This window comes from Janthinobacterium sp. GMG1 (assembly GCF_034427795.1).
Lineage (GTDB): Bacteria > Pseudomonadota > Gammaproteobacteria > Burkholderiales > Burkholderiaceae_D > Janthinobacterium.
The window spans coordinates 113688-285339 of the sequence record NZ_JAXQNT010000008.1; the positions used below are offsets into that span (position 1 = coordinate 113688).

At 63.0% G+C, this 171652-nt stretch carries 147 protein-coding genes and 1 tRNA gene (1 of these 148 running past the window's edge); 108 read left to right on the top strand and 40 right to left on the bottom strand.

Features of this window, described 5'->3' with window-relative positions; translation table 11 throughout:
- The 3 genes from SJI03_RS20765 to cphA (SJI03_RS20775) form a co-directional block, all read right to left on the bottom strand.
- Positions 1-1218 carry the beginning of an EAL domain-containing protein gene (locus SJI03_RS20765; RefSeq protein ID WP_322428410.1) on the bottom strand. The gene continues 1947 nt to the left of window position 1, outside the view, so only the first 1218 of its 3165 coding nucleotides appear in the window; its start codon is at positions 1216-1218; the stop codon falls past the left edge of the window.
- A gap of 172 nt (positions 1219-1390) precedes the next feature.
- Entirely contained in the window at positions 1391-3961 is a 2571-nt protein-coding gene (gene cphA / locus SJI03_RS20770; RefSeq protein WP_322428411.1) for a cyanophycin synthetase, read from the bottom strand.
- Positions 3962-4031: 70 nt separating this feature from the next.
- Positions 4032-6209 (bottom strand): cyanophycin synthetase, encoded by a 2178-nt coding sequence (gene cphA, locus SJI03_RS20775; protein ID WP_322428412.1) that lies wholly within the window; start codon positions 6207-6209, stop codon positions 4032-4034.
- A gap of 467 nt (positions 6210-6676) precedes the next feature.
- Between cphA (SJI03_RS20775) and SJI03_RS20780 the strand changes: the two genes are divergently transcribed.
- The 7 genes from SJI03_RS20780 to SJI03_RS20810 all read left to right on the top strand — a co-directional run bounded on the left by SJI03_RS20780 (position 6677) and on the right by SJI03_RS20810 (position 14980).
- Complete coding sequence (locus SJI03_RS20780; RefSeq protein ID WP_322428413.1) at positions 6677-8947, top strand: ABC transporter ATP-binding protein; 2271 nt, start codon at positions 6677-6679, stop codon at positions 8945-8947.
- 2 nt (positions 8948-8949) lie between these two features.
- Entirely contained in the window at positions 8950-9420 is a 471-nt protein-coding gene (locus SJI03_RS20785) for a DUF1854 domain-containing protein (RefSeq protein WP_322428414.1), read from the top strand.
- Positions 9421-9780: 360 nt separating this feature from the next.
- A complete protein-coding gene (locus tag SJI03_RS20790) occupies positions 9781-10593 on the top strand; it encodes a GTPase (protein WP_322428415.1) in 813 nt (270 codons plus the stop codon).
- A 16-nt stretch (positions 10594-10609) separates the two neighbouring features.
- Positions 10610-11209 (top strand): hypothetical protein, encoded by a 600-nt coding sequence (locus SJI03_RS20795; RefSeq protein WP_035821118.1) that lies wholly within the window; start codon positions 10610-10612, stop codon positions 11207-11209.
- Between the two features lie 9 nt (positions 11210-11218).
- On the top strand, positions 11219-13060 hold the full coding sequence (locus tag SJI03_RS20800) for a dynamin family protein (RefSeq protein ID WP_322428416.1): 1842 nt from the start codon (positions 11219-11221) through the stop codon (positions 13058-13060).
- 10 nt (positions 13061-13070) lie between these two features.
- Positions 13071-14717 carry a GTPase gene (locus SJI03_RS20805; protein ID WP_322428417.1) on the top strand — a complete coding sequence of 549 codons (1647 nt, stop codon included), beginning with the start codon at positions 13071-13073 and terminating at the stop codon, positions 14715-14717.
- Entirely contained in the window at positions 14717-14980 is a 264-nt protein-coding gene (locus tag SJI03_RS20810; protein ID WP_278316704.1) for a YkgJ family cysteine cluster protein, read from the top strand. The genes SJI03_RS20805 and SJI03_RS20810 overlap by 1 nt, the downstream gene beginning before the upstream one ends.
- 180 nt (positions 14981-15160) lie before the next feature.
- On the opposite strand, the gene SJI03_RS20815 is transcribed toward SJI03_RS20810, so the two are convergent.
- Positions 15161-16675 carry an AMP nucleosidase gene (locus SJI03_RS20815; protein ID WP_070221052.1) on the bottom strand — a complete coding sequence of 505 codons (1515 nt, stop codon included), beginning with the start codon at positions 16673-16675 and terminating at the stop codon, positions 15161-15163.
- 111 nt (positions 16676-16786) lie between these two features.
- Here SJI03_RS20815 and SJI03_RS20820 point away from each other — a divergent pair, with 111 nt between their 5' ends.
- From SJI03_RS20820 to SJI03_RS20835, 4 genes are all read left to right on the top strand, one after another.
- Positions 16787-17383, top strand: coding sequence for a TetR/AcrR family transcriptional regulator (locus SJI03_RS20820; protein WP_322428418.1), 597 nt, complete (start codon positions 16787-16789; stop codon positions 17381-17383).
- Between the two features lie 14 nt (positions 17384-17397).
- Positions 17398-18201 (top strand): type I methionyl aminopeptidase, encoded by an 804-nt coding sequence (map, locus tag SJI03_RS20825; RefSeq protein ID WP_100874007.1) that lies wholly within the window; start codon positions 17398-17400, stop codon positions 18199-18201.
- Between the two features lie 2 nt (positions 18202-18203).
- Positions 18204-18728, top strand: a complete 525-nt coding sequence (locus SJI03_RS20830; protein WP_322428419.1) for a hypothetical protein — start codon at positions 18204-18206, stop codon at positions 18726-18728.
- A gap of 78 nt (positions 18729-18806) precedes the next feature.
- On the top strand, positions 18807-19454 hold the full coding sequence (locus SJI03_RS20835) for an FABP family protein (RefSeq protein ID WP_099379116.1): 648 nt from the start codon (positions 18807-18809) through the stop codon (positions 19452-19454).
- On the opposite strand, the gene SJI03_RS20840 is transcribed toward SJI03_RS20835, so the two are convergent.
- On the bottom strand, positions 19451-21913 hold the full coding sequence (locus SJI03_RS20840) for a tetratricopeptide repeat protein (protein ID WP_099379117.1): 2463 nt from the start codon (positions 21911-21913) through the stop codon (positions 19451-19453). The genes SJI03_RS20835 and SJI03_RS20840 overlap by 4 nt on opposite strands.
- An 80-nt stretch (positions 21914-21993) precedes the next feature.
- The gene (locus SJI03_RS20845; RefSeq protein ID WP_322428420.1) at positions 21994-22773 is read right to left on the bottom strand and encodes a helix-turn-helix transcriptional regulator; all 780 of its coding nucleotides are present in this window, start codon (positions 22771-22773) and stop codon (positions 21994-21996) included.
- A 101-nt stretch (positions 22774-22874) separates the two neighbouring features.
- Between SJI03_RS20845 and SJI03_RS20850 the strand changes: the two genes are divergently transcribed.
- Positions 22875-23765, top strand: a complete 891-nt coding sequence (locus tag SJI03_RS20850) for a DMT family transporter (RefSeq protein WP_322428421.1) — start codon at positions 22875-22877, stop codon at positions 23763-23765.
- 32 nt (positions 23766-23797) lie between these two features.
- The gene (locus SJI03_RS20855) at positions 23798-24385 is read left to right on the top strand and encodes an O-methyltransferase (RefSeq protein WP_099379119.1); all 588 of its coding nucleotides are present in this window, start codon (positions 23798-23800) and stop codon (positions 24383-24385) included.
- Here the strand turns inward: SJI03_RS20855 and SJI03_RS20860 are convergent, their stop codons facing one another.
- Both SJI03_RS20860 and SJI03_RS20865 read right to left on the bottom strand, forming a co-directional pair.
- Positions 24386-24895 (bottom strand): GAF domain-containing protein, encoded by a 510-nt coding sequence (locus tag SJI03_RS20860; protein ID WP_322428422.1) that lies wholly within the window; start codon positions 24893-24895, stop codon positions 24386-24388.
- 67 nt (positions 24896-24962) lie between these two features.
- Positions 24963-25853: a LysR family transcriptional regulator gene (locus tag SJI03_RS20865; RefSeq protein ID WP_322428423.1), complete on the bottom strand. Its 891-nt coding sequence runs from the start codon at positions 25851-25853 to the stop codon at positions 24963-24965.
- A gap of 91 nt (positions 25854-25944) precedes the next feature.
- Here SJI03_RS20865 and SJI03_RS20870 point away from each other — a divergent pair, with 91 nt between their 5' ends.
- From SJI03_RS20870 to SJI03_RS20935, 14 genes are all read left to right on the top strand, one after another.
- A complete protein-coding gene (locus tag SJI03_RS20870) occupies positions 25945-26931 on the top strand; it encodes an aldo/keto reductase (protein WP_322428424.1) in 987 nt (328 codons plus the stop codon).
- Between the two features lie 131 nt (positions 26932-27062).
- Entirely contained in the window at positions 27063-27896 is an 834-nt protein-coding gene (locus SJI03_RS20875; RefSeq protein WP_322428425.1) for a CheR family methyltransferase, read from the top strand.
- A 1-nt stretch (position 27897) separates the two neighbouring features.
- Positions 27898-28506 (top strand): chemotaxis protein CheB, encoded by a 609-nt coding sequence (locus tag SJI03_RS20880; RefSeq protein ID WP_322428426.1) that lies wholly within the window; start codon positions 27898-27900, stop codon positions 28504-28506.
- Between the two features lie 106 nt (positions 28507-28612).
- Positions 28613-29737 (top strand): hybrid sensor histidine kinase/response regulator, encoded by a 1125-nt coding sequence (locus tag SJI03_RS20885; RefSeq protein ID WP_099379122.1) that lies wholly within the window; start codon positions 28613-28615, stop codon positions 29735-29737.
- Complete coding sequence (locus tag SJI03_RS20890; RefSeq protein WP_322428427.1) at positions 29734-33132, top strand: PAS domain S-box protein; 3399 nt, start codon at positions 29734-29736, stop codon at positions 33130-33132. The genes SJI03_RS20885 and SJI03_RS20890 overlap by 4 nt, the downstream gene beginning before the upstream one ends.
- A gap of 48 nt (positions 33133-33180) precedes the next feature.
- Entirely contained in the window at positions 33181-33579 is a 399-nt protein-coding gene (locus tag SJI03_RS20895) for an MAPEG family protein (protein ID WP_322428428.1), read from the top strand.
- Positions 33580-33690: 111 nt separating this feature from the next.
- Positions 33691-34806: an ATP-dependent DNA helicase RecQ gene (locus SJI03_RS20900; protein WP_322428429.1), complete on the top strand. Its 1116-nt coding sequence runs from the start codon at positions 33691-33693 to the stop codon at positions 34804-34806.
- A complete protein-coding gene (locus SJI03_RS20905) occupies positions 34803-35360 on the top strand; it encodes a RecQ family zinc-binding domain-containing protein (RefSeq protein WP_322428430.1) in 558 nt (185 codons plus the stop codon). Before SJI03_RS20900 ends, SJI03_RS20905 begins: the two co-directional genes overlap by 4 nt.
- Before the next feature lie 89 nt (positions 35361-35449).
- A complete protein-coding gene (locus tag SJI03_RS20910; RefSeq protein WP_322428431.1) occupies positions 35450-36481 on the top strand; it encodes a ligase-associated DNA damage response exonuclease in 1032 nt (343 codons plus the stop codon).
- Complete coding sequence (locus SJI03_RS20915; RefSeq protein ID WP_322428432.1) at positions 36474-38114, top strand: ATP-dependent DNA ligase; 1641 nt, start codon at positions 36474-36476, stop codon at positions 38112-38114. Before SJI03_RS20910 ends, SJI03_RS20915 begins: the two co-directional genes overlap by 8 nt.
- A complete protein-coding gene (locus tag SJI03_RS20920; RefSeq protein ID WP_322428433.1) occupies positions 38111-40576 on the top strand; it encodes a ligase-associated DNA damage response DEXH box helicase in 2466 nt (821 codons plus the stop codon). Before SJI03_RS20915 ends, SJI03_RS20920 begins: the two co-directional genes overlap by 4 nt.
- Complete coding sequence (gene pdeM, locus SJI03_RS20925; RefSeq protein WP_322428434.1) at positions 40573-41262, top strand: ligase-associated DNA damage response endonuclease PdeM; 690 nt, start codon at positions 40573-40575, stop codon at positions 41260-41262. Before SJI03_RS20920 ends, pdeM begins: the two co-directional genes overlap by 4 nt.
- A gap of 205 nt (positions 41263-41467) precedes the next feature.
- Positions 41468-41845, top strand: a complete 378-nt coding sequence (locus SJI03_RS20930; RefSeq protein WP_322428435.1) for a KGG domain-containing protein — start codon at positions 41468-41470, stop codon at positions 41843-41845.
- A 197-nt stretch (positions 41846-42042) separates the two neighbouring features.
- The gene (locus SJI03_RS20935) at positions 42043-42306 is read left to right on the top strand and encodes a hypothetical protein (RefSeq protein WP_099379130.1); all 264 of its coding nucleotides are present in this window, start codon (positions 42043-42045) and stop codon (positions 42304-42306) included.
- 104 nt (positions 42307-42410) lie between these two features.
- Here SJI03_RS20935 and SJI03_RS20940 read toward each other — a convergent pair whose 3' ends face one another.
- Positions 42411-42908 carry a pyridoxamine 5'-phosphate oxidase family protein gene (locus SJI03_RS20940; protein ID WP_322428436.1) on the bottom strand — a complete coding sequence of 166 codons (498 nt, stop codon included), beginning with the start codon at positions 42906-42908 and terminating at the stop codon, positions 42411-42413.
- 278 nt (positions 42909-43186) lie between these two features.
- On the opposite strand from SJI03_RS20940, the gene SJI03_RS20945 reads away from it, so the two are divergent.
- From SJI03_RS20945 to SJI03_RS20970, 6 genes are all read left to right on the top strand, one after another.
- Positions 43187-43840 (top strand): PepSY-associated TM helix domain-containing protein, encoded by a 654-nt coding sequence (locus SJI03_RS20945; protein ID WP_099379132.1) that lies wholly within the window; start codon positions 43187-43189, stop codon positions 43838-43840.
- Positions 43841-43872: 32 nt separating this feature from the next.
- A complete protein-coding gene (locus SJI03_RS20950; protein WP_034783417.1) occupies positions 43873-44388 on the top strand; it encodes a DUF2271 domain-containing protein in 516 nt (171 codons plus the stop codon).
- A gap of 10 nt (positions 44389-44398) precedes the next feature.
- Positions 44399-45223: a DUF4198 domain-containing protein gene (locus tag SJI03_RS20955; protein WP_322428437.1), complete on the top strand. Its 825-nt coding sequence runs from the start codon at positions 44399-44401 to the stop codon at positions 45221-45223.
- 26 nt (positions 45224-45249) lie between these two features.
- Entirely contained in the window at positions 45250-46290 is a 1041-nt protein-coding gene (locus tag SJI03_RS20960; RefSeq protein ID WP_322428438.1) for an FAD:protein FMN transferase, read from the top strand.
- A 12-nt stretch (positions 46291-46302) separates the two neighbouring features.
- Positions 46303-47667, top strand: coding sequence for a sulfite reductase subunit alpha (locus SJI03_RS20965; RefSeq protein ID WP_322428439.1), 1365 nt, complete (start codon positions 46303-46305; stop codon positions 47665-47667).
- A gap of 69 nt (positions 47668-47736) precedes the next feature.
- Positions 47737-48288 carry a glutathione peroxidase gene (locus tag SJI03_RS20970; protein WP_099379137.1) on the top strand — a complete coding sequence of 184 codons (552 nt, stop codon included), beginning with the start codon at positions 47737-47739 and terminating at the stop codon, positions 48286-48288.
- Positions 48289-48301: 13 nt separating this feature from the next.
- Here SJI03_RS20970 and SJI03_RS20975 read toward each other — a convergent pair whose 3' ends face one another.
- From SJI03_RS20975 to SJI03_RS21000, 6 genes are all read right to left on the bottom strand, one after another.
- Positions 48302-49528: a DUF2325 domain-containing protein gene (locus SJI03_RS20975; RefSeq protein WP_322428440.1), complete on the bottom strand. Its 1227-nt coding sequence runs from the start codon at positions 49526-49528 to the stop codon at positions 48302-48304.
- A 37-nt stretch (positions 49529-49565) separates the two neighbouring features.
- Complete coding sequence (locus tag SJI03_RS20980; protein WP_099379139.1) at positions 49566-49892, bottom strand: hypothetical protein; 327 nt, start codon at positions 49890-49892, stop codon at positions 49566-49568.
- 85 nt (positions 49893-49977) lie between these two features.
- Entirely contained in the window at positions 49978-50175 is a 198-nt protein-coding gene (hemP, locus tag SJI03_RS20985; RefSeq protein ID WP_322428441.1) for a hemin uptake protein HemP, read from the bottom strand.
- 250 nt (positions 50176-50425) lie between these two features.
- On the bottom strand, positions 50426-51232 hold the full coding sequence (locus tag SJI03_RS20990; RefSeq protein WP_035821063.1) for a Crp/Fnr family transcriptional regulator: 807 nt from the start codon (positions 51230-51232) through the stop codon (positions 50426-50428).
- A 340-nt stretch (positions 51233-51572) separates the two neighbouring features.
- Complete coding sequence (locus SJI03_RS20995) at positions 51573-52217, bottom strand: response regulator transcription factor (protein ID WP_034783426.1); 645 nt, start codon at positions 52215-52217, stop codon at positions 51573-51575.
- A gap of 155 nt (positions 52218-52372) precedes the next feature.
- Positions 52373-52840, bottom strand: a complete 468-nt coding sequence (locus SJI03_RS21000) for a universal stress protein (protein WP_070260284.1) — start codon at positions 52838-52840, stop codon at positions 52373-52375.
- Between the two features lie 466 nt (positions 52841-53306).
- On the opposite strand from SJI03_RS21000, the gene SJI03_RS21005 reads away from it, so the two are divergent.
- Positions 53307-54176 (top strand): protein phosphatase CheZ, encoded by an 870-nt coding sequence (locus SJI03_RS21005; protein ID WP_099379140.1) that lies wholly within the window; start codon positions 53307-53309, stop codon positions 54174-54176.
- A complete protein-coding gene (locus tag SJI03_RS21010) occupies positions 54176-56065 on the top strand; it encodes a chemotaxis protein CheA (RefSeq protein WP_322428442.1) in 1890 nt (629 codons plus the stop codon). Before SJI03_RS21005 ends, SJI03_RS21010 begins: the two co-directional genes overlap by 1 nt.
- A 69-nt stretch (positions 56066-56134) precedes the next feature.
- On the opposite strand, the gene SJI03_RS21015 is transcribed toward SJI03_RS21010, so the two are convergent.
- Entirely contained in the window at positions 56135-57265 is a 1131-nt protein-coding gene (locus SJI03_RS21015; RefSeq protein ID WP_322428443.1) for a S41 family peptidase, read from the bottom strand.
- Between the two features lie 339 nt (positions 57266-57604).
- On the opposite strand from SJI03_RS21015, the gene leuC reads away from it, so the two are divergent.
- The 17 genes from leuC to SJI03_RS21100 all read left to right on the top strand — a co-directional run bounded on the left by leuC (position 57605) and on the right by SJI03_RS21100 (position 76305).
- Positions 57605-59008: a 3-isopropylmalate dehydratase large subunit gene (gene leuC / locus SJI03_RS21020; protein WP_099379143.1), complete on the top strand. Its 1404-nt coding sequence runs from the start codon at positions 57605-57607 to the stop codon at positions 59006-59008.
- A 68-nt stretch (positions 59009-59076) separates the two neighbouring features.
- Entirely contained in the window at positions 59077-59199 is a 123-nt protein-coding gene (locus SJI03_RS21025) for a lipoprotein (RefSeq protein WP_010400408.1), read from the top strand.
- Positions 59200-59250: 51 nt separating this feature from the next.
- Positions 59251-59898 carry a 3-isopropylmalate dehydratase small subunit gene (gene leuD / locus SJI03_RS21030; protein ID WP_035821053.1) on the top strand — a complete coding sequence of 216 codons (648 nt, stop codon included), beginning with the start codon at positions 59251-59253 and terminating at the stop codon, positions 59896-59898.
- 10 nt (positions 59899-59908) lie between these two features.
- On the top strand, positions 59909-60979 hold the full coding sequence (leuB, locus tag SJI03_RS21035; protein WP_322428444.1) for a 3-isopropylmalate dehydrogenase: 1071 nt from the start codon (positions 59909-59911) through the stop codon (positions 60977-60979).
- A gap of 45 nt (positions 60980-61024) precedes the next feature.
- Positions 61025-62152: an aspartate-semialdehyde dehydrogenase gene (gene asd / locus SJI03_RS21040; protein ID WP_071653756.1), complete on the top strand. Its 1128-nt coding sequence runs from the start codon at positions 61025-61027 to the stop codon at positions 62150-62152.
- A 250-nt stretch (positions 62153-62402) separates the two neighbouring features.
- Positions 62403-64892 (top strand): FimV/HubP family polar landmark protein, encoded by a 2490-nt coding sequence (locus SJI03_RS21045; protein ID WP_416208776.1) that lies wholly within the window; start codon positions 62403-62405, stop codon positions 64890-64892.
- A 46-nt stretch (positions 64893-64938) separates the two neighbouring features.
- Positions 64939-65769, top strand: coding sequence for a tRNA pseudouridine(38-40) synthase TruA (truA, locus tag SJI03_RS21050; protein WP_099379146.1), 831 nt, complete (start codon positions 64939-64941; stop codon positions 65767-65769).
- Positions 65770-65797: 28 nt separating this feature from the next.
- Positions 65798-66481: a phosphoribosylanthranilate isomerase gene (locus tag SJI03_RS21055; RefSeq protein WP_322428446.1), complete on the top strand. Its 684-nt coding sequence runs from the start codon at positions 65798-65800 to the stop codon at positions 66479-66481.
- Positions 66474-67724, top strand: a complete 1251-nt coding sequence (trpB, locus tag SJI03_RS21060; RefSeq protein ID WP_099379148.1) for a tryptophan synthase subunit beta — start codon at positions 66474-66476, stop codon at positions 67722-67724. The genes SJI03_RS21055 and trpB overlap by 8 nt, the downstream gene beginning before the upstream one ends.
- A gap of 91 nt (positions 67725-67815) precedes the next feature.
- Positions 67816-68613 (top strand): tryptophan synthase subunit alpha, encoded by a 798-nt coding sequence (gene trpA, locus SJI03_RS21065; RefSeq protein WP_322428447.1) that lies wholly within the window; start codon positions 67816-67818, stop codon positions 68611-68613.
- 197 nt (positions 68614-68810) lie between these two features.
- Entirely contained in the window at positions 68811-69683 is an 873-nt protein-coding gene (gene accD, locus SJI03_RS21070) for an acetyl-CoA carboxylase, carboxyltransferase subunit beta (protein WP_010400390.1), read from the top strand.
- Between the two features lie 103 nt (positions 69684-69786).
- Positions 69787-71085, top strand: coding sequence for a bifunctional tetrahydrofolate synthase/dihydrofolate synthase (gene folC / locus SJI03_RS21075; protein WP_099379150.1), 1299 nt, complete (start codon positions 69787-69789; stop codon positions 71083-71085).
- 24 nt (positions 71086-71109) lie between these two features.
- On the top strand, positions 71110-72069 hold the full coding sequence (locus SJI03_RS21080; RefSeq protein ID WP_322428448.1) for an SPOR domain-containing protein: 960 nt from the start codon (positions 71110-71112) through the stop codon (positions 72067-72069).
- 20 nt (positions 72070-72089) lie between these two features.
- Complete coding sequence (locus tag SJI03_RS21085; protein ID WP_077407525.1) at positions 72090-72578, top strand: CvpA family protein; 489 nt, start codon at positions 72090-72092, stop codon at positions 72576-72578.
- A gap of 45 nt (positions 72579-72623) precedes the next feature.
- Complete coding sequence (gene purF / locus SJI03_RS21090; RefSeq protein ID WP_034750508.1) at positions 72624-74147, top strand: amidophosphoribosyltransferase; 1524 nt, start codon at positions 72624-72626, stop codon at positions 74145-74147.
- A gap of 42 nt (positions 74148-74189) precedes the next feature.
- The gene (locus SJI03_RS21095) at positions 74190-75431 is read left to right on the top strand and encodes a cystathionine gamma-synthase family protein (protein ID WP_322428449.1); all 1242 of its coding nucleotides are present in this window, start codon (positions 74190-74192) and stop codon (positions 75429-75431) included.
- 79 nt (positions 75432-75510) lie between these two features.
- Positions 75511-76305 carry a sel1 repeat family protein gene (locus SJI03_RS21100; protein ID WP_322428450.1) on the top strand — a complete coding sequence of 265 codons (795 nt, stop codon included), beginning with the start codon at positions 75511-75513 and terminating at the stop codon, positions 76303-76305.
- A gap of 77 nt (positions 76306-76382) precedes the next feature.
- Here the strand turns inward: SJI03_RS21100 and lexA are convergent, their stop codons facing one another.
- A complete protein-coding gene (gene lexA / locus SJI03_RS21105) occupies positions 76383-77018 on the bottom strand; it encodes a transcriptional repressor LexA (RefSeq protein ID WP_035821024.1) in 636 nt (211 codons plus the stop codon).
- 275 nt (positions 77019-77293) lie between these two features.
- Between lexA and rpsF the strand changes: the two genes are divergently transcribed.
- The 7 genes from rpsF (at position 77294) to SJI03_RS21140 (ending at position 82103) form a co-directional block, all read left to right on the top strand.
- A complete protein-coding gene (gene rpsF, locus SJI03_RS21110; protein WP_322428451.1) occupies positions 77294-77689 on the top strand; it encodes a 30S ribosomal protein S6 in 396 nt (131 codons plus the stop codon).
- Positions 77690-77709: 20 nt separating this feature from the next.
- The gene (gene priB / locus SJI03_RS21115; protein WP_099379153.1) at positions 77710-78009 is read left to right on the top strand and encodes a primosomal replication protein N; all 300 of its coding nucleotides are present in this window, start codon (positions 77710-77712) and stop codon (positions 78007-78009) included.
- Positions 78010-78034: 25 nt separating this feature from the next.
- Positions 78035-78325, top strand: coding sequence for a 30S ribosomal protein S18 (gene rpsR, locus SJI03_RS21120; protein ID WP_010400024.1), 291 nt, complete (start codon positions 78035-78037; stop codon positions 78323-78325).
- A gap of 27 nt (positions 78326-78352) precedes the next feature.
- Positions 78353-78808 carry a 50S ribosomal protein L9 gene (gene rplI, locus SJI03_RS21125; protein ID WP_034783456.1) on the top strand — a complete coding sequence of 152 codons (456 nt, stop codon included), beginning with the start codon at positions 78353-78355 and terminating at the stop codon, positions 78806-78808.
- Positions 78809-78943: 135 nt separating this feature from the next.
- Positions 78944-80329: a replicative DNA helicase gene (locus SJI03_RS21130; RefSeq protein ID WP_034750488.1), complete on the top strand. Its 1386-nt coding sequence runs from the start codon at positions 78944-78946 to the stop codon at positions 80327-80329.
- A gap of 94 nt (positions 80330-80423) precedes the next feature.
- Positions 80424-81050, top strand: a complete 627-nt coding sequence (locus tag SJI03_RS21135) for a DUF47 domain-containing protein (protein ID WP_010400015.1) — start codon at positions 80424-80426, stop codon at positions 81048-81050.
- Positions 81051-81092: 42 nt separating this feature from the next.
- Positions 81093-82103 carry an inorganic phosphate transporter gene (locus tag SJI03_RS21140; protein WP_034783457.1) on the top strand — a complete coding sequence of 337 codons (1011 nt, stop codon included), beginning with the start codon at positions 81093-81095 and terminating at the stop codon, positions 82101-82103.
- 46 nt (positions 82104-82149) lie between these two features.
- On the opposite strand, the gene SJI03_RS21145 is transcribed toward SJI03_RS21140, so the two are convergent.
- Entirely contained in the window at positions 82150-83046 is an 897-nt protein-coding gene (locus SJI03_RS21145) for an MBL fold metallo-hydrolase (RefSeq protein WP_099379154.1), read from the bottom strand.
- A 199-nt stretch (positions 83047-83245) separates the two neighbouring features.
- On the opposite strand from SJI03_RS21145, the gene SJI03_RS21150 reads away from it, so the two are divergent.
- The 9 genes from SJI03_RS21150 (at position 83246) to SJI03_RS21190 (ending at position 100333) form a co-directional block, all read left to right on the top strand.
- Positions 83246-84868 carry a GAF and HD-GYP domain-containing protein gene (locus tag SJI03_RS21150; protein WP_322428452.1) on the top strand — a complete coding sequence of 541 codons (1623 nt, stop codon included), beginning with the start codon at positions 83246-83248 and terminating at the stop codon, positions 84866-84868.
- On the top strand, positions 84865-87120 hold the full coding sequence (locus SJI03_RS21155) for an adenylate/guanylate cyclase domain-containing protein (protein ID WP_322428453.1): 2256 nt from the start codon (positions 84865-84867) through the stop codon (positions 87118-87120). The genes SJI03_RS21150 and SJI03_RS21155 overlap by 4 nt, the downstream gene beginning before the upstream one ends.
- Before the next feature lie 210 nt (positions 87121-87330).
- Positions 87331-88941, top strand: a complete 1611-nt coding sequence (locus SJI03_RS21160; protein ID WP_322428454.1) for a ShlB/FhaC/HecB family hemolysin secretion/activation protein — start codon at positions 87331-87333, stop codon at positions 88939-88941.
- 16 nt (positions 88942-88957) lie between these two features.
- Positions 88958-94831: a YDG domain-containing protein gene (locus SJI03_RS21165; protein ID WP_322428455.1), complete on the top strand. Its 5874-nt coding sequence runs from the start codon at positions 88958-88960 to the stop codon at positions 94829-94831.
- Positions 94800-95555, top strand: coding sequence for a FecR family protein (locus SJI03_RS21170; RefSeq protein WP_322428456.1), 756 nt, complete (start codon positions 94800-94802; stop codon positions 95553-95555). Before SJI03_RS21165 ends, SJI03_RS21170 begins: the two co-directional genes overlap by 32 nt.
- 103 nt (positions 95556-95658) lie before the next feature.
- Positions 95659-98103: a heavy metal translocating P-type ATPase gene (locus SJI03_RS21175; RefSeq protein WP_322428457.1), complete on the top strand. Its 2445-nt coding sequence runs from the start codon at positions 95659-95661 to the stop codon at positions 98101-98103.
- A 1-nt stretch (position 98104) separates the two neighbouring features.
- On the top strand, positions 98105-98524 hold the full coding sequence (cueR, locus tag SJI03_RS21180; protein ID WP_099379159.1) for a Cu(I)-responsive transcriptional regulator: 420 nt from the start codon (positions 98105-98107) through the stop codon (positions 98522-98524).
- A 22-nt stretch (positions 98525-98546) separates the two neighbouring features.
- The gene (locus SJI03_RS21185) at positions 98547-99269 is read left to right on the top strand and encodes a glutathione S-transferase (protein WP_322428458.1); all 723 of its coding nucleotides are present in this window, start codon (positions 98547-98549) and stop codon (positions 99267-99269) included.
- Positions 99270-99364: 95 nt separating this feature from the next.
- Positions 99365-100333, top strand: a complete 969-nt coding sequence (locus tag SJI03_RS21190; RefSeq protein ID WP_322428459.1) for an IS1595 family transposase — start codon at positions 99365-99367, stop codon at positions 100331-100333.
- Between the two features lie 61 nt (positions 100334-100394).
- Here SJI03_RS21190 and SJI03_RS21195 read toward each other — a convergent pair whose 3' ends face one another.
- On the bottom strand, positions 100395-100595 hold the full coding sequence (locus SJI03_RS21195) for a heavy-metal-associated domain-containing protein (protein WP_077407505.1): 201 nt from the start codon (positions 100593-100595) through the stop codon (positions 100395-100397).
- A 65-nt stretch (positions 100596-100660) separates the two neighbouring features.
- Complete coding sequence (locus SJI03_RS21200) at positions 100661-101602, bottom strand: bestrophin family protein (RefSeq protein WP_176389569.1); 942 nt, start codon at positions 101600-101602, stop codon at positions 100661-100663.
- A gap of 421 nt (positions 101603-102023) precedes the next feature.
- On the opposite strand from SJI03_RS21200, the gene SJI03_RS21205 reads away from it, so the two are divergent.
- Positions 102024-104441, top strand: coding sequence for a TonB-dependent siderophore receptor (locus SJI03_RS21205; protein ID WP_322428460.1), 2418 nt, complete (start codon positions 102024-102026; stop codon positions 104439-104441).
- Here SJI03_RS21205 and SJI03_RS21210 read toward each other — a convergent pair.
- The 10 genes from SJI03_RS21210 to SJI03_RS21255 all read right to left on the bottom strand — a co-directional run bounded on the left by SJI03_RS21210 (position 104340) and on the right by SJI03_RS21255 (position 115317).
- Positions 104340-105161 carry a site-2 protease family protein gene (locus tag SJI03_RS21210; RefSeq protein WP_322428461.1) on the bottom strand — a complete coding sequence of 274 codons (822 nt, stop codon included), beginning with the start codon at positions 105159-105161 and terminating at the stop codon, positions 104340-104342. The genes SJI03_RS21205 and SJI03_RS21210 overlap by 102 nt on opposite strands.
- Before the next feature lie 147 nt (positions 105162-105308).
- Positions 105309-107120 carry a PhoH family protein gene (locus SJI03_RS21215; RefSeq protein WP_322428462.1) on the bottom strand — a complete coding sequence of 604 codons (1812 nt, stop codon included), beginning with the start codon at positions 107118-107120 and terminating at the stop codon, positions 105309-105311.
- A 289-nt stretch (positions 107121-107409) separates the two neighbouring features.
- A complete protein-coding gene (locus SJI03_RS21220; RefSeq protein ID WP_092606418.1) occupies positions 107410-107880 on the bottom strand; it encodes a peroxiredoxin in 471 nt (156 codons plus the stop codon).
- A gap of 74 nt (positions 107881-107954) precedes the next feature.
- Complete coding sequence (locus SJI03_RS21225; protein ID WP_322428463.1) at positions 107955-108914, bottom strand: polysaccharide deacetylase family protein; 960 nt, start codon at positions 108912-108914, stop codon at positions 107955-107957.
- The gene (locus SJI03_RS21230; protein ID WP_230517331.1) at positions 108914-109966 is read right to left on the bottom strand and encodes a bifunctional UDP-4-keto-pentose/UDP-xylose synthase; all 1053 of its coding nucleotides are present in this window, start codon (positions 109964-109966) and stop codon (positions 108914-108916) included. Before SJI03_RS21230 ends, SJI03_RS21225 begins: the two co-directional genes overlap by 1 nt.
- A gap of 21 nt (positions 109967-109987) precedes the next feature.
- A complete protein-coding gene (locus SJI03_RS21235; protein ID WP_322428464.1) occupies positions 109988-110905 on the bottom strand; it encodes a formyltransferase in 918 nt (305 codons plus the stop codon).
- Positions 110905-111900 carry a glycosyltransferase gene (locus SJI03_RS21240; protein WP_322428465.1) on the bottom strand — a complete coding sequence of 332 codons (996 nt, stop codon included), beginning with the start codon at positions 111898-111900 and terminating at the stop codon, positions 110905-110907. Before SJI03_RS21240 ends, SJI03_RS21235 begins: the two co-directional genes overlap by 1 nt.
- A gap of 11 nt (positions 111901-111911) precedes the next feature.
- Positions 111912-113048, bottom strand: coding sequence for a DegT/DnrJ/EryC1/StrS aminotransferase family protein (locus tag SJI03_RS21245; RefSeq protein ID WP_322428466.1), 1137 nt, complete (start codon positions 113046-113048; stop codon positions 111912-111914).
- Positions 113049-113254: 206 nt separating this feature from the next.
- Complete coding sequence (locus SJI03_RS21250; protein WP_322428467.1) at positions 113255-114928, bottom strand: glycosyltransferase family 39 protein; 1674 nt, start codon at positions 114926-114928, stop codon at positions 113255-113257.
- Positions 114925-115317 (bottom strand): Mth938-like domain-containing protein, encoded by a 393-nt coding sequence (locus SJI03_RS21255; protein WP_322428468.1) that lies wholly within the window; start codon positions 115315-115317, stop codon positions 114925-114927. The genes SJI03_RS21250 and SJI03_RS21255 overlap by 4 nt, the downstream gene beginning before the upstream one ends.
- Before the next feature lie 423 nt (positions 115318-115740).
- Between SJI03_RS21255 and SJI03_RS21260 the strand changes: the two genes are divergently transcribed.
- Positions 115741-116970, top strand: coding sequence for a pyridoxal phosphate-dependent aminotransferase (locus SJI03_RS21260; RefSeq protein ID WP_099380387.1), 1230 nt, complete (start codon positions 115741-115743; stop codon positions 116968-116970).
- Between the two features lie 89 nt (positions 116971-117059).
- On the top strand, positions 117060-118382 hold the full coding sequence (locus SJI03_RS21265) for a homoserine dehydrogenase (protein WP_034785478.1): 1323 nt from the start codon (positions 117060-117062) through the stop codon (positions 118380-118382).
- A 62-nt stretch (positions 118383-118444) separates the two neighbouring features.
- Here the strand turns inward: SJI03_RS21265 and SJI03_RS21270 are convergent, their stop codons facing one another.
- From SJI03_RS21270 to SJI03_RS21280, 3 genes are read right to left on the bottom strand one after another with little or no spacing between them, the layout of a single operon-like run.
- Positions 118445-118810, bottom strand: coding sequence for a ribonuclease E inhibitor RraB (locus tag SJI03_RS21270; RefSeq protein WP_322428469.1), 366 nt, complete (start codon positions 118808-118810; stop codon positions 118445-118447).
- A gap of 21 nt (positions 118811-118831) precedes the next feature.
- On the bottom strand, positions 118832-120352 hold the full coding sequence (locus SJI03_RS21275) for a sensor histidine kinase (RefSeq protein ID WP_322428470.1): 1521 nt from the start codon (positions 120350-120352) through the stop codon (positions 118832-118834).
- Positions 120349-121059 (bottom strand): response regulator, encoded by a 711-nt coding sequence (locus SJI03_RS21280; RefSeq protein ID WP_322428471.1) that lies wholly within the window; start codon positions 121057-121059, stop codon positions 120349-120351. Before SJI03_RS21280 ends, SJI03_RS21275 begins: the two co-directional genes overlap by 4 nt.
- 214 nt (positions 121060-121273) lie before the next feature.
- On the opposite strand from SJI03_RS21280, the gene SJI03_RS21285 reads away from it, so the two are divergent.
- From SJI03_RS21285 to SJI03_RS21415, 27 genes are all read left to right on the top strand, one after another.
- Positions 121274-122335 carry a porin gene (locus tag SJI03_RS21285; RefSeq protein ID WP_099380385.1) on the top strand — a complete coding sequence of 354 codons (1062 nt, stop codon included), beginning with the start codon at positions 121274-121276 and terminating at the stop codon, positions 122333-122335.
- A 9-nt stretch (positions 122336-122344) separates the two neighbouring features.
- Positions 122345-123325, top strand: coding sequence for a Bug family tripartite tricarboxylate transporter substrate binding protein (locus SJI03_RS21290; RefSeq protein WP_322428472.1), 981 nt, complete (start codon positions 122345-122347; stop codon positions 123323-123325).
- Between the two features lie 45 nt (positions 123326-123370).
- Positions 123371-124468, top strand: a complete 1098-nt coding sequence (locus SJI03_RS21295; protein ID WP_322428473.1) for an ABC transporter substrate-binding protein — start codon at positions 123371-123373, stop codon at positions 124466-124468.
- Between the two features lie 69 nt (positions 124469-124537).
- A complete protein-coding gene (locus SJI03_RS21300; RefSeq protein ID WP_099380400.1) occupies positions 124538-126328 on the top strand; it encodes an ABC transporter permease in 1791 nt (596 codons plus the stop codon).
- Positions 126329-126350: 22 nt separating this feature from the next.
- On the top strand, positions 126351-127424 hold the full coding sequence (locus SJI03_RS21305) for an ABC transporter ATP-binding protein (RefSeq protein WP_322428474.1): 1074 nt from the start codon (positions 126351-126353) through the stop codon (positions 127422-127424).
- Positions 127425-127426: 2 nt separating this feature from the next.
- Positions 127427-127810 carry an AbrB family transcriptional regulator gene (locus tag SJI03_RS21310; protein ID WP_322428475.1) on the top strand — a complete coding sequence of 128 codons (384 nt, stop codon included), beginning with the start codon at positions 127427-127429 and terminating at the stop codon, positions 127808-127810.
- 529 nt (positions 127811-128339) lie between these two features.
- The gene (locus SJI03_RS21315) at positions 128340-129098 is read left to right on the top strand and encodes a beta-ketoacyl synthase chain length factor (RefSeq protein ID WP_322428476.1); all 759 of its coding nucleotides are present in this window, start codon (positions 128340-128342) and stop codon (positions 129096-129098) included.
- Complete coding sequence (locus SJI03_RS21320) at positions 129091-129882, top strand: lysophospholipid acyltransferase family protein (RefSeq protein ID WP_322428477.1); 792 nt, start codon at positions 129091-129093, stop codon at positions 129880-129882. The genes SJI03_RS21315 and SJI03_RS21320 overlap by 8 nt, the downstream gene beginning before the upstream one ends.
- Positions 129875-130129: a phosphopantetheine-binding protein gene (locus tag SJI03_RS21325; protein ID WP_034750401.1), complete on the top strand. Its 255-nt coding sequence runs from the start codon at positions 129875-129877 to the stop codon at positions 130127-130129. Before SJI03_RS21320 ends, SJI03_RS21325 begins: the two co-directional genes overlap by 8 nt.
- 20 nt (positions 130130-130149) lie before the next feature.
- Positions 130150-130416, top strand: a complete 267-nt coding sequence (locus SJI03_RS21330; protein WP_416208777.1) for an acyl carrier protein — start codon at positions 130150-130152, stop codon at positions 130414-130416.
- Positions 130417-130419: 3 nt separating this feature from the next.
- Positions 130420-130965 carry a hypothetical protein gene (locus tag SJI03_RS21335; RefSeq protein WP_322428479.1) on the top strand — a complete coding sequence of 182 codons (546 nt, stop codon included), beginning with the start codon at positions 130420-130422 and terminating at the stop codon, positions 130963-130965.
- Positions 130958-132790 carry an AMP-binding protein gene (locus tag SJI03_RS21340; protein WP_322428480.1) on the top strand — a complete coding sequence of 611 codons (1833 nt, stop codon included), beginning with the start codon at positions 130958-130960 and terminating at the stop codon, positions 132788-132790. Before SJI03_RS21335 ends, SJI03_RS21340 begins: the two co-directional genes overlap by 8 nt.
- Complete coding sequence (locus SJI03_RS21345; protein ID WP_322428481.1) at positions 132784-133872, top strand: class I SAM-dependent methyltransferase; 1089 nt, start codon at positions 132784-132786, stop codon at positions 133870-133872. Before SJI03_RS21340 ends, SJI03_RS21345 begins: the two co-directional genes overlap by 7 nt.
- Complete coding sequence (locus SJI03_RS21350) at positions 133865-134620, top strand: glycosyltransferase family 2 protein (RefSeq protein WP_322428482.1); 756 nt, start codon at positions 133865-133867, stop codon at positions 134618-134620. The genes SJI03_RS21345 and SJI03_RS21350 overlap by 8 nt, the downstream gene beginning before the upstream one ends.
- Positions 134617-135588, top strand: a complete 972-nt coding sequence (locus SJI03_RS21355) for an acyltransferase (protein WP_322428483.1) — start codon at positions 134617-134619, stop codon at positions 135586-135588. The genes SJI03_RS21350 and SJI03_RS21355 overlap by 4 nt, the downstream gene beginning before the upstream one ends.
- Positions 135575-137143, top strand: coding sequence for an aromatic amino acid ammonia-lyase (locus SJI03_RS21360; RefSeq protein WP_322428484.1), 1569 nt, complete (start codon positions 135575-135577; stop codon positions 137141-137143). The genes SJI03_RS21355 and SJI03_RS21360 overlap by 14 nt, the downstream gene beginning before the upstream one ends.
- Positions 137136-137591 (top strand): acyl-CoA thioesterase, encoded by a 456-nt coding sequence (locus SJI03_RS21365; RefSeq protein WP_322428485.1) that lies wholly within the window; start codon positions 137136-137138, stop codon positions 137589-137591. The genes SJI03_RS21360 and SJI03_RS21365 overlap by 8 nt, the downstream gene beginning before the upstream one ends.
- Positions 137588-138199: an outer membrane lipoprotein carrier protein LolA gene (locus SJI03_RS21370; protein ID WP_322428486.1), complete on the top strand. Its 612-nt coding sequence runs from the start codon at positions 137588-137590 to the stop codon at positions 138197-138199. Before SJI03_RS21365 ends, SJI03_RS21370 begins: the two co-directional genes overlap by 4 nt.
- A gap of 5 nt (positions 138200-138204) precedes the next feature.
- Positions 138205-140589: an MMPL family transporter gene (locus tag SJI03_RS21375; protein ID WP_322428511.1), complete on the top strand. Its 2385-nt coding sequence runs from the start codon at positions 138205-138207 to the stop codon at positions 140587-140589.
- The gene (locus SJI03_RS21380; protein ID WP_322428487.1) at positions 140589-141143 is read left to right on the top strand and encodes a DUF3261 domain-containing protein; all 555 of its coding nucleotides are present in this window, start codon (positions 140589-140591) and stop codon (positions 141141-141143) included. Before SJI03_RS21375 ends, SJI03_RS21380 begins: the two co-directional genes overlap by 1 nt.
- Positions 141144-142334: a beta-ketoacyl-ACP synthase gene (locus tag SJI03_RS21385; RefSeq protein WP_322428488.1), complete on the top strand. Its 1191-nt coding sequence runs from the start codon at positions 141144-141146 to the stop codon at positions 142332-142334.
- On the top strand, positions 142331-142804 hold the full coding sequence (locus SJI03_RS21390) for a hotdog family protein (RefSeq protein ID WP_322428490.1): 474 nt from the start codon (positions 142331-142333) through the stop codon (positions 142802-142804). The genes SJI03_RS21385 and SJI03_RS21390 overlap by 4 nt, the downstream gene beginning before the upstream one ends.
- Positions 142797-143522 (top strand): 3-oxoacyl-ACP reductase FabG, encoded by a 726-nt coding sequence (fabG, locus tag SJI03_RS21395; RefSeq protein ID WP_322428491.1) that lies wholly within the window; start codon positions 142797-142799, stop codon positions 143520-143522. The genes SJI03_RS21390 and fabG overlap by 8 nt, the downstream gene beginning before the upstream one ends.
- Positions 143519-144751, top strand: coding sequence for a beta-ketoacyl-ACP synthase (locus SJI03_RS21400; protein WP_322428492.1), 1233 nt, complete (start codon positions 143519-143521; stop codon positions 144749-144751). Before fabG ends, SJI03_RS21400 begins: the two co-directional genes overlap by 4 nt.
- Positions 144752-144824: 73 nt before the next feature.
- Positions 144825-145274: an excinuclease ATPase subunit gene (locus tag SJI03_RS21405; RefSeq protein WP_322428493.1), complete on the top strand. Its 450-nt coding sequence runs from the start codon at positions 144825-144827 to the stop codon at positions 145272-145274.
- A gap of 104 nt (positions 145275-145378) precedes the next feature.
- The gene (locus tag SJI03_RS21410) at positions 145379-145975 is read left to right on the top strand and encodes a hypothetical protein (RefSeq protein ID WP_322428494.1); all 597 of its coding nucleotides are present in this window, start codon (positions 145379-145381) and stop codon (positions 145973-145975) included.
- Between the two features lie 131 nt (positions 145976-146106).
- Positions 146107-146730: a 4-phosphopantetheinyl transferase gene (locus SJI03_RS21415; RefSeq protein ID WP_322428495.1), complete on the top strand. Its 624-nt coding sequence runs from the start codon at positions 146107-146109 to the stop codon at positions 146728-146730.
- Here the strand turns inward: SJI03_RS21415 and SJI03_RS21420 are convergent.
- The 3 genes from SJI03_RS21420 to SJI03_RS21430 are packed head-to-tail and all read right to left on the bottom strand — an operon-like array spanning position 146727 to position 148380.
- Entirely contained in the window at positions 146727-147512 is a 786-nt protein-coding gene (locus SJI03_RS21420; protein ID WP_322428496.1) for a DUF2145 domain-containing protein, read from the bottom strand. The genes SJI03_RS21415 and SJI03_RS21420 overlap by 4 nt on opposite strands.
- 4 nt (positions 147513-147516) lie before the next feature.
- The gene (locus tag SJI03_RS21425) at positions 147517-147933 is read right to left on the bottom strand and encodes a hypothetical protein (RefSeq protein WP_322428497.1); all 417 of its coding nucleotides are present in this window, start codon (positions 147931-147933) and stop codon (positions 147517-147519) included.
- Positions 147934-147957: 24 nt separating this feature from the next.
- On the bottom strand, positions 147958-148380 hold the full coding sequence (locus tag SJI03_RS21430; RefSeq protein ID WP_077407467.1) for a hypothetical protein: 423 nt from the start codon (positions 148378-148380) through the stop codon (positions 147958-147960).
- 160 nt (positions 148381-148540) lie between these two features.
- Here SJI03_RS21430 and SJI03_RS21435 point away from each other — a divergent pair, with 160 nt between their 5' ends.
- The gene (locus SJI03_RS21435; RefSeq protein ID WP_322428498.1) at positions 148541-149284 is read left to right on the top strand and encodes a helix-turn-helix transcriptional regulator; all 744 of its coding nucleotides are present in this window, start codon (positions 148541-148543) and stop codon (positions 149282-149284) included.
- Between the two features lie 24 nt (positions 149285-149308).
- On the opposite strand, the gene SJI03_RS21440 is transcribed toward SJI03_RS21435, so the two are convergent.
- Together SJI03_RS21440 and SJI03_RS21445 are read right to left on the bottom strand one after the other, a co-directional pair.
- Positions 149309-150763, bottom strand: a complete 1455-nt coding sequence (locus tag SJI03_RS21440; protein WP_322428499.1) for a DUF3999 family protein — start codon at positions 150761-150763, stop codon at positions 149309-149311.
- On the bottom strand, positions 150760-153948 hold the full coding sequence (locus SJI03_RS21445; protein WP_322428500.1) for a DUF2339 domain-containing protein: 3189 nt from the start codon (positions 153946-153948) through the stop codon (positions 150760-150762). Before SJI03_RS21445 ends, SJI03_RS21440 begins: the two co-directional genes overlap by 4 nt.
- Positions 153949-154200: 252 nt before the next feature.
- On the opposite strand from SJI03_RS21445, the gene SJI03_RS21450 reads away from it, so the two are divergent.
- Positions 154201-156087 carry an MFS transporter gene (locus SJI03_RS21450; protein ID WP_099380377.1) on the top strand — a complete coding sequence of 629 codons (1887 nt, stop codon included), beginning with the start codon at positions 154201-154203 and terminating at the stop codon, positions 156085-156087.
- A gap of 3 nt (positions 156088-156090) precedes the next feature.
- Here the strand turns inward: SJI03_RS21450 and SJI03_RS21455 are convergent, their stop codons facing one another.
- Positions 156091-157626 (bottom strand): ATP-binding protein, encoded by a 1536-nt coding sequence (locus SJI03_RS21455; RefSeq protein WP_322428501.1) that lies wholly within the window; start codon positions 157624-157626, stop codon positions 156091-156093.
- 8 nt (positions 157627-157634) lie between these two features.
- The gene (locus SJI03_RS21460; RefSeq protein ID WP_322428502.1) at positions 157635-159146 is read right to left on the bottom strand and encodes an ATPase domain-containing protein; all 1512 of its coding nucleotides are present in this window, start codon (positions 159144-159146) and stop codon (positions 157635-157637) included.
- A gap of 423 nt (positions 159147-159569) precedes the next feature.
- Between SJI03_RS21460 and SJI03_RS21465 the strand changes: the two genes are divergently transcribed.
- From SJI03_RS21465 to SJI03_RS21500, 8 genes are all read left to right on the top strand, one after another.
- Positions 159570-160778, top strand: coding sequence for an efflux RND transporter periplasmic adaptor subunit (locus tag SJI03_RS21465; protein WP_322428503.1), 1209 nt, complete (start codon positions 159570-159572; stop codon positions 160776-160778).
- Positions 160779-160793: 15 nt separating this feature from the next.
- Positions 160794-163958, top strand: a complete 3165-nt coding sequence (locus tag SJI03_RS21470; protein ID WP_322428504.1) for an efflux RND transporter permease subunit — start codon at positions 160794-160796, stop codon at positions 163956-163958.
- A 1-nt stretch (position 163959) separates the two neighbouring features.
- Positions 163960-165408: an AdeC/AdeK/OprM family multidrug efflux complex outer membrane factor gene (gene adeC, locus SJI03_RS21475; RefSeq protein ID WP_322428505.1), complete on the top strand. Its 1449-nt coding sequence runs from the start codon at positions 163960-163962 to the stop codon at positions 165406-165408.
- A 62-nt stretch (positions 165409-165470) separates the two neighbouring features.
- Positions 165471-166085 (top strand): TetR/AcrR family transcriptional regulator, encoded by a 615-nt coding sequence (locus SJI03_RS21480; RefSeq protein WP_322428506.1) that lies wholly within the window; start codon positions 165471-165473, stop codon positions 166083-166085.
- Positions 166086-166187: 102 nt separating this feature from the next.
- A tRNA-Pro gene (locus SJI03_RS21485) sits at positions 166188-166264 on the top strand.
- Positions 166265-166459: 195 nt separating this feature from the next.
- The gene (locus SJI03_RS21490; protein ID WP_322428507.1) at positions 166460-167014 is read left to right on the top strand and encodes a hypothetical protein; all 555 of its coding nucleotides are present in this window, start codon (positions 166460-166462) and stop codon (positions 167012-167014) included.
- 253 nt (positions 167015-167267) lie between these two features.
- Positions 167268-169280, top strand: a complete 2013-nt coding sequence (locus SJI03_RS21495) for a S9 family peptidase (RefSeq protein ID WP_322428508.1) — start codon at positions 167268-167270, stop codon at positions 169278-169280.
- Positions 169281-169974: 694 nt separating this feature from the next.
- Positions 169975-171652, top strand: a 1678-nt coding sequence (locus SJI03_RS21500) for a putative Ig domain-containing protein (RefSeq protein WP_322428509.1), incomplete at its 3' end; no start/stop codon positions are given.

Below are 171652 nucleotides of genomic sequence, written 5' to 3' on the forward strand. Positions count from 1 at the left end.
GTGGTGCGGGATCGAGGTGACCATCAGCGGGATGGGAATGGCGTCGACCAGCTGGCGCTGCGCATCGGCCGCGCTGGCGCGCGCCACCAGTTCCTGTTGCGCCATGCGCTGGAAGTCGAGCTGCTGCAGCATGGTATTGAAGGCGCGCACCAGGCGTCCCGTTTCATCTTCGCTGTCCCAGACGGCGCGCAGGCTATGGTCGCCCGTTTCGCGCACTTCCTGCGCCACGCGCGCGAGGCGGCGGATGGGCAGGGCGATCTGACGTGCGACGAAAAACACCAGGCCCAGTATCATCACCAGCAGCAGCACGGCCGTACCCAGGTGCAGCCACATACGCGTAAAAAAGCCGTCCACGCGCAGCTGGATCAGCCGGTGCAATTCATTCGCCGTGTCGCGCCATGCCAGGCGTAGGGCGGCGAGCGCCACGTCGTCGTGCCGCCGCAGTGCCTGCGTGCCGGCGGGGGTGACTTGCGCGCCGGCCAGCGCCTGGGTACTGGCGCGTAAGCGCGCCACGGCCTGCTGCAGGACCGCGCGCGAACCATCCAGGTGCTGGCGCAGCAGCGGCGTGCTGGCCGCGAACGCCTCCGTGTAGTCGCTGCCGATGCCGCCCATGGTGGCGTCCATGCGGCCCTCCAGGATCAGGAACTGGGTCTGCAGGCGCTGGCGCTGCGCGCCTTCGGCCGTGGCCAGTTGCAGGGCCAGGGCGCGCGTGCTGTTGATCACTTCCAGCAGCTCGGGAAAGCGCAGGATCACCAGCGACATCGTGTAGTAGCTGTCGAGGTCCGGGTCGAGGATCAGGTTCGACTGGTTGCCCACGCGGGTGAGCAGTGCGCGTCCTGCAACAAAGGCGGGCGAGGGCGCGATGCCGTCGTCGGCTGGGGCGGGAGTACTGCCGGCCTGGCGCAGCAGGGCGGCAAATTGCGCATTCAGTTCGGCGCTGCGCATGCCGCTGCCGAAGCGGCTTTCAGCCTGCTCCACGGCCGCGGCCTGCGCGCCCGCTTGCGCCGTGCTGCGCGCCAGGGGCAGAAGGGCATCGCGGATCGCGGCGATGTAGTCATTGCCCGCCATCTCCTTGCGCGAGAAATCGATGGCCAGGTATTTTTCGTTGATGAGGATGCCGGAAATGAAGATGACGGCGGACAGGTCGAGCAAATAGATCAGCGCCAGTTTGCGTCCCACCGTCAATTTTCCGATCATGCGCGAGATTCTGCCCAGCATGCGTGCCCCACCTTCTCGTCAGCCCATTTATGTTTTCTTATGAGCAATTTTCATGCCTGAATTTACAAGCTTGCAAGGGGGCTTTTGCACCATGCGGGTGCGCGCAGGGAGGTGGCGGGCGCCAATAAAAAGGGCGGCCCGCAGGCCGCCCTTGTGCGCAGTGATGCAGCGCTTAGGCTTCGGCGACGCGCTTGGCGATGTGCGCCAGCGCTTCTTCCACCTGGTCGATCAGGATCAGGCACAGGTCGCCTTCACCGAGGCGCGCCAGGGCCTTGTCGATGGCGACGAATTCGCCGTTGATTTCATCGATATGCGTGGTGCGCTTGGCGCCGTTCAAGCCCTGGCGCAGCAAGGCCACCACTTCGCCGTCGGCGCGGCCGCGCTGGCATTGATCCTGGTACAGCAGCACGTCGTCGAAGGCGGCACCGAGGATTTCCGTCTGCTGGCGGATGTCTTCGTCGCGGCGGTCGCCGGCGCCGCTGATGACCACCGAGCGGCGCTTGGCCGGCATGCTTTCGACGGCCTGCACCAGCGCCAGGATGGCGTCCGGATTGTGGCCGTAGTCGGCGATCAGGGTGGCGCCCTTGTAATCGAACACGTTGAAGCGGCCCGGCGCATTGTCGGCTTCATTGGCAAAGGTTTTCAGGCCCAGCGCGATGGTTTTCCAGTCCAGGCCCACGGCCCAGGCGGCGGCCAGCGACGCCATGACGTTGTCGACCTGGAAGCCGATGGCGCCGTTGCGCGTGATCGGCACCTGCGACAGGGCGATTTCGTGGCGCTCCTTGCCCTGTGCCGCGACCAGCTTGCCGTCTTCCACGTACACGACGCGGTTGCCCTGCGCGCGGTGCGTGGCCATCACGGGATGCGTCTTGTCGGCGGCGAAGAAGGTCACCGTGCCGCTGCAATTCTTGGCCATGCGCGCCACGGCGGGGTCGGTGGCGTTCAAGACTGCCACGCCGCTGTCGGCCACGTTCTGCACGATCACGCGCTTCAGGACCGCCAGGTCTTCCACGGTGGTGATGTAGTTCAGGCCCAGGTGGTCGCCGGCGCCGATGTTGGTCACCACGGCGACCTGGCAGCGGTCGAAGGCCAGGCCTTCGCGCAGCATGCCGCCGCGCGCCGTTTCGAACACGGCCGCGTCCACGTCCGGGTGCAGCAGCACGTTGCGCGCGCTGCGCGGGCCGCTGCAGTCGCCGCTGTCGATCTGGCGCCCTTCGATGTACACGCCATCCGTGTTGGTCATGCCCGTGCGCAGGCCGGAGGTGGTGAGCAGGTGGGCGATCAGACGCACGGTGGTGGTCTTGCCGTTGGTGCCGGTGACGGCGACGACGGGAATGCGGCCATCGTCGCCTTCGGCGAACATGGCGGCGATGATGGCTTCACCCACGGGGCGCGGCTTGCCGAACGACGGCGCCAAATGCATGCGCAAGCCCGGCGCGGCGTTCACTTCGACGATGCCGGCGTTCTGTTCTTCCAGCGGTTTCAAAATGCTTTCGGAGACGACGTCCACGCCGCAGATGTCCAGGCCCACCATGTGCGCGGCGGCGACGGCGCGCGCCGCCACTTCCGGGTGCACGTCGACGGTGACGTCGGTGGCCGAGCCGCCCGTCGACAGGTTGGCGTTATTGCGCAAGATCACGCGCTGGCCCACGGGAGGCACGGATTCGGCCACATAGCCCTGCTTGGCCAGGCTGGCCAGGGCGATGTCGTCGAAGCGGATTTTCGTCAGCGAGGTGGCGTGGCCGCTGCCGCGGCGCGGGTCCAGGTTGACCTGGTCGACCAGTTCGCGCACCGTGTGCTGGCCGTCGCCCACCACTTGCGGCGGGTCGCGGCGGGCCGCTGCCACCATCTTGTTGCCGATGACGAGCAAGCGGAAATCGTGGCCAGGCAGGTAGCGTTCGACGAGAATGTCGTCGCGGAATTCCTGCGCCGCGAGGAAGCCTGCCGTCAGCTGTTCGCGCGTGGTGACATTGACGGTGACGCCCTTGCCCTGGTTGCCATCTTTTGGTTTCACGACGACGGGCAGGCCGATTTCGCAGGCGGCGGCCCAGGCGTCGTCCGCATCGACGGCGACACGGCCGTGCGGCACCGGCACGCCGGCCGAATCGAGCAGCTTCTTGGTCAGTTCCTTGTCTTGCGCGATGGCTTCGGCAATCGCGCTGGTGCCGTCCATTTCGGCGGCCTGGATCTTGCGCTGCTTGCTGCCCCAACCGAATGTCACCAGGCTGCCCTCGGTCAGGCGGCGGAACGGAATGTTGCGCGCCACGGCGGCGTTGACGATGGCGCCCGTCGATGGGCCCAGACGGACGTCTTCATCGAGTTCCTGCAACTGGTGCAGGGCGCCGGCCAGGTCGAACGGCGCATCGTCGAGTGCCGCGCGGCACAGCTGCTGCGCCAGTTCCAGGGCCAGGCGGCCGACGGCTTCTTCCGAGTATTCGACGACGACCTGGAAGATACCCGTTTCCAGGGTCGGCGTGGTGCGGCTGAAGGTGACGGGGCAGCCGGCTTGCGCCTGCAGGCCCAGCGCCGCCAGTTCCAGCACCTGCGCCATCGGCGCGGCGTTGTAGTTGCCCAGTGGTTGCAGCGGGCTCAGTTGCGGAAAGCGCGCGCGCAGGCGGGCTTCGAAGCCGGGCAGCTGGGCGATGTCGAGTTCCTGCGTGGTGCAGGAAACAATGGCTTCCACGGCGGTGTCGTGGCTCCAGAGGTTAGGGCCCCGCAAGGCCCGTACGCGAGATACTTCCATAATTAAACCGTAATCCTGTTGTGTTCTTGTGGGCCCGGCCGTCCTGGCCGGGCTTGAGTGCTGCTTTGCCTTAGTTGCCGATGCAGCCGGGTGCGGCGTCGAACGTGCGCAAGCCAGCGCAAATCAGGTCGACGGGCAGGTTCAGGGCCCAGGCGGCGGCCGCGACGGCCAGCACGCTGTCGACATTGCCGGCCGTGGCCGGTTTCAGCAGGTCCAGGCACAGCAAGACCGTTTCGATGCCGCCTTCGGCCAGCACGATGTGGTTGCCGCGCACGAATACGGCGCGCTGGCCGGCGGCCAGTTGCGCCGCGATGGCTGGCAAGCCGCCGTCCTGCGCATACAGGGTCACCGTGCCGTCGCACAGTTCGGCCAGTTCCAGCACGTGCGCGTTGGCCGCGTTGAGCACGGCCACACCCGTTGGCACCACCACGTCAACCTGGCTGCGCACGGCCTTGTACAGGCCCGCTTCGTCCAGCACGTCGAAATCCTTGACGCTATCGAGGCTGCCCATGTCCGTGACGATGCCGATCTGGCACTTGTCGTAGGCCAGGCCTTCGGCCAGGATCATGCGCGGATTGCTCTCGAACAGGGCCGTCTGCACGGTGCGGTTGAGCAGCAGGCGCTGGCCCGCGTCCCAGTTCACGCAATCGCTGCTGACGACGCGGCGCTGGTCCAGATACATGCCTTCGCTGCAGACGGCGCCCGTGTGCAGGCCCGACAGGTTGAGCAGCTTGCACAGCATGCGCACGATCAGGCTGGCGCCGCGCGTGCCCGTCACGCCGATCAACGGAATGCGGCCCGTTTCCTCGGGCGCGAACAGGTGGTCGACGATGGCCGCGCCGACAGGGCGGCTCTGGCCCACGCCCGGCTTGATGTGCGCCAGCAGGCCAGGGCTGGCATTGACTTCGATGATGGCGCCGCGCTGCTCTTCCAGCGGAAGCGTGATGTCGGTGGTGACCAGGTCGATGCCGGCGATATCCAGGCCGACCACGCGCGCGGCCAGCAGGGCAGCATGCACGACGGACGGATGCACGTCGTCCGTGACGTCGATGGCCACGTTGCCGTTCGGCTGGATCAGCACTTTCTGGCCCGCCTGCGGCACGGACAGGGCGGTCATGCCCTGGCGCTGCAGTTCCAGCACGATTTCGCCCGATTCGTGCGGCTTGACGGTGCCTAGCGGGAAGTCTTCGCCTTCGCCGCGGCGCGGATCGGTATTGATCTGCGTGTTGACCAGTTCCAGCACGGTCGAGACGCCATCGCCGTCGACCCACAAGGATTCGCCCTTGGCGGCCGCGATCAGCTTGTTGCCGACGACGAGCAGGCGGTGTTCGTCGCCCGTGATGAAGCTTTCCACCAGCACGGCCGAGCTGTCGCCCTTGCGTGCGGCCAGTTCATAGGCGGCCCTCACGTCCGCTTCCGTCATCAGGTTCAGCGACACGCCGCGGCCATGATTGCCGTCATACGGCTTGACGACGACGGGCACGCCGATGTCCTGCGCTTCTTCCCAGGCCGCTTCGGCGCTGCGCACCAGGCTGCCCTCGGGCACGCGCACGCCGCACGATTTGAGCAGGAATTTGGTCAGATCCTTGTCGCTGGCGATGCCTTCGGCGATCGCGCTGGTGCGGTCCGTTTCGGCCGTCCAGATGCGGCGCTGGGCGGCGCCGTGGCCCAGTTGCACCAGATTGCCGTCGTTCAGGCGCAGCGAAGGGATGCGGCGTTCTGTGGCGGCATCGACGATGCTGGCCGTGCTCGGGCCCAGGCAGCGCGAATCGACCATGTCGCGCAGGGGCGCCAGGGCCGCTTCCAGGTCATAGGCTTCATCGTTGATGGCGGCCATCAGCAGTGTGCGCGCGGCGGCCAGGGCGGCGCGGCCCACGTGCTCTTCACGCGTGCGGAAAGCCATCTTGTAGACGCCGCGCTGGCTGGTCGAGCGCGTCTGGCCGAAGCCCGTGCGCATGCCGGCCAGGTTTTGCAGCTCCAGCACCACGTGTTCGAGGATGTGGGCCGACCACGTGCCTTCGCGCAGGCGCTCGAAAAAGCCGCCCCGTTCGCCCACGCCGCAGCGGTGCTCGATCATGCCGGGCAGCCACGCCACCAGGCGCTCGTACAGGCCGGGCAGGGTATTCGATGGATAGTCTTCCAGTTCGCCGATGTCGACCCAGGCTTCAATCACCGGGCGGTAAGTCCAGATGTTGGGGCCGCGCAAGTGGGTGACGCGGGCAAATTCGATGTTCTTCTTCTTGATCATGTAAGTGGTTTCTTGATAACAAGCCAGGCGTCTGGGCGCCAGATACTTTATGTTGGCTCTACAGAGTCTTTTCAGGCTCGTGCTTGGTTCTTTATCCCGGGTATGCGCAGTGTGCCACTTTTAGCGGCCTCTTGTCGCGTTTGCTTCTCGTATTCTGCTGGTGTTGTCATTCTAATTGTTACTAATTGTTGCCATACTTGTTATAAAGATACCGACTCTGCTTAAAGCTGGAGCATTTGTGCAACAGCGGGCTGTTGTATACTTGCTCCGGTACGACGGTCGCCCATTTTTTTGCGCCGTTTTGTCATCATTCCTTACCGGCAGGCATCCATTCGATACAATACAGGAAATTGCCACTGGTGCATCCACCTCGCCATCGCGCAGTACACAAACATTGATCGGGCGTCTGCCCCATCCCCCAAATCCCGCCCTGAAGGGCTTGGCCTCGAGCCGGAGTATGCTTTACGATGACAACTGAACTGAGTGTTCCTGCAACAACTATTCCCCTCACCTCGCTGCCTGAACACTGGCTGGTGGAAGTGGAGAGCAACCTTTCTCCAGGGGAGAACGTTTTAAGTAGCGTTGAGGTTGACCTCGATGCGCGATTACGTTTCACAAAAGGCATAATAGTTGTCACCGAGAAGCGATTACTGGCCCGTTCGCCGGGCGACACCGTCTGGAAAAGCTGGTCTTTCCGCCACGGATTGCGCCTGACGCACCACGACCACGCCGGCGTCGGCCACCTGGAACTGTTCGATGACCACGGCCGCCTGGCCTCATGGCGCTTCACTTTGGGACAGAACTTGCACGCCATCCGCGTGCTGGAGCAGTTCGTCGAGCGCCTCGACAGCCACCTGACGGGCCAGCCCGTGCTGGAAGCGGAGCAGGAAGTCTGTCCGAGCTGCAAGGCGCCTTTGGCGCCTGAGCAGGAAGAATGCCCGATCTGCGCCAAGGTGCTGCACACGCCCCCATCGACCTGGACCCTGTTCCGCCTGTGGCGCTTCGCCCACCCTTACCGCGGCCAGCTGGCCCTGGGCTTCATGCTGATGCTGCTGAGCACGGCCGCGCACATGATTCCGCCCTATCTGACGGCGCCGCTGATGGACAATGTGCTGATCCCGTATCAGAACGGCAAGCACATCGACCCATGGCTGGTGGTGTACTACATGAGCGGCTTGCTCGGTTCGGCCCTGCTGGCCTGGCTGCTGGGCTGGGGCAAGACGTATGTGCTGGCCCTGGTGTCCGAACGCATGGGCGCCGACTTGCGCTCGGCCACGTATGAACACCTGATGAAGCTGTCGCTGGAATTTTTCGGCGGCAAGCGCACGGGCGACCTGATGGCGCGCATCGGCAGCGGCAGCGACCGCATCTGCGTCTTCCTCTCGCTGCATCTGCTCGATTTCGCTTCCGACGTGCTGATGATCATCATGACGGGCGTGATCCTGTGGTCGATGAACCCGTGGCTGGCCATCATGACGCTGGCGCCGCTGCCCTTCATCGCCTGGATGATCCACCTGGTGCGCGACCGCTTGCGCACGGGCTTTGAAAAGATCGACCGCGTGTGGAGCGAAGTGACCAACGTGCTGGCCGATACCATCCCCGGCATCCGCGTGGTGAAGGCGTTTGCGCAGGAAAAACGCGAAGCGGCCCGCTTCCGCGACGCCAACGCGCACAACCTGGCCGTCAACGACAAGTTGAACAAGGTCTGGTCGCTGTTCTCGCCGACCGTTTCCTTCCTGACGGAGATGGGTTTATTGGTCATCTGGTGCTTCGGCATCTGGCAGCTGTCGCGCGGCGAAATCACCGTTGGTGTGCTGACCGCCTTCATCGCCTACAGCACGCGTTTCTATGGCCGCCTCGACTCCATGAGCCGCATCGTCTCCGTGACGCAGAAATCGGCGTCGGCCGCCAAGCGCATTTTCGACATCCTCGACCACGTGTCGAGCGTGCCGGAACCGGCGCAACCGGTGAAACTGGACAAAATCGAAGGACGCATCGACCTGCGCGAAGTCGGTTTCCGCTATGGCAACCGCGCCGTCAACCGCGGCATCACCCTGAACATCAAGGCGGGCGAGATGATCGGCCTGGTAGGCCACAGCGGTTCGGGCAAGAGCACCCTGGTCAACCTGATCTGCCGTTTCTATGACGTCTCGGAAGGCGCGATCCTGCTCGACGGCGTCGACATCCGTTCGTTCGCCGTGTCCGACTACCGCCGCAATATCGGCCTGGTGCTGCAGGAGCCATTCCTGTTCTTCGGCACCATCGCGGAAAATATCGCCTACGGCAAGCCGCACGCGACGCGCCAGGACATCATCGCCGCTGCGCGCGCCGCGCATGCCCACGAATTCATCCTGCGCCTGCCGCAAGGCTACGATTCGATGGTGGGCGAGCGTGGCCAGGGCTTGTCGGGTGGCGAACGCCAGCGCATCTCGATTGCCCGCGCGCTCTTGATCGACCCGCGCATCCTGATCATGGATGAAGCGACATCGTCGGTCGACTCGGAAACGGAAAAAGAAATCCAGAAGGCGCTGGACAACCTGGTGCAGGGCCGCACGACGATCGCCATCGCGCACAGGCTGTCGACCCTGCACCGCGCCGACCGCCTGGTGGTGCTGGACCGCGGCCAGGTCGTCGAAGTGGGCAGTCACGATGAACTGATGGCGAAAGAGGGCGCCTATTTCCGCCTCTACGAAGCACAGGCGCGCAACAACGAACTCGCCCTGGATGACAAGGAATAAGCATGGCCAGTACAACTTTTACATTAAGCCGCGACACCTTCGGCAAGCTGGTGATGACGGACGCGGACGGCCAGGTCTTTGAAGGCGTGGCGCCCGTGCGCGCCTTTCCCATCCAGTCGCCGGACGAAGGCATTTCGCTGGTGCTGGGCAATGGCAAGGAAGTGGCGTGGATCGACCGCATCGACGCCTTGCCGGAGCCGGCGCGCAGCCTGCTGCAGGAAGAGCTGGAAGGGCGCGAATTCATGCCCGAGATCGCGCGCGTGAAAAGCGTTTCCAGCTTCGCCACGCCGTGCACCTGGCATGTCGACACGGACCGGGGCGAGACGCAATTCGTGCTGAAGGGCGAGGAAGACATCCGCCGCATCGGCGCCGCGTCGCTCTTGATCGCCGACAACCACGGCATCCACTTCCTGATCCGCGACATGTTCAATATCGACAAGACGACGCGGAAGATACTCGACCGCTTCCTGTAAGCGATGCAATAATAAAAAACGGCGCCTTCACGGCGCCGTTTTACTTTCCATATTCTTTGTCGCTGCCAGTTGCCCTGGATCTGCAGTCATTCCCTTCTTCATTTACGGCGCCGTGCAGTCTGCATGCCCTTCCCAATACATCTCATAAGTCCATTCGAGCACGCAATAATGATGTTCTCTATTCGACTGGAAATCGGGCTGGTAGCGACACGCTTTGTCGCAAGCTTATGGATCATGGAGGAATCTAAGTCTGATGGTGATTATTGGTGAGATTCTTGAGGGTAATATCCTTTACACTGCCTGATTTCTAAATTGCAATATATGTTGTCATTGTAGGTATATCAGCCTGGGGTTTTATTCATGGATAAGTTTCACTTTCGACATCAATTCGAAGAAATTGCAGCAAAAAGAAATCATCTCAAGCCTGTTTATGTCGCCTATGGCCTGATGAACTCCGGTAAAAGTTCATTGTTGAATATGTTAACGAACAATATTGAAGTGGAGTTTTTTAAGACCAATGATATTCGCGAGACGACAGAAAACAAGGAATTCGACGGGGAACGGTGCATTTTCATCGACACTCCCGGCCTCGATGCGAATCATCAAGATGATACTCAAGCCGCATCGGGAGTACGTCAGGCCGATATCGTATTGTTTGTTCATCAGCCTCAGGGTGAGTTGGAAGCAAATGAAATCAGCTTTCTGCAAACGTTGGTTTCATCGTTCGGTGAACACGCATCCAAGCATATTGTTATCGTATTAACAAAAATGGACAAGGAAGATGCGATGAAAATCGATGCGATTGCGCGCCGTATCGGTGAACAGTGTGAATCGGAATTGAATTTTTTGCCAAGCATTTTCAAGGTGTCAAATAGCCGGTATCGAGCAGGAAAACTCAAGAGTCAAGAGGTGTTGGTGGAGCGCAGCAGCATTCCTGAACTTCTTGTTCATCTGGAGAGCCTTGCTGCAAAAGCAATGTCTTCACGCCGGCGGCGCATGCAGGACGAAGTGAGCACTTTGCTCGATGCGATAGGGCTGGCGGAGCAGAAATTGCATGGCGAAAAATTGCACCTGCAAGCGCAAATTAGTCAGGGTTTTATTGGCTTTAATCAGCAAATCGGGCAATTGCGCGCTTTTCTCGATACCAAGGCATCATTTTTCGAACGAATTTAGCACTTGAGGAGCAGAAATGGCACTGCCATGGTTAATAGGCGCCGCGATCGTGGGCGCAGTGGGGGCAATCGCGACGGCAGTCAAGAGCGGAAGCAGCGAGTCGAGCTCTTCGTCCGGTAGCAGCGATAGTCGCAATACGGCAGAGGAGCGCCGCCGCCATGAGATCGCGGCCGAAAAGCGTGAGAGGGAAGAAAAGACGAAACGACAGGCGGATGCCCGAGCCCTGTTTCAGCATGAAGGTTTGGACATTGGCCGTAATTTGGCTGACTCGATGCAGGACTGGGTCAGAACCAGTGCGATTGGCCAGGAGTCTTTCAAAGCGCGTCTGACCGCATCTGGTTATCGCTTGGCCCCCGTTGCAGTCAGTCCGGACAAGCAGGTGGAAGATTTGTTGCGTCGTTCGCTGGACGCCGATGAAGACTTGAATGCGACGATACAAAATCTGGATTTCTATGCTGCTGTGTATGCAGTGCGCCTGGAGGGAGGCGTAGCGCTTGCACGCACGCTTGCCAACCTGGAGGTGCTCGCATATGAACAGGAAGAGTTGATCAAGCTCAAGCATGAGATCCGCAAATTCGAATATGAGGCGTCGCTGTCGATGGCGACCCATTCTTAAGGTAGTCAAATGTCTAAAACGGCAGTAAAAACTTCCCGTAATCGTCGGCAACTGATCGACTCCTTCGATAGCTTGAAACATAGTTTTGATGGTTCTTTGCAACATGCGCGGGACGTGGAGGCGGCATTCGAAGCAGTACGTCGTGATTTTATTACGCGCATCTCCCGCGATTTGCATGCCACTCGCAAGCGCTTGCCGGAAAACAATCCCGTTCGCGAAGAAGTGATGGCGTTTATTGACCTGATGGAACGTACCAGTGTCGCGTGGGATGCCAAGGTAGCGGGACGTGAAAAAGGAATTGCCTTTCGCGCCCACTTTGAAGATTCCCTATTGGTGTTTGTTAATGGCAAGGTCAAGTCGGGAAAAAGCTCGCTGGGCAATTACATGGCGTGGGGCGACACCGATCCTTCGGATGAACAGAAGGATCTCGTAGCAGATACGCTAAAACCACGCTTTTTTTCGCACGCGAAATCCGATGTCGCTGGAGGTGACGGTGAGAAAGAAGCTGAATTGCGTCGCGAGTTCCGTGTAGGCGCCACCGAAGCCACCAGTTCCATTCAGGGTTTCTCATTGCCGGGACTGACGTGGGTCGACTCGCCTGGCATGCATTCGCTCAATATACAGAACGAGCAGCTGGCCCGTGATTATGTGGAACATGCGGATCTCATTCTCTATACGATCAAGTCAGATTCCGCTGGACGTGAAAGCGATCTCGTTGAAATTGCCCATTTGTTGGGCAAGGGGAAAAGAATACTGTTGCTGTTGACTGGTAGTGACGACATGGAGGAGGAACTCGGCGACGATGGTGAATCCCTGGTCCAGACGTGGGTCATGAAGGACGAGGATCGACGGATGCGCCAGCGTACTTATGTACGTGATGCCTTGGAAAAAAACTACCCCGGGCAGTCACTCGAGGACGTTGGCATCATTTCCTTTTCCGCCCGCTATGCGCAATTGCATGCCGACGATGCGGATGCCTACAAAGACAGCGGCATGGGTGATGTGTGCGGGGCGCTGTCGGATCTTTGCCTGTCGGAAGGCTTGCGCATCAAGCAGCGTACCCCGCTGAACAATCTCTCGAACTTCCTGCAAAGTTGCAGCGACGACCTGCAACCTTACCAGGCCTTGATTGACGGATTTCGGCAACCGCTCACAGATCTGAAGGCGAAGTCGTCGAATAGCCTGAATGTCTGCATTCAGCAGGGACAAAGTGCGCTTGCCGTCTTTATCGACGATTTTTTTGAGACGGGGGCCAGAGCGCGTGATGACGCCGCTGACATGAGGCGGCAGCTAGCCGCTTTCCAGGCGGCGCTCAATGTCCGCTACCAGGAAATTGCAGCTGAGCAGCTTGGCCGGATATTCAGCGAAGTCTTGAGTGGCTTCGATGAAGCAGTGCATGCCACGTATAGCAACAGTGAGCTGGTGCGCTTGCATGATTTTGAGCTTGAAACAGCCACTGAAAAGGTCGCCAAGGTGCGCAGCGGCACACGCAAGCGCAATACCTTGATTGGTACGGCCTTAGGTGGTCTGACAGGCTTTCTTCTCGGTGGTCCCGCCGGCGCGGCAATTGGCGCCAGCCTGGCCGGTGGGGTGGGCGGAGCGATGGGTGGCAGTGCCAGTACGCAATATGACGAAATCGTCATTACTGTCGGTGATAATTGGCTGGACATTCGCCACAAGGCGCTGGCAAGCGCAAACCAGGCATTGCAGGAATGTATGCGCACCAGTGCCGCACGCCTATGGCATTTGATGGATCGCGATGTGGAGCAAATTCTCGCTGGTTTGACCGGCGAAATTGCTACGTTCGACAAGCAAGTGCAGAAACTGCTGCATCAAACCAAAATGAATTGAAAGAGCGAATATGGTAATCAATACACAGCAATTATTATCGGCCTACGAGGATGCGCAAGCTTTTGTCAATGATCAGGGTGAGCTGCTGGAAAAGTTTGGCCCGATTGCACATATATTCGAAGAGAAAAAGAAAAAAGCCGATGCCGTGATCATGATTTATGGCGTTTACAATGCCGGCAAGAGCACCTTGATCGATGCCTTGCTTGGCAAGGAAGTGGCAGCTACCGATGATGTACCTTTGACTGATCGCGTATCGGCCTATCCGTGGCGTACATATGACATTCTCGATACGCCTGGTGTCGACGCGCCGATTGAACACGAGAATGTGACGCGGGAACACATGCTCAAGGCTGATGTCGTTATTTTTGTCGTTGATCCACTAGGTACTGCGGAAGAGTTAAAAACCTTGCAGGTGTTGATGGATCTGGTGCAGGAGGGAAAACAGGTTTTCCTGGTCTTCAATGAAAAGAAACCATTGCCAGAGAATGATTACATCCGTCTGAAGGATCAGACACGCCTGCGCCTGCAGGAACTGGCTGCCGCGCGTTGCCTCGTCGATGTATTGAAAGACATTCCGATGGTCAAGATCAATGCCAAGAGGGCATTGCAAGGCTATTTGAACGAGCAGCCCAAACTGGTGGAGTTGAGTGGTTTGCCCATGCTTGAAAAGCAGTTGATTGCTTTCCTGCAGAATATCTCGTCCGATGAAATCTACGGGCGCCTGAAGCTGCAATTGAGCCAGTTTTTGCAAGAATATGTGCAATTGCTGCAAGGCCGCGCGCAATCGGGCGCAGGTAGAAAGTATGATAAGTTGCTACGCAATGTAGGTCTGGAGAAATCGCGGCTGACACACAGTATGGCACGTGAATTGAGCCGCCAGCGCCAAAGAATCCATGACAAGAGCAAAGCTTGCATTCGTACTTCGCCAGACGATTGCCAGACGCAGATCGAGAAGATGATGATGCAGGCTGCGGAGGATGTTTGTACAACATTGACGTATGAAGTGCAGGCTTTTGTTGCCACGATCGAAAATGAAATTGATGAAGTGCAATCGGCATTGCCACACCTGGTACTTGCGCAGCAGACGGTGAAATTGCCCGACATAGACGCTGCTGGCGGAGGGCCGGAATACGATGCAATGGCGTCGGCCAGTAGCTTTGACAGCGCTGCGCTGAAGGGCGCCGTGCATCAGATTGGCTCGCTGGCCAAGCCAGAACATATCGTTAGCGGCTTGAAGCTGGTGAAGGACGTGATGCCGACCCTGATGAAGGGAATCGGCGCCAAGACCATGGAGAAATGGGCCGCGCAGCTGACTTCAAAATGGATACCCTACGTCGGCATTGTTTACACCGTAGGGGAAACGTTGTACAGCCTGTTTTCGAAGGACCCCGAGGAAGAGAGTTTGCGTAAGCAGCATGCTGAACAGCAGCAGTCCAACGAGCGTGCGATACAGCAAATAGACGACTTTGCGCTGGAGCTGGCGGATGGTTTCGAAATGTCCATGCGCGAAGCGATGACAAAGGAAGTAGAGAAATTTTTTACCAATATCGCCGCACAGGTTGAAATGCTGCGTCATGGCTTCAATGAAACCGAGCAAGCCAATAGCCAGCGTCTTGGACAATTGCTGGCAATTCAGCAACAGGTATCGGATGCCTGATGCCTTCTTCTGATCGGCAAGCGTTTCCTTGTAGCGGTTGTGGAAAGTGCTGTAGCCGTGTGCATCAGAGCGCCGAAACAGCGTGGCTGGACCGGGGGGATGGGGTATGCCGCAACTATGATGAGGCTGGCAAGCAGTGTTTGATCTATGCTGATCGGCCTCTTGTCTGCCGCGTCGAGGAGTATTACCTCCAACATTTATCGACGCAATTTACATGGGGCGAATTCGTCAAAATCAATCTTGATATTTGCGCCGCGCTTTAATGTGCGCAGACGGCCGTCGGACTGCCATGACGTGGCAGGAAGACGGATGGACCGGCGGAGACATTAGCAGTCGATTCTCTTCGGTATCGTACCTGTCTTAGACAGTTAACGTGCACTGGCTTCCGCCCTTGATCGTTGTTCTGCAAGCCGCCGCTTTTTGCGGCGGCTTGCTATTTCTTCCTATTGAAACGCCACTTCCGCAAAGCTGCGCAATTTCCGGCTGTGCAGCCGGTCCACGCCCTGGCGGCGCAGCAGTTCCACGGCGCGGATGCCGATGCGCAGATGCTGGTCGACCCGTTCGCGGTAGAAGTGGTTGGCCATGCCGGGCAGCTTGATTTCGCCGTGCAGCGGCTTGTCGCTGACGCACAGCAGGGTGCCGTAGGGGACGCGGAAACGGAAGCCGTTGGCGGCGATCGTCGCGCTTTCCATGTCCAGCGCGATGGCGCGGCTCTGGCTGAAGCGGCGCTCCGGCGTACGCTGCGGCAGCAGTTCCCAGTTGCGGTTGTCGGTGCTGGCCACGGTCCCCGTGCGCATGATGTGTTTCAGATCATGTCCCGTCAACTGGGTGATTTCCGCCACGGCCGTTTGCAGCGCCTGCTGGATTTCCGCCAGCGGCGGGATCGGCACCCACAGCGGCAAGTCTTCGTCGAGCACGTGGTCCTCGCGCACATACGCATGCGCCAGCACGTAGTCGCCCAGGCTTTGCGTGGTGCGCAAGCCGGCGCAATGACCGAGCATCAGCCAGGCATGCGGACGCAGCACGGCGATATGGTCGGTGATGGTTTTCGCGTTGGCGGGACCGACGCCGATATTGACCATGGTGATGCCGCTGCCATCCGCGCGCAGCAGGTGGTAGGCGGGCATCTGCGGCAGGCGCGGCGGCGCGGCGCCCAGCGCATCCTCGCTCTCGACCGTCTGGCCGACCCGGCGCGTGACCACGTTGCCCGGTTCGACAAAGGCGACGTAGCCATCGTCGTCCGAGGGCGCGGCCGCATCGGGCGCGCGGTCCATCATGGCGTGGCCCAGGCGGATGAATTCGTCGATGTAGAACTGGTAATTGGTGAACAGCACGAAGTTCTGGAAGTGCTGCGGCGAGGTGCCGCTGTAATGGCGCAGGCGCTGCAGCGAATAATCGACGCGCGGGCCCGTGAACAGCGACAGCGGCTGCGCTTCTCCGTGCGCCGGTTCGTGCGTGCCGTTGGCGATGCCGTCGTCCATGGCCGACAGGTCGGGCAGGTCGAACAGGTCGCGCATGGCCAGGCGGCGGCCCGCATCCATATTGCCTTCGATATGGTCATGCTCGGCGAACGAGAAATGCACGGGAATGGGCTGGGCGCTGACGCCCACTTCCAGGTGCACCTTCTGGCCGCTGTTATGGTTTTTCAGCAGCAGGGTGAATTGATCGAGGTAATAGTCGCCAAACAGGTCGGGGCGCGTCAAGGTGGTTTCAAACACGCCGGGGCCGGCGACAAAACCGTAGGCCAGCGGCGAGTCGGCGCGCGCCACGGTGTCGGTCTGGATGCGCACGAAGGGGTAGCAGGCGCGCACGCGCTCGTGCATGTCTTCGCCGGCGACAAAGCGCTGCAGCGCATCGCGCAAGTGTTCGATGCTGCTGCGGTAAATGGCTTGTACTTGTTCCAGCGCCAGGCGTGGATCGTCGAAGCGGGAGGAGGCGATGAAGGGGGGCGTAAGCAAGCGGATTCTCCTTTGGCGGTTCGTGCATACCATTGTAAGGCAGCGGGGCAACTCTTGTCGGCGCATCTGGGGCCGCTTGACGGATTCAAATAGAATCTGTATTCTATTTGAATGGTCAGACTAGCTAAATTCAACGAAAACAACTTCATCGACAGCGCGATCGCCGTCGCCGCCCAGTGTGGCGTGGGTGCCGTCTCGATGGCCGCCATCGCCGTCAAGGCCGGTGCGCCCATCGGTTCCGTGTATCACCGCTTCGATTCGCGCAACGCCATCCTGGCGCGCGCCTGGCTGCGCGTGAAGAGCGACTTCCGCGAGGAAGTGGCCAGCCGCTGGCTTGGTGGCGACACCTGGGCCGGCGTGCACGGCTTGCTGGACTGGTGCCGGCGCAAGCCCGTGTATGCACGCTTCCTGCTGCAATGCGCGGACAGCCCCGATTTCAGCAATGGCCTCAGCGAGGAATTGCTGGCCGCCGTCGAAGAAGAGCAGGCCGCGCTCGACGCCTGTTTTGTCCGCTGCGCCGAAGCCATGCCCGCCACCACGGAGCTGGACCTCGACCACATGCTGCTCAAATTCGTTCTGATCGACGCCCCCGTGGCCGTCGTCAAGCCTTACCTGACCCAGGAGCGGCCGATACCGGCCAGCGTCGACGCCATGCTGCGCGCTTCGCACGACGCCGTGCGCGGCTGGGCCTTACACACCACACACTAACCAAGAAGAAAACCATGCGCTATTCCACCCAGCTTGAACACGGCAAGAAAATCCCCCTGCACGACGAAGAAGGTTTCATCGGCATGCGCGCGGCCGGCCGCATCGCCGCCGACACGCTCGACTACATCGCACCTTTCGTGAAACCGGGCGTCTCGACGGCCAAGCTCGACGCCCTGTGCGAAGAATTCATGCGCGCCGCCGGCGCCATTCCGGGCACCATCGACTACCACGGCTACAAGCACGCCAGCTGCATCTCCGTCAATCACGTGGTCACGCACGGCATCCCGTCCGAGACCAAGATACTGAAAGTGGGCGATATCCTCAACATCGACGTGACGCCGAAGTTCCAGGGCTGGTTCGGCGACACCAGCCGCACCTTCAAGGTGGGCGCTGTCTCCATTCTCGCCAACCGCCTCGTCAACACGGCGTATGACGCCATGATGGCAGGCATCCACACCGTGCGTCCGGGGGCGACTTTGGGCGACGTGGGCGCCGCCATCGAAGCGGTGGCCAAGGCGCAGGGCTTTTCCTCCGTGCGCGACTTCTGCGGCCATGGCGTGGGCCAGGTCTTCCACGACACGCCGCAAGTGCTGCACTATGGCCGCGCCGGCACGGGCATCGTGCTCGAACCGGGCATGATTTTTACCATCGAGCCGATGCTCAACGTGGGCAGCTACCAGGTCAAGGTCTTGCCCGACAAATGGACGACGGTGACGAAAGACCGTTCGCTGTCGGCGCAGTTCGAGCACTCGCTGGCCGTGACGGAAACGGGCTTTGAAATCTTTACTCTGACCGGTTCGACCGAGCCGCTGGTGTAAGCATGGATGAGGCGCGCCGGCTGCAGCTCATCGATATCGTCGCCGCGAAAACCGGCGTGGATGTCGCTTGCGCGGCGCGCCACCTGGCGCTGCATGACGACGAAGTGGCGGCCGCCCTGCGCGGCATCGACGTGGAACGCTACACGCTGACGCAGCGTCTGCTGAACAAGTACCGGCGCGATCCGGAAGACGCGCTGCAACACGTGGCGCTGGCCGTGCTGCAGCACGAAGGCATCCGCAGCGACAGCGTGCTGCGCACCGAGCGCATCGCGGCCCTGGCGCCGCCCGTCGCCGGCATGGTGCTGCTGGCCGAGTGGCTGGCCTATGTGGACTGGGAAGGCTTCGACAGCGCCCTATACGCGAATATCGACGCGGTGGCGGCATTCATCGCCGGCGGATTGGACCTGCCCGAAGTGGCCGCCAATCTGCTGCAAACGCGCGATGAAGCCGTGTTTGAAACGCAGCGCCTCGCGCTGGCGACAGCGGCCCTGCTGTTCATCGAGCGCCACACTACGCAGTTTCCCTGACGGCTGGCGCTTTGCCGCCGGGAGGCGCGCGTCTTACAATGTCGGCAAGCACTGTTGCCCCATTTTGAAGACTTCCGCATGAGCGATTTTCCCGAAGATATCTACACCGAGCCGTCCGCCGACGTGCATACCCTGAACAATCTGGGCCCCTTGACCGGCATGGCCGGCATCTGGACGGGCACGCGCGGCCTGGACGTCAAGCCGAAAGCGGACGGGCCGCGCAAGCAGGCGTTTGTCGAGCGCATCGAACTGCAGCCGATCGACCCCGTTACCAACGGCCCGCAACTGTTCTACGGCTTGCGCTACTACATCCACATCACCAAGCCGGATCAGGTCAAGACGTATCATGAGCAGGTCGGCTACTGGCTGTGGGAGCCGGCCACGGGCGCCGTGATCCAGACCCTGGCCATCCCGCGCGGCCAGATCGCCATGGCGTCCGGCATGACGACGGCGGACGCCACCAGTTTCGAATTGGTGGCCAAGCGCGATTCGACGGCCTACGGCATCTGCTCGAACCCCTTCCTCGAACACGCGTTCACCACCGTCGAATATCGCATCAAGGTCGATATCCACGCCGATGGCACCTGGGGCTACGACGAAGACACGGTCATGCTGATCCGCGGCAAGGACGAACCATTCCACCACACGGACCGTAACCTGCTGACAAAAGTCGCCGAGCCGACGCCGAACCCGATGGCCTTGCAGGCGCTGGCGGCGGCTGCTTAAGGTTGCCCCTGGGCGACGGCCTTGATCGCGCGTTCCTCGCCCATGGCGGCGGCGATCTTCCAGCGCTGCATGGCGCTGGCGCGGTCGGGGCGTTTTAATCCAGCACCTTCCCAGTCCATCAAGCCCAGGTTGTAGATGTCGCCCGCGCTGCCCTTGTCGGCGGCCAGGGTGAACCATTTGCGCGCTTCCTTGTGGTTGACGGGGATCTGGTAGCCGCGCACGTGGTACAGGCCCAACAAGTGCATGGCTTGCGCATTGCCCTTGTTCGCGGCCTGTTTCAGCAGGTCGAGTCCGCGCGCCATGTTGCGCGGCTCTTGCCAGCCTTCGGCCAGCATCACGCCTTTCGCTGTCAGCGCATAACTGTCGTTTTTCACGAGGCCCTTGCCGATCAGCGGCTTGGCGGCCAGCTGGCGCGCTGCGCGCTGCTGCGCCGTTGGCGCGGTGATGGGGCCGGGTTTGCCTTCGCCCATCAGCAGCATCCAGCCATACAGACCATACGCGCCCGCGTCACCCTTGCCGACCAGGCTTTCCAGCATGGCCAGTGCCTGCACCTTGTCGCCATTTTCATACAGCTTGACGGCCTTGGTGCTACTGGCATCTTGCGGCACGGTGGCTGGCGCATGCGGTGCGACGGGCGCCGATGCCATGGCCGTTTGCGGCGGTGGAGCAGCCGGGCGTACGCGCACGGGCAAGCCATAGCTGGCGGCCAGCACGGCCAGGCTGGCGGGCGCGAGGATCAGCACGTGCGCCAGCTGGTTGCGGCGGCCCTTGCCGGCGATGCCCATGGCCCGTTCCGCCTGCTGTTCGCCGCCCAGCGCTTCGCTCAGCACGTTTTTCACCTTGCGGTTGAACAGCCAGTAGCCGGCGCCCGTGACGAGCAAGCCGGCGACGGCGGCGGCACCGCGTCCGGCGAAAAACCAGGTGGCGATGGCGGCGGCCAGGGCGGCCAGCGCGCTTTTCCACCAGAATTGCTTGGCCAGCCGCGTGTAGACCTGGCGCAAGGCGCCCAGCACGCAGGTGCGCACATTTTGCGCATACTCGGCGGAGACGACGTCGACGTGCGCGTGGTCGGTTACTCCGCTGAGCACCGATTCAATCACGTCCGCATTCAGTTCCGAGGCGGCCACGTCGCGCAGCGGCGTGAGCAAACCCTGCACATGGGCCGAGAACAGGCCGTCGTCGGCGCTGCCGGCCAGCGCGTCGCTGAGCGCCTTGAGGTCGCCGCGCAGCAGTTTTTCCACGATGTCGTCCAGGGTCAGCCAGCGCAAGTCCGTGCCATACGCCACCAGGTGGTGCTTTTCGGCGTTGCACGATGCGTCCAGGCGCACGATGCGCAGCTTGGCCGCATACAGGGCGTCGACTTCCTGCGGCTGGTCTTCATTGTAAATGCTCACTTTCGCCAGGGCCAGGCTGCTGGCAATGGCCGCCAGTGAGTGCACGCTCTCCTTGTCGCGGATACGGCGCGCATCGTCGGGCGCCTGCTTGGGCAGGCTGACGCTGTAGCCTGGCGTCACGTGCACGTCGACCCAGGCCGCCTTGCCCACCTTGCCGGAACCGTCGCACGGGTTGCAGCGCAAATCGCCCACGCCGCTGCAGGTGCGGCACGTCACCTTGCCGCTGGCGCGGCAGGTGCCGCAATTGATGCTGCCGGAACCGTGGCAGGTGCTGCAACTGACCTTGCCGTAGCTGCAATGGTAGCAAGAGCGGTATTCGGTGCGGTACTGGGCGCGCGTTTCGCTGTGGTAGCTGGTGTGCGAGCTGCCGTTGCTGTAAGTGGTAGTGGGTACTTGCACCGTGACGTAGTCGGTGACTTGTTCGGACACCGTGCCGCTGCCGCTGCAATACGAGCACGACACCTTGCCGCTGCCGTAGCAGCCATACGCGTCGCAGCTGACGGTGCGCCCGCCGTGGCAGCTCCAGCATGTTTCCGTCGTCAGACCGTGGCAGGTGTGGCAGCCGATGCGGCCTTTGCCGGTGCAGTTGCTGCAGGTATCGAGGTGCCAGTACTTGACGGCGTGCGGCAGGTAGACGCCCGCTTCGATGCCGTTGTAGGCCTGGCCTGCCTGGCGCAAGGCATTGTCGAGTTTGCCCGCCGCGCGGCGCAGTCTTTCCTTTTCCTGCGCGTGAGCGAGCGCTCCCACCTCGTGGGAGCCACAGCGGCAGTCATTGCCCGCCGGCGTGAAATAGCCATTGATGACGCGCTGCTCGAAGCGCGCCTCGAGCGCATAGTTCGCCTGCAGGGAAAAATCCTGCAGCACGTCTTCCTCGCCCAGCGGCGTGATGTCGTGCGGCTCGAAGCGCGTCTTGTCCTGTACCAGGGCGCGCAGCTTGCCCAGCACCGTGGGTATCTCTTCCTTGTCGAGCTTGAGGGGCGCAGGCGCCGTCACGGTCGTTGCTGATGCCTGGGGCATGTCCTCGCTGCCTTGGGTATCGGTGGCCGTTTCGGTGCTGGGGTTCATGCGCGTCCTTTTGCTCTCTGGAAAGATGTTTGAATTTTAGCATCCCCATATGACAAAGCCGACAGCCCTGGTCCGCTTTTTCAGCGCAGGCCGCGGCGGAACTGGTCCGGCGTGCCGCCGCTTTGCCGGCGAAACATGGCGATGAAAGCGGAAGCCGTGCTGTAGCCCAGTTCCAGCGCGATGGCCTGCACGGTGTCTCCCCGTTCCAGCAGGGGCAGGGCGGCCAGGAAACGCTGGCGCTGGCGCCATTCGCCGAACGGCATGCCCAGTTCGCGCTGGCAGCGCCGGGCCAGAGTGCGCTCCGTGACATGCAGTTGCGCGGCCCACTCCGCCAGTGAGCGGTTACTGCCCGGCTCCGCCTGCAGGGCGGCCAGCAGCGCCGCGATGACGGGCTCGTCGCTGCCCGGCAGGTAGTTGCGGCTGCACGGCGCCAGCTGCAACTGGTCCACCAGCACCTGCGCCAGGCGCTGGTCGGCTTCGGTGGCGGGCGTGGTGACGCCCCGTTCGGCAAAGTCGCCGAGTATGGCTTTCAGCAAGGGACTCAATACGAGCGCGCACGGCTGGGCCGGCAGTTGTGCGCACAGGCTGGCGTCGATGTAGGCCGAGTGAAACACGACATCCTGGCGGATATAGCCATCGTGCAAGGTCTCGGGCGGTATCCACACGGCGTACTGGGGCGGCGACAGATAGCGCTGGCCCGCCACCATGATTTCCATCACGCCCGTGGAGCAATACGTGAGCTGGCCCCACGGATGGCTCTGGTAATCGAACTGCTGGTGCGCGTGATAGTCGTCGAGACGGAAATACACGGGATAGGGCAAGGCGTCGGAAACGGCGGGGAAATGCTGGTTGCTGGCCATGGTGTCTTTGTCCTGTTCTTCGCATCATTTGTCCGGTATTCATTATATCCATGGAATCGGACCATGCGAAAATGGCGGTCTTGACTAATGGAGTACGCCGCATGCAAGTGAAACACTATCTGTTACCCGTGATCGCCGTGCTGATCTGGGCCATCAATACCATCGTCAGCAAGATGGCTGTCGGCGTGATCGATCCGGCCGCCATCTCGTTCTACCGCTGGCTGCTGGCCGGCGTGCTGCTGGCGCTCGTGTTCGGCCGCGCCGTGTGGAAGCAGCGGGCCGTGGTGCAACCGTATCTTGGGAAATTGTTTGTGCTGGGCATGTTGGGCATGGTCATGTACCAGTGCCTCGCCTACATCGCCGCGCAAACGACGACGGCGACGAATATGGGCATCCTGGCGTCCATGATGCCGCTGCTGGCCGTGGGCCTGTCCGTATTGTTGTTGAAAGAAGCGCCCACCGTGGGCGGCGTGTTTGGCGGCCTCGTGTCGCTGCTGGGACTTGGCTACTTGCTCAGCCATGGCGACCCGGCCGCTTTGCTCGCCCATGGCGCGGCCGTGGGCGATGCCCTGATGCTGCTGGCGTGCCTGTCGTATGCGGGCTATGGCGTGCTGCTCAAGCGCTGGAAGATTCCCCTGAATAACTGGCACTCGCTGCTGATCCAGGTCTGGTGCGCCGTGCCCGTGCTGTTCGTGTATTACCTGAGCCAGTCCGCGCCGCCCGTCACCAGCGCCGGCCTGCCGCTGGTACTGTTTGCTGGCATTCCCGCGTCCATCATCGCGCCGTTCCTGTGGATGCACGGCCTGGCCAAGCTGGGGCCGAGCCGCGCGACGACCCTGATGAATCTGCTGCCCGTGTTCACGGTGATCATCGCCATGCTGTTCCTCGGGGAAACCTTGCACAGCTACGACGTGATCGGTGGCGGCGTGACCCTGCTGGGCGTGGTGATGGTGCAATATCTGAAACGTCCGCTGCGCCGCGCCAGCGCCTAGTGCTATGCTGGTGTTTTGAACAAGGAGCCATCATGCCGGACATTGATACCCTGTTGAGCGAACTGGAAGCATTTGGCAGCAGCAACGATGCGGCGCATGCGGAGCGGGCCAGCCGCATGCTCAACATCACGCGCGACACGGGCGAGCTGCTGGCCGTGATGGTGCACGTGCGCGGTGCGCGGCGGGTGCTGGAAATCGGCACCTCGAACGGCTATTCCACCCTGTGGCTGGCGCGCGCCGTGCAGGCGCTGGGCGGCAAGGTGGTGACGGTGGAAAAGGCGCAGGACAAGTTCGACATGGCACATGCCAACTTTGTGCGCGCGCAATTGCAGGGCGTGATAGGGCAACTGCTGGCGGACGCGGGCGACGTGCTGCGCGATGCGGCGGACGGCGCCTACGATTTCATCTTCCTCGATTCCGCGCGCCAGCAATACGCGCAATGGTGGCCGCAGCTGGACCGCGTGCTGGCGGCCGGCGGCGTGCTGGTGGTCGACAACGCCAGTTCGCACTACGCGGACATGGCCGGTTTTATCGAGGCCATCCGCGCCGACAGCCGCTACACGACGTGCCTGGCCACCGTCGGCAAGGGCGAATTCATCGCCGTCAAGGCAGGCAACTAGTTATTCAGCAACGATAGCCGCTTCCAGCACGCGCACCAAGGATTCGACGCCTTGCGCGTCGACTTCGTCGAAGCGGCCGATCAGGGGGCTGTCGAGGTCGAACACGCCGATGATCTGGTCGTGCGCAAACACGGGCACCACCAGTTCCGAGCGGGAATTGACGTCGCAGGCGATGTGGCCAGGAAACGCGTGCACATCGTGCACGACGATGGACTTGCCTTCGACCACCGTGGTGCCGCACACGCCGCGGCCCTTCTTGATGCGGATACAGGCCGGTTTGCCTTGGAACGGCCCCAGCACCAGTTCCTCGCCTTTCAGGAAATAAAAGCCGGCCCAGTTGAGGCCCGGCATCGTATTGAAGACCAGCGAACTGAAGTTGGCCGTATTGGCGATGAAATCGGTCTCGCCTGACAGCAAGCCTTGCAGCTGCGAGCGCAAGTCCGCATACATGGCTTGCTTGGCTTCTGAGGTATCGGTGCCGTAGGCGGCGTCGCTGATGGTAAACGTCATGGTCGTGGTGGCGCGCAAAATGGGGAAGGCGTTATGGTAGCGCGTCTGGCCTGTCCGCGTGCGGCGTTCACTTTTGCAGATGTTCCACCGCCAGCTGGCGCAGCAGGGGCAGGGCTGCATGGTCGTGATCTTTCCGCCAGGCAAGGCCGATGCCGGCCGCCAATTCCTTTCCCTCCACCAATGGCCGGTAGGCCACGCCAGCCAGGCGCAGCGCGCGGAAGGAGTCGGCCAGCAGGGCCATGCCCTTGCCGGCCGCCACATCGCCGAGCAGCACATGATGGTCGGGCGCTTCGCGCAGGAAGACGGGGGCGAAGCCATGCCGGCGAAATACTTGCTGGCAATGGTCGAAAAAGGCAGGCTGGCGCGCCCGTTCGAACCAGTAGACGGATTCCTGGGCGATATCGGCCAAGCTGAGCTTGCGCTTTTTCGCCAGCCGGTGCCCGGCGGGCAGGGCCAGCATCATGGGCTGGCGCGCCAGCGGCTGCACGGCCAGTTCGAACGTGGCGCTGGGTAGCGCGAGCAGGGCCGCATCGAGCTGGCCCTTGCGCACGGCCGCGACCAGGCGCGGCGAGGGAGCGGACGTCAGTTCCAGGCGCACATCGTGTAGCTGATCTTCCAGCGCCGCCAGCAGCGGGCGGAACAGGCCGGCCGCCACGGAACTTGTCAAGCCCAGGCGCAGGCGCGCGGGCGCGCTGTCTTGCCGCAGCGACGCTTGCGCCATCTCCAGCAAATCGAGGATGTGCATGGCCTGTGGCAGCAGAGTGCGTCCCGCTTGCGTCAAGGCCACGCCCTGCGTGTCGCGCTCGAAAAGGCGTGCGCCCAGCCGCTCTTCCAGCACCTTGATGGCGCGCGACAGGGGCGGCTGGGTCATGTGCAACTGCTCCGCCGCCTGGCGGAAATTCAGGCAGCGGGCGACGGCGCAAAACAGTGTCAGGGCATGGGTATCGAGGACTCTCATACCAGAAAGGTATCACGAAATCGCGCATTCCCCCGCCAGCCGGCGCGGCCTAGACTGGCCGCATTGACATCAACGATTGAGGGAGATCAACATGCAACAACGACGGATCGGCAATAGCGGCTTGACCAGCTCGGCACTGGGCCTGGGCTGCATGGGCATGTCGGAATTTTATGGCGCCACGGACGAGGCGCAATCCTTGGCCACCCTGGAAGCGGCCCTGGCGGCGGGTGTGACCCTGTTCGACACGGCCGACGCCTACGGTTTTGGCCACAACGAGCAATTGCTGGGACGTTTTTTGAGCAGCCATCGCGGTCAGGCCCTGGTCGCCACCAAGTGCGGTCTGGCGCGCGCGGCGGGCAGCTATGCGCGCCGCGTCGACAATTCCCCCGCCACCATCCGCCAGGCGTGCGAAGCGTCGCTGACGCGCCTGGGCGTGGAGAGCATCGACCTGTTCTATCTGCACCGCCTGAACCTGGAGACGCCACTGGAAGAATCGATGGGCGCGCTGGCGCAACTGCGGCAAGAGGGAAAGATCCGCGCCGTCGGTCTGTGCGAAGTGAGCGCCGCCACCTTGCGGCGCGCGGCGGCGATCTGCCCCGTGGAGGCCGTACAGAGTGAATACTCGCTGTGGACGCGCGAGCCGGAGCAGGGCGTGCTGGCCGCCTGCCGCGACGTGGGCGCCAGTTTCTTTGCCTACAGCCCGTTGGGCCGGGGATTTTTGACGGGCGCCATTGCCGATGCGGCCAGTCTCGACGCGGGCGACTTTCGCCAGTTCAATCCCCGCTTCGCTACCGATAACCTGGCGCGCAACCAGGCCATCGTCGCGCAGCTCAGGGATATTGCGCGCGCAAAAGGCTGCACGCCGGCCCAGCTGGCGCTGGCCTGGCTGCTGGCGCAAGGCGACGACGTCATTCCCATCCCCGGCACCAAGCGCATTGCGTATCTGCACGACAACCTCGGCGCGCTGACCGTGCGGCTGGACGGTGCCGAACTGGCGGCGATGAACGCGGCCTTTCCCTTGGGCATGGCGGCGGGGGCGCGCTATACGGAGGAGGGCATGAAGGGCGTGGATGCCTGAAAAAAGACGCGTGAGTGTACGCCAGCGTACCTAACTGAAGCTTTTCCTGCGGGATAATCGGCGACGATCTGCTAGCATTTGGCAGTGACTACGCGGTGCGTATTGCACCGCGTTCAATGGTCAGGTATCCGATGAGGTGGATGTTGTTAGAGGACGATATTTTCGATATAGAACTGAAATTGTTGCTTGAGGGAATCTTGTTGAGATATCAGCACGATTTCCGTGATTATTCGGTAGCGTCGCTGCGCCGGCGCATGCGCCAGGCCATGGAGCGCTTCGGCTGCGTCAGCCTGTCGCAATTGCAGGACCGCATCTTGCACGAGCCAGCCATGTTCGCGCAGATGTTGCAGTTTTTCACGGTGCAAGTGAGCGAGATGTTCCGCGATCCCGCCTATTTCCGCGCCTTGCGCGAAAAAGTCGTGCCCATCCTGCATACCTATCCTTCCATCAAGATTTGGGTGGCGGGCTGCAGCAGCGGCGAAGAGGTGTGGTCGCTGGCCATCTTGCTGGAAGAGGAAGGCTTGCTTGAACGCAGCATGATTTACGCGACGGATATCAACGTGGAAGCGCTGGCCGCCGCCGAAGCGGGCATCTATCCAGTCGAGCGCATCGCCCAGTTCAGCGAGAATTACCAGTTGGCGGGCGGCAAGCGTTCGCTGTCCGACTATTACACGGCCGCCTACAAGGGCGCCATCTTTGAGCGGCGCTTGCGGCGCCAGTTCGTCTTCGCCGACCACAGCCTGGCGACGGACAGCGTGTTTTCGGAGGTGCATATGGTTTCCTGCCGTAACGTCATGATTTACTTCAATAAAGACTTGCAAGACCGCAGCCTGGGCCTGTTCCACGAAGCGCTGGTGAACCGGGGCTTCCTGGGCCTGGGCATGAAGGAAAGCCTGCATTTCAGCCGCCATGCGGCCAGCTTCAACGAGCTGAGCCCGGCTGAACGTATCTTCCAGCGTGCCTGACATGCTGCCGACCTGCGACGTGGCGCCGCCGCCTGCCGGCCTGCGCCTGATCGCCATCGGCGCCTCGGCTGGCGGCGTGGAAGCGCTGGGCATCGTGCTGCGCGCCTTGCCCGCCACCTGCCGCGCCGCCGTGGTGGTGGTGCTGCACCTGGCGCCGGGCCGCTCGAGCCAGTTGCCGCATCTGTATGCGGCACGCTGCGCGTTGCCCTTGCGCGAAGCGCAGGACAAGGAGCCCTTGCAGGGTGGCACCGTGTATTTCGCGCCACCTGATTACCACCTGCAAGTCGAACCCGATGGCTGTTTTTCCCTGTCGCAGGAAGCACCCGTGTATTTTTCGCGCCCGTCCATCGATGTCTTGCTGGAAACAGCAGCGTACGCCTACCGGCGCGCCATGCTGGCCATTATCCTGACAGGTGCCTCGGCCGATGGCGCGGCGGGCCTGGCGCGCGTGCGGCAGCTGGGAGGCGGTGCCTGGGTGCAAGATCCGCAGCGGGCCAGTTGTGGCATCATGCCGGCCGCCGCGCTCAAGCGGGCCGGCGCCGACCGCGTGCTCGATTTGCCGCAGATGGCTGCCAGCCTGGCATTGCTCGGCGATGACGAACGCAAGTGAATGGGAATAGTGCAGTGCGTGTAATATATGTGAGAATTGAAACAATGTTTATGTCCATATCGAAACACGATGGCATCTTGCCGTTGCGATGCCTGAAGACTGATCCGTGACCGCCCCTATCCATATTCTCGTCGTTGACGACATCGCGCAAAACCTGGTCGCCGCCGAAGCCGTGCTGGCACGGCCCGGTATTGTCATCCTGAAGGCAAGCTCGGGCGCGCAAGCGCTGGAATTGCTGTTGACGCACGAGGTCGCAGTGGCCCTGATCGACGTGCAAATGCCGCAGATGGATGGTTTTGAACTGGCCGAGCTGATACGCGGCAGCGAACGCACGCGCAGCATTCCCCTGATTTTCCTCACGGCGGCGTCGCGCGAACCGAGCTACAGTTTCCGTGGCTACGAGGCGGGCGCCGTCGATTTTTTGTACAAGCCCATCGACGTGAAGGCCTTGCAAAGCAAGGTCGCCGTGCTGGTCCAGTTGTACCAGCAGAAACGCGAATTGTCGGCTCAGCTCGACGAGCTCAAGCATGCCCTGCACCTGAATGAACTGTTCACGGCCGTGCTGGGCCACGACTTGCGCACGCCCCTGTCGGTGGTGATGAACGGTGCCATGCTGTTGCCGATGATGAGCGACCACCCGAAGGTGATCGTCACGGCGCAGCGCATCGAAAGCAGCGCCAAGCGCATGGCGCGCATGGTCGACCAGTTGCTGGACCTGGCGCGCATCCGTTCCGGCACGATGGAGTTGCGCAGCAGCACGCACGACTACCTGGCACTGGCGCGCGCCATCGTCGAGGAATTCGAGACGGCTGGCCAGGTCCCGCGGGTCGAAGTCAGCAGTGTGGGCGAGCTGCGCGGGCAATGCGATGCGGGCTTGCTGTCGCAAGTCATCTCGAATCTGTTATGCAATGCTCTCACGCATGGCGAGGCGGGCACGCCGGTGCAGCTGGCCCTCGATGGGCGTGCTGCGGACAGCATTGAGTTGCGCATCGCCAATCGCGGCGTCATCCCCGCCGCCCTGCTGCCGACCCTGTTCGAGCCGTTCCAGCAGGCAGGCGAAAAGCGCAGGACGGGGCAGGGTCTGGGGCTGGGCCTGTACACGGTGAATATGTTCGTCAAGGCCCACGGCGGCACGGTCGAGCTCAGTTCGACGGCCACGCAGGGCACGCTGGCGACCGTGCGCATCCCGCGCCAGTGCCAGGTGCGCGTGCAAGCGGGACTGGCCACATGAGCGCGCCAGCCTGGCCGCGCGGCGGCGGCCGCATGGGCGAGCTGGTGCGCCAGCGCGACTGGTCCGCCACCAGCCTGGGCGCCCTCGATGGCTGGCCGGCCAATTTGCGCACCAGCGTCGACATCGTCCTCAATTCGCCGATGGCGATGGTGCTGATGTGGGGGCCGCAGCACGTGATGATTTACAACGACGACTACATCCAGATCGCCGGGGCGCGCCATCCGGCGGCGCTGGGCGCTACGGTGCCGGCCGTCTGGCCCGAAATCTGGGACTGGAACGCGCGCATCCTCGAAGCGGGATTGCGCGGCGAGACCCAGGTGCACCGCGAATGCTGTCTGCCGCTGTTGCGCGACGGACAGCGCGCGGATGTCTGTTTCGACCTGTATTACGCTCCCGTGCATGGCGCCGGCGGCCAGGTGGATGGCGTGCTGTGCACGGCGCTGGAATTGACGGCGCGCATGGAGGAGGGGCGTCAGCTGAAGCTGGCCACGGCCGAACTGGGCGAACTCAACACCACCTTGCAAGCCGAGAGCGAGGCCGTGCGCGCGGCCAACCGCCGCCTGGGCGAGGAACGCGCGCTGTTGCGTGCCCTGTTCCAGCAGGCGCCCAGCTTCATGGCCATGCTGCGCGGACCGCGGCACGTGTTCGAATTGGCGAATGAGCATTATCTGCGCCTGGTAGGGCACCGCGATCTGCTGGGCAAGACAGTCGAAGTAGCCTTGCCCGAAGTTAAGGAACAAGGCTTCATCGCGCTGCTGGATCAGGTCTACCGCACGGGCGAACCTTACGAGGGGCGCCAGGTCAAAGTGGATTTGCAGACGGCGGATGGGCAGACGGGCCAGCGCCAGATCGATTTCGTCTACCAACCCATCAAGGATGACGAGGGCGTGGTCACGGGCATCCTCGTCGAAGGCATCGACGTTACCGAGCGCATGGAAGGCGAGGAGCGTTTGCGCCTAGCCCAGCAGGCCGGTGGCATTGGCACCTTCGAATGGTTTCCCGAGACGGGCGCGATGCTGGTATCGCCCACCTTCCGCCGCTTGTGGGGCATTGCCGACGAGGTGGAGGTGACGGAACGCCTGCTGGTGAGCCTGGTCGATGCGCGCGACCAGCAAAAGGTCGGGCCGAGCAAGCTGGACCTGACGCCCAATCCCCTCGAATACGTGGAATACCGCATCCGCCGTCCCGCCGATGGCGCGCTGCGGTGGATCGCGCGCCAGGGCGAGGTGGTGGCGGGCCGCGTACCGGGCCAGCGCCGCTACGTGGGCGTGTCGTTCGACGTGACGGAGCGGCGCCAGATCGAGGATGAACTCAACGCCAGCCAGGAGCGCATGGCCGCCATTTTCGGCCAGGCTTCGGTGGGTTTGTCCGAGCTGGGCCTCGATGGCCGTTTCCAGCGCGTCAATGGCGCCCTGTGCCGCATGCTGGGGCGTTCCGCCGAAGAATTGCTGAGCCTGAACATGAATGACATCATGCATCCGGCGGACGTGCCTGGCAACAGCGTGCTGTTCCAGCGCCTGGTGGAAACGGGTGAGTCGTTCTCGCTGGAAAAGCGCTACCTGAAACCCGATGGTTCGCAAGTGTGGGTGTCGAGCAATGTCAGCCGCCTGGTCGATGAGCAGGGTCATACGCGTTCCTTGATCGCCGTCAAGACGGATATCACGGACCGGCGCCGCGTGGAAAAAGCGCTGCATGAATTGAACGAAACGCTCGAACACCGGGTCGAACAGGAAGTCAACGAGCGCACCAAGGCGGAAGACGCCTTGCGCCAGGCGCAAAAGATGGAAGCCGTGGGGCAACTGACAGGGGGGATCGCGCACGATTTTAATAATGTGCTGCAAATCATTTCCGGTAATTTGCATTTGTTGCATCATCTGGCGGGCACGGATGGCTTGATGCGCCAGCGCCTGGACACGGCGATTGCCGCCGTCGAGCGGGGTGCCAAGTTGTCGTCGCATTTGCTGGCGTTTGCGCGGCGCCAGCCCTTGAAACCCGTGGTGGCCGACCTGGCGCGCGTGGTGCGCAACATGGATGCGCTGCTGCGGCGCGCCCTGGGTGAAGCGATCGACATCGTGCTGGTGGGCGGCGGCGGACTGTGGAATACCCTGGTCGACCGCAGCCAGATCGAGAACGTCATCCTCAACCTGGCCATCAATGCGCGCGATGCCATGGATGGCGTGGGCAAGCTGACCATCGAGCTGGGCAACGTCGTGCTCGACGAACAGTATGTGCACAACCTGGTCGACGTGCCGGCCGGCCAGTACGTGATGCTGTCGGTGACCGATACGGGCCGTGGCATGAGCGGCCCCGTGCTGCAGCGGGCCTTCGAGCCGTTCTTCACGACCAAGCCGGAAGGCGCGGGCACGGGCCTGGGCTTGTCGATGGCGTACGGCTTTGTCACGCAAAGCCGCGGCCATATCCGCATCTACAGTGAACCTGGCGTGGGCACGGGAGTCAAAATCTATTTGCCCCGTTCCCTGATGGCGGAAGCGGACGAGGAACTGGAATTGAGCGGCGTCGTCACGGGCGGCACGGAAACCGTGCTGGTGGTGGAAGATGACGTGGGCGTGCGCACCACTGTGGTCGATATGCTCGGTGCGCTCGGTTACCAGGTGCTCAAGGCCGAGGATGGCGAAAGCGCGCTGGCCGTGCTGCACAGCGGTGCGCAGATAGACTTGCTGTTTACGGACGTGATCATGCCCGGTCCCGTCAGCAGCACGGAGATGGCGCGTCAGGCGCGCGAATTGCAGCCTGATATCGCCGTCTTGTTTACTTCGGGCTACGCACAGGATGTCATCGTGCACGAAGGCAGGCTCGACGCGGGCGTGGAATTGCTCAGCAAGCCATACCGGCGCGAAGAGCTGGCGCGCAAGCTGCGCCATGTGCTGGCCAACCGTCAGCAACAAATGCGTGCGCGCCAGTTTGAACGGTCCGGTGCGCCGGTGGCCGGCACGCTGGCAAGCGGCAGCACGGCGGCCAGCCTGTTGGGGGGCGGCACGCCGGGGCTGGACTTGACGGGGCATGCGCCAGAACCGCAGGGGGACATGCCGACATCCATGAAGATACTCGTGGTGGAAGACAATCTCGATTCCCAGCTGATGGTATGCGAACTGGTGGGCATGCTGGGCCACACGGTGAGCGGCGTGTCCGATGGCGAGGCGGCGTGGGAATTGCTCAACGAGCAAGACTTCGATATCCTGTTTACGGATGTCAGCCTGCCCGGCATGTCCGGCATCGCGCTGGCGCGCATGGTGCTGCGCGAGAAACCGGACATGCGCATCATCTTTTCCACCGGCTATGGCAAGGAATCGATGGATGAGCTGGGCTTTTCCGCCAGCGTCTTGCGCAAGCCCTATGATTTGATGGAGTTGCAAGCGGCACTCGACCAACCCTGACGGGCACGCGCCGGCACGGCTTGCCTGTCTCACCCGCAGAGGTAAGACATGACCCCTGAACTGACGATGCTGGCTTGTACTTTGGTGCTGGCGCTGGTGCAAATCCTGCTGCCCGCGCTGTTTCGCACGCGCGAGACAGGCACGGCCTATAACGTGAGCGCGCGCGACGGCGACGGGCCGCCCGTCGGCAAGATCACGGGCCGCTTGCGGCGGGCCCAGGCGAACCTGTTCGAAACCCTGCCCCTGTTCGCCACCGCCGTGCTGATCGCCCACGTGACGGCGCAGGAAAGCGCGCTGACCCTGTACGGTGCCGCCCTGTACCTGGCCGCGCGCGTGCTGTATTTACCGCTGTACGCGTTCGGCGTGCCCGTCGTGCGTACGCTCGTGTGGTGCGTGTCGATTGCCGGCTTGCTGATGCTGTTCTGGGCCATCCTCTTTACTTCCTGAAGTCCTACGCCGGCTGTGGCGCCCGTCCTATGGCGGTGCGCCAGGCCCGGCCGTAAAGTAACTGCACCTTGGCGCAGGGACGCCGGCAGTGTTACTTTCGGGACGGCAATAATGCATGCTTCAGTGTACAAGTCTGGTCGACACATCCAGCGCCTGCTGCGCACGGTCTTTGGCATGGCGCGGCTGCGCACGGGCCAGCAGGAAGTCATCGACAGCGTGCTGGCCGGGCGCGACACCCTGGCCATCATGCCCACCGGCAGCGGCAAGTCGCTGTGCTACCAACTGCCTGCCGCCCTGTTGCCGGGTGCCACTCTGGTCGTGTCGCCGCTGATTTCGCTGATGAAAGACCAGCTGGAAAAGCTGCACGAACTGGGCATCACGGCCGTGCAGCTCAACAGCAGCCTGTCGCGCGGGGAAGAGGACGAGGCCATCGCCCGCATCGGCCAGGGCGGCAGGCTCATCATCTTTTGCACGCCGGAACGCCTGGCGACGCCCGAGTTCCTGTCGCTGCTGGCCAGCGCGCCGCCCAGCCTGGTCGTCATCGATGAAGCCCATTGCATTTCCCAGTGGGGCCACGACTTCCGTCCCGCCTACCTGGACATCGCGGCTGCCTTGCGCGCGCTGGGCCGTCCGCCCGTGCTGGCGCTGACGGCCACGGCCACCGGGGAAGTGATAGACGATATCGACACGCAGCTGGAAGCGCGCAAGCTGCAGGTCATTAATACCGGCATCTACCGCGCCAATTTGCGCTACCGCGTGATCCAGGTGACGAATGCCGCAGAAAAACAGGATACCGCCTTGCGCCTGCTGCGCGAGACACCAGGCGTGGGCATCGTGTATGCGGCCACCGTCAAGGCCGTCGAGGACCTGGCGGCGCGGCTGGGGGACTTGGGCGAGAGCGTCACGTGCTACCACGGCAAGCTGGCGGCGCGCGAGCGCAAGCACAACCAGGATTTGTTCATGAATGGCGAACGCCGCATCATGGTGGCCACCAACGCCTTCGGCATGGGCATCGACAAGCCCGACACGCGCTTCGTCATCCACTTGCAGGTGCCTGCCAACCTGGAAGCGTACTACCAGGAATCGGGCCGGGCGGGGCGTGACGGCTTGCCCGCCGATTGCACCTTGCTGTATTTCCAGGAAGACAAGCGGGTGCAGCAGTTTTTCCTGGCCAAGCACTATCCCACGGAAGGTGAACTGGCTGCCATCATTGCGGTAGCGCAATGATGGCAGCCACGTTTGCTTTTGCTGCACTGGCGTCCAGCCTGCCCGAGTTTTCCGATGGCCACTTGAAGGTATGCCTGAAACTGTTGAAAGACGGCAAGCTGTTGCGCCAGGATCGCAAGCTGGGCTACCGTTTGACAGCGCCGTCGGCCGCCGCGCCTCCGTATGCGCAACTGGCGCAAATCTATGTCGACAAGCAGGAGCGCGACAAACAGGCGCTCGAGCAGATGGTGGCGTATGCGCAAAGTGGCCTGTGCCGCTGGAAACTGCTGCTCGATTACTTTGGCGATGCCGGCGATTTCGAGCGCTGCTGCGGCTGCGACAATTGCCAGTCGCCGCCCGCGCTGGCCGTACCCATCACCCTGGTCGAGTTGCCGCCAGCGCCTGGCCAAGTACCTGCGCCGGCGCCGGTACCCCAGATCGCCGTCGGCAGCCGCGTGCGCGTGCCCCGCTACCAGATTGGCACCGTGCTGTCCGTGGCGGGCGACCAGGTCACCATTGTCTTTCCGGAAGACACCACGCGTACCTTCATGGCGGAATTCGTCGTGCCCGCATGAAGCCATGGTGCGCTGTCGAACAGTGATCTGGCGCAAGCGCGCTAGAATCAGCCCATTCCAACGCGCTTTTTTAACGCAGGGAGCAGGGCATGGCAGACATGGTGGTGGTGCGCAAGGAAGGCTTGTATTGTGTACCGGGTCAGTTCTACATCGACCCGTGGCGCCCCGTCGAGCGCGCCATCATCACGCACGCGCACGCCGACCATGCGCGTGTCGGGCACCGGCATTATTTGTGCGCCGCTGCCGGCGAGCAAGTGCTGCGCGCGCGCCTGGGCGCCGTTTCCATCCAGGGCCTCGCGTATGGCGACAGCATCGAACACCACGGCGTGCACGTGTCGCTGCATCCGGCCGGCCATGTGCTGGGTTCGGCGCAGGTGCGCATGCAGCACGGTGGCGAAGTGTGGGTGGCGTCCGGCGACTACAAGCTGCAGCCCGACCCCACCTGCGCACCGTTCGAGCCCGTGCGCTGCGATACTTTTATTACGGAATCGACCTTCGGCCTGCCCATCTACCGCTGGCAGGCGCCGCAGGACGTTGTTGACGACATCAATCAGTGGTGGCGCAGGAATGCGGCCGAGGGACGCACCAGCGTGCTGTTCTGCTATGCCTTCGGCAAGGCGCAGCGCATCCTGGCGGGACTCGACGCCACCATCGGCCCCATTATCTGTCATGGCGCGGCGCAGGCCTTGACGCAGGTCTACCGCGAGTCCGGCGTGGCCTTGCCCGCCACCGTGATGGTGGGCGACGTCACGGACAAGGCGGCCCTGAAGACGGCGATGGTGATCGCGCCGCCGTCGGCCGCCGGCTCGCCGTGGATGAAGCGTTTCGGCGACTACAGCGATGCGTTCGCCAGCGGCTGGATGCTGCTGCGCGGCGCGCGCCGGCGGCGTGGCGTGGACCGGGGTTTTGTGCTGTCCGACCATGCCGACTGGCCCGGCCTGCTGCAAGCCATCCAGGCCACGCAGGCTGAACGCATCATCGTCACGCATGGCTCGATTCCCGTGATGGTGCGCTGGCTGCAGCAGAACGGCTGGCAGGCGGGCGGCTTCGAGACGGAATATGGCGACGACGAGGCGGAAGACAGCGTAGTTGCACAGCAGGAGGCAGCGTCCCATGCGTGACTTTGCCCGGCTGTACGCGGAACTCGATGAAACCACGTCCACCAGTCGCAAGCTGGCGGCCCTGCAAGCCTATTTTCGCGGCGCTTCGCCCGAGAATGCGGCCTGGGCCGTGTATTTCCTGGCCGGCGGCAAGCCGCGCCAGGCCGTGCCCACCAAGTTGCTGCGCGAGTACGCGACCGAGCGGGCGGGCCTGGACGCCTGGCTGTTCGACGAGGCCTATCACGCCGTGGGCGACCTGGCCGAAACCATCGCCCTGATCCTGCCCGCGCCCGCCAGACGCAGCGACATCGGCCTGGCCGAGTGGGTCGAGCAGCGCATCGCACCGTTGCGCGGCGCGGCGCCCGACACCATCCGCGCCGACTTGCTGGCCTACTGGGACGAGCTGGAAACGCGCGAACGTTTTTTGTTGATCAAACTGATCGGCGGCGGCTTTCGCGTGGGCGTGTCAAAACTGCTGGTGACGCGCGCGCTGGCCTCCATCGCCGCCGTCGATAGCAAGCTGATCGCCCAGCGCCTGATGGGCTGGACGGATGGCAAGGTCAGCCCCACGGGCGCGGGCTTTCTCAAACTGATCGCCGCGCAGTCGGAGGGAGAACATGCGCTGCGCGGCGGCCAGCCGTATCCGTTTTTCCTCGCGCACCCCTTGCAGACGGGGCCGGAGACGCTCGGTGACATCGGCGGCTGGCTGGCCGAATGGAAATACGACGGCATGCGCGCCCAGCTGCTGCGCCGCGAGGGCGTGAACTGGCTGTGGTCGCGCGGCGAGGAATTGATCACGGAGCGCTTTCCCGAACTGGCGCAACTGGCCTTGCCCGAGGGGACCGTGCTCGATGGGGAAATCCTCGTCTGGCAGCCGGGCGACGTGCCGGCGCCATTTGCCGATTTGCAACAACGCATGGGCCGCAAGAGCGTGTCGCCCAAGCTGCTGGCCGGGTTGCCCGCCGTGCTGGTGGCCTACGATGTGCTGGAAATGGATGGCGTCGATGTCCGCCAGCTGCCCCAGCTGGAACGCCGCGTGCTGCTGGAAAGCGTGGTGGCCCAGGTAAATGCTCCCGCGCTGCGTCTGTCGCCGCGCATCGAGGCGGCAAGCTGGGATGCGCTGGCGGCCATCCGCAGCGAATCGCGGGCGCGCGGCGTGGAAGGCTTGATGCTCAAGGCCGTGTCAGCCGCGTATGGCGTGGGCCGCACGAAAGACGTGGGCACGTGGTGGAAATGGAAGATCGACCCGTATGCCGTCGACGCCGTGCTGATCTACGCCCAGGCGGGCCACGGCCGGCGCGCGTCGCTGTACACGGATTACACGTTCGCCGTCTGGGATGAGGAGGGTGGTGAAGGTGGCGAGGAACGCAAGCTGGTGCCGTTCGCCAAGGCGTATTCGGGCTTGACGGATGCCGAGATCGCGCAAGTGGACGCCGCCATCCGCAAGACGACGATAGAAAAATTCGGCCCCGTGCGCAGCGTGCAGCCGACCATGGTGTTCGAAATCGGCTTCGAAGGCATCGCCGCGTCCAGCCGCCACAAGGCGGGCATCGCCGTGCGCTTTCCCCGCATCCTGCGCCGGCGTGACGACAAGGCCATCGCCGAGGCGGATACGCTGGCCACCCTGAAGGCCATGCTGGCCCAGGCCACATGAGCAAAAGCGCGCTGGCGCAGCGCATCGACGCGTGGTTTGCCGCACGCGACTGGTCCGTGTTCCCGTTCCAGCGCGCCGTCTGGCGCACCGCCGCCCAAGGGCAATCCGGTCTGCTGCATGCCAGCACGGGTTCCGGCAAGACGTATGCCGTCTGGTTTGGCGCCTTGCTGCGTGCCGAGCGGCTGGCGCGCAAAGGTAAAAAACAGGGCTTGCGCGTGTTGTGGATCACGCCCATGCGGGCGCTGGCGGCCGACACCGTGCGCGCCCTGCAAGGCTCTAGCGCCGACCTCGCTCCCGGCTGGCGCATCGAGGCGCGCACCGGAGATACCAGCGCCGCGCAGCGGGCGCGGCAGGCGAAAGCCTGGCCCGAGGTGCTGGTGACCACGCCGGAAAGCCTGTCATTGATGCTGAGCCAGGCGGATGCCCGGGAACGTTTCAGTCTGCTGGAAACCGTGATCGTTGACGAGTGGCATGAATTGATGGGCAGCAAGCGCGGCGTGCAGGTGCAGTTGGCGTTGGCCCGCTTGCGCCGCTGGAATGACGCATTGATGACGTGGGGTCTGTCGGCCACCCTGGGCAATCTGCGGCAGGCGCAGGATGTCTTGCTGGGCGAGGAAAACGCCGGCGTGCTGGTGGAAGGGAAAATTAAAAAACGCATCCTCGTCGACAGTTTGATCCCCGTCAACCCTACGCGCTTTCCCTGGGGTGGCCACCTGGGCATCCAGATGCTGCAACCGTTGATCGCCGAAATCGAGGGCAGCGCCACCACCCTGGTGTTTACGAATACGCGGTCGCAGGCCGAGCTGTGGTACCAGCATCTGCTCGATGCGCGCCCCGATTGGGCGGGACTGATCGCCCTGCACCACGGTTCGCTGGACCGCGAAGTGCGCGAGTGGGTCGAACAGCACTTGAAATCGGGTGAGCTGAAAGCCGTCGTGTGCACGTCCAGCCTGGACCTGGGCGTCGATTTCCTGCCCGTCGAGCGCGTGCTGCAGGTGGGCAGCGCGAAAGGCATCGCGCGCCTGGTGCAGCGGGCCGGGCGCAGCGGCCACGCGCCGGGGCGCATCTCGCGCGTCACGCTGGTGCCCACCAACAGCCTGGAATTGCTGGAAGCGGCCGCTGCCCGCGCCGCTCTGGCGCAGGGCCAGCTGGAAGCGCGGCCCGTGCCGGACAAGCCGCTCGACGTGCTGGTGCAGCACCTGGTGACGATCGCCCTGGGCGGCGGTTTCCAGTCGGGCCCATTGTATAAGGAAGTGCGCGCGGCCTGGTCCTACCGCGACCTCACTCTGGACGAGTGGCAATGGGCGCTCGACTTCGTCGCGCGCGGCGGGCAAAGCCTCACCGTGTATCCGGAATACCGGCGGGTGCTGCCCGATGAGGACGGCGTGTACCGCGTGCCGGACGTGGCGCTGGCGCGGCGCCACCGCATGAGCATCGGCACCATCGTGTCGGAAGCGGCGATCCAGGTCAAGTTCATGAGCGGCGGGCGGCTCGGCAGCATCGAGGAATCGTTCATCTCGCGCCTGAAGCGGGGCGACCATTTTTTGTTTGGCGGGCGCATCCTGGAATTCGTGCGCGTGCACGAAATGACGGCCTACGTGCGGCGCGCCACGGGCAGCCGCGGCGCCGTGCCGCGCTGGCAGGGTGGCAAGATGCCCCTGTCGTCGGAACTGGCGCATGCCGTGCTGGACCAGTTGCAGTTGGCGCAAGATGGGAAGGCCAGCGGGCCGGAAATGCGCGCGCTGGCGCCGCTGCTGGCCATCCAGCAAGCATGGTCCAGCCTGCCCACGCGTGCCAGCCTCTTGCTGGAAACCCTCTCCAGCCGCGAAGGCCACCACCTGTTCGTGTATCCGTTTGCGGGCCGCTCCGTGCACCTGGGCCTGGCGTCCCTGCTGGCGTACCGCATCGCGCGCGTGCAGCCGGCAACCTTGTCGATCGCCGTCAACGATTACGGCTTTGAATTGCTGGGCGCGGACGATGTCGATTTTGCGCCGCTGTTGACGGCCGCCAGCGGCGCCGGTATTGCCCTGTTCAGCACGGACAACTTGCTGGAAGACGTGCTGGCCAGCCTGAACGCGACGGAATTGTCGCAGCGGCGCTTCCGCGAAATTGCCCGCATCGCCGGCCTCGTGTTCCAGGGCTATCCGGGCCAGCCGAAAAGCGCGCGCCAGTTGCAGGCTTCGTCTTCGCTGTTTTTCGAGGTGTTCCGCAAGCACGATGCGGCCAATTTGCTGCTCACGCAGGCGCAGCGCGAAGTGCTGGAACAGGAACTGGAATTGACGCGCTTGCGCGCCACCTTGCGCGAGCTGCATGGACGGCGCATTTCCCTGCAGCCGTTGGCGCGGGCGTCGCCCTTTGCCTTCGGTCTGATGGTCGAGCGCTTCCGCGAACAGCTGACGACGGAAAAATTGTCGGACCGGGTGGCGCGACTGGTCAGCGCGCTGGAAAAGGCGGCCGCATGAGCGGGCGGCAGCAAGCGCACTGCGTGGTGGAGCTGGCCGGCGAGATGCTATGGCTGCTGGCGCACAAGGCCGTGTATTGGCCCGCGCGCAAGATGCTGGTCATCGCCGACATTCATTTCGGCAAGGCGGCCGCGTTCCGCGCACTGGGCGTGCCCGTGCCGCGCGGCACCACGACGCAAAACCTGCTGGCGCTCGACGCCTTGCTGGCCAGTTACGCCTGCGGGGAAATCGTTTTTCTCGGCGATTTCTTGCACGCGCGCGCCGCGCATGCGCCCGCCACCGTGGCCGCCATGCTGGCCTGGCGCGCGCGCCATCCGGACGTGCGTCTGACGGTGGTGCGCGGCAACCACGATGCGCATGCGGGCGATCCGGCCGCCGCGCTGGGGATACGCATGGTCGATGAACCGCACCAGGTGGGCAAGCTGTCGTTCTGCCATCACCCGGATACCGTCGCGCCCGGCTATGTACTGGCCGGTCACGTGCATCCCGTGTTTCACTTGCGCGCAGCAGGGACGGGACGACATGGGGGAGGCTTGCGCCTGCCGTGTTTCCTGCTGGGCCAGCAGCGCGCCATCTTGCCTTCGTTTGGCGCGTTCACGGGCGGCCATGCGGTGCGGCCCGCCGTTGGCGAGCGCGTGTATGTGACGGCGGACGCGGCAATTTTCCCGCTGCCTGCTAACTGCTGAGTGTCTGGTACTTTTGGTGGAAAACTGAAAGTAACTGCGCCACCGTGGGCGGGACTCATCCTACATGCGCTCTTGCCATCCTCCTATTTCTTGTGCCCCATGTGCGCACTAAGATGACGGTTCCCTTGCCATGCGAGGGGGAAGAATTGCATGGTTTGCATTGTTTTTTGCATTGTTTCTGATTCCATCGATTAAGGAGATCATCATGGCCACATCGAGCGACAATAAACAGCAAGGTAGTAAAACCAGTAGCAGCAGCAGTAGCAGCGGCGGCAACAAGCAAAGCGATACCAGCAAACGGGGTTTCGCTTCCATGGATCCCGCCCAGCAGCGTGAAATCGCCAGCGAAGGCGGACGTGCTGCGCATGAAAAGGGCACGGCGCATGAATTCACGTCGGAAGAGGCACGCCGCGCAGGCAGCCAAAGCCACAAGAACGATGCCAGCCGGCAAAGCGCCACCAGCTCCAGCGGTACGCGCGACAATGCCAGCATGAACCAGGATGGCAACCGCGACAGTGGCAACAAGCAAAGCGGCGGTGCGGGTTCCAGCTCGGGTTCCTCGGGTTCGCGCAACAAGTCGTAGCAAGTCGTCATGAGCAGTAGGAAGTGAGCATGGCCTGCGGCAGGTACGCCGTTGGCCATGGTCGCATCTGTCCGGTCGCCGAAAATTTTGATGCAATGCAGCAGGCATGGACTATGATGAAATAGCTGCGCCAGCAAGGTGCAATCACCGTGCAATCGCCTCGCAGTCAACTTGTATTGATGATCAGGGAGAAGATTATGGGCAACTCGAATACGCCGCAACCGGGCAATAGCCAAGGCGGCACGCCTTCTACGGCGGGCAGCAAGCAAAGCACGGCCGACTCGGCCGAAAACTTTGTGCTGGTCGATAGCGAGCAAGGCCTCGATATTGGCGACGATCTGTTTTCCATCGGCGAAGTGCGGCGCGCCGACCGCTTGCCCCATCACCAGTCCGGTTCCTCCGGGCAGAGCCGGCAGAGCGCCGACGATGCGCCAGACACCACGGGCAGTACGGGCGTCTGAACTTTCCTTCCTGACTGTCTGATCATCCCCGCAAGGCCAGCCGTCAGGCGTGTTCGCACACGCCGACTGGCCCGCATGCGCGCGGGTAAATCAGGAAGGCTCCGCTACAGGTCGACCCGTCCATGTTCGCCCAGGTCCTTCGGCGGCTCGCCCGTAATGGCGGCCCTGGCCATCTCATAGAATTGCATCATCTTGCTGGCGCTGCTATCCCAGTACTCGGCCGACTGGATCGTCACCTTGATCAGCGACAGCTTCGGATCGTCGAGTCCGCCCGGGAACCAGGCTTTTACGAGCGGGTTCCACAATTCCTCCGCCTTGGCGCGGTCCTTCAGCAGCTGCGCGTGGCCGCAGACGGACACATACAGGCTGTCGCCCGTGTCGACAAAGCTGACATTGACTTGCGGATTGTTCAGCAAATCGCGCGTGTAGGCGGCTTCATCCGAGACAAAGAACCAGATGTGCCCATCGCTGTCGACCTGCTGCTGCGTCAACGGCCGGCTGGTGAGGGTGCGCATGTCATCGCTGGTGGTCAGCATGCCGAATTTGACGTCCTTGATTTTGGCCGCGATGCTGGCCAGTTGTTCGCTGGAATACGCTTGCATGGGGTGCTCCCTTGATGGTTGTCCTGAACAAGAGCATAGGCGGGCGCGGCAGTCGGCTCTGTACGGCAGCTTACGTAGTGGCGTCGGCCTGCCTGCCTCGCGCCATGTTTCAAAGCTGTTACAAAACGCTGGCCCGACGGGGCGCCCCATGTATTGACTTAATAAATGATAATCATTATCATTTGTTTGAAAATTAGGCATGAACTTTGATTGAAGGATGGGAATGAAGCACACTGACTTGTCGCGCCACCTGGCCCGCTCCTTGCCGGGAGCGCTCGATGGGTAATGCGGGCGCCGCAGACAAGGCCAAGAACAACGCCAGCCGCGCCGTCTGGCTGAAGAATTTGCATCAATGGCACTGGATCAGCTCGGCGCTCTGCCTGCTGGGCATGTTTCTGTTCGCCATTACCGGCATCACCCTGAACCACGCCGGCCAGATCGAAGCCAAGCCGTCCATCACGCGGCAGAAGGCAGAATTGCCGGCACCCCTCGTCACGCAACTGGCCGCCTATGCCGCCAAGCACGATGGCGCCAACGCACCGATGCCGGCCGCCGCCGAAGCCTGGCTCAAGCAGCAGTGGTCGCTCAACGCGGGCGGCCGTCCCGCCGAATGGTCGATCGACGAAGTGTATTTACCGCTGCCCAAGGCGGGCGGCGACGCCTGGGTGCGCATCGGCCTGGAAGACGGGGCCGCCGAATATGAATTGACGGACCGGGGCTGGGTGTCCTGGCTCAACGATGTCCACAAGGGCCGTAACACGGGCGTGGCCTGGAGCTGGTTCATCGACATTTTTGCCGGCGCCTGCATCGTGTTTTGCCTGACGGGTTTGTTGATTTTGAAATTCCACGCGGTCAACCGGCCATTTACCTGGCCGATGGTTGGCCTTGGTATCTTGATACCTTGCGCGATCGCCTTGTTGTTTATCCATTGATCGTTTTTATTTTTCCTTTTTACAGGCACACCATGAAATTACGCTACTCCCTGGCGCTTGGCCTTCCCCTGATCGGTACGTCGGCGATGGCGGCCGACCTGGCCCTCAAGATTGAAATCCCGCAACTGAACGTAGCGGAATACCACCGTCCCTACGTGGCGGCGTGGCTGGAAACGGCGGACCAGAAGGTGGTTGGCAACCTGACCGTGCTGTATGACGTGAAAAAGAAGGACAAGGCGGGCGAGAAGTGGCTGAAGGACATGCGCCAGTGGTGGCGCAAGAGCGGTCGCGACCTGGCCATGCCGGTTGACGGCGTCAGCGGCGCCACGCGTGCGCCGGGTGAACACACCCTGACGTTCCCAGGTGCCAAGGCCTTGCTCGATAAGCTGCCCGCCGGCGAATACCAGGTGGTGGTGGAAGCGGCGCGCGAAGCGGGTGGACGCGAACTGGTGCGCGTGCCGTTCCAGTGGCCGCTGAAGTCGGCCCAGTCCGTGCCTGCCAAGGGCAAGGAAGAACTCGGCAATGTCGTCGTCCAACTCAAACCATAAGGCGCACACCATGTTCAAGCAATTCAATAAACCCCTGATCGCCCTGGCCCTGGCCGGCCTGGCCATGAACGCCCACGCCCACCGCGGTTGGATGGTGCCTTCGAGCACGATGGTGGAAAGCAAGGACGCCTGGGTGACGGTGGACGCCGCCGTGTCCGACGGCCTGTTCGAGATCGACCACCAGCCGCTGCGCCTGGACGCGCTGCAAGTGATCGGCCCGGACGGCGCGAAAGTGGCGCCGGCGAACACGGTCACGGGCCGCTTGCGCAGCGTTTTCGATGTGAAAATGGAAAAGCCGGGCACGTACAAGGCGGCCATCGTGTCGCAAAACGTGATGGGCAGCTACACCGTGAATGGCGAGCAGAAGCGTTTCCGTGGCAACGAGGAAACCTTCAAGAAAGACGTGCCGGCCGACGCGAAAGACTTGAAAATCACGCGCACGGCAGCGCGCCTGGAAACCTTCTTCAGCAATGGCGAAACCAGCACGGAAGTGTTCAAGCCGACCGGCGTGGGCCTGGAATTCGTGCCAGTGACGCATCCGAACGACTTGCGCGCGGGCGAGAAAGCCACGTGGCGCTTCCTGGTCGACGGCAAGCCGGCAGCGAACCAGGCCTTCAGCTTGGTGCCAGGCGGCGTGCGCTACCGTGGCGTGCTCGGTGAAATCCGCCAGAGCACGGATGCCAAGGGCGAGATCACGTTTACCGTGCCGGCTGCCGGCATGTATTACCTGAGCAGCACCTGGCCAGCGGCCGCCCCGGCCGTGGCCGGCCAGCCGCCGGTGATGCCCGAGCGCCGCATGACGTACGCGGCCACCGTGGAAGTGCTGCCGCAGTAAGCGGCGGCCTGTTCACAAGGTTTCCGATGCGCCGGGTCCTGCTGCCGCAGCATATTTCCGATCAGGTCGCGCCGCCCGGCGCCGCGATCCGGGACTTGCGCGGCTTGTCGATGGGCACCAGCTGGTCGGTGCGCCTGCTGGAGTCCGCCATGCCGGGACGCGCGGGCAGCGCCGACTTGCAGCAGGGCTTGCAGCAGCAGCTGGATCTTGTTGTAGCGCAAATGAGCCATTGGAGCGACGAGTCCGACCTGGGCCGCTTCAACCGGGCCGAACCCGGCAGCTGGCATAGCTTGCCTGCCGCGTTTTGCGAGGTGCTGGGCTTTGCCATGCACGTGTCGCAAGCGTCCGGCGGCGCGTATGACCCGTGCGCCGGCGCCCTCGTCAACCTGTGGGGCTTCGGCCCCCGCAACCGCTACGATGAGCCGGGTTTCCTGCCGCCGAAAGACGATACCGTGGCGTTGCTGCTGTCGCAGCGCCAGCGCCGCCGCCTGGAACTCGATTTGCCGGCCCGCCGCGCGCGCCAGCCGGGCGGCTTGCAGCTCGATTTGTCCGCCGTGGCCAAGGGCTATGGCGTGGACCGCCTGGCTCGCTACCTGGAGAGCCAGGGCATCCATCATTACCTGGTCGAAGTGGGCGGCGAGCTGCGCGGCGCAGGCTGCAAGCCCGACGGCCAGCCGTGGTGGGTGATGCTGGAACAGGTCGATGGCGCTGCCGATAGTGCCGATACTGCACAGCATCCGCCGGAAATGCTGCTGGCGCTGCATGGCCTGTCCGTGGCGACGTCGGGCGACTACCGGCGTTTCTTCCAGGATGGCTCAGCGCGTTTCTCACACACCATCGATCCGCGCAGCGGCATGCCGATCGCCAATCAACTCGCTTCCGTCACCGTCGTGCATGCCGAATGCATGGCGGCCGATGCCTGGTCGACGGCCCTGACCGTGCTGGGTGTCGAGGCCGGCATGGCGCTGGCCGAAGAGCAGGGCCTGGCCGCGCGCTTCCTGCAGCGCGACGGCGATGGCTACCATGAAACGCTGAGCAGCCACATGCTGGCCATGCTCGACGAATGAACGATTAATTCCATGATTTTTACGCACGATACGACGCGGCTGGCCTTGCTGGCCGCCCTGTCCCTCAGTTATGCGGGCGTGTGCCTGGCGCCCTGGCTGCGCGCGCGCGCCAAGCGCCGCGCGTCCGACGCCGCCAGGGCGGCGCTGGCAAACAGTCCCGCCTGGCTGGTGGCGTATGCGAGCCAGACGGGCAATGCCGAGGAACTGGCTACGCAAACGGCGCAGAGCCTGCAACTGGCCGGCATCCCCGTGCGCCTGTGCGCGCTGGCCGAACTCACGGCCTTTGATCTGCAACAAGCGGAACGGGCCTTGTTCCTGGTCAGCACGTATGGCGAAGGCGATGCGCCCGACAATGCGGCGGCCTTCATGGGCCGCCTGATGACGGGTGAGCTGGCGCTGCCGCAATTGCATTACGCCGTGCTGGCCCTGGGCGACCGCAGCTATGGCCAGTTCTGCGGCTTCGGCCGCGCGCTCGACGCCTGGCTGGCCGCGCAGGGTGCGTCGCGCCTGTTCCAGCGCATCGAAGTCGACCGCAGCGCCAGTGCCGCCATCGAGCAATGGTTCCAGCACCTGAGCCACCTGGCCGGCACCAGCGACGCGCCCGACTGGAGCGCGCCCGCCTTTGGCGACTGGCGTCTGACGCAAAGGCAGTTGCTGAATCCTGGCAGCGCCGGCGGCGCCATTTATCACGTGGAACTGGCGCCCGTGGCGGGCAGCTTGCCTGACTGGCAGTCGGGCGACCTGGTGCAGGTGACGGCGCCTGCCGACCCGTCGCAGCCGCGCGAATACTCGATCGCCTCGATCCCGCGCGATGGCGGCGTGCACTTGCTGGTACGCCAGCATGCGCATCCCGATGGCAGCCTGGGCCTGGCTTCGGGCTGGCTGACGGCGCAAGCCGCAGTGGGCGACGTGGTGCAGCTGCGCTTGCGGCAGCACAAACGCTTCCGCCTGGAAGACAATGCCCAGCGGCCATTGATTTTGATCGGCAACGGCAGCGGCATCGCCGGCTTGCGCGGGCATTTGAAAAGCCGCGTGCTGGCAGGGCAGCGGCGCAACTGGCTGATCTTTGGCGAGCGCAACCTGGCCCACGATTTCCATTATCGCGAAGAAATTGAGCGCTGGCATGCCAGTGGCGATCTGCCGCGCCTGGACCTGGCGTTTTCGCGCGATCAGGCAGAGCGAACCTACGTGCAGGACCGCCTGCGCGGCAATGCCGACGAGGTGAAACTGTGGCTGGAACAGGGCGCGGCTATCTACATTTGCGGCAGCCTGGCCGGCATGGCGGGCGGCGTCGACCTGGCCCTGCAGGAAATCCTGGGGCGGCCCGCGCTCGACGCGCTGGCGGCCGAAGGGCGCTACCGGCGCGACGTCTACTGAGTTTTTGACGCCGCCAGCGCGTTCGCGCGCACACGGCTATCATGATTGTTTCATCCAGGGAGAACCATCATGAGCGACAGCATTTACGACATTCCCTTGCGCCGCATCAATGGCGAGCCCACCAGCCTGGACGCGTATCGCGGCAAGGTCGTGCTGGTGGTCAATGTCGCCTCCGCCTGCGGCTTGACGCCGCAGTACGAAGGCCTGGAAAAACTCTACGCCGACAAGCAGGCCGAGGGCCTGGTGGTGGCAGGTTTTCCCGCCAATGAATTCGGCGCGCAGGAGCCGGGCAGCAATGCCGAGATCGCCGACTTTTGCCGTGGCACGTTTGGCGTGCAATTTCCCATGTTTGAAAAAATCGTCGTCAAGGGCCCTGGCCAGCATCCGCTGTACCAGCGCCTGGTGCAGGAGCAGCCGCGGGCGCAGGAAAAGCCGGGCAGCGATTTCCGCGCCAAGCTGGCCGGCTACGGCATCACGCAGGAGCAGCCCAGCGACGTGCTGTGGAATTTCGAGAAGTTTTTGATCAGCAAGGACGGCAAGGTGGTGGGGCGTTTCGCGCCCGACACCACGGTCGATGATGCGCTGTTGCGCGAGGCCATCGCGCAACAGCTGCAGGCCTAAGCTTGGGCCTGGCTTAGTCGGAGGCGTCCAGCACGGCTGGCTCCATCTCGCCACTGACTTCCTGCAAGCCCCGTGCCAGGCTGGAAATGCTGGGGTTGTCGATGAAGACGCAGCGCTTGCCCGTGCGCTTGCAATAATCCTTGACGCGCCAGTAGGCGCTGTGGCTGATGCAGCCCGTCTGGCAAATCACCAGGTCGGCCGCCGCCAGGCTCGAGTCGAGCAGGTTGGCATTGTCTTCCAGGCCGCCGTCGTGGTGGGCAAACTGCGCGCCGACCCGTTCGATCAGGGCGCGGTAGGTGGCGACATTGCCGCTGCGTCCGCCCACGCACAAGACGCTTTGATCGACGAGGCGGATCGGCATTTTCAGCTTGCCGCCCGTCGGCACTTCCAGCTTCGGCGCCGGCGGCGGCGCGACCGCGCCTGGACGTGGCTGGGCCTGCTTCAATTCCACGATTTGCTGGCGCAATTCCTTTTCGCGCTCATCCATTTGCGCCAGGCGTTCGACCAGACGCGTGCGCGATTCCAGTGCCGGGATGGCCGCCTGCAATTGCGCCAGTTCCGCGCGCAAGCCGTCGATCACGCTATCCTTGCCTATGGCCTCGGCACGCGTGCGCAGCAGCACGGCTTCCTGGCGTTCCAGCTCGCCCGTCTTTTCCATCAGTGCGGCCTGGCTGCGTTGTTGCAGCTTGGCCAGTTCGTGCGTCAGGCGTGCATTTTCTTCCTGCAAGGCCGTAAACTTGCCCATGTCGGCGCGCACGCAGGCGCCGGCCTGGTGCTGGATCATGTGCAGGTCGCGGCACATCTGCTCTTCCAGCTCGGCATCGCAGCGCGGGTGCGTCAGTCCGGCCCAGAAAGCGCCCGACACGTTGCCGTTGGCGACCGCCGTGCGCCACAGTTCGGCCACTTGCGCCGTCGTCTTGGCGCCGCGAAAGCGCAGGATCACGGGAGCGTAGCGGCGTTCGAGTTCCTTTTGCAGCGCTTCGGACAGTCGGTTGCGCGCGCCGCATTCCGTCACGGCACCCACGTGCACTTCGTAATCGTCGGCCAGCACGCGCCCGCCCGTCATCTTGCCCACCAGCTTGCGCAGGTATCCCAAGGGTAAACCCACGCCGACCAACGGGCAATGACAGGTATGCGACAGTTCCCACAGCCGGCGGCGGCGCGAAGCGAGCGCGGCCGTGTCGGCCCCGCCGCTGGAACAATTGCTGATGACGGGCAGGGACTGGTCTTTGTCACACATGGCGATATCCTGTTGGACGGTGGGGATGGAAAAGAAATTATTGCGGCAGGGGCGAGGCAGGGCGCTTGGCGCTCAGCATGCGTGCCAGGCGATCCAGCAAGGAGGTCCTGGGCGGCGCGGGCTTGTGCAGCGCCACCAGGGCGGCCCATTGCTGCGACAGTTGCTGGCACGTCGCTTGCAGCACGGGGCCCAGGCCGGGCGAACTCGACAGTACTTGCAGATGGCGTTCGATGACACCGGCCAGTTTCTCGCAGGGACTGCCCGCATGGTAGTGCGACATCAGGTGCAGCACGGCCGACAGCAGCAATTCAGGCTGTTGGCCTTGCGGGGAGGGAAACATCGGGGAAGGTCGGTCGTTCGCCATCAAACACTCCTGTGCGGTGGTTTGGCTGGCTGCGCGCACGGGGCGCGACTGGCTGGCGAGTGTGGTGACTGGCTGCCGTGCTGCTTCAGGCAGTCAGGATCAGCTTGTTCAACTGGGTGACGCGCAGGCGATAGATCTTGCCGCTGTGCTCAATCTCCACTTCGCGACCTTGCTGCAGCAGCGCTTCGCTGGTGATGCGGCGCGTCGGCTGGGCCATGCTGACGGGAGGGCGGACGTGGGCGGTAGCGGCATCCTGGATCAAGGCTGGTTTTGAGCTTTGCATGTTGGGCTTTCTTTATCTCAGTTGAGAATGATTCGTATTTGCATTATTGTTGAATGTGGCCCGAAAAGCAAGGCTTATTTGTGCGGAATCCGTGCTTTTTTATGGTGACATGGCAGCGTGGATGATCGTGCTGCGCAAAGCTGGCCGCAGGAGCGGCGCGGGAGACGGGGGCGGCAAAAAAGACCCGGCAAGGCGTTGTGCGCCTTGGCCGGGTCAAGCCTGTGCCAAGCTTGAGGAAATCGGGATGGCGCTAAATAGTAGCCAGCAATTGCGCCGAAGCGCTGGCGGCGGCGGTGGTGTCAGCCTTGAGCTTGGCGGCGGCCAGCTGCTTGGCGCGCGAGCGCGACGGCGGCAGGCGGCGCAGGGTTTTCAGGGCGTCCGGATCCTTGATGCCGATGGTGCGCTGGTCAACCGTAATCAGGCCGATTTCATTGAAGGCGGACAAGGTGCGGCTCACCGTTTCCAGGGTCAGGCCCAGATAGCTGCCGATTTCATGGCGCGTCATGCGCAGGTTGAACAGCTTGCTCGAATAGCCCATCTGCGCAAAGCGGTCGGCCAGCGAGACGAGGAAGCGGGCCACGCGGGCTTCGGCACTGAGGGCGCCCAGCATGCCGATCATGGCTTGCTCGCGCACCAGTTCGCGGCTCATCACGCCGTACATGACGTTTTCCAGTTCCAGGTGGACTCTGCCCAGCGCCGTCAGCTTCTTGAACGGCAGCAGGATCAGGTCGCAGTCGGACAGGGCCACCGCTTCCGAGGAGTAATGGCGCGAGTGGATGCCGTCGACGCCCAGCATGTCGCCCTTCATGGGAAAGCTGAGCACCTGCTCATTGCCGAATTCATCGATAAGCACGGTTTTCAGGAAGCCTGAATTGACGATGTACAGGGTGTCGAACGGCTGGCCGATCGTGTGCACGCGCTGGCCCGTCTTGAATTGCACGTGCTGGAACAGCAGTTCGTCGGCGGCGATGGTGCAGGCGCTGGAGATATGCAGCAGGTCGCACACCTCCTTCAGGTTCGACCAGAGCCGGCCCTGGCGCTGGCGCCCCGCTTCCATCGGAGAGGAGGGGGGCAGCGATGGTGAGGCGGCGCGGGTGTCGGGCGTTTGCGTGGACAGCATGTTCATCTCCTGGTGACAGGTAGTTCAGAGTTGAATAACGGGGTGCGCGGGACGGCGGGCGGGCAAGGGCCGGCGGCGCGCGTTCAGGCAGGTAATGCTCAATTCGCTGAAGACTTGCTGTGTGATGAAATAACTTCCCAGCAACTTGATTACTGGTTTCAGTATGCCAACAACCGTATGCAATTAATATCAGCAGTGGCTGAATATGGCAGTAGGAGCTGTGGTAGATGTAGTAGGATTGTTCCTACAGTCGACGCGCGGGCGCGCGCCGCCGGACTTAGGTCTTGAAGGGGGAAAGCAGGCGGTGCGCGACGGCATACTGGACCATTTCCGACAGCGAACTCATACCCATTTTTTGCATGATGCGCGTCTTGTGCGTACTCACCGTTTTGACGCTCAGGTGCAGGTTGTTGGCAATTTCCGTGATCGACTTGCCTGCCACCAGCAGGGAAAAGACTTCGAATTCGCGGTCCGACAACTGTTTGTGCAGCAAGCTTTCATTCGGCATCATGATGTTGAGCACGAGTTGCTCCGCCACCTCGGCGCTGATATAGGGACGGCCCGACGCCACCTTGTGGATGGCGCCCACGAGCTGGGTGCCCGCGCTTTCCTTGGTCAGATAGCCTTGCGCGCCGGCGCGGATGGCGCGCACCGCATATTGTTCTTCCTCGTGCATGGTGAGGATCAGGATGGACAGCTTGGGCGCCTCGCTGCGGATTTGCCGGATCAGGTCGACGCCGCTGCGGCCCGGCATCGACAGGTCGAGCAGCAACAGGTCGAAGCCGCCCTGGCGCACATGGTTGAGGACTTCAAAACCGTCGATGGCTTCACCCACGATGTCGATATCCGGCGCGCCGTCAAGGATGCGCTTTAATCCTTCACGCATGATGGTGTGGTCGTCGGCAATCACAATACGTATCATAGGCGGGCAATCTGGTGGCGTGTAATCTGCTCTGTCCGTCACCGGACAATCAAATGTTAAGAAACGAGAAATGTTGTCATTTTAACTGAAGTGGCCGCACGTTTGCCTTTTTCTTGGTGCGCCGGCGACGGCGGCCTTCGTGGCCATGTGACCCCTTATTTTGCCGGGGGTTCCTTGATCAGCCTGTGCACGAGCACGGGCAGTTTCGAGTGCGACAGCACCTTGTTGGTCACGCTGCCCAGCAGTAACTGCCCCCAGCCGCTGCGGCCGTGCGAGCCCATGAAGATCAGGTCGCATTGCTGCAATTGCGCCACTTCCACGATTTTCAGGGCCGGGCTGTCGGAAAAGGCCGTCAAGCCCGTCGCCTGCAGACCCCGCTTGGCGGCCGCGTCGAGGATGGGCTGCCAGTGGTCGGCGCCCGCCTTGCGCATGGCGATGCGGTATTCCTCTTCGCTGGGATAGCTCGGTGGAATGATTTCGATGTACACCGGGTACTGGTACTCGGGCGCCACGTACACGGCAAGGATGTCGGCGTGCATCTGTTCGGCAAAGGCAACGCCGGCACAGGCCGTCAAGTTGGAGACGGTGGAGCCGTCCGTGGCGATCAGAATTTTCTTATACATGGCAGGTCCTTTGGCAGTGACTCAGCGCGCGCAACGCCTCTTATTGTAGACGTGGCGGCAGCATTGTATTCATGTAAAGACTTGATAATTATCAATACTACTGCACCTTCAGTATAGACAACATTGGCAGAAAGATCGTGTTTAGCTGCAACGATGGCCGTGCGAGGCTGTTGCGCAGGCGCCCGGAGGCAGGATTTGTCATGTCGCGCGTGGTCTTGCACGCACGCCAATGGTAGTATTTCAAAATACAACAGCAGGAACACTTATTTCCTGGCGGAAAAGCTCTTGTGGACCCGCTTTGCACCAGGAAGCGCGTTTTGAGATTTACCAACAGGGCGGCGCCCTGCTACACTCGCACCATCGCAGCGGTATTGCCTCAAATCATCTTAATCGAGAAATTGTGGGTATCAGTCTGTAAAACGCACAGTTCAGGCGGAATTTTGACAAATTATGGAGAAGCAGGGATATGACCAACGCCGCTGATGATTTCGATGCATTATTCGATGAAGTATCCGCGCAAAGCGCGGCCGCAGCCACGCCGGCGCCCGCCGCCGCGCCCGCTCCTGCCGTGATCGCGGATGATGATTTTGACGCGCTGTTCGACTCCGTGTCGGCCAGCGCCGCCGTCCCGGCAGCCGCAGCGGCGCCGGTGGCTGCCGCGCCAGCCGCTGCGCAAGCGGCCCCCGTGGCCAGCGCCGACGCGCATGGCGAGGCGGCAGATCCTGTCGACCAGTCCGACAAGCCGATGTTCGAGCGCCTGGGCGGCATCGTGCGCCTGCTGCACGATTCGCTGCGTGAACTGGGCTACGACAAGGCGTTGACGGAAGCGTCGTCGCAGATCGTCGATGCCCAGGACCGCCTCGAATATGTCGCCACCCTGACGGAGCAGGCCGCCAACAAGGTACTGAATACGCTCGACGAAGGCATGCCGGCGCAAGACGTGTTGTCGAAGAAAGCCAAGGACATGGACGGCCGCTGGACAGCCTTGTTCGACGGCAAGCTGAGCCTGGAAGAATTCAAGGCTCTGGCCGGCGATTCGCGCCAGTTCGCGCAAGCCGTTGCCGAAGCGACGGAAGCGGAAAAAGCACGCTTGCTGGAAATTATGATGGCCCAGGACTTCCAGGACATCACGGGCCAGCTGATCAAAAAAGTGGTCAACATCACCAAGACGGTGGAGCACGAGTTGGCTCAGCTGCTGCGCGACAACGCGCCGGCCGAAGTGCGCGAGAAACTCGCACAGAAGCAGGACGCGCCGCTGATGCAGGGCCCGTCCGTGCCGTCGGTGGCGCTGGACCAGGATAATGTAGACGACCTTCTTGCGGATTTGGGATTCTAATGGACGATATGCTCAAGGATTTCGTCGTTGAGGCGATGGATCTTGCGGTTAATGTTGAAGAGCACTTATTGCGCCTCGAGCGTGATCCTGACAACAAGGAAACACTGAATGCCGTGTTTCGTTCCTTCCACACCATCAAGGGTGGCGCCGGCTTCATGGGCTTGCCCGCGCTGGTGGCAGCCTGCCATCTGACGGAAAACCTGTTCGACGCCTTGCGCACGGGTGCCGCGCCCGTGACGCCGATCGCCATCGAGGCGGCGCTGCAAGCGTCCGGATTCGTGGCCGACCAGCTGACGGAGCTGGCGAATGGCGCCGCGCCGGAAAGCTTGCCGGCCATGCCCGAAGAGCTGGAACACATCCTGACGAACGCCATCGAAGGCAAGGGCATGGACGCGCCTGCGCCAGCTGCCGCCTTGGTGGCGGAAGTTGCCGTTGCCGAGGTTGTCGAAGTCGTCGTGGCCGCGCCTGCCGCCGCCGTTGCCACTGCCAGCATCGATGGCCTGGACTGGGAAGGCATGTATAACGCCGTCGTGCCCGAGGGTAATCGCGTCGCAGCAGCGCCGCCGGTGTCCGTCGTCGCCGCTGCGCCTGCCGCCGTGGTCGCCGCGCCTGCTGCTGCCGCTGCTGCCGCCAAACCGGTCGCCAAGGCCTGGGATGGCGCCGAACGCCGCGAAGAGCGTCCGGAAGTGCGCCATGCCGCGCCCGTCAAGGAAGACAGCATCCGCGTCGACGCCGTCAAGCTCGACGCCTTGCTGGAAGTGGCCGGCGAATCCGTGCAGGCCGCCAACCAGGCTGCCGTGCTGCTCGAGCGCTTGCTGCAATTCAAATTCGAAGGCCAGGCCGCCACCTTGATGGCGACCCTGGCGGAAACCCTGGAACGCGCTTCGCGTTACTCGACGGAACTGCAGCGGGCCACCCTGGCCACGCGCATGCAGCCTGTCGGCCGCCTGTTCCAGAAATTCCCGCGCCTGGTGCGCGAGCTGGCCAAGGATCTGGGCAAGGATGTCGAACTGACCATCGAAGGCGCGGAAACGGAAGTCGACCGCGTGGTGGTCGACAGCCTGTACGATCCGCTCGTGCACATGCTGCGCAACTCGCTCGACCATGGCGTCGAATCGCCGGAAGCGCGCCTGGCTGCCGGCAAGCCCGCCAAATCGTATATTTCGCTGAAAGCCTGGCAGGAAGCCAACAGTGTCATGATCGTGCTGCAGGATGATGGCAAGGGCATGGATCCGGCCTTCCTGCGCAGCAAGGCCCAGCAAAAGGGCTTGATCAGCGAAAACGCGCAATTGAGCAACGACGAATGCTTCCAGCTGGTGTTCCTGCCGGGCTTCTCGACCAAGGAAGTCGCGTCCAGCGTTTCCGGCCGCGGCGTGGGCATGGACGTGGTGAAAACGGCCGTGGAGAAAAACCGCGGCGCCATCCACATTGAATCGGCGCTGGGCAAGGGCACCAAGTTCGCCATCCGCCTGCCGATCGAACTGTCGATCGTGCCGACCATGCTTGTGTCGACCTCGGGCGCCGCGCTGGCGCTGCCGATGGCCGTGGTGCAGCGCGTCGTCGAATTGCCGGAAACTTTCATGGAAGTGGGCGGCGCGCCCGTGCTGAAAGACCAGGGACGTCCATTGCCTGTGCGCTCGCTGGCCGGCTCGCTGGGCTACGAATCGTGCAGCGAGCGCGTCGGCATCGTGGTCGCTGCGCCACAGCCGTACATTCTCGCCGTGGAAGCCGTCGATGGCACGGCCGACCTGGTGATCAAGCCGATGACGGCCATCACCGTGGAAGGCATCACGGGCACGGCCCGCTCGGCTGAAGGCGAGCTGGTGCTGGTAGTCGGCCTGTCGTTCCTGATGGATGGTTGTCGAGGTAGCGTGCGTTTAGCTGCCTGACGTAAGTGTCGCTGTATTCTTTGGAAAGCCCGCCAGGTATGGCGGGCTTTTTTTATGGCGCCAGCGGTGTCAAATGTTGTTAGGGCGTAGCGTGCCGCCTTCCAGCCAGCGCTGCACGCGCACGATTTCCTGGGCGCGCCCCGCTTCGTCCTTCGGCGGCGGCAGGTAGATGTCGGGCATGATGCCGCCCAGGTCCACTTGCAGATGCGGCAGCCGGGCCGAGCGCGAGGTCGCGTATTGCAACTCGCGCACGCCGGAAGGCAGGGCGTGCAGGCGCAGGTTGGAATAGTCGAGCGCGCCTTCGCTGTTGCGGCCGATCAATTTGACATGAAAACTTTGCCGCGCCGCCAGCAGGAATTCCTCGCAGGAACTGGCGCACTCGCTGTCCATCAGCACGGCCACGCGTGCGGGCCGGCGCGGCTCCTGCGCGCTCACGCGGGCATAGCTGATGAGTTCGTCATTTTCCTGTGGCACGTAGTCGCCAGGCTTGACCGTGCGCATCTGTTTCACGGCCTGGGTCGCAAAGTCGATGCAGTCCTGGTCGCCGGGTGCCACCAGCGCGCAGATTTTTTCCTGGCTCGCGATATTGGCCGGCGTGGACAGCCATTCGGCGCCCACGCTGACCATCTCGTCTGAGCTGATCCATTGCAGCAGCGGCGCATACGTGCTGTCGCTGCCGCCGGCGTTGCGGCGCACGTCGATGATCCAGTTGGGACGCGCTGCCAGTACCGCGCGATGCGTATCGAGCAGGGCGGCCACGGCGGCGCGGTAGGGGTCGTGAAAGCTGGGCAGGCTCAGCAGCACCGTCGCGTCAGACAAGATTTGCAGCGCCGGCTCCTTCGACGGGGCTGCCTGGCTCGCCACGTTCGGCCTGGCTGGCGCCGGCTTGGCAATCTCTTGCACGCTGCCCGGCTTCACATACAAATGGCTCTTGCGCCACATGCCCAGATAGTTTCCCAGGATCGCGTTGCAAGCTTTGTCGTCGGCCGCGCTGGCCGCCGCCGTGGAGGCCGTGGCCAGCGCCAGGTCGAAGTAGGCCTGGCCCTTTTGCGCCAGGTGGGCGCGTGCGCCCGTATCATTTTCCAGCAGGAAGGGAGTAATCGCGCGCAAGTCCCGCACGCAGGTTTCTCCCGGCGCGGCGGCCAGCGCATGCGTGTTGGCCAGGGTGAGGGCGGCCAGCGCCCAGAAGTGCAGTTTCATTCAGGTCCCCATCGGTTGTGGGCGCGTGCGCTTGCGCGCGCCGGTCATTATTGTCGAAATACAATACACGAAAGATTGAGTAAAAAATATCATTTTTTTGACCGCGCCGTGACTCGTTCGGCGGCCTGCGTGCGGACGGGGCCGGTATGCCGCCAGTAAGGCGATATCGGCAATTTTTCGCCCATATCGAACAAATGAGCCGAACTTTGTATCGCCAATCCCACGCTTTTACCTGTTTCGGTTCTGTATTCCCCAATATATGGCATAATCCTTGTGGATCACCGTATGACCTGGTATCACTTGATCACTTAAACAGGCTGTGGCAACGCTGCATAAATCATGATGAAGACGCTTTACGACAAACTTTGGGAATCCCACGTTGTTCGGGCCGAAGATGATGGCACGACAATTCTGTACATCGACCGGCACCTGCTGCACGAAGTCACCAGCCCGCAAGCCTTCGATGGCCTCAGCGTGGCGGGCCGCCAGCCGTGGCGCATTTCCGCCAACCTGGCCGTGGCCGACCATAACGTGCCCACCACCAGCCGGGTCGACGGCATTGCCGACCCCGTTTCGCGCCTGCAGGTGGAAACGCTGGACAAGAACGCCAAGCACTACGGCTTGACCTACTTCAACATGAACGACAAGCGCCAGGGTATCGTGCATGTGATCGGCCCGGAACAGGGCGCGACCCTGCCCGGCATGACGGTCGTCTGCGGCGATTCGCACACGTCCACGCACGGCGCCTTCGGCGCGCTGGCGCACGGCATCGGCACGTCCGAAGTGGAGCACGTGCTGGCCACGCAGACCTTGCTGCAAAAGAAATCCAAATCCATGCTGGTGCAGGTCGACGGCGCCTTGCCGGCCGGCGTGACAGCGAAAGATATCGTGCTGGCCATCATCGGCAAGATCGGCACGGCCGGCGGCACGGGCTACTGTATCGAGTTCGGCGGCTCGGCCATCCGCGCGCTGTCGATGGAAGGGCGCATGACGGTGTGCAACATGGCCATCGAGGCGGGCGCGCGCGCCGGCATCATCGGCGTGGACGACACCACCATCAATTACGTCAAGGGCCGTCCGTTTTCGCCGGCCGGTCCGCACTGGGAACGGGCCGTGACCTATTGGCGCACCCTGCATTCGGACCCGGGCGCCCGTTTCGACCTCGTCGTCACGCTCAACGCGCAAGAGATTCAACCGCAAGTGACATGGGGCACGTCGCCGGAAATGGTCATCGGCATCGATGGCCGCGTGCCAGATCCGGACAATGAAAAAGACAGCGTCAAGCGCGACGCCATCGAAAAAGCCCTGGTCTACATGGCCCTCAAACCGAACACGCCGATCACCGACGTACGTATCGACAAGGTTTTCATCGGTTCCTGCACCAATTCGCGCATCGAGGATTTGCGTGCGGCCGCCGCCGTGGTGCGCGGCAAGTACCGCGCCTCGAACGTGACCCTGGCGCTGGTCGTGCCCGGTTCCGGCCTCGTCAAGGATCAGGCCGAACGCGAAGGCCTGGACCGCATCTTCAAGGATGCCGGCTTCGAATGGCGCGAACCGGGTTGCTCCATGTGCCTGGCCATGAATGCGGACCGCCTGGAACCGGGCGAACGCTGTGCCTCGACCTCGAACCGCAACTTTGAAGGCCGGCAAGGGCAGGGCGGCCGTACCCACCTGGTGTCGCCCGCGATGGCGGCCGCGGCGGGTATCGCCGGCCACTTTGTCGACGTGCGGGGCTTGCGATGACGGCAGGGACTGGCGCCGCTGGTTTACACTAGCGTTCCCAGTCCCTTACTTACTATCAAGAAATCATCATGAAAAAACTCTTCGCCCTCCTCATCGCCACCGTGATCCTGTCTGGCTGCAACACCGTCTCCGGCATCGGCCGCGATGTGCAGAAAGTCGGCCAGGTCGTCACTGGCGCCGGCGGAAAATAAACCGTGACGTGCCGGCGCCCAGCGCCGCGCGTCCTACCGAGTAGAAACAGCATGGATAAATTTACGATTTACGAAGGCCTGGTCGCCCCGCTGGACCGCGCCAACGTCGACACCGACGCGATTATCCCGAAGCAATTCCTGAAATCGATCCACCGCAGCGGCTTCGGCCCCAACCTGTTCGACGAATGGCGCTATCTCGACCATGGCGAACCGGGCCAGGACAACAGCCGCCGCCCGCTGAACCCGGAGTTCGTGCTCAACGAGCCGCGCTACCAGGGCGCCTCGATCTTGCTGACGCGCAAGAATTTCGGCTGCGGTTCCTCGCGCGAACACGCGCCGTGGGCACTCGATCAGTATGGCTTCCGCGCCATCATCGCGCCCTCGTTCGCCGACATCTTCTTCAATAATTGCTACAAGAACGGCTTGCTGCCCATCGTGCTGTCGGAAAGCCAGGTCGAGCACCTGTTCAATGAAGTCAAGGCGTTCCCCGGCTTCAAGCTGGTGGTGGACCTGGAGCAGCAATGCGTGCGCACCAGCAATGGTTCCGTGTCGTACCCGTTCGAGATCGACGCCTTCCGCAAATATTGCCTGATGAATGGCCTCGACGATATCGGCCTGACCTTGCGTCACGCCGACGATATCCGCGCCTTCGAAGAACGGCATCTGACTAATCAGCCTTGGCTGGCCAACGTTATCTAAAGATCATTCCATGAAAATTGCAATCTTACCCGGCGACGGCATCGGTCCTGAAATCGTCGCGCAAGCCGTCAAGGTCTTGAATGTGCTGGGCGAATCGTTCGAGCTGGAAACGGCGCCCGTGGGCGGCGCCGGCTATGCGGCCCATGGCCACCCGCTGCCGGAAGGCACGCTGGCGCTGGCGAAAGCGGCCGATGCCGTGCTGTTCGGCGCCGTGGGCGACTACCAGTACGACAACCTCGAGCGCCAGTTCCGTCCGGAACAGGCGATTTTGGGCTTGCGCAGGAACCTGGGCCTGTTCGCCAACCTGCGTCCGGCCATTTTGTATCCGGAACTGGCGGGCGCCTCGACCCTGAAGCCGGAAGTGGTGTCTGGCCTGGACATTTTGATTATCCGTGAATTGACGGGCGACATTTATTTTGGCCAGCCCCGTGGCGTGCGCGAGTGCCCGGACGGTCCGTTCAAGGGTCAGCGCGAAGGTTTTGACACCATGCGCTATGCGGAAGGCGAAATCCGCCGCATCGCCCATGTGGCTTTTCAGGCGGCACAAAAGCGCGACAAGCGCCTCACCAGCGTGGACAAGGCGAACGTGCTGGAAACCTTCCAGTTCTGGAAAGACATCGTCACCGACGTGCACAAGGAATACCCGGATGTTGCGCTTGATCATATGTATGTCGACAACGCGGCCATGCAACTGGTGCGGGCGCCAAAGAAATTCGACGTCATGGTGACGGGCAACATGTTCGGCGACATCTTGTCGGACGCTGCCGCCATGCTGACGGGTTCGATCGGCATGCTGCCGTCGGCCTCGCTGGACGCCAACAACAAGGGCCTGTACGAGCCATCGCACGGTTCGGCACCCGATATCGCGGGCAAGGGCATCGCCAATCCGCTGGCGACGATCTTGTCGGCCGCCATGATGCTGCGCTATTCGCTGAACCGCGAAGAGCAGGCAAACCGCATCGAGGCAGCCGTCAAGCAAGTGCTGGCGCAGGGTTTGCGCACGGCCGATATCCACGAAGCGGGCACGACTTTGGTCGGTACTGAGGCGATGGGTGATGCAGTTGTAAAAGCACTGGGATAAAATAGTCTAATGACGGCAGTCGCCGTCTCATCTTGAGGAATGGTAATGAAATTAGTTGGCTTGGTAGGTTGGCGCGGTATGGTCGGTTCGGTCCTGATGCAACGCATGCAGGAAGAGGGCGATTTCGCCCACATCGAACCGGTGTTTTTCACCACCTCGAACACGGGCGGCGCGGCGCCGGCCATGGCGAAGAATGAAACCATCCTCAAGGATGCCAACAACATCGCCGAACTGTCCAAGTGCGACATCATCATTTCCTGCCAGGGCGGCGACTACACGAGCGCCGTCTTCCCGCAGCTGCGCGCAGCGGGCTGGAATGGCTACTGGATCGATGCGGCCTCGACCTTGCGCATGGAAAAAGACGCCGTCATCGTGCTCGACCCCGTCAACCTGCACGTCATCAAGGATGCGCTGGGCAAGGGCGTCAAGAACTACATCGGCGGCAATTGCACCGTATCGTGCATGATGATGGGCCTGGGCGGCCTGTTCCAGCACGATTTGATCGACTGGATGACGTCGATGACTTATCAGGCGGCATCGGGCGGCGGCGCGCAGCACATGCGCGAACTGCTGACGCAATTTGGCACCATCAACGGTTCCGTCAAGGCGCTGCTGGACAACCCCGCTTCCGCCATCCTGGAAATCGACCGCCAGGTGCTGGCCACCCAGCACGGCTATTCCCCGGATGAAATCAAGCAATTCGGCGCGCCGCTGGCCGGCAACCTGATCCCGTGGATCGACAAGGACCTGGGCAACGGCCAGTCGAAGGAAGAGTGGAAAGCGGGCGCGGAAACGAACAAGATCCTGGGCCGCGGCATCGACTTCGGCACCAAGGAAATCCCTGTGGACGGCCTGTGCGTGCGCATCGGCGCCATGCGCTGCCATTCGCAAGCGCTGACCATCAAGCTGAAAAAAGACGTGCCGCTCGATGAAATCAACGACATCATCGCCAGCAACAATCAGTGGGTGAAATTCGTGCCGAACACGCGCGAAGCGTCCGTGCGCGACCTGTCGCCGGCGGCCGTCACGGGCAGCCTGACGATCCCCGTCGGCCGCGTGCGCAAGATGAGCATGGGCGGCGAATACCTGTCCGCCTTCACCGTGGGCGACCAGTTGCTGTGGGGCGCGGCCGAGCCGCTGCGCCGCATGCTGCGTATTTTGCTGGACGCGTAAGCGCCACAAATTGCTGATCCAGATCAAGCCGGGGCTGTTTTCCCGGCTTTTTTTTCGTCCTGAGCCCGTCAAGGCTCAACCATGCGGAGCTTGCATAGCTCTGGGCATGATGATATGTTGATACCTCTGGAAAAGTAACAGTTTTCCCATGTCAACTAAGATGCCGCCAACTATGCCTGTACACACTCGTCCCCGGGTCGCCTCCCTTGCCATTCAAACACTCAGCAGCGCTGTCGCCTGTGCGGTGTTATTGTCACCGGCGGTATCCGCAGCCGAGCTGGGCAAGATCACGGTGCTGTCCGCCGCCGGCCAGCCGCTGCGCGCCGAGGTCGAATTATCGGCCGTCAAGCCAGGCGAGGCGACCAGCCTGCTGGCCAAGCTGGCGCCGCCTGACGCCTACCGCCAAGCCAACGTGGAATTCAATCCTGCCCTGAATGCGCTGACGTTTGCCGTGGAGAACCGCAACGGCAAGTCCTTCATCCGCATCAGTTCGGCGCAACCGGTAGCCGAGCCCATGGTCGACCTGCTGCTGGAACTGAGCAGCAAGAGCGGCCGCCAGGTGCGCGAGTATGCATTCGTGCTCGACACGCCGGAAGCGCGCCAGACGCGCGGCGCGCAAGTGACTGCACCAGTCGAGCCGGGCAAGGCCAAGCCGGCCGCCGCCTCTGCCGCTGCCGAGACTGCGCCGCCGGCCGTGAAAAAGGCGGCAGGTGAATACAAGGTCAAGGCGGGCGACACCCTGAGCCGCATCGCCAGCGAACTGAAGCCATCTGGCGTCTCGCTCGACATGATGCTCGTCGCCCTGTACCGCGCCAATCCCGACGCCTTCAAGGGCGAGAACATGAACCGCATGCAGGCCGGGCGCATCCTGGCCGTGCCGGGTGCGGACACCGTGCGCGCCACTGGCGCGGCCGAAGCGAAGGGCATCGTGACGGCGCACGCCATCGATTTCGACGCCTACCGCAACAAACTGGCCGGCCAGGTGTCGCAAAGCAAGCCAGCCAAGGCCGCGCAAGCGACGCAAAGCACGGCCGGCAAGATCGGCCCGACGAAGGTGCAGGAAAAACCGACGGCCGTGAGCGAATCGCAAGACAAGCTGAAGCTGTCGAAGGCGGAGCCGGCGGCCAAGTCGGCCGGCAAGAGCGCCGTCGCCAGCGAAGAAGACAAGATCGCCAAGGCGAAACAGGTCGATGAAGCGGCTGCCCGCGTCAAGGAGCTGGAAAAGAACGTCAGCGACCTGGAAAAGCTGATGGCGGTCAAGAGCAAGGCCATGGCCGACAAGAGCGCGCCGGCACCCGCCAAGCCGGCCGAGGCCGCTGCCAGCGCATCGGTTGGCGCGCCTGCCAGCGCCGTTGCCAGCGCACCGGCCGAAGCCCTGCCACCCGTGCCGAAGGCGAAACCGGTGCCGCTGGTGAAAAAACCATCGCCGCTGGAACCGACCTTTGCCGACAAGATCAACGACCACCTGGGCGCCATCGGCATCGGCCTGGCCGCGCTGCTGGCCGCCGTGGCCGCGCTGGTGATCGCGCGCCGCCGCAAGGAGACGCCGCCGCCCGCCGAAGCTATCGCTCCCGTGCTGGAGCCGGAAGCGCCAGTGGCGCCGCCGACGACCGGCCTGGCGCCGGAAGACCAGCAGTCCGAAGCGAGCAACCACCTGTTCGGCACGGGTGCGGCCGCTGCCGGCGTGGCCGCCGCAGCGGGCGCCAGCATGCTCGACGCGAATGAAACGGACCCGGTCGCCGAAGCGGACGTGTATATCGCCTACGGCCGCGATGGCCAGGCGGAAGATATCCTCAAGGAAGCCTTGCGCATCCATCCGGAGCGCCATGCCGCCCGTTTGAAGTTGCTGGAAATCTATTCGGCCCGCAACGACGTGCGCGCATTTGAAGACCAGGCCAGCGAGCTGTACAGCCTGACGCGTGGCCAGGGCGAAGAGTGGCCGCAGGCGGCCGCGTTGGGCCTGGCGCTCGATCCCACCAACCCCCTGTATGGCGATACGGAAGACGACGCCGTTGTCAGCCTGAGCAAGGCTGCCGGCGACGACTTGCACGGCCAGAGCATGGATTTGCCTGACGAGCCGTCAGCGCCGCTGGCTGACCTGGCGCCAGCCGAGCCGGTATCCGCCGTGGCGGCCCGCGATGCGCGCGATCCGCTCGACTTTGACCTCGACAGCCTCGATTTCGAGCCCGTCTCCACCAGCGATCCGATCGTCATGCCGGGGCCGGACAGCAAGCCGGTCTCCGCCGCGCACGATGCGCAGTATGACGCCAGCATGGATTTCGGCCTGGACCTGGAGCCGCCAGCCGGCCCCGTGAATGGCGTGGGCGCCGGCTTGACGCCGTTGCCTGATCCGTTGAAGGATGTCGATCTGGCCCATTTTGACCTCGACGAACCGGTGGCACCCGCTGCCACGCCGGTGGCGGCGGCCGAACCTTCGCTCGACAGCCTGTTTGACGATGCGCAAACGCCCGCCACCTTGCCGGAAGCCATACCGCCGGCACAGGAATTCGACCTGTCCGGCATCGACCTGGACCTGAGTGACGGCAAGACGGCCAGCGTGGGCGTGGACGACCCGCTGTCGGCCATCCACATGGAAATGGATACCAAGCTGGACCTGGCGATCGCTTACCAGGAAATCGGCGACAAGGAAGGCGCGCGCGAGCTGATCGATGAGGTCATCAAGGGTGGCAGCGAAGAGCAGGTGAAGAAAGCCAATACCATGCGCGCCCTGCTCAGTTAGCAATACCCGCCGGCGCGGCAGGCTGCTGCGCCGGTATAATGCTTCGATGCAAAATATTACGACAGCAACGCCATTCAAGCGTATCGTCCTCGGCCTGCAGTACGACGGCACGGCCTGGCACGGATACCAGAAGCAGGAAGACGGGCAAACGGTGCAGGACCAGCTGGAAAATGCGCTGGAGCAGTTCGCCCGCGTGCGCCTGGCCACCACTTGCGCCGGCCGCACGGATACGGGCGTGCATGCGCTCGAGCAAGTCGTGCATTTCGATACGGACCTGAACCGTGACGTGCATTCGTGGGTGCGCGGCGTCAACGCCTTCCTGCCGAAATCCATCGCCGTGCGCTGGGCCAAGGAACTCGAAGGTGATCCGACGGTCAATGACTTCTTCCACGCCCGTTTCAGCGCCCGCGCACGCACCTATCATTATGTGTTGTACAACAACGCTACCCGTTCGCCGCTGGTAGAAGGGCGTGCCGGCTTCTTTTTCCGGCCGCTGGACGTGGAACTGATGCGGCAAGCCGTGCAGCCGCTGCTGGGCTGGCACGATTTCACGGCCTTCCGCGCCGCGCAATGCCAGGCCAAATCGCCTGTCAAGCTCATGCATGACATCCGCATCGAGCGGCGCGGCGATTGCGTCATCTTTACCATTACGGCCAATGCCTTCCTGCACCACATGGTGCGCAACCTCGTCGGTTCGCTCGTCTACATCGGCACGGGACGGGAAAAGCCGGAATGGCTGGGGCATCTGCTGGAAAGCAAGGACCGCCACGCGGCCGCGCCCACCTTCATGCCGGACGGCCTGTACCTGGCGCAGATCGATTACGATCCGAAATGGGCATTGCCGCAGGACAGCAGCAGCGCCTTGCCCTGGTTTTGATCTGCATCAAATCAAGTAAAGGATTGCCATGCCTCGCACACGCATCAAGATTTGCGGCCTGACCCGCGTTGAAGACATCCAGGCCGTCGTGGCGGCCGGTGCCGACGCCATCGGCTTCGTGTTCTATCCGAAAAGTCCCCGCTACGTCACGCCCGAACAGGCAGCTGCCCTGATCGCCGCCGTGCCGCCCTACGTGACGACGGTGGGCCTGTTCGTCAACGCCACGGTGGAAGAGGTGCGGGCAACGAAGGCCGTGGCGCCTTTATCCCTGCTGCAATTTCATGGCGACGAGACGCCGGAACATAGCGCCGCGCTCGCTGGCGCCGTGAATACGCCGTTTACGCAAGTGTTCCGCGTCAAACCCGACACCTCCTTTGAAGATTTGCTAGAATACGAACAGCGCTATCGCGCCGCCAGTCCCTTGTTTTCGAGTCTCTTGCTCGATACCTATGTGGATGCCTATGGCGGTGCAGGAAAGGTATTTGATTGGTCCCTCATTCCAAAAGAACTCGCGCCTCGGGTCGTTTTAAGTGGTGGCTTGAGCGTACAAAACGCGACTGACGCAGTGGTGCGCGTGCGCCCTTACGCCGTCGACATCAGCAGTGGTGTCGAAGCGTCCAAGGGCATCAAGGACGCGTCCCGTGTCCGCGCGTTTATCGCCGCGGTGCAGGATGCCGATGCCATCATTGCCAGAGGAAACAACCATGAATGACCGTACCACAGCGCCCGGCGCAGCCGCCGCATTGTTCCACGCCACCGATTATCCGTTTCCCGACCTGCGCGGCCACTTCGGCCCGTACGGCGGCTCCTTCGTTGCCGAAACGCTCACTCACGCGCTGGCCGAGCTGAAGGATGCCTACGCCCGCTACAGCGTCGATCCGGAATTCCTCGAAGAATTCCGCTACGAGCTGAAACACTTCGTCGGCCGTCCCTCGCCGATCTACCACGCCAAGCGCTGGTCCGAAATGGCCGGCGGCGCGCAAATCTATTTCAAGCGCGAAGACTTGAACCACACGGGCGCGCACAAGATCAATAACGTCATCGGCCAGGCCCTGCTGGCCAAGCGCATGGGCAAGCCGCGCATCATCGCCGAGACGGGCGCCGGCCAGCACGGCGTGGCCACGGCCACCATCTGCGCCCGCTTCGGTCTCGAATGCGTGGTCTACATGGGCAGCGAAGACGTCAAGCGCCAGGCGCAGAACGTGTACCGCATGAAACTGCTGGGCGCGACCGTCGTGCCCGTCGAATCCGGTTCCAAGACCCTCAAGGATGCGCTGAACGAAGCCATGCGCGACTGGGTCACGAATATCGAAAACACCTTTTACATCATCGGCACCGTGGCCGGCCCCCATCCGTATCCGATGATGGTGCGCGACTTCCAGTCCGTGATCGGCGAGGAATGCCTGGTGCAGATGCCGGAAATGACGGGCCGCCAGCCCGACTACGTGCTGGCCTGCATCGGTGGCGGCTCGAACGCCATGGGCATTTTTTACCCGTACATCGACCAGAAGGATGTGAAATTGATCGGCGTGGAAGCGGCCGGCGAAGGATTGGACACGGGCAAGCACTCGGCGTCGCTGACGGCCGGTTTCCCGGGCGTGCTGCACGGCAATCGCACCTATCTGCTGCAGGATGAAAATGGCCAGATCATCGAGACGCATTCCGTCTCGGCCGGTCTAGACTATCCGGGCGTGGGCCCGGAACACGCGTGGCTGAAAGATTCGGGCCGCGCGCAGTATGTGTCCATCACGGATGACGAGGCATTGCAGGCGTTCCACGACTGCTGCCATATCGAAGGCATCATCCCGGCCCTGGAATCGTCGCACGCACTGGCCTACGCGGCCAAGCTGGCGGCCACCTTGCCGAAAGACCAGATCGTGCTGGCCAACCTGTCGGGCCGTGGCGACAAGGACATGCATACGGTGGCGGAACGCATGGGACTCAACTTTAGCTGAACGTTAGCTGTTGACTACCGGGGTCAGACCCGCCGGGACTCGGCGTCCCCGTCTGACCCAGCCTTCAATTTCCCTCAGAAAAGAGATATCCATGTCCCGTATCGCCACCACCTTTGCCAATTTAAAATCCAACAACAAGACCGGCCTGGTCACGTTCATAACCGCCGGCGACCCCGGCCCTGACGCCACCGTGCCCCTGATGCACGCGCTCGTCGAGGGCGGTGCCGACATACTGGAACTGGGCGTGCCGTTTTCCGACCCCATGGCCGAAGGCCCCGTCATCCAGCGCGCCTGCGAACGGGCCTTGAAATTCAATGTCGGCATCCATGACGTGTTCGGCTATGTGCGCCAGTTCCGTGAAACGAACCAGACGACGCCCGTGGTGCTGATGGGCTATGCCAACCCGATCGAGCGCATCGGCAGCGCCGCTTTTATTGATGCAGCGCAAGCGGCCGGCGCGGATGGCGCCATCGTCGTCGACTATCCGCCGGAAGAGTGCGAGCAATTCGCGGCCGCCATGCGCGCAGCAGGCCTGGACCTGATCTTCCTGCTGGCGCCGACCTCGACCGAAGAGCGCATCGCGCAAGTGGCCAAGGTTGGCGGCGGCTTCAGCTATTATGTGTCGCTGAAAGGCGTCACGGGCGCCGGCAACATTGATACGGAACAGGTCGCAGAGCGCCTCGCGGCCATCCGCCAGCATGTAAAATTGCCTATCGGCGTTGGCTTCGGCATCCGCGATGGCGCCACTGCCAAGGCCGTGGCCAAGGTGGCCGATGCCGTCGTGATCGGCAGCCGCATCATCCAGGAGATAGAAAATGCCCCGGAAGGTGGCGCCGTCGACGCCGTGCGCAGCTTTACGGCAGGTATCCGCTCCGCACTGGATGCCTGAGCAAGCTTGTTGTTTACACAAGCTCGGGTGGCGGCAAAGTTCGACAGCCCGGCGATAAACGGCTACACTTCGGCCACTGATTTGCCTGTTATTGTGCAATAGATAAAATTTTTGGTGGCGCCCTGCGGGGCGTTGCCGTTTACCGTCTGCCGGGGGCGTCCACCGACGCTACCCCTACAAGGGCCCAAGGAGAAAATATGAGTTGGTTGGAAAAACTGCTGCCACCGCGCATCCAGCGTTCGGACGCCGCCGCGCGCAAGACCATGCCGGAAGGCCTGTGGGTCAAGTGCCCGTCGTGCGAAGCCGTGCTGTACCGTACGGATCTGGAATCGAATCTGCACGTGTGCCCGAAATGCGACCACCACATGCGCATCCGCGCGCGTGAACGCCTCGACAGCCTGCTCGACGCGGGCGGCCGCTATGAAATCGGCCAGGAAATCCTGCCTGTCGACACCTTGAAATTCAAGGACAGCAAGAAATACCCGGACCGCCTGAAGTCCGCCATGGAAGCGACGGGCGAGACGGATGCGATGGTCGTCATGGGCGGCGCCATCATGAGCCTGCCGGTGGTCGTGGCGTGCTTCGAATTCGAATTCATGGGCGGCTCCATGGGCTCCGTCGTGGGCGAGCGCTTCGTGCGCGGCGCGCAGATCGCGCTGGAACAGAAAGTGCCGTTCATTTGCATCACCGCCACCGGTGGCGCGCGCATGCAGGAAGGCTTGCTGTCGCTGATGCAGATGGCCAAGACCACGGCCATGCTGACCAAGCTGTCGGAAAAGAAATTGCCATTCATCAGCGTGCTGACCGACCCGACCATGGGCGGCGTCTCCGCCTCGTTCGCCTTCATGGGCGACGTGGTCATCGCCGAACCGAAAGCGCTGATCGGCTTTGCCGGCCCGCGCGTGATTGAAAACACCGTGCGCGAAAAACTGCCGGAAGGCTTCCAGCGCGCCGAGTTCCTCGTCACCAAGGGCGCCGTCGACATGATCGTCGACCGCCGCAAGATGCGCGAAGAAATCGCTCGTCTGCTGGCCTTGTTGCAAAACCAGGCTGTCGAAGTCTTGGCGTAATCCGCCAACGTAACAGGCCGGGCGGCGTCCGCAGGACACGCCCGGTTGCCACGCTACACCGTCTGCGCGCCGCGCGCACTGTCTCCTCATCAAGAAGTCTCCCATGCACAACCTCCCCACCACCTTGCCGGACTGGCTCGCCATGCTGGAAACCCGCCATTCGGAAACCCAGATCAACATGGGCCTGGACCGCGTGCAAGCCGTCAAGGCGCGCATGCAACTGGCTTTTACCTGCCCCGTGATCATGGTGGCGGGCACGAATGGCAAGGGTTCCACCTGCGCCATGCTGGAATCCGTGCTGTTGCGTGCCGGCTACAAAGTGGGGCTGTACATCAAACCGCACTTTCTCGATTTTAACGAGCGCGCCCGTGTGCTGGGCGAGATGGCCAGCGACGAACAGCTCGTCGCCAGCTTCAACTCTGTTGAAGCCGTGCGTGGCGACACGCCGCTGACGTATTTCGAATTCACCACCCTGGCGATTTTGCACCTGCTGTCGCAGGCCAAGCTGGACGTGGCCATCCTGGAAGTGGGCCTGGGCGGGCGTCTGGACGCGGTCAACGTGATCGACGCCGACGTGGCCATCGTCACCAGCGTCGATATCGACCACACGGATTACCTGGGCGACACGCGCGAAGCGATCGGCTTTGAAAAGGCCGGTATCTTCCGTCCGGGCAAGGCGGCCATCTGCAGCGACCCCGTGCCGCCGCAGTCACTGATCGACCATGCGACCGCCATCGGCGCCGACCTGTGGCTGATGGGCCGCGATTTCAATTATTCGGGCGACAAGCAGCAGTGGAACTACGGCGGGCGCGAGCAGCGCCGCAATTCGCTGGCTTACCCGAGCTTGCGCGGCGCCAACCAGATCCTGAATGCGACGGCCGTGCTGGCCGCGCTGGAAGTGCTGAAGCTGAAACTGCCCGTGGGTGCGCAGGAAGTGCGCACGGGCCTGGTGACGGTGGAACTGCCGGGCCGCTTCCAGGTCTTGCCTGGCCGACCCAGCGTGATCCTCGACGTGGCGCACAACCCCCACGCGGCCTCGGCGCTGAACCAGAACCTGGGCAATATGGGTTTCCACCCGTACACCTATGCCGTGTTCGGCTCCATGCTGGACAAGGATATCGATGGCGTATTGGCCGCGATGAGCGAACATGTCGACCACTGGTGCCTGACGGGCCTGCCTTCGCCGCGCGCGGCCACGGCTTCCGAGCTGGCCGCCAAGGTACAGATCATGCTGGAAGACAAGCCTGACAGCAGCGAACATACTGTGTCTATTTTCGATGATCCGGCACAAGCTTTTGCAAATGCAATGAGCCGGGCCGGTGAGAATGATAGAATTGTGGTCTTTGGTTCTTTCCTCACCGTTGCCGGCGTGATGAAGGCCCGAAAATCCTCACTTCACTGAAACGCACTCGACTGAAAATCACGCATGGGCTTGTTCTCGAAACTGTTTAAAAACAAGCAAGAATCCTCTGGCGAAGACAGCGGCTTTTATGTCCCTGGCGAAGCACAGTCGCCGACCCGCAAGCGCGCAGCCAACACCTCCGGTGGTGGCGGATCGCGCCGTGGCGGCAAGGAAGCGCCGGATCCGGTCTTGCCTGAAAAAAAACGCGCACGCCGCCGCCTGGTCGGGGCCATTGCCCTGGCCCTGGGCGTGGCTGTCGGCTTGCCGATGCTGCTCGATTCCGAGCCGAAGGCGCCCTTCAACGATATCGCCATCGACATTCCGTCGAAGGAAAAGGCTGTGGCGCCTGCGCCGGCGCCCGTGCCTGCTGTTCCGGCCCAGGCCGCATCGAATGGTCTGGACCAGTCCGAGGAAATTGTCGACGCGCCGCTGCCGCCTGCGGCCAAGCCGACGCCGACGCCAGCACCCGTGCTGGCCGCCGCCCAGCCTGCACCGGTCAAACCTGCCTATGTGGAACCGAAGCCCGAGCCAAAACCTGTCAAGGTGGAGCCGAAACCGGAACCGAAGCACGAACCCAAGCCGGAGCCGAAACACGAACCCAAGCCCGAGCCCAAGCATGAAGTAAAACCGGAAACCAAGCCCGAGACTAAGCCTGCCAAGCCGGCGCAATCGGCCGACGATGCCGCGCGCGCGCTGGCTATCCTGGAAGGCAAGCCGCAAGAGAAGATGCAAGACAAGGCGCACGACGCCGGCAACGGCAAGTTCGTGGTGCAGGTGGCGGCCTTGGCGACGCAGGACAAGGTCGATGAATTGCAGGACAAGCTGCGCGAAGCGGGCATCAAGTCGTACACGCAGAAAGTCTCCAGCCCGGCGGGCGAGCGCATCCGTGTAAGAGTTGGCCCGTTCGGCAGTCGCGAAGATGCCGAAAAGACCCGCGCCAAGCTGCAGAAGCTGGGCCTGGGCGGCAGCCTGGTACCGGCGTGATGTTGCAAGGCTGAACGCGCGTGACGATCTTCGATTACCTGGTGCTGTTCGTGCTGGTGACGTCCGTGCTGATCAGCATGATGCGCGGCCTGGTCAAGGAAATACTGTCATTGGTCAGCTGGATCGTGGCTTTCGTCATTGCCAACGCCTATGGCGCCACCCTGGCGAAATTCCTGCCGGAAGCCGTGCCGGGCGAGGCCATCCGCCTGCTGCTGGCCTTCGTGGTGCTGTTCATCGGTGTGCGCATTTTGATGGGATTGCTGTCCATGACGGTCGACGCGCTGGTCAAGGTGACGGGTTTGAGCCTGGCCGACCGCACCCTGGGGAGCCTGTTCGGCGTGGCGCGGGGCCTTGTGATCGTGCTGACCGCCGTCATCTTGTGTGGCATGACGTCCATACCGCAGCAGCCCTTCTGGAAAAACGCGCAGCTCAGCCCGCTCGCGGAGCAGGGTGCGCGCGCCATCAAGCCTTATCTGCCTGCCGCTTACGCGCAGCATGTGAAATTTTGAATTTTGAATTTTTTTAAAATCAGTAGCACAGTTTAGGAGCACACCATGTGTGGCATCGTCGGCGTCGTTTCCCATCAACCTGTCAATCAATTGCTCTATGATGCATTGTTGCTCCTGCAACATCGCGGTCAGGACGCGGCAGGGATTGCGACCAATCACAGCAGTATGTTTTCCATGCACAAAGCCAATGGCCTCGTGCGTGACGTCTTCCGTACGCGCAACATGCGTTCGCTGCAAGGCACGACGGGCATCGGCCATTGCCGCTACCCGACAGCCGGTTCGTCGAGCGAAGAGGAAGCACAACCGTTCTATGTGAATGCGCCGTTCGGCATCACCCTGGCGCACAATGGCAACCTGACCAACTGGGAACAGTTGAAGCTGGAAATGTTCAAGAACGACCGCCGCCACATCAACACCGATTCCGATTCGGAAGTGCTGCTCAACGTGCTGGCGCATGAAATCCAGGAAGCGACGACGGGTCTGAACCTCGATCCGGAAGCCATCTTCAAGGCCGTTACCGTGCTGAACCGCCGCGTCAAGGGTGGCTACGCTGCGGTCGCGCAAATCGCCGGCGTGGGCTTGCTGGCCTTCCGCGACCCGCACGGCATCCGTCCGCTGTGCCTGGGCATCAATGAAACGGAGCAAGGTCCTGAATACCTGATCGCTTCCGAATCCGTGGCACTGGAAGGCATGGGCTTCCGCTTCGTGCGCGACATCGGTCCCGGCGAAGCCGTGTTTATCGATGCCGATAAGAAATTGCACAGCGCTCAATGCGCCGACAATGCCAGCCTGAACCCGTGCGTGTTCGAATTCGTCTACCTGGCCCGTCCCGACTCCGTCATCGACGGCGCCTCCGTGTACGCCACGCGTCTGAAAATGGGCGAGTACCTGGCCGAGAAGATCCGTGCCGAATTGCCAGGCGTGCATATCGACGTGGTCATGCCGATTCCCGATTCCTCGCGTCCGGCCGCCATCCAGCTGGCCATGGCGCTGAACATCGAGTACCGCGAAGGCTTCATCAAGAACCGCTACATCGGCCGCACCTTCATCATGCCGGGCCAGGCGGCGCGCAAGAAATCCGTGCGCCAGAAGCTCAACGCCATCCCGTCCGAGTTCAAGGATAAAGTGGTGTTGCTGGTCGACGATTCCATCGTGCGCGGCACCACCAGCCGTGAAATCGTGCAGATGGCGCGCGAAGCGGGCGCGACGAAGGTCATCTTCGCCTCGGCCGCGCCACCGGTGATTTACCCGAACGTGTACGGCATCGACATGCCGACGCGCGACGAACTGATCGCCTATGGCCGCACGACGGAAGAAGTGTGCCGCGAAATCACGGCCGATTACCTGGTCTACCAGGATATCGGCGCGCTGAAGCAGGCGATCGCCGACGTCAATCCGGCCCTGACCAACTTCGAAGCATCGTGCTTCGATGGCGTCTACGTGACGGGCGACGTGTCGCAGGAATACCTGGATCGCCTGGAGTATGCGCGCCACCATCCGAAGGCGGCAGCGCCCGAAGATACGCCGCGTTCCCAGCTGAACCTGAACCTGGCGACGACAGAAGCATAAGTACCTGCCCGGCCGATGCCGGGCTTTTTTTTCTTTGCGATCATGAACGATAAAAAAAACTACGGCTTTACCACCACCATCCTGCATAACGACCGCCGCAAGGGCATCGAGCACGGCTCCCTGCACAAGCCCGTGCACACTTCCGTTGCTTTCGGTTACGCCGATGCGCGCCAGCTCGCTTCCGTGTTCCAGGGCAAGGAGCCGGGTTTCCGCTATGGCCGCCAGGGCAACCCGACTGTCTCCGCGCTGGAAGACAAGGTCAACAAGATGGAAGACGGCGTGGCGACCCTGTGCTTCGCCACCGGCATGGGCGCCATCGGCGCCGTGGTGCAATCCTTGCTGCGCGCCGGTGATCACGTCGTGTCGTCGGCCTTTTTGTTCGGCAACACCAACAGCCTGTGGCAAACGGTGACGGGGCAGGGCATCGCCGTGTCGTTTGTCGACGCCACCGACGTGGCCAATGTGGCGGCCGCCATCACGCCGGCCACGCGCATCGTGTTTGTCGAAACCATCGCCAATCCGCGCACGCAGATCGCCGACCTGGCAAAAATCGGTGACTTGTGCCGCGAGAAGGGTATTTTGTACATCGTCGACAACACCATGACGACGCCATACCTGTTCCGTCCGAAAGCGGTGGGCGCGGGCTTGGTCGTCAATGCGCTGACGAAATCGATTGGCGGTCACGGCAATGCGCTGGGCGGCAGCTTGACGGACACGGGCGTGTTCGACTGGACGCGGTATCCGAACATCTTTGAGAATTATAAAAAGGCGGCACCGGCACAATGGGGCATTGCGCAAATCCGCGCCAAGGCCTTGCGCGATTTCGGCGCCTCGCTGGGTCCGGAAGCGGCGCACCACATCGCCGTCGGCGCGGAAACCATGGCCTTGCGCATGGATCGCACCTGCTCGAACGCCCTGGCGCTGGCCACCATGCTTGCCGCCGATCCGCGCGTAGCGGCCGTGCATTACCCGGGCTTGGCGTCGCACCCGCAGCACGCGCTGGCGACGGATTTGTTCCGCAGCTATGGCTCGCTGTTCAGCTTTGAGCTGAAAGATGGCATCGACTGCTTCGATTTCCTCAATCGTCTCAATCTTGCTATTCCAGCGAGCAACCTCGGCGACACGCGCACCTTGGTGATTCCCGTCGCCCATACGATTTTCTACGAGATGGGCGCCGAGCGCCGCGCCAGCATGGGCATCGCCGAATCGCTGATACGCGTGTCGGTGGGTATCGAAGACGAGGCTGACCTGCTGGAAGATTTCAGTTCGGCATTGAGCGCATAATAATTATTCACTTTTTCCTGGAAAGGGCTTACATTTGTGTCTTATTTGATAAATATAAGTCTTTTACAAGAGGGTGATCATGCAGAAACTTACATTTGTTGTTGCGATGCTGTTTTCTTACGGCGCGTATGCCGATGATTTATCGGATGCAAATCGCTTGCTCGAAGCGCAATCCTATACCCAGGCGCTGAGTTTATATAACAAGCTCGCTTCAGCTGGTAATGCCGAAGCGCAGTTCCATCTTGGCGAAATGTATTTGTATGGTGAGGGTGTAACCAGTGACGTCAGCGCGGCCAGGGAATGGTTTCAGAAGTCCTCCACCGGCGGCAACAAGCAAGCGGATGCTGCGCTCGATCTGATCCGGCAGCGCGCCGCACGCCGTGCGGATATCGATTTCTATGCGCGCGATTACAAGGGCGCTGACATTTCCCTGAGCAAGTTTAACTGTGTGGAGCCGGTGGTGCCGGAGATGTCGCAGACCAAGCGCCAGATCATGGCGGTGCAGGAAGGACTCGACGCTTGGAGCGCCTGCTACAATGGTTTTGTCAAAAATCTCAACGCGTCATTGCCGCCTGGCAAAAACATTCCCCCAGACATTGAACGTTTGATGAATGAGCAGGAATTTACGCAAGCAAAGGCGTTGATGGAGAAGGCCTATACTGTGGTCAGTGCAGAAGCCAATCAAAAGGCGACTCAGACCGAAGCCAAAAGAGCGGCGTGGCAAGCCAGGACGGAAGCGTATGTGCTTGCCGAATCCGCCAAGAAGGCGGTGGATACCGCCGCTTTTGATAGTGATGGCCGGCGCCCGTCGTCCAAGATGCCTGCGGAGCGCCGCCCGCCGGTGGTTGTCGCGACTCCCGGCGGCAGCCGGTAATTCTCGCGCCATCTTGCTCGAAGTGTTGGCGCCAACAGCAACTGGCGCCAACCGCGCGCCCTGCAAAGGCGTGCTTGTCAATGCCAGCTGCGCATCAGTCCGACAGCCAAACCTTCCAATGCAAACTCGTCTTCCGGCGACACGGTAATCACCTTGAAGTCGGGGTTTTCCGGCAGCAGTTCGATGACGGAACCCGTCTTCTTGTAGCGTTTGACGGTGACTTCGTCGCCGATGCGGGCGACGACGATCTGGCCATTCTTGGCGCTGTCGACCTTCTTGACGGCCAATAAATCGCCATCCATGATGCCGGCGTCGCGCATGGACCAGCCGCGCACCTTCAGCAGGAAGTCGGGTTTGGCCGAGAACAGGGCCGGATCGACGTTGTAGCTCGCTTCCAGGTTTTCCTGCGCCAGGATGGGCGAACCGGCCGCCACCCGGCCGATCAGCGGCAGCGACATCAGCAGCGCTGCCGGCACTTTCGATGGCGCCGCTTCAGCGGCGGCGCCGATCAGGCGGATGCCGCGCGAGGTGCCGGGCGAAATCTCGATCGCGCCCTTGCGGGCCAGGGCCTGCAAATGCTCTTCGGCCGCATTGGCCGATTTGAAACCCAGTTCATTGGCGATTTCCGCACGGGTGGGAGGAAAGCCCGTGTTTTCAATCGCGTCCTTGATCAGGTTCAGGATTTGTTCTTGTCGTGCTGTCAGCTTGATCATGAGCGGTGGGTGCATACTAAAATGCTGTCTATATGAACAGTCTGTATTTTTGTACAGTATCGCCCACTATGCAAGGGGATTTCCGTGTTTTCGGCGAATTTCGCAAGAAATACTTGTCCATGGGCCGAAAGCACGCTGGCGCACGGGCTTTTCGGGTGCTGGTGGAAGGAATGATTGAAACGTTTGCAAAAGGCGGTTATAATCTTCGGCTGACCTTCCCACACCCGTCTTGACGCCGGGGTGGGCGATTATCAATCCGACCTGAAGGAGTTTGCATGCGTCATTATGAAATAGTCTTTATCGTCCATCCGGACCAAAGCGAGCAAGTGCCCGCGATGATCGAACGCTACAAAGCCAGCGTAACCACCCGCGGCGGTTCGGTTCACCGCGTGGAAGATTGGGGCCGCCGTCAAATGGCTTACTCGATCCAAAAGCTGCCTAAAGCACACTACATCTGCCTGAACATCGAATGCGACAACGAGACCCTGGTCGAGTTGGAAACAGCATTCAAATTCAATGATGCCGTGTTGCGTCACCTGACCGTTAAAATGAAGAAAGCTGAAACAGCTCCTTCGCCGATGATGAAATCGGTACAACGCGAAGACGCGGCCAAAAGCCACCGCACCGAAGCACCAGCAGCCGCTCCAGCCGCAGCCGCAGCAGCAGCTTAATTCTTGACCAGGATCGTGCGCTGAACCAGCTACAAGTCACCGCCATCATTGCCGAGCGCGAAATATTGCGCTATACCCCGGCAGGGCTGCCGATTGTGAATGCAGTATTGCAACACAGTTCGCAGCAGATGGAAGCAGGGATTGCCCGTTTGACCGAGTTTGATGTTGCCGCGCTAGCCGCTGGCGAAATCTCAGGCCGGTTCAGTCAGGCAAGCTTGGGCGGGGTGTATCAGTTCACGGGTTTCCTGGCCAGGAAGAGCCGCAACAGCAAGAGTTTGGTGTTTCACATCATTGATTTTAGTGCAGTCAATTTTGACTAGCGCATTTTAGATACAGGAGCCTGACATGGCATTCGGTAAAAAGTTCGACAAAAATAAGCTCAAGCTTAAAGAAAAACGCAAACAGCAAAACCCGTTGTTCAAACGCAAGAAGTTCTGCCGCTTCACCGCAGCTCACGTTGAGCAAGTCGACTACAAAGACGTCGACACGCTGAAAGACTTCGTCCAAGAAAACGGCAAGATCATGCCAGCACGCCTGACCGGTACCAAAGCGCACTACCAGCGCCAAGTTGACACCGCAATCAAGCGCGCTCGCTTCCTCGCGCTGCTGCCATACACCGATCTGCACCACGCTTAATCGGTCAGATATTCCTGGAGAAGAACTATGCAAATCATTCTGTTAGAAAAAGTTGTTAACGTCGGTAACCTCGGCGAAGTCGTCAAAGTCAAAGACGGTTACGCACGTAACTTCCTGATCCCGCAACGCCTGGCACGTCGTGCTACGGCAACCGCTGTGGCTGAATTCGAAGTCAAGCGCGCCGAACTGGAAAAAGCTGCTGCCGCCAAACTGGCCGCATCGCAAGCCCAGGGCGAAAAACTGAGCGGTCTGACCGTTCAAGTTGCTCAAAAAGCTGGTGTTGATGGCCGTCTGTTCGGTTCCGTCACCAACTTCGACATCGCTGAAGCGCTGACCAAGCAAGGTTTTGCTGTTGAAAAAGCACAAATCCGCATGCCTACCGGCCCGCTGAAGATCGTTGGCGAGCACAACGTTTCGGTTGCTCTGCACACCGACGTGGTTGTGGAAGTTGTTATCGCTGTCGTTCCAGACGCGAACGCGTAATCGTCTGCGGGCCTGGCCCGCAGGCATTGCCGCACTATGAAAAGCCGGGTTCGCCCGGCTTTTTTGTGGCCTTTTTTTCGCTCAATTTCAGCCCTTTATTTTTGCCAGCACGCCGAAGCGGGTATAATTCGCGCCATGAACGCCCCCTCTGATCCGCAACTGGATTCCCTCCGTATTCCGCCGCATTCGATCGAAGCAGAACAATCCGTTATCGGTGGTCTGCTGCGCGACAATGCCGCGTATGACCGCATCGCCGACTTCATGCATGCGGAGGATTTCTATCGCTATGACCATCGCATCATCTTCGAGCAAATCGTCAAGATGGTTAACGCTTCCAAGCCAGCCGATGTCATTACTGTTTTTGAAACCCTGACCCAGCTCGGCAAGGCCGATGATGTGGGCGGACTCGCTTATCTGAACGCCATGGCGCAAAACACGCCATCGGCTGCGAACATCCGGCGTTACGCCGAGATCGTGCGCGACCGCGGCGTGCTGCGCAAACTCATCACCGTCGCCGACGATATCTCCGGCACGGCCTTCAGCCCGCAAGGCAAGGAAGTCAAGCAGATGCTTGACGAGGCCGAATCGAAGATTTTCGCCATCGCCGAAGAAGGCGCACGCGGCGCCCAGGGCTGGACCGCCATCCAGCCCCTGCTGACGCAGGTGGTCGAGCGCATCGACGAACTGTACAGCCGCGACAACCAGAGTGAAATCACGGGCGTGCCCACCGGTTTCATCGACCTCGACCGCATGACCTCCGGTCTGCAGCCGGGCGACCTGGTGATCGTGGCGGGCCGTCCTTCGATGGGCAAGACGGCGTTTTCCGTCAACATCGGCGAAAACGTGGCCATCGACAGCGGCTTGCCCGTGGCCGTGTTCTCGATGGAGATGGGTGGCGCCCAGCTGGCCATGCGTATGCTCGGCTCCGTCGGACAGCTCGACCAGCACCGCCTGCGCACGGGCCGCCTGAACGACGAAGACTGGCCGCGCCTGACGAATGCGATCCAGAAGATGAACGACGCGCAGTTGTACATCGATGAAACGCCGGCGCTCAATTCCATCGAATTGCGCGCCCGTTCGCGCCGTTTGTCGCGTCAATGCGGCAAGCTGGGCCTGATCATCGTCGATTACTTGCAGCTGATGTCGGCCAATACGCCGGGCGACAACCGCGCCACGGAGATTTCCGAGATTTCACGGGGCTTGAAAGGCCTGGCGAAAGAACTCGGTTGCCCCGTGATCGCGCTGTCCCAGCTGAACCGCTCGCTGGAGCAACGCCCGAACAAACGCCCCGTCATGTCCGACTTGCGCGAATCGGGCGCTATTGAGCAGGATGCCGACGTGATCCTGTTCATTTACCGCGACGAGGTGTATAACCCCGACTCGCCAGACAAGGGAACGGCCGAAATCATCATCGGTAAACAACGTAACGGTCCAATCGGCAGCATCCGCCTTACCTTCATGGGGCAGTACACCAAATTTGGCAATTACAGTGGTGGCCTGGCGCTTTACCAAGGCGACTAAGACTCAGCAGCACTGGCAATTCCATCGGCCGCCCCCGATAACGGGGCGGCTTTCTGTAGTAAATAACACGACTCAATGCTTAACGGAGAATGACATGTTTGGACGCTTGATGCCCACTGAGGGCAAGTTTTTTGAATTGTTTAACCAGCACGCGGAACTGTGCGTCAAGGGCGCCAAAGAGATGCTCGGCCTGATGACCAATTTCGACGACCTGGAAAACCGCGTGCATGCGATCGAAAGCATCGAGAAACAGGCGGACAAAGTCACTTACGCCACCGTGGAAATGCTGCACAAGACCTTCATCACGCCGATCGACCGCGACGACATCCATCAGCTGATCACGCGTCAGGACGACATCCTCGACCTGCTGGAAGATGCGGCGCAAACCGTCTCGCTGTACGACCTGAAAGCCGTCACGCCGGAAGCCAAGCGCCTGGCCGAACTGGTGCTGGCCTGTACCGAAAAAGTGCGCGACGCCGTCGCCATGCTGCACAACATGGACAACTCGCGCAAGATCGTCGCCATCTGCGAAGAGATCGACCGCCTGGAATCGGACGCCGACCACGTGATGCGCGCCGCCATGTCCAAGCTGTTCCGCGACGAACCGGACGTGCGCAATCTGATCAAGCTGAAAGCGATCTACGAAATTCTGGAAACCGTGACCGACCGTTGCGAAGATGTGTCCAATATTATCGAAGGCATCATCGTCGAAAACGCGTAAGCGTTGGGCCTGTCCTGAACCAGAATCAGAAAAGAAACTACAATGACCATACAAATCAGCATCTACGTGCTAGGCCTGTTGATCGTCCTCGCGCTGCTGTTTGACTTCATGAACGGCTTCCACGATGCCGCCAACGCGATCGCCACGGTGGTCTCGACGGGCGTATTGAAACCGCAGACCGCGGTTGCCATGGCCGCCACGTTCAACTTCGTCGCCATCTTCGTGTTCCACCAGCTGACCGTGGCCGCCACGGTGGGCAAAGGAACCATCGATCCGGCTGTGATCGACCAGTACGTGATTTTCGGCGCGCTGATGGGCGCCATCTTCTGGAATTTGTTTACCTGGTACTACGGCATTCCCTCGTCGTCCTCGCACGCGCTGATCGGCGGCCTGGTGGGCGCCGCTGTCGCGAAGTCCGGCACGGGCGCGCTGGTCGCGGCCGGCCTGTGGAAAACCGTGGCCTTCATCGTCATTGCACCGGTACTGGGCTTTGTCTTCGGCTCGATCATGATGCTGCTCGTGTCGTGGATATTCGTGCGTTCGACGCCGCGCAAGGTCGACAAGTGGTTCCGCCGTTTGCAACTGGTATCGGCGGCCGCCTACAGCCTGGGCCACGGCGGCAACGATGCGCAAAAAACCATCGGCATCATCTGGATGCTGCTGATCGCCGCCGGTTATTCCAGCGCGGCCGATGCCATGCCGCCGATGTGGGTCATCATTTCGTGCTACACGGCCATCAGCTTCGGTACCCTGTTCGGTGGCTGGCGCATCGTCAAGACCATGGGCCAGAAGATCACCAAGCTCAAACCGGTGGGCGGCTTCTGCGCCGAAACGGGCGGCGCGATCACCCTGTTCGTCTCGACGGCGCTGGGCATTCCCGTGTCGACCACGCACACCATCACGGGCGCCATCGTCGGCGTCGGCTCGTCGCAAAAAATGTCGGCCGTGCGTTGGGGCGTGGCGGGCAATATCGTCTGGGCCTGGATCTTCACGATTCCTGCTTCCGCTTTCGTGGCAGCAGTCGCGTGGTGGATTGGCCACCACATCATGTGATGGATAGCCAACGCCAGTAAAAAGGGAGCCTTGCGGCTCCCTTTTTTTATGCACCGGCCAGTTCCACCGTCAGTCCCTCGTAGGCAAGGAACACCTGCAGTCCGGCCAGGCGGCTCGCATAGCGGCCCATTACGTCGGCAAACACGGCTTCGAGCTGCTCGTCGCTGCGGGTCGGTTCGTGGTGGGTGCAGTACAGGCGCCGCGCGCCGCAGCGCAGGGCCAGGTCGAAAGCGGCGTCGAAGGTGCCGTGGCCCCAGCCCTGCTTGCCCGGGTATTCCTCGCGCGTGTACGAGCAATCCATGATCAGCGCGTCGACGCCGGCGACGACCGCATCGATGCCGGCCTGGCGCTGCGCATTGCGCGCCGCGCAGGCCGCATGCTCGGCGTGGCCGGGCGGATGCAGGTTGTAGAACGGTTCATGGTCGCCGCTGAAAAACAGCGCGGTGCCGCCGCAGTCGATGCGGTAGCCGAGGTTGACGACCGGGTGGTTCATTTCCGCGCCGCACACGCGCGCGCCGCCCACTTCGACGGCTTCGCCTGGCGCCAGGGTGCGGTACTCGATGCTGGCCGCCATGGCCGCTTCGCTGACGGGGAAATAGCTGCTTTGCAGCTGCACCGCCATCACGTGTTCGATGCCGCGTCCGGCGGCCGCATCGTGGGCGCCGTGCAGGCGCATGCGGTTGCCGGCCACGAACAGCGGCGAAAACATGGGCAGGCCGTGGATGTGGTCCCAGTGGCTGTGCGTGATGAAGACGTGCGCGTCGACGGGCTCGCCCGGCGGCAGTTGCTGTGCCAGCGAAAAGATGCCGCTGCCCGCATCGAGGATGATCAGGCTATCGTTGTCGGTGCGTACTTCGATGCACGTGGTGTTGCCGCCATAGCGCGCCGTACGCGGGCCGGGAGAGGGGATGGAGCCGCGCACGCCCCTGAACGTGAATTTCATTCAGTACCTTGTTACGGTGTAATTATTGTTGATTCTATTCTAATTAATAAGATTGGCGGCAACATTTATGCGTGTTGCGATACGGCAAGTTATTTCATTTTGTTGTAACTAAGTAATGTACAGTGCGCAGGGGGGCCGTTACACTGGCGCTTGCCGACTTCCCCTTTTTTTGCTTGCCCATTACCTGATTGCCGCCAACATGCCTCAGTTGCACCCTGAGAAAATCGCCCACAGACTGGAGCAATTGACCGAACTCAGTGTCGCGCTCGGCCATGGCCTGGGCGGCGAGGGACACGATATCGGCGCCCTGTTGCAGCGCATCGTGCTGCTGGCAAAAAGCATGAGCGGCGCCGATGGCGCGACCCTGTACCGGCCCGTGGCCGAGGGCCGTCAGCTGGCGTTCGACATCAGCGTCAACGACAGCCTGGGCATCGCGCAGGGCGCCGACATGGGCTTGCCGGGCGTGCCCCTTTTCGACGCTGCCGGCCAGCCGAACCTGGCATCGGTGGCCGCGTATGCGGCGAACCTGCGCCGCAGCGTGAATATCGCCGACGTCTACCGCGACGAGGGCTTCAATTTTTCCGGCATGCGCGAGTTTGACCGCCACCACGGCTACCACACGCAATCGATCCTGACGGTGCCCATGAGCGACCACGAGGGCGACCTGATCGGCGTGCTGCAACTGGTCAATGCCAAGGATGGCGAGACGGGCCAGGTGCGCGCCTTTTCCTCGACCGACCAGCGCTTCATCGAGGCGCTGGCCGCGCAGGCGGGCGTGGCGCTGACGAATCAATTGCTCATTTCTCAGCTGGAAGAGTTGCTCGAGTCCCTGGTCACCCTGATCAATATCGGCATCGATGAAAAGTCGCCCTACACGGGACGGCACTGCCAGTTCGTGCCCGAGCTGACGATGCTGCTGGCCGACGCCGCGCATGCGACGGACAGCGGACCGCTGGCCGATTTCCGGCTCAGCGACAACGAGCGCAAGCAGCTGTGGCTGGCCGGGCTGCTGCACGATTGCGGCAAGATCACCACGCCCGTGCACGTGGTCGACAAGGCCACCAAGCTGGAAACGATCTTTGACCGCATCGCCCTGATCGATACGCGCTACGAAGTGCTGCTGCGCGACGCCGAGATTGCGGCCTTGCGCCAGCAGGCGGCGCAGCCGCAGCAAACAGACGCCATCGCCCGCGCGCTGGAACAGGAGCAAACGGCGCTGCGCGAAGAGCGCGACTTCATCCGCACGGTGAACGTCGGCGGCGAAAGCATGGCGCAGGCGGACCAGGAAAGAGTGCGGCAGATCGCCAGGCGCCGCTGGCGCGCGGCCGATGGCGAGCTGCGCGATTTCCTCGACGCCGACGAGACGGAAAACCTGACCATCCGCGCCGGTACCCTGACGGCTGCCGAGCGGGCCATCGTCAACAACCATATCAGCGTGTCGATCCGCATGCTCGAGGCGCTGCCGTGGCCCAAGCACCTGCAAAAGGTGCCGGAATATGCGGGCGGCCACCACGAGCGCATGGATGGCAAGGGCTATCCGCGCGGGCTGACGAAAGAGCAGATGTCGGTGCCGGCGCGGCTGATGGCCATCGCCGACATTTTCGAGGCGCTGACGGCGCGCGACCGGCCGTACAAGAAGGGCAAGTCGCTGTCGGAATCGCTGCGCATCCTCGGCAATTTCAGCCTGAACGGGCATATCGACCCGGAGCTGTTCGACGTTTTCATCCGCAGCAAAGTCTATCTGACCTTCGCTGAAAAGCACATGCATCCGAGCCAGATCGATGCCGTCGACGAGGCGGCCATTCCGGGCTATACCCCTTGAAGCTGTCGCCGGCCTGGCGCAAGCACGGGGCGCGCTGCTTGCTGGGCGTGCTCCTGAGCGTGGGCGCGGCCGTCCTGTGCCTGGCCGGGAATGAGAATATTGCCCGCCTCGACGCCATGCTGGGTGACTGGCGCATGCGCGCGGAAAAGCCGCAGTTCGACAGCCGCATCGTCATCGTCGACATCGACGAGCAAAGCCTGGCCCGGGTGGGCCGTTTTCCCTGGAGCCGCGATATCCAGGCGCGCCTGGTGCGTCAGCTCACCGGCCATTACGGCGTGGCCGCACTGGGCTTTGACATTGCCTTCCCCGAAGCGGACACCAGTTCCGGCTACGCCGTGCTGCAAGGCCTGGCGCGCGGCGAACTGGCGGGCGTGGTGGGCTTGCCGGCGCAGCTGGAAAAACTGCGCCCGGCCATGGATTACGATGGCCTCTTCGCCGAAGCCATGCGCGGCCAGCCCGTGGTGCTCGGCTACAGCGTGTCGGAGCAGCAAAGGAAGGGCGTGCTGCCCAAGCCCGCCTTCACCGTCGCCGACCTGAATGGCCGCACGGTGACGGCTTACGTGGCGCGCGGCTACGAAGCCAATATCGCGCCCCTGCAGGCGGCCGCGCAAGGCGCCGGAATCTTCACGGCGCTGACCGATGCCGACGGCGTCGTGCGTTCCTCGACCCTGTTGCAGCGCATCGGCGACGGCTATTATCCTTCGCTGTCGCTGGCCATCGTGGCCGTCTACCTGCAGGCGCGCGCCATCGCCCCCCGTTTCACGGGCACGGCCGATACCCTGTCGGCGCGCGAACTGGCCAATGGCGGCCTCGAACACATCATGCTGTTTACGCCGCGCGGCGCGCTGGCGATCCCCGTGGGCGAAGCCTTGACCACCACGGTGCAGTACCGCGGCGCGGGCGGCCCCGATGGCGGCGCCTTCCGCTATGTGTCGGCGTCCGACGTGCTGGCCGGCACGGTGCCGCCCGCGCTGCTGAAGGGCGCCCTCGTGCTGGTGGGCACCACGGCGCCCGGCTTGAACGATATCCGCGCCACGCCCGTGAATGCCGAATATCCGGGGGTGGAGGTGCACGCCAACCTGATCAAGTCCATGCTCGACGGGCGCTTCAAGGCGCGGCCCGACTATGCGCTGGCATTGGAACTGGTGCAGATCGTGCTGTTTGGCCTGCTGCTGGCGGGCGCCCTGGCCGTGCTGCCGCCGGCCGGCGTGATGCTGGCCACCGTGGGCGCGCTGGCGGCCGCCATCGGCATCAACCTGTACCTGTACGCCGCGCATGACCTGGTGCTGGGCGGCGCCGTGCTGCTGTTGCTGATCCTTGCGCTGTTCATCGCCAACCTGGCGTGGGGCTACTTTTTCGAGGTGCGCAAGGGACGCGCACTGGTGGCGCGCTTCGGCGAATACGTGGCGCCCGAACTGGTGGCCGAGATGGCCGACGATCCGCAGCGCTACACGATGGAGGGCGAGAACCGCGAACTGACGGTGCTGTTTGCCGACGTGCGCGGTTTCACGGCCATTTCCGAGCAGCTGGCGCCGGCCGCGCTGCGCGAATACATCAATACCTACCTGACGGCGATGTCGGAAGATATCCGTGACAGCCATGGCGGCACCCTGGACAAATACATCGGCGACGCCGTGATGGCGTTCTGGGGCGCGCCCGTCGCCTTTGGCGATCACGCCAGCCGTGCCGTGGCCAGCGCGCTGCTGATGCAGGGCAGCGCGGCGCGGCTGAACCAGCAGTTCTGCGCGCGCGGCTGGCCGGCGCTGCGCATCGGCATCGGCCTCAATACGGGAGCCATGCATGTGGGCGACATGGGCTCGCGCATCCGCCGCGCCTATACGGTCATGGGCGACAGCGTCAACCTGGCCGCGCGCCTGGAAGGCGCCAGCAAGCTGTATGGCGTGGGTATCGTGGTGGGCGAGGCCACGCGCGCCGCCGCCCCGGATTTCCTGTACCGAGAACTCGATCGCATACGCGTGCTGGGCAAGCAGGAAGCGGTGGCCATCTTCGAGCCGCGCTGCCTGCTGGCCGGCGCCGCTGCCGCCGAACTGGCGCAACTCGAGCGCTGGCACGCGGTGCTGGCCAGTCTGCGCGCGCGCGACTGGGTGGCGGCCGGCGCGCAGCTGGCCCGTTTGCAGGCGGAGTTTCCCGACGATGGCTTGTACCGGCTGTACGCGGCGCGCCTGGAACAGTACCGCAACGCGCCACCGCCTGCCGACTGGGATGGCGTGACAGAATTGCACAGCAAGTAAGGCTGGCAGCGCGCCGGAAAATGCAAGCGATTGCGGCATTTTTATCATGCTGCGCGCATGGTTTGTTGCGCTGCGATGAAAATCTGGGAGAAATGTTAGAAATTTCTGACTGGAAACTAAAAGCCGTCTAAAATTTGTCTTCAATCCATTGCCGGACATGCAGGCGCCTGCGGGCCGCGCGCTTGTCCGGTTACACAAGAAATCCTTCACATGACATATCGTTTGGTGCACCTGCTTGCGGGTTCCGCGCTGCTGTTCGCCGTCGGCGCCGCCGGCGCTGCCGTTTCCATGGATGAAGCTGCTCCTGCCGCGCAGGAAGACGGCGTGCCGCGCTTCGAGATCCGCCGATTCGACGTCCAGGGCAATACCCTGCTCACGTCCGCGCAGGTGCAAACCCTGCTGGCGCCTTTTACAGGAGCGCAGCGCGATTTTTCCGACATCGCCCGTGCCGTCGAGGCGCTGGAAGCGGCTTACCGCGAGCGCGGTTACAGCGCCGTGCACGTGCAACTGCCCGAACAGGAACTGGAGCATGGCGTGGTGCGCCTGAGCGTGCTGCAAACGCCGCTGGGCAAGCTCGCCATCAGTGGCAACGCCTACGTCGACGAGGCCAACGTGCGGCGCGCCTTGCCGTCCTTGCGCGAAGGCGAGACGCCGAACTTGCCGGCCTTGTCGCAAAGCCTGAAGCTGGCCAATGAAAACCCCGCGCGCAAGATCGAAGTGCGCCTGCAGGCCGACGAGCCGGCCGGCGCCATCGACGCCATCGTCACGGTGGCCGATGAAAAGCCGTGGAAAGCCATGCTCAACGTGGACAATACGGGCAATGCGCAAACGGGCAAGACGCACGTGGGCGTGGTGCTGCAGCATGCCAATCTGTTCGGCCTCGATCATGTGGCCAGCCTGCAATACACGAGCAGCCTCGAAAAGCCGGACAAGGTGGGCGTGTATGGCGCCGGCTACCACTTGCCGTTGTATGCGCTTGGCGACTCGATGGATTTTTTCGCCAGCTATTCGAACGTCGATTCAGGCAGCGTCTCGGCCGGCATTTTCGACCTGGCCGTCAGCGGCCAGGGCAGCATGGCCGGCATCCGCTACAACCAGAACTTTCCCCGCAGCGGCGATTTCGAACCCAAGCTCGTGTACGGCGTCGATTACAAGGCTTACCGCAACAGCGTGCAGCTGTTCGGCATGGAGCTGGGCGCCGACGTCACCGTGCACCCGCTCAGCGTCAGCTACATAGGCAACTGGACCTTGCCCACGGGCGAGACCAGCGTGGCGGTCACCTTCGCGCACAATATCCCTGGCGGCAAGCATGGCGCGCAAGCCGATTTTGACCGGGTGCGCGCGCACGCCAAGGCGGCCTACAACACCTTGCGCCTGAGCGCCAGCTCGGGGCGCGTGCTGGCCGGCGACTGGCAATGGCGCGCTCTCGTCAACGCGCAAGTCACGCCGGATGCGCTGGTGCCGGGCGAGCAGTTCGGTGCCGGCGGCGCAGCGTCCGTGCGCGGCTTTGCCGAGCGCGAGGTATCGAACGATTCGGGCGTCAACCTGAACCTGGAACTGTACACGCCGAACTGGTGCGGTCAGGCACTCGGCTACCAATGCCGCGCGCTGGCTTTCTATGACACGGCATGGCTGCGCCGCAACCATGGGCTGCCTGGCGAAAGCGCGTCGCAAGGGATCAGCAGCGGCGGCCTCGGCCTGCGTTTGCTGCTGAGCCGCTATGCCAATCTGCAACTCGATTACGCCCATGTCGTCAATGGCGGCGACACGGGACAGCGGGGCGCCAACCGCCTGCATTTCCGCCTCGCCTTGGCCTACTAGCATCAGGATGAACACCATGCACAACCACGTTCAACACGCCTCCGTTTTCATCCTGACGCCACCGTTTGCACCACCCTTGCGCCGCACGGCGCTGGCGCTGCTGCTGGCGGGCTGTTTCGGCGCGGCGCAGGCCAATCCCGCCTTGCCGCAGGTGGTCAACGGACAGGCGACGTTCAACCAGCAGGGCAACATCTTCTCGATCACGAACACGCCCAACACCATCATCAACTGGCAGAGCTTTTCCATCCATGCGGGCGAAATCACGCGCTTCATCCAGCAAAACGGCAATAGCGCCGTACTCAACCGCATCACGGGACAAGACCCCAGCAAGATCCTCGGCGCGCTCGAATCGAACGGCAAGGTCTTCCTGATCAACCCGAACGGCATCGTCTTCGGCCAGGGGGCGCGCGTCGATGTGAACGGGCTGGTGGCGTCCAGCCTGGGCATGACGAACGAGGATTTCCTGGCCGGCAAGCGCCAGTTCACGGCCGGCGGCGTGGCCGGCGGCGTCAGCAATGCGGGCACCATCAACGCTGGCAAGGGCGGGCAAGTGCTGCTGATCGCGCCGAACGTGGAAAACACGGGCATCATCACGGCGCCAAATGGCGAAGTGATCCTGGCGGCCGGGCGCAGCGTGCAGCTGGCCGACCCCGGCAATCCGCAATTGCGCGTGCTCGTCTCGGCACCAGGCGACCAGGCGCTGAACCTGGGCCAGATCATCGCCCAGGGCGGCAGCATCGGCATGGCCGGCGCGCTGGTCAGCCAGCGCGGCGTGCTCAACGCGAACAGCGCCGTCGTCGGCGAGAACGGCAGGATCGTTCTGAAGGCCAGTGGCAAGGCGCTGCTCGAAGCGGGCAGCGTCACCAGCGCCACGGGCGCGGTGGGCAAGGGCGGCGACATCCAGGTGCTGGGCGAACAGGTGGGCTTGCTGGGCAATGCGACCATCGACGCCAGCGGCGGCACGGGCGGCGGCACGGTCTTGCTGGGCGGCGACTACCAGGGCAAGAACGCGGCCGTGCAGAATGCGCGGCAAGTGCTTGTCGGCAAGGACGCCAGCGTCAAGGCCGACGCGATCAACAGCGGCAACGGTGGCAAGGTCATCGCCTGGGGTGATGACTCGGCGCAGGTGCACGGCAGCATCTCCGCGCGTGGCGGCGCGCAAGGCGGCGACGGCGGCTTCGTGGAAACCTCCGGCCATTCCCTGGCCGTCGACGGCATCCGCATCGATACCAGCGCCCGCTCCAGCAGAGGCAAGCGCGGTATCTGGCTGCTTGACCCATTCGATATCGATGTGGTGCAGGGCAGTGGCGGTAGCCTCGATGATGTAGACCAGTTCCTGGAGGGGCCGCCCGCCAGCAGCACCAGCATCGGTGCCGATACCATCTCCAACGCCAGCAGCAATGTGATCTTGCAGGCCCAGCACCGTATCAATTTCAGCGCTGCCGTTAACATGGTGCATGCCGACATCGGCCTGAGCGCCACGGCTGGCGAGACGATCAATGTGTACGCGCCCATCACCACCAATGGCGGTAACGTGACCCTGTCGGCGAACGACGCCAGCAGCGGCGGCGCGTACGGCGCCGGGTCGAACGTCATCCTGAACGCGGCGATCACGACGAATGGCGGCAGCGTGTCCCTGTCCGGCGCCAGCGTGGTGGGTGCGGGCGTAGTCAGTGTCGGCAACGGCAACCTGTCCCTGCGTGCCAACCATGCGGCCGGTGAAATCAACCTGATGGGCGGCGGCGCGCGGCTGGTCGGCAGTGGCATCGCCAACCAGAGCGTGACCCTGCAGGCGGACAGTATCACGCTCGGCGGCACCTTGAATTTCGGCGGTAGCGCCGCAGGCGCCAACGTGACGCTCAAGCCCCTGAGCAGTTCGCGCATCATCGACCTGGGCAGCAAAGCCGGTGGCGCCCTGGGCCTGACGGCAGACGAGCTCGCTGGCATCTCGGCCGCGTCGCTGACCATCGGCGACGGCACGAATACGGGTGGCATGCGGATTTCGGATGCGCTCGCCAGGACCGGTGATCTGCACCTCAATTCAGGTTCCGCCATCACGGCCACGGGCGCCGTGACGGTGGATGGCAGCTTTGTGCTCGACGGCGGCAGCTGGGTGCAAAACGGGGTGGTCCTGCCAGGATTCAGCGCCAGAAGCTTTGCCATCGGCAGCGGCGCCAGTTTCCTGCGCGCGGCCGGCGGCGACGGCGGTTCGTCCTCGCCTTATCTGATCGCCGATATCTACGGCTTGCAAGGCATCGCCAGCCTTGGGCTTGGCAACAGCTATCGCCTGGCCGGCAATATCGACGCCAGCGGCACCGCGAATTGGAACGCTGGCCAGGGCTTTATGCCGATCGCCGGCGGCGGCAGCGGTTTTTTCGGCGTCTTCGATGGCGGCGGATTTACTCTCAGCAATTTGAAAATCGATCGCAGCCTGGCCTCCGGTTCGGCGGCAGGTCTGTTTGGCACCGTGCAGGGCGGCACCTTGCGCAACCTGACCCTGAGCGGCGGCAGCGTCACCGGCACGGCCAACGTGGGCGCGCTGGCGGGCGAGGTCGTCAGCGGCGTCATCGATGGCGTGAACAGCAGCATGGCCGTCAGCGGCCAGCGCAATGTCGGCGGCCTGGTGGGCAGCAATGGCGGCGTCATCACCTTGTCCGCCAGCAGCGGCGCCGTCACAGGCATCAATGCCGATGGCGGCGGCGCCATCGGCGGCCTGGCGGGATTGAATGCGTCCGGCGCCCGTATCGCGACTTCGTACGCCACTGGCGTGGTGACGGGCGCGCGCGAAATGATCGGCGGCCTGGTCGGCAATAACCAAGGCGCGCTGAGCCAGTCTTATGCCACCGGCAATGTCACTGGCGCGCGCAGCATCGGCGGCCTGGTGGGCCTGAACGGCGGCAGCATCGACGATGCGTATGCCAGCGGCGCCGTGGGCCGGGCGGGCGTTGCCGATCCCATCCTGGCCAGGGAAAACATGGGCGGGCTGGTCGGTGAAAGCACGGGCAGCGTCAGCCATGTCTTCAGCAGCGGCGCCGTGACTGGCGACGGCTATGCGGCCGTGGGCGCGGTAGTCGGCCGCGTGTCCGCCGGTTCTCCGTTCAGCTATGGTTTTTTCAATTCTGAAACGTCGCTGGTGCAGACCGATCCAGGCGGCTCCAGCGGCCGCAGCACGGCGCAGATGCAGCAGCAGGGCAGCTTCAACGACTACGATTTCAGCAGCGTTTGGCGCATCTACGAAGGCTACACGACGCCGATGCTGAAGGCTTTCCTGAAGCCGCTGCAAGTGAATCTTTCTGGCAATGCCGCGGGCAAGGTCTACGATGGCCAGCTGGCTGCCTTCCTCGGTGCAATCGGCTATGTGGGATTGCTCGACGGCGACACTGGCGTGAATGGCAGCCTCGGGTACGGCAACGCGCGCAACGTGGGCAGCTATGCAGCGACGGGCCTGTGGTCGACCAAGTACGACATCACGATGGGCGGCACGACGACCTTCGCCATCACGCCACGCGCGCTGACGGTGAGCCTCGGTGGCAATGGCAAGATCTATGACGGCACCCTGGGTTACGACGGCGTCAACTTTGTGCTGGGCAATGTGGTGGCGGGCGACAACATCAGCATCAGCGGCAGCGCCGCCTTCCTCGACAAGAATGCGGGCGGCATCAAGGCCGTGCACGCCAGCGGCCTGGCCCTGGGCGGCAATGAACTCGGCAACTACAGCCTGGCCGCGACGACGGTGGACGGCACGGCGGCCATCACGGCACGCATCCTGAACTATGGCGTCACGGGCGCGCAAAGCCGCGTCTACGATGGCACCTTGCAGGCGGCCCTGAATGGCTACTTCGAAGGCCTGGTGACGGGCGACCAGGTCGGCATGGCCGGCTTGCTGGGCAGCTTCCGCGACAAGCATGTCGGCACCGGAAAAGTGGTCGATTACCAGGTGGCGACCGGTCACCTGACGGGCGCCGATGCGGGTAACTATGTGCTCAATGGAAATGCGGGCAGCACGACGGCCGACATCACGGCGCGCGCGCTGAACCTGTCCGGCGTGGCGGGCAACAAGGTCTACGATGGCACGACGGGCGCGCAGCTGAACCTGGGTGATGACCGCATTGCCGGCGACAATTTGACGGCCTCGGCAGTGGCCAATTTTGCGGACAAGAACGTGGGCGTAGGCAAGGCCGTGCAGCTCAGTGGCGCGGCGCTGACGGGCGCCGATGCGGGCAATTACTTTATCGTCTTGCCAACGGGCTTGCTGGCCAGTATCACGCCCGCCAGCCTTACCCTGGCGGGCCTGAACGCCGCCGGCAAGGTGTATGACGGCACGACTTCCGCTACCGTCAGCGCCACGGCGAACGGCGTGCTGGGCCAGGATGTGGTCAGCGTGGTGGGCGGCAGCGGCAGCTTCGCCGACAAGAATGCGGGTGCCAACAAGCTGGTGACCGCCAGCGGCTTCCGCCTGACGGGCGCCGATGCGGGTAATTACACCCTGGAAATGACGGGCGGCACGGCGCAGGCAACGATTGCGCAAAAACAATTGTCGACCTGGGTCGGCAGCGGCAACGGCTTGTGGAGCGATGCGGCCAACTGGGACGGCGGCGTGGTGCCGGAAGGCGCGAACGTGCTGGCTGTCGACTTTAGCAACAGCAAGGGCGTCGTTACCTACAGCGCGGCGGCCGGCAACACCGTCCTGAAAAACCTGAACTCGGCGACGGGCTTGCTGTTGACGGGCGGCAGCCTGACCCTCGGTGAAAGCGCGCTGGACCGCTCCGTGCTGGGCGGCCTGGCCGGCCTGGAAATCAACGGCGGCAGCTTGCTGCTGAATGGCAGCCTGTCGGCGGAGCGCTATGCGCAAGGCGGCGGCGTGCTGAGCGGCAACGGTAACTTGCTTGTCGCCAACAGTTTTAATCAGACGGCCGGCGCCATCCGGCTGGCGGGCCAGCTGGCCATCACGCAAGCGGCTGGCGACTTGCGCTTCGCCAGCGTGGCGGCGAGCGAAGTGCGCTTGAGCGCCCTGAACGGCGCCATAGTCCAGGACGGTGCCTTGCTCGCCAGCAGCCTGGCTGCGCAGGCGCGCGACGGTATCGTGCTGGACCATGCGGGCAACCAGGTAAGCAGTTTTACCGCCAGCAATAGTGCGGGAGGCGGGATTACGCTGAACAATACCTCGGCGCCGGGCACCTTGACTCTGGGACCGCTGACCACGGGCGCGGGCAATATCGCCATCGACAACACGGGCGGCATCAATGCTGGCAACATCAATGCGAATGGCGGCAACGTCAGCGTGACGGCGCACAGCCCCGTCACCGTCAACGGCAAGATCGCGGGCAATGACATCGCGCTTAATGCCAGCACGGATGTCGTGCTGGGTGATGGCGCGCAACTGGCGGCGGTGCGCAATGTCAGCATGACGGCGGGGCGCGACATCAATGTCGGCAGCAATGCGAATATCGTTAGCGGCGGCAATTTCAGTGCCAGCGCGGAAGGCTATGTGCGCTTTGCGGACACGGCAAGCTTCGTCTTGCCGGCAGCGGGCAGCATGAGCGTGCTGGCGAAAACGGGCAACATCACGGGTGACTCGGGCGTGCGCATCAACCGCCAGCGTGCCAACGTCAGCTTGCTGGCGCCGAACGGCACGGTGAGCATGGCGGACGCCATCTTCCTGCCAGCGATCACCATCGACAAACCCGTGATCGACGCCGCCACGAGCGCGGCCATCGACGATGCCTTGCGCATCATCAAGCAGGCCGATCGTGCCAACGATACGCTCGCGTCCACGCCGGCAGCCAAGCCGGACGACAAGAAGAAGGAGAGCAAGGATGTTGCCGATGCCACAGATAAATCCACAGGATACAAATTTGATGACCCTACTAAAAAAATGTACTGCAATTAAGGCCTTGCTGTGGCTGGCCCTGATGTGCCTGGGCGCGCACGCCTGGGCCGGGCAAGTGGCCGGCACGGTGATGCAATTGAGCGGCCCACTGATGGCCAAGAAAGTGGACGGCAAGGTGAAAATCCTGGCCATCAGGTCCGAGGTCGAGCAGGGCGACACCTTGCTGACGGAAAAGGACACTTATGCCTTGATCAAGCTGATCGACAATAGCGAAATCACCCTGAAGCCGAATACCAGTTTCGTGATCGAGCAATTCAGCTACACGGCCGAGCGGCCCGACGGCGACCACGCCATCTTCAGTTTGCTCAAGGGAGGCTTGCGTTCCGTCACGGGCCTGCTGGGCAAGCGCAACAAGGAGCGCTTCGAAATGAAGACGCCGGCTGCCACCATCGGCATCCGCGGCACGACGTTTATTGCCAGCTATGTCGCTCCCTCGGCAATGCCGCTGCCAACGGCGGCGCCATCGGCAGGACAAGGGCTGGCTCCCGGCCTGTATGTGCATGTGCTTGACGGCCTGATTCAGGTGAGCAATCCGGCTGGCGCGCAAAGCTTTGCCCCGGGCCAGTTTGGCTTTACGCCCAACTTCAGGCAGCCGCCCGTGTTGTTGCCCGTCAATCCAGGCATGCAGTTCACGCTGCCGCCGGCCTTTGTACCGTCGCCATCGAGTGGGGGCGCCCCTGCCACGCCCGGCAAACCTGCCGCCATCGACTGCGTGGTGCGCTAAGTCTTCAAGCAAGCTCTGCACACCGTGCAAATAGGGCTTGACCTTCCCATCATGGGATAGCAGATCCTGACCCTATTCGTTAATCTTTCGTACAGGATCTGCCATGAACCAGAGTGCACTCGCTCCCGCCAATTCCAGTCCTCCCCCTCCCGCCGCCGCGCATGCGCAGGCGCTGGCCATTGAAGGCATGACTTGTGGTTCGTGCGTGGGCCGCGTGGAAAAGGCCTTGGCCGCCGTGCCCGGCGTGAGCCAGGTCAGCGTCAACCTGGCCACGGAAGTGGCCAAAATCACGTCCAGCGCGCCGATTTCCCTGGTCACCTTGCAGGCGGCAGTGGAAAAGGCTGGCTATACGGTGGCGCAGCGCGAGATCGACCTGAACATCGCCGGCATGACGTGCGCCTCTTGCGTGGGCCGGGTGGAAAAAGCCCTGCTGAAAGTGCCGGGCGTGCTGGCCGCCAGCGTTAACCTGGCCACGGAAAGCGCGCGCATCAAGGTGACGGGCGGCCTGGAGGCGGGCACCCTGATCGCCGCCATCGACAAGGCCGGCTATGCAGCCAGGGTGCCCGCCGCCAGTCAGGCCAGTGCGTCCGCTGCCGCGCCGAACCGCGACGGCATGAAAGTGGCATTCGCGGCCGTGCTGGCTTTCCCCCTGATGCTGCCGATGCTGCTCGAGTGGGCCGGCATCCATCTGATGCTGCCCGGCTGGCTGCAATTCGCGCTGGCCACGCCGGTGCAGTTTTACTTTGGCGCGCGTTTCTACAAGGCGGGCTGGAAGGCGGCCCGCGCCGGCAGCGGGAATATGGATTTGCTGGTGGCGCTGGGCACGAGCGCCGCGTATGGCTTGTCCGTCTACCAATGGCTGACGGCGGGCGAAATGCTGCCGCACCTGTATTTCGAAGCATCGGCCGTCGTCATCACCCTGGTGCTGCTGGGCAAATGGCTGGAAAGCCGCGCCAAGCGCCAGACGGCTTCGGCCATTCGCGCGCTGCAAGTCTTGCGTCCGGAATCGGCCCGCGTGCGCCGCGACGGCGTGGAAATCGACTTGCCCGTGGAGCAGGTGAAAGTGGGCGACCTGGTGGTGATCCGTCCCGGCGAGCGGGTAGCCGTCGATGGCGTGGTGGTGGAAGGCGCCAGCCAGATCAATGAGTCCTTGATCACGGGCGAAAGCTTGCCGGTCGATAAGCATCCGGGCGACAAGGTCACGGGTGGCGCCATCAATGCCGATGGTTTGTTGCTGGTGCGCACCCAAGCCGTGGGCGGCGAGACGACCTTGTCGCGCATCATCCGCCTGGTGGAAGATGCGCAGGCGGCCAAGGCGCCGATCCAGCATCTGGTCGACAAGGTCAGCGCGATCTTTGTTCCCGTGGTGCTGGTGCTGGCGCTGCTGACCATGCTGGGCTGGTGGTTCGCCACTGGCGAGCTGGAGAACGCCATCATCAATGCCGTGGCCGTGCTGGTCATCGCCTGCCCCTGCGCGCTGGGCCTGGCCACGCCGACGGCCATCATGGCCGGCACGGGCGTGGCTGCCCGTTACGGCATTTTGATCAAGGATGCGGAAGCGCTGGAAGTGGCGCACGCCGTCAATACCGTCGTGTTCGACAAGACGGGCACCTTGACGGTGGGCAAGCCTGCCTTGGCAGCCCTGCATGCGCATGGCATCGAGGATGCACGGCTGTTGCAACTGGCGGCCAGCATCCAGCGCGGTAGCGAGCATAGCCTGGCGACGGCCGTGCTCGATGCGGCTGCCGCGCGTCATATCGAACTCTTGCCGGTCACGGGCCTGTCGGCCTTGCCGGGCCGCGGCTTGGCGGCCCACGTGGATGGCCTGGAGTTGAAACTGGGCAGCACGCGGCTGATGCAGGAGTTGCACGTGGACATGACGCCGCTGGCGGAGCAGGCCTTGTCGCTGGAAAACACGGGCAACACGATTTCGTGGCTGGCGTCGGGATCGGAACTGCTGGGCTTGTTCGCCTTTTCCGACCAGGTCAAGCCGAACGCGCAGGCAGCCATTGCCCATTTGCACAGCCTGGGTATCCGCACGGTGATGTTGACGGGAGATAACCAGGGCAGCGCCGACGCCGTCGGCAAACTGCTGGGTATCGACACGGTGGCGGCGAAAATGCTGCCGGCCGATAAAACCGCTAAAATTGTCGCGCTGAAAGGCGAGGGGGCGAAGGTGGCCATGGTGGGCGATGGCATCAATGATGCGCCCGCACTGGCGGCCGCCGACGTGGGTATCGCCATGTCGACGGGCACGGACGTGGCCATGCATGCGGCCGGCATCACCCTGATGCGCGGCGATCCGGCCCTGGTGGCGGACGCCATCGATATCTCGCGCCGCACCTACAGCAAGATACGGCAGAATCTGTTCTGGGCCTTCATTTATAACCTGATCGGCATTCCGCTGGCCGCCTTCGGCTTGCTTAACCCCATGGTGGCGGGCGCGGCGATGGCCTTCAGTTCCGTCAGCGTGATCAGCAATGCCCTGTTGCTGCGGCGCTGGAAAGCCCGCAGTCATTCAGGTAGCGCGCACACCAAGGAGTCATAGGATGAATATCGGCCAGGCGGCAAGCGAAACGGGCGTATCGGCAAAAATGATACGCTACTACGAGAGTATTTCATTGTTAAAACCCAGCGCGCGCAGCGACGCCGGCTACCGCATTTACACGCCCAACGATTTGCACGCCTTGCGTTTTATCAAGCGCGGGCGGGGCCTGGGCTTTTCGCTGGAGCAGATCCGCGAGCTGCTGTCGTTGTGGCAAAACGACCAGCGCGCCAGCGCGGACGTGAAAGGCATCGCGCTGGCCCATGTCGCCGAGCTCAACAAGAGGATCGCCGAATTGACGGAGATGCGCGACACTTTGGCCCACCTGGCGCAATCGTGCCATGGCGACGACAAGCCCGATTGCCCCATCCTGCAAAGCCTGGGGCTGGCCGGAGACGCGGAAGCGAAAGCCTGTTGCCATTGAGGTAAATCAAAGGAGGTGGGGTATGGCGTATGCACTGTATTACTGGCCCGCGATACAGGGGCGCGGCGAATTCATCCGGCTGGCCCTGGAAGAAGCGGGCGCCGAGTACCGTGATATCGCCCGCTTGCCTGAACGCACGGGGCAAGGCCTGTCTGCCATGCTGGCCTGCCTCGATGGCGACAGCACGTCACAGGCCGCCTACGCGCCGCCCGTGCTGCGCGATGGCGACGTGCTGATCGGCCAGACGACGAATATCCTCTTGTACCTGGGCCGGCGCCTGGGCCTCGCGCCACGCGCGGAAAGCGGTCGTTTGTGGCTGAACCAGCTGCAACTGACGATGGCCGACTGGCTGACGGAAGTGCACGACACGCACCATCCGCTGTCGATGAATCAATATTACGAAGAGCAAAAGCAGGCGGCCATGTTGCGCAGCGCGGATTTCCGCGCAACACGTTTGCCCAAGTTTCTCGATTATTTCACGCAGGTGCTGCTGAACAGTCGCGGCCAGTATCTGGTCGGGGCCAGGCTCACGTATGGCGACCTGTCGCTGTTCCAGATGCTGGCCGGCCTGCAGTATGCGTTTCCGCAAGCCATGGCACGCCTGGCTCCGCAGTATCCTGCCCTGCTTGCGCTGCACGATATGGTGGCCGCGCGGCCGAATATTGCCCGCTACCTGCGGTCGAAGCGCAGGATCGCGTTCAATGAGGAAGGCATTTTCCGCCACTATCCCGAGCTGGACGGATAAAAAAAGGCTCTGTCATCGATAAATAGGGGAACTGCCGGAATCTTCCCTTGGCATTGCTGTCTGACTCTGCATACTTACCACATAGGGAGCAGATCATGCAGCCAGCCGAATGGATGCGTTTTATCGCCCAGTTTGCTCACCTGAACCGACGCCAGCGGCAGACAGGCATCGCCCTGCTGTGTGGCAACGCACCGCACGGCGCGACCGTCGCGTTGCTGGAAAGCGTGGCGCAGCCGCGATTGGCCTGTCCCGCCTGCCGCTCGCCTCACCTGCACCGGCATGGCCATGCGCACGGCTTGCAGCGCTACCGCTGCGTGCCTTGCGGGCGCACTTTCAATGCCTTGACGGGCACGCCGCTGGCCCGCTTGCGTCACAAGGCGCTATGGATCGCGTATGCCGATTGCCTGCTTGATTCCAGGTCGGTGCGCCAGGCCGCTCAGCAGCTGGGATTGCACCGCAACACCACGTTTCGCTGGCGCCACCGCTTTCTCAGCGTGGCGAAGACGGACCGGCCGCATGGCCTGCATGGTATCGCCGAGGCCGATGAACTCTACGTGCTGGAATCGGAAAAGGGATCGAGGCAGATGACGCGGCCGGCCCGCCGCCGGGGCGGCCGTGCCTTTAAACGTGGTATCTCGAATGAGCAAGTCTGCATCCTGGTGGCGCGCGACCGCACGGGCCAGACCCTCGATTTCGTCACCGGCAAAGGCGCGTTGACGAAGGCGCAGCTGCACCGATGTTTGTTGCCCGTTATCGACAAGGATGTTCTGCTGGTAACGGATGGCCATGCGGCCTACCGGGCGTTTGCGAGGGAAGCGGGTATCAGCCACGAGGCCGTCAACTTGCGCGCCGGCATCCGTGTGCAGGGCGCCGCGCATGTGCAGAACGTCAATGCGTATCACAGCCGCTTGCGGCAATGGCTGCGTCCGTTTCACGGCGTGGCGACGCGCTACCTGCCAAATTACCTGGGCTGGCGCTGGATACTCGACGCCAGACGCATCCGTTCACCAGAAACGTTATTGAAAGCAACACTGGGAGTATTCCCACATCTGACGGTGACATAGCCTAAAAAAACAGCCGGCGCAAGGGCCGGCTGTTCTGTGTGCGTGTCGCTTTGTGTGTTGTTTATTGCGCGCTGGTGACGGGGTAGCCCGCCTCCACGATGGCCGCGCTGATTGCGCCCAGTTCGGCGGGTGATTCCACCGTGACACGCTTGCTGGCCAGGTCGATCTGCACCTGGGCTTGCGGATCGACGCCTTGCACCGCTTTCGTGACCGAGCCGACGCAATGGCCGCAGCTCATGTTTTCAACTTGTAACTGGTACATGGCAAGCACTCCTTGAATGGTTAAGTGTGTCCACTGTAAGCCTTACCCCAATGGTAAGGTCAAGCTTAGTGCAGCAGAAAATCGTCGGCTTGCATGGGCGGCGGCACGTTCTCGTCTTGCACGGATTCGCGCAAGCTGATTTCGATGGCGCGGCACATGGCCGACAGCGGCAGGTCGTTGGCGTCTTCGCCGAACGGTTCCTCGATCTCGTCCCCCAGGGCATCGAGGCCAAAGAAGGTGTACGCGACGATGGCGACGACAAACGGCGTCATGAAGCCCAGCGAATCGACGAGGCCGAAGGGCAGCAGGAAACAGTACAGATAGGCCGTGCGGTGCAGCAGCAGCGAATACGAGAAGGGAATCGGCGTGCTGCGGATGCGTTCGCACGAAGCGCCTGCGCCCACCATGGCCGAGACCGTATTATCGATCTGCGTGGCCAGGATGCTGTCGATGCGACCTTGCCGGACGCAGTCGGCCAGGTCGTGGCCCATCTGCAGCATCAGGTAGTCGGACGGATTCGATGCCTTGCAGGCCGCGTCCCATTCGGCCGGGCGCAGCAGCGGCTGCAGGTCGGCGGGTCCTCGCGTGTCGCGCAGCTGGTGGCGGAGGGCATGGCAAAAGGCGATGGTGCGGTAGATCATGCGCACGCGCACGTCTTCCAGGCCCAGCCTGGCGTGGGCCGGCGTGTCGCTGCGTATCATCGTCTGGCACTGGCGCGAGAAATTCCGGCTGCGCAAGACCAGTTCGCCCCACAGCTTGCGCGCTTCCCAGTAGCGGTCGTAGGCGGCAGTGTTGCGAAAGCCCAGGAAGATGGCCAGCGGCAAGCCGATCAGGGTGAACGGGATGGTCGTGAGGATCACCTTGTGGTCGAACAAGGTGCCGTGGCACCAGGTGACGAGGGTGGCGATCAGGGTATTGACGATCAGCGTGGTGCGGATGCGCGGCAGGACGGAGCCGCGCACCACGAGGAACAAGCGCAGCGCCGAGGGACGCTCGCGCACGATCATGCTGTGCTCCCTGTGGGGAGCTGGGCTGGCGGGGAACAGCGCGCCCGGTGATCGTTAAAAGGGGAAAGACGGAGTGGCAATGGCCGGGAACAAAAAGCCCGCGAGGTATGCGGGCTGAGCAGGGTGTACATGGGAAGCAGAGTAGGGGAGACGGCTTGAGTATAGGCCGCCGTTTCGCTTCCGGCCAATTCACAGTGGCGATAGGTGTTATTCATTTCATGAATGAATATTTCATTTGTAATTTAAATCCATGTAAGCGCTGAAATTACGATCTTTCGTCTGGACCAGTCGCAAAAGTTCGCCTGTATCAGGTGCGCCTGCAGGGCAGGACTTTTCGCGTCGAGCCTGCCCGATTCGTCTTCTCAAGGCACCTGCTAAGTAGGGGAATCATTTCAGCAGTCCATTCGAGAGGCTTTACACCATGTCCGTCAGTCGCAAGCAGCATCGCTATATTTCCACACCGCAAATCCTTCCCATCGCCCGTGCCGTGTCGCTGGCCGTGTGCAGCCTGGCACTGTATGCGGCCATGCCAGCCCTCGCGCAGGCGCAAACTTCCCAGGCCCAGCAGGCTGGCGCCACGCGCCTGGCCTATAACATCCCTGCCGGTCCGCTGGCGCCTGCGCTGCGCAGCTTGGCCAGCGCCGCGAATGTCTTGCTCAGCTACACGCCCGAACAGGCCAGCGGCAAGAGCACGGCCGGCTTGCAGGGACAGTATACGCCGCAGGCTGCCCTGGCGGCCTTGCTTGCAGGCACGGGCTTGCAGGCGGTCGAACTGGAAGCGGGCAGCTATGTGCTGCGCGCCGCGCCTGCCGTGGCCAGCGCAGGCACGGCGCCGGACGCCGTCATGCCGTTGATTTCCGTCATGGCAGCGGCTGACGCAGGCGAGGGTACGGTATCGCGCGGCTATGTGCCGATCAGCGTGGCCGCCACCAAGATGCGCACGCCATTGATCGAGACGCCACGCGCCATTTCTGTCGTCACGCGTGAACAGATCAAGACGCAGGCGCCGAAAAGCATCGAACAGGCGCTGGCGTATACAGCGGGAGTGCTGACGGACGTGACGGGCGCCGACGTGCGCATGTCGGGCGCCACCATCCGCGGCTTCAGCGATGGCAGCTCGTACTACCAGGATGGCTTGAGGCTGTTGTCGGCGGGCAGTTATGGTTCCTGGAATAGCGAAATGGAAGACCTCGACAGCGTAGAAGTCATCAAGGGGCCTGCGTCCGTCTTCTACGGCCAGGGTCGCCCAGGTGGCATGATCAATGTCACGTCCAAGCTGCCGAGCGCCGACCACGTCAATAGCGTGGGCGTTTCCGCAGGGCGCTACCAGCGCTATCAGGTCAATGCCGACCTGGGCGGCGCCGTCGCGGGCAACGATGGCTTGTTGTACCGCGTCACGCTGACGGGTCGTGATGCTAACGACCGTCCCATCGAGTCGAAGAACAACCGCGTTTCCATCTCGCCGTCGCTGCGCTGGGACATCTCGGCGCGCACCAGTCTTACCGTGCTGGGCACATATTCGCAAGAGCGGGGTACGCCGAAACCATGGTGGCCCAGCCTGTTTGTCCATCCGCAAATCAAGGACTTGCCCGTAAGCCGCACGGCGGGCGACCCGTCCTTCGATTATTTCAACCGCGATACGCGCGCCCTCGGCTATATGTTCGAGCATGCAACAGGGAGTGGCTGGAAGCTGACGCATAACTTGCGCTATGCCACCATCAAGGTCGATTACCAGCATATTTATGCCGAGGGTTTGCTGGCGGACGGACGCACGGCCACTCGCGGCAGCCTGGCGGAAAAAGTGGACGGCAAGACCTGGACGGTGGACAGCCGCGCACAAAAGGAATTTCGCTGGGGCGAGATCGAACACCGTTTTGTGGCGGGCATCGATTACCTGAAATACAAGGAAAATGACGGCCTGGGCTTTGGCTGGGACGTGCCGAACCTGGATATTTATTTGCCGGTGTACCATCAATCGATCGCCGCGCCTGAACTCGACTATACCGACACTGAACTCAAGCAGACGGGCCTCTACACCTTGAACCAGTTCAAGCTGGGCGCATGGGTGGCGAACGCCAGCCTGCGCCACGACCGCGCGCGCAGCACGCAGCGCAATTCGGCGACCACGCGCATCGGCGACAATGCCACCACGGGCAGCGCAGGCCTGCTGTACCTGTTCGACAATGGCGTGGCGTCGTATGCCAGCTATGCCACCTCGTTCGATCCGGCCACGGGCCGCGACTTTGACGGCAAGGCTTTCCAGCCACGCAAAGGCAAGCAGGTGGAGCTGGGTATCAAGTACCAGCCTGCTGGCACCTCCACCATGCTGACGGCATCATTGTTTGATCTGACGCAAACGAATGTCACGACTCCGGACCCACTGCATCCGCGTTCGTCAATACAGACGGGCGAAGTGCGCGCTACGGGCGTGGAACTGGAAGGCACGTTCAAACCCTTGCCCGAGCTGGGTGTGCTGGCTGGCTACACCTATCTTGACCCGCGCACGACGAAGAGCAACCACGACTACGAAATCGGCCGCCAGAGCCTGCAAACGACACGCCATGCGGCCAGCGTGTGGCTCGACTACCGGCCCCTGGCCGTGCCTGGCCTGATGCTCGCCGGCGGCCTGCGCTACCGTGGCAGTTCGCCCTACAATGGCGCGGCCAATGCGCTGTACCTGAATGATCCGTACACCTTGGCCGATATCGCCGTGGCCTATGAAACGGCGCGTTACCGCCTAGCCCTGAATATCGGCAATGTCTTCGATAAAAAATACTTTGGCGGCATCTTCCGTGGCGCGGAACGTGAAGCCCTGTTGAGCTTGAAGGTGAATTTGTAGCCATGACCGGGCTGTACCAGGCTGTAGCCAGCCGGGGCCGTGCGATGACAGCCCCGGCGCGCGCCAGCCATATACGACCAGCGCCACCACCCACGCCAGCAAGACCGCCAGCCCCGGCAACAGCACCCATTTCGTCACCGTTTCTTCCCACGCCACAAAAGCGCGTCCGCCGCGCGCGATGGCCAGCAGCGCCTGTCCGCCGTTCAAGCCGGCGAACGGCAGCAGGTTGAAGGCGCACAGTTTCAATGAGAACAGGGCGAACAGCAGCGCAAAGCCGTGCGTGCGGGCAAAGGTTTCTCCATCACCCAGCAATTCCTGCGCCACGGACAGCGGCGCCAGTGCGCCGTGGATGATCTGCCCGAAGGCAGCGACAAAGCACTCCCAGCCCGACGCTCCCATGATGCCCAGCGATAAGGCCAGCAGTACCCCCACGCCGCTCAATGGCAGCAGCACCTGCTTCCACAACGGCTGGAAGTTATAGGCATCAAGACAGGGATCGTCGTCATACAAGGTTTCCTCGCGCGTATCCTTCAGCACCACGTTGCCGGCCAGGGGCAGCAGCTTGACATGGACTTTTCCTAAAGTCAGCAAGGTCGGTCCCACGCCATAGCTGATGCTGCGCACGGTGATGCCGAATGCGCGAGCGCACAGGGCCATGACGGAAATGTGGATCAGCATGAAGAGGATAAGGCAGAGCAGCAACTGGAAAGCGGGGTGCATCGGATATGGTGTCCTGAAAGAAAGGAGCGGTATTAGAACATGCCTCCACGAAAAGTCGCGCACAAGAAAAAAGCCCCGCCTGCATCGCTGCAGCCGGGGCTTCGAATGACTGGGCAGCTTGCGCCGCCCGCTATAACTTACAGCACGTTACAGCACTTCGCTGGCGTGGTCGGCCAGGCGTGAACGCTCGCCGCGGGCCAGGGTGACGTGGCCGCTGTGGGTCCAGCCCTTGAAGCGGTCGACCACGTAGGTCAGGCCGCTCGAGCCTTCCGTCAGGTACGGTGTGTCGATCTGCGCGATGTTGCCCAGGCACAGGATCTTCGTGCCGGGACCGGCGCGTGTGACGAGGGTTTTGACTTGTTTCGGCGTCAAGTTTTGCGCTTCATCGATGATGAGGAACTTGTTCACAAATGTGCGGCCGCGCATGAAGTTGAGCGACTTGATCTTGATGCGCGAACGGATCAGGTCTTGCGTTGCCGCACGGCCCCATTCGCCGCCATCCGAGTCGGACTTGTTCAGCACTTCCAGGTTGTCGTCGAAGGCGCCCATCCATGGCGACATCTTTTCTTCTTCCGTGCCTGGCAGGAAGCCGATGTCTTCGCCCACCGGTACCGTCACGCGGGTGACGATGATTTCATTGTAGAGCTTGGTTTCCAGCACTTGCGCCAGGCCGGCGGCCAGGGCCAGCAAGGTCTTGCCGGTACCGGCCTGGCCCAGCAGGGTGACGAAGTCGCATTCCGGATTCATCAGCAAGTTCAGGGCGAAGTTCTGCTCGCGGTTGCGCGCCGTTACGCCCCACACATTGTTCTTCGTGTGGCTGAAGTCGCGCAGGGTTTGCAGCACGGCCGTCTTGCCGTTGATCTGTTTTACCTGGCCGTAGAATGGCGTTTCGCCGTTTTTCGGTTCCAGGTAGATGAACTGGTTGACCAGCAAGGATGGAATGAACGGGCCCGTCACGCGGTAGAACGTCGAGCTGTAGCCGTTCTTGCTTTCCTGCCAGGATTCCATATCCTTGCCGTGCTTGTTCCAGAAGTCGTCCGGCAATTGCACGATGCCCGAGTACAGCAAGTCCGTGTCTTCCAGCACATGGTCGTTGAAGTAATCTTCGGCCGGCAAGCCCAGGGCGCGCGCCTTGATGCGCATGTTGATATCTTTCGACACCAGCACGACGGGGCGGCCTTCCTGTTCCGATTCCAGCGAACGCACGACGGCGAGGATCTGGTTGTCGGCCTTGCCCACTGGCAAGCCTGCCGGCAGGTCGGCGCTTTGCAGACGCGTCTGGAAGAACAGACGGCCCTTGGCATCCTTGTTGCCCAGCTTGGACAGCAAAATGCCGTGTTCGATGGCGTCGTCATCCGTGTTGCTGATCAGGGCGTCCAGGGTGCGCGAGACCTGGCGTGCATTGCGCGCCACTTCCGTCATGCCCTTCTTGTGGTTGTCCAGCTCTTCCAGGGTCATCATCGGCAGGTACACATCGTGTTCCTCGAAGCGGAACAGCGACGATGGATCGTGCATCAGCACGTTTGTGTCGAGCACGAACAGCTTGCTGATGCCGCGCTGATCGGCGGCGCGGCTGGCGGACGACTTGAGCTGTACTTCGACCGCCTTGTGCTTGGCCGGATGTGGCTGCTCGGCTTGCTTGACTGGCTTGATCGGCGTGACCTTGCCTTTTGCCGCCGGCTTGGCTTTCGCCGCAGGCGCGGCAACGACGGCAGGTGCGGCCGCAACCGGCGCAGGTGCAGGTGCCGGCTTGGCGACCATCAGGGCCGCCACTTGCTTGATCTTCGTGGCCGCATTGCGAACCGGCTTGGCAACTTCGGCGATCGCCGCTTCAATGATCGGTGCAGCCATTTTCTTGGCTGCCGGGGTTTTGGTGGCCGGGCGCGCTGCGCCTGCGGTTGGGTAATCTTGGGTGGCCAGGATGGTGGCTGGCTTGCTCGGTAATTTTGGCAGTGGCATCAGGATCTCAATCAAAAAATTTCTGGAATGAATCGCCCATGGGCAGCCAGCTTCTGGCGGCACTTCTCATGGGGTGGATGCGGGGGAACAACAATGCTACAGGACGAGTAACTGCCGGAAGGCCGGCAGCATGGCCGGTCATGGACGCCATCGGCGGGCTGCAGGCCCGCCTGGCGGAGTGGGTGGAGGCGCTTCGTTGACTCAAAATGGCGATAGGTACCGTGAACTGAACTGCGGTTGAACCAGGCTCGCTGGAAGCCGACAACGCGCATTGGATCAAAATGGACGATCAATTCAGATGCGCTACGAATTCCAGCACTTCTTCCACGTGAGTTGCGACCTTCACGCCTCTCCATTCTTTCACCAATCGGCCCTGGGCGTCAATCACAAACGTACTGCGCTCGACGCCACGGACCGTCTTGCCGTACATCTGTTTCATCTTCATGACGTTAAACAGCAGGCAAACGGCTTCGTCCGGGTCGGAAATGAGCTCGAATGGCAGCTCCAGCTTGGTTTTGAAACTTTCGTGCGAGCGCAGGGAATCGCGGCTGATGCCGTAGATTTCCACGCCGGCGGCGACGAATTGCGAATACGCATCGCGGAAGGCGATGTTTTCCGTGGTGCAGCCAGGGGTGTTGTCCTTCGGATAGAAAAACAGCACGGTGGCCTTGGCCGGACGGCCCAGCAACTGAAAGGTCTTGCCGCTGGTCATAGCGGCGCTAAAGTCGGGTATGCTTACGAGGGATTGGCTATCAGCCACAGGTTCTCTCCTGAACGGTGATCATCAGCGCTGTTTTTAATCTGGCAACGCATCCAGGTGCAACAATACAGCATTCAGGCCGCTTTGCCCTGCACAATCAGGCGTCCCGAACGGCCTGGCAACTCATCCCAGGTGACGGGACAAACGGGCAAGTCCGTATTTTTTATCTTTTCATAATAATCGCCCATCGCTGCAAACTGGTAGCCCTGGGCTTTCCAACCAGCCAGCAATTGTTCGAAAATGGGGGCGAGTTTCTGTCCTTCAAGTTCCGCATGCAAGGTATACACGTGATCGCGGGGATTATCCGCCGTCAGCGACAATATATGCGCGGCAACATTGCCGGTCGTGATCAGTTTGCCGTCGATTTCGCAGCCCAGCAATTCATCCAGGGTGGGCAGGGTGGTGGGCAGTTGCACGCATTGCAGGATGGTGTTGCCATTGCGCACGCGGTGCGGGCCATTGCTAGGATGGACCATGGCGCCGCGCGCGTCGAGCATGGCGCGGCCATCGGAGGCAAAGCGGTAGCCGGCCGTGTCGTGTTCGACAAAGGCGCTGACATTCATTTGCCAGCCGGCCGCGCCGTGCGTGTGGGGCTTGGTGCCAAACACTTGCTCGTAGCGGTTGGCGGCCTTGCGCATCATGTTGATGGTCCAGGCGGCGTTGCGCTTGGCCACGTTGTCTTGCCACAGGGTGTGATCCCAGGTGTGGATGCCGCACTCGAAACCGGCATCGCGCACGGCGCGCAATTGCGCCGCGCATTGCTTGCCGATATCGGGTCCTGGCAGCAAAGTGCCGTACATCAATGTTTTCAAGCCGTAGTGCTCGACCACCGAGGTGCGCGACACCTTGCTGAAAAAGCCGGGCTTCAAGGCGCGCCGCAGGGCCCAGCCCGTGTGGTCGGGGCCCAGCGAGAACAGAAAAGTGGCCTTGGCCCGGTGCGCGGCCAGCATGCGCACCAGATTGCCCATGCCTTCACGGGTGCCGCGATAGGTATCGACGTCGATTTTCAGGGTCAGGAACGGCTTGCTCAACATTAATCCATCAGTGCTTTGGCTTGGGCTACCTGGCTGCGGTAGGCGTCGAAAATATTGCGCAGGGAATCGGCCATGGTGGTGGTCGGCGCCCAGCCCAGCTCTTCGCAGGTATTCGTGATTTTCGGCACGCGGTTTTGCACGTCCTGGTAGCCGGCGCCATAGTAGGCGCCCGACGTCGTTTCCACGATTTTCACGTGTTTCGCGCCTTCGGCATATTCCGGGTATTCGGCGGCCAGGGTCAGCATCATGCCGGCCAGGTCGCGGATCGAATAGTTATTGGTCGGATTGCCAATGTTGTAGATCTTGCCGCTGGCGATGCCGTTCTTGTTGGCGATGATACGCATCAGTGCATCGATGCCGTCGTCGATGTAGGTGAACGCGCGTTTCTGCGCGCCGCCGTCGACCAGCGAGATGTTCTCGCCGCGCACGATGTGGCCAAAGAATTGCGTCACCACGCGCGAGGAACCTTCTTTCGGCGTGTGGATCGAATCGAGGCCGGCGCCGATCCAGTTGAACGGACGGAACAGGGTGAAGTTCAAGCCTTCCATGCCGTAGCCCCAGATCACGCGGTCCATCAGCTGCTTGGCGTTCGAATAGATCCAGCGCGGCTTGTTGATCGGGCCGCAGATCAGTTCCGAGTTTTCCGGGTCGAATTCCTCGTCATGGCACATGCCATACACTTCCGAGGTCGACGGGAAGACCAGGTGCTTGCCGTACTTGGCGGCCGAGCGGACGATGGGCAGGTTGGCTTCGAAGTCCAGTTCGAACACGCGCAGCGGCTGCTTGACGTAGGTCGATGGCGTGGCGATGGCGACCAGGGGCAGGATCACGTCGCATTTCTTGACGTGGTACTCGACCCATTCCTTGTTGATCGTGATGTCGCCTTCGAAGAAGTGCATGCGCGACTTGTAGTTGTCATCTTCCAGCAATTCCGTGATGCGGTCCGTGTTCATGTCCATGCCGTAGACATGCCAGTCGGTGGTTTCCAGGATGCGCTTGGACAGGTGGTGGCCGATGAAGCCGTTGACGCCTAAGATGAGGACTTTTTTCATGTGAGATTCTCTTGAGTGATATCAGTGTGTGCTGACGCGGGTGGTCAGACTTGCTTGCAATTGCTGAGCCGAAATCGGCTCCCCGGCAGCCCTCAGCGCGGAAATGGCCAGCATGCGGCCGTCTCCGCAGACGCCAAAGATGCAATTATCCACTACCGCCAAGCCCGGTGGCAAACTTCCTGCGGAATGCTTGCTCAAACGGGCTTTTTCGATGGTGTAAATGACATCGTTGACTTCGGTGAAGGCGCCGGGATAGGGGGGCGCGACGGCCCTGTGCAGGTTGTATACCTGCTGCGCCGGTAACTTCCAGTCGATGCGGCCGTCTTCGGGCTTGCGGCCGCCAAAGTAGCCGCCCTGGCGCAAATCGTTGAGCTGTCGCGGCGCCGTGCCGTCCAGCAAGGCCGGCAGCACGTTCCACAAGGTTTGTTCCGCCGCCACGGTGACCTTGCCGAAGACTTCGAAGGCCGTATCGTCGGGCAGGATGGGCACGGCCGATTGCGCGACGATGGCGCCGGCATCGGGCTTGACCGTCATTTCATGCAGGGTCGCGCCCGTTTGCGGGGCGCCATGCAGCACGGCCCAGTTGACGGGTGCGCGACCGCGGAACTGCGGCAGCAGCGAGCCGTGCATATTGTAGGCGGGCGCGACTTCCAAGATGCTAGCCGGCAACATGTGGCGGTAGTAAAAGCTGAACAGCATGTCCGGCGTTGCCGCCTGCACCTGCGCCAGCAGTTCGGGCGCGCGCGCGTCCGAAGGCGTGATGTACGGGATGCCTTCGGCCTGGCACAGGCTGGCGACGGATTCGAACCACAGGTTTTCCGTGGGGCTGTCTTCGTGCGTGACGACCAGGGCGATGTCGACGCCACCGGCCAGCAGCACCTTGATGCAGCGTACGCCGACATTGTGGTAGCCGAAGACGACGGCGCGTGGCGCGCCCATCAGCGGCCCACCTGGCGCTTTTCCAGGCGCACGCACGATGGCGCCTCGGCTTCCGCCTGGATCATGCCGTCCTGCAAGATGGTTTGCACCACGTAGCGGGGGCGGGCACGAACTTGCTGGAAGATGCGTCCCACGTATTCGCCCACCAGACCGATGCCGAACAGGATCACGCCCATCAGGAAGAAGGCGATGGCGAACAGGGTGAACACGCCCTGCGCCTCGGCGCCGAACAGGAAGCGGCGCGCCAGCAAATAGATCACCAGTACGGCCGAACTGAAGGACAGCAGCATGCCCAGCATGGAAAAGATTTGCAGGGGAATCAGCGAAAAGCCCGTGACCAGGTCGAAATTGAGGCGGATCAGGCTGTACAGCGAATATTTCGATTCGCCGGCCGAGCGTTCCTCGTGCTCGACGGTAATTTCCGTGGGCTTGCGGGCAAACGTGTAGGCCAGGGCGGGCACGAAGGTGTTGACTTCGGCGCACTGGTTGACCAGGTCGATCACATTGCGGCCATACGCGCGTAGCATGTTGCCCTGGTCCGTGATCTTGATGTTGGTGATGCGTTCGCGCAAGCGGTTCATCATCTTCGATGCCAGTGTGCGCCAGGCGGAATCTTGCCGCTTGCGCCGGATCGAGCCCACGTAATCGTAGCCTTCGCGCATCTTCGCCACCAGGTTGCCGATTTCTTCGGGTGGATTCTGCAGGTCGGCGTCGAGCGTGACCATGATCTGCCCGCGCGATGCTTCAAAACCGGCCAGGATGGCCATGTGCTGGCCATAATTGCCGTTGAACAAGACCACGCGCGTGACGTCGGGGCGCTGGCGGAACTGTTCCGCCAGGATGGCTACCGAATTGTCGCGGCTGCCGTCGTTGATGAAGATGATCTCGTAGCTTGTCTGCAGGGCGTCGAGGGCCGGATACAGGCGGGCGAACAGGCTGGCCAGGCCATCCTGTTCGTTGTAGATCGGAATGATAATGGACAGTTCAGGTTTCATCGGCGCGCTGCTCATTTGATGAGAATGGATTTGACCGTGGCGACGGCGCGTTCCACGTCCTGTGTCGTCATGGCGTAGAACATCGGCAAGGTCACGGTCAGGCGGCCGATCTTTTCCGAGACGGGGAACATGCCCTCGGTAAAGCCGCGTTCGCGGTACATGGTAAACAGGTGGATCGGTGCGTAATGATAGCCCGTTCCCACGTTTTGCTGCGCCATTTGCTGCATGAAGGCGGCGCGCGTGCCGGGGCCATTGTCGGGCAGGATGATCTGGAACAAATGCCAGTTGCTGTTTTCAAAATCCTGCACCGGCAACTGGGCGCCGCTCTGCGCTTCGAAATCGCTGCCGAATTGCGCGAAATAGTGGCGTGCCAGCGCGCGGCGGTGGGTCGTGATCGCATCGATATTGGCGAACTGGCCCAGGCCGATGGCGGCCATGATGTCGCTCATGTTGTACTTGCCGCCCAGCACATCGACGTCGATGCCGTCGACGCCGCTGCGCGTGACGCCCTGCAGCCGGTATTTCTCGGCCAGCTTCGCTTCTTCCAGGTTGTTCAGGACGAGGCAGCCGCCTTCGCCCGTGGTGATGTTCTTGTTGGCCTGGAAACTGAACGAGACGAAGTCGCCAAACGCGCCGATGCGCTTGCCTTTCCAGGTGGAACCGAACGCTTGCGCCGCGTCTTCCACGACCCGCAAATTGTACTTGTCAGCGATCGCGTACAGGCGGTCCATGTCGACGGGCAGGCCGGACAGGTAGACGGGGATGATGGCTTTCGTGCGCGGGGTGATGGCCGCTTCCAGCTTGTCGAGGTCGATATTCCGGGTGACGGGGTCGATATCGGCGAAAACAGGCGTGGCGCCCACTTCGATGATGACGTTGGCCGTCGCTACCCACGACACGGGCGTGGTGATGACTTCGTCGCCGGGGCCGATGCCGGCGATGCGCAGCGCGATTTCCATGGTGCACGTGCCCGAATTGAAGGTGCGCACGGGACGCCCGCCAAAATACTCGGACAGCTGGGCTTCGAAGGCCTGCACTTTCGGGCCGCTGGTGATCCAGCCCGAGCGCAGCACGTCGCCGACGGCGGCGATGGTCGCTTCGTCGATGGTGGGTTTGGAAAAGGGCAAAAAGGGCAGGGTAGAGGTCATGGGGCGCAGTTCTTGGATCTGTATTGTGTCAGGGTATCGGCATCGCCGAGGCTGCCAGTGCCGTCAACAGGGGCCGGCAGGCATGGCTATTTTATATCGTCAGTATGGCGGCGCAGCCCCTTCAGCGGTGAAAAATCCTGCTGATGCGGGGGCGGCGCAAACTGGCCGGGGGCGCGATCCGTGCTGCCTCGCGCCCCTTTAAACATTTATTTGTTGGCAATGACCATGCGGCGCGCATCTTCGGTAATCACACGCATCGGCACGCCACGCGCTTGCAATTCCTTGTAACGGTTCAGGCTGATAATCGCCATGTCGCGCACGCCGGCATTGGCATCGTTCGTCCACTGCGTGATGAAAGTCTCGATGCTGGGGATGGACAGTTCGGGCTGCTGTTTCAGGCCAAACGTAAACTCATCCCAGTAATCGACGAGGATCACGGGCCGCTGCAGATAATACGTCAGCGACTGTTCATAGATGCCGACCGAATAGAGCTTGGTATCGGCCGTCAGTTCGGCCTGGATCTGCGGCAGCATGTCCGTGCCAGCGCGGTTCTGGCCATACAGCTCGGAGCCGGCCAGGATGCAGTGCGTGGCCAGGAAGCCGGCGCCGGCGATGGTCAGCACCGTCATGTCGCGGCGCAGCTGGCGCGCATGCAGCAAGGCCAGGGCGCCGCCGGCCAGGGCGAAGAAGCCGGCCGCCATCAGCCATGGCTGGTAGCCCTTGAGCGCGACCAGGGCTTCCGCGTCGCGTGCGCTGGCCTTGCTGAAGGCGATCGGTCCGCCGATCAGGATGGCCGCGCCCAGCACGCACAGCAGGCCGGCGGCGAACAGGCGCTGGCGGCGCGAAGCCGATTCCAGGTACAGCGCCACCAGCAGGGCCAGGGCCGGGAAGACGGGCACGATATAGCCGGGCAGCTTCGACGTCGAATAGCTGAAGAAGAAGAAAATGAAGACGGCCCAGACCAGCAGCATCAAGCGGGGCTGGAACGCGCCTTCCTGGCGCTGGAAGGCGGCGGCCAGGCTTTGCGGCAGCACGCCTATCCATGGCAGGATGCCGGGGATGAGCAGCACGAGGAAGTAATACCAGGCGCCTTCGCGCTTGTGGCCCTTCATCAGGAAGCGCTGGAAATGTTCGTGGATGAAGAAGAAATGCGGCTGCTCCGGATTGCGCAGGGCGACCAGCACGAACCATGGCGTGGCGATGGCAAAGAACACCAGCAAGCCCTTGACCAGGTGCAAACGCGTCCAGATGCGCCAGTCGCGCGCGCACAGCGAATACAGCACCAGCACGGCGCCCGGCAGCACGATGCCGATCAGGCCCTTGGCCAGCACGGCCAGCGCCATGGCGGCCCAGCAGGCCAGCATCCAGTTGCGTCGCTCGTTCGCCGTGGCGTCATCGCGCTGGGCGATCAGCAGGCTGCCCAGGGTGAGGGTCATCATGCCCGACAGGCCCATGTCCAGCGAATTGATCTGGCCGGAAGCGAGCCAGAACAGGCTCGACGCCAGCACCAGGGCCGCATACAGGCCGACGCGCGGGCCGAACACTTTCTTGCCCGCGTAGGCCGTCATGCACACGCCGATGATGCCGCACAGGCCAGTCCACAGGCGCGCCTGCCATTCGCCCAGGCCGAAGGCGGCGAAGGTCAGCGCATTCATCCAGGTTTGCAGCGGCGGCTTTTCAAAGTACTTGATGCCGTTCAGGCGCGTGGTGATCCAGTCGCCCGTGACGAACATTTCGCGCGCCATCTCGGCGTAGCGGCCCTCGTCGGGCGGCACCAGCGTGCGCACGCCCAGCGCATACAGGGTGACAACGATGAAGATGCCCAGCAGGGACCACATCAGCACCCGCGACGAGTGCAGCTCGTTGACATTGATTTTCATGCGGCCTTGCCTGCGGCCGGGGCCAGGATCAGTGCCAGGGTGACTTTGCGGCCTTCGCCCATGAGGATATTGTAGGTGCGGCAGGCAGCCTGGCTATCCATGCATTCGACGCCGATGCGGCGCATGGTCAGCGCGGCCGTCAGCTTCGGATGCACGAAGCGCTGGCGCTCGCCCGTGCCGAGGATGACCACGTCGGGCGCGTCGGCCAGGATTTGCGCGAAATGCGCCTCGTTCAATTGCTCGAAACTGTCCACCTCCCATGCCCGTGGCGGCATTTCCGGCATGACGATCAGGCTGTAGCTGTAGGGCTGGGCATTGATCTCGACGCCGTTTTCGTCATAGCCGGTGACAGTCTGGTATTGTTGGGTGCTGCTGGCATGGAGTTTCATGGCGATATCGGGGCTGGTCGTGTCGGTTGATCGGTGCGCGCGCGGCCAAACTGCGTGCCGCGGCCAAGGGCGTAAGCATGCCATAAATGACAGAAAAGAGCGACTGAAAAGCAACATCCTTTCCAAATTGCAATGTTCGGCGCCACAGTGGCGATGCCTGCTTGCGCCATGGTAGTGCTGCAAGATTAAGGGAAGATGAAGATGGCACCCACCCGATTGCCGTCGGGAGGCGCCGGCGTGGCAGAATCGGCGTCAAATGCTGGGGTTGGCCATGTTTAATTTGATAAAATGGCCTGTTTTCGGCGAGAATGGTTGTTTTCGCCTTGCAGTCTTTCGCATCGCAGTTTCACGGGTTCATAGTTCTGGCGCGGCTATCATGCTGCAAGCTTAGGTCTCCGCGCCGCATCACGACAGGGATTTATTTTGCGACCGATTCAGAAATCGAATAAATTGGCGGACGTCTGCTATGACATCCGCGGCCCGGTCCTGGAAAAATCCAGGCAAATGGAAGAAGAAGGCCACAAGATCACGAAGCTCAATATCGGCAACCTGGCCGTCTTCGGCTTCGATCCGCCGGACGAGATCGTGCGCGACATGATGCTCAATCTGCAGAACGCGGCCGGCTATACGGATTCGAAAGGCATGTTCGCGCCGCGCAAGGCCGTCATGCACTACACGCAGGGCAAGAATATCGCCGGCGTGACCATCGATGACATCTACCTGGGCAATGGCGCTTCCGAGCTGATCGTCATGTCGATGAACGCCCTGCTCAACAGTGGCGACGAAGTGCTGGTGCCGGCACCCGACTACCCGTTGTGGACGGCCGCCGTCAGCCTGTCGGGCGGCAATCCCGTGCACTATGTGTGTGACGAGCAGAACGAGTGGTATCCCGACATCGAGGACATGCGCCGCAAGATCACGCCGCAGACCAAGGCTATCGTCGTCATCAACCCGAACAATCCCACCGGCGCGCTGTACCCGGTGGAAGTGCTGCTGCAGATCGTCGAACTGGCGCGCCAGCACCAATTGATCATTTTCGCCGACGAGATCTACGACAAGGTCCTGTACGACGAAGCCGAGCACGTGTCGATCGCCTCGCTGGCCGACGACGTGCTGTTCATCACAATGAACGGCCTGTCGAAGAATTACCGCTCCTGCGGCTACCGTTCCGGCTGGATGGTGGTTTCGGGTGAAAAGCGTCACGCAAAAGATTACATTGAAGGCCTCAACATGTTGGCCTCGATGCGGCTATGCGCCAACGCGCCGGGGCAGTTTGCCATCCAGACGGCGCTTGGCGGCTACCAGAGCATACAAGACCTGGTGGGGCCCGGCGGGCGCCTGTTGAAACAGCGCGACCTGGCGCACAAGCTGCTGACCGATATTCCGGGCGTCACCTGTGTCAAGCCGAAGGCCGCGCTGTACATGTTCCCGCGCCTGGACCCGGAGATCTACCCGATCGCCGACGACCAGCAGTTTGCCTATGAATTACTGGCCGAAGCGAAGGTCCTGATCGTGCAGGGCACGGGCTTCAACTGGATCGCGCCCGACCATTTCCGCGTCGTCTTCCTGCCCAACTCCGATGACCTGACCGAGGCCATGGGGCGCATTGCGCGCTTCCTCGAAGGTTACCGCAAGCGTCACGGCCGGGGCTGAACCAGCCAGCAGCAGCAATCTCGATCAACCATACCGATCAACCTGGCGCCGCCCAAGGGGGCGCCACTTATGAGCAGTCAAGCACAATTATGAAATCCATCAAGATCGGCCTGCTGGGCCTGGGCAATGTCGGTTACGGCACGTTCAGCGTCCTGAAACGCAACCAGGAAGAAATCAAGCGCCGCGCGGGCCGCGGCATTGAAGTCGTCGCCGTCGCCGTGCGCGACGTGGCGCGCGCCGAAGCGCTCGTCGCCGGCGGCTGCAAGGTCGTCAATGACCCGATGCTGATCGTCAACGATCCCGAGATCGACATCGTCGTCGAACTGATCGGCGGCTACGACCTGTCGAAAACCCTGGTGATGCAGGCCATTGCCAACGGCAAGCACGTGGTCACGGCCAACAAGGCCCTGCTGGCCGTGCACGGCAACGAAATCTTCGCCGCCGCCCAGGACAAGGGCGTGATGGTGGCCTTCGAGGCGGCTGTCGCCGGCGGCATCCCCATCATCAAGGCGCTGCGCGAAGGCTTGACGGCCAACCGCATCGAATGGATCGCCGGCATCATCAACGGCACCACCAATTTCATCCTGTCCGAGATGCGCGACAAGGGCCTCGATTTCGCCACCGTGCTGAAACAGGCGCAGGAACTCGGTTACGCGGAAGCCGACCCCACCTTCGACATCGAGGGCGTCGACGCCGCGCACAAGGCCACCATCATGTCGGCCATCGCCTTCGGCATCCCGGTGCAGTTCGACAAGGCCTACGTGGAAGGCATCAGCAACCTCAATGCCGTCGATATCCGCTACGCCGAGCAACTGGGCTACCGCATCAAGCTGCTGGGCATCACCAAGCGCGCCACCGTCAACGGCGTGGAAGGCATCGAGCTGCGCGTGCATCCGACCCTGATCCCGGCCAAGCGCCTGATCGCCAACGTGGAAGGTGCCATGAACGCGGTGCTGGTGCATGGCGACGCCGTCGGCGCCAGCCTGTACTCGGGCCGCGGCGCGGGCGCCGAGCCGACCGCCTCGTCGGTGATCGCCGACCTGGTCGACATCACGCGCCTGGCCACGGCCGACCCGGAACACCGCGTGCCGCACCTGGCGTTCCAGCCGAACGCGATGACCGACATCGCCATCTTGCCGATGTCGGAAATCACCACCAGCTACTACCTGCGCATGCACGTGGCCGACCAGCCGGGCGTGCTGGCCGACCTGACGCGCATCCTGGCCGAACGCGGCATCTCGATCGACGCCATGCTGCAAAAAGAGCCGGCCGAGGGCGAGACGCACACGGACATCATCATGCTGACGCACCAGACGCAGGAAAAGAATGTCACGGCCGCCATCGAGAAGATGGAAGCCCTCAATAGCGTGGTGGGCACGGTCACCAAGATCCGCCTGGAAAACTTGAGCTGATTTTCACAAGGTTGCATGCAAAACGGCGCCCGCGGGCGCCGTTTTTTCATACGATGACTGTCTTACAGTTGCGGCACGTCGGGCGCGCCGACCGGACCCACATCCATGCCGTCATAGCTGGCCAGCTGGTTGTCCTGCGCAAACGCCATCAGTTCGCCATTGCGCGCGTGGAGGCTGTCGACGCCATGCACTTCGGCCTTTTCCACGTGCAGTACCCACACGGGCGGTGCGGCAGGGTCGTCGAGTTCGGGCTGGTACAGTTCCACCGGGCGGTAGCCCTGCAGCGCCAGCAGGGTGGCGGCTTGCTCCAGCGGCTCGGACGCCGGGTTGGTGAAGTAATAGCCCCACAGCAGCGGCTGGGACAGATCCCACGGCGCGTTCTCGGCGATATTGGCAAACAGTTCGGTCACATCTTCTTTGGTCATCATGGCGCTGCCTTCCTTAAAATCTCAGGACGCGATCTTAGCATCGACTGGCGTCGGGGCGAAATACACGCCGACTTTCAGTCCATGTCGATTCGCCGCTGTCGTCAGTTCCAGGCGGGCGCCGTGCAGGGCGGCGATGTCGCGCACGATGGCCAGGCCCAGGCCGGCGCCGCCAGGGTTGCTCTCGAGCGCCGTGCCGACCCGGTAGAACGGCGTGAACACGCGTTCGCGCTCGGCCGGCGGGATGCCCTTGCCGCTGTCTTCCACCTCCAGCACGGCGCCGTGTCCGTTCTCTGCCTGCGCGGCGCGCACGCGCAGGATCACGCTGCCGCCCTGCGGCGTGTAGCGCAGGGCGTTGTCGACCAGGTTGGCGACCAGTTCATGCAGCAGCAGGGCCTGGCCATGCACGGGCGCTTCGTCGGGCGCTTCCAGCGACAGGTCGATATGCTTGCCGACGGCGGCCATGGCCATTTCCAGTCCCACCTGCTGCGCCACGTCGCGCAAGGGTACGGTGTCCATCGCCAGGTTCTCGCCGCCATGCTCGATGCGCGCCAGGGTCAGCAGGCGGTTGGCCAGCAGCACGGTCGAATCCGTGGTGGCGGCGATCGAGCGCACGATGTCGCGCAGAGCGGCCATGTCCTGCGGCGCGGCGCCTTGCCGGTCGCACTCGCGCATGGCCAGTTCGGCCTGGGTTTTCAGCACTGTCAACGGCGTGCGCAACTGGTGCGAAGCGTCGGCGATGAAGCGGCGCTGGCTGGCGATCAGCTGCTGCAGGCGCGACATGGAGCCGTTCATGGCGCTCACCAGCGGGCGCATTTCCTTGTGCACCAGCGTGGGGTCGACGTCGGACAGGTCGGACAGGGTGCGCGTCTCGACTTCCGTTTTCAGGCGCATCAGCGGGCGCAGCACCAGGCGCACGGCAAACCACACGAGGGCGCCCATCACCAGTATCATCGCCGCCTGCCAGCTCAGGGTGTCGAACAGGATCTGGTTCGACAGGCCGCGTCGCGCGTCCAGCGTTTCGGCCACCTGGATCAGGGCGATGCCGCGCATCGAGTCGTCATACACGGGTTGCAGCAGGGCGGCGATGCGGATCGGCTTGCCATGGTAGTCGGCGTGGTAGAAGCGCACCAGGGCCGGATAATTCTGTGAGCGGGGCACGTTTTTTGGCACGGGCGGCAAGTCGCCATAGCCCGACACCAGCTCGCCATTGATGCCCGTCACCTTGTAGTAGATGCGGCCCAGGGTGTCGGTCTCGAAGCTGTCGAGTGCCACGTAGGGCACTTCGGCCACCACCTTGCCGCCCACGATGGAAACGCGCTCGGCCAGCGCCCGCGTCGACGCCAGCAGGGAGCGGTCGTAGGCCATGTCGGCCGCGTCGAGCGCGTTGCGGTACACAAAAACGGCATCGAGCAGCACCAGCATCACCAGCGGGATGAGCAGCCAGCGCAACAGCTGGCTGCGCAGGCTGCCCAGCGGCCGCCCCTGCGCCCAGCGCCGGCGCAGGCGCTCGAACACGGGCAGGCGTGGGGCACGCACGGTCATTTCGGCGCTGCCGGCGCCATGGCGCTGCGCGGCTGCAGCAGGTAGCCGATGCCGCGCAGGGTGGTGATGACGGCGCCGTCGGGCGAACCATTCTCAAGTTTCTTGCGCACGCGGTGGATATACAGTTCGATGGCATCCAGGTTGGCGTCGTCGGCCAGCGCGAAGACTTCGTCGAACAGCTTTTCCTTCGATACGGCGCGCCCCGAGCGCGTGATCAGCGCTTCGAGCACGGCGTGTTCGCGCGGCGTCAGGGGAAAGGGGGCGCCGGCATAGCTGAACATGCGCGTGACGGTGTCGAAACTGAGGGCGCCGCAGGTGTGCACGAGGGCTTCGTTGCCCTGGCTGCGGCGCAGCAGGGCCTTTACGCGCGCTTCCAGTTCGGCCAGTTCGAACGGCTTGGCCATGTAGTCGTCCGCGCCCAGGTTCAGGCCCTGCACTTTTTCATCGAGGCCGCCGCGCGCCGTGAGTATCATGACGGGAGTCTTGCCGCGCGTGCCGCCGCGCGCGCGCAGGCGGCGCAGCACGTCCAGGCCATCCATCTTGGGCAGGGTCAGGTCGAGCAGCACCAGTGAATATTCCTGCGTGTGCAGCAGGGCGTCGGCATCGGCGCCGTTGTGGGCGGTCTCCACCGTCAGGTGCGCGTCGCGCAGGGCCTTTGCCAGCCAGTGCGACAGCTCCAGATGGTCTTCCACTAATAATATGCGCATGGTCTCCGCCATTCGTTTGAATTGATGCAGTGTAAGCCTGCCGGCGCCGCGCCGACAGGGGCGGCGATGAATATGTTTGTCCCCCTTGTGGCTGGCGGACGACACCTGTCAGTCTGAAAGCGAATTGAAAGGATCGCGCTCATATAGTGTGATCCTGATTCATGAAATTGATCAGGCATATCACTAATAACTATATCTAAGGGAGACACGTTACATGAAGAAAACTGCATTCTCGCTGGCCGCCATGGCGGTACTCGCTGCCGCCGGCAGCGCCCAAGCCCAGTCGAACGTCACCCTGTACGGCCGCCTGGACGCCGGCATCAGCAACACCAGCAACGCCGGTCCGAACAAAAGCTCGATGACGCAAGTGAGCTCCGGCGGCATGAATACCTCGCGCTGGGGCATCCTGGGCAGCGAAGACCTGGGCGGCGGTCTGAAAGCCGTCTTCAACCTGGAAGGCGGCATTCTGGTCGACACGGGCGCGGCCGACGGCGCGCTGTTCAAGCGCCAGGCCAATGTGGGCCTGGAAGGCGCGTTTGGCCGCGTCGTGCTGGGCCGCTCGTTCACCACCGTGTACGATTTCGTGCTGCCGTTCGATCCGATGGCGTATGCGCCGTTCTACTCGTGGGCCACTTCGGCCAACGCGACGGGGCCGAGCAAATACGGCATGACGACGGCCTTCGACAACATGGTCAAGTATTCGGGCAAGACGGGCGACTTCAGCTACGGCGCATCGTACGGTTTCGGCGAACAGTCGACGGGCAACTCGGACAGCGCCAAGCTGTCCACGGCCGTCACCTACAAGACGGGTCCTGTCAGCCTGCTGGCCACGTATGAGCAGGTCAACGGCAATGCCATCGCCGGCGGCGCGCGCGACAAGACCACCGTGTACCACCTGGGCGCCATGTATGACGACGGCCCGTGGAAAGTGCAGGCGGCGGCGCGCGACTACAAGCTCGATCCGGCTGCTTCCGGCAAGGCCGACGTGCGCGGCACCCTGTACTGGGGCGGCGTCAGCTACAAGACCACGCCGGTCATCACCCTGACGGGCGTGATCTACTACCAGGACGTGAAAAACGTGGCCGCCAACCTCAATGCCGATCCGATCATGTACGTGGCGCGCGTGCGCTATGCCCTGTCCAAGCGCACCGACCTGTACGTGGCCGGCGCCTACGCCAAGGCCAAGCACAACCAGCTGGTCAGCCTGTCGCGCGACGATGCCGGTTTCGGCGACACGCAGCGCGGCCTGATCGCCGGCATCCAGCACCGCTTCTAAGGCCTGACGATGCTGCGCTCCCTGTTCCTGTCGCTGCTGTGCCTGCTGCCCGCTGTTGCGGGGGCGCAGGCGTTCGCGCCGGCCGAGTGCGTGGTGCCGTCCAAACCGGGCGGCGCCATGGATCTGACCTGCAAGCTGGCGAAAAAAGGCCTGGCGCAGGAGGGCGTGGCCGCCGCGGCTGCGGGCGCAGCCATGCGCATCAGTTATCTTCCCGGCGGCATCGGCGCCGTGGCCTGGCACTCGATGGGCTCGCAGCGCCGCCGTGCGGAAGCGAACACGCTGGTGGCTTTTTCGGGCGGTTCGTTGCTCAATCTGGCACAGGGCAAGTTCGGCAATGCCAAGGCGGGCGACGTGCGCTGGGTGGCGGCGCTGGGCGCCGACTACGGCATGATCGCCGTGCGCAGCGATTCGCCCTACAAGACGCTGGGCGACCTGATCGCGGCATTGCGGCAGCATCCGGACAAGGTGCTGATCGGCGTCTCTGGCACCATCGGCAGCCAGGACTGGCTGAAGATGGCGCTGGTGGCGCGCCAGGCCGGCATCGATCCGAAAGTGCTGCGTTTTGTCGCGCTCGAAGGCGGCGGCGAAGTGTTTACGGCGATGCAGGCCGATTATGTGCAGGTGGTCTCGGGCGACACGTCCGAAGCCACCCTGAACGCCAGTGCCAACCACGCGCGCGTGCTGGCGGTGCTGTCGGAGAAGCGCCTGCCCGGCGTGCTGGCCGGCGTGCCGACGGCGCGCGAGCAGGGCGTCGACGTGGTATGGCCGATCATCCGCGGCCTGTGGATGGGCCCACAGGTGCCGGATGCGGATTACCAGCGCTGGGTAGCCACGTTCGAGCGCGCCATGGCCACGCCGCAGTTCGCCGAGTGGCGCGCGCAGGCTGGCCTGTATCCATTCGCCCTGACGGGGCCGAAGCTGACCGCGTATGTCAGGAAGGCGGTCGACGAGTATGCCAGGCAGGCGAATGAGCTTGGCCTGATGCGCTGAACGACCTCATATTAAAAAAACCTATTCATAGACGGAGACAACCCCATGCAAACCAAGACCCTGCTTCAAGCCGCCCTTGCCACCGCGTTTGCCAGCCTGGCCGGCGCCGCTTTCGCCCAGGTACCGGCAGGCTATCCGGCCGACTACCAGAAGATCATCGACGCTGCCAAGAAGGAAGGCAAGGTGGTGATCTATAGCGCCACCGACAGCAAGGCCGCCGCGCCGCTGATCAAGGATTTCAGCGCCCTGTATCCCGGCATCTCGGTCGAATATAACGACATGAATTCCACTGAAGTGTATAACCGCTTCATTTCCGAAGTGGCCGCCGGCGGCAACACGGCCGACGTGATGTGGTCCTCGGCGATGGACTTGCAGATGCGCCTGGCCTCCGATGGCTACGCCCTGAAATACAAGTCGGTCGAAGCGGCCAAGATCCCCGGCTGGGCCATGTGGGACGACCAGGCCTACGGCACCACGTTCGAGCCGGCCGCCATCGTCTACAACAAGCGCTTGCTCGACCCGAAGGAAGTGCCGAAGAACCATGACGACTTCGTCAAGCTGATCGCCACGCCGAAGTTCAAGGACAAGGTTACGACCTACGACATCGAAAAATCGGGCGTGGGCTTCATGTTCATGTCGCAGGACGCGAAGGAATATCCGCAATTCCTGGCGCTGCAAAACGCGTTTGGCACGGCCAAGGTGCGCGTGCAGTCGTCGACGGGCACCATGATGGAGCGCATTTCATCGGGCGAAAACCTGATCGGTTATAACGTGCTGGGCTCCTACGCCCTGGTGCGCGCCAAGACCGACCCGTCGATCGGCGTGGTGCTGCCCAAGGATTACACCCTGATCCTGTCGCGCGTGCAGTTCATCAACAAGAACGCGAAGAACGTCAACGCCAGCAAGCTGTGGCTCGATTACATCCTGTCGCACCGCGGCCAGACCATCATCGCGAACGGCGCCAAGCTGTTCGCCATCCGCGCCGACGTCACGGGCGAGACCACCTCGGCGGACCTGATCAAGGAAATCGGCGCGGCCAATGTCAAGCCGGTGCCGGTGCATCCGATTATCCTGCAATTTTTGGGACCAGCCAAGCGCATGGCTTTCCTCAAACAATGGAAAGAGACAGCCGGCAAGAAGTAACGCCGTCCTGGCCGTCCGCAGGCGCGTGCCAGCGGACGGATGCCGTACCCTTCATTCATTGGATTCATCATGCAAACTGCTATCTTGCCGCTGCCTGCACGGTCGCGCTCTCCCTTGTCGCGCCTGAACTGGCCGCGCGGCGTGGTCGTGGCGATCACCCTGGTCGCCATTTTCCTGCCGCTGTTCCTGATTTTTTACCAGAGCTTTTTGAACGCGCCCTTTTTCATGCCGGTGCGCGAATTCGGCTTTGATTCCTACCGTTTCATCTTCGATGATCCCGACTTTTCGATGGCCTTCAAGAATGGCCTGATGCTGGCCTTCGGCCTGACCGTCATCGCCGTGCCGCTGGGCGGCATGCTGGCCTTCCTGATGGTGCGCACGGATTTGCCGGGCCGCGGCTGGGTGGCGCCCATGCTGCTGGTGCCGATCTTTGTCTCGCCGATGGTGATGGGCTTTGGCTACGTCGTGTCGATGGGGCCCGTGGGCTTCTATTCGATCTGGGCCAAGGAGCTGCTCGGCTTCGTGCCCTGGAATATTTATTCTTTCACCAGCATCGTCATCATCGCCGGCCTGACGCACGTGCCGCACGTCTACCTGTATGCGTCGTCGGCCCTGAAAAGCCTGGGCTCGGACGTGGAAGAAGCGGCCCGCGTGGCTGGCGCCTCGCCGATCCAGGTGATGCTCAATGTGTCGCTGCCGATGATCATGCCGGCGCTGGCGTATGCGGGCGTGCTGGTGTTCTTCCTCGGCTTCGAAGTGTTCGGCCTGGTGCTGGTGCTCGGTGATCCGGAAGGCCACCTGGTGCTGCCGACCTATCTGTACAAGCTGACGAACAAGCTCGGTACGCCGTCGTACCATCTGATGGCCGCCGTCGCCGTCTGCCTGGTGATGGTGACGATGCCGCTGGTGATGATACAGCGCTGGCTGCTGAAATCGGCCAACAAATACGTGTCGATCAAGGGCAAGGGCGCGCGCAGCAAGGCCATGCCGCTGGGCCGCTGGAAGTGGCTCGCGTTTGCCTTGCTGGCAGGCTGGCTGATCTTCACCATCATCCTGCCATTGACGGGCATCGTGCTGCGCTCTTTCGTGCAGTACTGGGGCGAGGGCGTGCACCTGGCCGATGTATTGACCTTGCAGCATTTCCGCGATATTTTCGACCAGCCATCGCTGGTGCGCGGCATCGTCAACACCATCCTGATCGGCGTCGTCGGCGGCGCGCTGGCCGTGGGCTGCTACAGCTTCATCGCGCTGGCCATGCACCGCAAGCAGGACGGCATCACGCGTCTGCTCGACTACAGCGTGCTGGTGCCGCGCGCCGTGCCGGGCCTCCTGGCCGGCCTGTCGTTCCTGTGGGTATTCCTGTTCGTGCCGGCCTGGCTCGACGGCATATTGAAGGGTATGGACAACGGCGTGGCCCTGTGGCTGAGTGGTCATGTGATCCCCGTGCTGCGCGAAGTGCGCTCGACGATCTTCGCCCTGTGGCTCGCGTATTCGGTGGTGTGGATGGCCTACGGCATGCGACTCATTTCGACAGCGCTGCTGCAGGTGGGGCCGGAACTGGAAGAGGCGGCGCGCGCCGTCGGCGCCAACCGCGGCCAGGTGACGCGCGACGTGACCCTGCCGCTGATCAAATACGGTTTGCTGGGCGCCTGGCTGATGGTGTTCCTGATCTTCGAGCGCGAATATTCGACGGGCGTGTACCTGCTCTCGCCGGGCACGGAAGTGATCGGTGCCATGCTGGTGTCGCTGTGGGCGGGAGGCTCGACCGACCTGGTGGCGGCGCTGTCCTTCATCAATATCACCCTGGTGGCCATCGGCCTGGGCATCGCGCTGCGCTTCGGCGTGAAGTTGCATAACTAAATACAAAGACTGAGACCACATCATGAATGAATTGACTGTCAATGAGCTGTACCTGGACTACGGCACCGGCGCCTCCGCCAACCAGATCCTGAAGGGTGTCTCGATGCACCTGAAAAAAGGTGAAGTGGTCGCCTTGCTGGGGCCTTCGGGCAGCGGCAAGACCACCTTGCTGCGTGCCGTGGCCGGGCTGGAAAGCCCGAAGGCGGGCACCATCCAGATCGGCGAGCGCAATGTCTACGATGGCGCGAAACACTTCGAGATGCCGGCCGAGCATCGCAACCTGGGACTGGTGTTCCAGTCGTACGCGCTGTGGCCGCACAAGACCGTGTTCGACAACGTCGCCTACGGCCTCAAATTGCGCAAGATGGGCAGCACGGAGATCGCCGCGCGCATCAAGGAAGTGCTGACGCAACTGGGCCTGGGCCACCTGGGCGAGCGCTATCCGCACCAGCTGTCCGGCGGCCAGCAGCAGCGCGTGGCGATCGCCCGCGCGCTGGTGTACAACCCGCCCGTGATCCTGCTCGACGAACCGCTGTCGAACCTGGACGCCAAGCTGCGCGAGGAAGCGCGCGCCTTCCTGCGCGAACTGATCGTGCGCCTGGGCCTGTCGGCCCTGATGGTGACGCATGACCAGGGCGAGGCGATGGCCATTTCCGACCGCATCCTGCTGCTGAATAACGGCAAGATCGAGCAGCAGGGCACGCCGCAAAGCATGTATGAAACGCCGGACACCCTGTTCACGGCCGAATTCATGGGCAGTAACAACCGCCTGCCCGGCAAGGTGGTGCAGCGCGAAGGCAATCAGGTGCGCCTGCTGGTCGATGGCGCGTCCATGCAGGGCGTGGCGCGCGGCGCCAACGTGGGCACGGAAGTCACCACCATGATCCGCGTCGAGGAAGTGAAGATCAGCGCCACGCAGGTCGACAACGCCATCGAGCTGCCGCTGCTGACCTGCATGTACCTGGGCGACCGCTGGGAATGCCTGTTCGAACGCGGCGGCGCCGAGAACATCAGCCTGCGCGCGTATTCGCGCCACAAGCTGGAAGCGGGCAAGTACTGGCTGCACATGCCGGCCGATAAGCTCTGGGTGTTTTAACGGTGACGAGGTGGCCACGCTGGCGCACAGTATATTGCCCTTCCTGTGCGGCACTGGTCACCGGATTGGCGGGCCACCATCTGTTGCGCCGGCCCGAATTGATGATGCGCACGGACCCTCTGTTCGTCGTCATCGCCCTGGGTACATGCTTCGGTCCCGCCTTCCTGGATACTGCTCCTCGCTACATGGCCGGCGCGGCGCGGTGCAGCTTCTTGATGCTGCTGGTCGCTGCCTTCGGGCTGGGCTTGTCGCACTGGCTTGGCATCCATCCCTGCACGGCCATCCTGACCTTCTCGCCCGGCGGTATTGCCAAGATGTCGCTGACGGCCAAGACCCTGCATATGGGCGCGCCCATCGTCACGGCGCTTCATGTTTTTTCATGCTGATATGCAAAGCCGCCAGAGTTGAATCGGCCGGCTGGAACTGGCATAAAGCAAATGCTCTGTATCGTCGTTGCTGCGCACCCGCTTTAAGCCATGCGTGGGTAATATGTGGCTGCCCGTTTTTCCAGGGCATTCCATCCTGGCGGTGCACTGGCCAGCCATGCCCGGCGACCGTATTTTCCGCACCGTTGCGCCATGTTGAGTGTGTTATCTAAAAACAACGCTCCAGTGTGTGGTATGCGCACCTTGTTTTGATCATGGATAAAAACACACCCGTTCTGAGAATGCCGGCGGTTTGCCGGAGAATGCTTATTCTCCCATTGAAAATATAGATGTGAGTGTTGCAAATAGTAACTAAAGGGAGCTCAAACTTTAAAAGATGAATTTTGTATTTGCATTTAAAAAGTTGCTCCACAGCCATTTATTTTAGTTATTTTTACTTCCTTCGTTTATAATTTGAAAAGAACGCCGGCGAGGCTTTTTGCGCAGTTTTGACGTGAGTTCGCCTTTTTTTGAGCTCAGGGATATGCATATGCGCACCGACGGTGTCCGTTTTTCAATTGTCAGACATGCCGCATGGGCGCCAGGCCTGGAAACGCCGCAGCAATGGCGCACGTGGGCGCAAAGCACCTTGCCCGTCGCACCGATTGCTGCTGGCGAGCCGGGCGTGCGCGCGATGACGCCGATGCTGCGCCGCCGCGCCGGTCAGCTGGGCAAGATGGCGCTCGAAGTGGCGTACGCCTGCCTCGGCGAACAGCGTGATATTCCGCTCGTCTTTTGTTCCCGCCATGGCGAGGTGGCGCGCGCCGTCGAACTGTTGTCTGCGCTGGCCCAGGGCGAACCCCTGTCGCCAACGGCATTCGGCATGGCCGTACACAATGCCAGCGCAGGCCTGTTTTCCATCGCTCGCGCCGATACGGCGAATCAGCTGGCCATCGCTGCCGGTGCGGCCAGCCTCGAAGCCGCGGTGATCGAGGCGTGCGGCTTGCTGGCCGATGGCGCGGAGCAGGTATTGCTGGTGCTGGCGGAGTGTCCCTTGCCAGCGCCATTCGAGGTTTTTGAAGACTGCCATGAGCAGTCGCATGCGTTTGCCTGGCTGCTGCAGGCCGAGGCTACCCCTGGCACCGCTTTCAGCCTGACGTGGCGCGCCCGCGGCAGTGATGACGCGGTGGCGGTGGCCGCCGGCGCCATGCCGGGCAGCCTGGCCGTGTTGCGATTCATGCTCGGCGAGGCCCGCACGTTCGAGCATGCGGCCAACCGCCAGGCATGGTGCTGGAGCCGCCATGCATAGGCTGAAGGCTGTCCGCACTGGCCTATCGATAGGCTGGCGTACCATCGCGACCGCGCTCAGTTTTGCCGCCTTCGGCCTCGGTGGTTTGCTGCTGCGCGTGCTGGTGTTTCCCGTGCTGCAGATGCTGATGTGGCGGCGCGAGACGCGCATTGCCTGCGCGCGCACCATCATCCGCTGGAGTTTTCGCTTGTACATCGGTCTGATGCATTTTCTCGGCGTGCTGCGCTACGACTTGCGCGGTCTCGACAAGCTGGAACGCGGCGGCTTGCTGATCCTGGCCAATCATCCGACCCTGATCGACACGATTTTCCTGATGGCGTATGTCAAGCAGGCCGATTGCATCGTCAAGTCCGATTTGTGGAATAACCCGTTTACGGGCGGTCCCGTGCGCGCGGCAGGCTATATCAATAACACGGGCGGCGCCGAACTGGTGGACGCCTGCCTGGCATCGCTGGAGCGCGGCAATAACCTGATCATTTTCCCGGAAGGCACGCGTACGCCATGCAGTGGCGAGGTTGTGCTGAAGCGGGGCGCAGCGAATATCGCCGTGCGCGGCCGCCGCGACGTGACGCCCGTGCTGATACGTTGCCTGCCCAGGACCCTGGGCAAGGGCGAAGCATGGTGGCGCGTGCCGGCCCGCCGTGCGCATTTCGAGATCGCCGTGCAGGACGACCTGGCGATCGGCGAGTTTACCGGCGGTGGCGCCAGCGACGTGATGGCGGCGCGTACCTTGACCACTCATTTGCAACATTACTTTAGCGGGAAACAGGAACAACATGCTTGAACAAGAAGTGAAGGAACTGATCATCGAGGCGCTGCAACTGGAAGACGTGAGCGCTGCCGATATCGATACGGATGCGCCCCTGTTTGTCGAGGGCCTGGGCCTCGATTCGATCGATGCGCTGGAACTGGGCGTCGCCCTGCAAAAAAAATACGGCATTTCCCTGTCGGCCGATTCGGCCGATACGCGCCGCCACTTTGCCTCGGTACGGGCGCTGGCGGCCATGGTTGACACTCACAGAAAGAAGTAAGGAGCAGCAAAATGGTAGATATGAGCGCAATGAGCCGCGATGAATTGTACGCATGGGTGGTGCAGCTGCTGGCCGAAATGTTCGAGCTCGATCCGACGGCGCTGACGCCGCAATCGAATCTGTACGCCGAACTCGATATCGACAGCATCGATGCGGTCGACCTGGCGGTCAAGCTGAAGCAGCTGACGGGCAAGCGCCTGCAGCCGGAAGTGTTCAAGACCATCCGCACGATCGACGATGTGGTCGAGGCGCTGCGCGCGATGTCGGTGTCGGAACAGGCGGCATAACGCGTGCTGCTCAATGCCGTCGCGTTGCTGCTGACCGTCCTGTATCCGTTGGTGATCTGGTTCGGTCAGGGCCAGGTCGAGCCGCGCTGGCTGGCGCTGCTGTTGCTGCTGGCTGTCGCCTGCCGCTTGCCCGCGCTGAAGCTGCAGCGCGCCGCGCGCTGGTCGGTGGCCGCCGCGCTGCTTCTGGCCGCCATCGCTCTGTGGAGCAACCTGCTGCTGCCGCTGAAACTGTATCCGGTACTGGTCAACGTCGTCTTGCTGGCCACCTTCGGCTACAGCTTGTGGGCACCGCCGTCGGTGGTGGAACGCCTGGCGCGCTTGCGCGAGAAGGATTTTCCGCCCGCCGCCGTGCGCTATACGCGCCGCGTGACGCAAGTCTGGTGCGGTTTTTTTCTCGTCAATGGCGCTGTCGCGCTCGGTACGGCATTGTGGGCCAGCGAAGCCGTCTGGTCGCTGTACACGGGCGTCATCGCCTATGTTCTGATGGCCCTGTTATTTGGCGGCGAGTATCTCGTCCGCCTGCGTTTTAAGCGTTTGCTCCATGCCTGAATCTTCCCTGCCGCAAGCCACTGTGCCTGACGCACATCCGCCGATTTCCCCGCTGGCGCGCCTTGCGCTGTTCGTGCATGGCCGCCCGCCGGCCATGCCCGTGGGCTGGCGCGATGGCGCGGTGCTCGATTGCGCGCACTTTGCGGCGCGCATGGCCGCCTGGGCCGGCTTGCTGGAAGGCCAGGCAGGCCGCCATTTCGCCCTGTACCTGGACGACAGCATCGAGTTTGGCGCCGCCTTGCTGGGCGCCTGGCAGGCGGGCAAGACCGTCTGGCTGACGGCCGATACGCTGCCGGCCAGCTGCGCTTCGCTGGCTGCGTCCGTCGATGGTTTCCTGGGGCAGTTCCCGGCAGCGCATGCGCCGCTGCCGCCGCCACCGGACAGTCTGGCCGAGCGTGCGTGGACGCAGCTCGCCGACGATTTCCCGGCGCTGGTGGTGTACACCTCGGGCAGTACGGGCACGGCGCAAGCCATCCCGAAAAAACTCTCGCAGCTGGCCAGCGAGGTGGCCACGCTGGAGCACCTGTTTGGCGAACACGCCGATGGCGCGGCCGTCGTCGCCACCGTCTCGCACCAGCATATCTACGGCTTGCTGTTCAAGGTCCTGTGGCCGCTGGCGGCCGGGCGTGCCGTGCATGCGCACAGCGTGGACTACCCGGAACAGCTGGCTGCCTTGCTGGCGCGCGGTCCGTGCGTGCTGGCCGCCAGCCCCGCGCACCTGAAACGCCTGCCGGAACACATCGACTGGTCCGGCGCGCGCGCGCAGCTGCGTGCCGTGTTTTCCTCGGGCGGGCCGCTGGCCCTGGACAGCGCGCTGGCTGCGGGGCATTTGCTGGGCCGCGTGCCGCGCGAAATCTATGGCAGCTCGGAGACCGGCGGCGTAGCCTGGCGCCAGCGCGTGCCGGAGCACCCTGACGACGAGAGCTGGCAGGGTTTTCCTGGCGTCGACTGGCGCCTGATGGCTGACGGCGCGCTGGAAGTGCGTTCGGCGCACCTGGCCGACGATGCCTGGCTATGTTTGGCCGACCGCGCGCGCGAAACGGCGTCAGGACGCTTCCAGCTGCTGGGACGCAGCGACCGCATTGTGAAGATCGAAGAAAAACGCATTTCCCTCAATGCCATCGAAGCGGCATTGCTGGCCACGCCGCTGGTGCTGGACGCGCGCGTGTTGCTGTGCGATGCGCCGGCCGGCGAGCGCCAGAAGGTGGCCGCCTTTGTCGTCTGCAGCGCCGCTGGCCGGGCGCTGCTCGATGCCGAAGGCAAGCTGGCCCTGAACCGTCAGCTACAAACGGCGCTGGACGGGCAGGTCGACGCCATTGCCATGCCGCGCCGCTGGCGCTACCTGGAACAATTGCCCATCAATGCGCAGGGCAAGACGACGCAGGCGCTGTTGCTGGCATTGCTCGAGAAACCCCGCTTGCCGCATGCGCGGCTGATCGAGCGTTCGGCCGATGGCGAAACGCCACGGTTGCTGTTCCAGCTGCGCGTGCCGGCGAATCTGTTCTATTTTGACGGCCATTTCACGGGTGCGCCCTTGCTGCCCGGCGTGGTGCAAGTGGAGTGGGCGCTGCACTTCGCGCGCCAGCACCTGGACCTGCCCGCGCGGTTCCGCGCCATGCATGCCCTGAAGTTCCAGCAGCCGGTGCTGCCGGACCGGCCGGTCCGGCTGGCGCTGGAATACGACGCGCTCAAGGCCAGCCTGCAATTTCGTTATCTGTCGGACGCCGGCCAGCATGCCAGCGGCCGCATCCTGTTTCACCCGAATGCCGCTGCCGTTCCCGATGGCGGCACCGATACACCCACTCCAGCAGCGAGCGCATGTTAGATAAAAAATTCTCACCCGAACGCCAGACCGCCTTTGCCGCCCGTTTCGAGGCGCAAAAAATCGCTTTCGGTCCCGTCGTCTTTCAATGCGTGCGCTATGCCTGGAAGCGCGGCATGCTGCAGGCATTGGCCGACACAGGCCACAGCGGCTTGAGCGTGGCCGAGATGGCCGCCAGCGGCCGCTGGACGGAATATGCGCTGAAGGTGGCGCTCGAATCGTGCCTGTCGGCCGGCGTCGTCTCGCTGCGTGACGGCGCGTATGTGCTCGATAAAGTCGGTTTTTGCATGCTGACCGACAGCATCACCCAGGTCAACCTGGACTTCATGCATGACGTTTGCTACCAGGGCTTGTTCGACCTGGACCGTTCGCTCGACGCCGAGCAGCCGCTGGGATTGGCCGCGCTGGGCGAATGGCCTACCCTGTACCAGGGCCTGTCTGCCCTGTCGGAGCCGGCCAAGGGCAGCTGGTTCGCCTTTGACCACCATTATTCGGATACATCGTTCCCCGAGATATTCCCGGACGTCTTCGCCACGGCGCCGCGCCGCATCATGGACATCGGCGCCAATACGGGCAAGTTCGCCAGCGCGGCGCTGGCCTACCATGCGGGCGTGGAACTGCACCTGGTCGATCTGGAGCGCCAACTGGCGGTGGCCGACCAGACTCTCACCGATGCCGGCGTGCGCGAGCGGGCGCATTTGCACGCCTGCGACCTGCTCGACGACGCGGCGCCCCTGCCGGCCGGCATGGACCTGATCTGGATGAGCCAATTTCTCAGCTGTTTCAGCGAGCCTGCCATCGCCAGCATCCTGCGCCGCGTGTCGCAGGCGCTAGGGCCGAACGGGCAAGTGCTGATCATGGATACCTTCTGGGACCGCCAGCAGTACGATATCGCCGCCTATTGCCTGATCAATACCTCGCCGTACTTCACGGCCATGGCCAGCGGTAACAGCAAGATTTACCAGAGCACCGACTATATCCGCCTGGCGCAAGCTGCCGGCCTGGAGTTGCTGACCACGCGCGACGGTATCGGCTATTGCCATTCGCTGCTGCGCTTTGGCCGCGCCGGAGCGCACAGTGACTGAAGTGCGTTTTCAACCGTGCATCGTGATTCCCGTGTTCAATCATGAACACGCAATCGGCGCCGTGGTGCAGCGCCTGCTGCCGCATGGCGTGCCGCTGATCCTTGTCGACGACGGCAGCTTTGACGTCGGCGCGCGCACCCTGGACGCGCTGGCCGCCGCGCATCCTTCGCGCGTGACCCTGCTGCGCCATGCGCAAAACCAGGGCAAGGGTGGGGCGGTGCTGACGGGCTGCCGCCACGCGCATGCGCACGGCTACAGCCATGCGCTGCAGATCGATGCCGACGGCCAGCATGAAACGGACGATGTGCCGCGCTTCCTGGCGCAGGCGCAAGCCATGCCGGCGGCCGTGGTGGTTGGCTACCCAGTGTACGATGCTTCGGTGCCCAGGGCGCGCTACTACGGCCGCTATGCGACGCACGTCTGGGTATGGATCAATACCCTGTCGCTGCAGATTCGCGACTCCATGTGCGGCTTTCGCGTCTATCCGCTGGCGTCTTTCATGGCATTGGCAGAGAAGTGCCAGCTGGGACAGCGCATGAATTTCGACACCGATGTGCTGGTGCGCCTGTACTGGGATGGTTTGTCGATGGCGAATCTGCCCACGCGCGTCGGTTACCCCAGCGACGGCATCTCGCATTTTGAGCTGTGGCGCGACAACGTGCTCATTTCGCGCATGCACGCGCGTCTGTTTTTCGGCATGCTGTGGCGCGCACCGCGCCTGCTGGCCCGCCACTGGCGCGCGCGATGACGGCGGCACCGCAGCCGTCGCGCGGACACTGGTCCGGCTTCAATGAAGTCAGCTTCGTGGCCGGCATGCGCCTGCTGTTCTGGATCTGCCGCGTCTTCGGCCGCTGGCCTTTTCGCATCGTGCTGTACCCGGTGCTGGCGTGGTACGTGCTGACCAAGCCGCGTGCGCGCCGCGTGTCGCGCAGCTACTTGCGCCGCGTCGCGGCCTGCGGCGGCCCGGCAAACCTGAGCGTGCTGCGGCACTTCGCCACGTTTGCCGAAACCATCCTCGACAAGATGCTGCTATGGGGCGGCCTGTACGACACGCGCAGCGTGAGCCTGCACGGCGTCGATGGCGACGATGGCGTCAACCGCTGCCTGGACGAGGGGCGCGGCGCCTTGCTGATCTGCGCCCACCTGGGCAACCTGGATTTGTGCCGCGTGCTCTCGCAGCGCAATGCGCGCCTGAAACTGACGGTGCTCGTGCACACGCGCCATGCGCAGGCGTTCAACCGCATGCTCGAGCGCCTCAATCCGGACAGCCAGCTCAATCTGATGCAGGTGACGGAAATCACGCCTGCCACGGCCATGCTGCTGGCGGAAAAGGTGGCGCAAGGCGAGTTCGTGGTGATCGCCGGCGACCGCGTTCCCGTCTCGCCGCAGCCGCGCGTGGCGGTGGCGCCGTTCCTGGGCCAGCCGGCCGCCTTTCCGATCGGCCCGTATGTGCTGGCCAGCGTGCTGCAATGCCCGGTGTATCTGCTGTTTTCCATGCGCATCGGCCAGCGCTCGGAAGTGCATTTCGAACTGTTCCGCGAGTCGCTGCACCTGCCGCGCAATGCACGCGAGGCGATGCTGGCCGAACTGGCGGCCGCCTATGCGGCGCGCCTGCAGTACCACTGCCTGCGCGCGCCGCTCGAATGGTTCAATTTCTACGACTTTTGGCAACTCCCCGATACTTCAAGACTGGATACTCCCGATGCAACTCGCTGACCTGAAAAACACCCGGCGCGCCGTCCGCTTCGACCGCGAGCGGCTGCGCATCGAAGACATTACCGACATCGCGCATGGCCGGGCCAGCGCCGAACTGTCCAGCGACCCCGTCTTTCTGGCGGCGATCGCGCGCGGCGCCGACTTTCTTGACCGCCTGCTGCGCGAGGATGGCACGATCTATGGCGTGACCACCGGGTACGGCGATTCGTGCACGGTGACCGTGCCGCCGGAACTGGTGGCCGAGCTGCCGCACCACTTGTACACCTATCACGGCTGCGGCCTGGGCGAATTCTTCACGCCAGCGCAGACGCGCGCCATCATGGCCACGCGCCTGGCGTCGCTCTCCAAGGGTTTTTCCGGCGTCAGCGTGGAACTGCTGGCGCAGATCGCGCGCTTGCTCGATGCTGGCCTGCTGCCGCTGATCCCGTCCGAAGGCTCGGTAGGCGCCAGTGGCGACCTGACGCCGCTGTCCTACCTGGCGGCCGTATTGTGTGGCGAGCGCGAAGTGTGGCGCGACGGCGTGCAGGTGCCGGCGCAGCAGGCGCTGCGCGAAGCGGGCATCACGCCGCTGCGCCTGCGTCCGAAGGAAGGCCTGGCGATCATGAACGGCACGGCCGTCATGACGGCGCTGGCCTGCCTCGCGTATGAGCGCGCCGAATACCTGACGCGCCTGACGACACGCATCACGGCCATGGCCTCGTTTGCGCTCGACGGCAACGCGCACCACTTCGATGAAACCCTGTTCTCCGTCAAACCCCATCCAGGCATGCAGCAAGTGGCGGCCTGGCTGCGCGCCGATCTGCCCACCGATTCCTGGGAGCGCAATGGCAAGCGCCTGCAGGACCGCTACTCGATCCGCTGTGCGCCGCACGTGATCGGCGTGCTGGCCGACGCCTTGCCATGGCTGCGTTCGTCGATCGAGAATGAACTCAATAGCGCCAACGACAACCCCATCATCGACGCCGAAGGCGAGCGCGTGCTGCATGGCGGCCATTTCTACGGCGGCCATATCGCCTTCGCCATGGACAGCATGAAGAATACGGTGGCCAACCTGGCCGACCTGCTGGACCGCCAGATGGCCTTGCTGGTCGACAGCCGCTACAACCAGGGCTTGCCGGCCAACCTGTCTGGTGCCACGGGGCCGCGCGCGGCCATCAACCACGGCCTGAAGGCGCTGCAGATCAGCGCCTCCGCCTGGACGGCCGAAGCACTGAAGCTGACCATGCCCGCCTCGGTGTTTTCACGCTCGACCGAATGCCACAACCAGGACAAGGTCAGCATGGGCACCATCGCCGCGCGCGACTGCCTGCGCGTGCTGGAGCTGTGCGAGCAGGTGGCCGCCGCCTTGCTGATCACGGTGCGCCAGGGCGTCTGGCTGCGCTGCAAGGTCAGTCCCGACGTGCCGCCGCAAGCGGCGCTGGCGGCGATGATGGCGGCGCTGGCGGCCGACATCGCGCCGGTTGAAGAAGATCGCCGCCTCGATCCGGAACTGCGCGTGCTGCTCGAACGCATGCGCACGCAAGCGTGGCCGTTGTACGGAGCCGGGAATGACTGAGACGCATAAGGTGCGCGGCAAAAAGGCCACGCCTAGCCGCTGGAACGCCGAAGTCGAGATGCAGGTGCAGTTCTTCGACCTGGACCCGATGGAGATCGTCTGGCACGGCCGCTACGTGAAATACCTGGAAGTGGTGCGCTGCGCGCTGCTCGACAGCATTGGCTACAACTACGTCGACATGAAGGCCTCCGGCTATGCCTGGCCCGTGATCGACATGCACTTGCGCTATGTGGCGCCAGCCACCTTTGGCCAGCGCCTGACCTTGCGCGCCGACCTGGTGGAATGGGAAGACCGTTTGAAGATCGACTACCTGGTCAGTGACAGCGCGACGGGCAAGCGCCTGAACCGCGCCAGCACGACGCAGGTGGCCGTCGACATCGCCAGCGGCGAGATGTGCTTTGCCTCGCCGCCGATACTGTTTGAAAAATTGGGATTGAAGACCGTATGAAAAAACAATTCAAAGTTTTGCTGGCATGCCTGTGCCTGATGGCGATGGCGCCGCTGCACGCGGCCGCGCCCGTGGCAAAGATCGAGGCCATGCTGGCCAAGCCGCAACAGTTGTGCGGCCGTTTCGACCAGAGCAAGCAGCTGGCGGGCATGAAGAAGGCGCTGGCCTCGAATGGCCGCTTTTGCGTGGTGGCCGGCAAAGGTGTGCTGTGGCGCACCTTGCAGCCGTTTCCGAATACCCTGCGCCTGACGCGCGACGAGATCGTGCATTTCCAGGGCGAGCGCGTGGCCATGCGCCTGGACGCGAAGACGGAACCGGTGGTCAAGATGATCAACAGCGTGTTGTTTTCGCTGCTGGCCGGCGACCTGGCGCAACTCGATACGCTGTTTGAAGTGGACGGCAGCATCGATGGCGGCACCTGGCAGGTGGCGCTGAAGGCGCGCCAGCCGGCGCTGGCCAAGGCCATCGGCAGCATCCGCCTCGATGGCGGCGCCTTCGTGAAAAACATCAGCATCAGCGAAGCGAGCGGCGACCGCACCAGCATCGTGTTTTCCGCGATTGAAACGGGACCGGCCGCCATCACGGCGCAAGAGGCGGCCCTGTTTTGACTTCCCTGACGAAGCGTGGCCGCAACGCCGGGCGCTTGCTGGCCATCGCCTGGGCGCTGGTGGTGGCGCTTCTGCTCGCGCATAACGCCTATCTGTGGCTGGGCAAGCGCATCGCGCCCGAAACCGACATTCTTGCCTTGCTGCCGGTGCAGGAGCGCGACCCCGTCTTGCAGGCATCATTTACACACATGGTCGACGCGGCGCAGCAGCGTCTGGTGGTGCTGGTCGGTGCGCCCGACTGGACCGAGGCCAAAAAAGCGGCCGACGCCTATAGCGCCGTGCTGGCGCGCCAACCGGACCTGTTCCAGTCCACGCCGCTCGACGAGCAGACGCAGAACGACTGGCTGGCCCTGTTCCAGCAGCACCGCTTGACCCTGCTGACGGCGCCGCAGGAAACGCAGCTGCGCCAGGAAACGCCCGCATTCTGGCGCGATTCGGCGTTGAGTCAGCTCTACAGTCCTTTCGGTGGGCCGAAACTGGGCGCCTGGCAGGACGATCCTTTCGGCCTGTTCAGCGGCTGGGTGCAGGAGCGGGCGCAGGAAACCCCCGTGCGTCCGCGCGACGGCCATTTGTTCGTCGCCGACGGCGAACGCCAGTATGTGCTGCTGCCGCTGACCTTGCGCCTGCCCGCCTTTTCGCTGGGCGCGCAGGAAAGCGCGCTGCCCGTGCTGGCGCAAGCCGAGGCGGCGGCGCGGCAGGCTGTGCCTGGCGTGGACATCATCAGCGCCGGCGTGATCCTGCATGCGGCTGCCGCCAGCAGCCAGGCGGCGGGCGAGATGTCGACCATCGGCCTGGGCTCCCTGGCCGGCATCATCCTGCTGACGTGGCTGACCTTCCGCTCGGTCAAGCCGATTGCGCTGATCCTGCTGTCGATCGGCATCGGCTGCCTCGGTTCCTTGTCCGTGTGCTGGCTGCTGTTCGGTAAAGTCCACCTGATGACCCTGGTGTTTGGCGCCAGTCTGATCGGCGTGGCGCAGGATTACGGCATTTATTTCCTGTGCAACCGCCTGGGCGCCGATCCCGCGCTCGACTCGCGCGCCTTGCTGCGCCGGCTGCTGCCGGGCCTGTGCCTGACCTTGCTGGCCGCCGTCATCGGCTACCTGGGCCTGGCCCTGACGCCATTCCCCGGCCTGCGCCACATGGCCGTGTTTTCCGCCCTGGGCCTGGTGTTTGCCTGGCTGACCGTGGTGTTCTGGTTCCCTGCGCTGATACGCGGCGGCACCCTGAAAAGCGGCGTCCTGGTCGCGCGCTACGGCGCGGCGCGCGCGTGCTGGCCGCTGTTGCGCGCCAACCGCGCCACCCTGGCTGGCGGCGTGCTGTTCGCCGTGTTTGCCGTCTTCGGCATCGGCCGCCTCGGTGTCAACGACGATATCCGCTTGCTGCAAACGCCGCCCGCGCACCTGATACGCGACCAGATCAAATTGAGCAAATTGCTCGATGGGCCCACGCCGGTGCAGTTCTACCTCGTGCGCGGCGACAGTGCGGAAGCCGTGCTGCAGCGCGAGGAAGCGTTGAAACAACGGCTGCTGCCGCTGATCGCGCAAAAGCACATCAGCGGCTATCAGGCCATGTCGAACTGGGTGCCGTCGTTGCAAACGCAGGCGGCGCGCCGGGCCTTGCTCGACACGGCCATCCTGCGGCCGGGCGCAGCGCTCGACTTGCTGGCGCAGTCCGTCGATGAAGGTCCCGAGTGGGCCGGCAAGGTACGCGCGCAGTTGGCGCAAGCCGGTGCGCCGCTGTCGATCGATGCCTTCTTGCAGGTGCCGGCCAGCGAGCCATGGCGCCACCTGTGGCTGGGCAAGGTCAAAGGCGGCTATGCCTCCATTGTCGCTCTGCGCGGCATGCAGTATGCGGCCATTCCTCTGCTGGCGCAGGCGGCCGACGGTTTGCCCGGGGTGCAGTGGGTCGACAAGGTGAGTGAAATTTCCTCGGTGCTGGGCCGCTACCGCGTCTACATGGGCGCCGTGGTGCTGGGTGCCTACGTGGTGGTCTTCGGTTTGCTGCTGCCCCGTTACCGGCGCCGCACCTGGCGCGTGCTGGCGCCGACTGCGCTGGCCAGCGTGGCGGCCCTGGCCTTGCTCGGTTATTTGAACCTGCCGCTGCAGTTGTTCCACGTGCTGGCGCTGATGCTGCTGCTGGGCGTGGGCGTCGATTACGGCATCTTCATGCAGGAGCATCCTGATCGCCGCAACAATACGCCGTGGCTGGCCGTGGGCTTGTCGGCGGCGAATACCATTCTGTCTTTCGGCTTGCTGGCCTTGAGCAAGACGGCGGCCTTGCAGGCATTCGGCCTGACCATGCTGATCGGTACGGCGCTGGTCTGGCTGCTGTCGCCATGCTTTGCCGAGGCAGACAACCGTAGCGCGGCCGATGCCGCAGGAGAAATCTGATGTTTTTGCACTGTCAACGATGGGTGCCGGCACTGCTGCTGGCACTGGCCGGCTGCGCCAGCACGCCTCCTTCGGCACCGGCGCGCCTGGGCCTGAAACTGGCGCCGGCCGCACTGGGCGCCACGGTCAGCTTGCAGCAGCATCTGGTTGTCGAACGGGCAGGGCGCATCGACGAACTCGATGCGGCGCTGGAAGTGGAGCCGTCGCACCTGGACCTGGTGGGCCTGGCGTTCGGCCAGCGCGTGCTGTCGCTGCATTACGACGGCAAGGAGATGACGTCGTGGCGCCACCTGATGCTGCCGGCACAGGTGCGCGCGGAAGACGTGCTGGAAGACATGCAGCTGACCTTGTGGCCGCGCGAGGCGATCGCCGAGGTCTTGCCGACCGGCTGGCGCATCGAGGACAGCGGCCTGCGCCGCACCCTGTTCCTGCATGACGAGGCGGTGACGGTGATCGACTACAGCGCCATGCCGCGCTGGAGCGGCACGGTGGTGCTCGACAACCTGCGCTACCGCTATCGCCTGACGATACAGAACGCCCCGGAAGGAAGTTGAATGACTGGCTTGACCGTGTATTTGAATGACTGCGGTATCGTCTGCGCGCTGGGGGCCAGCCGCGACGAGGTGCGCGCGCGCCTGTTTGCCGCGCACAGCGGCGTGCTGGCCACCGACCGCCACACGCCGGGCCGCGTGCTGCCGCTGGGCGTGGTCGATGCGGCCCTGCCATCGGTGGCACAGCACGGCATCGCCGCGCGCAGCCGCAACAACCAGATGGCGCTGGCGGCGCTGGCGCAGATCCGCCCCGCCGTGGAACATGCCGTCGTCCGCTACGGCGCGGACCGCGTGGCCGTGGTGATCGGCACCAGCACCTCGGGCATCGGCGAGACGGAAGACGCCATCGGCCAGCATGTGGCGGGCGACGGCTTGCCGGAAGCCTTCCACTATGGCCAGCAGGAGATGGCGTCGCCGGCTCTGATGCTGGCCGAGGAACTGGGCATCGACGGCCCGGCCCTCGTGCATTCGAGCGCCTGTTCGTCGAGTGCCAAGGCGATGGCCAGCGCGGCGCGCCTGATCCGCATGGGCCTGTGCGACGCCGTGCTGACGGGGGGCGTCGATACCCTGTGCGGCTTTACCGTGGCCGGTTTTTCCGCGCTTGCATCCGTCAGCGCGCGGCGCTGCAATCCGCTCGGCGCGAACCGCGACGGTATCAATATCGGCGAAGGTGCGGCCCTGTTCCTGATGACGGCGGAACCGGCCAGCGTGGCCTTGCGCGGATGGGGCGAATCGTCCGACGGCCACCATATGTCGGCGCCCGATCCCGCAGGCGGCGGGGCGCGCCTGGCCATCGGCCAGGCCCTGGCGCGCGCGGGCATCACGGCGGCGCAAGTCGACTATGTGAACCTGCACGGCACGGCCACGCCGCAGAACGATGCGATGGAAGCGCGCGTGGTGTCCGACCTGTTCGGCGCCACGGCGATGGTCAGCTCCACCAAGCCGCTGACGGGCCATGCACTGGGCGCGGCCGCCGCCATCGAGGCGGCCCTGTGCTGGCTGGCGATGCAGGACGATAACGCCGAGGGCTTGCTGCCGCCGCACCTGTGGGATGGCGTGCCCGATGATTCCCTGCCGCCGCTGCGCCTGGCTTTGCCTGGCGCGCGCCTGGGGCGTCCGCTCGACTGGGCGCTGAGCAACTCGTTTGCCTTCGGCGGATCGAACGCCGCTCTGCTGTTCGGGAGGGGAGCATGAGTTTTCCGCCTATCCGTGAGCTGGTGCCCCATTCCGGCGCCATGGTCCTGCTCGACCGGGTGCTGTCGGCCGATGTGGAAAACCTGTGCGCCGAAGTCACCATCCATGCCGGCAGCGTGTTGTATGACGCGCCGTCGGCAGGGGTGGGTAGCTGGGTCGGCATCGAATACATGGCGCAGGCGATCGCCGCGCATGCAGGCTACCGCGCCCGCTTGGCCGGTGCGCCCGTGAAGATCGGTTTTTTATTGGGGGCGCGGCGCTACGAAGCGCAGCTGCCCCTGTTCGTCGATGGCAGCGTGCTGCAGGTGCATGTGCAGCAAGCCTTGCAGGGCGAGAATGGACTGGGCGCGTTCGAGTGCCGTATCGAGATGGCGGGCGCCGTGCTGGCGCAAGCGACGATCACGGTATTTCAGCCCGAAGATGCAAAGCAATTTCTGCAGGAGAGTATGAATGGAGCGCAGCATGAGTAAAAGTGTATTGGTGACGGGATCGTCGCGCGGCATCGGCAAGGCGATAGCCTTGCGCCTTGCGCGCGATGGCTTTGACGTGGTACTGCATTGCCGCAGCGCGCGCGCCGAAGCCGACGCGGTGGCGCAGCAGGTGCGGGCGCTGGGGCGCGCGGCGCGCGTGCTGCAGTTCGATATCGGCGACCGTGCCGCGGCAGTTTGCGCGCTGGAAGCGGACATCGCCGAACATGGCTGCTATTACGGCGTCGTGTGCAATGCCGGCGTGGCGCGCGACAATGCGTTTCCCGCCATGTCGGGCGAGGACTGGGACATCGTCTTGCAAACCAACCTCGATGGTTTCTACAATGTGCTGAACCCGCTGGTGATGCCGATGGTACAGCGCCGCAAACCGGGGCGCATCGTCACCATGGCATCCGTCTCGGGCCTGATCGGCAACCGCGGGCAAGTCAATTACAGCGCGGCCAAGGCAGGCATCATCGGTGCGACCAAGGCGCTGGCGCTGGAACTGGCCAAGCGCGCCATCACCGTGAACTGCGTGGCGCCGGGCCTGATCGAGACGGACATGATCAGCGAGGTTCCACTCGACGAAGCGCTGAAGATGATCCCCGCGCGCCGGGTCGGCACGCCGGAAGAGGTGGCCGCCGCCGTGAGTTTCCTCGTTGGCGAGGAGGCGGGCTACATCACGCGCCAGGTCATTTCTGTCAACGGAGGCATGGCATGAGCCGCCGGGTAGTCGTGACCGGCATGGCCGGCATCAGCCCGATCGGCAACGACTGGCCGGCCATCCGCCAGCGCCTGGGCGAGTACCGCAACGCCATCGTGCGCATGGAGGAATGGGCCGATTATGAAGGCTTGAATACGCAGCTGGGCGCGCCGGCCGCGCCGTTCGCGCTGACAGACCGCTATAACCGCAAGGCGGTGCGCAGCATGGGGCGCATCGCCTTGATGGCCACGCGCGCCAGCGAACTGGCGCTCGAACACGCGGGACTGGCCGGGCACCCCGTGGTGAAAAGCGGGCAGATGGGCATTTCCTTCGGCTCGTCGGCGGGTACGCCCAGCGCCATCGGCGACTTTGGCCGCATGATGGAAGAGCGCACCACCAAGGGCATCAACGCCACCACCTACATCAAGATGATGGCGCACACGGCGCCCGTGAACATCGGCGTGTTTTTCGGCGTCACAGGCCGCGTCATCACCACCTCGAGCGCCTGCACCTCGGGCAGCCAGGGCATCGGCTATGCCTACGAGGCGATCGCCGGCGGCAAGCAACTGGCGATGATCGCCGGTGGTGCCGAGGAACTGTGCGCCACCGAGGCGGCCGTCTTCGACACCCTGTTCGCCACCAGCACGCGCAATGACGCGGGTCACACGACGCCGCGCCCGTTCGACGCCAGCCGCGATGGCCTTGTCATCGGCGAAGGCGCCGGTTGCCTGATCCTGGAAGAATTCGAGCATGCGCAGGCGCGCGGCGCCGCCATCCACGCGGAACTGGTGGGCTTCGGCACCAACAGCGATGGCTGCCACGTGACCCAGCCGAACGCCGCCACCATGCGCCAGGCGATGCTGCTGGCGCTGGCCGACGCCGGCTTGCAGCCGTCCGATATCGGCTACATCAATGCGCATGGCACCGGGACGCAGCAGGGCGACATCGCCGAATCGCAAGCCACGTTCGAGGTGTTTGGCGACCGCACGCCTATCAGTTCGCTGAAAAGCTACATGGGCCACACCCTGGGTGCCTGCGGCGCGCTGGAAGCGTGGATCAGCATCGAAATGATGCGCGAAGGCTGGTTCGCCCCGACCATCAACTTGCAGCAGGTCGACGCGCAATGCGCGCCGCTCGACTACATCGCCGGCGAAGGCCGGGCCATCGAATGCGAGTATGTGATGTCGAATAATTTTGCCTTTGGCGGCATCAACACGTCGCTGATCTTCAAGCGTTACCGGCCGTGAAGTCAGCTTGTGCTGGCGCAAGTGGCAAGTGTGCTTCCGTTTGTACTATCTTTAACTTATCGAGGAAAGCAGCATGAAAAAAATGATGATCCTGGCGGCGCTGAGTGCGGCGCTGACGGTTGCCTTGCCGGCACAGGCGGGCGATACCAAACACATGATGCCGATCGCCAATGCGATGTCCGCCAACGATGCCCAGGCCCGCCTTGGCGATACCGTCAAATTCTACTTTGGCGACCAGGCAACGCCGCCGATTGCCACGCGCATCAGCAGCGACAAGACGAGCCAGAAAACCAATGGCGTCGGCAAGTCCGCAGAAACCTCGTGCAACTGGGCCTTCCTGTCGGCCATGCTGGCGCTGCAAAAGCGTGCCCAGTCGGTGGGCGCGGATGCCGTCGTCAATATCGTCAGCAATTACAAGAACATCGAAAATTCCAGCGCCACGCAATTCGAGTGCCATGAAGGCACGATGATGACGGGCGTGGCCTTGAAGGGTGAGTTCGTGAAGTTGAAGGCAAGTAAGTAGCAGTAGCAGGAAGCAGCAGGGAAGTCCACCCCATCGGTGACCGGCGCAATCAGATGTAGTGATCGCGTCCGGGAGCCACTCCAATAAAAAAGTAGAAAGAGAATATGCAAAAAGTATCGAAAACTGTCGTCCTGGCTGGCGCGTTGCTGGCATTGACCATGTTGCAAGGCTGCGCCACGCGCATCAAGGCATCGTCGACGGCCAATCCGCCGCCGAGCGAGGCTTTCTCGTCGTTTGGCCGCATTGAAGTCAAGTCAACAGTCTTTGCCGAGGGCTACAAGGGCAACCAGGCCGCCATGGCGAAAATCGACGAGAATATCCGCAAGGACCTGGCCGAATCGCTGACCAGCTGGAATGCCGCCCCGGCCAATGGCCGCGTGCTTATCATCGAGCCTATCGTCGAAGAAATCCAGTTCAAGAGCGGCGCCAAGCGCGTATTCCTGGGACCATTGGCCGGCAGCTCCGGCGTGCGCATGCGCGTCATGATCCGCGACAACAAGGGCGCCCTGGTCGCGACGCCAGAGTTCTTCCAGCGCGCCGACGCGATGGCGGCCGGATTCACGTTTGGCGTGCACGATAACCTGATGCTGACCCGCATCGCCAACCTGACCAGCGCTTACATCAAGGCCAACTATGTACGTGCCGAAGGCGGCCCGACTGGCGCCGATAGTAAAGCGGTCGAAGCAGCAATGACGAACTAAGAAGGGCGCGGCGCGCAAGCGCCTGCAGACCTGCTGAGATGGCAGCGACGGGCAACCGCGCTGCCATTTTTTTGCTGCATGCATGCTGGTCATTTGTGGCAGACTGCGCCTTTGCCTATCCAGACCTTGTCATGTCACCAGCCTTCCCCGGTAACGGCGCCAGCATCTGCCTGCTCGATTCCCGCAGCATTGATCTCGCGCAGCTGACTCAGTATGAAACATGGCTCGGGCCAGCGGAAACGGCCCGATACGCGCGCTTTGTGCGGCCATTGCGCCGGCGCCAGTTCCTGCTGGGGCGTGCCTTGCTGCGCGTAGCCATGGGGGAAATGCTGGAAGTGGCGCCGGAGTCCATTGCGCTGGAAGAGAGATCAGGTCAGGCGCCGCGGCTGCTGGCGCCCGCCGGTGGTCCCTATTTCAGTATCTCGCATAGCGGCCACTGGGTTGCCTGTGCGTTGAGCGGTACCACGCGGCTGGGGCTCGATATTGAGCTGCGTGACCCGCGGCGCGACGTGCTGGCACTGGCGCGCCAGGCGTTTGGCGCGGCCGTGGCGGCGGATCTGGAAAAGCTGCCACAGGAGGAGCGCCGGGAGGCGTTTTACCAGTGCTGGAGCGAGGCGGAGGCGCGCTACAAGCTGGGCATGGACGCGGGCGCTTGCGTGACCTTGGCGCATGCCGAGCTGTCCATCGTGCTGTGCAGCGCCGCGCCGCTGGCACACCCGCCCGCCTTGCTATTGTCCTGTCTGGCGCCAGACTAATTCCCCCGTACCACGATTTCCTGCACTTTCGGTTCGCGCTGGCGCATGAAGCGCACGATGGAGTCGACGGTGACGACGTCGATCTGGCGCGTCATGCGGCGCTCGAACGGGTGGTCGTCGAAGGCGATATTTGCGCGGAACATGCGCGCGCCCAGGCGCGTGGCGGCGGGTATGCTCAGCGTTTGCGGCGCGTAGCTGGCGCTGCGCAGCCAGCCTTGCGCTTCGGCGCGCGTTTCTATCTTGCCGGGCTCGTTGCTGGCGGCGGCCAGGGTTTCCAGCACCCACTGGTTCGAATTCTGGTACTTGGTGGAAAACGGGTAGGCCAGCATGTTGTAGTGCGCCTCATGCAGGCGCTTGGGCGTGTTCGACGTCAGCAGGCGCACCAGTTGCTGCTGCGTATCCTGACCCGGAATCAGGATCATGCTTTCATACATGAACACATCGTCCATGAAGAAATTGCCCAGGCCTTCGTTGTACAGCGACGATTGCGCCGTGCCGCACTCATTGAGTTCATGCACTACCAGCCAGCGGCCCTTCGGGTGGTCGCGCCAGGCCAGCGCCATGTGCGAATAGCGCAAATTGTACTTTGACAGGTCTTGCCCGGCGCGCGCCAGCAGCGCCACCTGCGCGCCCGAGCCATCGAGCGCTTGCAGTGTCTTTTGCGCCAGGTCCATCGATTTGACGAGGGTGGTCGCATCCGTTTGCTTTTCCTCGCACGAGCGTCCCGCATGGGCGGCGCCGGCCAGGGCCAGGCTGATGATCATGGCAGTCAGGCGTTTCATGGGTTTACGCTTTCGAATGGTGGAGGATGGCATTGCCGGCCGCATTCGGCACATAGGCGATGGCCTTGCCCGACAGCACCAGCATGTGGCCCGTCGAGACGGCCACCACCTGGATGGCCGTGCCGGCCGCCAGCGACAGGCCCTGCGTGGCCTTCTGGCTCAGCTTGACGGAGGCCGTGGCCGCCTGCGAGGCGCCTTTGGCTGCGCTTTTCAGCACGAGGACGCTGCCGTCGGCCACATCTTCCACCTTGTCGATGATGATTTCACCGGCGGCGGCCAGCACCGACATGGAGCCGACGAGCACGATGGCCGACGCCATGCTGGCGTTGTCGGACGCGTTGGTGGTGTCGGAGTTGGCGGCCTGGGCCAGTGGCGCCATGGTGGCGGCGCACAGCAGGGCGGTGGCGAGCAGATGTTTCATGGAATGTCCGTTCTTCATTGGTGGTTACACTTTGGAGTGGTGCAGCAGCGCCTTGCCCAGTTCGTTCGGGATAAAGGCGATGGCCTTGCCGGAAAGAACCAGCATGTGACCGGTGGACAGCGCCACCACGTTGACCACGGTGCCGGCCGCCAGCGACAGGCCCTTGGCCGCTTGCGTGCTCATCTGGATGGAAGCGCCGCCCGCTTCGGACGCGCCTTTCAGCACGATGACGATGCCTTCGCCCACCGTTTCCACGCTGGCGACCACCACCTGGCCGGAGGCGACCAGCATCGACATGGAGCCTGCGACGACGATGGCGGATCCCTGGCTGAGGTTTTGCGAGCCATTTGACAGATTCTCGGAGGCGGCGGCGTGGACCAGGCCGGGAGCGGCCACGGAGAGCGTCAACAGCGACAGGGACAGGCAGAGGGGCAGCAGGCGTTTCATGTGTTTCTCCTTCAAGTGTGCCAAGTGGCAACGCCATCATTGTAGACTGTGGGCAATTGGTCAATGAAAACGCTACTCGTAGCGGGCAGGCATACCGCAGGTAGCGTATAGCGCTACTTTTTTGCCGCTGGAACCGATGCTATTTATATAAAGGAAGTGCATGCCGCAAACCCACGCCTTGATCGAAGCCTTGAAACGCCTGTTGAAAGCGCGTTCCGTCACGTATGCCGAGCTGGCCCAGCGCATCGGCGTGTCCGAAGCCAGCGTCAAGCGGATGTTTTCGCAAAAGCAATTTACCCTGCAGCGCCTGGACCAGATCCTGGTGGCCATCGGCAGCGATTTCCAGCAACTGGCGCTGGCCGTGCAGTCAGCCCAGGCCGCGCCCACCCTGATCACGGGACTGACGTATGCGCAGGAAAAGGAAATCATCGAGGATACCCGGCTGTTCGTGGTAGCTGTCTCTGCCCTGAACCTGCTGCCGCTGGAACAGATCGTCGCCATCTACGACATCAGCGAGGCGCAAGCCGTGAAATACCTGCTGCGCCTCGACAAGATCGGTTTTTTGGAACTGCTGCCGAATAACCGGGTCAAACTGCTGGTGGCACGCACGTTTGCGTGGATACCGAACGGTCCCATTCACAAGTATTTCAAAAAGGAAGCCTATGGCGACTACTTGAATTCGCAATTCGATGGCGAGACGGAATTGCTGCGTCTGGTGAACGTGATGCTGTCGAAAAAATCCACGGCGGCCTTGCTGGAACGCCTGAAACAAGTGGCGGTGGAATTCTCGCAGCAGCACCAGGAAGACGCGCGCCTGCCCGGCGATGAGCGCTTGGCCATCAGTTTCATGCTGGCGGCGCGGCCGTGGATGCCGCAGACGTTCAAGGCGTTGCTGCGGCAGTGAGGCAGCCATATTGCGGGCAAGCGGCTATTGCTCCTGCTTGTCGGTCCTGCCTTGTTCCTGTTTCATCTGCGTCAGCAAACGCCAGGCAAAAAAGCCCAGCACGCCCACGCCCAGCAGCAGTGCGCCCCACAGCGCGGCCAGGCGCCACGTTGCCCCGTCCTTGGTGACGCGTGCGGGCGCAGCCACGCCCCCGTTGGGTTTGAGCGGACCGGCGCTGGCCGTCTTGAGCGCCAGCAATTCGTCCGCCCTGAAGCCGGGCGCCACTTGCGCCAGCGGTTGCGCCACGGCGGCGGCGTTGCGGTTGCCGAACGCCAGCTGATAGGGCGGCTTGCCGCTGGCCAGGAAGACCACGGTGGCCGGTGTCCAGCCCAGGCGCATGGCGGGCGCGTCGCTGGCGGAGAGCGCGAGATCCGTGGCCGTCAGCAGTACCCATTCGCCCGTTTGTGTGACGGGCATGGTCAGGTCTCCCGAGACCCTCTCCTTGCCATCGAGGCCGATGCGGTAAAACGTTGTGCTCAGCAGGGGATCGAAATAGGCGCCTTGCGCGGGACGCGCCTGGTGGCGCAGGTGTAGCCGGTGCCGGGGAACATAGCTGCTTTGGCGATACACGCCCAGGGTCACGGGCAGCACCACATTGTTGGGCGTCAATTGCAGGGCGATGCTGTCGGCGGGGATGGCGAGGGGAGTGGCGTAGCGCCATTCATTCGCCTGCTTGCCGGGCAAGCCTTGCAGCACGATGGAGGCGCGCAGCGGGGCGATGTCCGTTTCGCTGACGGCTTGCGCCGTAATCGCCGCAAAGGCCAGCGGCTCGCCCGCTTGCCAACTCAGGCGCGCATAGCGAAACGCGCGCGGCGCAAAGGCGATGCTGTCGTTGGCCAGGGTCTGCGTGTCGCTGTTGCTGAGCCAATTCAGGGTGGTGGTGCCGATGGCGTCCCATTGTTTCAGGTCATCGCTCACTTCCAGCAGCACTTGCGCACTGTAATTGTCCGTGCGGGCCGGCGGCGTGAAGCGCAAGGCGGCGATGCGCTTGTCTTGCGTTTGCTTGCCCAGGTCGAGGATCAGCGCTTGCAGCGCCGCCGTGGCCGCTGCCGTGCCGGCGCGCGTGCTGACCGACAGCAAGCGGCCATCGTCGGCCGTGCGGATATCGATGCCTTGCATGCCATCGCCAGTTGCTGGCGCGCCCGTCACGGGGAAAATGCGGGCGGGAATGCTGGTGCGCTGCGTGGCCGATTGCGCGGGTGGTGCGCCGATGGCGTAGGCCAGGCGCTTGCCGTCGGCGTCGAACAGGCGCAGGTCGGCCAGGCTGGCCGAGCTGGCGTGCAGGTAGACTTCCCTGGGCAATGTTAGCTGCACGATGCCGGCGCCTGCCGGCGACTGGATGGGCATGCTCCAGGCATAGTCCTGCGGCCGGTCCTGGCCAGGTGCGGCCAGCGCGGCGCCTGCCACCAGCAGGCCGCAGCAGATCAATGAGGCTTTCATGCGGCTCCTTGTTGCGGTTCGGCTGGCGCTGGCGCAGCAGCCTTGGGGAAGGGGGCCAGGTAGCCGATCAAGACCATCAGCAAACCGACACCGACGAAGGAGACGATGCGTTCGATGCCGCCCACGTTCGACAGGTCGATCAGGAACAGTTTCAAGACGACCAGGCCCAGCAGCACGGCGCCCAGGCTCCATTGCTGGCGCCGCTGCTGGCGCGCCGCGTGGCGCATCAGCAGCAGGGCCGTGATGCTCCACACCAGCGACAGCATCGCTTGCACGAACTGCGAGGCCAGCATGGCGTCAAAGGTATACGGCACGCCCAGGTAATGCGACACGGTGCGCAGCAGCATCAGGTTGAACCAGGCATACAGCAAGCACACGGCCACGACAGGCAGGCGCGTTTGCCACACGGCGGGCAGCGGGATCTGGCCGGCCGGGAATAAACGGTAGCTGGCAATGGCCAGCAGGACGGCAAAGCCCGTACTCAGGTCCAGCGGATTGAGCAGCGGCAAATAGGGCAGGGGTGCCATGGCGCCGTTGTCGAAAATGTTCCATGCGGCGATCAGCAGCAGCGACCATGCCGCCGCCAGCGGTATCAGATAACGCGGGTACCAGTCTGCAATCGGCGCCACCGGCCAGGCGTTCGCGCGGCAGCGGCGGATCAGCAGGGCCAGTGCCAGCATCATGGCCCAGGCCGGCAAGTAACGGGCCCAGGCAGGGCTGACGCTGTCTTCATGCTGTGCCAGCCAGGCGCTGACCTGGATGGCGCCCACGGGCCACAGCATCAACCAGGGCGCGGCCGTGCGCAGCGTATGCAACAGGCGCAGGGCACGCACGTCGAGTTGCCAGCCCGCTTGCGGCCAGGCCCGCAGCAGGTATTCGCCGGCCGCCAGGGCGCTGGCCAGGGCCAGCCAGCTCAAGCCGGTCGGCAGGTAATCGCGCAGGTACAAGGCCAGCAGCATGTGGGCGCTCCACAGGCCCAGGCCAAGCCAGGCGGCCACGCTGAGCCAGCGCAGTTGCTGCCAGTCGAGGCGCCGCGCCAGGATGGCGAACACGGGCGTCGTGACGCAGACGGCGATCAGGTACAGCGCCAGCCAGTGTTCGCCCGCGTGCGGTTGCAGCCCCAGGTCGCCGTCGATCAGGCGCAGCAGCCAGCTGGTGAAGGGCACGAGGATGGCGGCAAACCACAGCAAGCCGCTCCACACCAGCAGGGGGCGCGCCACCAGGGCCAGCAGCTCGTCGCCGCCGCGCGCGCGCAGCGCAAGGAAACGCGCGCTGGCAAACGCTGCGGTGCCCAGCAGCAGGGCGCTGAGGAAGGAACCGCCGAACAGGCTGGCCGGATGTTGGTCCCAGGCCCAGCTGGCGCGGCTGAGCATGACCATGCCGGCCAGCACCTGCACGGCCAGCAGCAGCGCGCGCGGCGCATGCCATTGTTCGCGCCGCGCCAGCGCCGCCAGCAGGGCTGCCACTGCCAGCGCGCTGACGGTCAGCAGGTTCAATTGCGTGGCGGCATCCGTGCGCAGCAGGATTTCGGTCCAGATGCCGCCCAGCAGCCAGACCGTGGCGGCCGTCAGGAACAGCACGGACAGGCTGCGCATGAACTCCGGGTGCAAGTGGCTGCCGTGGCGGCGGAAATTGTAGGCCATCACCAGCGCGGCGGCGGCCAGCAGCGCGCAGCCGAGCCAGATGTTGGCGTCCAGGGCCGCTGCCGTATTGAGTTCCTGCATGGCGCCGAGGAAGGCCAGCCAGGCGGCCCCCTGCACCAGCAAGCCGAAGGCCCAGGCCAGCGTCTGGCGCTGGCGCAAGCCGACCCAGACGATGCCCGCGCCTTCCAGCGCCCAGGCGGCGGAGGTCCAGCGGCCATCTAATGCGAACGGAATGGCCAGGGTGCCGAAGACGATGCCCAGCGCAAGGAAGGCTTCGGCCAGCAGTTTGAAACCGTTCCTGCGCCACAGGGCCACGGCCAGTCCCGTGTAGGTCAAGCCGGCGAGCAGCGCGGAAAACGCCAGGCCGAAGTCAAAGTGCCGCACCAGGCCGTATTGCAGGCCCATGGCCGCCAGCGGCGTGCCGAAGACGAGGGTGCCATCCACGTAATGCTTGAGGCGCGGCGCCTGGCGCGCGCAGTAGGCAATCGCGATGCCGATATAGAACAGCACGAACAGGATCAAAAACAGTTGCGTCGACAGGTAGTGTTCGGGCGTGTAGCGCAGCAGGCCCCAGGTGGTGGCGACGACAAAGGTAAAGCCAAAGCTCAGCACATTCAGGACCCGCCAGGCGCGTTTCAGGGCGATGGCGAAGACGCCTGCATTGAGCAGCGCGTAATAGCTGAACAGGCCGATATGGTTGCCGCTGCCCGTCGACACGAGCAGGGGCACGGCAAAGCCGCCGACGATGCCGAAGACGGCCAGCCAGACGGCGTTTTGCAGCACGGCCAGCAAACACGTGAATGCCGTCAGCACGAACAGCACGGCAAACGCCAGGCCGGCCGGGATCAGTTCATACAGGCGGAAGGCGCCAAACGTCACCAGCATCAATATCGCCAGCGCCGTGCCCTGCAGCGGCAGGCTGATGCCGGGACGGCTGAGGCGGATGCGCCAGGCCCAGGCCAGCAGGGCGATGTCAGCCAGCACGATGCCGGCCAGGCGCAGCTCGATGGGCAGCGTGACCTGCGCCGACACGTATTTGAGCAGGAAGCTGACGCCGAGGAAGAGGATCAGCAAGCCCAGCTTGGCAACCAGGTTGCCGGTAAACAGCCAGTTCTTGGCCTTGGCAACGAGGCCATCCGGGTGCGCGATCCAGGACGGGGTGTTGGGGACGGCGGGAGCGGGCCTGGCCGGAACCGGCGGGGCTGGCTTCGGCGGCACGGGTGCAGCTGGTGCGGCCGGCGCGACCTTCGCCACCTCGGCCACCTTGATCGCTGCCGCTTGCGGCACGGGGGCGGGCGTCGGCAAAGGCGCCGGCGCTGCCACGGGCGCCACTCTAGAGGGCGCGGCGGGTGCGATGGGCACGGCGGACGTGCCGGCCGGCGCTTCGGCCTGGCCTTCCAGCGCTCGCAGGCGCTGCTGGATGGCGTCGACTTCCTTGCGCAAGCGCGCCGTCAGCAATTCCAGATCCGCTACTTTCCGGCGGTGCTGCAGCACCAGCACGAAGGCGGTGACCAGCAAGGCCAGGATGGTCAATGATGTCATTCCAAACATGGAGGCAGCTTTCCGGGAGGGGCGGGCAGGGGCGCCAGCGGTATGCGCACATTACCTTATTATCAAGAAACAAGCGATTTCTGTTGTATCAGAGTAAGAGCCAGGCAGCGCGTGGGCGGCAAGGCGAGCATGACGCGCAGGCTGTTTTCTGTATTGATGCCGAGCAAGAGGACGACATTCAGATTGTCGTGCGCAAGATAGTGCTGTATTTTAGCAATTCCTTAATTGCCAGTTCCCCATGCCATGAGTCAAAGCAGCCAGTTTTCCTTATTGTCGCAGCGCCGTTTCGGGCCCTTCTTCTGGACCCAGTTCTTCGGCGCCTTCAACGACAATCTGTTCAAGACGGCCTTGATGGTGATCCTCGCCTACGATGCGCTGAGCTGGACCACGCTCGACCCGTCCACCATCACCAATCTGATTCCCGGCCTGTTCATCCTGCCCTACGTCGTGTTTTCAGCCACGGCGGGCCAGCTGGCCGACAAGTTTGAAAAGGCGGGCCTGGCCCGTTTCGTGAAATGGATGGAACTGGCCATCATGGCCGTAGCCGCCGCCGGCTGGATGACGCATACCCTGTGGCTGCTGGTGGCGGCCGTGGTCGGCATGGGCGTGCATTCGACCCTGTTCGGCCCCGTCAAGTATGCGTACCTGCCGCAGCAGCTGAAACCCGAAGAGTTGGTCGGCGGCAATGGCCTGATCGAGATGGGCACCTTTGTCGGCATTCTATTGGGCGAAATCCTCGGCGCCGTCTTGATCGTGCACAAGCCGCTGGGCGTGGAACTGGTGGCTGGCGCGACCATCGCCGTGGCCATTTTCGGCCTGCTCGCCAGCTACCGCGTGCCGCGCACGCCGGCGCCCGAGCCTGATTTGAAGGTGAGTTTGAATTTTGTGGCCGAATCGTTCCGCAACCTGAATTTTTCGCGCAAGAACCGTCCCGTCTTCCTGGCCATGCTGGGCAACTCCTGGTTCTGGTTTTACGGCGCCCTGATCCTGGCGCAGTTCCCCGTGTACTCGAAGGATTTCCTGCATGGCGACCATAGCGTGTTCGTGCTGCTGCTGACCGTGTTTTCCGTCGGTATCGGCACGGGGTCCTTGCTGTGCGAAAGGTTGTCCGGTCACAAGATCGAAATCGGCCTGGTACCGTTCGGCTCCATCGGACTGTCGCTGTTCGGCATCGACCTGTATTTCGCCAGCAATGCGTATGCGAATACGCAAGTGGTCGACGCGCTGGCCTTCGTCAGCCAGGCGGGCGTGCCGCGCATTTTGCTCGACATCGTCATGATCGGCGTGTTCGGCGGCTTTTTCATCGTACCCCTGTTCGCCCTGATCCAGACGCGCTGCGACCCGAAACACATTTCGCGCACGATCGCCGGCATGAATATCCTGAACGCGCTGTTCATGGTGGCGGCCGCGGGCGTAGCCATCGTGCTGCTGGGGCAAGGCTTTACGATCCCGCAGTTGTTTCTCGTTACGGCCATTTTGAATGCGCTGGTGGCCGCCTACATCTTCTCGCTGGTGCCGGAATTCCTCATGCGCTTCCTGGCGTGGATATTGATCCAGACCGTGCACAGGGTCAAAGTCGTCGATGGCGAGCGCATCCCCGCGGAAGGGGCCGCCGTATTGGTGTGCAACCACGTCAGCTATGTGGATGCCATCGTCATCATGGCGGCCAGCCCCCGCCCCATCCGTTTCGTCATGGACCACCGCATCTTCAAGATGCCGCTGATGGGCTGGATTTTCCGCACGGCCAAGGCGATTCCCATCGCGCCGGCCAAGGAAGATCCTTTCCTGATGGAAAAGGCTTTCATTGACATCGCGCAAGCGTTGCACGAAGGCGAACTCGTCTGCATCTTCCCCGAAGGCAAGTTGACGCGCACAGGCCAGATCAGCGAATTCAAGGGCGGCATCGCGAAGATCGTCGAGCGCAGCAAGGTGCCCGTGATTCCACTGGCGCTGCGCGGCTTGTGGGGGCATCTGTTGAGCCATCGCAATGGCCATTTGTTCGAGCGCGCCTTCAAGGCGGGCTTGCGCTCGCGCCTGTCGCTGGCCGTGGGCATGCCCGTGGCGCCCGAGGCCGCCACGCCGGAACTGTTGCAGCAAAAGGTGCAGGAATTGCGCGGCAAGTGGAAGTAAGCGCTAGGTTGCCCGCGTAGTGTCCCCCGCCCGCCGCGCCAAGTGCTGTTCCAGCAGGGCTGCGATGGCGGCGAAATCCACCGGTTTCGTCAGATGATGGTCGAAACCGGCTTGTTCCGTGCGTGAGCGCGCCTCACCCCAGCCCGTCAGGGCGATCAGCAGCACCTCGCGCCCGTGCGCACGCTGGCGTATCTGGCGCGCCGCTTCATAACCATCCATGTCCGGCATGCCCAGATCCATCACGACCAGTTGCGGCCACGTCATCTCGACGGCCGCCAGGGCTTGCGCACCGCCATACGCGACCCTGGCGGCATAGCCCTCAAGCTGGAACAGGCTTTGCAGGGAGTCTGCCGCATCGAGGTTGTCGTCGACCACCAGCACTTGTACGGGCGGGACCGCGCCGGTGGGGGACTCTTGGGCGGCCGCCGCCGGCATGACGGCAGGGGCGTCGCCGGTGCTGGCCGGCAAGGTGACGATGAAGCGGCTGCCGCGACCGGGGCCGTCGCTGCAGGCTTCGATGCTGCCGCCATGCATCTCGGCAAACTGGCGCGCCAGGCTGAGGCCGATGCCCAGGCCGCTGGCCATCTGGCCGGCTACCGTGCGCCCCTGTTCAAACATGGAAAAGATGCGTGGGATGGCGTCCGGCTCGATGCCGATACCATTGTCTTCGACCGTCACCTGCAACTGGCCCTGCGCCAGGCATGCCGTGAGGTGGATGTGGCCGCCGTCCGGCGTGAACTTCACGGCATTCGACACGATATTGGCGAAGATCTGCACCACCCTGGCATAGTCGGCGTGCAAGGTCACGGCATGCGGCGGCAATGCCTGCGTGATGCTGATGTGCCGGCTGTCGGCAGCGGGCTGGCACAGTTCGATTACATGCTCGAGCACTTGCTGCAATTTAATATTCTCGCGCTGCAGCAGTACCTTGCCGCTGGTGATGCGCGCCACGTTGAGCAAGTCATCCACCAGCCGCGTCAGGTGCGTCACCTGGCGGTCGATCACGCCACTCACTTTGCTGACCTGCTCGGATGCCGGATACAGGTGCTTGAGCAGGGCCACCGAGGTCTTGATGGGCGCCAGCGGATTGCGCAGTTCATGCCCGAGGCTGGCAAGGAATTCATCCTTGCGTCGCTGCGTCTCGCGCACCTGGTACTGGCGCCGGCGCGCGCGCAGCATGGCGTGGGCCGAGGTGATCAGGGTCAATATGTGTACGGGGCGTTCCAGTAGGGTCAGGTTGCCCAGGGTGGCAACGGCTTGCCGCAAAGGCAGAGAATCGAGTCCCGCGTGCGTCAGCAGGATGATGGGCAAATCGGACCAGTCCGGTTGCTGGCGGGCGTAGGCGTCGAGCACGGCGTACACGCCTGCATGCAAGGCCTCGTCCACCGTCAGCACGCCGCCGGCGCCCAGCGCCAGTTGCTCGGCCAGTTCGCCGGCGGAACGACAGGCGTGGCTGGCGATGGCCTCGCCGGCGAGCACCCTGGTGGTCAGGGCGGCGTCCTGGCCGCCAGGCGCATAGATCAGGATACGCTGCTCCATGGCAACTCCTAGGGGAAGGGCGTGCCGCCGATGGTGGGCAAGCCCGACAGGATGCCGTGAAAGCCGGCCAGGGCCGGGCCGATGCGGATGCCCTGCGGGCTGATCTCGAAGCGGCGGATGCTGCGCTCGTGCGCGCTGCCGCGCTTCTTGAAGACGGAAATGGCTTGCCGCACCTCGCCTTCCGTTTCGTAGTAGCGCAGCATGATGACGCTGTCGGCCAGATAGCTGGCGTCGGCCGCCGTCGTCATCGAGGTGCCCAGCATGTTTTGCTGCACGCCGACGAGCAGGGTGGCCACGCCGCGTTGGCTCAGGTAATTGAGCAGTTCGTGCAGGTAGGTGCTCTGGAAGCGTTCATTGGGCACGGCATGCATGTAGCCGTTCAGGCTATCGATGACGATGACCCGGGCGCCCCGTTCTGCCGCGTCGACCACGGCCTGGGCGAATTCTCCCGGTGTCAGCTCGGCCGGATCGATTTGCTGTGCGCTCAGCAGGCCGGAGTCGAGTGCCGCCTGCAGGTGCATGCCCACGTTGCCGGCCCGGTTCAGGAGCTTGCTGCGCGCCTCCTCGAACAGGAACATGGCGCACGGTTCGCCGCGCGTTGTGGCCGCATGCACGAATTGCGCCGCCAGGGTGGACTTGCCGCTGCCGGCTGGGCCGGAAATGAGCGTGCTCATGCCTTCTTCCAGGCCGCCGCCTATCATGGTATCGAGTTCGGGCACGCCGCTCGACAGGCGCCGATGGTCGCCATCGCGTCGCGTGTCGGCCGCCACCAGGCGCGGATAGACGATCAGGCCGTCATGGGCGATCTTGTAGTCGTGCGTGCCGCTGCGAAACGGCACGCCCCGGTATTTCACCACCCGCACGCGGCGCCGGTCATTGCCATAGTCCTGGTTTTGCAGTTCCAGCGAGATCACGCAATGGGCCACGCTACGCACTTGCAAGCCGTCGTCCAGCGCGGAACGGTCATCGATCAGCAGGGTGGTGCAGTGCCGGCTGGCCAGGTATTGTTTCAACGCCACGACCTGGCGCCGGTAGCGCAAGGGGTTTTCCGCCAGCAATTGCAGTTCGGACAGCGAATCGAGCACCAGGCGGGCAGGGCGGTGCTTTTCGATGGCGGCGAGGATGCGCTGGTTGGTCGAGGCCAGTTCGATTTCCGACGGGTGGAAGATGGTGTACTGGCGTTCGGGGTCGAGGATGTCGTCGCTGGGCGCCACCTCTTCGATGGCGATGCCGGCCAGGTTCCAGCCATGCGACAGGGCCGCGCCGCGCAGCTCGATCTCGGATTCCGCCAGGGCGATATACAGCACGGGCACGCCGCTGCGCGCGCCCTCGGCCAGGAATTGCAGCGCCAGGGTGGTCTTGCCCGTGCCGGGAACGCCTTCGACCAGGTACAGGCGCTCGGCCAGCAAGCCGCCCGTGAGTATGGCGTCGAGGCCGGCGACGCCCGTCGACAGCAGTGGCGGCGTGTCCGGGCCGCTCGCGCCATCTTGCTGCCTGGTATTTCGCGCCTGTGCTGTCATCGTTGCGCCCCCGCTTTGCCACGCTGTGACCACTATACTAGCGCGTCCGCCGCGCCATGTCTTTTCGATACCATTGGTAAATATTTATGGTGGCGAGGTGTGTGCGCGCAGGCAGTGTTGCGCGCGCGATCACGGCTTCAGCAAAAAACGCATTACCCTGCTACAGTAATCATTCAATCCAACTTTCCCGCTTTGCCGTTTTGCCGCCGCCCGCCCGCTTCCTGCTCGACCTGGCTGGCGTGCCGACGCTGTTGCTGTCCTCATTTCATTGCCTCATTGATAATTTAATTCGCTTGATAGTTACTATGTTTCAATTGTAACGATGCTTGACGATTTTAGAATGATCGTTCATTCTTTGATCTGCGTTAATAAATTTAGTCATTTCTAACGACACTAGCCAGCTTCTTTTTCAGAAAGTCCAAGATGCAACCAACATTTTCCTTGACGTCGCCGCGTACGAGCGGCGCTATTGCCGTTCTGTGCGCCACTGTAATCATGGCCGGCTGCAGTAAAAAACAGGAAGCACCTCACGCGCAGCAAGCGCCACAGGTGGTCGTGTTTACTGTTAATCCGGCCGCGTTGCCGATGAGCGCCGAATTGCCCGGCCGTACGAATGCCTACCAGGTCGCCGATGTGCGCCCGCAGGTCGGTGGCTTGATCCAGAAGCGCCTGTTCATCGAAGGCAGCGATGTGAAAGCGGGCACGGCCCTGTATCAGATCGATCCTGCCACCTATCAGGCAGCCTACAATTCGGCCAAGGCCGCGTTGTCGAAAGCCAAGGCCAACCTGCTGACGGCCGGTCCGAAAGCATCGCGCTACAAGGAATTGGTTGCCATCGAAGGCGTGAGCCGCCAGGAATACGATGATGCCGTCGCGGCGTTCGAGCAAGCCAAGGCAGATGTCGAGTCCGCCACTGCGGCGCTGGAAACGGCAAATATCAACCTCAAGTACAGCACCGTGACGGCGCCGATCAGCGGCCGCACCAGCCGCTCGACCGTGACGGCCGGTGCGCTGGTCACGGCGGGCCAGGCCGATGCCCTGACTACGGTGCAGCAACTCGATCCGATCTATGTCGACGTGACCCAGTCGAGCACGGATTTGCTGCGCCTGAAACGCCAGATGGCCGACGGCTCGCTGAAAAAAGTCGGCGAAGGCCAGGCCAAGGTCGACCTGATCCTGCCGGATGGCAGCAAGTACAGCGAACCGGGCAAGCTGCAGTTCGCGGGCGTGACGGTCGATCCGACCACCGGCAACGTGATCTTGCGCGCGCTGTTCCCGAACCCGAAAGGCGAATTGCTGCCAGGCATGTACGTACGTGCCCAGCTGGAAACGGGCGTCGATGAAAAAGCCATCACCGTGCCGCAAGTGGGCGTGACGCGCAACCAGAAGGGCCAGGCAACGGCCTTGATCCTGAACAAGGAAAACAAGGTCGAGCAACGCGTGCTGACCACCAGCGGCACCGTCAGCACCAACTGGCTGGTAACGTCCGGCCTGGCCGCAGGCGACCGCGTGATCGTGGAAGGCTTGCAAAAAGTCAAGCCAGGCGCGCCAGCCGTTGCCGTACCGGCCAAGGCTGCTGACGCGCCTGCCGCTGCCGCCTCTGCCGCCGCATCGGCTGCCAGCGCCCACTAATTCAGGAGAATATTAATGGCCCGTTTTTTCATTGACCGCCCGATTTTTGCCTGGGTGGTCGCGATCGTCATCATGCTTGCCGGCGTGATTTCGATCCTCAGCCTGCCGATCGCGCAGTACCCGAGCATTGCTCCGCCGTCGATTTCGATCAGCGGCTCCTACCCTGGCGCCTCCGCCAAGACCGTGGAAGACGCTGTCACCCAGGTCATCGAACAAAAGATGAAGGGTATCGACGGCTTGCGCTACATGGCTTCGTCGAGCGATGCCACTGGCGGCATCAGCATCACGCTGACGTTTACCAGCGGCACCAACCCTGACATTGCCCAGGTGCAAGTACAGAACAAGCTGCAGCTGGCCACGCCACTGCTGCCGACGGCTGTTACGCAACAGGGTCTCGTCGTGTCGAAAGCGACGAAGAACTTCCTGATGGTGTTCGGCTTCATTTCCGAAAACGGCAAGATGGACCAGACCGACTTGAGCGACTATGTGGCCGCCAACGTCGTCGATCCGCTGAGCCGCGTGCCTGGCGTGGGTGACGTGACCCTGTTCGGTTCGCAGTACGCCATGCGCATCTGGCTCAATCCGGCCAAGCTGCAAAGTTTTAACCTGACCCCGGCGGACGTGATCACGGCCGTGCAGGCGCAGAATGCGGAAGTGTCGGCCGGTGAGCTGGGCGGCACGCCGTCCATCAAGGGCCAGCAGCTGAACGCGACCGTGTCGGCGCAAAGCCGTTTGCAAACGGTGGAGCAGTTCGGTGCCATCTTGCTGAAAACCACGACCAACGGCGCCATGGTGTACCTGAAGGATGTGGCCACCATGGAACTGGGCCGCGAGAACTACAACACCGTGGCCCGCTACAACGGCCATGCGGCAACCGGCGTGGCGATCAAGCTGGCGACGGGCGCCAACGCGCTCGATACGGCCAACGCGGCGAAAGCCATGCTGGGCAACCTGAGCAAGCAATTCCCTGAAGGCATGAGCTACCAGGTGGCGTTCGACACGACCCCGTTCGTGAAACTGTCCATCGAAGAAGTGGTCAAGACCCTGGTCGAAGCCGTCATCCTGGTCTTCCTGGTGATGTATTTGTTCCTGCAGAACTTCCGCGCCACCCTGATCCCGACCATGGCCGTGCCGGTCGTGCTGCTGGGTACCTTCGGTATCCTGAACGCTTTCGGCTATTCGATCAATACGCTGACCATGTTCGCCATGGTGCTGGCCATCGGTCTGCTGGTCGACGATGCGATCGTGGTGGTGGAAAACGTCGAGCGCGTGATGAGCGAAGAGGGCTTGTCGCCGCTGGAAGCGACGCGCAAGTCCATGACGCAGATCACGGGCGCGCTGGTCGGTATCGCCATGGTGCTGTCGGCCGTGTTCGTGCCGATGGCCTTCTTCGGCGGTTCGACGGGCGTGATTTACCGCCAGTTCTCGATCACGATCGTCTCGTCGATGGTGCTGTCCGTCATCGTCGCACTGGTGTTTACGCCAGCGCTGTGCGCCACCCTGCTCAAACCGGTCGAAAAAGGCCATCACGCGACGAACAAGGGTTTCTTCGGCTGGTTCAACCGCAGCTTCGATAGCAGCAGCAACAAATACCAGGGCCTGGTCGGCAGCATGATCCGCCACCGCGCCCGTTCGATGCTGTTGTACGTGCTGTTGCTGGCCGGCCTGGTGTTCGTCTTCATGCGCCTGCCGACCTCCTTCCTGCCGGAAGAAGACCAGGGCATCCTGTTTACGCAGATTCAATTGCCGACGGGCGCCACGCAGGAGCGCACCCTGAAAGTGATCGAGCAGGTCGAAGACCACTTCATGAACAGCGAGAAAGACAACGTCGCTTCCGTGTTTGCCGTCGCCGGCTTCAGCTTCGGCGGTAACGGCCAGAATACGGGTATCGCTTTCGTGCGCCTGAAAGACTGGTCGCTGCGCAAGGATGTGGCGCAAAAAGCGCCGGCCGTGGCCGGTCGCGCCATGGGCAAGTTGTTGCAGATCAAGGATGCAATGGTATTTACGTTTGCACCGCCTGCCGTGCTGGAACTGGGTAACGCCACCGGTTTCGACATGCAGTTGCAGGATATCGGCGGTGTCGGCCATGACGCCTTGATGGCGGCGCGTAACCAGTTGCTGGGCATGGCGTCGCAGAATCCGGCCATGGTCGGCGTGCGCCCGAACGGCCAGGAAGATACGCCGCAGTACAAGATCGACATCGACCAGCAGAAGGCAACGGCGCTGGGCTTGCAGATCTCGGAAATCAACCGCGTGCTGAGCGTCGGCTGGGGTAGTTCGTATGTGAACGACTTCCTCGACCGTGGCCGCGTGAAGAAAGTGTTCATCCAGGGCGACGCCAGTTCGCGCATGCTGCCGGAAGACTTGAACAAGTGGTTCGTGCGCAATACCGCTGGCCAGATGGTGCCGTTCTCGGCCTTCGCCACCGGCAAGTGGATTTACGCGTCGCCACGCCTGGAACGCTACAACGGCTTGCCGTCGGTAGAGATCCTGGGTACGCCGGCGCCGGGCCAAAGCACGGGCGCCGCCATGAACGCGATGGAAGAAATGGTCGCCAAGTTGCCGCCTGGCATCGGCTTCAGCTGGACCGGTGTGTCGCTGGAAGAGCGCGAATCCGGTTCGCAGACGCCGCAGCTGTATGCGCTGTCGCTGCTGATCGTGTTCCTGTGCCTGGCCGCGCTGTATGAAAGCTGGTCGATTCCGTTCTCCGTGCTGCTGGTAGTACCGCTGGGCGTGATCGGCGCCGTGCTCGGTACGTGGATGTTCGGCTTGTCGAACGACGTGTACTTCCAGGTGGGCTTGCTCACGGTGGTGGGCCTGTCGGCGAAGAATGCGATTCTGATTGTTGAATTCGCCAAGGAAATGCAGGAGTCGGGCATGTCGCTGCTGGACGCGACCTTGCATGCGGTGCGTCTGCGTCTGCGTCCGATTCTGATGACCTCGATTGCCTTCGGCCTGGGCGTGTTGCCACTGGCGATCTCCAGCGGCGCCGGTTCCGGCAGCCAGAACGCCATCGGTATCGGCGTGCTGGGCGGTATGTTGACGGCCACGTTCCTCGGTATCTTCTTCGTGCCGGTGTTCTTCGTGCTGGTGCGCGGCTTCTTCTCGAAGTCGGACGCGCCCGCCACGCCGGCGACGCCTGGCTCGCCAGCCGTCACGCTTTCTAAGGATGCGCATTAATATGAAAAAAACGCTACTCTCCATGGCGGCACTGGCCTTGCTGGCCGGTTGCAGCCTGGCTCCCACATATGAGCGTCCGGCAGCGCCGGCGCCCACGGCGTGGCCGACCGGTCCTTCCTACAAGGCCGACACGGCCGCCGCCGACGCCAAGCCGGTGGCGGACGTCGCCTGGCGCGAGTTCTTTGCCGATGCGCGTTTGCGCCAGGTACTGGAACTGGCGCTGGCCAACAACCGCGACCTGCGCGTCTCGATCCTGAACATCGAGAAGGCGCGCGCCACCTACGGCATCGAACGCGCCGCGCTGATCCCGACCCTGTCGGCGTCCGGCGGCCAGACGGCCAGCCGCGTGCCGAAGAACGCCAGCGCCAACGGCGAAGCGTCCATCAACCGCCAGTACACGGCGAACCTGGCCGTATCGGCGTACGAGCTGGACTTCTTCGGCCGCGTGCGTAGCCTGTCCGACAGCGCGCTGGAACAATACCTGGGCACGGAAGAAGCACGCCGTGCACAGCAGATCAGCCTGGTGGCCGAAGTGGCCAGCACCTATCTGAACCTGGTGGCGGACCAGCAGCGCCTGCGCGTGGCGCAGGACACCTTGAAGAGCCAGCAGTCGTCGTATGACCTGGCCGTGCGCCGCTTCAGTGCCGGTGCGACTTCCGGCCTGGACAAGTACGATGCCCAGACCAGCGTGGAATCGGCCCGTTCCGACGTGGCCGTCTACACGAGCCAGGTTGCGCTGGATCAAAACGCGCTGGTGCTGCTGGTGGGCGGCCCCGTGCCGGCCGACCTGCTGCCGCCAGCCGAGTTCGGCGCCGTGACGGCCCTGGCGGACATTCCGTCCGGCGTGCCGTCGGACGTGCTGCAACGCCGTCCCGACGTGCTGGCGGCGGAGCGCACCTTGCGCGCGGCCAACGCCAACATCGGCGCGGCGCGCGCGGCCTTCTTCCCGCGCATTTCGCTGACGGCCACGGCCGGCTCGCTGAGCGACAACCTGTCGGGCCTGTTCAAGGCGGGCAGCGGCACGTGGAGTTTCATTCCGCAGATCAGCTTGCCGATCTTCGATGGCGGCGTGAACCGCGCCAACCTCGATATCGCCAAGGTGCAGCGTGAAATCTCCGTGGCGCAATACGAAAAGGCGATCCAGGTCGCCTTCCGTGAAGTGTCCGATGCGCTGGCCCAGCGCGGTACCATCGACGAGCGCCTGCAGTCGCAGGTCTCGCTGGTCGAGGCGTCGACGAAGAGCTACACCATCCACGACGCGCGCTACAAGCAGGGCGCCGAGTCCTACCTGAACGCCCTGGTGGCCCAGCGCGCGCTGTACACGGCGCAGCAAAGCCTGATCACGGCGCGTCTGGCCAAATCGACCAACCTGGTGACCTTGTACAAGGTGCTGGGCGGCGGTTGGCAACCTGAGCAGACAGCCGTCGCGGCGGCTGGCGGCGTCCAATAATCACGGGGACGCCGACGCCGGCCTTGCCCGCAAGGGCAGGGCCGGCGCGCTACTGGAAAATCATGAACCAAGTTGAAAAGAAGCATCCGGATCCCGAGCGCGCCAACACGCGGCGCAAGCAGGTGCTCGATGCGGCCGAAAGCTGTTTCAGCCGACGCGGCTTTCACGGCGCCAGCATGGCCGAGATATCGAAAGCGGCCGGCATGAGCGCGGGCCATATCTATAATTATTTTGACAGCAAGGATGCGATCATCGCCGCCTTCGTCATGCAGAATACGGAGCGGGTGTCGAACCTGATGCAGGACCTGGCGCAGCGCGAAGACCCGCTGCAGGCCGTGATCGACAATGCGGGCGAGCATGTGCTCGAAGCGCTGGACCCGAAAACGTGGATGATGCCGCTGGAAATTTTTGCCGAAGCATCGCGCAATCCGGTGATCGCCGAAATGCTGCAATGCTCGGACCAGCGCTCGCGCCAGCTGTTTCTCTCCATCATCCGCGATGCGCGCATCAAGCGCGGCTTGCCGGCCGATGAAGAGATGCTGGAAGGCCGCCTGAATGCCCTGGTCGCCATTTACCAGGGCTTGCCCGTGCGCTTCATTCACAATCCGGACGTGAAAGTCGAGCCGCTGATCGCGGGCTTCCGCATCGTCCTGACGGCGCTGCTGCTGAACGAATAGGCCGCTTGCCAGGGCCATGCAAAAAAGTTTGCGCAGATCGATATGAATCATGCGCAAAGCATGGCAAAAACCTAAAAGCCTCTGCTATAATTCCCACCTCGTCGGGGCGTAGCGCAGCCTGGTAGCGTACATGCATGGGGTGCATGGGGTCGGAAGTTCGAATCTTCCCGTCCCGACCATTAGATTCAAGGAGTTACAGCGCAAGCTGTATAGAAACCCAGTACTGTGTATTATACGTTTGTATAATATCGGTACTGGGTTTTTCCGTTTACGTGACGTATGATTTCTCATCGCCGCATGCCGATGGCTGCTACCGGCCGCCATGCGGCGGTCAAACGGTCCTGCATATTTTGTCTGAACTTACATCCGCCACCATGACGATTTCCGAATTTCTTACCGCCGTTCGCACGCCATACATCGGCACCTTGGCACGGGCCGCCACGCAGCTTGCATCGCATGTGGAGCCGGCATACAGGCAAAGCGATGGATCGCTGGCCGTCGAAGGCGCGCTCGGCCTTCCTTGCAGAGCCGACGTCATCCCAATGGAAGGGGCCGCTGCGGGTCAATCGATTCAAGTCGACTCCGAGACCCGGTTGGAGTTTGAGGCAGTCACTTTTGCGTCGGGTGCGGGTGAAGTGGTTCTTGCACCGTTCGTGTGGGATTGGACGCCGCTCGAAGTGCGTGGTCTGAGCCAGGAGGCCGTTTCGGACGTTTTTCAGGCGTGGTTCCTGAAGTGGTTCGATACCGACGACGAAAATGTAGCTACTGCAGAAGGCCTTTTCGGCGTCGTCCACTTCATGTCTGAGCTGGAACCCACAGACGCGGGCTGGAGAGTGACGGTTGATCTTGGCTCGTCGCCGGTGAGCGCAGTTGAAGATTTCCTGTTTCGCATATTGGATGCCGGCGCATCTCAAGTTCGGGTCGGCTGACCCCATGCAATTCAATGCAGCTGCCTGACCAGTCATTCAAGCCATCGCAGAACGTCGGATTATTGCGTGTGCCATGCATGCCAGCCCGCTTTTGCCAGCGCCTGCCTTTGCCTTTCATTCCCCGTTTCCCCCATCCTGTCCCTTGATTTCCGTTCCCTGTCGCGTAGTCAACCTGGCAATACTGCTTTGGCCTATGATCTGCTGGCACATGCACGTGTGAAGTTTTCCTTCATTCATTAACCATGAGGTGTCCATGATTCGCTATGTCCTGCCTGTCCTGTTGTTCGCCGGCGCACTGCCGGCGCACGCCCAAGTCCCTGCCAAGGAAACGCCGCTGATCGAGCGGGCCAAGCTGTTTGGCAATCCCAGCAAGTCCGGTGGCAAGCTCAGTCCCGACGGGCAGTGGCTGTCATGGATCGCGCCGCGCGATGGCGTGCTCAATGTGTGGGTGGCGCCGGCCGGCGACCTGGCGCAGGCGCGCCCGCTGACGGAAGAAAAGGTGCGGCCCATCCGCAGCAGCTTCTGGTCGCCTGATTCGAGGACCCTGCTGTTTATCCAGGACAAGGGCGGCGATGAAAACTTCCTGCTGTACGGCGTGAACGTGGCGAGCGGCAAGCAGATCAACTACACGCCGTTCGAGAAGACGCGGGTGCGGATAGTCCAGATCAGCAGCAAGGTGAAGGACCGCATCCTCGTCGGCATCAATAACCGCGATGCGCGCTGGCACGACGTGTACAGCCTGGAGCTGGCCAGCGGCAAGCTGACCCTGGTGCAGCAGAACGATGGCTATGGCGGCTATGTCGCAGATGAACTGCTCAACTTGCGCATCGCCAGCAAGGCGCGCGCCGATGGCGGCATGCAGTATTTCCGCCTGGCCGATGGCAAGGTCGAGAGCACGCCGCTGGCCGAAGTCGGCCTGGAAGATGCGCAGACCACGTCGCCACTGGGCTTTACGGTCGACGGCAAGACCTTGTACTGGACCGATTCGCGCGGCCGCAATACCTCGGCGTTGCTGGCGCAGGATGTGGCCAGCGGCAAGACCACGGTGGTGGCGCAAGACCCGCGCACCGACATCGCCGACGCGCTGTACGACACGCGCACGGGCCGGGTGCAAGCCTATACGGTCAATTATCTGCAGCAGGAATATCTGCCGCTGACGGACGAGCTGAAAGGCGACCTGGCCTTCCTGAAGAAAAATACGAAGGGCCAGTTCACGGTGACGTCGCGCACGGATGCTGACGATAAATGGCTGGTAAGCGTCGATGCCATCACGGCGCCGCCATCGAGCTGGCTGTATGAGCGCAAGACCAAGAAGCTGACGCGGCTGTATGTGACGCGTCCGGAACTGGAGGGCGCGCCGCTGGTGCCCATGTATGCGCAGCAGATCAAGGCGCGCGACGGCCTGACCCTGGTGTCCTATCTGACCTTGCCGCAGGCATCGAAGGCGGGCGCCGGCGGCACGCCTTCGCAGGCGGTGCCGATGGTGCTGCTGGTGCACGGCGGCCCGTGGGCGCGCGATACGTATGGCTACAGTGGTTATCACCAGTGGCTGGCCAACCGCGGCTACGCCGTGCTGTCCGTGAATTTCCGCGGTTCGACGGGCTTCGGCAAGCAATTCATCTCGGCCGGCGACCTGCAGTGGGGCCGCAAGATGCATGACGACTTGCTCGACGCCGTGCAGTGGGCGGTGCAGAGCGGCGTGACCACGGCCGACAAGGTGGCCATCATGGGCGGCTCGTACGGCGGCTACGCCACCCTGGCCGGCATGGCGTTTACGCCGACGACGTTTGCCTGCGGCGTCGACATCGTCGGCCCGTCGAACCTGTTTACCTTGCTGCAAACCATCCCGCCATACTGGGAAGCGGGCAAGCAGCAGTTCTACAAGCGCATGGGCGACCCGACCACGGAAGAGGGCAAGGCGCTGCTCAAGGAGCGTTCGCCACTGAACTTTGCGCAGAACATCCAGCGCCCGCTGCTGATCGGACAGGGCGCGAACGACCCGCGCGTCAACGTGGCTGAATCGGACCAGATCGTGGCGGCCATGGCGGCGAAGAATATTCCCGTGACGTATGTGCTGTTTCCCGACGAAGGCCATGGCTTTGCCCGGCCCGTCAACAACATCGCCTTCAATGCGGTGACGGAGAACTTCCTGGGGCAATGCCTGGCGGGCCGCGCCGAGCCGATTGGCGCCACCCTGAAGGCATCCACCGCGCAGATCAAGCACGGCGCCGAGTTCGCGCCGGGTTTGAAGCAGGCAATGCAGTAACGCTGCCGGCAATCTGCCGGGCAGGCCGTGCTGCCCGCTGACAAGAAGTTCCACGCCGGTGGCTTGCAATGTGACAGCTTCCGGCGTTGCGTGCGTACAACTGATGGCGGGGTGTGCGAGGCCGCATTCGATGCGGCCACTGCCGATGACGCGGCAGCCATGCGCCGCAGAAATCCGCCGTGCAAGGTGGATTTCTGCTGTGGCGCAGAGCATACCGGACGGGAGAGCGGGCGGAAAACCCTTGCTGCTGCCTGGGAAAACTGGCGTCGGGCCGCGCCAGCATGGTTCACGGCGAGTTGGTCAATATAGCCATCCATGCGCCTTTCTTTTTCATATTTGTTGCTAAATAAATACATTCTTTTGGCAACAATTGATTTTCATTAAAAACTTCCCTATTTGATAATATTTTATAGTGGCTTTCTTTGTAAGTCGTAGTAGCATAGATTGACTTAAAGCAAGGTTCAATCATGCTGGAAAGCCATCTTCAGTCCTGTTGGCGGTCGTTGTCATCGGCGTGCAGGTTAGCCATGACCGTTATCAGTACCAGGCCCAGCGCCAAGATAAATGTATCGAGGGAAGACAAATGTTTCTAAATTTCACGAAATTTGGATGGCTATCCACGCCCGTCCGGAGTGTTGATGGCTGCATTGCCAGAGCCCATGGCGCGCCGCCTGCCCAAGGTCTGGCGCCGTCAATGCTGATGTACCTGGCGGGAACTTTGCTATTTGTCTTGCTGTCCCTTTTTTCCAGCCAGGCTTCCGCCGCCAGCACCTGCCCGAGCCCGCGCGCCGTCAGCATCGTAGCGGGGGGAGAGTATTACGAGGATTACACCAATGCGCCTTGTTCCCAGTTCGGCCTGACGGGAACCCTGGTGGCGCCGCTGTATGGCACGCTGGAAGATTCGAATGCCACGAATGCCGTGCGCTACCGGAATACCAATCTCAGCGCGACCTCGGACACGTTTACCGTCAGGGATGATGTGGGGCAGCCCATCGTGTACAACGTCACGATTACCTCGGCCATCGTGCTGGCGCCGGCTACCCTGCCGAATGCCACGGTGGCCCTGACTTACCCGACGACGACCATGACGGCGACGGGGGGCGCGGCACCGTACACCTATGCCATCAGCGCTGGCACCTTGCCGGCTGGCATGAGCTTGAGTGGTGGTGGTGTGCTGTCGGGTACGCCGACAGCGGGCGGCACCTTCAACTTCACCGTGCGCGCCACCGACTCGCTGGCCATCAATGGCACGCGCCCTTATACGCTGACGGTCTCCGCGCCCACCATCACCATCGCGCCGACGACCTTGCCGGCAATGACAGTCGGTCTCGCCTACAGCCAGGCCATCACCGGCGGCGGCGGGACGGCAGCGTACAGCTATGCCGTCACTGCCGGCAGCGTGCCTGCGGGCTTGAGCCTGGCGGCGAACGGCACCTTGTCCGGCACGCCGACGGTAGCCGGGGCATACAGTTTTACCGTCACCGCCACCGACAGCAGCGCAGGGAGCGGTCCGTACACGGGGGCACGCGCCTATTCCGGCACGGTGGCAGCCGGTGCGCCAGTCGCCAACGCCAGCAGCGCCATAGTGGCTTACGGCAGCAGCGCCAATCCGCTCACACTGAGCCTGAGCGGCGGTGCGGCGACATCGGTGGCCATCGCCTCCGGCGCCTCGCACGGCACGGCGACGGCCAGCGGCACCAGCATCACCTACACGCCGACGGCAGGTTACGGCGGACCTGACAGTTTTACTTACACGGCCAGCAATGGCGTAGGCACCTCGGCACCGGCCACCGTGACGATCACGGTCAGTGGCCCCACGATCACGATTGCACCCTCCACCGTACCAGCGGGAAGCGTCGCTACGGCCTACAGCCAGACCGTGACGGCCGCGAACGGCACGGGGCCGTACACCTACGCGATCAGCGCCGGTTCCTTGCCAGCCGGGTTGAGCTTGAATACCGCCACCGGTACGCTGTCGGGCACGCCGACGGCGGGCGGCGTCTTCAACTTCACCTTGCGGGCCACGGACAGTTCGACGGGCAGCGGCCCGTATTCCGGTGCGCGCGCCTATTCGCTGACGGTGGCGGCACCAACCATCACCATCGCGCCGACGACCTTGCCGGCCATGACGGCAGGTCTCGCCTACAGCCAGAGCATTACGGCCGCCGGCGGCACGGCGCCGCATAGCTATGCCGTCACTGCCGGCAGCGTGCCCGCAGGCCTGAGCCTGGCGGCGGACGGCACCCTGTCCGGCACGCCCACGACGTCCGGGGCCTACAGTTTTACCGTCACCGCGACCGACAGCAGCGGCGGCGCCGGCCCCTATTCGGGAGCGCGTGCCTATTCCGGCACTGTAGCTGTTGGTGCGCCCA

Bases quoted from the DNA above. Each gene is read 5' to 3' on its own strand.
- cphA (WP_322428411.1), bottom strand. From the start codon at position 3,961: ATGGAAGTATCTCGCGTACGGGCCTTGCGGGGCCCTAACCTCTGGAGC.
- cphA (WP_322428412.1), bottom strand. From the start codon at position 6,209: ATGATCAAGAAGAAGAACATCGAATTTGCCCGCGTCACCCACTTGCGC.
- SJI03_RS20780 (WP_322428413.1), top strand. From the start codon at position 6,677: ATGACAACTGAACTGAGTGTTCCTGCAACAACTATTCCCCTCACCTCG.
- SJI03_RS20785 (WP_322428414.1), top strand. From the start codon at position 8,950: ATGGCCAGTACAACTTTTACATTAAGCCGCGACACCTTCGGCAAGCTG.
- SJI03_RS20790 (WP_322428415.1), top strand. From the start codon at position 9,781: ATGGATAAGTTTCACTTTCGACATCAATTCGAAGAAATTGCAGCAAAA.
- SJI03_RS20795 (WP_035821118.1), top strand. From the start codon at position 10,610: ATGGCACTGCCATGGTTAATAGGCGCCGCGATCGTGGGCGCAGTGGGG.
- SJI03_RS20800 (WP_322428416.1), top strand. From the start codon at position 11,219: ATGTCTAAAACGGCAGTAAAAACTTCCCGTAATCGTCGGCAACTGATC.
- SJI03_RS20805 (WP_322428417.1), top strand. From the start codon at position 13,071: ATGGTAATCAATACACAGCAATTATTATCGGCCTACGAGGATGCGCAA.
- SJI03_RS20810 (WP_278316704.1), top strand. From the start codon at position 14,717: ATGCCTTCTTCTGATCGGCAAGCGTTTCCTTGTAGCGGTTGTGGAAAG.
- SJI03_RS20820 (WP_322428418.1), top strand. From the start codon at position 16,787: ATGGTCAGACTAGCTAAATTCAACGAAAACAACTTCATCGACAGCGCG.
- map (WP_100874007.1), top strand. From the start codon at position 17,398: ATGCGCTATTCCACCCAGCTTGAACACGGCAAGAAAATCCCCCTGCAC.
- SJI03_RS20830 (WP_322428419.1), top strand. From the start codon at position 18,204: ATGGATGAGGCGCGCCGGCTGCAGCTCATCGATATCGTCGCCGCGAAA.
- SJI03_RS20835 (WP_099379116.1), top strand. From the start codon at position 18,807: ATGAGCGATTTTCCCGAAGATATCTACACCGAGCCGTCCGCCGACGTG.
- SJI03_RS20840 (WP_099379117.1), bottom strand. From the start codon at position 21,913: ATGAACCCCAGCACCGAAACGGCCACCGATACCCAAGGCAGCGAGGAC.
- SJI03_RS20845 (WP_322428420.1), bottom strand. From the start codon at position 22,773: ATGGCCAGCAACCAGCATTTCCCCGCCGTTTCCGACGCCTTGCCCTAT.
- SJI03_RS20850 (WP_322428421.1), top strand. From the start codon at position 22,875: ATGCAAGTGAAACACTATCTGTTACCCGTGATCGCCGTGCTGATCTGG.
- SJI03_RS20855 (WP_099379119.1), top strand. From the start codon at position 23,798: ATGCCGGACATTGATACCCTGTTGAGCGAACTGGAAGCATTTGGCAGC.
- SJI03_RS20860 (WP_322428422.1), bottom strand. From the start codon at position 24,895: ATGACGTTTACCATCAGCGACGCCGCCTACGGCACCGATACCTCAGAA.
- SJI03_RS20865 (WP_322428423.1), bottom strand. From the start codon at position 25,853: ATGAGAGTCCTCGATACCCATGCCCTGACACTGTTTTGCGCCGTCGCC.
- SJI03_RS20870 (WP_322428424.1), top strand. From the start codon at position 25,945: ATGCAACAACGACGGATCGGCAATAGCGGCTTGACCAGCTCGGCACTG.
- SJI03_RS20875 (WP_322428425.1), top strand. From the start codon at position 27,063: ATGAGGTGGATGTTGTTAGAGGACGATATTTTCGATATAGAACTGAAA.
- SJI03_RS20880 (WP_322428426.1), top strand. From the start codon at position 27,898: ATGCTGCCGACCTGCGACGTGGCGCCGCCGCCTGCCGGCCTGCGCCTG.
- SJI03_RS20890 (WP_322428427.1), top strand. From the start codon at position 29,734: ATGAGCGCGCCAGCCTGGCCGCGCGGCGGCGGCCGCATGGGCGAGCTG.
- SJI03_RS20895 (WP_322428428.1), top strand. From the start codon at position 33,181: ATGACCCCTGAACTGACGATGCTGGCTTGTACTTTGGTGCTGGCGCTG.
- SJI03_RS20900 (WP_322428429.1), top strand. From the start codon at position 33,691: ATGCATGCTTCAGTGTACAAGTCTGGTCGACACATCCAGCGCCTGCTG.
- SJI03_RS20905 (WP_322428430.1), top strand. From the start codon at position 34,803: ATGATGGCAGCCACGTTTGCTTTTGCTGCACTGGCGTCCAGCCTGCCC.
- SJI03_RS20910 (WP_322428431.1), top strand. From the start codon at position 35,450: ATGGCAGACATGGTGGTGGTGCGCAAGGAAGGCTTGTATTGTGTACCG.
- SJI03_RS20915 (WP_322428432.1), top strand. From the start codon at position 36,474: ATGCGTGACTTTGCCCGGCTGTACGCGGAACTCGATGAAACCACGTCC.
- SJI03_RS20920 (WP_322428433.1), top strand. From the start codon at position 38,111: ATGAGCAAAAGCGCGCTGGCGCAGCGCATCGACGCGTGGTTTGCCGCA.
- pdeM (WP_322428434.1), top strand. From the start codon at position 40,573: ATGAGCGGGCGGCAGCAAGCGCACTGCGTGGTGGAGCTGGCCGGCGAG.
- SJI03_RS20930 (WP_322428435.1), top strand. From the start codon at position 41,468: ATGGCCACATCGAGCGACAATAAACAGCAAGGTAGTAAAACCAGTAGC.
- SJI03_RS20935 (WP_099379130.1), top strand. From the start codon at position 42,043: ATGGGCAACTCGAATACGCCGCAACCGGGCAATAGCCAAGGCGGCACG.
- SJI03_RS20940 (WP_322428436.1), bottom strand. From the start codon at position 42,908: ATGCAAGCGTATTCCAGCGAACAACTGGCCAGCATCGCGGCCAAAATC.
- SJI03_RS20945 (WP_099379132.1), top strand. From the start codon at position 43,187: ATGGGTAATGCGGGCGCCGCAGACAAGGCCAAGAACAACGCCAGCCGC.
- SJI03_RS20950 (WP_034783417.1), top strand. From the start codon at position 43,873: ATGAAATTACGCTACTCCCTGGCGCTTGGCCTTCCCCTGATCGGTACG.
- SJI03_RS20955 (WP_322428437.1), top strand. From the start codon at position 44,399: ATGTTCAAGCAATTCAATAAACCCCTGATCGCCCTGGCCCTGGCCGGC.
- SJI03_RS20960 (WP_322428438.1), top strand. From the start codon at position 45,250: ATGCGCCGGGTCCTGCTGCCGCAGCATATTTCCGATCAGGTCGCGCCG.
- SJI03_RS20965 (WP_322428439.1), top strand. From the start codon at position 46,303: ATGATTTTTACGCACGATACGACGCGGCTGGCCTTGCTGGCCGCCCTG.
- SJI03_RS20970 (WP_099379137.1), top strand. From the start codon at position 47,737: ATGAGCGACAGCATTTACGACATTCCCTTGCGCCGCATCAATGGCGAG.
- SJI03_RS20975 (WP_322428440.1), bottom strand. From the start codon at position 49,528: ATGTGTGACAAAGACCAGTCCCTGCCCGTCATCAGCAATTGTTCCAGC.
- SJI03_RS20980 (WP_099379139.1), bottom strand. From the start codon at position 49,892: ATGGCGAACGACCGACCTTCCCCGATGTTTCCCTCCCCGCAAGGCCAA.
- hemP (WP_322428441.1), bottom strand. From the start codon at position 50,175: ATGCAAAGCTCAAAACCAGCCTTGATCCAGGATGCCGCTACCGCCCAC.
- SJI03_RS20990 (WP_035821063.1), bottom strand. From the start codon at position 51,232: ATGGAAGCGGGGCGCCAGCGCCAGGGCCGGCTCTGGTCGAACCTGAAG.
- SJI03_RS20995 (WP_034783426.1), bottom strand. From the start codon at position 52,217: ATGATACGTATTGTGATTGCCGACGACCACACCATCATGCGTGAAGGA.
- SJI03_RS21000 (WP_070260284.1), bottom strand. From the start codon at position 52,840: ATGTATAAGAAAATTCTGATCGCCACGGACGGCTCCACCGTCTCCAAC.
- SJI03_RS21005 (WP_099379140.1), top strand. From the start codon at position 53,307: ATGACCAACGCCGCTGATGATTTCGATGCATTATTCGATGAAGTATCC.
- SJI03_RS21010 (WP_322428442.1), top strand. From the start codon at position 54,176: ATGGACGATATGCTCAAGGATTTCGTCGTTGAGGCGATGGATCTTGCG.
- SJI03_RS21015 (WP_322428443.1), bottom strand. From the start codon at position 57,265: ATGAAACTGCACTTCTGGGCGCTGGCCGCCCTCACCCTGGCCAACACG.
- leuC (WP_099379143.1), top strand. From the start codon at position 57,605: ATGATGAAGACGCTTTACGACAAACTTTGGGAATCCCACGTTGTTCGG.
- SJI03_RS21025 (WP_010400408.1), top strand. From the start codon at position 59,077: ATGAAAAAACTCTTCGCCCTCCTCATCGCCACCGTGATCCTGTCTGGC.
- leuD (WP_035821053.1), top strand. From the start codon at position 59,251: ATGGATAAATTTACGATTTACGAAGGCCTGGTCGCCCCGCTGGACCGC.
- leuB (WP_322428444.1), top strand. From the start codon at position 59,909: ATGAAAATTGCAATCTTACCCGGCGACGGCATCGGTCCTGAAATCGTC.
- asd (WP_071653756.1), top strand. From the start codon at position 61,025: ATGAAATTAGTTGGCTTGGTAGGTTGGCGCGGTATGGTCGGTTCGGTC.
- truA (WP_099379146.1), top strand. From the start codon at position 64,939: ATGCAAAATATTACGACAGCAACGCCATTCAAGCGTATCGTCCTCGGC.
- SJI03_RS21055 (WP_322428446.1), top strand. From the start codon at position 65,798: ATGCCTCGCACACGCATCAAGATTTGCGGCCTGACCCGCGTTGAAGAC.
- trpB (WP_099379148.1), top strand. From the start codon at position 66,474: ATGAATGACCGTACCACAGCGCCCGGCGCAGCCGCCGCATTGTTCCAC.
- trpA (WP_322428447.1), top strand. From the start codon at position 67,816: ATGTCCCGTATCGCCACCACCTTTGCCAATTTAAAATCCAACAACAAG.
- accD (WP_010400390.1), top strand. From the start codon at position 68,811: ATGAGTTGGTTGGAAAAACTGCTGCCACCGCGCATCCAGCGTTCGGAC.
- folC (WP_099379150.1), top strand. From the start codon at position 69,787: ATGCACAACCTCCCCACCACCTTGCCGGACTGGCTCGCCATGCTGGAA.
- SJI03_RS21080 (WP_322428448.1), top strand. From the start codon at position 71,110: ATGGGCTTGTTCTCGAAACTGTTTAAAAACAAGCAAGAATCCTCTGGC.
- purF (WP_034750508.1), top strand. From the start codon at position 72,624: ATGTGTGGCATCGTCGGCGTCGTTTCCCATCAACCTGTCAATCAATTG.
- SJI03_RS21095 (WP_322428449.1), top strand. From the start codon at position 74,190: ATGAACGATAAAAAAAACTACGGCTTTACCACCACCATCCTGCATAAC.
- SJI03_RS21100 (WP_322428450.1), top strand. From the start codon at position 75,511: ATGCAGAAACTTACATTTGTTGTTGCGATGCTGTTTTCTTACGGCGCG.
- lexA (WP_035821024.1), bottom strand. From the start codon at position 77,018: ATGATCAAGCTGACAGCACGACAAGAACAAATCCTGAACCTGATCAAG.
- rpsF (WP_322428451.1), top strand. From the start codon at position 77,294: ATGCGTCATTATGAAATAGTCTTTATCGTCCATCCGGACCAAAGCGAG.
- rpsR (WP_010400024.1), top strand. From the start codon at position 78,035: ATGGCATTCGGTAAAAAGTTCGACAAAAATAAGCTCAAGCTTAAAGAA.
- rplI (WP_034783456.1), top strand. From the start codon at position 78,353: ATGCAAATCATTCTGTTAGAAAAAGTTGTTAACGTCGGTAACCTCGGC.
- SJI03_RS21130 (WP_034750488.1), top strand. From the start codon at position 78,944: ATGAACGCCCCCTCTGATCCGCAACTGGATTCCCTCCGTATTCCGCCG.
- SJI03_RS21135 (WP_010400015.1), top strand. From the start codon at position 80,424: ATGTTTGGACGCTTGATGCCCACTGAGGGCAAGTTTTTTGAATTGTTT.
- SJI03_RS21140 (WP_034783457.1), top strand. From the start codon at position 81,093: ATGACCATACAAATCAGCATCTACGTGCTAGGCCTGTTGATCGTCCTC.
- SJI03_RS21145 (WP_099379154.1), bottom strand. From the start codon at position 83,046: ATGAAATTCACGTTCAGGGGCGTGCGCGGCTCCATCCCCTCTCCCGGC.
- SJI03_RS21150 (WP_322428452.1), top strand. From the start codon at position 83,246: ATGCCTCAGTTGCACCCTGAGAAAATCGCCCACAGACTGGAGCAATTG.
- SJI03_RS21160 (WP_322428454.1), top strand. From the start codon at position 87,331: ATGACATATCGTTTGGTGCACCTGCTTGCGGGTTCCGCGCTGCTGTTC.
- SJI03_RS21165 (WP_322428455.1), top strand. From the start codon at position 88,958: ATGCACAACCACGTTCAACACGCCTCCGTTTTCATCCTGACGCCACCG.
- SJI03_RS21170 (WP_322428456.1), top strand. From the start codon at position 94,800: ATGACCCTACTAAAAAAATGTACTGCAATTAAGGCCTTGCTGTGGCTG.
- SJI03_RS21175 (WP_322428457.1), top strand. From the start codon at position 95,659: ATGAACCAGAGTGCACTCGCTCCCGCCAATTCCAGTCCTCCCCCTCCC.
- cueR (WP_099379159.1), top strand. From the start codon at position 98,105: ATGAATATCGGCCAGGCGGCAAGCGAAACGGGCGTATCGGCAAAAATG.
- SJI03_RS21185 (WP_322428458.1), top strand. From the start codon at position 98,547: ATGGCGTATGCACTGTATTACTGGCCCGCGATACAGGGGCGCGGCGAA.
- SJI03_RS21190 (WP_322428459.1), top strand. From the start codon at position 99,365: ATGCAGCCAGCCGAATGGATGCGTTTTATCGCCCAGTTTGCTCACCTG.
- SJI03_RS21195 (WP_077407505.1), bottom strand. From the start codon at position 100,595: ATGTACCAGTTACAAGTTGAAAACATGAGCTGCGGCCATTGCGTCGGC.
- SJI03_RS21200 (WP_176389569.1), bottom strand. From the start codon at position 101,602: ATGATCGTGCGCGAGCGTCCCTCGGCGCTGCGCTTGTTCCTCGTGGTG.
- SJI03_RS21205 (WP_322428460.1), top strand. From the start codon at position 102,024: ATGTCCGTCAGTCGCAAGCAGCATCGCTATATTTCCACACCGCAAATC.
- SJI03_RS21210 (WP_322428461.1), bottom strand. From the start codon at position 105,161: ATGCACCCCGCTTTCCAGTTGCTGCTCTGCCTTATCCTCTTCATGCTG.
- SJI03_RS21215 (WP_322428462.1), bottom strand. From the start codon at position 107,120: ATGCCACTGCCAAAATTACCGAGCAAGCCAGCCACCATCCTGGCCACC.
- SJI03_RS21225 (WP_322428463.1), bottom strand. From the start codon at position 108,914: ATGTTGAGCAAGCCGTTCCTGACCCTGAAAATCGACGTCGATACCTAT.
- SJI03_RS21230 (WP_230517331.1), bottom strand. From the start codon at position 109,966: ATGAAAAAAGTCCTCATCTTAGGCGTCAACGGCTTCATCGGCCACCAC.
- SJI03_RS21235 (WP_322428464.1), bottom strand. From the start codon at position 110,905: ATGGGCGCGCCACGCGCCGTCGTCTTCGGCTACCACAATGTCGGCGTA.
- SJI03_RS21240 (WP_322428465.1), bottom strand. From the start codon at position 111,900: ATGAAACCTGAACTGTCCATTATCATTCCGATCTACAACGAACAGGAT.
- SJI03_RS21245 (WP_322428466.1), bottom strand. From the start codon at position 113,048: ATGACCTCTACCCTGCCCTTTTTGCCCTTTTCCAAACCCACCATCGAC.
- SJI03_RS21250 (WP_322428467.1), bottom strand. From the start codon at position 114,928: ATGAAAATCAATGTCAACGAGCTGCACTCGTCGCGGGTGCTGATGTGG.
- SJI03_RS21255 (WP_322428468.1), bottom strand. From the start codon at position 115,317: ATGAAACTCCATGCCAGCAGCACCCAACAATACCAGACTGTCACCGGC.
- SJI03_RS21265 (WP_034785478.1), top strand. From the start codon at position 117,060: ATGAAATCCATCAAGATCGGCCTGCTGGGCCTGGGCAATGTCGGTTAC.
- SJI03_RS21270 (WP_322428469.1), bottom strand. From the start codon at position 118,810: ATGATGACCAAAGAAGATGTGACCGAACTGTTTGCCAATATCGCCGAG.
- SJI03_RS21275 (WP_322428470.1), bottom strand. From the start codon at position 120,352: ATGACCGTGCGTGCCCCACGCCTGCCCGTGTTCGAGCGCCTGCGCCGG.
- SJI03_RS21280 (WP_322428471.1), bottom strand. From the start codon at position 121,059: ATGCGCATATTATTAGTGGAAGACCATCTGGAGCTGTCGCACTGGCTG.
- SJI03_RS21285 (WP_099380385.1), top strand. From the start codon at position 121,274: ATGAAGAAAACTGCATTCTCGCTGGCCGCCATGGCGGTACTCGCTGCC.
- SJI03_RS21290 (WP_322428472.1), top strand. From the start codon at position 122,345: ATGCTGCGCTCCCTGTTCCTGTCGCTGCTGTGCCTGCTGCCCGCTGTT.
- SJI03_RS21295 (WP_322428473.1), top strand. From the start codon at position 123,371: ATGCAAACCAAGACCCTGCTTCAAGCCGCCCTTGCCACCGCGTTTGCC.
- SJI03_RS21300 (WP_099380400.1), top strand. From the start codon at position 124,538: ATGCAAACTGCTATCTTGCCGCTGCCTGCACGGTCGCGCTCTCCCTTG.
- SJI03_RS21305 (WP_322428474.1), top strand. From the start codon at position 126,351: ATGAATGAATTGACTGTCAATGAGCTGTACCTGGACTACGGCACCGGC.
- SJI03_RS21315 (WP_322428476.1), top strand. From the start codon at position 128,340: ATGCGCACCGACGGTGTCCGTTTTTCAATTGTCAGACATGCCGCATGG.
- SJI03_RS21320 (WP_322428477.1), top strand. From the start codon at position 129,091: ATGCATAGGCTGAAGGCTGTCCGCACTGGCCTATCGATAGGCTGGCGT.
- SJI03_RS21325 (WP_034750401.1), top strand. From the start codon at position 129,875: ATGCTTGAACAAGAAGTGAAGGAACTGATCATCGAGGCGCTGCAACTG.
- SJI03_RS21330 (WP_416208777.1), top strand. From the start codon at position 130,150: ATGAGCGCAATGAGCCGCGATGAATTGTACGCATGGGTGGTGCAGCTG.
- SJI03_RS21340 (WP_322428480.1), top strand. From the start codon at position 130,958: ATGCCTGAATCTTCCCTGCCGCAAGCCACTGTGCCTGACGCACATCCG.
- SJI03_RS21345 (WP_322428481.1), top strand. From the start codon at position 132,784: ATGTTAGATAAAAAATTCTCACCCGAACGCCAGACCGCCTTTGCCGCC.
- SJI03_RS21355 (WP_322428483.1), top strand. From the start codon at position 134,617: ATGACGGCGGCACCGCAGCCGTCGCGCGGACACTGGTCCGGCTTCAAT.
- SJI03_RS21360 (WP_322428484.1), top strand. From the start codon at position 135,575: ATGCAACTCGCTGACCTGAAAAACACCCGGCGCGCCGTCCGCTTCGAC.
- SJI03_RS21365 (WP_322428485.1), top strand. From the start codon at position 137,136: ATGACTGAGACGCATAAGGTGCGCGGCAAAAAGGCCACGCCTAGCCGC.
- SJI03_RS21370 (WP_322428486.1), top strand. From the start codon at position 137,588: ATGAAAAAACAATTCAAAGTTTTGCTGGCATGCCTGTGCCTGATGGCG.
- SJI03_RS21380 (WP_322428487.1), top strand. From the start codon at position 140,589: ATGTTTTTGCACTGTCAACGATGGGTGCCGGCACTGCTGCTGGCACTG.
- SJI03_RS21385 (WP_322428488.1), top strand. From the start codon at position 141,144: ATGACTGGCTTGACCGTGTATTTGAATGACTGCGGTATCGTCTGCGCG.
- SJI03_RS21390 (WP_322428490.1), top strand. From the start codon at position 142,331: ATGAGTTTTCCGCCTATCCGTGAGCTGGTGCCCCATTCCGGCGCCATG.
- fabG (WP_322428491.1), top strand. From the start codon at position 142,797: ATGAGTAAAAGTGTATTGGTGACGGGATCGTCGCGCGGCATCGGCAAG.
- SJI03_RS21400 (WP_322428492.1), top strand. From the start codon at position 143,519: ATGAGCCGCCGGGTAGTCGTGACCGGCATGGCCGGCATCAGCCCGATC.
- SJI03_RS21405 (WP_322428493.1), top strand. From the start codon at position 144,825: ATGAAAAAAATGATGATCCTGGCGGCGCTGAGTGCGGCGCTGACGGTT.
- SJI03_RS21410 (WP_322428494.1), top strand. From the start codon at position 145,379: ATGCAAAAAGTATCGAAAACTGTCGTCCTGGCTGGCGCGTTGCTGGCA.
- SJI03_RS21415 (WP_322428495.1), top strand. From the start codon at position 146,107: ATGTCACCAGCCTTCCCCGGTAACGGCGCCAGCATCTGCCTGCTCGAT.
- SJI03_RS21420 (WP_322428496.1), bottom strand. From the start codon at position 147,512: ATGAAACGCCTGACTGCCATGATCATCAGCCTGGCCCTGGCCGGCGCC.
- SJI03_RS21425 (WP_322428497.1), bottom strand. From the start codon at position 147,933: ATGAAACATCTGCTCGCCACCGCCCTGCTGTGCGCCGCCACCATGGCG.
- SJI03_RS21430 (WP_077407467.1), bottom strand. From the start codon at position 148,380: ATGAAACGCCTGCTGCCCCTCTGCCTGTCCCTGTCGCTGTTGACGCTC.
- SJI03_RS21435 (WP_322428498.1), top strand. From the start codon at position 148,541: ATGCCGCAAACCCACGCCTTGATCGAAGCCTTGAAACGCCTGTTGAAA.
- SJI03_RS21440 (WP_322428499.1), bottom strand. From the start codon at position 150,763: ATGAAAGCCTCATTGATCTGCTGCGGCCTGCTGGTGGCAGGCGCCGCG.
- SJI03_RS21445 (WP_322428500.1), bottom strand. From the start codon at position 153,948: ATGACATCATTGACCATCCTGGCCTTGCTGGTCACCGCCTTCGTGCTG.
- SJI03_RS21450 (WP_099380377.1), top strand. From the start codon at position 154,201: ATGAGTCAAAGCAGCCAGTTTTCCTTATTGTCGCAGCGCCGTTTCGGG.
- SJI03_RS21455 (WP_322428501.1), bottom strand. From the start codon at position 157,626: ATGGAGCAGCGTATCCTGATCTATGCGCCTGGCGGCCAGGACGCCGCC.
- SJI03_RS21460 (WP_322428502.1), bottom strand. From the start codon at position 159,146: ATGACAGCACAGGCGCGAAATACCAGGCAGCAAGATGGCGCGAGCGGC.
- SJI03_RS21465 (WP_322428503.1), top strand. From the start codon at position 159,570: ATGCAACCAACATTTTCCTTGACGTCGCCGCGTACGAGCGGCGCTATT.
- SJI03_RS21470 (WP_322428504.1), top strand. From the start codon at position 160,794: ATGGCCCGTTTTTTCATTGACCGCCCGATTTTTGCCTGGGTGGTCGCG.
- adeC (WP_322428505.1), top strand. From the start codon at position 163,960: ATGAAAAAAACGCTACTCTCCATGGCGGCACTGGCCTTGCTGGCCGGT.
- SJI03_RS21480 (WP_322428506.1), top strand. From the start codon at position 165,471: ATGAACCAAGTTGAAAAGAAGCATCCGGATCCCGAGCGCGCCAACACG.
- SJI03_RS21490 (WP_322428507.1), top strand. From the start codon at position 166,460: ATGACGATTTCCGAATTTCTTACCGCCGTTCGCACGCCATACATCGGC.
- SJI03_RS21495 (WP_322428508.1), top strand. From the start codon at position 167,268: ATGATTCGCTATGTCCTGCCTGTCCTGTTGTTCGCCGGCGCACTGCCG.